The following is a 230,686-nucleotide window of genomic DNA, read 5'->3' as shown; positions in this document are numbered from 1 at the left end:
TGCGAAGAATGGCGGCCGCGCAAAGGCGCTGGCCCGGGGCGCGGGTACAACCCGGAAGCTGGCGGAGCAGGAAGCAGCACGCCGGGCCATGGAGAAGCTGGCTGCCGCTGCGCAAGAGGATGGTGAATGACGCTGGAGAGCCGATGAAGACGGGGCTCGATGAGTCACGAGAGGCATTTGGCGAAGGGTCCGGGCTCACGGCCGGTGCAAACGGTCTCGCTCAGGCAACGCTGCCGCCTCCGCCGGACGGCGCAGAGGTACGCCGAGGGCCTTCTGCGCACCCGCACTCGCACTTTCACATCTATCCGGGGCCGCTCGATACCACGCAATCGCTGCTGTCGATTCTCGTCATCGCCATTTTCGTTCTGACGTTTATCGTGCAGCCCTTCCGCATTCCCTCCGAGTCGATGGAGCGGACGCTTCTGGTGGGTGATTTTCTGCTGGTGAACAAAACCATCTTTGGACCACCAGGACACTGGAAGTGGCTGCTGCCCTACCGGCCGGAGGAGCGCGGGGATGTCGTCGTGTTCTATTTCCCAGTCAATCCTGCCGAGCATGTCGTTAAGCGGGTCATCGGTGTTCCGGGTGACCGCATTCATCTTCGCGGCGGCGTTGTCTACCGGAACGGACAGCCTCTGAATGAGCCCTACGTGGTCTTCGAGCCGGCCTATCCGGATAATTTCCGCGACAATTTTCCCATCAGAATATACACCGATCCGGGCGTCGATATGCACTGGTGGCAGCAGCTGCGCCGGACCGAGCAGCAGGGAGACGTTGTGGTGCCGGCCGGGCAGTATTTCGTCATGGGCGACAATCGCAACCACAGCCGCGACAGCCGTTACTGGGGGTTTGTACCGGAGCGGGAGGTCGTGGGACGTCCGTTTGTCATCTATTTCTCACTGCGCCGACCTTCGACGACCGATGTCCAGCTGCCTCCGGATGATAAACTCGGACACAATAAGGACCTGCTGACCAGGGTATTGAACTTTGCGCGCTGGGGCCGCTTCCTGCGCATCATTCGGTAGCCGTGACACGGCAAATAAATAAGGCTGCTCACGGATGAAGATTTCCGCCCCGGCAACCGGCTTTACCGCGACGAGGGATTCCTAGTCGCTGCAGGAACGATGGATTTCATGGAACAGACGCTCGAAAGCCAGACCGCAACTGAAAAACACACGGACGAAACACCCCTCGAAGCCTTCGCTTCCATCTGTGGAGTTCTGGTCATCGGGCTTTTCATTCTCACGTTCATCTTTCAGAATTTTGCGATTCCTTCTTCCTCGATGGAGAAGACGCTGCTGGTCGGCGATCACCTGCTGGTGGACCGCTCCACGCTGGCTCCGCCCACTTCATGGGCAAAGTTTCTTGTGCGGACGCGCAACGTCCGCCGCGGGGACATCATCGTCTTCTACAAGCCGCAGCTTGAGGCCAACGGCGAGCATCTCTTCCTCGTCAAGCGCGTGATCGGCCTGCCTGGCGATCATGTCCACCTGCGCAACGGCATCGTCTATCTCAACGGTGTAGCGCAGAATGAGCCGCAGGCGGCCAAACCAAACGATCTGAATTACTCGCCGTATCGCGATGACTTCCCATCGGTACCGCCCTCAGAAAGCGGCGACGTGACTGCCGAGTGGGCCGTCGCGCTGCCCGGCTATATTCACGGTGAAGATCTGGTCGTTCCGCAGGGGATGTATTTCGCCATGGGCGACAACCGCACGGTAAGCCTCGACAGCCGCTACTGGGGATTTGTGCCGCGGGCCAACGTCGTGGGACGGCCGCTGTTTGTTTACTGGTCCTTTGTGACTCCGGAAGACCAGGAGAACAAGACTTCGCTGCCCGATCGCGCTTCCTGGTTTACGCACGAAGCAATCCACTTCTTCGATCAGACTCGCTGGCGCCGCACGCTGCACCGGGTGAAGTGATGATGGACGGCCCGGCCGTAACAGATACGGAACGGAAGCCGGCGAAGCGAGGGAAGCTGGCGGTTGCGGGAGCGGTTGTCCTGCTGCTTCTGCTGGCGGTTCTGCTGCCTCCGTACATCAATATCAACCGCTACCAGCGATCGATCGCGGGCGTAATCAGCCGCAGCCTGGGCCGGCCTGTGCACATGAGCGGTGTGGGCCTGCGCCTGCTTCCAACGCCGGGGATCGTGATCAGTGATTTCGAAGTAGAGGAAGAACCGGCCTTCGGCGCTGAACCCGTATTGCGCGCTTCGTCGGTGGTGGCCTCGCTGCGCCTGAGCTCTCTCTGGCGCGGACGGCTGGAAGTGAGCCGTATCAGCCTGGACGAGGCCAGCCTGAACCTGGTGCGCAATGCGAAGGGCCTGTGGAATATCGGCTCGGTTCTGGATCAGGCCTCGCATCTTTCCAATGCTCCCACGATGCAGCGGCGCGCCGGCAGCAGCCCGCGCTTTCCGTATATCGAGGCCAGCAATGCGCGCATCAACTTCAGGGAAGGACTCGAAAAGAAGCCCTTCTCACTGATGAATGCCGAATTCTCCATGTGGCTCGATACGCCGGATCAGTGGAGGCTGCGTCTGACGGCACAACCGGTGCGCACCGATCTCGACCTTCACCTTTCCGATACGGGCGAGCTTCAGATCGATGGCTCTCTGCAGCGTGCGGCTGACATCAATGCCATGCCGCTGCATCTCGATGCCGAATGGAGCGGAGCACAGCTGGGACAGGCGAGCCGCCTGCTGATGGCCAGAGATACGGGCTGGCGCGGCGATCTCGACCTGAGCGCGACTCTGACCGGGGATGTCAACGATCTGCACGTGAACTCCCGCGTACGCATCGGCAACGTGCACCGACAGGAGTTTCAGCCGGGCAGCACCGTGGATGTGGATGCGCGGTGCACCGGCGATTACCAGCGCACCGCGCATGCCCTGCACGGCCTGACCTGTTTCTGGCCGGTTGGAAACGGACACCTGCTGCTGACCGGAGACATGCACGGAGAAGAGAATCCGGATTCGTCGCTGAGGCTGGAGATCGATCACCTGCCGGCTTCGTTTGCCGTCGACATGATCGGACTGATGCGGCAGCGCGCCGGGAATGCTGTTACAACCGGCACCGTCAGCGGCGACTTCGAGTATTCCGGGGGAGATGAGGAATCTCTGACCGGACAGGCTGTGGTGAACGGCGCTTCGCTTCGCTATGCGGGACTCAGTGAACCCATGCAACTGCCTGCGATGCATTTCATCGCCACGCCCTCCGGCCAGCAGAGCCCGGCTGGACAGCAAAGCCATGCCAGGGCGGGCTCACGGCGGCGGCTTCAACGTACGGCGCTGAAATTCGAGCCGGCCATTCTGCTGCAAAGCTTTTCTGTTGCCATGGGCGGCCAGGCACCGCTGAACGTAAGCGGAAGATTCACGTGCACACAGTTCGCTCTGCAACTTTCGGGACAGGCATCTCTGAACCGGCTGCTGCCGCTAAGCAGCAACTTCGGGCTGATGCAGTCCTCGCTTGCATCGATCAGCGATCAGGAGCGTGGCGGTGCCGCAGCGGGAATCGCCGGGCTCAGCCTTTCTGTCGAGGCACCCTGGGTTGTGCCGGTCTCCGATCAGGACCATCCTGAGCTGGCGATTACCACGACAGGCTCGGTTGAGCTGAAAAATATCCGCATACGGACCAGCTTTCTGCCCGATCCGCTGCAGATCCCGTCAGCAACACTGACTCTGGAGCCTGGTGCTGTTGTCTGGAACAATGCTTCGGCGGTTTTTCACGGCATTCCGGTACATGGCTCGGTCAGTTTTCAGACCAGCTGCGCGGCGGCGGGGACGGGGCCGTGTCCCATCGGATTCAGTCTGGAAACCAACACGCTCGATGCGGCGGCGCTTCAGTCTGCGCTGCTTGGCGCGGGCGCTCACGGCGAACTGCTCGACGCCATTCTGGCACACGTGGGGAGCCAGCATCACATGTGGCCGGTGCTGAATGGCTCAGTCCGCGTGGCCGCGCTGGAGATTGGCGACATGGCGCTGCACAATGTCGCCGCCTCCGTGTCGATTGCCGATACCAATGTGCATATCGCATCGCTCGATGCGGAGGCCTTCGGCGGAACGATGCATGCAGTGGGAAGCCTGAATGCGGGCACTCCGCGCCCGGTCTGGAAGCTGGACGTTCAGCTTACCGGCGTTCATGGAGCTGAGGCTTCTTCTCTGTTTCATGAGCGCTGGGGAGCGGGCACGCTGAACGCGGACGTCCAGTTCACGGCCCTGGGCTTTACCGAGGACAATCTCACCTCTTCGGCAACCGGAGACTTTCACTTCGACTGGCGGAACGGCACACTGCCCACGGCCGGAACCACCGCCCTGCCTCTGCCCCACTTCGACCACTGGACGGGCGAAGGCACGATCGGCAACAGCCGGCTGACACTGACCCGGAGCCAGCTGTCGCACGGAAGCAGGTCGGCGACGATCCTCGGGACCGTGACATTTGCACGGCAGGTCGATCTGAATGCCGTGGCGCCTTCCGGCACCTTCCGCCTGACGGGAAGCATGGCTCATCCTGCCGTGAACTCGACACAAAGCCAGTAACCCCTCCGGACGGGCCAGGTGCGGCTAATGGACGGGTGCGGTGACCAGATCCTTTTCATGAACGCTGGCCTGCACCTCGGGAACGCTGCCGTCATTCAGGTCTATTTCTGTGGGATCGCCCGTTACCAGAACCCGATACGTGATCTTCGTATGCGCCGGGGCCTGGACGCGCCGGGTCAGAGCGGCTTCCCCGGAGTGGATGACGAGAGGCACATCGGCGGCAGCGTAGCCGGCATTCGTAATGTCGATGGCCAGCAGTGTCTGCTCATGCGCCTCGGCGCCGGGATAGACGCCTCCAATGGAAAGGTCGGGCAGGCCCTTGTCGTTGTAGACCCAGTCGTCGAAGAACCATTGCAGGTTTTTACCGCACTGCTGCTCCAGCAGATGCTCAAAGTATTCCGGTGTGGTGTCCTGCGCAGGGTCGTACAGAGCGAGGGTTTGCTGCAGTGGTTTGTCTCCGGCAAGATCGCGCAGCATCCACAGCACGTACGTTGCCTTGGTGCGATAGTAGATAGCGTCTGAGGCCTGCAGCAGGCTTTCGCCGGCTCCCTGACCGGGTGTTCCAGGCTCGACGAGGGCCAGAGCGGGCCGCTCGGCGTTCAGGCGCTCCATGGCAGCGGTGCGTCCCTGTGTCGATTCAATCCAGAGCGCACTGATGAGGCCGGCCACTCCTTCATTGAGCCACTCACGCGGCGAATGGAAATACGCATGCGCCAGTCCGTGAGCCACAGCAGGCGCCACATTTTCCGGAGCCGTGGCAGTGAAGGCTGTCAGCAGCACGCTGCCGGTCTCGGCCGGTGCGTCGTCGGGCTCAGGCAGATCCAGCACCGTCAGCGCGGCATCGGAACGCTGCCCGAGCCACTGCTGCACCAGAGGCAGAGCCATCGTCGCCGCGGTCAGATATGCCTGTGCGTCGCCCTGACTGGCGTTTCGCGCATACACGCGAATGTGGCCGCCCTGCGTGGCGATTCGCTGGGCCAGAAAGAAAGAAGGCGCCTGAAAACCAAGCCGCTCCGTGGGGAGCGAAGCGGTAATAACGCCAGGAAAGCTGGCATTGGGCATGGCGCGCGGTTTGTCGAGCTGGATAAGGTGACCGTCCAGGATGGCCACATCGGGCGGCTCATTGAAAAACTCGTCCGTCAGGTGAATGGTGATCGTGGCATCTGCGGAACGCAGCTTCTGGCGTCCGATCTCGGCAAAGACCTTGTCTCCGTCTCCCAGTGCCGCGGGGACGGAGCTGACCGGATACCAGACGACGTTGCCGAAGCCGCGCAGGCCGGTGAACTCGTCGGAGATGCGGTCCCAGTCGGAGGCCTCAGCAGGAACGCCGGGGGTACCGATTGCCAGCAAACGCTTTGCAGTGAGGGGAATCTGACCGCCGTAATCGACATCGAGGGTGAGCGAAGCGGACGGTGCCAGCGGCTCGGGGAGTGAGATCACGGCCTCATGAAGCTGGCCGCTGTGATCCACGTCGCTGTTCAGGGTGGTCTGGACGAAGGCCAGCCGTTTGCCGTTGGCACCCAGCATCTCGAAGTACAGGGTTGAGGATATCTGCAGGGGAAGTTCTTTCAGCGGAGCCGCGCCTCCGTTCCGCACGGTGACGCGCGCATGCACCTCAAGCGATTGCCGGGAGGGGGCAAGATGCACATCCAGGTCATACGCCGTGAAGATTACGGCAGAGCGCTCGGCATCGGTCACGTCCGACTTCTCCGAAGACGGGACAGCGGGCGCTGCTTTTTGCGGGCCGGAAAAGAGGACCTGCGGCTGAGATGACCGGGATGCGCCCGGCTGCTGTGCAAATGCTGCAGGGGCGCAGAGCAGACCTGCCCCCAGGTACAACCAGAACTTCATGAGCCAAGACCTTTTTGCTTTTTGGGTTTTGCCGGAGCATTCGCTGCCGGCGCCAGGCTGCGCCGCTGACGGGCCGCTTCGAAGAGCACCACCGCTCCTGCGGCGGAGACATTGAGGGATGCGACACCGCCGGACATGGGGATGCGCAGCAGGTGATCGCAGGTGCGGCGGACAAGATCGTGCAGCCCGGCACCCTCGCGACCCAGCACGATGACGGTGTCAGCGGTGAAGTCGTAGCTATCGTAGGCAGTCTCGCCGCGTTCATCGAGACCGACACACCAGATATTGCGCTCTTTAAGCTGTTCGAGCGCCCGCACCAGATTGACGACCCTTGCCAGGCGAAGATGTTCTGCCGCGCCCGCTGAAGCTTTGACGGCAACGGGACTAAGTGGCGCTGAACGGCGCTCGGTAAGCAGAACGCCGTCCACCCCGGCGGCATCGGCCGTTCGCAGGAGAGCCCCGAGATTCTGAGGGTCTTCGACCCCGTCGAGGGCCAGAAGCAGGCGGGCAGTACGGGCATTCCCGGATTCGGGCGCAGGCGCCTCGAGGATATCCTCCAGATCGAGAAACTCCCGTGCCCGGACAACGGCCACCACACCCTGATGTGCCGCGGTTCCGGCCATGCGGGTGAGCTGATCGCGCGGCTCAAAGCGCAGACGGGCGCCGGTTTCCCGGCAGAGGTCGATCACATCCTGCAGCCGGCGGTCCTGCCGTTCGCGGGCCACACAGACATGGTCAAACCGCCTGCTTCCGGCGCGAAGAGCCTCTTCCACGGAATGCAGGCCGTACAATATCTCCATCCCTCTAGTTTAATTGCTTTGCTTTCGCAGAGTTTGCTTGCAGGGGCCCCGGCCGGGCGTCATACTGATAACTCACAGGTTGCGGGGAACGAAGCCCTCTGGTAAAGGACAGACGGATGGGACTGACGCAGAGCCTTGAAAATCTGGTCGCAGGCAGCGTCTTTGAGAAGGCTTTGCCCGTCTCAGTGAGTGACATGAGCGCAACTGCCCTCACTCTTACGGAGCAGGTCCGGTCCGAGAACACGCTCGTCGCGGAAGGCCTGAAGCGCCATGATCCGGAGCTGCTGGACCAGCTTATTCTGCAATATCAGCACCGGCTGCTGCGCTACCTGCTGTATCTGACCAGCAATCGGGAGATCGCGGAAGACCTCTTCCAGGAGACCTGGATGCGGGTGCTGATGCGCGGCGCTCAGTTCAACGGCAACTCCCGCTTTGATACGTGGCTGTTTACCATCGCGCGCAATCTGGTCATCGACCTGCGGCGGAAGCGCTCCATGGCGAGCCTTGAGGAGATGTGCGAGGGTGGCGATGAGGAGCGGCCTTTTGAGGTGCCGAGCGGCGAAAAAACGCCGTTTGACCATCTGCAGACCAGCGAGAGCGGCCAGCTGGTGGCAGAGGCTCTGCTGACGCTCGATCCCCTGCACCGGGAAGTTCTGGTACTGCGCTTTCATGAAGAAATGTCGCTCGAAGAGATTGCCCGGGTGACGCGTGCTCCTCTTTCCACGGTAAAATCGCGGCTGTATCGTGGTCTGGCGGCACTGCGCCCCCGGATTGAGGCAGCGACCAGGGTTGGCAACGCGCTGGACGATACACTCGCGGAGGCGCTGTGAACCAGAACCCGCTTTTTCCGCAGAGAGACCGGCGCGTGGCGGAGACCGCAGCGCTGAGCAATGTTCATGGCCGGCGAAACCTGCCTCATCTGGATGTGGTGCTGCGTACACGGCGAGCCGTCATGGAGGCTGCCAATGAGATGAAGGAGCAGCGCATACGCCACAGACGGCACCTGGGGATTGCACTGCTGATGATGAGCGCTCTTGTGGTGCTGCTCACACCGGCGATCTGGAGCAGCGTGGACGATCTTTTTGGAGGCGAGCACCTTTTCGATGCTCCCGCCATGGTTATGTCATTGATTCTGCTTCTGTTTTCCGGCGTTTTCGCGGTTTTGATCTTTAGCTGGAGCAGGAATGACCGCCTGCATAACGGGAAGCGGTAAACGAGGTTGGACGGGATGGATTCCACGCCGCAACGCGCTCAAAAAAATACCGGCACCTTCTCGGACGAGCTATACCTGATCCCGCGCTGGTCGGTTGCCGGGGCCGTTCTGGCTTTTGCGGTGATGCAGTACATCTTCTGGATCGTGCTGCCAGCCCATCGCCACCACCCGGGGCCACCGGTAGGCCTCCGCCTGTATTTTTCGATCTCATGGAGCGCGCTGGCGGCACTCTATGTGCTGATGATCGGCTATATCAGCCGCGACTCACCACGCCGCGGTATGAGTCTTCGCCTGTGGACTGTGGTGTGTATCGTCATGCCCGGCGGCATCGGCGCGGTGCTTTATTTTCTGCTTCGGCAGCCGATCATTTCGATCTGCCCGGCATGCGGAGCACAGGTGGAAAATGAGTATCACTTCTGTCCGCAATGCGCCTGGCAGGTAACGCCGTGCTGCGGCAATTGCTACCGCAGTACCCGCATCACCGATCTCTTCTGCGTGCATTGCGGGCATGACCTGGCTTCCGATCATCCGCCTGCACGCCTGCACGCCTTCACGAAATAACTGCGCTCCGCTGCGAGCAGCCGTCCTGCCAGTTTCATGAGGACGGCGTGCCGGTATTTTTCATCCCTTATAGAAAAGCGCCTTTGAAGCCCGGTCTCTGCCGGGCTTCAAAGTTTAATGCGTGCGCGGAAGAGCGTGGATGAGGGCGCCGAGCTGTTCGTACTGGTCGGAGGCGATGTAGTCGGCTCCGTCGAGGGCTGCGGCGTGCCAGCGGAGCTTTGCCGCTTCGAGTGAGCCGAAGTTGTAGCCGTTGAACCAGCCGTTCTGCTTCATCTCGTTAGGAGATGCGCCGTCGAGGGTGTAGAAGCGAATCCACAGACGATTGGCGTGGGCGTGGGCGATGAGGGCGCGGAGGCGCTGATTGTCGGCGGCCGTCCAGTCGCCGGCTTTGTTCTGGCCTCCGGCCTCGACGACATTCCAGGGATTGTTCCACCAGCGGCGATAGGTGGTGGGCTTTTCGGGCTCGATGACGTCGGGCGCGGCCATGGGATCGTCGTCGTGATTGTGGACGGCTCCGAAGAGCAGGAGCGTGCCGCCAACGGGAACCTTGTCGTAGAAGATGGCCTGCTGCGCGTCCTGCTGGCCGGTGAGGACGAGGATGGGACGGACGGTGAGCGGCGTGAGGTCAGCCGGGTTGGCGGATTTGGACGCGGTGGTGAGCCAGGCGCGGTACTTCGAGAGAAGCTGCCAGACGGCGGCGATGTGGTCGGGGTTGTCGTCCTTGAAGTCGAGATTGAGGGTGATGAGCGGCCAGTTGCCATGGTTGCCGTCGCGGAGGGCCTGCTCGACGATGGGGCGCACGCGGTCGAAGAAGTAGTGCTCCATGGTCGGCTCCTGGCCGGTGGCGGGCTGGCCGTGGGTGACGATGGACCAGGACTTCCCTGTTTTGGGGTCGGTGTACCAGAGCAGATCCTGCTCGATGGCGACGGGGGTTCCGGTGGAGAGCGCGCGGTCGATGCGGTCGTTCCAGCGGCCGTCGTAGGGGTAGCAGTTGTGCGCGTCGGTGGTGACGCGGTGGCCGGGCAGGAAGGCGACGTCTTTGTGCTTTTGCGCGGAGGAGATGGAAGCCAGGATGACGAAGACGGCAGCGACAGAGATGGATTTCAGCACCGCAACAGGGTAATCGAAAGGGCGTGAATGCGGGGTGAAACGGGGCAGCTAAGGAACGGTTAGCGAAGGGACAGATAGCGATGAGACGGCCAGCTGAAAAACGGTCAGCGGGAGACTTAGCCAGCTCATGGGTGGGGACGGAACTGAAGTTGATTTCCGAGCGACCTGCGAAGAAGGCCCGGGGCTGAAGCCCCTTTTTATTCCATCGATCTTTCCCCCGGGCTGAAGCCCGGGGCTTCTACCGGATCTCGCTGCGCGAGATCCGGAAATGCAGGTCCTTCGACTCGCTGCGCTCGCTCAGGATGGCAGAGGTTTAAGGTTGCGCGATCCCATGTCTGAAAAGCCAGACATGGGGCACCCGGGGCATTGCATTAGGGGCTGAAGCCCCTTCTTTTCATGCGGGTTACGGCACGGCTAAAGCCGTGCCCTGATACAAAGCCCTATACGAACGTCCTGACGTGGCACCAGGATTCAATACTGCCTTCCCACCTTAGCTTCGCGAAGGTGCGGCACCCGCTGGTCAGAGCGTCTTCAGATATTCGATGAGGGCGCGTTTGTCGTCGTCGGTGAGAGCGGGCTCTCCGGGGTAGGAGGCGGTGCCGAAGTAGTGGCCGCGGTTGACGACGAAGTCGGGGCACTTGCTGAGTGCGAGCATGGGCTGAACGACGTTGGCGAAGACCTTGCGCGCGTCGTCGTCGGTGGCATTGGGCGGCAGCGCGTTGAGATCGTGGATGAGCTTCGTCAGCAGATCCAGCACCTTCTTCTGGTGGTCGAGTTTTTCCTCCGGCGTTGCGGTCGATTCGCCGAGCAGATCGATGTCGGCGAGGAGATTGACGGGCGTGCCGGCGGGGATGGGTCCGAGCTTGATTTCGCCTTCGCCGAAGATGGCCGGGAAGAAGCGGTGAGCGGGGCTGAGCAGAGGCCGGAGGAAGTCGGGCAGATAGCCGCCGCGGATGATGAGCCAGCTGGTGGCGGTGGTGCGGTCGATGTAGCCGGGAATTTTGTCGCCGAGGACCGGATCTTTCTCACGCTTTTCGGGCCACAGCATTTTTTCGATGGCGTCCTGGAAGGAAGCCATGCGCGCGTCGACGGAGGGGCTGGGGTTGAAAGTGCCGATGACGTTGTTCTGCAGGAAGGGCGCGGTTGACCAGATGCTGATGAGCGAGGCGGGACGGATGTATCCGCGGCCTCCGGCGGGCATGGTGTACTGGCTGGGCGCTCCGGTATAGGGATCGTAGACGGTGACCTGGCCGATGGAGGGCAGCTCTTTGTAGGTCTGCGAAGAGAAGTTGTCCCAGATGTTGCCGGCGATGGCGTTGGTGGCGAGCGAGCTGCAGGCGTTGGTGCGCAGGACGGTCTCGGGCACGCGGAGCTCGGTCGAGAAGTAGTTGTCGTCGCGGAAGTCCTTCTGCTGGACGATGGCCCTCATTTTGGTTTTGAAGTCGTCGGTTTTGGTCCAGGCCCAGTACTTGTTCCAGCAGGTAAGGTAGTCCTTGCCGGAGCAGCCGCCGGGATCGACTCCGGGCGCGGGGGTGGGGATTTTGCTGGAGTGGCAGCGAGCGCAGGTATCGGCGAAAACCATGGCGCCGTGGTCGAGGACCTTCTGGTCTTTGGTGAGGTATTTGTCGCCGCCGGGGACGTCTTTGAGCAGGTGGGGCGCGGTGCTTTTGAGGAAGAAGAGCGCCATGTCGGGCGTTTGCTGCTCGGTGGCCTGCCAGTAGACGGAATTTTTGTTGGCGACGGCGATCTCGATGGGCGTGATGGGCTGGCCACCGACGAGAGCGCGGAAGTGCAGCAGCCACTCCTCGCTGAAGAGGCCGATGTTGAGATAGACGCGATTGAGGGCGCCGAGCGCGCCGACGGAATCTGATCCGTCCTTGAGAACGCGCGGGGTGTGGACGGTGTCGGGCGGCGTGTAGAACTGCGTGAGCGGGCCGCTGGAGAGGAAGTCGTTGAACTGTTTGTTATTGCGCTGGCCGCCGGCGAGGGTTTCCTGTCCCCAGCGCAGGCTCTGGGTGAGGCGCGGGCCGAGGTTGTAGACGGCGTTCATGGAGCGCGGATTGTTGATGCTGTCGGATGAGATCAGCGATGTATCGAGCGTGCCGGGGCGCGAGGTGTGGAAGAGCTGCCAGGGAAAGACGGAAGAATCGGGGTTCCAGTCGAAGATGCGGTCGACCCAGAAATACTGCGCACCGACGTTGGAGGCGAGGTTCTCCCATTTGGGGTTTTCGGGATCGTCGGGTGGCTTTACCGGGCTGGGGCCGACGTGGCAGAGGGCGCAGGACATGCCGACGCGATAGGGACGGACGAGATTTTTGTCGTTGTAGTAATTCGGGTCGGAGTAATAGCGCTTCGCGTCCCAGTGTTTGGCGGCGGCAGCGTCGAAGTCGGGGTTGGGAAAGAGGCGCAGCCCGACGACGCCGGATGCGTATCCGTAGTAGGAGCCGACGGGGACGGTTTTGCCGCGCGCGCCGATTTTGACGCCGGGATATTTCTGCTCATTTTCGAAGGGATCGCCGGGGCAGCTCGGGTCGCGCTGATCGAGCCAGAGGCCGTAGCGGTTGGGGTCGGGGCCGGTGGCTTTTTTGAAGCAGGGCTCGTTGACGAGGCCGAGCCAGGTCCAGCGATTGTCGCGGCTGGCCTGCAAACCGGGATACGACGATAAGGTCTTGAGCAGGTCGAGGGTGCCGACGCTGGTGTTGGTGAGCCCGTCCCAAAGGCGATCGTCGCCGCCGGTCCAGACGAGCCACATGTTGCGGCCCTTGATTTCGTCGGAGGACAGGGCGATGGCGCCGTCCATGTCGTGGAAGTAGTCTTCATCGGCGGCCGGGAAAGAGGCGGCGTCGCGTCCGGCGCGGAGGGCCTCGTCTTTGACGGTTCCGGGAGCGGGCTGGCAGGCGGAGAGAAGCGAGAGCAGGGCCGAGGCGAGCGCGATGGTCGCGCCGCGAAGTGCGAAACGGGACAAATGGAATCGGGCGGTCGTCATTTCCGTTCCTTTGAGACTGCGGGGATGCGAAGCGGCGACAGGAGCTGCAGAGCGGCGGAGCTAAGACAAAGCAGAGTGGCCTGAACTGCCGTCTGTCACCTGGGGATGGTGCGCGAGCCGGGCGAAGTGTTTCACCATCCGGAGAAATCGCGGCGATGGTAGCGGATTTTCGGGGTGGTGTAAATGGGGAAACCGCATAACGCAGATCCTTCGACTGCGCGCCAGCGGCGCTTCGTTCAGGATGACAAAGCAAAGACAGATCTTCGACTTCGCTTCCGCTGTGCGGAAACTTTGCTCAGGATGACAGAGGAGGGTTACCGGGGAAGGACTCGGCGCCGGTCGGCTCGATGTGCGGGGTGTGGTTCATCTGCTGGCGGAGCGCGGAGAGCTGGGTGTAGATCAGCTTTCGGGCGCGGTTCTGGTTGCCGAGGGGGCGGTGTTCGGCGGTGGTGTGCCAGGGATTGAGGGAGAGGAAACTGGCAAAGGCGAGCTGCTCGGGCGAATCGAATTTCTGACGCGGGATCGTAATTTTTGCCACGGGGACGAAAGGCGATGCGCGCTCCGACCACTCGATGGAAGCGTCTTCAATGGGCATGCGGCGCGGGTCGGTCTGGGGCTGGATGAGGAAGTCGAGCGCGACGCTTTCGGCGTCGAGGCGCATGGCGAGGGACTGGCGAAGCCAGTTGTCGGGCGGGCTGAAGGGGATTGGAGTTTTGTGGGCCAAGGTGGGGCGGACGGAGTATTTGACGGCCTGGCCTTCTCCGCAGAGATAAGGCACGCAGCTCCAGTAACTGACTTCGAGGGGGCTGCGGTTCATGCGGGCGTAGAGGCTCTGCATGGCGGCGTCGAGGTAGTGCGAGTCGAAGGGATTGAGGAAGTAGAAGACGGGCGTGCGGGAGTAGACCTCGCGCTGCAGGGTGACGTTTTCGCGGGTGTTGGGGGTGGTGAAGGTGGGGCAGCTGATGCCGGTAAAGTCCTGAGTGTGCTGCTCGTCGGGGAGGAGTTTTTCGCCGGAAACGCCCATGACCTTAATGCCGATGCTGAGGATTCCGGCGTCAGCGACATCGGGGGGCGAAAGCGGGCCGGGTCCGGCGAAGCGTATCCACGCGGGGTACGTGGCGGGCGCGGCGAAGAAGCCGTGGCGGAAGCGGTCGGGAACGTCGGGGCGAACCTCAAAGGTGGCGCGGACGACGCCGTAGGTCTTGGTGTTGCCGGCGCGCTGGGCGATGCGGCCGGTGTACTCGCTGACGGTGAAGCGCTTCATCTCCTCGGTGATGGTGAGGGCGAGCTGTTCTTCGTCGGCGGTGACGATCTCCTGGCAGAGCCGGGTTTCCGGGTTGGCGTGGAAGACGCGCAGAAGTGACTGGACGACGTTGACGAGCGGACGCTGGAAGAGGGCGTTGAAGGTATCGCGAAAGAGCGGGTCGATGCGGTGCTCAAGGGTAACAAGAGCCAGGATGGCGTCGTTGATGCGTGGGCCCAGGGACATGGCGTGCTCCGTGGTTCGTTCGATCGGAAGGGCAACCGCGTGCCGTGCGCCATTGTAACCACGACTGGAAAGAGAGGGTGGAAGATTTTGGGTTGAGGGAACCGCAGATCCTTCGACTCCTCTTCGAATCGCTCCGCTCCCTCAGAGTCGCTCAGGATGACAAAAGTTAAGTGTGAACCCGCCTCCCCACCTTAGCTTCCCGCCCCAGCGCACGAACACCTCGTGCGTTGGGGACCCCGGTTCCCCACCCCAGCACACGAACACCTCGTGCGTTGGGGACCCCGGTTCGCGAAGGTTGGGCACCCAAAGATTTCTCAGCAGCCATGTCCGAAGATCCGGACCTTCGGCTGTGCTCAGGGCGAGCTATGGGGCACCCGGTGTCATTTGGACGCAAAGGGTGGAGCGCCTGGAACCTCTCTTGTGGCATGCTGGTTGTCCGTACGAGGAAGCACGGCCATGAACGGGAACGAAAATGGGAAAAACACTGCACCGGATGCCTGGGATTACATTGTGGTCGGCTCGGGCGCGGGCGGCGGGACGGTGGCGGCGCGGCTGGCCGAGGCCGGGCACACGGTGCTGCTGCTGGAGGCCGGTGGAGACCCGCGCACACTGAGCGGCGGAGATCCACTTTCGACGGAGAACCGGCTTCCGGACGATTACGACGTGCCGTGCTTTCACGCCTTTGCCTCAGAGAATGAGGCGATGCGGTGGGACTTCTTCGTGCGGCACTATGCGGACGAGGCGGCGCAACGGCGCGATCCGAAGTATCGCGAGATGTATGACGACCGGCGCGTGGATGGCGTGCTGTATCCGCGGGCCGGGACACTGGGCGGTTGCACGGCGCACAACGCGATGATCTTTCTGTATCCCCATGATGCGGACTGGGACAACATCGCGCTGCTGACGGGAGATGCGTCGTGGAAGTGCGGCCCTATGCGGCGGTACTTCGAGCGGCTGGAGAACTGTCATCACCGCTGGCCGTTCCGGCTGCTGGCGAAGCTGACCGGGATCAACCCGACACGGCATGGGTGGAGTGGGTGGCTGCGTACGGAGAAGGCGATTCCATTGTCAGCGCTCAACGGGAAAGACCTGCGCGATGTGCTGATCGATTCAGCAGTGGAAGCAATCAGGGATATCGGCTGCAAGGTAGACCGGGCGTGGTGGTTTGCGGAGAGCCTGCTCGATCCGAATGACTGGCGGACGGTGAAGGCGAATTCCATCGGCATTCGGTATATGCCGCTGACCACGGATAATCATGCGCGGCACGGGACGCGGGAGCGAGTGCTGAAGGTTGCGAAAAAACATCCGGAGCGACTGAAGATCGAGCTGAATGCGCTGGCGACACGCGTGCTTCTGGATCAGAACCGGCGAGCGGTGGGCGTGGAGTATCTGAAAGGCGAAAGGCTGTATCGTGCACACGCGCGGCCGGACAGCGGGGCCGGCGTACTGCACAGAGCGGAGGCAAAGCGCGAGGTGATTCTTGCCGGGGGCGCGTTCAACACGCCGCAACTGCTGATGCTCTCCGGCATCGGCGATCCGAAGGAACTGCAGCGGCATGGGATTCACGTGAATGTGGATTTACCGGGTGTGGGGAAAAATCTGCAGGATCGCTATGAGATCGGAGTGGTGAACCGGATGGACTTTCCGGAATGGAGGGTCTTTGAAGGAGCGAAGTTCGAAAGGGGCGATCCGCTCTATGAGACCTGGAGCAGAAAGCGCGATGGAGCATATATCACGAACGGCGGCGTACTTTCGCTGTTCAAGCGCTCCACCCCGGACAAGCCGCTGCCGGATATTTTCTGTCTGGCGCTGCTGGGGCGTTTCGAGGGATATTTTCCGGGCTATTCCCGAGCCTTTGCGAAGGGTCTGAATTATCTGACATGGGCGGTGCTGAAGGCGCACACGAACAACCGGGCGGGAGTGGTGACGCTGCGCTCTCCCGATCCGCGCGATGCTCCGGAGATTGATTTTCACTCGTTCGAAGAGGGTACGCCGGATGGCGGCGAGGACCTGGATTCGGTAGTGGACGGGGTGAAGTTTGTGCGGCGGCTGACGGACCATCTGCGCAGGCAGGGCATCATCGCGGACGAAGAGCTGCCTGGAGAGGCGTGCCGCACCGACGACGATCTGCGGCAGTATATCCGCGACAACGCGTGGGGACACCACGCATCCTGCAGTTGCCAGATCGGCGCGCGCGAGGCAGGCGGCGTGCTGGACAGCCGATTTCGCGTGCATGGGACGCAGGGGCTGCGCGTGGTGGATGCATCCGTGTTTCCGCGCATTCCGGGTTTTTTTATCGTGAGCGCCGTGTACATGATCGGCGAAAAAGCGGCGGACGCAATTCTGGAAGATGTGCGATGACGGATTGCCTGCGCACGCAAATCTTTCGTTGACAAGATTGAATACGGCAGCCATATTGAAGGACGATTCCGCTCTCTCCGTGTAACGGCGGAGGACCCCGCTGCACAATTTTGCACAGTGGTTTACTCGGCCGGCACCGGTTCCGGCCTGCTCAGGAGGCTGTACGTTATGCCCTGGACGGTTGCACAACTGCTGGAGATGTCTTCCGACGACCTGGACAATCTGTTTCGATCGAGCGAGCCGGGAGAGATTCCGAACGGCGAAGCAGATGGAACGGCGATTGTCGCTCCGGGAACGAAGTGGTCCCCGGAGATAGCGGAGTTTATCAACCACTTCGCATGGCAGGGAAAGACCTTCGATGCGGCGACAGGCACGCTGAAAAACCGGATTCTGCCCTTTGGAATAAGTGCGATTCTCGCGCGCGTTTACAACGGCGAGAGCTGGTTCGACCAGAAGCCCTGCATCGTGCTGGACTACTCAGAGACATCGCTGGTGGCGCACTGGGTCCGCGATGAGATCCGGTTGATCGGGCCGGGGCTTTATCTGGGACTGGTGTACTGGGACAAGGACAGGCTGATTCACTTCGCGGTGCAGTTTCCGGCGAAATAATTTATGACTCCACAGGCGAACCTGACGGTCTTTGCCCCGGTGACTGCCGGCCGCGAAGATGCGCTGCGCTCGCTGCTGGAGTCGATGAATACCCAGCCGGGTGCTGCAAATGCGCTAAACGGGCTGATTCCCTTTGGGGCTCTGGGTGAGCTGCACTTCGCGAGACTGGTCATTCTCGACGATCCGACGCTGGGCGACTGCGCGCTTTACCATCTGCCGCGCCCGAATTATCCGGTCTATCTGGCGCTGCTGTGCGACTTCGATGGCTCCTTCGATGCCTTTGTAAAGAAGCTGGTGCAGGTTGCCGCGGAGGGATTACGACGGATTTTTACGCACTGCACGGATTTCGATCCGGCGCTCGATCTTGAACGGTGGCTGAAGACACATCACGTGCGGCCCGCGACCTGCTATGTGAACTGGGTCGGACGCACGATGCTCGAGGTACGTGAAGAATCGGCTCTGACCGACGCACTGCGCGCCTTTATGTCGGCGAACCCGGCGGTTGCGAATCTCGAACCGCGGCAGCTGCACCAGTCACTGCGAAACTTTGCTGCGGCAGAGCAGAAGGCAGGCAGGCTGACGCTGACGGCAGAGAAAGCGACACCGCTGGGATGGGTGATCGGCAATTTTCTTCATCTGATCGGTGTACCTCTCGCGCTGCTGGCACTGGCTCCTTTTCTGCTGCTGTATGCGCCCATTTATGTGCTGCTGCTGCGCAGCAAAGAACGCTCCGATCCGGAGTTTGCACCGCGTCCGGATGCAGAGCATGCAGCCAGGCTTTCAGCGCTTGAAGATTACGATGTGACCAATCAGTTCAGCGCCTTCGGCAGCATCAAGCCCGGGCTGTTTCGGCGCTGGACGCTGATCTTTTTGCTGTGGGTGATCGACTACACGGCCCGCCACATTTACAGGCACGGCCGTCTGGCGCGGGTGAACACCATTCACTTTGCGCGATGGGTATTTATCGACAACAAAAACCGGCTGTTCTTTGCGAGCAACTACGACGGAAGCCTCGACAGCTACATGGACGACTTCATCAACAAGGTCGCCTTTGGGCTGAATGTGGTGTTCAGCAACGGTATTGGATATCCCACGACGAACTGGCTGGCGCTGGATGGCGCGAAGGACGAGCAGAAGTTTAAATACTACATTCGCCGGCATGAGCTTCCGACCGAGGTTTGGTATAACGCGCATCCGGGGCTGACAGCGCTCGATCTGGCGCGAAACAGGCTGATCCGCCAGGGGCTGGAGAACGCAGCGATCTCTGAAATGGAGCTGCAGCAGTGGATTCAGATTCTGTGAGGGCATGACGATGGCGAAGAATGCTTCGGTCGATTTTGCAGATATGCAGGGACTGTTGCGTTTCGGCTATGCAAAGCTCACGGAGGCCTCATTTCTGCTGCTCCGGATTCGGGACGCGGCGGCGGCGCGCGCATGGCTGGCGGCGGCTCCGGTATCGACGGCAGAGTATCAGTCGCCTCCTCCGGCAGCAGCGCTGCAGATCGCATTCACCAGCGAGGGGCTGCGCGTCCTGGGGCTTGCAGGGGACGTGCTGGCGGGATTTTCAGCGGAGTTTCTTGCGGGCATGTCGAGCGACCGGAGCCGGTCGCGGCGCCTGGGCGACACGGGAAACAATGCTCCGCAGTACTGGCAGTGGGGTGGCGCGGCCAGGGTTCCCCATGTAGCGGCGATGCTGTATGCCCGCGAGGGCGGACTGGGCGCGTGGACGCAGACAGTGAAGGGCGTGGGATGGGATGCGGCGTTCGAGGTGATGGATTGCCTGCCTACGTCGAACCTGTATGGGGTGGAACCATTCGGCTTTACCGATGGCGTGAGCCAGCCCACCATTGACTGGGAACAGCAGCACATGATGCGCGACCCGAATGAGCCGGTACTGGATTACAGCAATCTTGTGGCTCCGGGAGAATTTTTGCTGGGCTATCCGAATGAATACTACAGATACACCGACAGACCTTTGCTGAGTGACGAGTCAGAGGGAGCATCGATACTACCAGGCGCCGAAGATCGCACAGGCATGCGCGATCTGGGGCGTAACGGCAGTTATCTGGTGATGCGGCAGCTGGCGCAGGATGTTCGCGGCTTCTGGAAGTTTGCAAACGGGCAGGCAAACGGGGATGCGGACGAACGCCGGCAACTGGCTCAGGCAATGGTAGGCCGTACCCTGAAGGGCGATCCGCTGGCGCAGGCTGCAGAGAGGCCGATCACGGGAGTCGATGCGGAGGACGCTGCGCAGAATGGGTTCACATTCGATGCGGACGCGAACGGCACACGGTGTCCGTTCGGAGCGCACATTCGCAGGGCGAACCCGCGCACCAATGATCTGCCTGGAGCGGAGAACCATCTGATCTCGAAGCTGGTGCATACGCTGGGCTTTGAGGACGGTAGTTTCCGCGATGATGTTATTTCGCCGACGCGATTCCATCGGCTGCTTCGGCGCGGGCGTGAATATGGTCCGGGACTGACACAGCAGGAGGCTCTGGAGCCGGCTCCGTCTGACGATCCGGAGCGTGGCATTCACTTCATCAGCCTGGGCGCAAATATCTCCCGACAGTTCGAATTTGTGCAGAGCGCGTGGCTGATGAGCTCCAAATTCGGGGGAATGACGGGCGAGAGCGATCCGCTGCTTGGCAATCGTGAACCGATCTCCGGCTGTCCGGTCACGAGCGGTTTTTCTCTTCCGCGCGAAGGCAGCGCCCCACGACGCCTGGAAGGGTTGCCACAATTTATTGCCGTGCGCGGCGGAGCGTATTTTTTTCTTCCTGGTATCCGGGCTCTGCGGTATCTGGCAAGAGAACGCTAAGAAAACCGAATCAGACTTCGGCCAGAATGGCGTCAGCAATACAGGCTGCCTCAACGGCGGGACGGACATCATGGACGCGAACGATCTGCGCTCCTCCCAGAATGACTGCCGTGGTCGCGGCGATCGTCGCTGCGCCGCGCTGGCTCATCGGCGGATCTTCTCCGCCGTGGATGCCGGCCAGCGCGCGCGCCAGAAACGATTTGCGCGAGACGCCGGCAAGCAGAGGCCGGCCAAGATCACGCAGCGCGTCGAGATGCGCCAGCAGCGGATAATTGCTGCCGAATGTCTTGCCAAAGCCATAGCCGGGATCGAGCACAATCCGGTCCGGGGCGACTCCTGCAGCGAGCGCCGATGCCAGCCGTTTTGCAAGATCGCGCTTTACGAGCGGAACGACTTCACCCTGTTCGAGACGCGGCTGCGTTCTCCAGTTATCCGGCCTGCCGCGTGTATGCATGAGCACCACGCCGCAATTCAACCCGGCGCAGGCCGCGGCCATGTCCTCGTCCCACATAAATCCGCTGACATCGTTGACGATCTCGGCGCCTGCATGGACTGCCGCACGGGCCGTGGCCGCTTTATATGTATCTATGGATATTACAGATTCAGGACGCACCCGCAGCAGAGCTTCGATAACGGGGAGGACGCGATCCATCTCCTGCTGCGCTGTCACCGCGTTCCGCGCGCCGGGACGGGTCGACTCTCCCCCGATATCCAGAATGTCGGCTCCTTCGTCGAATATACGGAGGGCCTGATGGAGGGCTGCATCGGGGTCAAGGAACCGATTGCCATCGGAGAACGAATCAGGGGTTACGTTCAAAACACCCATGACCAGCGTGCGCACGCCCAGCCGGAGGAACCGGCTGCGGAGCCTCCAAATAAACTCTTCACGCCGTATGAATGCCATAACTTTTCGATGCTACACTCCGCCCAGAGATGAAAATCAAAGAATCACTGACTGCACCACTTTGCCTTGCTGTTCTGCTCGTTGCCGGTTTCGCCAGGGCTTATCCGCAGATTGCGCCGCCTGCTGAAGCCGGACTCAGCGCACAGATCCACGATATCCTCTCGGCCGATCCCGTTCTGGAATCCATGCACTGGGGCATCTCTGTCACGGGGCTCGACGGCGCACCGATCTTCGCGCTCAATGCGAATCAATTGTTCGAGCCAGCCTCAAATGCCAAGCTGTTCACCACTGCGGCCTCACTGGCGCTGCTGCCTTCCACTGCGACCTGGACAACGGACGTGGTGACATCGGGAAAGATCAGCAAAAACGGCATTATTCACGGAGACGTCAGCCTGCTTGGCGCCGGCGATCCGACGATGTCCGGACGCAGCTATCCTTATACGGGTAAAACCGAACGGCCCAATCCACCTCTCGCCGCACTGGATTCCATGGCGGATCAGCTGGCGGCCAGCGGCATCCATCGCATCGAGGGTGACATTGTCGGAGACGACTCCTGGTTTCCATGGGAACGGTATGGACTGGGGTGGAGCTGGGATGATCTCGAATGGGAGTACGGCGCTCCGGTTTCCGCACTGACGGTGAATGACAATGTCGTTTATCTGAATGTCGCGCCAAGCGCGCAGCCGGGAGGCGAGCAGCACAAAGAAGCAGGCATTGCTACCAATATTGTCTGGTACCCGGACACACCGTATTACTCCATTGAGAACTCTCTGCATGTGTTGCCGGGCACACAGCCTGGCGCGCCTGGTGTCGACCGGCTGCCGGGCAGCAAAACGATCCGGCTCTACGGCACAACCAATCAGAATGGCCTGCATGTTGCGCTTGCCATCGATGATCCGGCGGAATATGCCGCAGTCGCCTTTCGACAGATGCTGCTGACCCGCGGCATTACCGTCACCGGCAGAGCGATTGCCAAACATCGTTTCGCCGAGAACAGCCAAAGCTTCCGCGCGGAAGTGGATCAGTCGGTGGTTCTGCATCCCCTCGACCTGATCACCATTCAGCCGCCTACGCAGGGGCTGCAGGTACTCGCCAGCCATATATCGCCGCCCCTCTCACAGGATGTGACGGTTACCAATAAGGTGAGCCAGAATCTGCATGCCGAGCTGTATCTGCGGGTGCTGGGAAGGCTGGAAGGCAATGACGGCTCGATTGCGCAGGGGGAGCGGGTTCTGCGCCAGTTCCTTATCAGCGCAGGAGTCGATCCAGGCGACTTTATCTTTTTCGACGGCTCCGGCCTCTCGGAAAAAGACCTGATCACTCCGCGTGCCACCACCACCCTGCTCACGTATGCAGCGCGCCAGCCATGGGGCGACCTTTATCGCTCCACACTGCCTGTGGGCGGGGTTGATGGCTCCCTGGCAGAGCGTTTTACCGACCCGGTGCTGAAGAACCGGGTCTTCGCCAAGACAGGGACTCTTTCAGAAGTGAACTCGCTGAGCGGTTATGTGATGGCCGCGAGCGGAAAGGTGCTTGCCTTTTCCATTCTGTCCAATGACGCGCCGTCACCGGAGGAGGTTTCGCGCAGGGCGATTGACAAAATTGTTGCCGCCATTGCCGCAGCCAACTGAGGCCGGGAATCCTCTATCATCAAAACAGACCCTGGCATGCGACCTTTCCTTCTGGCCACAGCAATTGGAATATCCCTGACCTGCGCGCTCACGACTCTGGCCGGATGCGGACCACCGATGCCGCCGTCAAAACCGATCAGCGAGCTCACGCCGCAGGAGGCGCGGGGGTATCAGGTCTTTCAGCAGTCGTGCGCGCGCTGCCATCACGCATACAGTGAACACGGGCTGCGCGGACCTGGCCTGCAGCACCTGTTCAAACACAAATACCTGCCCAGTGGCGCGCCTGCAAACGACGATCGCGTGAGCGAAGCCTTTCTGCACGGACGAGGCATGATGCCGGCCTTTGGGAATAAACTCGACGACCAGCAGGTGCAGGACCTGATGGTCTACCTGCATACGTTATGAACTCATCGACACCCGACTCTTCCTCCGCGCCTCGCCTGCTGCCGGGTATGGCGATTATCGCTCTGTGGATGCTGCTGCTCTCCGTTCTGGGGCTGGTGGGCGTGACGACACACAGCCTGCCGCGGATGGCTCTGCTGATATGTGTCGCGTTCGGAGCGGCGGGAACCGGACTGCTGCGCCTGCAACGCTGGGGATGGGCTCTGGCGCTGGCCGCTGTGTTTCTTTCTGTCTGTTACGGCACCTATGTGCTCTTTCGCTTCCGCCAGGGACCGATGATCGTGATGATCCTCGTGAATCTGATCTTCTTTCTTTACCTGGTTCGGCCGCAGGTCATCGAACGGCTGAGGTAAATTCGCTCTTCGCAAATCAGAATTTGAACCTTACCCCCGTCAGCTCTTCGGAAATCTGCCAGAGACGCGCGGCGGCGTCTTCGTCATATGCCTGCGGCTCGGCCTTTACTTCGACAGGCCAGCCGCGCATCTCGCGCCATCCATCAGGGCCATAGTAGAGGCCACCCTGCGCATCGGGTGAAACAGCGGCAAAGAGCGTGGGCAGAGCGCCCTGCGCATCCGACTGCGCCATCAACTCGATAAACGGCGGAACGATCTTTGCCAGGAGCCCGCTGCCCTTTCCTGGTCCGGCAGCAAAGAGATTGGTAGCGCTGACTCCGGGATGCACCACGATACTCCGGGCCGAAGTGTGGGCATGATCGAGACGGCGCTGCAGCTCAAATCCAAAGAGCAGATTCGCCAGCTTCGACTGCCTGTATGCCGGCCATGGCTTATAGCCGTGATTCCACTGCAGGTCGTCAAAGCGAATGACGCCGCTTTTATGGGCGATCGAGCTGACCGTGATTATGCGCGCAGCCGGAGCGGAGAGGATTGCAGGCAACAGCAGGCCGGTCAGCGCGAAATGACCCAGATGATTCGTGCCGAACTGCATCTCGAAGCCGTCCGGCGTCAACTGCCGCTTCGGCAGCGCCATAACACCCGCATTATTGATAAGGAGATCCAGCGTGCGCCCGCCGGCAAGAAATGTAGATGCAGCGGAGCGGACAGAGGCGAGGCTGGCGAGATCGAGCGAAATAATTTCGAGGGAGGCTTCTGGAAGCTCGACGAGGATACGATCCCGCGCCGCTTCCGCTTTTTGCAGATCGCGGCAGGCGAGGATGACGGTGCATCCTTTGGCTGCCAGCTGCTTTGCCGCGTGGAATCCGATACCGCTGTTTGCGCCCGTAATCAGCGCCAGCTTTGCGGTCTGAGGAGGAATGTTAGCGGCTGTCCAGTGAGACGCCATGTGCGTGCTCCTGTCATTTCGTGGTTGTCCTGCAGTGTCCTGAGTGCAGCAGGCTATACCTGCTGATCGTGCGCCTCACCGAGTGTGACCTGAGCCGTCATTTTGCGCTGGCCGCGGAAGAACGTCACGGTTACGGTGTCGCCGGCCTGATGGCGGTCCATGATCTCTGAGATGTCCTGCGTGCTGGTCACGTTCTGCCCATCGATGCCGACGATCAGATCGCCGCCGAGATAAATCTGCATGTTTCCAAGGTAGGCAACCTTATTGCCGCCGTGCAGACCGGCTCGCGCCGCTGCGCCACCCTGCACCGTCTGCTGAATGAGCACGCCATAATTCGCGGGCAGCCCGATCTGCTCCGCAAGATCAGGACCGATGGGAAGCGAGACAATGCCCAGAGAGGGCCGGCGCACACGACCGTATTTCTGGAAGTCGCCCAGCACTGCTTTTGCAGTATCGATGGGAATGGCAAAGCCGATGCCTGCGCTCTGATCGACCTGCTGATTCGGATTGGTGGCAATGAGCGAGTTGATGCCGATTACCTCACCGTGCGAGTTGAGCAGCGGACCTCCGGAATTTCCAGGATTAATGGCTGCATCCGTCTGAATGGCATTTTCGATCGGCGCTCCCTCGGGGCCGTGAATGGAGCGGATGGCGCTGATGATGCCCGTCGTCATGGTTCCGCTCAGGCCGAAGGGATTGCCGATTGCATAGACCTTCTGGCCGACGACGAGGCTGCGCGACGAGGCCAGCACGGCAGGCGTGAGGTTCTGCCCGTCAATCTGCAGCAGCGCCAGATCGTGAGAGCGGTCGCGTCCTATAATGCGCGCTTTGTAGCGGCGCTTATCCCAGGTCTGCACTTCGATATTCTGGGCGTCGGCGATGACGTGGTAGTTGGTGAGGATGTGTCCCTGCCTGTCGAGAATGAATCCCGATCCCTGCCCCTGCTGCGGCACGAATCCGTAGAAGAAGTCGAGGCCGACGGTGGTCGAGGTGATATTCACCACGGAAGGCATGGCTTTTCTGTATACAGAAATGTTGCTCAGCTCTTCGACATCATATTCCGGAGCCGCGTGGGCTTCGGTCAGCGTGATCTGCGAGCTTCCGCCACCGGGCAGCGCAGCCCGCCGGACGGTATAGTGCGTCGTGAAATACCAAAAAGCGAAAACAATCAGCAGAACCAGAAATACACTGCGAAATTTCATGACAGAGCTTTCAGTAAACAGATGCAGCACCTGCGCAAACAGGCGCGGAACGTTCTGCTTTTATTGTATTCAAATGCGGCGTGCGGCCTGGAGGCCGTCTGGCGCACTCGCTGCTTTTGACACGGCCTGGAGCTGCGGAAGAATTTTTCCCACCTGCGCTCTCAGATGCTCCGGCGATCCGGAGTTCTCGATCACATAGTCACAGTGGCTGATCTTCTCGCTGTCGGCGATCTGCGCCGCGAGTCTTGCCTGGGCGTCGCGTTCCGTCTCGGCACGCTGCTCGATGCTGGCATCCGCCGGCAACACCCGAGCCAGATAGCGAGCCACTTTCACCTCGTCCGGAGCGGTGACCAATATGATGCGATCAAAACGGCGGCGCCATTCGGGAACTGTGCCCATTCGTTCCGCTTCAAAGATCAGCGCGGACTCGATCATGACGATCGCTTCGGGTTCACGTGAGGCAATGATCCGCATGCGGCGCTCCTGCTCTGCGATGACTGCAGGATGCACGATACGGTTCAGCTCATCGAGCCGCGCTTCTCCAAAGGCTGCCTTTGCCAGCGCACGGCGATCGATGGTTCCGTCAGTCGAAAGGACGTCATGGCCGAAGTGTTCCAGGATTTCGCGATAGACGCTCTGGCCGGGCTGCATCAGCTCGCGGCCAACGGCGTCCGCTTCGATCACATGAACGCCGCATTCCCGGAAGATCGATGCGACTGTCGACTTCCCGCTTCCAAGACCGCCCGTCAGCCCAACTCGCAGCATACTTCTCCGGCGCCTTCCCTGTGCATGCCGGATACACTCAAAGCATGCGGCTCGATCCCTTGTCTGATCCGGTACTGAAGCTGATTGTATGCCCGGCCTGTCATGAACATATGGCTGCCGATCCGGATAAACAACACGTGATCTGCTCCTGCTGCGGCCGCCGCTACCCCGTTGAAGACGGACTGCCGGTGCTTCTGATGGAGCGTGCTGCCCGCACCGATCGGTGATATGAAAGCATCGAGGACAAGCTCTAGTGCAGCCGATGCGCGAAGGGCGCGATCATCCACCACGCAAGGCCTGTGGCAATCAGTATGGCGGCCAGCAGCAGCAACAGCATCAGAGCCCAGGATGGCCCACTCGGCTGAGTTTTAGATTCCGTTTCATGCGGTTTTGTTTCACTCATGGGTCTGACTCAGTGTAGTCCGTATCGAAGCGTATTCCCCCCTCGTTGACGAGGCCAAAAGAATTTCCAGGACGGGCACCACATGCGCCCGGAATTTGTGTCTTACCTCTTATGAGTTCGCGGCATTGAACAGATGCCGCCAGACGCGCCGGAAGATTATGCGAGGAGACGACCACATGTTGAGCGCTGGCAGGGTTGAGAAATTCTCCGCTTCAGAGCTGAATGATCTGCGCACCGGGCTTATGCAGTCCGGTCTCGATTCAAGACAGGCCACACAACTGCTGGCCGTATTTCTGGCCGGCCGCGGTTACGGCGTGAACAACGATCTGGCACACGAGGCCGTACTCCAGATAGAGATGAGCGGATGTTCGCTCGACTGCATGCAGTATGAGCTGGAAAAGGTCGCTCTGGTGATGTAAGCGGAGTGTCTTACTGGCTTCCACTCAAAATCGCTCGCTCTACTGGCGCTGTCGAGGCAGGCTCAAACGTTGTTGTACATCGCCTTCGCGGCGGCATGGCTCATCGATGAAGCAGCTCGGCGAAATAAACTTCGGGCTCTATTTATCATTTAGTAACCATTGGCTGCTTTGCTTCGTCTATTAAGCAGGAGCTCCTGTTTTGCAGTATGTGATCGTGCCGGTGTATCGCTGTCCGGCGCGTACTGCTTTCCATGCACGTTGTGGAAATTTTTTCTATCAGGAGCAAATGATGAAACTGAATTCTGAATGGGCCTTGCGCCTTGCTGTAGCTGCAGTGCTGACAACGTTTACAGGCTATGCCGCTGCCGAAGTTCCCTCTCAGTCGCTCAGGCTGGTCAGCGCGGATGCACAGCTTAACCAGCAGATCGATTCGAAAACGGCTACTTCCGGCGAGCAGATCACGGCGAAGCTCACCAGCAACGTGACGACGGCTGACGGAACAAAGATCGACAGAGGCGCAGAGTTGATTGGCGAGGTCAGCGGCGTGGAAGCCTCAGCACACCACGGACCGGCGCACATCAGCATCGTATTCAACGAGGCACGCCTGAAGGACGGCAGACAAATCCCGGTGAGGGCAGTGCTGCTTGGCGCCTATCCACCGGAGGACGACGACAATGGCACTGCCGCTGATCCCATGAGCCTTCAGCCTCACTTCATTCCCGCCGATCAGAAGATCGACCAGGAAGCGGGAATCCTGAGCCATGTAAGCCTGCACAGCAATGCCGGGGGGCAGAGCTCCGGTAATTTTGTCAGCAGCGATCGCGATATCCATCTGGGCCGGGGAACCCAGCTTCAGTTCGCGCTTGCGCCGCGCTCTTCAACAAACCTGATGTCCGGCGCAGAATAATCACCACCGCAAAATGCGAAAGCCGCTGCTTCGGCAACGGCTTTTCAGCAATAACGAACGCTTGGACGGCCTAACCGTCACACCTGCATGACTTCTGCTTCCTTGCGCTTGCTCATCTCTTCCATCTTCCTGATCTCTTCATCAGTCAGCTTCTGAATCTCGTCAAGCGCGCGTTTCTCTTCGTCTTCAGAAATCTTTTTGTCCTTTGCCGCTTTTTTGATGAGATCGTTGCCGTCGCGACGGATATTGCGGATGCCGGTGCGGTGCTCTTCAAGAACCTTGTTCAGGTGTTTGACGACATCGCGGCGGCGCTCCTCGGTCATGGGAGGCACCGGAACGCGGACGATCTTGCCGTCATTCTGCGGATTGAAGCCCAGGTCGGAGGTGCGGAGAGCTTTTTCGATCTCGCCGAGTACACTCGGGTCCCACGGCTGGATGACGATCATGTTCGCATCAGGCGTAGTGAGCTGCGCGAGCTGGCTGAGCGGCGTCGGCGTGCCATAATACTCCACGCGAACCTGATCGAGCATCTGAACGGAGGCGCGTCCGGTGCGGGTGGAAGCGAGGTTCGCCTGGAAGTCGTGGACGGCTTTATCCATGCGCGATCTGAGCTGTCCGTGGATATCCTTCAGCGCGGGAATACCCGCCATTACCGAAACTGCCATAGTGTTCTTCCTCTTGAATCTGAGTTCGCTTTGGCTCTGTATTCAGGGCACGTATCAAGACACGTATTTTAGACTGTTTGGCGCACAGTTTGCCGCCGGACGCTTACATTACCAGGCGAACACCCTTCGCCTCCGTCTGGGCGGAATCGGCCTGTTCATGCGCATGATAGGACGAGCGGACAAGCGGACCGGATTCGACGTGTCGGAAGCCCATCTTCAGAGCTTCCTGCTTCATGAAGGCGAACTCTTCGGGTGTGTAGTAGCGCGTCATCGGCAGGTGATCCTTCGACGGACGGAGGTACTGGCCAATGGTGAGGACATCGGTGCCGACGCGGGCGAGGTCGCGACAGACGTCGAGCAGCTCGTGCATCTCTTCGCCGAGGCCGACCATAACTCCGGATTTGGTGACGGTGCGCGGGTTGATCTGCTTCGCGTATTCGAGCAGTCGCAGGGTGCGCTCATAGCGGGCTCCGGAGCGGACGGCGCGGTAGAGGCGCGGGACGGACTCGGTGTTGTGATTGAGGATCTCCGGACGCGCCTCGACGACCATGCGGATGGCCTCTTCATTCCCCTGGAAGTCGGGGATGAGGACTTCGACCTGGCAGCCAGGAGCCTGCTTCCGGATTTCGTCGATGACCATGACGAAGGCGCGGGCGCCACCGAGAACGTCGTCATCGCGGTTGACGCTGGTGATGACGGCGAATTTCAGTCCGAGCTGGGCGACGGCCTCGGCGACGCGGCGTGGCTCGTCGAAGTCGATGGCGTCGGGGCGTCCTTTGGGGACGGCGCAGAAGCCGCAGCGGCGGGTACAGGTGTTGCCGAGCATCATGAAGGTGGCGGTGCGATGGTTCCAGCACTCGCCGATGTTTGGGCAGTGCGCCGACTCGCAGACGGTGTGCAGATTGAGGCTGCGGGCCAGCTTCTTCAGATCATGATAGTTATCGCCGACCGGGGCGCGGGCCTTGAGCCAGTCGGGCTTCGAGACGGGTCGCTTTGGGGCGAGGTCAATCTGGACGAGTTCTGCCGCGGTAGCCATGAAGTTTCTATTTTAAAGCAATGCACAGGAACAGCCTGCCGCCGGCCGCATGACTCCGGCCGAGTGATGGAATTCAGCGCTATGGTTTCCGAACGTAGCGTCGACCGGCAAATTCATAGTCGCCTGAGATCACCCGGGCGATGGCTTCGCTGTAGGCGAGGTGTTCCTGCTCGAGGATGCGGGCGGAAAGCGTTTGTGCGTCGTCGTCTTCGAGGACGGGGACTGTCTTCTGCAGGACGATGACGCCATGGTCGAGCTGCTCGTCGACGAAGTGAACGGTGCAGCCGGCAACCTGAACGCCGTAATCGAAGGCCTGGTGCTGCGCGTCGAGACCGGGGAAGGCGGGCAGCAGAGACGGATGGATGTTGAGAATGCGCTGCGGGAAGGCCTGCACGAATTCGGGCGAGAGCAGCCGCATGTATCCGGCAAGACAGATCAGATCGACATGATGCTCGCGCAGGCAGGCGACGATGGTTGCATCGTGCTCGGCGCGTTTGCGGCCCTGAGCTTCGATGGCGACGGCAGCGAGGCCGCGGTCACGGGCAGCAGCGAGGCCCGGAGCATCGGCTTTGTTCGAGATCACCACGGCGATCTCGCAGCCGAGGAGCTTTCCGGCTGCGATGCTGTCGGCGATGGCGAGGAAGTTGGAGCCGCGACCGGAGAAAAGAATGCCCAGGCGCTTCATCAGACGTAAACGACCTTGCGCTCACCTTTGACAATGCGACCGATGACATGGAATTTTTCGCCCGCGCGGTCGAGCATGGATTTGGTGCGCTTGAATTTCTCGGCGGGAACAGCAGCGATGAGGCCGATCCCCATATTGAAGGTCCGCAGCATTTCATCCTGATCCACATTGCCCAGCTCACGCAGGTGCTCGAAGATGGGCAGTACCGGCCAGCTTCCCAGCTCTACCTGTGCCGCCATACCCCGGGGCAGGATACGGGGCAGATTTTCGGTGACTCCACCGCCGGTTATGTGCGCCATACCGGTCGTGTAATCACCTGCGGTGAGCTTTTTAATGAGATTGAGGTAGCTGCGGTGGGTCTTCATCAGCGCCGCGCCGGCTTTGTCCTGCAGGGCATTGATGTACTGGCCGGCCTTATACTCGGCAACCTCGAAGAAGAGCTTGCGAGCCAGAGAATATCCATTTGTATGGAGGCCGGTGGAGGGGAAGGCGATGAGTACGTCGCCGATATGGATGTTTTCTCCGGTAATGAGCTTTTCGCGCTCCACAACGCCTACGATGAAGCCGGCGAGATCATATTCCCCATCGGCATAGAAGCCTGGCATTTGCGCTGTCTCGCCGCCTATGAGCGCGCAGCCGTTGGCGCGGCAGGCATCGGAGAGGCCGCTGACGATCTTTTCGGTGACTTCGTGGTCCAGCCTGCCGGTCGCCAGATAATCGAGGAAAAACAGCGGTTTCGCGCCCTGCACCGCAATATCATTCACGCAGTGATTCACCAGATCCGCACCTACGGTGTGATGAATGCCAAGCTCGAAGGCGATTTTCAGCTTGGTGCCGACACCGTCGGCGCTGGAGACGAGGACAGGCTGCTGGTACTTGCCGTCAAGCCGGAAAAGCCCGCCAAAACCGCCGATCTCGCTGAGCACATTGCGGTTAAAGGTCTTCTGCGCAAGATACTTAATGCGCTGCTTGGCGCGGTCGCCGCTGGAGATATTCACTCCGGCATCAGCATAGGTCACCGGCGTCTTTTTCGCTGTTTGTTCTGACAAGGCGCTTCCGTTGAGATGAAATTCGGCTGGAAGGGCTAGTTTAACTGTTTTTCCTGTAACTGTGGGCTACTTCCGGGCGCGATCCGATCCGGCTCAGTATCCGGCCGGGGGCTCGGATTCGATATTTTCCATCAGGTCGGCTACCTCGGTTTTGCGCGTATCTCCCTGGGCGCCCAGCTCGCGCAGCCCCCGAATCACTCCCTGACGGTCTTCAGCGGAGCGGTTTTGATTGAACTTCCGCTTGCCCTCGATGCGGGTGATCCGCATTTCAAAGCCAACGATGGCTTTCAGCTGCGACTCGATGTAATTTTCCGGAGCGTCGGCAACGCGCCAGGGGGCGGGAAAGCCGGCTTCGAATTTGTCTGTAAGCTGCGTGACCAGATCGCGCAGACGATCCGCGTCCTGAAAGAATACGGGACGGCCCCAGGCGTGAATCGCGGCGTAATTCCAGGTGGGGACGACGCGGCCCGTCTCCTGCTTTGCGGCGTACCAGTTAGGGGTGACATAGGTTTCGGGACCAGTGAAGATGGCGAGGGCTTCGATGCCGGAGTCCGTCTCTTTCCACTGGGTGTTGGCGAGCGAGATGTGGCCGAGGAGGGTCCCGAAGGGGCCGTCGGATTCGCGTAAAAGCAGCGGAAGATGTGTTGCGACCAGGCCGCTTCCCGTTACAGAGACCAGCGTTGCCAGACCGCCACTGCGGATGTCGGCGTGGAGGGTAGCGAGATCATCGACAACGAATGCCTTCGGCCTGTACACGGGTGCTCTCCTGTGTACAGGATATAGCGATGAGAGCGTGTGGCCCATGTCCGACGAACGGACATGGACCACACCCGGTTATTCGCGGAAAAAAGTAGTTACGTACCGCCCCGTCATATCGACCGGATCGGAGACAGCATCGCTTGAAAGCTCCTGCCGGAACCGCATGGACACAAATCGTTCCGGCCTAGCTTTTCCCGGAGTTCTTTGTCGCCGTTAACGACGCGGAGCCCGCGTTTTACTTTGGTTTCTGAAGGGAAGCCTTTGCGGCGCTTACTGCTTCGCTCGAAAGGAAGGCAGCTGTTCGAATTTATCGTTGCTCATGACACGCCTCCTGAGTGGGATATTCGTCAGCCTACCATACCTTTCATTCTTCACAGCCGATGCAAGGAACGGGACACCCGGGTACTTATTTCTTTATGTTTATTTTTTTGCGGGCTGGATGGCGGCGGCGGCTTTCGTCAGGTCATCGACTATGCCTGCATCGAGGCGATAGAGCGACGGCTCATTCTGCCGGCGGGCAATGCACTCATGAGCGGCCTTTGCTATTTGTACGATTTCGACGCGTTTGCCTTCGTTCGAGGTGACGGTTATTTCTATTCCGGGCGCGGTAAAGCCGGAGCTGACAAAACTGCCTGCAGACAGGTCGCGCAGCTTCGAGACCAGCGATTCGATATCGTCTGCGTTCATCTGCTTTCCGGCCGACCACCACTCGCCGCCATTGCGGGTAAAGAGCCAGGAGTCTGCGCCGCTGCGCACCTCTACGCGATTGGGCTCGTCGTAGTCGAAGTCGAAGAGCCTGTGGTTGCGGAAGTCGTCTTCGCTCCTGTCGAGCGCGCTTCCGGTATCGGAGCCGGTTTCGTACACGCCTTCGACGGCACTCGATTTTGCATAATACTGGCCTTTGCTCTCCCGAACCTCCAGAGTCTCCGTACCCGTGTCATCGGTGACCTTCGCGATTGCGATGGGCTGCGCGGCGGCGAAGAGTGCGGCTGCGTCTTTGCTGTGCGCTCCATTCAGATCCATCGTCGCTCCGGTCAGGCCGCTGACAAGCTGCTGCACCTGCGAGTTGTCGGCACGGAGAGGCTCCGGCTTCACGATCTGCCAGCCATCTTTGCCACGATCGAAGGTGACATCCATATTTTTGCGGATGAGCTCGATCCGGGTGATCTTGTCGGAATCCGCGGTCAGCAATCGCTTGTCGCGCAGATCGTCCAGCCCCTTGTCGAGACTGTTTTTGTAATAGCTGTAGGTTGTAAAGACTCTGGGATCGCCTTCGACCATGGCATAGACGGCACTGCCGGTCGGGGTGTCATCGCCCAGCAGCAGCTTTTGGGTCGTATGGTTCTTCTCACCGATGTCTATTTCAAGAGAGGGCTGGCTGAGCCCGAATGAGGAAAGATCACCGGCCTTGTTTTCGACCACCCGCTCGGAATCGAGTGAAGAGACGGTATTGAGGATGCCGGAGACGTTGGTCTGATCGGCGCGCATCTGCTTCGGCGCAGTGATCTGCCAGGAGCCGGAGCCGGTCTTCTCCAGGATGACCGGCGCAGAACCCTTTCTGGCCACGGTGAGCTGTGTGATATCGGGCTCGCTGAGATGGAGAATGGCCGGCGCTGCATCGGCGGCAGCACTCACGTTCGCCGTGGAAGATTTATGGTGGCCAGACCAGTAAAGGACTCCTGCAAGGATCAGGAGAACCAATGCTGCAACCATCAGACTGCGGAGTTTCATAACGCTTTTCCGGATATCTCCTGAAGCTCGTCGAGCGTTCTCTTACCTTCTCCTCCACCACACAAGAATGCCGATGAGGATGACGATGAGCGGCAGCACGAACTGGCTGGTGGCGCGCACGATGCCGAGCTGAGCGCGGGTCATTGTGATGCGCCGGTCGTCCTGCGGCTTGGGCCGGATCGAGATCAGGTCTTCGTCGGAGGAGAGCCAGTTCACTGCATTCAGCGCGAGGTCGCTGTTGCCGTTGAAGTCGATGAAGCGATTCGCGGCCCACGATGAGCTGCCGACCACCACGAATCGTCCCTGCTCGTTCGGCTTGCCGGTGTCCCAGGTTCCCGCCGCCGCGAGGGTGAATGGCCCTTTTTTATTCTTCGGGTCATTCACATTGACTGAGCTTGCAGCCAGATCGGCGGTCGCGAGGCTGCTGTCAGACGAGCTGAAGAGCTTCTGAATGCTGGTTTTGGCCGTGTCTTTGATATCAAGTGATCGCGAGAGCGGAAAGCCGGTTGCCGTTCCGCGCATGCCGCTCACGATGGGCTGCGAGCTGTAACTGGTGACCAGGGGAACCTGTGGGCCGAGACCGGCGATCTGCCCGATAGGGTTGAGATCGAGAATCAGATCCTTGTCTACGATCACACCCCAGCCCTGCAGCAGGGCCGTAAGCGCATCGTTGGCCGCGATGGCGGAGGCTCCGGAACCGATGGGCGGATCGAGCAGGAACATGGCGCGTCCGCCAGCTTCGACATAGGTCTGAATCGCATTTACTTCCGGCTGCTGATAATCGTGCGTGGGGCCGGCGATCACAAGCACGGTGCAATCGCCCGGCACCTGAGCCTTCGTCAGCAGATCGACGCTCTGCGTTTCATAACTTTCACCCGTCAGGAGGGCTTTAAGACGGGAGAGACCATCGCGGTCGCTGCCGTCGATCGGATGCTCACCACTGCCGGTCAGGAAACAGACGGTGCGGGTGCCGCTTTTGAGATCACGGATAAAGGCTCCTGTGATGCCCTCTTCCGTCATGCTCTGCGCGGCTTCCTTTTTTTTACCGATCTGCACGACCGCAGTGCCGAGATCGCGGATATTGTCGGCGCGTGCGAGCTGAGGCTCTTTGTCGGGGTCGACGTACTGAACATGAACGCGGGGGGAAAGGTCAGAGTACTCGGCGAGCAGATCGCGGCCCTCCTGAAAGCGAGTGCTCTGATTGAAGTAGAGGATGGTCGCATCCTGCTTCAGGCCCTTTACAATCTTTTTGGTCTGATCCGAGAGACTGTACCGCTTGTTCGAGGTCGTGTCGTATGACTTGTTGTAGCGATTTGCCAGCACATTCACGACGACTGCGACAGCCAGCACAATCAGGATGTATGCCGCCGCATAGGTTGCATACTTTGTCTGTCTTGCCTTCAGCCACTGACCCGCCATCTACGACCTCCACCGCAGCGATTCCATGGAACGCGACGTGAAGAAGAGCCCCAGGAAGATCAGAGTGAAATAGAAGACAGTGTCTTTGATCTCGATCACACCTCTGCCGAACGAGTCAAAATGCGTGATCACCGAAAGATAGGCGAGAACGGTTGCCCATGTGGCCGACTCATAGCCGCTCACCCATTCCAGCACCCACAACAGCAGGCAGACACCGAAAGTAGCCGCGCCGGCGATGATCTGATTCTTCGTCAGCGTGGAAATAAATGTTCCAATGGCGAGCAGTCCGCCTGCCTGGAGAAGAAGCCCAAGATAACCGACGGCAAGCGGCTTCCAGTCGGGATTGCCGTAGAGAAAAAGGAATGAAAAGTTGAGCGCGGTGAACAAGAGCAGACATGCGTAGAGAATGAGCGCGGCAGACCATTTGCCGAGGACGATCTCGAGGTCACGCACCGGAGAAGTCGTCAGCAGCTCGATGGTTCCGGTGCGCTTCTCCTCAGCGAAGAGGCGCATGGTGATCATGGGAATGAAGAAGAGGCCGAGGACGCTGGCGTTCGAGAGCAGAGGACGGATGATCTGCTCGTTGATGTTCATGGGGATCGCCTGGCCGCGCATCTGCATCTCGATGCCTTCGATCACAAAATAACCAAGCGCGTTCCAGAAGAAAAAACCAAAGATCAGGCTGAACATCGCCAGCAGCAGATATGCGACCGGCGACACAAAATAGCTGCGCAGCTCCTTACGGCAGATCGTCCAGGTATTTCTCATGCATTCGGCTCGCTGGCGGGAATTCTCTGGGGCGCAGGAGTTTTATCGGGCTCTGAGTGAGTTTCACTTCCGGTGAGCTGCAGGAATATCTCCTCGAGGCTCATGGAAGCAGGCCGAAGCTCGTTGAGATCCCAGCCCGATTCGACAACGGCCCGCGCCAGATCGCCGCGGATCAGCTGTCCGTGCTGGCTTTCGGCCTCAAACACCATATCCGGACCGCTCGGCTCTCTGCAGACGACGCGACTGACGCCGGGAATGCGCTCCAGACGCTGCTGTATCTGCAACGTGAGAGAGGCATCGGGCGCGCTGGCGCGCGGAGCAACCTCGATCAGGATGGTCTCTGCGCCGCGAGCGCGCTCCTGCAGATTGCGCACGGAGTCGGTCGCGACAAGCTTTCCTTTGTTGATGATGACAACCTGCTCGCAGGTCTGTTCCACCTCAGGAAGGATATGCGTGCTGAGAATGATGGTGTGATCGCCTGCAAGGCTTTTGATCAGATCGCGCGTTTCGTTGATCTGTTTGGGATCGAGGCCGGCTGTGGGTTCGTCGAGAATCAGCACATCGGGATTGTGGATGATGGCCTGGGCCAGGCCCACACGCTGACGATAACCTTTGGACAACTTGCCAAGTAACTTCGTCTTAACATCAGCGACAAAGCAGCGATCACAGACATAATTGATACGCTCTTCCAGCATGGCCCCCGAGAGTCCCTTCAACCGGCCGACGAAGCGCAGATACTCGACTGTCTCCATCTCGGGATATATGGGCGGCGACTCAGGAAGATATCCAATGCGCTTTTTCACCTCGAAGGGCTGCTCCAGCACATCGAAGCCTGCGATGGTCGCTGTGCCCGCCGATGGCGGCAGGAAGCACGTCAGCATACGCATGGTTGTGGTCTTTCCCGCTCCATTTGGGCCGAGAAATCCGACGATCTGGCCTTTTTCCACAGCAAATGAAATCTGATCCACCGCAGTGGCGCGCGCGTACCTTTTGGTAAGGTTCTGTACTCTGATCATCGCTTATATTTTTTGGACTGCAGTAAGAAGCGATCGTTATCAACGTAAATCCACGACACGGGAACGCATCTCATATACAAGCATTGCTAAATGGCAGCAATCCGAAGAATGCGCTTCCGATGCCCTATTTTCCAGAGTCATCTATCTGCCTTGCTGCGAATTCGCGGGAAAATATCTTCTCTTCGTTCATTATCGGACGAGCTATTCCGGTTATCGCGTCGTTTCGGAGGGCACAGAAATTTTCTTTGCATCCATACAGCGAGATGCGCGTGACGGATGGCGGAGGGAAGCAGACGAGAAAGCCGTTCTCTGGGGCATGCGCGGCCGATTCTCCTCCGCGTCATGACGAGATCCTGCTATTCCGTATGCGAAGGATGTTTACGGTGATGGCGGCGCACCTGCAGGAGATACAGCGCCAGCAGAAAACCACCGTAGGTACGCTCCTGGCAATGACGGCAGCGAATGGGATACTGAAGCACTGCGAGCCGCTCGAGGTCGCGCCAGCGAAAGTGCGACAGGCGGAATTCTGATCCATAGCAATTCGGGCAAATCATGCGAGGCTCCTCCAAATCGGAGTAACAGAGAATTCATCCGAACATGGCGGGGAACCATTCAGCATTCTCCCTGAGAGTTATTTGGATGCGGTTTGCCGCAAAACTGCGCTAATGTAGTTCTACCTGTCTTCCTGGAGGCACCCACCATGGTCTGGGACGTTTCATTTACCTGCGATATCTGCGGCAAGAAGAAGGGCGAGGCCAACCACTGGTGGATGGCGATGCTGGGCGACGTTCCCTGCTACGACGAGGGCCAGCCGGGATTTCGCTTTACGCTGCTTCCCTGGAACGCCGCCGAAAGCCGCAATTCAGACCTGTATCACCTGTGCGGCCAGGGCTGCGTCATGCAGGCGGTAGAACGGTTTATGACGCGCGGCAGCATTGAAATCGATATGGCGGCGACGCGCTGAGTCACAACCTATTCAAAAAGGTTAGGCCGTTCGGTACGGATTGCCCGCGGCTTTGACATACGCCGCACGGGGCTCTGCGAGACCACAGGCGGTGAAGACAGCATTCCCAGCAGATCCCGCAGCTCGCTGCGCAGCTGCCGCAGTTTTGCCTGCGTTGCGGTCACCCGCGCTGCGCCATCCTGAGGAAGGGCAAGCTCCGTCTGCGGCGAGGCTTTTTTATCCTCTCGCGCGGACTGGGCAGCCTGGGTAAACACCTGGCGGGCGCCGGCAATGGTGTATCCCTCCTGGTGCAGAAGCTGCCGGATGCGCAAAGCCAGCTCCACATCGCGCTTACGGTAGAGACGCTGGCCGGTACCGCTTTTATTGGGCCGGAGCTGCGGAAACTCCGATTCCCAGAAGCGCAGCACATAGGCTTCCACTCCACAGAGCTTTGCTACTTCGCCAATGCGAAAGTACAGCTTGTCGGGGATAACCGGCGCGCCGCTGTTCTTTCGCTGCAATGCGTGTTTTGACATCAGGTGGCACCACACTGCGGCATCCGTGGAACTCTCTCCGCCGCTTCGGCCGCGCAATGAGCGGCCCACTGGCAGTATAGGTCACGGTATGCGGCATTTGTAACCGCGAAATTATCCTGAAATGTTCAGAGAGGAATCAGCCCCGGATACTCTGCTTTTCGGCAGGCCGGAGCGGTTTCATGCATGGTCGCGAATGATTTTCACAAAGACTCCGTCGGGCAGCTCGCCGTCGAGCAGATGAACCACCCCACCCTTGACGAAGCCGCTGAGCGTCTTCGGCTTCTCGCCCGACCGATCTGCAACAGGGGCAACTGATGAGCGCTTCGCATGATCAGGGGCGGCGGCGGTTGCCCGGCCGGTGCCTCGGTCCATTGCCTGATTGGCCAGCTGATCGGCCCTCCGGTTCTTCTCGCGCAGCACGTGCTGAATCTGAAACCCCTTCAACTGCGCGATCCGGCGCCTCGCTTCGTCGTAGAGCGGCCGCAGCTCCGGGCTGTTCACCCGGTACTGACCCTTGATCTGTTTGACCATCAGCTCCGAATCGGAGATCACACGCAGCCGCGCATGCCCTTCGGAGAGCGCGAAGTCGAGCGCAGCCAAAAGACCGGAGTATTCGGCGAAGTTGTTGGTTTTCCGACCGAGGAATTCACTGAGCTCGGCGAGGGTTTTGCCCTGGGTATCCTGAACAAGGACGCCGTAGCCGGCAGGGCCGGGGTTTCCTCTGGAACCGCCATCGCAACAGGCGGTGATCATCTCGTCCGTCTTCGCTTCGCCGGAAGGCGTATCTTCTGTCTTCTGCTTCTCCGGCCACAGATGGCCACTCTCCTGTTGCCGTGTCATGCAGTGAGTGTAGGGCATCTGCATGTGCATCGCGGGACGCTGCCGCACCGCGAGACTGGAAAAATCCGCATCTTCTGCTAACAAATTGCCGATTTTAACGTCTGTTTATATACGATTGCCGGACGAATAACCGGGTCGTAAGCCAGTGGAGACCTATGTCGACTGATGCCCTCCGTATTCTTTCCCGCGGCGCGTCAGGAATACAATCCTCCCAGCGTATGCTTTCTCAGGCGCGGGAGCGTGTATCCGAGACCGACCTGATTCGCGAGGCCCAGGCAGGATCGCGCACAGCCTTTGACGCTCTCGTGCGTCAATATAATCAGGCGGTGCTGCGGCTGGCTCTGCATCTGACCGGATCGGAGCAGGACGCCCAGGACATTCACCAGGAGGCCTTTCTCAAGGCCTGGCGATATCTGGGCAATTTCCGGTTCGAGTGCTCGTTTTACACCTGGATCTACCGCATCGTCACCAATCTCTGTCTCGATCATCTGCGCCGGCGCAAGTCGCGCCGCGAAGACCAGGCAGTGATGATCGACTCGTCGGGCGAGGAGATGGACCTGCTCAGCAATGTGTCGGACGAGCGGGCGGGGGCCAATCCGGACCGCGAGCTGGAGCGGCAGTTTCTGGGAACACGCATTCGTGAGGCGCTCGATCACCTTACACCGCGGGAACGAATGGTCTTTGAGCTGAAGCACTATCAGGGGCTCAAGCTGAGAACGATCGGGGAAATGCTGCACACCACGGAAGAGACCGCCAAGAATACGCTCTTCCGGGCGACAAAGAAGTTAAGAGCAAATCTGGCGGAAATACGCTGACGGCGATTTATCCGGAAGCACTTTTTTGAGGTTCAGTGAGGTCAGGGCAAAGCCATGAAGTGTGAACTGGCTCAGGAATACGCAGCACTGTCGGTTTACGGAGAGCTGTCTGACGATCAGGCGCATCAGCTTCAGCAGCACCTTGGCGGCTGCGAGGAGTGCAGCCGCGAACTGGAGGCGCTCCAGGCTCTGCAAAAGGCGATGTCTCTGCTTACCGTCGCCGAGCCCTCCCCCAATCTGCTTGCCCGCACTCGCATTCGTCTGGAAGAGGCGCTCGATGCGATGCCCCACGGCAGCTGGCTGCTGCGCGTGTGGCAAAGATTCCAGCAGGCGCTGGCACGCCTGAGCGCGGTTCCTGTGATGGCTTCGGCGCTTCTCCTCTTCGGTACAGCCGTGGGCATCTATGCCGGTTATTGCGCCGGAGTTCATGTTCACGATTCCGAAGAGGCCCGGCTTATCCTGAGCGCTCCTCCGCAGAGCTCCGATACCCCCGGGCTGATTGCCAGCGTCAGCGGCATTGTGCAGCAGCCGGATTCGGAGCAGGTCGAAGTACATTACAACCGGCTGGTTCCTGAGACGATCCACGGATCGCTCGACGATCCGCAGATTCGCCGTCTGCTGCTGGTCGGCACGCAGAACCGCGTGAATCCCGACGTCCGCGGCGATTCCGTTAGCCTGCTGGCCGATGAATGCCGGGCCGGGCACCAGTGCAGCGGCGGACCGATTCGCAACGCGCTGATGCTGGCGCTTCGCACCGACCGCAACGCGGTGGTCCGGCTGAAGGCGCTGAATGGCCTGCAGCCCTATATTGCCGATGATATGCAGGTGCGCGACGCCATTCTGGAATCGCTGCTGAACGACAGCGACCCGCGAATCCGTACCCAGGCGATCACCCTTATTGAGCCCGTCGAGGGCGACAGCAGCGTACGTCAGGTATTGCATGCCGTCTCCCTCGAGGACGACAATCCGCAAATACGTATCGTTTCACGTCAGGTTCTGGATCAGATCCCACAGATTCAGTGACCGCGTGGTGACATTCGTCTGATGCCTGCCGTCATTAGAAATGGCAGCACTGAGGTTCCACCATGAAGCATCTTCCGAGGCCCATTCAGGAATTCGCGCTGCTTGCCCTTCCGGGTATCTTTCTGGCACTGGTACCTGCCTGTGCGGGAGCGCAGCATATTCCTGTCGATCCGAACACCCCGCTGTTTCTGATCTCGCATGCTGCCCAGGGATATCTGGGCATCGATACTCGCGATGTCGGCACCGACCGGATAGCCGCGCTCAAACTGAAGGACACACACGGCGCCGAGATCGTTACGGTGGATCATGACGCGCCAGCCGGCAAGGCCGGCCTGCGGGTGCACGACGTGATTCTGCAGATCAATGGCCAGCCGGTGGAGAGCGAGGCTCAGTTCGGCCATATCCTGCATGACTCTCCTCCGGGCCGGACGATTACGCTGCTTATCAGCCGTGACGGACAGCAGCAGACGGTCTCCGTGCAGCTGGGCGACCGCGACCAGATCGAGGCCGACGCGTGGCCGCATGCTTACCCGGTTCCGGATCAGGAAGATGATTCGGCGACGCCGGCAGCCACCTCCACCTGGGCCGGATCGGATTCGACCTATGCCGCATCCTCCGGAGCGTCGCTGCCCGGCAGCCGCGGTTTTCTGGGCTCATTCCACATCGACCCACTTTATGTCGGTCTCGAGCTTGATCCGATCGGTACCCAGCTTGCGGAATACTTTGGCGTGCATGACGGCTCCGGCCTGCTGGTGCACCGGGTGGAAGACAACAGCCCCGCCTCTGCCGCCGGGCTGAAGGCCGGCGATGTCATCACTCGCGTCAACGGCAAAAATATCGCCACCCACTCCCAGTGGATGAAGGCCCTGCATGAGAATCGCGGCAAACTCATCCAGGTGACCGTTGTTCGCAATCGCAGAGAGCAGACCGTGACCATGACGGCGGGCCAGCTGAGGAAGAAGGGCTGATTCAGGCCCAGGAACTGATTGCTGGAATTAATATTTGACCATTCGGCTCCGGTTGGGAGGGCCTGCATCCCATTCAGCCGCTGTATCGCCCCGTTCATTCCTGACGGCTCGCGGGGAATAACCGCATGTGATTCAATAGAGTCTGAGGGATTTGCCCTCGTATTCGTATGCCTGCAGCCCGCAAACAAACCCCGGTACGCCGACTGAAGGCCGCCTCGCGCAAAGTGCGGGAGCTGGCGCTGGTGGGCCACGCTCTGGCCTCGACGCGGCATCCGGTCATGGCACAGATTGTGCCCATGCGGCGGTGCAACCTCTCCTGCGCTTACTGCAACGAGTACGACGATGTCTCAAAGCCGGTACCGCTCGATGAGATGCTGCGCCGGATCGACCATCTGGGGCGTCTGGGCACCAGCATCATCACCATCTCCGGCGGCGAGCCTCTGCTGCATCCGGAGCTGGACGACATCATCCGCCGCATCCGCCACACAGGAGCGCTGGCGGGGATGATTACGAACGGCTATCTGCTGATGCCGGACCGGATCGAGCGGCTGAACAGGGCCGGGCTCGATCATATGCAGATCTCGATCGACAATGTGCAGCCTGATGAAGTGTCGAAGAAGAGCCTGAAGGTTCTCGACAAAAAGCTGCAGTTTCTGGCGGAGTATGCCGATTTCCACGTCAACATTAACTCGGTCGTCGGCGGAGGCATCAAGGACCCACAGGATGCGCTCACGATCGGACGGCGCGCCATGGAACTGGGCTTCACTTCGACCATTGGGATCATTCACGACGGGGACGGCCAGCTGAAGCCTCTCGGCGACGAAGAGCGCGCCGTGTGGGACGAGATGCGCTCCTGGAATAAGAAAAACTATTCGCGATTCAACCACTTCCAGGAAGCGATCGCGAATGGCATGCCGAATGACTGGCGCTGCCGCGCCGGCTCGCGGTATCTGTATATCTGCGAGAACGGTCTGGTGCATTACTGTTCGCAGCAGCGAGGTTTTCCGGGCGTACCGCTGGCCGAATATACCAAAGCCGATGTGAAGCGCGAGTTTCTGACCGAAAAGACCTGCGCTCCGCACTGTACCGTCAGCTGCGTGCATCAGGTGTCTTACATCGATCACTGGCGCGCGCCGCAGACATCGACCATCTCGCCCGGCAATGCGGCTGGAAGCGAAGCGGGGCTGATCAATATCCGACTCTGAGCAAGGCCGGACGGATTACGGCATAACAGCTGCCCGCTGCGCCAGCAGCCAGGCGGCACGGTCACCTGGGACAGATGCTTCCGCTTTTGACGACTCCTTCAGGGGCGAGCCCTCATATTTTTCATAAGACCAGGATGGCTTCTGATCGGCGCCTTTGATCACCGAGACAAACTCCACTGATTTTGGCGATGACGGAATGCCTGCGCCGAACCAGCGCGGATCTTCCTGCTGGCTCCAGGTGACGGCAGCGAGGACAGCGCCGGAGGGATAGTCATGGCCGGAATTATTCCTGGCATACTGCACGGCGGCATCGTTACCAAAGAGCGTGGACATGGTGCCGTTCTGCTCGTCGATCCAGGAGGTGATGACCTTCCACGCCAGCGGGTTATACGGCAGATTGCCGGTCAGAGCTGCTTCCTGATTGATATGCGTTGCCACGCGGGAGTTGGCGCCTGAACACCCAGCGGCAATGACCAGCAGCCCCGCGCAGAGAAGACCTGTGCATTTCATCGGCGCTCTCACTGCTGGCCTCCTGTTCCCTGCCCGGCAAGCGGAGCAGTGTACACATAGTCATTCTTCCGGACTGGTTTATGGCAGTCGACGCACTCATGGGCAAAGGAGGCATCGCGGCCATAAGGCTTGAGATCGGCTCCGCGCCAGCGGCCCCATCCCCAGCCTTTGGTGGCAGCATATTTTTTCTGATCGCGAATCATGAGCTCCACCTGCACGAAGGCACCGGTGTGCGATATGCCCTGGGCATCCGGCTGCTGCGCCCACGCCACTTTGGCAAAGACTGTGCCGTCGGGCCAGGGATTGATCCGGTGTTCGGCGATGGCTTTGATGGCGATTTCATTGCCGAGAATTTCGCGCATAGTGTGATTGTCGAAGCGGTCGGTACTGCTGATGACTCTCCAGTTTTTATAGTCGGGAATAAATGCGATGCCGTTGGGCTCCGGCTGTACTGCGGGAATGGCATTCGCGGCATGCTGCCATGCTTCATACTGTGCATCCGCGGCCTGTACCTGCGCCTGGGGAGCGGCCTGTTTCGGCGCCGGCGGATGGAGATAGGCCCGCAGAATCTCAAGCTGCTCCGGCGTTACCGCCGATCCGGGATGAATGGCCCGGTACGCGGGCAGCGGCATCACGCCAAGCTGAATCTGATTGATGGCCTCAAAGAGGAGGCCCTTCTGCTGAGCGGCCGACAACTCTCCAATTTCGGAGAAGTTGAGGGCCATTCGCCCCTTCTCCACATCTCTCTCCGCCAGCCAGTATGCGGGCGCCACCTGGTCATACCAGGGCAGCTTTGTCTCGTCGGAGTGGCAGTTATAGCAGGAGCTGCGCAGAATCTGCTTCACTGCAGGCGGTGCCTGAATCTCGGCCGTCACCGGCGGATTCTCGATTGCGGGCCGGATGAACTGGATGCCGATGAACACGATGCACAGGAGAACTGCGATCCAGACGACTGCTTTTGCGCGGGGTGATCCCGTGGCCATGCTTTTCCTTTCAGCGATAAACCTGTAAACGGCGGTCGTTCCGATTGCAGGGTTCGAGAGGCGTGTCTTGTCAGCGTGACACAAAAGGACGGCACGGTGTGCGCATATCCATGCTTCCACCCATCTGAGCTTCCACCCATCTGACGGTCGACGGCGGCCGATGGTTAAACGTGGCTTTTCTCTGGTCTGTCACTTTGCTGTCAAAACCCTGATTGTTGTGGAAGATCGGACGCGCTCGACGACAACTAAAAAATTAGTTACATTTAAAAAACCGGAACGTCCAAAGAGTGGAAGGAGGATCGGAGATGCCGCGCAGGCCTTCAGGAACGCTCACAGAAGCCGAGCTTCGCATCATGCAGATCCTCTGGGAGAAAGGGCCGGGGACCGTACAGCAGATTCTCGATTGCCTGATGCAGAAGCCGGCGCTGGCCTACAACACGGTTCTCACCACGATCCGTATTCTCGAAAAAAAGGGCTACGTCGGACACTCCAAAGACGGACGTGCCCACGTTTATCTGCCCCTGGTACAGCAGATGGAAGCAACGCGCTCTGAAATTCGGCACCTTGTCGGGCGCTTCTTCCAAAACTCGCATGATGCGCTGCTGCTGAATATTCTCGAGGACCGCGGCATTGCAGCGGAAGAGATCGCCCGTTTGCGGGAGATGCTGGATCGCGATGGATCTTCCAACCCGCATCCGATACAGGACAGCCGCCTGCATGAGGGAAAAGACCAGTGAGCTGGCCCCTTTTCCAACTCGTTGCGCAAACCTGCGTGGAGCGGGCCCTGAACTGCCTGCCGGAAGGATTGCTGATCGCCTTCTTCGCCTGGCTGCTGCTGCGCGTGGTGGGACGCCGCAATGCGGGAACACGGTTTGCCGTCTGGTTCACCACCCTGCTGGCAATCGCAGCTCTTCCATTTCTCGATGGACCCGGTAACAGGCACTCTCTGCTGGCTGCCGCAGGCGTTTCAGGAGCTGCCCACGCAGGCAGCAGATTTCTGACGGTTCCGGATTTCTGGGGAGCCATCCTCTTCGGCCTGTGGGCGTGCATCACCTGTGGCGCACTGATCCTGCTGGCAGCCGGTTTGTGGCGTGTTCGCGTGATCCGCAAAAGCTGCAGGACACTCGATGGCGCGCTGATGGATACGTCGCTGCAGGATATTGTCGCGGCCATGAGCTCACCGGACCGGATCGAGGCAGGCCAGCGGCTGAGGCCGGTCGGTATTACCGTTTCAGAGCTGGTTCGGGTACCGGCGGCGATCGGCTTCCGCAAGCCAATGATTGTGCTTCCCGAGTGGGCCCTGCATGAGCTTTCCTCCGGTGAGCTGAAATCCATTCTGCTGCATGAGTTCGCGCATCTGCAGCGCAGGGATGACTGGACGAACCTTCTGCAGAAGCTGGTGCGCGCGGTCTTCTTCTTTCATCCTGCTGTCTGGTGGATCGATGCGAAGCTCTCGCTGGAACGGGAGATGGCCTGCGACGATGCGGTGCTGGCTGAGACCGGCAATGCGCGGGCCTATGCGGGGTGCCTGATCTCACTGCTGGAAAAGAGCTGCGCACGGCACAAGTGGGTTATGGCGCAGGCCGCTGTGCATCGCGCTCGTGAAGCGTCCCTGCGGATTGCGCAGATTCTGGCGCCGAAGCGTCCCGGCACAACACGCATCTGGAAGCCGGCGCTGGGTATGGCCGGAGTGCTCTCGGCATCCGGTCTCGCCCTTTTGCTCTGCACGCCGCGGCTGATTGTCTTTGCTCCGGCGAAGACTTCGGGAACGATGACCGCCAGTTATTCAGCCGGTTCGGTTGATCTGAACACGATGCCGGTTCACGCCGTTGTTCCGGCTTCACTGAACATCCGGAAAGCGCGGATACAGGCAACGCCTCTCGTCTTTCATCCCGATGACCAGGCGGAATCGAAGCAAACGGTGGTGAGGCGCCCTGCTTACGCCGCGAAGCTCGCTGCTTCTGCAACTGTTCCTGGAGCTGGTAAAGCTCTGGTTGTAGCCACGAAGACCAGACGGAATGCCGCTCCGCCTCCGCAAACACTGGTCTTTATGCAGGAGACGCAGTATGTCCGGGTGGATGATTCCGGCCGCGGAGTTCGCCTGTGGAGGGTGATCCTTATCAATCCCGACAGAGGCATTCTGCAGGAGGGCCTGATCGCCAGCACGATCTGAGCCCGGCAGGCATTTTTTTTGAATGGAAAAACTAATTCTTTAGTTTAAAGAGGAGAATACAGATGGAACGACAGAAGTGGAGCTGGAAATCAGCATTAACGCGGCGCCTCGTTGTGCCGGTTGTAGTAGCCGGAGTAATCGTTTCGGTGGCTGCCTATAAATTTGCCGGGCCGGCGCATGCCGCGGCAACTGCGTCGGCCCTGGAGGCAGCCGCGCCACCGCTGGACAGCAGCAGCGTGGGTCCTTTGCTCTCGCTCGATCAGGCCATGGAGGCTCTGACGGCGCGGGTGCGACCGGCGGTGGTGAACGTGACTGTCACTTCAAAGGTTGGTCCGCAATCGACGGACGACGATCAGCAGCAGCAGGAACAACAGCAACAGCAGATGCAGCAGTTTTTTGGTCTTCCCTTCGGACAATTTTTCAATACACCGCAGCAGCGCGGGCCGGAGATTGAGCATGGGCTGGGCAGCGGCGTAATTATTTCGCCGAACGGCTACATCGTGACCAATAATCACGTGATCAAGGGAGCCACAGACATTCGGGTGACGATGACCGATCGCCGTATTTATCCGGCAAAGCTGATCGGAGCCGACCCGCTGACCGATCTGGCGGTGATCAAGATCAATGGCACTGATTTACCCAGTGTTCCGTGGGGAGACTCGACGGCACTGAAGCCGGGACAGACAGTGCTGGCATTCGGCAATCCCTATGGATTCAGTTTCACGGTCACGCGCGGCATTGTCAGCGCGCTGCACCGGCCGAATCCGGAGGCCGATCGCCGCAAGCCGGGTGAGTTCATCCAGACCGATGCGGCGATCAATCCGGGGAACTCGGGCGGTGCGCTGGTGAATGCACGCGGTGAGCTGATCGGTATCAATACCTTCCTGATCTCGCCTTCCGGCACCTTCTCGGGCATGGGTTTTGCCATTCCCAGTGAGATTGTGCAGCCGACGGTGGAGAAGCTGATTCAGTATGGCAAGGTCGATCATGGCTTTATCGGCATCTCGATCTCGGATGTAACACCGGATAACGCGAAGTTCTTCGACGTGCAAAAGGCCACCGGTGCCGTGGTGACCGATGTCAGCGCCGACGCGCCGGGCGATAAAGCCGGGCTCAAAACGGGAGACGTGATCACGGAGCTGGACGGCAAGCCCGTTACCGATGCCGGTGAGCTGCAGATGGAGGTCGGACAGAAACAGCCCGGCGACACGATTCATCTGCAGGTTGTTCGCGATGGCAAGCCGATGTCGATTTCGGTCACTCTGCAGTCGATGAAAGGCTCATCGGGAGCGCAGGCTTCCGGAGAGCAGCATGGCAAAGCACGCTGGGGCATTGGACTGGGCGACCTGACGCCTGCGCTGCGGGAACAGATGCAGCTTCCGGCCAATGTATACGGAGCGGTGATCGAAAACGTGAAGTCAGGTAGTCCGGCGGACAATGCGGGACTGCAGGCAGGCGACGTGATCGAACAGGTAAACCGCAAGCCGATGCACTCTGCGGCGGAAATCGCCGGCGCACTGTCGGGCATACAGGATGGACAGGATGCTCTGGTGCTGGTGTGGTCCGGCGGCGGCCAGACCTTCCGCGTGCTGCATCCTGCAGAAGCGGGCAACGATTAACCAGACGCGCTCGAAGCGCTCTGTTCGCCAGCCTGTTCCCGTCCGCTATCAGCGGCGGGGACAGGCTTTTTTGTGTCTCTGCCGGAACAATTACATGGTCTGACAAGGCGGAGTATCCGGACTTTCCAACCCGGTTATGTGGTCTGAATGATGGAAAACCGTCAGTTATGATGAGTTCACTCCTCTGTTTCTTTATCATCGCCCCTGAACGGAGCGCACTTATCCATCGATTGTCGATGACGTTTGAGATATGACTCTATCCAGTGATCTCCAGCGAAAGCTCGCGATCGTGGTGCAGACAGGTCTGTCGCTGGTAAACACTCGCGATCTGGAAAAGATCGTGCAGTCGGCCACGGATGCAGGACTGGCGCTCTGCGGAGCGCAATTCGGTGCTTTCTTCTACAACATAATCAATGAAGAAGGCGAGCATTACCGCCTGTATACCCTCTCCGGGGTCGATCGCGAAAATTTCAGCGCGTTTCCCATGCCGCGCAGCACCGGGATATTTGCCCAGACCTTTGAGGGAAGGGGCATTATGCGGTCGGCCGATATCACCAAAGATCCGAGATACGGCCGGAACGCGCCGTTCCACGGCATGCCTCCCGGACATTTACCTGTTCACAGCTATCTGGCCGTGCCGGTGAAGGCGCAGAGCGGCGAGGTGCTGGGTGGCCTGTTTTATGGGCATGAAAAGACGGGTGTCTTCGACAGGGATGCCGAGGAACTGGTGGCTACGGTGGCGGCTCACGCGGGGATTGCGATAGAAAATGCCAGATTACGCGAAGAGCTGATGAAGAAAATCGAGGAGCAGAAGAAGACCGAAGTGCGCCAGAAAGATGCATCGAACAGGCTGGGCGAGCTGGCCGCGATTGTCGAGTCCTCCGATGATGTGATTTTGAGCAAGGATCTTACCGGCCGGATAACAAGCTGGAATCATGCAGCCACGCGGACTCTCGGTTATTCAGAAGAGGAGATGGTTGGCGCTTCGATCCTCAGACTGATTCCTGAAGAACTTCATGATGACGAGAAGATCATTCTTGAAAAGATTCGCCATGGAGAACGCATTGAGCACTTTGAGACCGTTCGACTAACGAAAGGCGGAGAGCGGATCGACGTATCCCTTTCCATTTCTCCGGTAAGAGACGCTTCCGGAGAGATTATCGGCGCCTCGAAGATTCTGCGTGACATTTCAACCCGGAAACGGATGGAAATATCGATTCTGCAGGCGGAGAAGATTGCCGCGACCGGGCGCATGGCGGCGACCATTGCTCACGAAATCAATAATCCGCTGGAGGCGGTCGTGAACCTGCTGTATCTCGCGGGCAAAAAAGCGACCGACCCGGAACAGATCGCCTATCTCACCTCCGCGGAAAGCGAAGTGACACGCGTTTCGCACATTGCGAGGCAGACCCTGGGTTATTACAGAGAAAATGCTTCAGCGATCAGCACCTCGCTGGCCACACTGGTTGCCGATGCCGCCAGGATCTACCGGCCACGATGCGACTCCGCAGGAATACGCGTCGAGCTGTGCATCGACTCCTCAAAGGAGATCGTGGTGCGAAGAGGAGAGATGATGCAGGTCATCTCAAACCTGATTGCAAACTCAATCTACGCGATGCCCTCCGGCGGTGTTCTGCGGCTTGCCGTTGGAGATACTCCGGTTGGAGTGCTTCTGACGGTCGAAGACAACGGAACGGGAATTTCCGCAGAGATGCTGCCGAGGGTCTTCGAAGCCTTTTTTACCACGCGCAAGACGATAGGAACCGGAATCGGGCTGTTTGTCGCCAGGCAGTTTGTGGAAGGCCATGGAGGAAAGATCTGCGTTCGCAGCAGCATCGATCCCGCATCGCATGGCACGACGATATCGATCACGCTGCCGCTGCAGAGCATTTATTCCGCTGAGTGAGCGGATCATTTCTCGGGAAGAATTCGCCGCATCAGTCCCTGAGACTGCCGGGAATAAGCAATCCTCGATCAGTGGCCTGGCTCCGCGTCTTTCGAAACCCACCAGAGAACCTCTCCGAAGATCTTCCATCTGGACGCGCTGCTGATATCAATCGGCATCGTTTCCGGATTCGCCGAAACCAGGAGGTCCGCACCGGCCAGACGCAGGAAGCGGGCGATCTTAAAACCCAGGTCCCGGTGAGCGACTACGGTGAGCTTCCGCGCAAGGTTTTTGCGGTCGGTGGCAGCCGTATCGACGAAGATAATCGAGCCGGAAGGGATGGTCGGATACATGGAATCCCCGGAAACATGCATGCTGATCATATTTTCCGGGTGAGGGCACCAGGCCAGCGGCGCCAGGAGCACGTCTTCCACCTGGGCCTCAGAGAGATGTACATTCTGCTTCGGCGCAACCCGGTCTCCATAAGCAGTCACATTGAGAAGCGGAATGGCTACAGCGCCTGCCTTGCCGGAGAGCTGCCTTGAAACTTTCCGGCTGGATACCAGCTTGAAATCCTGCAGAGAGACGCGCATCGACGAAAGCATCTGACGAAAACTGGCATCGGGATGGCCGGAAATATCGACGCCGGCGCGCTCCCAGAAATACACTCCGGCCGGACGGCGAGCCAGATTTCCCAACGCAACATACATTTCAGCCGTCGGCTCCCGCTTTCCCTGTGTCCAGCGCGACACGGTGGCGGGAGATATCCCGAGCCGTTCGGCAAGACCGGCCTGGGTAACCTTCAGCTCCCGGAGAAGCCGCTGAATTCTCTCGGCCCACTCAGGGGAAGTACTTTGTTGTGCAGCCATGCGAATCCTTCACGCCTTCGGGCAATTGCGCCCATGCAATTGCCTCAATGAAATCAATAATTTAGCTTCCTCGGCAGGTATACTAGCAGGAACTTTCGAGCATCGTAGTCGGCACGTGGAGCATATTGCCGATGCCGGCATTCAGAACGAAAAAAGAAGGAAAAAGCAGAGATTCTTTCGGAAAAGCCATGCGCTCACGAAAAGTGGCGCACCTGACCAGAATCTCGTCTACCAGTCATGTGGGCCATCTCCACCCTCCGGAGCATGGGCTATCGCCCATCGAGCTCACTCCGGAACCCAACGACCAGAACAATATCCGGAACCTGCCGGTTCCCGGAAGGAATATCGATGTCAGGATGCTCCAACGGCCCTAAAGTCCTTATTGTCGATGATGAGCGCAGAATTTCAGACAGCCTGGCACTTATATTTTCGACGCATGGCTACGCTGCACGGGTTGCGTACTCAGCCGAAGAAGCTATTGAAATACTGGCCATCTGGCAGCCGGATATGGCGATCGTGGATGTCGTACTTCCGCGGATGAATGGGCTGGATCTGGCCATCGCTCTGAAGGCAATGTATCCAAACTGCCATCTTTTGCTGTTTTCAGCTCATCCGGGCGCGGCCGAACTGGCGGAAGATGCTATGAAAAACGGCCACATTTTCGAGATTCTGCCCAAGCCGCTTCATCCCAGCCATCTGCTTGACCGGGCAGCGTCTCTGCTGGCCTCTGCCATCGTCTGATCCGCAGTACACCGGGGATATGCCGAGGCGCACAGAGTGCAGACGGATGGATAAACGAACGCGTATGATCCGATGCCTATGGCCTTTACGATCGACAGCCTAGACCATATTGCGCTGACTGTAGGCAATATTGACGCCACCATCGACTTCTACACGGAAGCTCTGGGCATGGAAGCGGTGACGTTCGAGGGGCGACGGGCACTTAACTTCGGCCTGCAGAAGATCAACCTGCACCAGCGCGGGCATGAGCTCAGCCCGCATGCGCTGCGGCCGACGCCGGGCTCGGGCGATCTTTGCTTCATCACGGAGACGCCGCTTGAGTCAGTCATCGAGTATCTGACACTGCTGCGTGTACGGATTGAGCTGGGTCCGGTAGAGAGGACGGGAGCGATGGGGAAAATTCGCTCGGTCTACCTGCGCGACCCGGATCAGAACCTGATTGAAATCTCGAATTACATGTAATCGGCAGACTGCGAAGAACCGATCACGCGCCGCTCCAGGATAATATGCGGACCGCATGCGGCGCATCCTCTGCAGGGCTTATTTCCTGATTTGTTTCTTGTGCCACAAAAGCAGTGGGACTAGTATCGGGGTGCTTCGAATTCCCCCATTTCCTACCCACGCTCGGTCGCTCAGAAAACCCATAACCAGTTTCAGATCAGGAGGAGTCCATGTTTCAGCACCTGAGAATGATTCGTCATGGAAAAATCCATGGCTATGCTGTGCGGTGTTTCATCGGATTGGCCCTGTTGTCCTCATTCGGAGTCTGCAGCGCAGCGGCTGCTGTGCTGTGCGTCAACCCCGGCGGCAAGGCGGGCTGCAAATCGACGATCGCGGCGGCGGTCGCGGCGGCAGCGCCCGGCGACACCATTGAAGTGGCGCAGGGCACGTATGCGGAAGACGTGACGATCACAAAGCCGCTTTCGCTGGTGGCAGCGCAGAACGCGCATCCGACGATCAATGCGACCGGGCTGCCGAACGGCATCTTCATCAATGGAATGTCCGCAGCGCCGCATGCAGGTGTGGCGCAGGTGCTGGTCTCAGGCTTCAGTATTCACGGCGCGGATTTTGAGGGCATTCTGGTCGTGAATGCTTCAGACGTAACGCTGGTCGATAACCATATCTTCGACAATAATCAGTCACTCGACATTGCCGATTCGGCATGCCCGGGCATTCCCGCCTTCGAGACGAACGAGGGTGACGACTGCGGCGAGGGGATTCACCTGATGGGCGCCAACCATACCTCGGTGGTGCGTAACGAGAGCGATCATAACTCGGGTGGCATTCTGATCAGCGATGAGACGGGGCCGAGCTTCGACAATCTCATCAGCGAAAACTATATCCACGACAATCCGTATGACTGCGGGATCACGATGGCATCGCACGGACCGGCCACGACCGTGATTCCCACGGCGACGGTATCGTTCGGCGTGATCCACAACACGATCTCGCACAACGTCTCGGCACGTAACGGGCTGCAGCTTCCTGGAGCAGGCGCGGGAGTAGGGATCTTCGCTCCGTTTCCGGGCACGACGGCGTCGGGCAATGTGGTGATCGGCAATGAGATTCTCAACAACGGCCTGCCGGGGGTCACGATGCACAATCATGCTGCGGCTCCCGCTCCGGCTCCTGCGGTCAATCTGAACAATAACGTCATCATCGGCAACCATATCTCGGGCAATGCGGCGGATACAGAGGATGCGGCTACGGCCGGTCCGACAGGGATCAACCTTTACAGCGTGGCTCCGGTGTATGGGACGCAGATCTCGCAGAATGTGATCGACGATGAGGCTATCGACATTGCCTTCAAGGCGCCTGCGGGGCGGGTCGATGCGCACTTCAACGACTTTGGAAGGAATGCGATCGGAGTGGATAACCTGGGGATGGGCAACATCGACGCGACGGAAAACTGGTGGAACTGTGCGGCTGGTCCTGCCGGGAAGAAATGCGCGACGGCTGCCGGCTCGAACGTATGGTCGACGCCGTGGCTGACCTCGCCCTTTGATTTCGATCACGGCCGCTGATCAATGCATGGAGCCGGGTGAGGCTGAACGGACGGCGGCACATTTCAGCAGACCTTATCTGGCTCCCGCTGCATTCATTTTTTCCCGCAGACGTGCTTCCGCATCGTCGTTCCAGTATCTGCAGTTGAGACGGATAAACACCGAAGTATACGGAATAGTCAGATTTGTTTTGAGGACCAGGATGTGAAATATCTTTCCGGCCTCATCGATATTGGCGATGATCCGATCGTGCGGCAGGGATTCAACCTTGTAGGAATGCAGGATGTCAGCCATCGTCCTCCGATAACGAGAGACGCCGGGCGCGTCCTGCTCAGGAATGAATGGCAGTTCTGCGTCCATGTAGATATCCGGCCGCACATGCTCCGAATGCCGGATCGTATCGAGCACGAAGTGCAGGGCATCCGTCATGCCGGCGCCGGTTTCGATTGTTTCCACGCCGGGTGAGGTCTGGAGAGGATAGGCGGAATCCACGATAAGAATCCAGTTGCGATGACCAAGAAGAGGCATGGCATGCGTAACTTTTGCCTTCCAGGCAGATGCATCCGGAGTGGAAGCCGCATGCACTGCCGGGGCTGCCAGAAACACGGCGAGGGCGAGGAGATTCCGAAACATCGGAAAAGTATCTCAGATTGGTGATTTTTCAGGTGATGGATTGAGAATCGGAACCGACGGGCACTCTGCAGAATTCAGACTGGAACTGTTTGTGCTTCAGCAACGGTAGAATGGCGCCATGACGGATACTCTCTCGCTCGATGCCGCGCTTGTGGAGCGCGCAAGGAAGATACGGCTGTTTCTGATGGACGTGGACGGGACACTGACCGATGGAGGGGTGTGCCTGATATCTCTGCCTGAGGGCGGCATTGCGGAGATGAAGGTCTTTAATTCGCTCGACGGAGCGGGTCTGAAGCTGGCGCACATCATGGGCATTCAGACAGGCTTCATCACCGGACGGAAATCGCCGGCCGTGCAGCACCGGGCGCAGGAGCTGGCGGTAGACTTCGTATATCTGGGACAGTCAACGAAGACGGCAGCGTTTGAAGAGTGCGTCCGGAAGGCCGGAGTGCGGGAAGACGAGGTGGCCTATATGGGCGACGATCTGCCCGACATGCCGCTGGCGCGGCGGGCCGGACTGGCCGTGGCGGTGGCAAATGCAGCTTCGGAGCTGAAGGCGATATGCCACTACGTGACGCGGGCACGGGGAAACGAAGGAACGGCCAGAGAAGTGGTGGAGCTGATTCTGAAGGCGCAGGGGCGCTGGGAAGAGGCGATTCCAAAGGCGATTGCGTGAAAAGGCAGTCTCCAGTTGGCAGTCCCCGGTTTTCAGTTGTTAGTCCCCGGTTAACTGCGGACTGTTTGCAGGAGCGGACGGAGCGCCGAAGGGTCTGCCGACAGCCGGGAACCGGCAACTGTGAACTAACAACTGAAAACTTTTACTGCAGCGGCAGATTGGGATCGACGGAAGGCTGATCCGTTTCGGTAACGGGACGCTGCGAGAACTCGCGCTCGATGCCGTCGTTAATCCCGGCCTGGGCAAATTCTGCGGCAACACGGATACCGTTCATAACGGCGCGGTCGTTCGACGAGCCGTGACCGATGATGCAGACCCCCCGCACGCCAAGCAGCGGCGCTCCGCCGTACTCCGAAGGATCGAGGCGGCGCTTAAAGGCGTTGAAGGCCTTCCGCGAGAGCAGCGCTCCCACCTGCGCCGTCACAGTCGTAGTGAGAGAGGCTTTGAGCATCTCGCGGACGAGGCGGGTAAGGCCCTCAGAGGTTTTCAGGGCAACATTGCCGACGAAGCCGTCGCAAACGATAACGTCACAACTGCCGTTGTAGATATCGCGGCCCTCGACGTTGCCAATGAAGTTGATGGGCAACTGCTTCAGCAGCGCCCATGCCTCCCGAGTCAGGTCGTTGCCTTTGCCCTCTTCTTCGCCGACAGAAAGGATGCCGACACGGGGGCGGGCAATTTTAAGAACACTACGGGCGTACATCTCACCCATCACGGCGAACTGTTCAAGATTCTGCGGCTTGCAGTCGACGTTGGCTCCCACGTCAAGCAGGATGGTCGGCGAGCCGGAAAGCGTGGGTACGACGATGGCAAGGGCAGGGCGATCGACGCCGGGAAGCGCTCCGAGCACCATCTTGGCGGTAGCCATACCGGCCCCGGTATTGCCAGCGGTAAAGAAGCCGGCAACCCTTTTTTCGCGGACGAGCTTCAGCCCTACGCGCATCGAGCTGTCCTTTTTGGCGCGGACGGCATGCGCGGCCTTTTCGTCCATGGCGATGTGCTCGCTGGCATGGACGATCTCAATGGGAAGCTGCTGGCCGTTCAGATGTGCGGAGAGGGCACGGCGCAGCACGTCCTGCGGCCCGACAAGGTGAACGCGGACAGGCAGGTGCGTGCATGCAGCAATAGCGCCCCGGATTTCCGGCTCGGGGGCTTTGTCCGAACCCATGGCATCGAGAGCGATGTCGGTCAGCATCAGAGCGTCGAGGCTAACTGGCTTCCTTCACTTCGAGCACTTCGCGGTCTTTATAGTGGCCGCATTTTAAGCAGGCGCGATGTGGAAGCTTGCGCTCATGACAGTTGGGGCACTCGGAGAGGCCGGTAGCAGTCAGCGCGTCATGCGCGCGGCGCTTGGAGGTGCGGGCTTTGGAGTGGCGCCGCTTCGGATTGGGCATTGCGAATTCCTTTCATCCCGATCATTCGCCTGGCCGTGGCCGCGTACAAAACGCATCGCTCAGTTGGCCCGGACGTTCGGGGTGCAAACTCAAATCTTTTCGATCAGCCTTTGGAAGGCCCGGAACCGATCCGGCTGCGCAGGTCTGAAAGCGCCGACCAGCGGGGATCGGCCGGAGCCGTATCGCAGGTGCAGGTTTCGGTATTCAGATTACGTCCACAGCGCGGGCAAAGCCCCTTGCAGTCCGGCTGGCAGAGCGTTCGGGCGGGAAGGGAGAGAAGCACCTGCTCCCGCAAGACGTCTTCCAGCAAAAGACTACCATCCTGATAATAACCGATTTCGGTCTCGGACGCGCCGATGGAGCGATCGGATGGACCCTGATCGGCACCGAGCGGGCGAAAGAGCAGGTCGAACTGGCCGGCGAGGGTATTTTCGACGGGTTCGAGGCAGCGCGCACAGAGGATCTGAAAACTGCCGTTGTATTCTGCGCGTACCCGGATGTCGGGGATGATCTCACGGGGACCGCGATGCTCCTCGATAAGATCGGCACGGCCCGTGACTGCGAGCGGGCCGGCCTGGGTGGTTTCATCCCCATAATGGATGGAGCCTGGGGGCAGGGCGAGATCAAATTCGATCGGCTCTCGCTCGAGGTCGAGAACGGTTATCTGCATAATGCAAAATCCTGGGGAGACATCTATGAGGGTACGGAGCAATGGGCGGCGCGGTCAAATCAGAGGCAGGCCGGTAAATTGCCGGCGAAGGTATCTTCTGTTCTAACTCTTTTTTGCCAGACAGACCTGTAAAGAGTTATTCATCGTTCTTCTCTGCCGATGCTATATTGCGAGCATTCTCTTCCAGAGCCGATGATGCCATTTCTGTGCCCCTATGTACGGCTGCGCGCCGCTTTCCTGTGCCTGATTTTCCTTGCAGGCGGCGCAGCCTCATGCGCCGCTCAGCGCTATACCTTCAGGACGTGGGGCGCCAGCCAGGGGCTGAGAAACCTGAACGTGGTCAGCATGATGGAAGATCGCTCGGGATTTCTCTGGCTGGGCACGGACAATGGCCTCTTCCGGTACGACGGAGCGCGGTTTCTGGAGTTCAGCACAGGGCAGGGACTTCGCGACCCGTATGTGGTGGCGCTGGCTGAGGACGCGACGGGAAGACTGTGGGCCGGTACCAGCGGCGGACTGTTTTATCTGGATGGCGGCCGGTTCGCCGAGGTGAGGTCGGCCGAGGGGAGCCTGTCGGTCGGGCTGGATGGATCGCTGACCGCGCTGAAGAATGGACATCTGCTGGCGGTCAGCCGCTCCCGGCTCTTCGAGATTGCTCCGAACGGTGACGACAAATGGAGCGCCAATGCGGTGGCGGGATCGGGAGACTTCCGCTCACTCGATCCAAGCGAGACCATCACCAGCGTGCTGGCGGACCGCGACGACAGGATCTGGTTCGGCTGCGGAAAGAATGTCTGCGAGGTGCATGGCAGCCGCCTGACACGATGGGATGCGGGGAGCGGCGTCCCTCAGGATGACTGGCTGGCATTTTACGAAGATCACAACGGGAACATCTGGGTACGCAGCACGGCTCATGTAGTCGAGCTGGGGAATGGCGCTTCCCGGTGGGAAGACCGTACGGGAAGCAGCGGTCCGGAGCTGGCCAACAACTACTACGTGTCCTTTGGAGAGACCGCTGAAGGCGACGTGATTACGCCTTCCAGCGATGGCGTCGCGGTATGGCGTGGTGGCGCGTGGCAGCTTTATGGCCCACAGCAGGGATTCAGCCATTACGACGTGGAGAGCCTGTTTACCGATCACCATGGGATGGTATGGATCGGTGAAGCCGGGCATGGGCTGGCCCGCTGGCTGGGATATGGTCAGTGGGAAAACTGGACCATAGATGACGGGCTGGGCAGCCCGATCGTGTGGGCGGTCCTGCGCGACGATAACGGACGAGTATGGGTGGCGCACGACAAAGGCATCAGCGTAAGCGACCCACAGCGGAAGAGTTTTACGACAGTCGCTGCCGGGCTGACGCTGGGAATGACGGTAGGACTCACCAAAGATCGCACGGGAAAGATCTGGGCAGTCACGAACTCAGGAGTCGTTGCCCGTATCCAGCCTGGCACGATGAAGGCAGAGAAAGTTGGCACGGTCGCGAGCGGCAACCAGATTTATGCAGACGGAATGGGGCATATCTGGATTTCGACCGAGCATGGGCTCTATGAAATCGACAGCGATGCCAAAGCAGGCGCCGCACAAAAAGTAACCGTGACGGGACTGGATCGGGGAAACGTGAACCGGGTCACCGGGCGCTCGGATGGAACTGTGTGGGCGGCGAGTGAGGATGGGCTTTTTGTCCGCGAAGGAGACATCTGGAAACGAGTATCGTGCACGTCATGCGAAGACCACGGCGCAGTGACGAGACAGATTACCGATATGGACTTCGCCTCAGATGGAAGCCTTTGGGCGGCCATCAATTTCTCGCGCGTGGTGCGCTTTAGCCTGCGGGGAGACCGGATTGTCTCCGTGGAATGGATGGGGTCCGGACAGGTTTCCTCACTGTCGACGCAATTTGTGCGATTCGATCGTCAGGGCCGGCTGTGGGTGGGTCACGATCGCGGGGTAGATGTTTTTGATGGGCAGCGCTGGCGGCTGCTGACCTCTGCCGACGGGCTGCTGTGGAACGACACGGACAACAAGGCGTTCTGGGCAGACAGCGATGGCACCGTGTGGATTGGCACCAGTGAAGGCATCAGCCGTTTCACCGGCGGCCCCCATAACACGCTGCCGGAAGATGCCGCTCCGACACGGCCCACCATTGAAATACCCGCGGCCGGCGAGGTTCCGGAGGGTGGTAATCCGGAGCTTCCGTGGAGCCGCGCCCCGCTCAAGATACGGTTTGCACCGCTGAATTTCGGACTGGAAGGCAAGCTGAGCTACGAGTATGAGCTGGAAGGCGAGGATTCGGACTGGGTTCAGACAACGGAGGCGGAGACACAGTATTCCCGCCTTTCACCAGGCGAATATGTCTTCTCTCTGAGGACGATCGACGATACCACACATCGCGAATCGCCGGTTGCCGAGATGACCTTCACGGTTCTGCCGAACTGGTGGCAGACCTGGGCATTCCGGTTGCTTCTGGCGCTGCTGGCGGCGGGGTTGCTGGCGATTGCGTGGAGGCTGCGAGTGCGGCATCTGCTGCGCCGGCAGCAGGAGCTGGAAGTTCTGGTAGCGGCGCGCACCCATGAGCTGGAGCAGCAGGCGACGCATGACGATCTGACCGGGCTTCTGAATCACAAGGGCATCATCCAGATGCTGATGGTGGAGCTGGAACGCGCAAAGCGGCAGCGGCTGCCTCTCGCCGTGGTGCTGGCCGATCTCGACTTCTTCAAGGAAGTGAACGACAAATATGGGCATCTGGCCGGCGACAGCGTATTGCGCGAAATGGGAGCCAGGCTGCAGAGCGGGATTCGTGTGTATGACAAAGCGGGACGCTATGGCGGAGAGGAGTTTCTGCTGCTGATGCCCACCCTGGGTGGAGTGGCGGCGATGACCCGTATCGAGGAGCTGCGCCTGGCGCTGGCGGCGCGTCCCTATGAAATTGACGGGAGCCAGCTCTCGGTAACGTGCAGCTTTGGCGTGGTTCTGCTGGACGGCCATGAGGAACATACACCGCTGTGGAGTCCGAATGAGGCACTGGCGGCGGCGGACCGGGCTTTATACCGGGCCAAGAACAACGGCCGCGACCGGGTGGAGTACGCAGCAACCGAAGCAACTCCGCCGATGAAATAAATCCTTATGAAATAAGCCCTGCACAGACTTTCATTTCCGGAACAGACGGCGGCTGCAGGGCGCCTGGCTTTAAGGAATATCGCCGGAAAGCTGTGGTACGATCGGTGCTGCTCGAGGAGGATATATGCCTCAGTACACCAGACGCGATCTCCTCAAAACCGGAGTCGCTGCCGGCACTCTGGCCGGCCTTGGCATGCTTCCGCTGGAAGCGGAGCGCAGGACAGCGACAGACTGGGTAACCCTGGGCAAATCAGACGTCAAAGTAACGCGGCTGGCGTTCGGCACGGGGACGTTCAGCGGACAGGTGCAGCGCGATCTCGGGCAGGAACAGTTCACGAAGCTCATAAGGTATGCCTACGATCGCGGCATTCGCTTCTTTGAAACGGCGGACTCTTACGGCGATATGCACAGGATGCTCGGCATAGCCCTGAAAGGGCTGCCTCGTGACAGCTATCGACTGATGTCGAAGGTGACAACCAGCCCGGATGTGGACCCGCTGCAGAAGATTGATGAGCTGCGTGGTCAGGCGAATACAGAATACTTCGACATTATGCTGCTGCACTGGCAGCACACCGCGACATGGCCTGAAGACAGTGCACGATGGCAGCACGGTCTTCTGGAAGCTCAATCGAAGAAGGCTGTACTGAGCCATGGAGCATCGGTGCATGGACTGCCCGCGCTGCGTCAGGTTCCGGACAACAAGTGGCTGGAAGTGGCGATGATTCGTGTGAACCATAAGGGCACAAGAATGGACGCTGAAAATTACGCCACCGATGGTCTGGGCAATGTGCATGAAGTGGTGACGCACATTCATCAGGCGCGGCAAAACGGGCTTGGTGTCATCAGTATGAAGCTGGTGGGAGAAGGCACATTTAACCGGGAAGACCGGCAGGCGGCGATGCGCTTCGCATTCCGAAATGCAGGCGTCGACGCTGTCACGATTGGATACAAAAACAGCGGGGAAGTGGACGAAGCCATCGAAAACCTCAATCTGGCGCTTGCATAGCAGCGAATGCAAAGCCGGTGCGTGCCGACCCTATGCGCATTGCCTATCTTGATTGCTTTGCCGGAATCTCCGGCGACATGTTTCTCGGCGCGCTGCTCAGTGCCGGTGTTCCCGCAACTGTTTTCGATAAGGCCATTGCCGCGCTTGCTCTGAATGCCAGCCTCAAGATTGAGACGGTAAACCGCAGCGGCCTCTCCGCAACGAAAGTGCTTGTGCTGGAAGACGGCCTGCCTGCCGAAGAGCCGATGCACTCTCATCCCTCGGCAGACTCGGCACATGAGCCTTCACAGCATCATCACCACGCTGACGATGCTTCGACACCGGAACGCCCTCATCAACACCAGCACAGCCACGGCCGCTCGCTGATGAAGATTCGCTCGCTCCTCGAAAGCGCAGAGCTGAGCGATGCGGTAAAGCATATGGCGATCCGCACGTTCGAGCTGCTTGGCGAATCAGAGGCGAGAATCCACAACGTTCCTGTCGAAGACATTCACTTTCACGAAGTGGGAGCAGTGGATGCCATTGTCGATATCGTTGCCGTCTGCGCAGGCATTGATTATCTGCAGATCGATGCATGGCATGCATCTCCACTCAATGTTGGCGGAGGCATGATGCAATGCGCACACGGCCTTTTTCCGGTTCCGGCACCGGCAACGGCTGATCTGCTGCGCGGATTTCCAACCTACTCCGCTCACATGCAGATGGAACTGGCGACACCGACGGGGGCTGCGCTGCTGCGCATGATGAATCCTGCCTTCGGACCGCAGCCACCGATGCGTGCGACGGCAATTGGCTACGGAGCCGGTACACGCAATCCTGACGGCTTCCCGAATGTGCTTCGGCTCAGTCTGGGCGAGGATGTCAGAACGCAGAAGAAGGACGAGTCAGAAGAAGTCACAGTGATCGAGACAGCGCTGGATGACAGCTCGCCTCAGTTGATTGCATACGTCATGGAACAGGCGCTGGCCGCGGGTGCCCTGGACGTTATGCTGACGCCGGTGATGATGAAGAAAGGGCGTCCCGGGACTCTCCTGACAGTACTCTGCAACCCATCTGAGAGCTCCGTATTCGAGCAGCTGATTCTGAGCGAGACCAGCACACTGGGTGTTCGTATCCGAAAGGATCGCCGTATCTGCCTCCAGCGCAGTCATACTTCGGTCGATACTCCTTATGGAACGATTCGTCTGAAGGTTGGTACGCAGCATGGAGAAGAGCGGAACGTCGCGCCAGAATTTGAGGATTGCCGCGCGGCAGCGGCCAGACATCATGTGCCGTTAAAGCGTGTGCAGCAGGCGGCCATCGCTGCCTATCAACACCGGCCTGAGTAATTCCCTGCTGAACAGCAGCATGTTGCTCATGGTACCTTCATGGCCATGAATCGCCGGCGATTTCTCACGACTTCCGGCTCCGCCGCTCTGGCTCTGACGAGCGGCGCATCAGCGTCTTTACCTTTACCAGCCGCGGCACAGAATCGCCCCCGGCAGCCATCACAGCTGAAACTCGGATGCCAGAGCGCGCCTACCACCGATGAGCATCTGGGTTATCTGGCGCGTTATGGTGTCCGTCATATCTGCGGCTATCCGCGGATCGGCGATCCTGGCGGCAATCGCGTTTATCCGACGGTGGATGAGCTGAGCAGTATGCGCGATCTGGCGGAGAAGCACCGCATCGAAATTCTCTGCGTGGGCCCGCATATTCTCGAATCCAGCTACATCAATAACGAGAAGCATCCGGCCATCATGCTGGCGCAGAGCCCGGAGCGCGACCGGGATATCGAAGGCTTTCAGAACCTCATCCGCAACTGCGCGCGAACAGGTCTTCCGTCCATCAAATACAACATGAGCATCCTGGGCGTGCTTCGCAGCGGCACGCAGCCTGGACGCGGCGATGAACTCGACAAGGTCTGGAAGCTCTCCGAGGCGCATCCGGATACCCCGCTCACGATTGCGGGGCCTGTGGATGCAGATGCCTTTTGGGAGCGCATTACCTATTTTCTCGATCGTGTCGTTCCGGTTGCGAATGAATACAAAATTCGCCTGGCCTGCCATCCACAAGATCCCGGTGTTCCGCCTGAGGGTTATCAGGGCGTCGACCGCGTTCTCGGTACCGTCGATGGCCTCAAGCGCTTCATCACCATTCGGGAAAGCTCCTATCACGGACTCAACTTCTGCCAGGGAACCGTTTCTGAGATGCTGGCCGATCCGAAGGAGCAGATTTATGACGTTATTCGCTACTTCGGTGAGCGCAACAAGATCTTCAATGTCCACTTTCGTAATATTCGCGGCCACCGTAACGATTTTGTCGAGGTCTTTCCCGATGAAGGTGACGTGGATATGGTCAGAGCACTGCACGTATACAGAGAAGTCGGCTACCAATACATGCTGATGCCCGATCATGTTCCCACAGCGGCGCTCGATCCTCATGGTCTTCAGTCGTTCGCCTTCTGCTATGGCTACATTCGCGGCCTGATGCAGTCGGCGGATTACGCTGTCTGACATCAGTCGAAGTTCCCGACAGAAAAACGGTGCGATTCATACGCGCTCTGCTTGTCGGACGTTCGGCATTTCTCTATAGTTCTGGCGTACAGCCCTCACGCAATCTGCACTGAAGGAATTCATGACCCCGATATCTGCGGAAGAGCTTGCGAAGAAAACAGGAGCGGGACTGCTCTCGTTCCCCGTTACCCATTTCACCGATTCTTTCGAGTTCAGCGAAGAGCTCTATCGTGAACATATTGAGTGGCTCCTGCAGCATGGACCAGCCGGTCTGTTTGCCGCAGGAGGAACGGGGGAATTTTTCTCGCTCACACTGCAGGAGTTTTCCGAGGTTGTCTCAGCAGCTGCGCAGCAGACAAATCATCGGGTGCCGGTCGTGGCCGGTTGCGGATACGGGACCGCCATCGCGAAACAGTTTGCACAGGCGGCAGAGACTGCCGGTGCCGATGGCCTGCTGCTGCTGCCACCCTACCTGGTCAGCAGCGAAGCTGCGGGTCTGATGGCGCATGTAGAGGCCGTATGTGCCTCCACTCGACTGGGAGTCATCTTTTACAACCGCGATAATGCCATCCTTCACGAAGACTCTCTGGAGCGTCTTTGTGCCCGATGCCCCAATCTTGTCGGCTTCAAGGATGGGCACGGTGACATCGAATTGATGACGCGCATTTATGCACGTTTGGGGGATCGGCTCACCTATATCGGCGGCCTGCCAACCGCAGAGACTTTTGCACTGCCCTATCTTGAGATGGGCGTGACCACGTATTCTTCGGCGATCTTCAATTTTCTTCCGCGGTTTGCTCAGAGCTTCTATGCGGCGGTGCGCAGGCGCGACCACGATGAGGTCTTCCAGAAGCTGCGCAATTTTGTCCTGCCGTATATCGGCATACGCAGCCGGAGAAAGGGCTATGCCGTGTCGATCGTAAAGGCCGGTATGCGCGTCATCGGAAGGCCCGCGGGACCGGTCCGCTCGCCGCTTGTCGATCTCGATCCTGGCGAGATGGATGCACTGGCTCAGTTGATCGCTCGCTGTTCCTAGACGGACCGGAAGACCGATGACCTCCAGCAAAACCACTCACATCCGCTATCTGATTGTCGCCATGCTGTTCGTGGTGAGCTGTTTCAGCTATGGCGACAGAGTGGCGCTATCCATTGCCGGCACGGCGATGGAGCGGGAGTTCGCGCTGGGTCCGGTCAGACTGGGCTTTCTGTTGTCTGGCTTCAGCTGGGCCTATGTTCTTGGCCAGCTGCCTTCAGGAGGGCTGCTCGACCGCTTCGGCTCGAAGCGTGTCTATGGCATCAGCATTATCTGCTGGACTGTGTGCGCGTTTCTCATTGGGTTAGCCGGCTATCTTGCCGCAGCGTGGATCTTCAGTGCGATCTTTGTTCTCAGACTTATCTCGGGGCTGGCGCAGTCGCCGGTCTTTCCGGGTAACGGGCGCATCGTCGCCGCCTGGTTTCCTACCGCGGAGCGCGGCGGAGCTTCGGCCATCTTCAACGCATCCCAGTATTTCGCTCTGGTCGTCTTCGCACCTCTGTTTGGATGGCTGACGCATACCTACGGCTGGCGAAGCTGCTTCTGGTTTATGGGAGTGCTGGGCTTTGCGCTCGCCTTTGCGTGGTCAAAGGTAATTTATAACGTCAAAGATCATCCGCTGATTTCGCCTGCAGAGATCGAAACCATCGAGAAAGGCGGCGGGCTGGTCAATGTTGACCGCATGGCCGGAGGCAGATCAGGGAGCAACCCGCTCACCTGGACTGGTGTGAGAAAGCTGCTCGGCGAGCGCATGCTGGTGGGGATTTATCTGGGCCAGTTCTGCATCACAACCCTCACTTACTTCTTCATCACATGGTTTCCCGTGTATCTGGTGCAGGCCCGTCACCTTTCCCTGATTCGAGGCGGGCTGGCGGTCGCGCTTCCTGCCCTCTGCGGATCGGTGGGCGGTGTTCTGGGAGGAATTTGCTCCGATGCGCTTCTTCGTCACGGTCACTCCCTCACCTTCGCGCGCAAAGCGCCTATCATTGCGGGCATGCTGCTCTCGGTGACCATGATCGCGTGCAACTATACGAATGTTCAGGCCATGGTGATGTTTCTGATGTCGCTGGCTTTCTTTGGGAAGGGCTTCGGAGCTCTGGGATGGACGGTGATCGCCGATACGTCACCGAAAGAGCTGATTGGACTGAACGGCGGTCTCTTTAATCTGTTCGGCAATATCGCCGGCATCACAACGCCGATCATTATCGGATATCTGGTAAAGAGGACGGGGTCCTTCAACAGTGCGCTGGTTTTTGTCGGCCTGACGGCGCTGCTCGCGATCTTCAGCTACCTTGTGATTGTCGGCGAAATTAAACGGCTTGAGCTTCGCTCTGCTGACACCGGCACGGCGATGTAATGTGAGGCGCTTCAGCACAGGAGAAGACCGGTGAATTCTATCCATGCTGCAATCGCCTTAGAGCGTATGCCATCGGTCACCGGCATGCGGGTGATTCCGGTTGCCGGATATGACAGCATGCTGCTGAATCTAAGCGGGGCGCATGCGCCGCTCTTCACGCGCAATGTTGTTCTGCTCAGCGACAGCGCAGGAAACACCGGCGCAGGTGAAGTTCCCGGAGGGGAAAAGATCCGAGACGTCCTCGAAGAGTCGAAGCCGCTTGTTGTGGGACAACCTTTGAGCGCGTGGCGATCCATTCTTCATGAGGTACAGATACGCTTCGCGAATCGCGATCCTGAAGGCCGAGGGCTGCAGACCTTCGATCAGCGCATTACGGTACACACACTGACAGCGATTGAATCGGCGCTGCTCGATCTGCTGGGCCAGTTCTGCTCGCTGCCGGTCGCGGCGCTACTTGGAGAGGGACAACAGCGCTCACATGTGGATGTGCTGGGCTATCTGTTCTTTGTCGGCGACAGAACGAGGACGAATCTGCCTTATCGCAGCGAGCCAAAGGCGCAGGATGCATGGCTGCGTCTGCGCCATGAAGAGGCATTCAACACCGAGGCAATCCTTCGGCTTGCTGAGGCCGCGGAGGCGCGCTATGGCTTCAAAGATTTCAAACTTAAAGGCGGAGTATTTGCAGGCGCCCAGGAGATGGAAACGGTTACCGCACTCGCGGAGCGCTTTCCGGAGGCCCGCATTACTCTGGACCCCAACGGTGCATGGTCGCTCGATGAGGCGATCCGGCTCTGCAGTGACCGGCAGCGCGTGCTCGCCTATGCGGAAGATCCCTGCGGAGCCGAGAAGGGCTTTTCAGGCCGAGAGATTCTGGCCGAGTTTCGACGCGCTACGGGCATGCCCACCGCTACCAACATGGTCGCGACTGACTGGCGGGAGCTGAAGCACGCAGTCCAGCTGAACGCTATCGATATTCCGCTGGCCGATCCGCACTTCTGGACGATGCAGGGCTCTGTACGTGTGGCGCAGTTGTGCCGCGAATGGGGGCTGACATGGGGCTCTCATTCCAATAATCATTTCGATATTTCTCTGGCAATGTTCACGCATGCAGCTGCCGCGGCGCCGGGCAGGATAACGGCGATTGATACGCACTGGATCTGGCAGGATGGTCAGCGGCTTACAAAGGAGCCGCTGCAGATTATCGGCGGAAAGATCGAGGTGCCGAGTCGGCCGGGGCTTGGCGTCACACCGGACATGGAGCAGATCGAAAAAGCGCACTCGCTCTACAATACGATGGAGTCAGGCGCACGGGATGACGCAACGGCTATGCAGTTCCTTGTGCCGGGGTGGCGGTTTAACCCGAAGCGGCCTGCTCTTGTTTCATAAAATGACGCTACTGGATAGTGCTGCTGCATTGAGCGGCAGCAGCAGTGTTCCATCACGATCGAAATATGAATGAGTGAGATCACAAGGAAACCGGTATGTCAGGCGAAAAGAAAATGCGTCCCCTATGCATACAGATTCACCCACAGGATACTGTTGCGATCATTGTGAATGAAGGCGGACTGCCCGCCGGTACCCGGTTCGACTCGGGCCTGACGCTGATTGAGGATGTGCCTGAAGCGCACAAAGTCGCTCTGACTGACATTGAGGCGGGAGCGCCCATTCTGCGCTACGGCTCGATCATTGGGTATGCGGAACGGGCCATTGCGAAGGGCAGCTGGGTGCACGAGGAAAAGATGCGCATGCCGGATGCTCCGGCGCTGGATCATCTTCCTCTCGCGACAGCGGTTCCACCTGCTGCCGCTCCGCTTGAGGGCTATACCTTCGAAGGCTTCGTCAACGATGACGGATCGGTGGGCACCAAGAATATTCTGGGCATTACGACCACGGTGCAGTGTGTAGCGGCAACGGTCAATATCGCCGCCAAACGCATTCGGGCAGAGATTCTTCCGCGTTATCCGAATGTTGACGATGTGATTGCTCTTACTCACGACTATGGCTGCGGCATTGCCATCGAGGCGCCCGGCAGCGAGATTCCTGTACGCACGCTGCGCAATCTGAGCCTTAATCCCAATCTCGGCGGTGCACCCATGGTGGTCAGTCTGGGATGCGAGAAGCTGCAGCCGATGCGGCTGATGCCGTCGAGCACGCTGCCGATTCTTGAGGCCGCTCCTTACGTCGTTCGTATGCAGGATGAGCAACATCATGGCTTTGGCGAGATGGTTGCGGCCATTATGGAGATGGCAGAAAAGCGGCTCGCGATTCTGAACCGGCGAAAGCGCACGGTGTGTCCTGCATCCGACCTTGTTGTCGGCATGCAGTGCGGAGGAAGCGATGCTTTCTCCGGCATCACTGCAAACCCTGCAGTTGGCTACGCCTCCGATCTGCTGGTGCGCGCCGGGGCTACCGTCATGTTCTCTGAGGTGACAGAGGTTCGCGATGCGATTCATCTGCTTACGGCACGCGCCGCGAACGAACAGGTGGCTCGCGATCTCATCCGCGAGATGGCCTGGTATGATGCTTATCTCGATCGCGGGGGCATGAATCGCAGCGCCAATACCAGCCCGGGAAATAAGGCAGGCGGGCTCACCAATATTGTGGAAAAAGCTCTTGGCTCGACCGCCAAAGCCGGCGCCAGCGCAATCTCCGGAGTCTTCGGACCAGGTGAGCGCGTCAACAAAAAAGGATTGATCTTCGCGGCAACACCTGCGGCCGACTTTATCTGCGGAACACTGCAGCTGGCCGCGTCCATGAACATGCACGTTTTCACGACTGGCCGCGGCACACCTTATGGCCTTGCCATGGCGCCGGTAATCAAGGTCTCATCGCGATCTTCGCTGGCCGACCGGTGGTCCGATCTCATCGATGTGAATGCAGGCGTTATCGCCACCGGAGATGCCACCATCGAAGAAGTAGGCACGCAGATATTTCATATGATTCTTGAAGCGGCGAGCGGCCGTAAACAAACGGCGGCAGACCGCTGGGGCCTGCACAACGATCTGGTACTCTTCGATCCCGCACCGGTTACGTAGCGCCGGCCTGCACACGGAGTGTCGATCATGGAAGCCATCTGTTTTCGGAGGCGGGGAAAGGAGGACTTCTGACCACCATCAGGCTTTGGACAGATGAAGAAGTATCTGCAAACCCGCGGGTCAAAGCAGTTTTTGACGATATACGGCTGACGCGAAATTCAGAGTTCATCAATAACTTCTGGCGAGCGCTGGCGAATGATCCGGATGCGCTGGAACGGACGTGGGCCGCTATTCGGCAGATCATGATTGCGCCCGGCGCTCTTGATCCGCTGACGAAGGAGCTGATCTACATCGCCGTATCTGCGGCGCACAGCTGCAGTTATTGTGTGCATTCTCACACTGCAGCCGCACGCGCAAAAGGCATGACTCCGGCGCAACATGCGGAGCTTGTTGCGATCATCGCGCTGGCCTCTCAGACAAATGCACTGGCGACAGCACTCCAGATTCCGGTTGATCCTGAATTTGAAGCAGGAACGATTCCACGATAATGCCCTCCTGATGGCTTGAGCGCACAGGCTGTGGCGAGTATTTTAAAATTTTCGAGTCACAAGGAGGGCAGAAATACCATGACCCATTTCACTGAGACAGCAATCCTGGCTGGAGGATGCTTCTGGGGCATGCAGGATCTGATCCGCCGCTACCCGGGCGTAATTTCAACGCGAGTCGGTTACAGCGGGGGCGATGTCGAGCACGCGACTTACCGGAATCACGGAACACATGCCGAGGCGATCGAGATTGTTTTCGATCCGGCAATTCTGAGCTATCGAAAGCTGCTTGAGTTCTTCTTTCAGATTCATGACCCCACTACGTCGAACCGGCAGGGCAACGATCGCGGCACCAGCTACCGTTCAGCAATTTTCTATACCGGCAACGAACAGAAACAGGTCGCGGAAAAGACCATTGACGATATCGAGGCGTCCGGAGTGTGGCCGGGGAAGATTGTCACCGAGATCGCTCCGGCAGGCCCGTTCTGGGAAGCAGAGCCGGAGCACCAGGACTATCTTGAACGAAACCCCAATGGCTATACCTGCCACTACATTCGTCCTGCGTGGAAGATAGCCAGCTGATATGCAGATTCCTGTGCGATAGCTTTTCTCTGTGTTTTTATTCGACGCCCATTATGCGGGCATGAAGGATGTATGACCTTCTCTTCGGCAAAGAACGATCAGCAGCAAAATAAGCTGAAGGCAGCGCATCGGGCGCTGGAGTTCGTGGAATCGGGCATGACAATCGGGCTGGGCTCCGGAACAACGGCGACCCTCTGGATTGACCTTCTGGGCGAAAGGGTTCGTGAAGGCAGGCTCAGCGTGCGGGGAGTTGCAACCTCAGAGGCAAGCGAAACACTGGCCCGCAGCTATGGCATTCCGCTCATAACGCTCGAAGAGTGTGACAGTCTGGACCTGGCAGTCGATGGCGCGGATGAGATCGCGCCTGGACTGAGCCTGATTAAAGGCGGCGGCGGCAAACTCCTCAGAGAAAAGATTGTGGCGAGTTCGGCGAAGCGTTTTGTCGTTATCGCAGATGACTCCAAGATTGTCGAGCGACTGGGTAAGTTTCCCCTCCCGGTTGAGGTCGTTCCCATGGCTCTTCCTCTGGTCTGCCGCTCTCTCCGGTCTCTGGGTTTTACTCCGTCACTTCGGAAGAACCCCGAGGGCTCGCGCTACATCACAGACGAGGGCAATCTTCTGCTGGATTGCTCAGGACTGTATATCGACGATCCTCCCGCCATGGCGCGAGAGCTCGACTCGCTTGTCGGCGTTGTAGAGCACGGGCTCTTCCTGGGCATGGCCGAGCAGGCCATTGTCGCGAACGCCGAGGATATCCGGATAGTGCGGCCTTAGTCTTCCACCTGCCGTGATGACGGGCTCAGTCCGGGAGTATTCTACCCACCTGCAACAAGTTCCCGCTCAGGGGCTTCAGCGCCCCCATTCAGCAGAAATACAGGATGGCGTGGCAGACCGGATGTACTGCCCTGGAGAACACCCCATGACGCGGCGGAAGGCCTTACCGAAGGCGCTCTCGGACTGGTAGCCGAGCGACTGCGCAATAGCGGACAGACCGTCAGAGGAGTGCTTCAGACGGTCGGCAGCCAGAAGCATACGCCAACGGGCGAGGTACTCCATGGGCGTGGCGCCGACGACCTTGCGGAAACGCAGCGCGAAGACCGAGCGCGACATGCCGACGCGCTCGGCCAGAGAGTGCAGCGTCCAGGGGTATCCTGGATCGTTGTGCATGCTGGCGATGGCGATGCTCATGTGCCTGTCAGACAGTGCAGAAAGCCAGCCGGGACCGGTGCTGGCGGCGTCAGCCAGGTGGAGGCGGAGAGCCTGGATGAGCATCATGTAGGCGAGCTGCTGCGCAATCAGCGAACCGCCGGGTTGTGGGTCGCGAAGCTCCTCGCGCATGCGTTCAAGCGACCAGCGCATGGCGGCCTTGTCCGACTCGCGGCGAATGTGAACGATGGGGGGCAGCGAGTGAAGGATCATCTCGGCATGGCCGCCGGTCAAGGCGAAGTGGCCGCCGGCGATGTAGCGCGACCCTTCAGTGGCTCCCGGAGCTTCGCTCCTCACGCCAAGCCGCACGCAGACGTCGGTGTAGAGAACCGGTTTGAGCGCGAGATCGGTGGCGAGATGGAACGGAAGTCCACGCGGGAGCAGAAAGCAATCCCCGGCATGGATCAGCACCGGCTCTGGCACGCCTTCGACGACCAGCCAGCAATTTCCGGCGAGCATCGCATAACACTTGACGCCCTTATGTTTCGGGAAGCGAACGGCCATGTCGCCAGGCACTCCAAAGCCGCCGGCGACGTAAAGCTGCGGCTTCATCAGAGCAAGAACCTCGGAGAGAGGGTCCATATGCTGGCTCTGAGGCGGCAGGACGATTGAACCGATCATACGGACTTTCAGTATAGATCGTCCGCTGGCCGAGCCCCATCTACTGATCGACGGTGCAGACTGGTTCCCGCATTCGTCGGACTTAAAGGAGACATCAGCATGCGTATCTTTGTGACCGGGGCACCGGGATTCATTGGCTCGGCGCTCGTCCCGCAGTTGATTCAGGCAGGGCACCAAGTGCTGGGGCTGACGCGATCGGAGGCCGGCGCTGAAGTTCTGCGCACGGCCGGGGCAGAGGTGAAGTACGGCAACATCGAGGACCTGGACAGCCTGCGCGACGGAGCTGCCAGGACGGATGGCGTCATTCATCTGGCTTTCAACCACGACTTCTCACAGTTCCAGAAGAACTGTGATGATGACCGCAGGGCAATCGAAGCCATCGGCGAGGTACTGCTGGGCTCGAACCGGCCATTCGTGATCACCTCGGGTACGGCGATCGCGGCCAATGTGGACGGCAGACTGTCGACAGAGGACAGCCCGTCCGCTTCGTGGAATCCGCGCGGAGCTTCGGAAGCGTCGGTGAAGGAGCTTACGGCGCGGGGCGTAAACACCTCCGTGGTGCGGCTGTCGCAGATTCACGACACGCGCAAGCAGGGACTGGTGCCCTACCTTCTCGCTGTAACGCGCGAGAAGCGTGTGTCAGCCTACATTGGCGATGGAGCCAATCGCTGGCCGGCGGCGCATATCTCCGACGTGGCGCGGCTGTACCGACTGGCATTTGAGAAGGGTGAGCCAGGCGCGATCTATCACGCGGTGGACGAGGAAGGCGTGACGATGAAGGCTATCGCCGAGGCACATGGCCACGGGCTAAAGGTGCCGGTGGTCAGCATCAAGCCCGAGGAGGCCGAGGCACACTTTGGCTGGCTTGCCCGCTTTGCCGTGCACGATATGCCGTCCTCCAGCGCCATCACGCAGCAGAAGCTGAACTGGAAGCCAACGGGGCCGGGCCTGATCACCGATCTGAACGGCATGGACTACACGCAAGCCTGAGCCGGAACAAGGCGCATCCGGTTTTTGAAGAAATGCCGATGCGCCATTTCTTCCATCTGCCGATAGTGGCGCTCTTCTGAATGGCGATGTCAGGGTGCATGGCAGGCGCTCGGTAAGCATGTGGAATGTCCTGTACTTACGCCAAGGAGCACACCCGAAAGACTGATCCTCGAAGTTGCCGGAAATGTCGAAATTTTTAACGGCAGCGAGGACGGGGAGTGTGTGTGTATAAGTAGTGGTGGCCAGAGACGGCTACGTCCAGTGATCGGATCGCTCTCGGAACCAGTGTGTATCAGTAATGGTGGCCAGGGACGGTTTTCATCAGTGATCCGCATCCCGATTCAAGTTCCAATGCTTGATTTCGTTGTGAATCCTCGTCTTCAGTCCGTTGCTTAGCTGTATGCGTGCGATGTCAGGCCCTCTTTATTTTCGCCTTATTTTCGCCTATAATCGAGCGTGCTTCACGGGTCCACGGGGAACCGAAGATCTGACCAATAGGGGCTTGGCTTGTATGCTGACAATGAAGGGATTAAAGGAGCCTAGCCCTGAAAGAAGAGGATAACAAAGAGATTTGGGCAGGCCCTACAAACTCGAATTGAATCAACTCGAAGCGACTTACAAATGGGCGCTCGAAGTGGACATTGCCGAATTCTCGAAAGAAATGAGAGGTGTCGGCGAATCGCCGCTCTTGGCTATCGGCTCGGGCGGATCTCTGAGCACAGCTTGCCTCATTGCCAGCCTTGAACAGCAACGAAGGGGCAATTTTGCGGCTTTTGATTCGCCCTTGCTGGCCTCAGGAAACCCGCTGGTTCTGGCGGACACGCGCATCTTTATCGTGAGCGCTCGGGGGCGCAATCCGGATGTGCTCGGATTTGCCAGAAACGTAATAGCCGCCGAACCTACATCTGTCACCAGTCTCTGTTGCATGAAAGGATGTCCCCTAACGGACGTCGTGGACTCATTCAACAGAGGCAAGGGACTGGAATTCGCCTCTCCCGCCGGCAAGGATGGCTACCTGGCCACGAACTCATTGGTCGCCATGAATACCATAGTGGCGCGAGCCTACGGCGGAGGCAGTGATCTTCCGCCCCGGTACCGAGAGTTATTCGATCCGTCCGGTCTCAGGCAGTCACTGGCCGAACGCCACCAAGATATTCCACTGGTTCAATCCGATGAGCTTCTTCTTTTGTTCGGCCCGGATACCCGACCCGCTGCAGTTGATTTCGAATCGAAGTTCCACGAATCGGGACTCGCCAACGTACAACTGGCGGATTATCGAAACTTCGCTCACGGGCGGCATCTTTGGCTGGCGCAACGCCCCAACACTACGGTCATCCTCTTCGTCTGCCCGAACGACAAAGCGATTGCCGATGCCACGCTAAAGCTTCTCCCGAAATCAGTTCATAACATCAGGATTGAGACGCCACTTAGCGGAATCGCGGCAACCTTCGCAATGCAGGCAGCCGTGTTCGAGATTGTCTCGGCTTATGGCGAAGATCGCGGTCGAGATCCTGGTCGCCCTGCCGTTCCCCCCTTTGGCCGAAAACTCTATCATCTGAATGTATTTCCGCAAGCCGCCAAGGATGTGCGTTCAGCATCCGTCCTGCGAAAACAGTGTGCTCGGAGAAAGGTCGGGCTTCCCGAACTGTCGGTGGAACAGTGGGAGGGAGTCTACGACGATTTCAGAAAACGCATATCCGGTCTTCGGTTTACGCAGTGCGTCGTTGATTACGACGGAACCATCTGCGATCATCGTGACCGCTTTACGGGGATTGGAGCAAATACCGCGAAGTCCCTCATCAGCTTACTGGATGGCGGGTTCCCTCTCGGAGTGGCAACGGGACGAGGCAAGTCGGTCAGAGAGACCCTGCGCCGTGCTCTTCCCAAACGGCTCTGGCATCTTGTGACGGTCGCGTTCTACAACGGAGCAGTCGTGCTCCCTCTCAGTAGCAATCAGGACCTCAATGGCGATACTGAGTCGGCGCCCGCATTGGTCGAGGTGGCGCAGGTCATCAAGGAAGGGAACCTCCCTGCGATTAAAGTGACCGTTCGGCCTGTCCAGGTCACATTGGAGTTGGAGGATGCTACGTCCGCCGAACCCTTGTGGCGTCTGGCGTCGGCGCTGCTCTCGAAAGCTGGCAGGACGAATGTCCGTGTAGTCGCTTCTTCCCGGTCCGTTGACATCGTCACGGCGGAGACAAGCAAATTGAATATCCTGAAGAGTATGCCGGGCGCTACGCGGTCTTCGGGCACCGAAACACTCTTCATCGGTGACAGGCCTGCGTGGCCTGGGAACGACTTTGAGTTGCTCGCCGGGCCGGGGTCGCTGAGCGTGGACGAAGTAGGATTTGACCTTGAGACTGGTTGGAATCTCGCTCCCGCCGGAGTTTCGGGTAGCGCTGCGCTGGTCTATTACTTCGGGCAGATCAAGAAATCGACGAAGCACTTCCGTCTAGCATTGGGGAGATCATGAACAACCAACTAGCGGAGGAACTGCTGAGTAAGGTTATGGGGTGGCAGCCGGCGGATTTCAATCAGGTCGGGCTGGAACTCCAGGCAATGGCCTCGTATAAGTACGACGAGTATCAGCAGTTCTCACCTGGAATGCGCTTCACGGAGAGCCTGGCGCGCTGGCTCAGCCAGTTCACACCCGACGAGCGCAAGGCTGCGCTTGACTATATCCGCCAACACCTCATTTTCATCTCTACCGCAGAGATGAATCATTTGGTCTCCATCGCCTATCCAGACTGTATTCGCCCGCTTCTGCTGGATCTCGCCGCCAAGAAAGCTGGAATCGATTCGTGGAGGAGGAGGCAAATCGCCGCATCGGATGCCTTCCGAGTGCTCCAGCGGAAGACGCTTTTCCTTGGATTGAGCGACGGCGCGCGAACGGACGTCTTTCGCCGCGCGAACCCCTTGCTCACCAATGAGCAGGTGCGTCCGAGCCACGAACCAAGCCGGGAACGCATCGACGGGCTCCTCAAGGATCTGAAGACTGCACTGAAGGACCTGGGTGGGCCAGTTGCAGCCGAAGAATCCACCGAACAGAACGATCCTGCATTTGAGGTGGTCGTCCTGATGGACGACTTCTCCGCCAGTGGAATCAGCTATCTCCGTTCGACCGAAGATGGAGCCGTCACTGGCAAGATTGGAAAGTTCCTGGTCAACCTTGCGAATCCCGACAATCATCTCTCGAAGCTCGTGGTGAAGGAGGGTCGGGAGATAATCGTCGTCCTCTACCTGGCAACTGCGCGGGTCGAAGAGAAGCTCGATGCCGAAAAGAAGAAGCTTGAAGAGCGTTTTGGTCTGAAGATCAGCATCGTCATCGTGCAGCGCTTGCCCACCGAGATTACTCTGGCCGTAGGGGCAAAGCCGGAGGTCGACGCTCTGATCCAGAAGTATTATGACGACGCCAACGAGACAGCAAGCACGCGCCTCGGCGGAACTGACCTGCGCTATGGGTTCGCGGCTTGCGGGTTACCCCTGGTACTGAGTCACAATACTCCCAATAATTCGCTTGGGCTCTTGTGGGCGGATGGCCCGCAGATGCGATCGCTATTTCCCCGCGTCACACGCCACAAGGATTCGATATGAGAGAGCCGAGAAATCCATTTCGCCTGCGTGCGGCGGAGGCTATCGAGAACGATGTCACGTTCCTGAAGCTGTTCGGCCCCGGCATGCTCGACCTTCTCGGCGACGATCCGCACCTGTGGGACAAGCCCCAGCTGATTCGGAGCGCACCGGGCGCGGGAAAGACGACGCTGCTCCGTCTTTTCACGCCAGCTGCGCTCGTGAATCTTCATGCCTTCAAAGCCAACGAGGATCTCAAAGAACTCTATCAACGAATGGCGACTCTGGGCGTCATCAATGAGAGTGGACCGCAACTGCTTGGTGTCTTCTTGTCCTGCGCGCGCAATTACCGCATCCTTGATGATCTTGACTTCGAGCCAGCCCGTAAGCAGCGCCTACTTTTCGGACTTCTGAATGCTCGGATTGTCCTGGCTACGCTCCGAGCCAGCCTCCAGCTGAGGAGCCTTCGCTATCCCGAGGATCTGTCGCGGATCAAGGTATCGGCTGATGGGCCAACGGAGATTCGCGCCGGAGAGCCGGGGGCCACCTCAGGCGTTGAGCTCCATCACTGGGCCACGGCTCTCGAGGAGAACGTCTGTGACGCAATCGACAGCTTCGATGGTGGAGACCTCGCATCTCTGCCCGGAAGCGATACGCTCCATTCGATCGGTCTGATGCGACCGGGTGTGCTCACGGTCGATGGCCGGCCTGTCGCAAGTCACCGATTGTTACTTCTCGATGATGTGCATCATCTCACGCACGGGCAACGCAGTTTGCTGCTCAAGACCGTTGCGGATATGCGGACCGGCGTGGGTATCTGGTTAGCGGAGCGATTCGAAGCCCTTTCCACCGACGAGATGCTCGAAACAGGTGTGACCGAAGGGCGGGACTACGACGGAGAAATACTCATCGAGCGTTTCTGGCGAGAGAGTGGGAACAAGTTCATTAACCTCCTCAACAGCGTGGCCGACCGACGTGCCAGCGCAGCCTTGACAGTTGAAGTGACCTCTCTTGATTCCTGTCTGCAGGCATCGCTCGACGGTACGGAGTGGCAAGGCAAGTACGAAGCTACGATTCCTGTCGTCCGCGACCGGGTTACGAAGTTGTCGCGTCAGAGCACCCTCTTCCATGACTGGATCGAAGCACAGGAGAGGCAGCCGGGCGGCACAAGAGATCGTGCAATCGGATGGCGCGTACTCGAGATTCTGATATACCGCGAAATGCGAAGCCAGCAAGCCTCGTTTGACTTTCCTCTCAGCCCTGCGGATCTCAAGGAAAAGACCGATTCGAGTATTCGCGCCGCAGCCGAGTTGTTTCTCGCCCAGGAATTCCGTCTGCCCTACTACTTTGGGCCCAAGAAGCTGGCCAACTTGGCTTCATGGAATATCGAACAATTCATGCGCCTGGCCGGAGATGAGTTCGAGGAGGTCGTAGCATCCAGCCTGATCTCGAAGACGCCAACCCTTAATGCTGGCCGACAGGATGCACTGTTGCGGGAAGCCTCGGAGTCATTCTGGACGGAAATCCCGCGCCGGGCTCGCTACGGCGAGAGGGTTCATCAATTGCTCTCATCGATTGGCAGGTTCTGCCGACAGAGGACCTACGAGGAGAATGCCCCTTATGACCCCGGAGTAACGGGAATCGCGATCTCCATGAAAGAGAGAGAGCAGCTCCAGAGTAAGGAATTCCTCAAGAAGAACCCGGAGTATGGCCTTCTGGCGGATGTTTTGGCGGCAGCGATCGCCAACAACCTGCTGGAAGCTCAGCTGGACCGAAGGGTCAAAGGAAATACGTGGATGGTGCTGAACCTCAATCGGTTACTCTGTGTGTCATACGATTTACCGCTGCAATATGGGGGATTCAAGGAGCGCCCTTTGCGCGATCTTTATGTGTGGATGACAGCAGGATACGAGCCGAAGAAATCACTTCTTTGATATTTTATGGCAGGTAAGATGCCGGAACGATGGTCAACATATGCGCGCGCCGCTGGAACTGATCTTGAGGCTCTCTTTTCGAGTCACTTCAATGGCTCACCGCGCAAGGTACGGTTTATCCTCGGCCGCGGATTCGACCCGCGGATGCTTACGGGCCTGGCTCTACTTCGCCGCATCTGTCCATCACTCTCTATTGAAGTCGTGCTCCTCACCTATGAGGAGGGGGATCAGTCTCCGTCCCGCACTTACGACGAAGCGGTTCAGAAGAACCTGGAAGAACTGGGACGGATTGTTCCAGCAGCGCAGCTATCGAGCCGCAATATCAATATGTTCTCCGCAGAACGCAGGCGCATGACATCGAGATCGGCGGAAGGACAGTTCAAGACCGCTGGCGAGTTCGCGAGCATCACCGATGTGATTGTGGACGTCAGCGCCCTGCCGCGCAGCGTATTCCTGCCCATCGTGGCCAAACTGCTCCATATCATCGATGGTCAGACCTCACCCCGGATGAATCTGTTCGTGCTCGCAGATGAGAATCCAAGGATAGACAGCCTGATTCTCGAAGAAGGGCTCGACGAAGAGGCCGACTACATTCACACATTCCGAGGCGACGCTGAGCGCGAGTCGGCGGCAGCGAAACCTCGCGTCTGGTTTCCTCTTCTCGGCGAGAATCAGGCTACTCAGCTTCAGCGAATCTACGATCTGGTGCGACCGTCGGAGGTATGCCCGCTGTTGCCGGCACCATCGCAGAATCCACGGCGGGGCGACAACCTGATCGTCGAGTATCGAGGGTTGCTCTTCGACAGCTTGCGGATCGATCCCCGTAACTTTCTGTATGCATCAGAGACCAATCCTTTCGAGGTTTACCGCCAGTTGGTCCATGCTATTGAGCATTACGCAAAATCCTTGGCTCCGCTCGGCGGATCGAACGCCATCGTTTCGGCTCTGTCTAGTAAACTGTTATCTATTGGGGCACTGCTCGCAGCTTATGAATTGAAGCGAGCCGGCTCCAGAGTGGCGATCGCTCACATCGAAGCGCACGGACACCGAGTCGCTGTTGAGATGGAGGAACTGACTCGGCTTGCGAAAGACGGAGTCATCCACGGGCTATGGCTCGCCGGAGAGTGTTATGAAGACTAAGAAACAGGCTCGTCGTCTCGTCAGTTCGGGATTCATTGCGCTGGATATCGTTCTCGGTCTCGAAGACCCGCAAACGCCGCGTTTCTACACTGGCGGGACGACGGGAAATGTGACCGCCGCCCTCTCCTACCTGGGCTGGACGACAACTCCAATCAGCAGGCTGGCCGAAGATGAGGCCGGTGAGTTTGTCAAAGCAGATCTAAAGCGATGGGGAAGCGACACCAAGTATCTGACGGGCAATTCTCCCTGCCCAACACCGATCGTTGTCGAGAAGATTTTTCTCGGCAAGGATGGTGCTCCGAAGCATCGCTTTCTCTGGACGTGTCCTGATTGTGGAGCCTACCTTCCTAGCTATCGGCCTGTATTGACTGAGACGGTCGAAAGCCTTCGGGCGAGCATGGAGAAGGCGTGTGTATTTTTCACCGACCGCGTGTCGCGCTCAACGCTCGTGCTGGCGGAGCACTTCAAGAAGAATGACGCCGTTGTTGTTTTTGAGCCCTCAGGGGTCGGTGATCCGGCTCAATTCGTTGAGATGCTCCAGCTATGTGATGTGCTCAAATACTCGGACCAACGAGCGAAGGGTTTTAGCGATCTTCTTAGCGACAATAAGGCTTTTCTTGAGATCCAAACACTCGGCGCCGAAGGTCTGCGCTTTCAGCTACGCGGGCAGCGAAGAATGAAGTCCTGGGCGGCATTGTCCTCTTACGATGTGGACGTGAAAGATACTGCAGGTGCAGGAGACTGGACGACCGTTGGCCTTATTCACCGTTTATTCAGCGAGGGAAGGCAATCGCTGAAGAGTTTGACCAGGGCACAAGTTGCGGAGGCACTGCAATACGGTCAGGCATTGGCAGCTCTCAATTGCCAATTCGAAGGCGCCCGAGGGGCGATGTATCAGCTTCCACAGTCGCTTTTTTTTGAGAAGCTCAAGGGCCTCATGCTGAAGAAGTCCGCGAGTTATCTTTCGGACAAGTCTGAGGAAGTCAGAGTTGGCCGTCTCATTCCGACAAAGGTGTGCCCGAGCTGTACCGAAAGCAGAGCGGACTGGTCAGTCGAGTCACGCGAAGAGTCTATTAATAAGCTAGTCTCTTCGCGGTAGAGCGTCCTGTAAAAGATGGTCGATCTGCAGTTGTCTCAACAAATCATCAGGGTCGTCAGGAAGCTGCTGAACCTGCTGCGTGTTCAGGACTGCGGTGCCTGCTCCGCTTTCGTCCTTGTCTCCTGCATCCCCATTTACCTGTACATCTTGCTGTACGGATGCGACCGCCAATTGAACGTCGACATGGACGGTACTTCCAATATGGCCGCGAGCCCGTCCCATTCCTTTTGCAAAGCCGTCATGCGGTTATGACGGCTGAAGTCCCCACAATGCACGGCAGTGCATAGCTGCCTGTCGCGTCCGCTGTTGTCTTGTCTCCATTCGCACTCTATATTTGTGCTCCGGGTATCATGGCGCCCGTGGGATCAGTGATCCTGCCCTCGATGCGAATTCCGGTAGCGCAGGTTCGTTGCGCTGAGGCTCGCAACTCCATCGATACTGCGGCCAAAATCAGCCACTTCGGACAGCTCCGATACATGGATCGCTCTGCCTCCTGGTCTCAAAATCCTAGAGACGGCGACTGTAATCCACGATTTTGCATCCAAGCTCGGCTTCCGTCCGAGAACCGACATATCTTTCGGTCGAAAGATGGGGGCAGCAGAAAAACAGGATGCCCGCTAAAGGGAAGGAGAACCTTTCCGTGTCTCCGGCAACCGTCACTGCTGCATAGTTCTATACATCTCATCGCGGGTTCGACCCTGCAACCAGCCGCGTCCGTGGCTGTGGCTGCAAGAAGAGCAAGCAGTAGGCTCAGATTGAGTTTGTTGAGTTGCCGCTCTCAACAATCGGAAGCTCAATGAACACTGCCAAGCCTCCTGTCACTCCATTCCGGGCGGAGATTTTTCCCCGATTTGCGAGAACAGCCTGGCGGGCGATGGCCAGACCCAGTCCCGAACCTTCCGATTCGCCGATGACATGATTCGGCAGAGTTATGAATGGATCAAAAATGATCTCTTGCTGAGCTGCCTCAATTCCGGGGCCGTCGTCTTCTATCGATATGACTCCGATTGAGTCCCCTGGCTTACGGGTCAGATCGACTTTGATGACACCTCTTTCCCGAGCGAAGCGGAGACTGTTACGAAGAACATTGTCGAGGGCTCTCCGCAGAAGCTCGGGATGGCCTTTAACCTTAAAGTCTTCGCGCCTCTGAATCTGAATGGATTTACCGATTTCGGCTGCCTCAAAGCTCGCATCGGCACACGCCTCATCGACCACGGAAGCGATGTTGAAAGAGGTAGTCTGTCGGGTCAGTTCGTTGCCGCTTTCGAGGCGGGCAAGAAGGAGCAGTTCCTGAACAAGAGTATTCAATCGTTTGGTTTCGTGGCCGATGCGGTTCAACTCTGGTTGCAGCGCCTGGTTTGCCTTCTTTCGTGCCAGGCCGAGAGCAATATTGACGCGGGTCAGCGGGGAGCCTAGCTCGTGCGAAGCATGTGCAAGAAAGTGCTTGTACCGCGTAACCAAAGAATCAATTTCGCCGGCCATCTGATTGAACTTCCGGCCTAGCTCCCCTAACTCATCCCTCCGGGCGATAAGCGGCCCTTCGATCCGTGTGCCTAGATCCCCGCCTCCCAGTTGCTCTGCCATGCGTCCGAGGCGGAGGACAGGCTTGACCAGATACAGGGTCAGCAGATAGCAGCAGAACCCGGAGACAGCGATCAAAAGCGCAATCCTCGACAGCAGGAAGAGGAGCGAAGTCCGCAATGAGCGTGGGCTGTTCAAGAAGAATGCGTATGGAGACCGCATCAACAGAATGAATCCCGGTGCGCTCTTTCCTAATGGTCCGGGCCGCGCAAAGATCGTTTGGAACGGAAGCTCTATTACCGTGACGCTTGCCATCTCAGGGCTTGGTTGTCCTGATGTGCTCTCAACAGTCGCCAGTTTGGGGCCAATGTCTCCGAACAGATGATCGCGCTTGAGATTCACCACGATTCCACCGGAACAGTTGGTCCGCGAGGTTCCCAGGAAATGAGCGAGTCCGTCGAGTCCCGCTCTCTCATATTCATCCTGAGCGGCGAGGGCGCAGGTATGGATCGGATAGATGGGCAGTGAACGAGGGTGTAATGGTTGCAGCAGAGAGATGGTGCTCAGCGCGAATACAACCGTCATGCCGATCGACACAACGATCATGCACCAGAAGGTAAGAAAGATACGTGCGAAGATTCTCATGTTCCGGCCTTCTCGGTGACATAAACGTAGCCCACGTTGCGAATCCCTTTGATGCGCTCGGAACCACTGGGATATGCGCCTAACTTCTTCCGAAGATTGCCGACCAGGTTGTCGATGCTGCGGTCGAAGATTCCCATGTCCCTGCCAAAGACCTGCGGCACCAGCTCTTCCCGAGTAAGCGGCTTACCCTGATTCTCCAGGAGCAAACGCAATAGATGAAACTCGGCTCCGGTAAGCTCTGGAAAAGCAGAGCCTACTTGTACAGACCGCTCCTTTTCATCGAGTGTCACATCGCCAACCACGAAATGAGCTGTCGTTGGTGTCGGGTATGCTCTCCGCAAAATGGCGTGTATCCTGGCAACCAGTTCTTCAGGCTCGAAAGGTTTTGGCAGATAGTCATCCGCTCCACCTTGCAGACCCTGAATGCGGTCCTGCGTTGCGCCGCGTGTCGTCAGCATGAGCACCGGCATGTTGGAACGCTGGCGAATACGTTTCAGCACATCGAAGCCGTTGATTCCGGGCAGCATCACGTCGAGAACAACGAGCTGAAAATGCTTTTGCTGCGATAGATAGATACCTTCTTCACCTGTGGCCGCTAACGTTACGTCCAGTCCGTCTGTCTCACAATATTCGCGTATTAACCGACTAAGCGACACGTCGTCGTCCACTAGCAATAGGTGCGGCGCGGTCGCCTGAACTATTTGTGTCGAAACGCTCATTCTCTCTTCATTTTCCGCTCTGGCCCTGGTATTTGTGTCGAGAAATGTCGCCGCCTGGGATGAGCCCAAGCCAAAATTCTGGATAATGTCCTAATTTGCTCAGTCATGTGAGGCCGCAATGACAAGCTCGTACTCGCTCGAATTGACCTCGGCTGCTGCCGCCGTCCTGTGGCTCATCCTCATACTGCTTCTGCATTTTATTGAACCTGAGTTTGATCCCCGTACTCGCATGATTAGCGAGTATGCACGTGGACCTCGCGGTTGGATTATGCGATTCGCCTTTTTTTGTATGGCCCTAAGCTGCGGCGCGTTGGGGGCAGCCATATGGAAGCCTCCGCTGTCGCTTAGTCCGGCATTGCTCGTCATCTGTGGCGTCGGGTTTGCCGGTGCGGGAATCTTCGTTACCGACCCCGTATCGTTGGCTCAAAAGGCCCAAACCCGAAGTGGTATGCTGCATGTCCTGTTCTCCTTCGCCGTGATCGTAATCTTTCCGATCATGGCCACAGTCGTCGATAGCGGTAAAGCCGGTAGCGTCGCGTCGATCCGAGCTCGTCATTGGCTGCCTGCCCTCTCAGCTTTACCGTGGAGCGGATTCCTCATCTTCATGGGTGCAGCTCTGATTTCTGGCCGGCGACCGCGAACGCCATTGGGCTATTTTGAGCGCCTCTTGGTCCTCGCCTACTCATTATGGCTAATGATGGTAGCCCTTATATTGGCCGGGGCCTGATTTTCAAATTAGGGCACTACCAAATTCTGCTGTCGCTCGACACTTCTCGACATTCGACTGAACTGGTGCACGCAAGGATTAGAAGGCCGGAGTGTCTTTTAGCGAGCACTCAAAAACTATGCGCTCGAATACCTGTCTGTGGTGATCTATGAAGCTACCCGCGACGGTGCTGGTCCTTGCTTTCGCCTCTGTAGGCATGGCCGCACAAAACCAGATTGCTCCTGTCACTACCGAGCCAACCATAACCCTGAAGTCGGAAGCGAACCTTGTTTTGGTTCCAACCTGGGTGACGACTCAGACCGGAGAGACAGTCTTTTCTCTGACGTCGCAAAACTTCAGTCTCCTCGACAATGGAGTGCCTCAGAAGGTAACGATAGATGATGACATCAATCCCTCACCACTTTCGATCGTTGTGGCAATCGAGACGGGCGGTTACGGCAGGCAAGAGATCGCTTCTCTCGGTGGAGTGGAGACGATGGTCGAAGCTATTGTCGGGGAACGACCGCATGAAATTGCGTTGGTCACCTTCGACAGCCAGCCTCATCTGATTCAGGATTTCACCCCGGTCACGGAAGATATTGGTGCCGCAATTCAGGGGATTCAACCCGGCGACCACGATGCCGCCATTCTGGACGGCCTTCAGTATGCCGTAAAGATGCTCCAGAGCCGATCCGCATCCAACCGTCGAATCGTCTTATTGATCAGCGAGACCTTCGATCATGGCAGTCAGGCAAAGGCAGATGAAGTGTTTCAAACGCTCCGTTCGAGCAACACACCTATTTATAGCGTTGCTTTCTCGACCACTCAGGCGGAAGTCCACGAGACTTTGACAACACCATCGCCGGGGAGGGCAAAGAAGATGAGGTGCCTGCAAGAGAATCCCGGTGCTCCTCCGGGAACATGCAGAGGATATGGGGCACTTGGTCGCTTGCTCGTACTCGCCAGTCGCGCCGGACAAGATGACGACGGTTCCGAATCGAATGTCGCGCAGACCGCAGCCGCGGCTACTGGAGGCAAATATCTCCCGTTCGATGCGCGGGGAGGAAGAAAAGACCTCGAAAAGAAGCTCTACAGCATCGCCAATGATCTTCCCAATCGCTACATCCTGAGCTTCCGCCCTATGTCTCCGACGCCCGGACTGCATAACCTTCAGGTTTCGGTGCAGGGTCATCCCGAGCTACAGGTTTCATCGAGAAGTACGTATTGGGTCAGGGACACTTCGACTACACAACCTAACCCTTAATCTCACAACTAGACACTTCTCGTCATTCGACCTGTCCAACTCGGGAGAGGCTTGATCTCAGGCGGCAGAGTGGGCACGACGATGGCTCAAATTGCGCCGAGTGTATGGATGGGTGTTTGGAGATCAATGTCTGACGATTTCGTTTTGAAGTTCGCTTCCTCCGTTTTCAAGATAGTTTTCATTGTTTCCCTGGGATTACCGTCATACGCGCAGCAGACCGCAGAAACGCAGTCCTCCCAGGGGAATACTCAGGCTATGTTGCTACCCGACGCGCCTTCATTGCAGGACGCTCAGGGAGATGCCACTCGTCAGAGTGAAAGATCACAGGCGGATGCGGCTATCGTTCAAGCTCCTATCGGTCCGATGCCGCCCATCATGACAAAAACCCCTTTGACCTTCCACGATAAGTTCAGAATCTATACGCATCAGGCATTCGGACCGCCTGCGTTAGTTTTCCCGGCGCTTGGAGCAGGGCTGCGTATGGCCGACCCTCCTAAGGATTATCCCCGCGATTGGGTTGACGGCGGAGGAGCATTCGGGCGGCTCTACGGGAGCGCTTTGGCAACACAGACCTCGAAGCGTACCGCTGGATTTCTTGCGGAATCGCTTCTCCACGAAGACCCACGATACCTGCCCGCTGCCGAAGGTTCGAATGGCATCGAGAGAATTCTTCACGCGGTCGGTTATTCGTTCGTGGACAGGACCGATTCCGGTGGACACACGCTCGCGTTTTCCAACTTCGCAAGCGCAACTGCTGGAGGATTCGTTGGCATGACGTATCTTCCCGACGGCTTTAATGACGCACATCACGCAGGGCAGCGTGTAGGAACGGAGTTCCTGGGGATCGTCATAGCCAATATCTCGAAAGAGTTTGCCCCTCAATGGGCTCCGGTTGTGCGGAAGCTAGGCATTCCGAAGATTGTGCCGAGTTGGTGGGTGCCGGAACGAGCGCAGCACCCTTAAATGGTGTTAGACAGCTCGATCAACAGCAAAGAGGGCATTGATGGTTTGGGCGTGCTTCATGCAACTGAATAAGCGGCAGACAACGGCCCGTTCAAAACTCCACTCTGATAGGAGCAGTGTATATTTAGCGGCAGTCGGATTTAGCCGATGATTAGCTTTATTGTCTTCCTGATTCCATGAGCTTTTGACGCCCGCTTCTACTCATCCTGAGCGTTGCTCCAGTCGTGAGGACGACCGAACCCTCGCTCTGCCCGTCGCGGTAGATTTCCCGGATGCGATCAAGGTTGACGATGGAAGATCGGTGGATACGAACAAACCGCCGAGGATCAAGTCTATCGCTCAGATCAGCGATAGACTCGCGCAGCAGGTAGCCACGAGCACCCACATGCAGGCAGCAGTAATAATCTGCCGCTTCGATCCAGTCGACTTTCTCTGATGCAATCAAAATCTCCTTCTCGCCATCCTTGACAAAGAAGCGCGACGCGTAGGACTTCGACTCCTGACCTGCCCGTAAACCGTTCAGGACAGCCGTGAGTTGCTCCTGAGTCAGGAGAGCGGTCTCGGCAGCAATCTTCCGACGAAGACGTTCAAGTGCGGTTGCGAGCCTTTCGGACTCCACCGGCTTGGTCAAATAGTCTATGGCGTGAACATCGAATGCATGGACCGCGTGCTCGTGATAAGCGGTCACGAAGATGGTAGGAGGCAGACTGCGCAGGCCGATCCGCTCGATAACTTCGAATCCACCCATCTCCGGCATCTGTACATCAAGGAATAGAAGGTCTACCGGCTTCGATTGCAAATACGCTAATGCTTCTTGACCGTTTTGACATTGTGCGACCAATTGAATGTCCTTATGCTCGGCCAATAGCATGCGGAGGAAGTCGCGCGCCAGCGGTTCGTCATCGACAATGACTGTTTGGAGGGTCATGCTATCGTACGCTCGTAAGGAATTTGAATGGTGACCTGATATCCGCCGTCTATCGGGGCTACAGCATCGAATTCATAGCTGCCGGGATAGAAATATGCGAGACGCTCTCTTACGTTCTGTATACCAATACCGTGTCCTTTTGTGGCGGAGCCATTGGGGCCACAGCCATTGTCCCGTACCTGCATCCAGAGCCTATCCCCGAGCCGTTTGACATAGGTCTCTATCGAGCCGCCTGCCGCCTTGGGCGCTATGCCGTGTTGAATCGCATTCTCAACGATCGGCTGCAACAGAAAACAAGGAACCAGGCCGTCCAACGCTTCTGCCGTTGCATCGATCTTCACTTCCAGACGACCAGCGAACCGAACCTTCTGGATCGCCAGATAGCTTTCAATGACCTTCAATTCTTCAGCGAACGGCACTTTCTCCGGAGCCTTACGCTGGAGGGTCGTGCGCAGGATCTTGTTGAGGTGGCCTAGCGTCTTCATCGCTTCGTCATTTCTCTTCTGCGCTACTAGGCTCGTGATCGCGTTCAATGTATTAAAGAGGAAATGTGGGTCCATCTGCATTTGCAGTGCCTTGAGTTGAGCCTGGGTGAGTTGGCGCTCTACCTCCAGCTTTTGAACGAGGGCCTGCTGTGTCTGCATCCGGAAATGGAGGATCGCGCAAACGCCACTAATAAAGCCGTAGATAACAAGTTCCACCCCGAAGCGTTCAAGACTCTTTAGGTATAGCGTGCCATTTGGACTCCATGCAGGCCAATACCACGAAGCGAACCGGAGGGTGTACTGAAGCAGAGCGATATGCGCGGTTGCAAGCACACACGCGCCTCCAAGATGTGCCATCACTGTCAGTCGTGAAGGTTTGAACGCGGCAGGCCATCGGTCCACGAGTCTCCACAGAACCAGTGTCACGACAACCCACCAAATCCAGTACGAGCAGCCATAAAGAAGAGAGGGTGCGAAGGAGGGGTGCAGATAGCGATAGTGATACACAAGATTGAGATTGGCATCTCTTGCGGTCAAACCCGCCAAAACTCCACCAATGAGTAAGACTACGGCAAATCCGACCTCCGGTCGTATGGGAAGGATTTTTGCGTTAGCCATCTCTTCGCTCCTCGCATCTCCTTTCTGGCCACGGCGAGATTTTAGGCCTGCTTTGCGCCCAGTGGATTCAGAATTCAAATCGCACCCCCAATTCAATTCGCCGCGCGGTCTCAGCCGCCACAGGTTGACCAAGAGCCGACGATGAGACAACCGTGTTCACAGCCGTCACGTTCGTGTGGTTCAGCAGGTTGGCGCTGCGAGCATTGAAGGTTAGCGTGCGGGGATGATCCTTATCCATCGGGTTGAGAGTAAATCTACGGCTCAGATTCATGTCCACATGAATCACCCCTGGCATGGTGCCAAGATTGGCGGGCACATTTCCGTTGACCGTATTCGTGGTCAGCAGGCCAAATCGGGTGCTGTAGACACCTGCGCCCGGAGCAGATGCATACGATGGCCGATCTGTGAAGTTTCCGTCGCCGTTGTTATCCGTCCCCGTAGTGATGTCATAAGCGCGGCCGTTACCGACGTCAAATTGAATTGCCGCTAGAACCTTGGACGGAAGGTTAAGGGTTCCGAAGAGAGTGAAACTGTTTTTTCTTTCATAATTGAGACGCCCCCATTCCCCTTTGTCGGAATAGCTGGACTGCGGGGTACGATTGCCCGGACTGTCGGCTTTGAAGTTCACATACCCATATCTAGCCAATAGGCCGAACCGCTTGTAGTGGTGTTGTTCGAGGGAAAGGGTAAGTGCGGGGCCGGCAGCACGCGCGGAGTTCTGATACTCGACTATGTTTTCGCCCAGGGCGATTGGGCGTGTCGCCTCAAGCGCTGCCGTGGGATCTGGAGGCACTCCGATACTGCTGGCAACTAGCGGGGCGTTGATGTTTACGGCGCGGATGAGTCCATAGCCCTCCCCATAGAGTAAGCTGCCGCTGGCGTGCCAGCCACGAGCGAAGTCATGCTCAACGTCGACATAGCTCATGAATGACCTGGATTGAAATGGTTTCGGCGAAAACAGATTTGTCGTGGCGACCTGAATAGATCCCGGAATCGGAGCAAGGGGGGTGCTATAACTTGGCGAATACACGGTGGTCTGTCGCTGCAGGGTTCCATTGAGCCGATAAACATTGGTTGTATCACTCGTGTCAGTAGCGACCGCGAAGAGTCCTGTGCGAGCGTGAAGCACCCATGTTTGTTTTTTGTCCGGTGACCACGCAAAGGCAACTCTTGGGCCAAAGTTGGCGAAGGTGCCCGGCGAGGTCTGAAGTTGATAGCGAAAGCCGGTATCGACGGTCAACTTCTTTGTAGGTTTAAAGGTGTCCTGTGCCCACAGATTAACTTGCCATTGCGTCAGCGGAACCAGCGGTGTTCCTGTGGTCACCTGATAGGTTGTCGGTGACCCTCCCGCGAGATTGTGCAAGGCTCGACGGTATTGTTCGAGGGCACTGATGGTCGTTGTCTGGCTGGTCGGGTCATTGTTCGAATCGAGCACAGGAGCGCTTCCGCCGCCAAAGACGTATGCGCCGTTGAATGTGTTTGGATCGTAGTCATGTACAAAGATGCCGAGTGACTGTACGCCGAACGCGAACGTGTGCTTTCCATGCACCGCGGTCACATCGTCGTCAATTTCGAGATCGCGTTCCCGGTTGTTCAGGTTTTGACTGGTTGCACCTCCGCCCAGGAAGTATCCGGCAACCTGCACGGAAGGAGTACTTGATAGCGGTGTTTGTTCTGTTCGTTTCCAGCTATATCCGATGTGGGTTTCGTGCAGGATATTCGGGCTGATCGTCTGCCCATTGTGGAATCGGAGGTCATATTCGCTGACCAGGCTCGAATACCCGGCATCGGCGAGTGTCTGGCCGCCGACGCCTTGATTGCCTTCATTGTTCACATTCGCGGAGAACGAGAGATTGGCTATGTCACCTGGAGTTACCTGCCAGTCCCCTCGCGCCGACGCAATCCAAAGCCGTTGTGGAGCCGAAACCGTCTGCTGAGACGGAACGCCGTTCCCATTTGGCCCTAATCCGTTATTTGCATCGAGCGTGACTGCATTCACCACGTTGAATTCGTCGATGTCACGTTTTTCGAGCGCCAGGGCAAAGCCGCTCTTCTTCGAAAGGATCGGTCCGCTCAATTCAAAGCCATATCGTCGCCTCCCGGCAGGTGTAGCGGTAACGGAAAATGGGTCAGTAGCATTGAAGATGCCGTCACTATCCGTGAAGAAGGCCGCACCGTGGAATGCGTCGGCCCCGGGCTTGGTTGTAATTTCGATGAGTCCTCCCGAAAAGGGAGGCCACTTATTCTTGGCCGAAAAGAGGTCGGAATTGATGCGAATAGATGCGATTGAATTCTTTGGCGGGAGGGCGCTCGAGTTCTGGAAACCATCCACCATAATCATCGTCTGAGTGGGATCGCCGCTGGCGTCGGAAGCCAGCACCTGAAGCTGGCGCAGAAAATCATCCGGGTCGTCGGCAAGGCCCTGTACGGCCTTTGTGTTCAGGGTAGTTGTCGCAGCGCCGCTGTCGATGTCTGAATCTCCGTTCACCTGCACATCCTCCTGAACCGCTGCGACCATCAGTTGCAGATCTGCGTGGGTTATCGCTCCGGGTCGCACTTTCATGCTCAAGCTTCTTGTTTGAAAACCTTCCGCCTGTATAGTGACAATTACCGTGCCGATCGGTATGCAAGGCAGTCTATAGTGTCCAATCGCATCGCTCTTGGTCGTCTCTCCACCAGAGGCTTGCACCCGCGCTTGTGGAATCACGGCCCCAGTTGGATCGGAGACGGTTCCTTCGATGGGCATCCCATTTGGACACGCTTGCTGAGCAGAGACCGGACCCGGAATCGCTGCGCCTGCCAATACTAGCCATTTCATCCAGTTCCAACACATGACCGCTCACGCTCCACGATCCGAAAATCCCAGAGAAAGCGGTGACGATCCAATGATTTGCAGGAAAGGGTCGTTTCGTTCCGAGAAACGCCAAATTATTCGGTCGGACGGCGGAGACAATTCTCGTGACGCCTTGGGGTATTTGGAGTGCCAAACCTACCTGGTGAGGGTGGCAGTCCTGTGGGCTGTCGAGAGGTGATGGCCAATCAGCTCGATACTCTCCCAATTTCGTATAGCTTCTGGCGACCAGCCTTACTCATCCGAAGAGTTTTCCCGTTCATCAGGACAATAGAACCGTCAAGAGGTCCCTCGCGGTAAATCTCACGAATCTGGTTCAGGTTCACGATCGACGACCGATGAATTCGCACAAACAGTTTGGGATCAAGTTTGTTGCTGAGGTCGGTGATAGTTTCGCGCACCATGTAGCGATGTCCGTTCGTATGCAGGCAGCAGTAATACTCCGCAGCCTCGATCCACTCGATCTTCTCGACGGACAGAAGGATGTCCTTTTCTCCATCCTTGACCAGAAAACGCGAGAGATAAGGAGACGATTGTTCAGCCGGACTCCGCAATCCATTCAGTACGGCGCTGAACTGTTCCTGCGTCAAGAGAGCGGTCCTGGCTGCGATCTTTTCCCGGACGCGCTCCAGCGCGATGGTCAGGCGCTCAGGTTTCACCGGCTTCGTCAGGTAGTCCACGGCATGAACATCGAAGGCTCGAACTGCGTGCTCCTGATAGGCGGTCACAAAGATGGTCGGCGGGAGATGCTGCAGCCCCACCTGCTCGACCACATCGAAGCCTCCCACCTGTGGCATCTGCACATCAAGGAATAGAAGATCTACTGGCTTCGACTGCAAATAGGAAACCGCTTCGCGCCCGTTCTCACATTCCGCAACGACCTGGATGTCCTTGTGTTCGGCGAGGAGCAATCCCAACAACTGCCTCGCCAGCGGTTCATCGTCCACAGTGAGAGTGCGAAGACTCATGCCATCGTCCGTTCATATGGAATTTGAATCGTTACCTCATAACCTCCGCCAAGAGGAGAGATCGCTTGAAACTCATGTGCATTCGGATAAAAGTACGCGAGCCGTTCTTTCGTATTCTGCATTCCGATGCCGTGTCCCTTATTGAGCGAACTTCCAATGCCGCATCCATTGTCCCGTACCTGCATCCAGAGCATGTTCCCAATTCGTTTGACGGAGGTTTCGATCAAACCTCCCGCCTCCAGCGGTGCGATTCCATGTTGAATTGCATTCTCGACGATGGGTTGGAGGAGAAAGCACGGGACGAGCCCCTCCAATGCTTCCGGGGACACGTCGATCTTCACCTGAAGACGGTGGGCGAATCGCACCTGTTGGATGGCGAGATAGCTCTCGATAACCTGCAGCTCTTCGGCGAATGGTACCTTTTCAGGCGCTCTGCGTTGGAGCGTGGTGCGCAGGATCGTGTCGAGGTGTTCAAGTGTCTTCGATGCTTCCCGGTTTCGGCCTTGGGCGACCAGACTCGAAAGGGCATTCAATGTATTGAAGAGAAAATGAGGCTCCATTTGGATTTGGAGAGCCTTGAGGTGCGCCTGAGTGAGTTGGCGCTCCACTTCCAGCTTTTGGACCAAGGCTTGTTGTGTCTGCATGCGAGAGTGGAGGAATGCACATATACCGGCAATAAATCCGTAAATGACAAGCTCTACGCCGAAGCGTTCCCAGTTCTCCACCGTGAGCGTGCCAAATCGACGACCCCACGGAAGCCAATACCACGAGGCAAACCAGATGGTGTGCTGAAGCAGAGCCAAATGCGCCGTGGCAAGGATGCACGAAGCTCCAAAATGCGCCACGACTGTCATTGCTGAAGGCTTGAACGCGGCAGACCATCGATCCGCGAGTGTCCACAGGACCAACGTCACGACAACCCACCATACCCAATACACACACCCGTAGAGGAGAGAGGGAGCGAAGGGGGCTTGCATATGGTGAACCGCTAGATTGCCCTCGCACTCTCTTGCACACCAAGCCGTCAGAATTCCGCCAATCAGTAAGGCTGCGGCAAATCCAACACTTGGTCGTATGGGAAGGATTCTCGCGCCGGCCATTCCCTCGCTCATAGCATGTCCTCTCTGACTACGGTAAATTCTAGTTCCGCTTTGCGCGCGGTCGGTTCAGAAGGCAAACCGCAATCCCAGCTCGATACGTCGCGCCGTCTCCGCAGCAATAGGCTGTCCAAGCGCTCCGGAAGACAGAATGGTATTCACCGCAGTCACGTTGGTATGGTTTAGCAGGTTGGCGCTGCGTGCATTGAACGTTAGCGTTCGAGGATGGTCCCTGTCTTTCGGATTCAGCGCGAACACCCGGCTCACATTCATGTCGAAGTGGACCAAGCCCGGCCTGGTTCCAAGATTGGCGGGAACGTTCCCGTTGACGGTGTTCGTTGTCAGCAAACCGAACCGCGTGCTGTAGACGCCGGGTCCGGGAGCAGACGCATACGAAGGGCGATCCATGAAGTTTCCGTCACCGTTATTATCCGTTCCCGTTGTGACGTTATAGGGAACCCCGCCCCAGGCATCAAATTGTGTCGCCGCTTCGATTTTGTAGGGGAGGTTGAGGTTGGCGGCAAGCGTGATGCCGTTCTTGCTGTCCCAACTAATTCGCGAGGACTCTCCTTGGTTGGAGTAGCTCGACTGTGGACTGAGGAAGTTGGATTTGAGGTTAAAGTGCATATATTTCGCCGATAGGCCAAACCGCTTGTAACTGTGCTGATCGAGGCTGAAGGCAACCACACTGCCTGCCCCATGACCGGAATTTTGATACTCAATCATGTTCTCGTTCGGCGCGATCGGACGCGGCGCAAGTAGCGCAGCGGTCGGATCGGGGGCTGTGCCGACTTCGTTTTGCACCATTGGAGCATTGATGTTCACCGTGCGCCCGCTGCTCCAGTACGAAGCCCAGTAAAAGTCTCCTCTGGCATGCCAATGATGGGCGAGGTCATGCTCAGCGTTAACAAACACCCGGAATGTCATGCCTTGAAGGGGCCTTGGAGGAAAGAGATTCGTCGTGGAGATCTGAACGGACCCCGGAACCGGAGTAAGTGGATCGCTATAGCTTGGTGAATAGACAGTTGCCTGCCGCTGCAAGATTCCGTTTAGCCGATGTACCTCAGTTGCTGCGCTTGTCCCCGTAGGACTATTGAAGAAACCGGCGCGGGTGTGAAACACCCAGGTTTGCTTCTTGTCTGGCGACCATGCGAGACCGATCCTGGGATTATTGCTGCCAAAGATGTTTGGATTGGTTTGAAACTGGTAGCGAAATCCACTTGTCAGGGACAAGTGCGACGTTAGCTTAAAGGAGTCGTCTACCCAGACGCCAACTTGCCATTGCGTTAGCGGAACGAGCGGGGTTCCCGTGGTCACTTGATAGGTCGTCGGCGACCCTCCTGGGAGATTGAGCAGGGCGCGCCGATATTGTTCGAGAGCGCTGATAGTCGTTGTCTGGCCGGTCGGATTATTGTTCGCATCGAGTTGAGGTGCGCTCCCGCCGCCGAAGACGTATTCGCCGTTGAATGTGTTGGGGTCGTAGTCATGCACGAAGAGGCCGAGTGACTGTACGCCGAATGCGACCGTGTGCCTCCCATGCGCCACGGTCATATCGTCGTCCATTTCAAGATCGCGTTCCCGGTCATTCAGGTTCTGGCTGGTCGCACCTCCGCCCAGGAAGTATCCGGCAACCTGCACAGAAGGAGTATTCGACAGTGGCGTTTGCTCTGTTCGTTTCCAGCTATACCCGATGTGCGTTTCGTGCAGGATATTCGGGTTGATCGTCTGTGTGTTGTGAAACCGCAGGTCGTACTCGCTGACCAGGCTCGAATACCCGGCATCGGCCAGGGTGAGGCCGCCGACGCCTTGATTGCCTTCATTGTTCACATTTGCAGAGAACGAAAGACCGGTTACGTTGCTCGGGGTCAACTGCCAGTCTCCGCGAACCGACGCAATCCAAAGCCGCTGGGGAGCCGAAACTGTCTGCCGGGATGGAACACCATTTCCATTCGGCCCCAGGCCGCCATCTGTGTCGAGAGTCACCGCATTCACCACATTGAATTCGTCGATGTCTCGCTTTTCGAGTGCCAGTGCAAAGCCACTCTTCTTCGAGAGAATTGGGCCACTCAATTCAAAGCCGTATCGCCGCCTGCCCGCAGGTGTGGCGGTAACGGAAAATGGGTCGGTGGCATTGAAGACGCCATCGCTGTCCGTGAAGAAGGCCGCACCGTGGAAAGCGTCGGCCCCCGGCTTCGTTGTGATTTCGATGACCCCACCGGACCAAGGAGGCCCCAGATATCTGGCCGAGAAGAGATCGGGGTTGATGCGAATCGATGCTATGGAACTCTTTGGCGGGAGGGCGCTGGGGTTCTGGAAGCCGTCCACCATAATAATGGCCTGAGTCGGATCGCCGCCGCCCGCTGCAGCCAGCACTTGAAGCTCGCGCAGAAAATCATCGGGGTCGTCGGCAAGCCCCTGCAAAGCTTTTGTGTTCAGGGTCACTGTGTCACCGCCGCTGTCGATGCCCGAGTCTGCGCTTACCTGAACATCCGCTTGTACCGACGCAACCGCCAATTGCAGATTCACATGAGCGGTCTCGCCCTGGCGAGCATGCGCCGAGACTGTGGCATTTGAAAAGCCGTCAGCCTGTACCGTAAGGGTGGTTGAGGTTGCCGGGACGCACGGCAACATGTAATGCCCCATCGCGTCCGTTAGAGTGGATATGCCGTTGCTGGCCTGGACCTTCGCACCCGGAATGACTGCGCCGGTGGGGTCCGTAATCGAACCGTCGATGCGAATCCCGGTCTTGCAGGACTGTTGCGCTAGTCCTGCAAGCGGCAGCACCAGCCCAAGGCATGTCAGTATGGTTGTTCCTCGCGTGACCATGAGCGGTTTGCCCTCTGGTCTGAAAATCCCATATGGGATAGAGGCCATCCATTGCTTTGCAAGGAAGGACCCCATTTAGGCGGGGAACGCATCTTTCGTTTCGGGGAAAACCCTTCGCGTTGTTGCTTGGCGGGACGCGATGCCCGCCTGTGGGTTTGGCCGCGGGTCCAGTCTTAGCCCTCGTTGAACGTCGCCCGCTTTTGGTAAAGCCTCATACCCGCGGGCCTACCTGATGGGCTAAGATAACGGCGTTTCAATTCCGGAGTGAAGAATCGAGCGGCTCCCAACCGTGATTAGTCAAATGCAACCCGATCGTCTGGTTTGTACTCGAAATGCCGCTGACCACAGCCCGGACATCGGGAAACGCCTGTTGAACGTCCGGGCGTTCTGCCCAAGGAGCGAGGTCAGAGATTTTGTAGGTATAGCTCACTTCGGCCTGAGTATCAGCTCCAACGGCTGTCGGTTCGGTCCACTTGACAATAGAGGCGATGCTCTTGTGTCCGTAGCAGAGGCCGGTGGTATGCCCGAAGATAGCGGGGACCTGCTGCACGTACTTCCTTCCTTCGTTGGAGAGGTCGTACTGTTTCACGGGCTGTGGCGGGGTTGAGCCGCGTAGCGGATCGAGCATGGTGTGAACCGCCGCCGTCGTTTCTGTTGCGTGGACCAGACCGGCCTCCTGCAACGCGGCCATTTTCGTTCCGATTCCGGATGAGCCAACGGGCTCGGACTTTGGAATGTTGATGGGAAATGGTTGGCCGATAGGCGTGCAAGCCTCGCCATGTTTGGTCAGGTATTGATCGATTGCAGTAGTAAAGTTTGCGGCGCTCGGCTTCTTGACATCGTTGCACGCTGCGAGCAGGAACATGCTTGCAATTGCAATAAAAGCGAAATGACGCATATCTTAGGCTCCTTTGATTTGAGCCAGCGGTCCACCTCTAATGCAGATCGGTTTTGGCTGACTGAAGCTCCGCCAAAGCGGAGTTGACGAACTCCAACACATCGCCGTGCATCTTGTCGCGGCGTACGAAAAGGGCTGTCTCTATCTGAATCAGCTTGTCGGTGAGAGGCTTGAAAAGGACACCGGGACGTTGGAAACGGGAGGCAGATTGCGGTACGAGCGCGACGCCCAGGTTGTGGGCTGCCAGATCGATACCCTGAATGATGGCTCTTGCTTCCTGCAGATTGTCGATATTGTGGCCGACGCCATGCAGGTAGTCCGAGACCTGGTCGTAAAACGCGGGATGGACGGAACGTGGCATCCAGTAGAGTGTTTCGTTCGCCAGATCTCGAAGGGACAACCGGGACCTGGTTCTGAGCGGGTGAGTTTCCGCAATGCACGCGCTGAAGTGCTCCTGAGCTACCGGAGCCACCCAAAGGTCGCGGTCAAGAATCGGCATAACGCCGAATCCGATATGCAACTCCCCGTGGAGAACGCGCGGTACGAGCTGCATGGTCGTGTCAGCCCGGAGTTTCAGATTGGAGAAGCCGGTTCCGGGCGCACCCAGACGCTGGAGAAAAGGGAGAATCTTTCCGTGGACATAGAGGGAGTATCCGACCCGGAATGGCCGCTGGTTCTTGATCGCCGAGTAGAGAGCACGGTCGAAAGCGCGCTGGACATGTTCTAAAGATTTTCGAACCTCACGCAGGGCCGCTCGCCCTTCGTCGGTGAGTTCGAAGCCGCTGAGGCTACGTCGGAACAATTCGACGCCCCAGTCCTTCTGGAGGGATTTCACCTTCCTGCCGACATTGGAATGGCTGGTATGCAGACGCTCGGCGGTTCGTACCAGATTTCCTTCTTCCGACAGCACAAGAGCGCACATAAGAGCCTCAGTGGAGACATGGGGGAACATGTTTCACCTGAAGGGACTCGGATATAGGCGAATCCCCTCATGAGACCCGTCAGCACTGACAGTGCATACCAATAACGAGTATGAAAACGGGAGAAATCTCCCATTGGAAAAGCGATTTTTTATCGTTTCCGCGTTTTCTTTTGGGGCAGGACAAACAGCTCGGCGACAGACTGTTTAAGGGCACGGGCGAGCCGCTCCAAGCTGTCGAAGGATGGGCCGCGCTCGCCTCTCTCGATCAGATTGAGGAAGTTGAGCGAGATCGAAGCCTTTTCCGCAAGTTGTTCCTGGGTCAAACCTTGCGCCTGCCGGATCTCCCGCAGCCTGGCGCCAAAGTGTTTACGAAGAGTGCTCACTTAAGTGAGTCTTCGCAATCCACCTGCTTATGAACACCAACTCAGAGTGTGTGTATCCCGTTTACACATACTCTGAGTGTGTGGTAACAGAGAGAAGCAGCCGGCGTGCCATGCTGGGGGCCTGAAGCGCTCGTGGGGGAACACGCGCGTCGAAGGCTTCCGGCATGTTTGCTGAAGGGCTGGCCAGCCTAGCCCTCCCCGTCGAACCGTGCCTGGGAGCCCGCGCTACCCTCGAAGTACCCGAAGAGGCCAAATGTTAAGAATCAGCAAACTGGAAGATTTCTTTGGGAGATTTCTCCGGTTCGGCTACTCGTTGTAGGTATAGGCAAAACATGTTCCCATTCCCATCCAAGCCGGGGTCTCGTCCCACGTTCGAAGACGTCTTTTTCGAGCACCGTACCCGGTTGTACGAATGGGCCTTGCAACTAACGGGCAGAGACCATTCCGATGCGGAAGACCTCGTTCAGGAGCTGTTTGTCCGCTTTGCGGGGGCCGGTCCCGTGGGCGAGCACATTGAGAATCCTGAAGATTATCTGTTCTCGACCTTACGCAACCTGCACTACGCACGCTTGCGGAGAGCGCGGACGAGCGCCATCGACGATCTTTCCGTAGTGGACTATGACTCTGCAGAGCGCGGTCTCAGAGCTGTCGATCGGAATGGCGTCCTGTTTATACGTGAAGACTTGCACAGGGTTTGCGATTATCTCTGCGAGCGCAAGGAGTCGTCCCGCGCAGCGAGCATCTTCATCCTGCGCTATTTCCTGGGGTATTTCCCAAATGAAGTGGTGCAGGTCGCCCGCACGACGAGAAGTGCGGTGGACAAAGCGATCCGCGCCGCAAGGAATGAAGCCCGTCTGGACCTGGACCGTCCCGGTGTTCTTCAGCAAATGGCAGGTGCCCGAGAATCGAAATCCAGAACGTCAAAAGCACCCACCGACTCGCAGGGATTGTTTCTGGCTCTGCGTACAAAAATATTCAGATCGTGTACGGGAGAGTGTTTCAGTCGTTCTCTCCTTGAAGCAAAGTACAAAGACAACGATCAGAGCTTTACTACTGCAGAGTTGGCTCATCTCGTGAGCTGCGCCGGATGCCTCGACCGCGCAAACAGGCTGCTCGGGCTTCCACTCCTTGAGGAGCGTTCTCCCGATGAGACGATAGGACGCGACACGCCGCAAGGTCCGGACGGATCGGCAGGCGCCACTCCCACGCTGGTTTCGAGCCGCGCAAAAAGGAAGGCTGAAGACCCTCAGCGGTTCCGTAAGCGGATGCAGCGTTGCCTGGAAGAGGTGAACCAACATCGTCCGCAACATCTCTTGATTGCGGTTGACGGTGATATCCGGGCGTCCCAGAGAGTGACGGCCCAGTTCAGTGAGCTGCGTGCCGAGCTTCGCCCGATGGAGAAGCCAACCTTCATTGAGGTCCTGAGCGAGCAGGGCGTCTGCCTGGCTTTTGTTCTGGTTCAAGCGCCGGTCCCCGAAGGTGGGCTGCAGCAGACGAAAGAAGTCAGGTTGAGTGACGACCGGACGATGAAGGTCGCGGTCTCCTTCACCGCCGAATCTCCCACTATCCAGGTTGTCTACAACGACCCCTTGATTGCACCAGAAGTCGATGTGGAGGAAGAGTCTCTCAAAGCTGTTTCCGTGCCTGCTCCAAAGTTTGAGGGGATTCCTGCTTCCGACAACCGTTGGGAGATCATCTTCCGCTTTTTGCCTGCGCGACTCCGCCGCTGGCTCACACACCTACCTCACCCCAGAATGAATCCTTTGCTTGCGGGCGCAATGCTCTTTGCACTCTGCTCTGTCGTCTGCTTCATCCTTTGGACGAAGAGCGGTCCCCGGATCTCAGCCACAACACTGCTCGCTCGTGCGGAGCAGTCGGATGCGGCAGTGCTTCAGTCTGCGCACTCCGAGGTGATTTACCAGAAAGTTCGGATCACCACCTCAAGGCACACGACAGAGCGCGCTATCTATCGCGATCCTCAGAAGAAACGTCGGCCCAAGCAGCAACACCTAAGCCCGGATGACCAATGGTTGAAGGACAAGCTGAATCTGGCCGGGGTCAACTGGGATGAGCCTCTTTCGGCGGCCAATTACAGCGAATGGCATGACCGTCAGCGAATGAAACAGGATGTTGTAACCCAAAGCGGCAGCAACCTTCTCACACTCACCACCTCGGCAACCGAGGGTGGCCCTGTGCTCAAAGAATCGATCACGGTACGCGAAAGCGACTTCCATCCCGTTGATCGCACGATTGAGCTGCGGGACACGGGAACCGTCGAGATTGCAGAGTTGAACTACGATGTGATGCCCTGGGGCGCAGTTAACCAGGATTGGTTTGAGCCTCTAGCCGGTAATGCAGTGACAGATGTTCCGGCTATGCACGCGGCCATACACATTCCCCATGTGCTCTCCGACCTTGAGCTTGATGAAGCGGAGCTATCGGCTCGGGTCGTTTTGAACCAGCTTCATGCTGATACCGGAGAGCAGATTCACCTTACCCGCAGCAGCTCCGGTATCGACATCAAAGGCGTTGTCGATACCGATGTTCGCAAACGCGAACTCGTCTCACATCTTGCCTCGCTCCCGAACGTACATCCTTCGATTCTGAGCGTGGAAGAGATCGGAAGTCGTCCACAGCACCCGACCTTCGGAAATGACCAGCCCGTTCAGGTGCAGTCTGTCGAAGCGCAGCCCTCCCCCCTTGAGCAATATTTGCGCGAAAACAAGTTGCCGCTCGATCAGTTGGGAACTATCTCGCAGAATCTCTTCGACCAATCTCTCAGGATTCAACAAGCTGAGGTCCATCTTGCCGAACTGCAACAACGCTTCGCGGGAGGCAAGCAACTCTCGGTTGACCAGCAGCAACAACTGACGGAATTGGCTCGGGATTACATCAACACAATCCATAGCGGGCTTGAGGAGAATCAGCGCACGCTTCGATCTATCGGACTGGATAACGGTGAACAAGTGGCCTCGCCCGCTCCATCCGTCTCTTCCGGTGAAGATATCGATCGTCAGATTCACCGTTACCAGGAACTTTGCCGGCAACTCATCAGCAGTGGAACTGGAGAACCACAATCCGCTCCGACGATTGCCACTCAACTCAGAACTTCGGGCTCTCTCATACGCTCAGGTACAGCCCAGATTTACGCATCTGTCTCAACCGCACACAACTAAGCAGAACTCTTACGATTCAGGAGCCCATGACGATGATTCGCCAGCTTCGCGCCCTACTTGTCTCTCTTTTTGCCCTCAGTCTGTGTTCTATGGGATTCGCGCAAAGCGCGCAAATCCGCGGACAGGTGTCTGACAGCTCTGGTGCAGTAATTCCAAAAGCAGCTGTACGCGTGGTTGATCAACGCACGGGAGCAGAACGCAAAGTCACCACGAATGGAAGCGGCCAATATACAGTTCCGGGACTCGACCCGAGTGTTTACGAAGTCGCTGTGCAGGTTCCGGGATTCAGCACTGCGGTAAGCACTCCTTTTACGTTAAACGTGGCACAGAACGCGGTTCTCGATTTCAAGTTGCAGATCGGATCAAGCGAGCAAACCGTGAGCGTTGATGGAAGCGGTCTCCAGATCAATACAACTGATGGCTCCGTGAGCACCGTCATCCGCCCGGAATTTGTAAGGAATATGCCGTTGAATGGGCGTAGCTTCCAAGATTTGATATCGCTTACTCCGGGAGTCGTAACGGGATCTCCGCAGTCGAGCCCTTCTTTAGGACAAAGTGGTGAGTTCAGTGTCAATGGGCAGAGAACCGAGTCAAACTTCTATTCGGTGGACGGCTTATCGCAAAATACAAGCCCCGGTACCGGCGCAGGCGGCCCAGCTCTCGGCCAAGGAGGCACGTTACCTTCTGCTACAGCGTTAGGCACGACTCAAAGCATTCTCTCAATCGATTCACTTCAGGAGTTTAGAGTTGAGAGTTCAACTTACTCGGCCGAATACGGCCACACTCCGGGAGGGCAATTCGCATTTGTTTCACGGTCTGGAACAAATAAAATGCACGGATCGCTCTTCGACTACTTGAGAAACAACTTTTTCGACGCAAGAGATTGGTTCACGGATCATTACGGGCAGCCACAGACTCCATTGCGACAAAACGCGTTTGGTGGGACGTTCGGTGGTCCACTGAGCATCCCTCACGTCTACTTAGGCCGAGACAGAACTTTTTTTTTCCTGAGCTACGAAGGGCTCCGCCTGACTCAGTCCATCCCATCGAGTTTGCAGTACGTGCCTGATACCTTCATGCGGCAAGAAGCCGCACCAGCCCTCCAGCCTATTTTGAACGCGTTTCCAGTACAAAGTACCGGCGGAATCGATTACGGAAGCGCAGCGAGCCCAAATCTAGCCCAATTCTTTCAGTCCTACTCCGCGCCTAGTTCAATTAACTCGACTACTCTTCGTCTTGACCATCAAATATCACCGTCATTTCGGCTGTTCGGGCGAGCCGCGTATACACCAAGTTCAACGAGATCTCGAGCACTCTCAGTAGTCAACAATTCCAGCGCAGACCAGCAAACCTATGCTTTAGGCGCAGATGTTCAACCCCGTTCAAATCTGAACAGCCAGATACGGTTTGGATATGGACGGTCCGGCGCAAAAATTGCCAAAAGTTTGGACGATTTTGGCGGTGCTCAACCCATTGATTTGCGTCAGGCATTCGGTGCTATCGGCCCTAATCCGAGCGCGGGCATGGCTCTGATATTCCCGGTCGCATTTACTTCCGTTAGTGCCAGCGAAACAGCCAACTATGCTAACCAGTACAACGTTACTGACATGACTGCGCTTTCCATTGCAAGGCACCTATTTAAGTTCGGGTTCGACTACCGCAGAAACCAATCAAACTTCCAATACGCCAACCCGTCTGTAGCTGCAAATTATTTTGGTGTGGCCCCAGTCCTAGCTAACAGTGGTCCGGCAAGCATCTACAGACTATTCCCCGCTACTCCGGTGTCAAACCAGTTTGCATTATTTGCTCAAGACGAGTGGAGAGTCGTACCCCGCCTATCGCTTTCAGTAGGATTGAGATGGGAGGTCAATCCTGCTCCACATTCCAGCACTCAAAATCCTGTCTATCCACTCGTTGGAACTCTGGATAATCCAAGTGCACTGACGTTGGGAAAGGCGGGAGGATCGCTGTACAACACAACTTGGGGCAATTTTGCGCCTCGCCTTGGAGGCGCGTGGACGGCCAGAGCTGCCGAAAACAATGAAACCGTGGTGCGAGCGGGCATTGGACTTTTCTATGACGCCGCCGCCAGCACGTTGGGGAACGTGTTTGCGACAGGTCCTGGAACAAGTGCACTGTGCTCTGTTAGCGGAGGACTTCCCATCCCTGCGTCAGCAGCCCAGACATGTCAACCTTCTCTCGCTCCCCCTTATTCAAACAATTACTTTGTGGTCCCTGGCTTTTCCCAGCCGTTCTCGATTGAATGGAATGCTGCATTGCAACAGGCTCTTGGCTCAAGGCAGTCTGTGACAATAAGCTATGTGGCATCAAATGGGAGACAACTGGTAAAGTATGCCCAACTTAATGCCGCCACGGTCAATAAACTGTTCGGAACTAATTACTTTATAACTAATGGCCTCACGTCTAGCTATAACGCATTGCAGCTCCAATTCCAGAGACAAGTAAGTAAAGGGCTCCAGGCTTTAGCGTCTTATACATGGTCGCATTCTTTAGACTTCGGTTCGACCGACGGCGGGCTGGCATATCAAAGAGGCAACTCGGATTTCGATGTGCGGCACAATCTACAAGGCGGATTGTCTTGGGAACTCCCAAATCATGGCAAATCAGAATTTGAAAGAGCCATTCTCAGTGATTGGGCCGTTGATGGCCGGGTTATGACAAGAACCGGCTTTCCCGTTTCACTAACAGGTAGTTCATACCTCAACCCAGTGAATCTACAGATCGTCGCCCCTCAGCTAAATCTCGTTCCGAACGTCCCAATATATCTTTACTCAGATTCATACCCTGGGGGCCGTGCAGTTAATAGTGCTGCGTTTGCTCAGCCGACCACCGGAACTAGCGGGAATGCTCCGAGAAATTTTGTTCGTGGTTTTGGCGAGAAGCAGGTAAATCTGGCCGTTCGGAGGTCCTTTCCCCTTTGGGATACTGCCACGCTCCAATTTCGGGCGGAAGCGTTCAATGTATTCAATCACCCTAACTTCGGCTACATAAATCCAACTCTGGGCAACGCTACATTTGGTCAAGCCACAAGCTCGCTCAGTTCAAGTCTCACTACGTTGAGTTCTCTCTATCAACAGGGGGGCGCAAGGTCTATGCAATTTGCGTTGAAACTGCAGTTTTAACGACGACCAGATGCTTATCGTAGTGTCCCGGAGATGGAGGTGGTAATGCCGAGAGCAAGGCTTGTCGTACTTTGTGTCATGATGAGTTCCTTGGCCGCGTGGGCTAGCGTAGACCAGCCCACGGTGCTGAAACAATTCGCCAATCAAACGTCGTTGCAATTTACATTTCGTATTGCTTTATCGCCTGACGGGAATGCCCTCGCGTATGAAGTCGCCCGCCCAGCTCGAACGGGTCAACGTAGTCAGATCGATTTAAGAATTGTCGATCTCAATACAAAGAGGAGAGTGACGATATGCTGTGAAGTTGATGACGCGACACAAGAATCATGGTCCCCAAGTGGTCGATTTCTTGCATTCGTAAGGGGCAACAAACCGGAAGAATTAGGTGGCGAAGAGAAGGATAGCAAGCTCATGATTTACGACACCGTCGAAAGGAAACTTTCGGTAGTGGAGAATGCCCGACCGTCTTCGACAGGAATTTATCAGTACCCAAGGTGGATCGGTGATGGAGCAGTGCTTATTACAAGGCGGTGCGAGAACGAGGATACATCGACTTCGGGCCAGGGCGTTACAGTTTATGACTCGCTTCCGGCAAAACGAGACTCCTCATCGGTACCCGGTAAAGATAGTCTCCGAGATGATCACGGACGTGTCCCGAGAGTGTGTTTAGATCGAGTCGATCTTAAGTCGGGCACGAAGAAGACGCTAATCGAGGGGAGACGCATTACGTGGCCGGAAGTGTCTCCTGATGGCAAATATCTTGCTGTCGCGGAGTACGAAGGGACGTTGCAAACTGAGCTGACATCCCGATATCAAATCCACTTTATAGACCTCCGTACCGGGGCAGATGTCAGAATGCAGAATAGTGTGTTCCTATTCACATCGACTCAGAGAGTATTCAACTGGTTGCCGGATTCTTCCGGGGTGGCGTTCCCAACCTTGAAAGAAGTGTTGTCAAAGACCCCGAGCGCCACCTATCGATTGGTTCGTACTGGCTCATGGGGAACGGAGACGGAATTTGAAGCTAAACAGACCGATAGGTCTGTCAAATTTCTTCCGGCGACTTGGAGTCTAGGGAACGACAAGTTGACCGCAGATATCGGAAATGAACTGATCACTTGGGATGTGTCTACAGGAAGAATTCAGCAGGTGGCAGCAATTCCGGCTGGACTGTACCGATATGAGGCAGTTCCAACTGTCGCGCCTAACGGCGATGTAATTATGGTAGCCAAAAGGGATTCAGATAGCGCTGCAGTTGTGCTTGGATACAATTCACTCTCGGGAGAGATCACAACGAAAGTTGTCCTTGATGAGCAGCCCGTGTATCAATGGGGGTCGGCCCTCTTAGCACAGGGCGGAAAGAGCCTTCTACTGGCGGTAGAGTCATTGAATCGTTCTGCTGAGGTCGTCTCAGTAGATTGGTCGGGCCATGAGCAACGGATAACGGACGGGGACAATCGACCGGATTCCATGCAGGCGCAGTATACAAAGGTGAGTTGGCGCAGCGGGAATGGCACTGAGATCGATGGCGCTCTTCTGACTCCTATCGGAACGAAAGTATCCAGCACGACGCTACGACTTCCAATGATTGTGCGGATTTACCCAAGTGAATGGAATCCAATAAGCGGGCAAAGCTTCGGGCTGAGTGGAGGGATGGACGGACATAGCGAAGACTTGACCCTCGTAGCGGCTGGATATGCAATATTTTTCCCGAATTGCCCAACGCAGCCGGGATCGTATGTATCCGATCTATCGAACAACATTCTTTCCGGTATTCAGAAGGTGATCGATATGGGCATCGCCGATCCAAATAGGATTGGGCTCATCGGGGAAAGTGCTGGAGTAGAAGCCGCGCTAACTCTTCTTGTTTCGAGTAGGCAATTTCGCGCTGCCGCATTGATGGACGGCACAATAGATCCTGTTGCTGACTACGGCGACATCACGGGCTATGGAATTCAAACCATGAAAGGGCCGCCCCATTTTCTCGGTGCTCCCTGGCTCGATTCACTGCGGTATATCGACGAGTCTCCGGTGTTTCGGCTTGACCGCATACAGGCCCCCATTCTTCTATTTCACGGAACGAAGGATACGGCTGTTCCGCTCTATTTAGGAGAAGAGATATTCAGCGACCTGCGAGCTGCAGGCAAGACCGCCCAACTCGTTGAGTATAAGGATGCCGGGCATTTGTCGGCTCTGAGAAGTCTAGATCAGCAAGTGGATTCGATGAGCCGTACCCTGGCATGGTTTGACCGATATGTAAAGCACGGTGAGCCAGATAGAGTTTCGCATTGACCTGTACTGCGATCACAAAAATGTGATGACAGAGATCAAGTTCACCGTTGGAGATCACCTTTTGCATACTAGCCGCCGTCGCTTTCTGCAACAGACATTTGCTTTTAGCGCTTTTGCTTCGCTTACCTCAGCGCGATTCATGCACGCATCACCTGTTGTTGATGCGTCTTTGGCCAATTTACTAGTTGTTGGGGATTGGGGATACGACGAAGATCACGTTGCGCAAACAGCCGTGGCGTCGGCAATGAATCGATATGCACAGCAGTACAGACTCCGCACGCAGGCACTGCTTATGCTAGGTGACAACTGGTATGGCGAACTTGCCGGAGGTGCGCTCTCGCCCAGATGGCAGAAACAGTTTGAAGAGATGTATCCAGCCGATGTCTTCTCCTGCCCGGCCTATGCCATTCCCGGCAATCACGACTACCAACGTTGGCCTGAAAGTAAGGTCGCCGCAGAATTGGAGTACGCCCAAGTCGGAAGAAACACTGCTCTTCCGACTCGCTGGACGATGCCATCGCTGTGGTATCGGTTTGACTTTCCACCAACGAAACCGCTCATCACCTTCATCGCGCTTGATAGTAATATGCCGTTCAGCGACGGCATAGAAACTCATGGAGTCAACTTTACCTTGACACCACAGCAGCAGGTGGAAGAACTTGCGTGGCTAGAAGCAGAACTCAAACGTCCACGTACGACGCCATTTCTCATAGTCATCGGACATCATCCGGTGTACTCCAACGGCATACATGGCGATCATCCTATTCTAATCCGCGATTGGGACCCGCTCTTTCGCAAGGAAGGCGTTCACCTTTATCTGGCGGGCCACGACCATGACATGCAGCACTTGGAGTTTGAGGGACATCCGACCAGTTTCGTAATTTCTGGTGGCGGCGGTGCGGAACTCACAAATCCGACGATTGATCCCGCGCAGCGCGGGCCATATGGACAGAAAGTGTACGGTTTCAGCCATCTCTCCGCAACAGAGGACCGAATGACCCTGCGCCATCTGGATAGCAACGGAAGTGTTCTTCACGCATTCACGAAGTCCGTTGATGGCAAAGTCTCAATCCTGTAGGCAGCCAGTGCTGCTGCGAACTCTAAGAGAATCTTAGAGTCGATACCACTCCATGGATCTCCTGCAACAATTCGCAAGCGACAATTACTCCGGCATCTGTCCGGAAGCGTGGTCCGCGATGGAAGCCGCGAACAACGGCAGTGCTTCTTCGTATGGAGACGACCCATGGACTAAGCGTGCAGCTGATGCCTTTCGCAATTTATTCGAAACAGATTGCGAAGTGTTCTTTGTCTTCAACGGAACCGCAGCGAATTCCCTGGCTCTAGCGTCGCTTTGCCAGTCCTATCACGGTGTGATCTGCTCGTCAGGGGCTCACGTAGAAACTGATGAGTGCGGCGCTCCCGAATTTTTCTCAAACGGATCTAAGCTTTTCGTCGCGGAAAGCCAAGATGGTAAGCTGTCCCCTGCAGCGATTCAAGAGATCGCGACAAAGCGACAAGACATTCATTACCCAAAACCTCTGGTAGCTACCATCACGCAAGCGACTGAGACCGGGCTTGTCTATACGCCAGAGGAACTCAGTGCCGTCGCGGAGAAGTGCGAGGCTCACAACCTGCGTCTTCATATGGACGGAGCACGTTTCGCAAATGCCTGTGTGAGGCTTGGGTGTTCACCAGCCGAGATCTCGTGGAAGAGCGGCATCGATGTGTTGTGCTTTGGGGGAACGAAGAACGGCATGGCCGTGGGTGAGGCCATCCTATTCTTCGATCGGAAGCTTGCGGAGGACTTCGACTACCGCTGCAAACAGGCAGGACAACTCGCCTCCAAGATGAGATTCCTGGCGGCTCCTTGGATCGGTCTGATCGAAAGCGGCACCTGGCTTCGGAACGCCGTTCACGGCAATGCTTGCGCGCGCTACTTTGCTGACCAGATCACGACGATTCCGGGTATTCAGATCGCTTCTGCAGTCGAGTCCAACGCTGTATTTGTCACGGCCTCTGATCGAAGTCTGGATTTGCTTCGCCAGCATGGCTGGAAGTTCTACACCTTCATTGGTGGAGCGGCGCGCTTCATGTTTTCCTGGGACTCCAAGCGTGAACGTATTGATGAGCTGTGCCGCGATCTACGCAGTTGTGTCATGGAAACTTGCTCTCTGTGAATTCATGGGGAGCTGCGGAGTTCTAAAAGAGTTGAATGTGAGATCGTATGAGGACCTAACTGCTGATGGTCAATACCTGCTCTACGTATCGCCTGCCTTGATATCTATTGATGTACACAATCAGGTCCATACCTCGCCGAACGTCCTCTTCTGCGACATGCAGTTGTAGGTTAGCCACACTGCGGGTTGCAAGGCTAGCGAGCCGGCGCACAGCTTCCTCTGCGCTGCTGGCATGGATGGTGGCGAGCGTACCGCGATGTCCGGTGTTCATCGCGTCGAGCAGTGTACGTGCTTCCGGCCCGCGCACTTCGCCGACAATAATGCGGTCGGGACGATGCCGGAGGACCGCCTTGAGCAGATCGTCGAACGTGATTTGGCTTCGGTGTGTATCGGTCTGCGATTCGGTCGAGACGATGTGGGGCTTGCGGATGTGCAGCTCAGCGGTGTCCTCGATGAGCAGGATGCGCTCGTGATCGGGGATTGCGTCGGCTAGTGTACCCAGGAGCGTCGATTTGCCACTAGCCGTTCCGCCTGCAATGAGGATGTTCTGCCCTTCCCGCACTGCATCCGTCAGTGTCGCAGCCTGATCCTGGGTCAGCATCTCTACCCGTATCAGATCGTCTAGCTTGAATCCTCGGGTCGTGAACCGACGTATCGTCAGAAGAGGCCGGGGATTGACCACAGGCGGAATCATTGCCGCCATGCGGCTGCCATCAGGCAGGCGCATGTTGAGGATAGGCGAGTCTGCATCCAGCTTTTTGCCGAAACGATTGGCGATCACCTCCAGGCCGGTTTGCAGTGCACCATCGTCGAATTGAACATCGGAGAGCCGTTGAATCTGCCCATGCTCTTCGATCCAGACCGAGTTATCCGGGTTCACCATGATCTCGGAGATGGTCTGCGATTCGAGCAGATGCTCGATGGGCTTCAGAAACGGGATAATAATCTCGAAGCTCACCGGCTGATCCTCCGAGGATTGAATGCGATCCGCTCCTGCTCAAACCAGGTCATGTTAACGGGCAGAAAGTCAGGCTTCAGATAGCAGTAGGTCGGTGGCAACGGACTGATGCCGTCGAAGGCAACGACAACAGATTGTGTGTTTTTAAGATCGAAGAACACGTTCTCCTCAAACAGCGGTTCCTTATGCTTCTGGTACTGCTTGGAGGCCGAGACGGAGCCTTTGTTGGATGAGGTGCGGCCACTCAGCCAGCCGACGTTGGCATTATTACTGGACTCGGAGACGGTGTAGCTGATGCGTGTCTTATCGGCCTTGCCGCACAGCTCCGACGCATACCGGGCTGTATCGGGGTCCGAGGTGGAAAGAAAGATCTTGGTGCGGAAAGCTTGCAGCAGAGTTTTCACGCCTTCATTTGGCAACGCTTCTTTCAGGCTCGAAATGCTCTGGGTGGCGACGATAGGGATGCATTTCGGCTGCCGGGACAAGCTGAGAAAACGTTCGTCGCCATTCGGGTTGTCGCCGCCGACCGTGGCAAAATTCTGGTACTCGTCGCAGATGAAGACAGTGGGACGAAAATGCCGCTCTGGTTCATCTTCCATGATCGGAATGCGAAGCAGGACGGCCCGCTGATAGTCCACCTTCATCATGGTGCCGATGATCTTCGAGAGAGCGGGGTTGAGAGCGGTCGGAAAGTTCAGGCCGACAACGTGCCCATCTTCGATGAGTTCATCGAACGGCGGCAGGACTACGCCGGTAGGATCGGATGGGCAAGGCTTGCCCTCGTACAGTTCTTTCGGCGGGCAGAAGATACGGCGTACCTGGGCATTTGTTTCAAACAACGAGAGGAAGACTGCGATACCTTGAATGATCGAAGTCTTGACCTCGGTACGGAAAAATTTCCAATGTTCCCAGTACCAATAATGAATACTCTGCCAAGCATCGCGGGCATCGGGGTCGCCCTGCCTGCGTGTATATAAGGATGCGGTGATGTTGGTCTCCCTGACGAGTAAAGACTCCAACCCGTCACCCCTGCGAGCGACGTATTGGCTGAGTGTGTCGTTCCATACAAACCCAAACGGAGTCAGGACTGATTCGTACCTCAGATAGTCTGCTTTGCCTACTCCAACGAACGATGCCGCGGTGAAGCGGCGTCCGGCCTGTGTCAGCATGGCTTCTAACGTCCCGGAGCTGATGACGGTGCGGAAGATGTCGAGCATGGTCACGTATCCGTCACGGACCCGGTAAAGCATGATGACGTACCGAACGAGGTCGGTGTAGGACTGCTGCCAGAACGGTTCCTTGCCCTTCCCCCAAATAGCCGTGATGACCGAAGCGATGTTGAATGCCTGCGCGTAGGCATCCATATCGTTGTTGAGCGGGTTGTAACGAATGTTCCCGGTGAGCGAGACTTCAACGTAATCGTCGGGCCGACTGCAGGCCGTCAGTATCTTTCTCACTTGGCGGCAGAGATCGCCTTTGACCTCCAACACCACCCCGGATAGCCTCTGCTCGGGGTCCTGAGCACGGTACGCGAAGAGTTGCCGCATGGCCGGCAGGATAACCGCTTGGGTCTTTCCGCTGCCGATTGCCCCGACCACGCAGATGCCGGTGTATAGTCCGCGCTCCGAAATGCAGAGCCAGTTCGGATTCGGAGACGGCAGCGGCTTTAGTTGCCGATGCACCTCACCGGCGACCAGAAAAAGGTCTTCGCGTCGCAACGGATCGGGATATGGAGGCAACTGTCCGGCAACCTCTTCCGGCTTTGGCTCATAGAAATGGATGTACGCCAGGGAGCACAGGACAGAAGAGACCAGGAACGGCGTGCTGTATAGAAATAGGTTGTAGCTCCATACCAATCCATGAAAGATTGCGGGCCGCTCGAACGCCAGCAAGCGCAGCAATGGGTCGTTGTCGTGGACCGGATACAAACTCTGAAGGACGATGCCGCAGGCCGCGCTCAGGCCGATAGACAAGATGACGCGGTACTCCACCAATGGACGCGAAAGGTTACGAAGAGAAACGGCAAGGCTCATGCGATGACTCCCTTCTCCGGTTGCGGCGACATAGCACCGGCAGACGGCAGAACTTTGCGTGCCGATTCGGAGGCATGTTTCACCCCGTTGTTATCAGGCCGCGAAGATGCGAGACGGTCCGCCTTGTACTTCTGGAAGTCCTCAATCTCCGCAATGGAGTGACGAAGCAGACGATTGACGATGTAACTCAAGTCGTTATCCGACCACTCACACATCAGGCCGAGGTCGTCCGAAACGTCGCCGTCGATGGTCGTTTTCAATGGCGCGCGCTTTACCTTGCTTGCTCCCATTTCGATCTTCAGTTTGCTCATGCTTGTTCTCCTGTGGGCCGCAAACGAGGCCCGGTCTGGTACTTCGTCAGTACCGTCCAGGTACTGGCGTTGGTCTCTGGTAGTACGGGGGCGGGAGCGACAAGCGCGGCGTCAGCCGTCAGCGGCAGCCCGGTAGGGCGGGTCGCTCCCGCCCCCGTACTACCCCGGTATTGACCCTGTATCTCTTGCATCGCTATGCCGCTCCATTAGTTAGCTGCGATGGAGCAGACCCGCTGTCAGACCCACGTACAGACCCCCGAGACTCACTACGCTGAATGGGTGGATAGCTGTAGTGAAAGAGCAGCGTGGTGAACTGCGCGTCAAGCGCCGAGCGATTGGGCGACGAAGAACGCTCGAAATCCGGCAGCAAAGTTCTCTGTTGCGTCGGGACGAGCGGCTGGCAATGATGCCGGAACACATGAGTGGCAGCGGAGAAGTTGTAATCCGAGCCGGCGACGTAGACCAGCTCGAAGGTCCGCAGCTCATGAAAGAGCGGCGCCATCTCCGTCAGAAAGCGATTGAACTTTCGAGTTGTCAGAAGACCCTCATCGACGAAGACGAAGCGGACCAGCGATGTTGAGGGTTGGGTGCGGTCCGCGATAGAGACCGGGAATACACCGGCGAACTGTGAGTCATCGGAGAGCGACTCTGGCCGGACGCGATGGACTTCAGTAAAGAATTGCCGACGCTCCTCATGGGAAACAAGGTAATGTTCGCCGTCGTTCTCAAGGACGTAGTCGAGCGTCATCAGGCGCGAGCGGATGGATGCGTCAGCCTTGCGGCGGCGGTGTTGCGACTCGGCGTTGCCGAGGAGCCTGTAGACCGCCTTCGCATATAGGTGATAGATGTAGAAGCCTTGGCCGTAGTCAATAACTTCGACATGGCCGGCGTCCTGTGCTTTTTCAAGGAAGCGTTGGGCCAGAAAGCCCTTGTGCCGGTCGATGAAATAGTTGAACTGGCGGCGCAGGAAGTAGCCTGAGTGCGCGGCCACGAGGTACAGAAACGCGGCTTCGCGTTCCGTATAACCGAGGGATTCGAGCGCAGCGATGAAGTCTATCGTCATGGTCAAAGCTCCAGAATGTTTTCCATGAGGTGGCTGTCGTCCTCAATCTTTGCGGCGAGCGAGGCACGGTCGGAGGCCGAAGCATAGACGTGAAAGCCCGCCTGGGCTTTGTTGCGGAGGTGGCCGGGTCGATACGCGGCGGTGAGGACTTCGATATCCTCGTGTCCGGCGCGCGAGCCCTGATCGAGGTCGTACTGGATACGCGCATCAGGAATCTGGATGCCGTCGTTCACGTAGGGCAGATCGAACTGCTCGGCGACCTCACGCTTGATGTCGTGCATGTCGCGTTCCGGCTCAGCCTTGCGTGCAGAATGGATAGCCTTCTGGATGTCGGACTTCAGCTCGTAGTCGAGCCGAACACGGAGATTGGAGCCGCCCTTGTTCTCGATCCGTTCGGCCTCTTTGCGGTAAGCGCGATAGATCTGAGCATCGTGTTCTACCTCGCGCGGCTTGACCATGCCTGCGTATAGCTTCTGGTCTTGAGGCAGCCCGGACGTCTGGCGTGCAACGTTGCGGCCATCCGTTGTGAGGGAGGCGACCTCAATGCGCTCGACTCTGCCGCCGCGCCCGTCGCGGCGGGCGTTCACGGAATCGATCTGTACGAGTCCTTTCTCGCGGAGGAAGGCGAGGTCACGCTCCATACGTGTGCGCCTGCCGTCGTAGATCGTCTCGGCAAGGTCTCTGGTGGTGACAACGCGGAAGCGTCCCACCTCCGCAAGCACTCGGCGCTCTTCGTCTCGAAGAGACATGCCCACTACCTGGTTCGGAGTGTCGTTGCGCCGGGATCGCCGGTCATCGGGGCGCTCCGCCGCGCGTGGTCTCCGTTCGCGCGGCTGTCGATTGGAGGCATCGCGGTCGTGGTGGCGCGGTGCTGCCTGTGGCCCGCGATGCTCTCGCGCACGGTCGGCGAGATGTTCCCGACGCTGCTCTACAGGCGAGGGTTCGAGCGGGGCGGCAGAAGGCAGTCCCGGCGTCTGCCGCCGTGGGATTTCCTGGGGGACATCGATACGCATCAGTCATGCTCCTGTGGATTGAAATCGAGTGCGGGCTGCGATCCGGGTGCAGGTTCTTCACGAAGCTGCCCCCGAATCATGGTGATGTCGTATTCGGAGACATCGCCGAACGATTCCATTTCGCGCTGAGCCACATCCCGCGCCGCGCGGACACGGGCGACATGATCATTGGAACGGTCCATAAATTCCTCGTGATCGAAGTCTGGGGATGGCTCCGGCATCGGCTCCATCGCTGGACGGCTCCGTTCACTCTTCGCCGAATTGCGCGGTGATCTCCTCTGAGAGTTCTGAGTGGCCACTGTGTATCTCCTGGTCGAGGTGCTTGAGTTTCCGGCCTGTGTCGCGGAGGAAGAACTTACGCTCAATCCAGATGGTGAGGCCGAGGATGTTGGCAAAGAGCAGAGCGCAGTAAAGCGCGATGCTCTGGAAGTAGTGGTGCAGGATGAGGCTCCGCCACGGTACGAGGAAGTGCAGCTCGTGCATCAGCCAGAAGCCGAGCGCAAGAAAGATCAACGTGGCGACGAAGACAGCATTGGCAAACATCGGGTTCCTTTCTGAGGTTCGGCACCAACAGAAGAAAAGCGGAGAGGCTTTAGCCTCTCCGCAAGAGAGGCGAGGAACGGCCTTAGCCGTCCTCGCCGAAATCAACCAGGGCATCGGGACGATCAAGCCGCTGGATGCGGACCGCATGGACGGTATCGGTGTTTTTGCTGACAGAATGGAACTCGCCAGCCACGACCACCGTCCGGGGATCGCTCTGATTGCGCAGCTCGCCTTCGATTTCGAGGTATTCGCCGCGGCGCATCCCACGCACGAGACCGCAAAAGAACGGACCGGGGCAGATGATGCGATGCCAGTCGGTGCGGGGATGCCACTCATTGGCTCCGAGATCCCAAATGCCCGAGACCGTTGCCAGCAGTAGAACAGCGAATGAATCGTTCCGGATGTTACCTGATGGGGGAGCCTCAGCATCTTTCCCGAGGAACCCGCGCAGAGTGACTGTATTGGCAAAGAGTGTAGTCATGGCTGCACCTCCCGAGGGAGGACAACGCGGCCTAAGCCGCGTCGTCCTCCGTAATCGGCTCGGCGTCGAGGTTCTCGGCGTGTGAGCTCTCGGGCTTTGCCAGCTTCTTGACGAGGCTAGCGCGTACCTCTTTGTCGCGAAAGGTGACTTTGATCTTCTTCTTGCCGTCCCCGATCTCTCTGTCGTGCGGATTGGTCTGCGTCTCGCCTACGACTTCGGCGTAATCACCCTTCTTCATGTCCTTCGCGTGATTGGCGGGTTCGCCGACTGCAACGATGCGGTGCCACTCGGTCCTGTTCACCCACTGGTTGGTCTTCCGGTCCTTGTAGCCGGACTTGGTGGCCAGCGAAAAGACCACGAGGATCGACTGGTTCTTGGTTGCAAAGACCTCGGCATCCTTACCGACGAAGCCCTTCAGTTTCTGCTCGTTTACATAGAGTTCCATGGTGTTTCTCCTTGTTTGTATTTGCCCGGATTGCCCTCGGGACACTCTTGCGCGAAGCGACGCGAGGTGCCCCGCTCCCAAGTGCCAAGCGGCGCTTTTGCGGAAGGTTCAGAAATCTTTTTGTCCGTGTTCTGTGCGGAGGTTTGCCGAAAAGATTTCTGAAAGCCGTAAAAGCAGAGCCGCGCCGTGTCGCAGGGCGCGGGATAAGCACAGAAGCGAGTGACCGAGGGTGAGCAGGGAAAATGCGGGAAAAATGGGGCTCTACGAAAACACCTGACTGAAGGATTCGCTGACGTTCAGGATGCCGATGCAACCAGAAGCCTGCCCAACGGTCTGTGCCGGCCACCAAGTCCGGTCGCAAGCGCTGAGAGTGGCTGAACTGTACCGCTTTCTCCGCATCCTTACTGGCATTCAGCCACGCGAAGAACCTGCTTTCGGACGATAGAGGTGTAGGCGAGACGAAGCCCATCGATGCAGGAATGGTGACGGTAAGAAGAAATCCCGCCTGTCTCCGCGACAAGAAGGTATGCGCCAATGTCGTGAGAATCTGCGCGCTTGTCTTCACCCGAACCTCCCACTGCCGTGGCTGTCACGGAGAATGGCATCGACGGCTGCGATGCGCTCCCCGACCCAGCGCATGACGGAAACAACCATCGACTTACCGAGCGCCTCGTAGTGGGGGCCATCGGATGCGAGCTTGCCACGGTACCTCACGCGGCGCTCCGTGGCCCGCGCTTGCGCGCGCACAGGACGGAAAGCGCGCCTAGAATGTGCGCCATCGAAGTGTTGCGGCCATAGAGCACCATGTCCGCGTAGCGAACCGGTGCGAGGTCGCCGGCACGGTCTACCAGCAACACAGGTACGTGCAAATCTGCTTCGAGCAGGCGGTGAATCAATCTGCCTGCGAGGTCGCCTTGTCTCGCGTGGATGAGGATGCCGCAAACGAGATCGTCTGACATCATCACGGCTGTGGCGCTGCGGCTGTCATCGACAGCAGTCACAGCATAGGGCTGCAAACGGAGCGCGAATGCAGTAGCCGAGAGCAGCTCACGGTCGGCGCAGTAAAGCAGGACGGGGATCTTCGGTCTCATGAGTCAGCTCCCGAATGCCTGGTCTTCGTGGACGTAGCTGATGACGAGGCCGAGTGGATTGGTGAGGAGCATGACGTTCGGAACGGAATCACGGAAGCCATAAATGACGTTTGCTGTCCACCGCTCGCGGCTCTGCTCCTGCTGGTCACCGGGCGAATAAAAGACCTTCTCAAACTCGATATGCGCACGGTAGGGTGCTTGCCGGGTATCTTCCAGCACCACAGCTTTGATCACGACGTCCACGTTGGGTGCGCTGGGATCAAGAAGGAAGTTGTCGAGAGTTTTGTCTTTCTTGACCTGGTTGAGCGTGGCGTTCTGTTTCTCATCAGAGAAGAAGTTCAACGAATCGCCGAAGTCTTTACGCAGAGTTGCATGGTTGCGACCGTAGTAAAGCTCGGCCCAACGCGCGAGGTAATACTTGCTGACACGCTCGACCGGGATGGCGGTCGAGTCGTAGTTGAGAATCTGGCCGCGTCCGATATCGGAGACTGCGATGACGACCGGCTTGAGCCGGAGTGCAGCGGTCTGTGCGCGATACAGGAGCGCAAGCAGCGCAAACGCGACGATGGAGAGGATGAGGAGCGCAACTTTGAGGTAGCTGTTAGTGACGACCGGCTCGGCGTAGAGCTCCAGAAACTTATGGCCCGCACCCGTGGTGACAGGCTTCTGTATCGTCGGCATGACTAATCTCCCCACACGTTGACCCAGGTGCCGGTGCGTCCGCCCAGGATGGATGAAGTCAGGTCAGGAATCTTGAAGACGCCATAGATGCAGACAGACAGCGTGATCAGCAGAGCCGGTAGGATGGTGAGCGCGTTGTCGATGGTGATGCTGCCGATGGTCTGAAACATGCCGGAGAGGACATGGGCAAAGACATACACGAAGGCTGAGGCGACCACCTGATAGAAGGTGAAACCGATGAATGCCTTAAGCCATCCCCAGAAGAGCCAGTCCATCTTGGGAACAATGAACCAGGGGATAAACACAGGACCGATAAGCACGCATACAGCGGAGGCCACATACCCATATGCGATGACGGAGAAGGCAGCAGCCTCCATCGTCGCGAGGATGACGACGATCAATAAGTAGGTGAGGTCTTCGAGGATGTTGAAGCTGCCTGGGGGAGCGCCTAGCTGATTTTCCGCTGTGGTGATGGTCGTCGCGATCTGCTGCGTCTGATCGGACTCAATCTGATTGGAGATGCTCAAACCCTCTTTCGTAACGAGGTCGGAGAAGCTGTAGCTGGTCCCGGGGATCGGTGTCGAGTAATACGTCAGCATGCCGAGGCCGAGCGAAATCATGAGCAGCAGGTCGGCAAACTTGGCAAAGTGGAAGCCGCCATGTCCCTGGACAGAGGACAGGGCGGCCTTCACGCCGAACCAGACGATGAGGATGGTAGCCAGTCCGCGGAAGATATCGAGACCCGTGGACTGGAGCATGTTGCCCTGCGAGGAGAGCAACTGCGTGATGGCCTGGCCGAGCTGCGCGATGATGTTCTGTCCCATCAGTAGCTCCCGTTGATGCTGAGCGAGATGGAGTGCATCGAATCGCTGACGCCGTTGTTTACGCCCTGGATGGAGTTAGCGAAGTTCTGCTGGAAGTAAATGGCGTTGTTGATTGCCCGGTTCTGCGCATCGATCTGCTGTTTCTGCGCGACGAGCTGCGTCTGAATCGAGGCCGCAAGGAGTTGATTGGTGTCCTGCTGCGAGTGGATCTGGAGAAGAGTTGCGGAGTTGATCTTGCCGAGCAGCGCCGCCTCGGTCTGCTGGCTGGAATCCGTCGAGAAGGTATCGGAATCGAGATTGCTCAATTTGGTGGCGAACTGCCGTTCATTCGTGCGGATCGTGCCGAGAGTGGCCAGCGTGTTGGTCGTGGTCGTCTGCGCCAGCTCGGACGTCGCATATTGATTGGCGACCGTTGCTTGTGTACGGCCGTCTAGCGAGGAGTAATTGCCCGAGGGATAGCTCTGTGCCTGAATGTAGGCGCTGTTGTAGCCCTGCTGAGCATTGGTGAGGGCGCCGTAGTTCAGCGCATTCACCAATGCCGCTGTGTTGCCATAGGTGTTGGCTGGGGCCTGGAGGCTGGTCCACTGCGACCAGTCGGCCTTGTAGCGTGCTTCCAGATTCTGCGGCAGCTGCGACATCTGGTAGGCGAGGTTGTACATGGTGACGATCTGGTTGCGGGTATCGACGGCTGTCGTATAGAGCTCGGACCCCTGCTCGATCTGCTGAAGAGCATGGGCGGACTGCGTGGGGTCGTAGACGATGCCGGAGCCGAACTGCGCGTGAGCCAGCGGCGCGAGCGTGAGGACGAGAGCGGTGACGGGAAGATGCAGTTTCATGGCGGGTTCCTTTCGGTGAGCGCCGACGCAAGCGCGGCGCGAAGTAAGAACAAGCAGAGGTCAATAGCTGCTGGGCATGGTGTGGTTCTCATACGCAGGCAGCAGCATGTCCTGCGTGATGTACACCTTGATCCGGTGACCTTCGCGGATGGTGATGGTGGGCGGTATGTTGATGAAGCGGTCGAGCACGGTCGCGCCGGACTGCGCGAGGCTGGAGGCGATGCCTTGCCTGTATGCCTCGCTGCCGCTCTCGTTGTAGCCTTCGTTGAAGCTGGTAGCTTCGGCAGCGCCGGAGATCACACCGAGCGCAATCGACGCCCCGAATATTTCCATGTAGTGGTTGTTGACCTTGTCCTTCAGGCCGGTGGCTCCAGCCTGATCGAGACCGTGAAACTGGTCGAGATCGACGGAATAGCCGTCAGGCATAAGCATCCGGTGGAACGTCACGGCGAGGCGCTTCTGGCCGAGGCCCCCCACCTTCTGGACATCGCCAAGGATGAACGTCCCTTCGGGAACCAGAAGATGTTGCCTGTCCTGGCTGTAGACGGGGTCGGTGACCATGACTTTGATCGGCCCGGCAAACTCGCCATCCAGCCGGTTGACCAGTACGGTGTCGATGCTCGTGCCCTCGAAAACCACAAACGGCTGACCGTGGGCGGAGTTGATATTCACCTCGGGTGCGCGCTTCTTACCATCGGTGGCAGCAGCGGGAGCCGGCTGCGCCGACGCGGTCGGCGGAAGCGTCGAAGCGTGCGCGGTGGCGTCGCCGTTGACGCCAAGCGTGTCGAGCGACGGATGTGCGAGAGCATCTTCCGTAGTGACCAGATTGGAAGCAAACCGGGCCTTGAACGCCATCGCCTTCTCCGCGTCCGCAACAGGATCGCGGGGCGGCTCCGGGGGCGGCGGCAACTGCGTAGCAGGAGCCATGCCGGGCTGCTGCGCGGTACTCATGCTCATAGGTGGGGTGCCGGGGGCCGGAACGCCATCGACGCCGGGCTTCTGCGCCTGAAGCTGGCTCTGCCGCTGATCGGCGCTGAGATCCTGCTCCAGCTCCTGAATCTTCCGCTGGTTCATGTCCGTGGAGGCGGACAGCGGAGAGGCCGGGGCCTCTTTCGACGCAGGCTTGGCATGGTTCTTCGAGAACATGACCGCCATGAGAATGAGCACGGCGAGGCCAGCCATCACATAGCCTTGCGCCTGCTTCGGCACAACACCTTCCGGCCTGATGCGTTTATCTTTCACGCCAGTGGTGTTGCCGGTGGAGGGAGCCGCAACCTGCGACTCCGGAGCGGGTGTCTGTTTTTCGTCCGCCATCGGTATCACTCACCCTTCCGCTCGAAGGTGAGCTTGTGCTTGCCGATCTGCAGATAGCCCTTATCGACGACAGTGGGCAGAACGTAGGTGCCGTCCTGAAGCTGGAAGGTGATAAGGTCGGGCTTCTTATCTTTCAGCTCATAAACCGAGAACTTCTCCGAGGCCGAGGACCGGATGTAGGTGAACTTGTCGTCGTGGTAGATAGCGGAGACATCGAACGGCTTTGCGTTCTTATACGCATAGTCGAACTTCAGTGCCTGGGTCGGATACCGCGAGCGGAACTGATCGACGGCTGCTGCTGCGCGGGTCTCCGCCAGCTTCGCCTGCGCCTGGGCGGACTCGACTTCGCTGGCCGAAACCAGTTTGCTGGCGCTGGCGGAGGCAGTCAGCGAGGATGAGTCGGATGGCTCGATAACGACCTTCAGGTCGGGATCGCCGGACTCGACATCGTCGAGCGTGAACGAGTACACCGTGCCCCTGTCGGTGATGAGGTCGAGGCTGGAGTGAATGCCCTCCTTCGCCGGATGCACGAAGCAGTAGTTGCCGACCTTGTCGATGATCCAGAAGTCCTTATCGCCGGTAGCAGCGTCCAGGATCTTCTCGGTGGGCGGCAACTGGATAAGCGTGGTGTAGCGCATCTTCGCGCGGATGTTGACGATGTCGTTGGTGTGGTACTTGACGATGCGGGCAGTCTGCTGGCCGTGCGCGACGGTCGCGGCAAGGCCGAGCAGGATGGGGACGATGGGTGATGAGCGCATGGTTCTCCTTCAGCGGTTGAGTGGGTTGGGGTAGTCCTCGGCCAGACGCAGTAGTCCCTGCTCCGGGCCGAAGCGGGCGAAGTAATCCTGTTTGCGGATGTTGTCGCGGGCGTTGTTGGTGGCGATCCAGTAGGTCAGCGCGTCGACTTCGAGAACCAGCTTCTTTGTCCCGCGGGGCTGGATCACCAACAGCTCGCGCTTGGGCACGAGCGACTCCAGCAGCTCAAGCTGGGTGTCGTTCAACTGGAAGATTTCGGCATAGAGCTTGCGGTCGATGTTAGGGTTCGACAGGAATATCTTGGTCGGGCAGGACTCGTTGACGATGTGCAGCATGTCCGACGACGCCAGTTCCACCACCGACTGAGTCGCCAGGATCATGGCGGCGTTTTTCTTGCGCCAAGTCTTTTCGGCGCGGGTGGTCCAGTCCCGAATGGTCTGGTTCTTGAGGAAGATCCAGCCCTCGTCGATCACGAAGATTTTGAAGGTGGCGGTGTTCGCGGGTTTCTCGATCTCGGTCGATGCGCGCTGCAGCACGTAGAACAGCACCGGCTCCAGCACATCGGGGTACTTGTCCCAACCGTCGAAGTTGAAGGTCTGGAAGCGCGAGAAGGTAAGAGTGTCTTCGACGTTGTCGAAGAGATAGCCGAACTGTCCAGCCTGGGTCCAGCGATGGAGGCGCTCGCCGAGCGGACCTAAGATCGATACGAAGTTCGTGAGCGTGCGTATCTCGGCGGGCAGCTTATACACGCGCTCGATAGCGGAGAAAAGCGCCTTCTCGTCCTCGGTGGTCAGCTCGTAGCGGCCTCCAGCCTCGATGAGCACGCGCAGGAAGAGAAACAGGAAGTTCTGGTTCTCGTGCGTCGGCGCCAGTGAAAACGGGTTGATGGTGAAGCCGGGGCTCTTCAGGCCGACGTTGAGATAGGTGCCGCTAAACACGCGCGTCAGTGATTCATAGCTGCCGCCGAGGTCGAAGATGAACGTCAGTGGGTCATACTTCTGCGCAGATTGCAGGAGGCTCGACAGCGTAAAACTCTTGCCTGATCCCGTAGCGCCGAGCAGCAGCGTGTGCGCCACGTCGCCTGAGTGGAGATTGAGGTAGTACGGCGTGCCGTGCGTCGATTCAAGGACGGCGAGGTACTCGCGTTCGAGATGAGGGTTCCACTGACCGCCGCTATCGACCGTGAACAGAAACGACAGGTCGGCGTAATTGCTATTGAGGGCCCACTGCTTGCGCAGGTTGAACTGTTTATTGCCGGGAACGGTGGCAAAGAACGCGTTGAGCAGGTTGTACCGTTCTTCATAGAGCAGGCCGTCATGCTGCGTGAACAGCTTCTGAAACTCGGCGACCGTGTGCTCGACCTTCACAGCATCACCGTCGTAGATGACGACCGAGAGAGTGAACTCGCCGAAGTTCTTGCCTTCCATGCCCAACGCCGTAAGCGCACTGCCAAGCTCTGCGACGGCAGCGGCTTTGGAATCATCTACGAGGTTGTCCTGGTTGCCGGTGTTTTGGCGGTCCTGAAGATTCGAGACAAAGCTGGTTTTCGAGTTGTGATAGTGCCGGCGGCGCGACGCGATCTCTTTGCGAGCCTTTTCGTTGGTGACGGGATGCCATTCGGTAACGACATGGAAGTTGGCAGGCACATCGAACAGGCCATGCAGCAGCAGAGGGCGCGTTTCGCTGGGAAGCTCCTTAAGCGTGAGGACCCGGACATAATCGTCATCAAGACGCAGATAGCCGCGATGGGCTTCCAGCTCGGAATCGCAGACCTGCCAGTCAAGATGGCGAGCATCCGAGAGCGGAGCATCATCGATCTTGGTGGGGCGGAGGTTCACGAGACGGCGCAGTATGCGAAACGTCTCCTCCGCCCCTGGCAGCTCGACCGTCATCAGGTCGTTTAGCTGTCCACTCAAACTGTTCACTTTCTGCTGCAACCGCATCCGGTCGCGCTCGATCTGCTCATAGAGCAAAGAGCGCTCCTTGTTGCCCGAAAAAAGAGCGCGTAGCTCGCGGAGCGAGGCGCGTGGCTGCTTTGGAAGTCCGGCGAGCGCGTGCAGCAGGCCGGTCTTCTGGTAGCTGCCGTCCACCATGACGATCCAGAAGATTTCGATGGAATAAAGCCGGTCGGCCTTGGATGCCAGGAACGCGCTGTGCTGCTCGACAGCCGCGCGCACGAGAGGATTCTCATACTTCGCATGGGGTATCTGCGGACGGTTGCGCTTGAACAGAATCTGATAGAGACGGCACTTGTCGTCGAGGGAGCGGGCCGCAGCCTCCAGCCGCTTCACCGCGTAGTCGAGGCCGGAGTGGTCGAGACTCTCGTAATCGATGCCGCCGATGCGTAGGACCGTGCCGAGGTCGCCGCTCTTGGTCAGGAAGCTATGGTCATCCCAGAAGCCGTAGAGATTTACCTGGGCGGCAAACGGTCCCGCTTCCTTCCAGTCCTTCGTGATGTTCTCAACCTTGTACATCGCGCCTCGCTATGCGGAGTTGCATCTCGTCCGCCTTCATGGGGTCGTAGCGTCTGCGGAATTTGCCGCTGTTGAACAGCACGCGCAGGATCTCCACGTCATGCCTGGTGGCAATGCGGGCGATGATGACGCCCACGATGAACAGGGCGAGTCCACCGACCAATGAGTGCAAAAGGGAGAAGATGGAGCCTCCCGAGATCAGAGCGACGAAGAACAATCGCCGCTCTGCTCCCAGGACAGTCAGCGGCCGGTTCATGGCCTTGAAGACAGGGTTCACACGACGTTCCGCTGGCTGAGACAATGGATCACCTCCTCTCTTAGCTCGGAAAGAGCCAGCTCATGAAATTGACCGCGCCAATAGCCATGCCGACGCCGAAGACGATGCCGGCGAGCATCTTCTTGGATTGGCCTTCGCCGTAGGCGAACATCAGGCCGCCGACCACGATGGCGACCAGGCTTAGGCCCGTGGCAATCGTGCCGGTGAACGCGGTTTTCAGGACGTTGACTGCGTTGTCCCACGGATCGCTGCCCGTCGATTGGGCGTAGACCTGGAGGGCGGACAGCAGGAGGAGCGGGGTGAGGTAACGGATGCGCGCCCATTTAAGGACACGGCTGCGCTTCGACGGACGGGTGCTCTCCATAGGAGTTCTCCTTGGGTGATGTACCGTCGAGTGGCCACTCTCGGTGTTCGTGCTGTGGTGAAGGTAGGCGAGGAAGCGGGGCTTGGGAATTGCAGATTTCGTCGGGGGTATGCAGGTTCTGCACACCCTCCGAAATGCCCGTTGAAGCCATGACAAATGTCCGGTGCAGGGAGGCACACACCCCTTCATTCCCACGATGAACAGCAAACAGCGTGCGAGATGGCCGGAGTCAAGGCCGTATCATCACAGCGCAGCCCGATAGCTCGCCTTGACGCAGGCCAGCGCGCACGTATCATCTAGCGCGCGTGGGAATGAAGGAGAGGACCGCGAGTTGCGATCCTCTCTCTGATCCTCTCCATGCGAGCGTTCGCATTCGCGTGATAAGCGTTGTCCATCTCAATGCCGATGTACTTGCGTCCAGTCAGCATTGCAGCCGCGCATGTGCTGCCGCTGCCTGCGAACGGATCGAGGACTAACTCACCTGGGAGTGTGAAGCAGCGGATCAGTTGCGAGAGAGCTGCTACGGGCTTCTGTGTCGGATGGAGCTTGTTGCCGCTGTATGGCATATCGATCACATCTGCGATGGGCTGCTTCGGCAGTGCCGGATGGCCTTTGGCCAGCAGATAGGCTTGCTCGTGGCGATAGCTTAGAAAGCGGCTCTTCGAGCTGTATTGCTTGCGAAAGACAATATGTCCAACGGGCTGGAGACCGGCAGCTTTCCATGCGGCAAAGAACTCATCGACTTTCGTCCAGCCATAGAAGCAGAGCATCAAGCGGTTCTGCTTGAGTGTGTGATGTGCCTCTGCCATAGCGGGCTTGAGCCACTCACTGCTGGTGTCGTTCTGAATCGAGCGGCCATCGCGGTCGCGGTAATTCACCAGGTACGGCGGGTCGGTGAGGATGAAGTCCACGCTGTTCGCGGGCATCTCGTGCATCTTCTCGATGCAATTGCCTTTGAGGATGGTATTGAGTGGAAGCTGCTGTTGGATGGTGTTCGTGTTCATGACGTCACTCCGTTTGTGTGGTCTCCCGATGAGTCGGGGCACACTGCGCGAAGCGACGCGAGGGGTCAGGCTTCCAAGGTCAAGGGGCGCTTTTTCGGAAGGTTCGGAAAATGTCTTGCGTTCGTTGCAGGAGATTTTCTGAAAGCCGAAACCCGGAGGGCGCGTAGCGAAGCAGAGGCCCGCAGGCTGCAGGACGCCGGTAAAACCCCGAGCGCGTGCCCGAGTCAGCGAAGACCACATGTGAAGAGGAATGAACGAGATCGCACCCAAGCTGGGAGCAAAATTCACCAACGAAGGGAGATATGCAGAATCTGCACACCCCTTGCGAATTCTGCAATGCGCGAAAGGCGAGCCTACCTCTACCTTCAAAACGTGGACGTGTATTTCCGTCGCGTCACAGGTTCGGTTTGCTATGGTGCAACGTGCGACAGAACAAAACTATGCAGATGGCCGGTCTCGCGCTGTAGCCGACGCAGCTTCATTTGCTCTGCAAAAGGGTCGTAGACATGGCCCGAAAACAATCGATCCGGAGATTGCGATTTGCGGAAAAGGGGTCGGCGATGGAGATGCTGCCATCAAGGGATTCATTGACGATTGGTTCGTCCCGACATTGGTCGAAGCGTACATTCGTGAGCGCCAGGAGCAATCTAAGCCGAGATAGGAAAATGCCGAATTGAGCGAGAACTGTGGGATATGGCGGTCAGCAACCAAACTACGCAGGGAGATTCCTTAAGAGCTAAGCTAGACACCGAGGAACCAGCTATGCGTTGCGCAATCTACGCCAGATTTTCTTCGGATTTGCAGCGGCCTACTTCAATCGATGACCAGGTTCGACGTTGCAAAGATTTTGCGACGAAGCAGGGCTGGACGGTGGTCGAGGACTTTATTCGCGGCGATGAAGCCCGTTCTGCTGCTACGGTGGCCGGGCGAGATGCTTTGAACGGATTGATGGTGGCGGCGAAAACCAAACCCAAACCATTCGACTGTTTGCTCGTGGACGACACTTCGCGCCTTGCCCGTTACCTGCCTGATGTTCTGAGCATGAACGATGTCCTGCTCTATCATGGCGTGTTCGTCTATGCAGTGGCCCAGCGTCTGGACTGTAGGGAAAAGGCATCCCGTCCTCTTTTGACGCTTCACGGCATGATGGACGAGCAGTTCCTCGTTAGTGTTGCCGAGAAGGTTCACCGCGGTCAGGAAGGCCGCGCACTGAACGGCATGAACCCAGGGGGAAAAATATTCGGCTACCGGAACACGCCGGTCGAAGATCCTACGCGCACTGGCAAATACGGGCGGGCTGCAATTAGTGGCGTGAAGCTGGAGCCGGACGAACTGGAGGCTCCAATTGTCATTCGAATTTTCACCATGTATGCGGACGGTAACAGCCTCGCGACCATTTCGAAGGTTTTGAATGCAGAAGGCGTGAAGGCGCCGCAGCCGCCTCGCAACCGACAGATTCGGGCGTGGTGTCCGTCGTCCATCCGGGAGATGCTGCGCAATGAGCGGTATCGGGGGGTCTTCGTATGGAATCGCACGAAGAAGGAGCGGAACCCTGAGACGGGCCGGAAGACCAGCAGACCGCGTCCTGAGTCGGATTGGAGGCGGGTGAACGTCCCCGAATGGCGGATTGTCTCCGACGAACTTTGGGAGCGGGTCGAAGCGCAGATCAAACGGATGAGCGAGAGGTGGACCGCAACCAGTCTCGGAGGCCAAGCCAGGCGGGGACGGGGGCCGCGGCACCTCTTCAGCGGGTTTCTGATTTGTGGCGAGTGCGGTTCGCGCATGACCATCGTCTCCGGCGATGGCCGTAGGAGCTATGTCAAATATGGCTGCCCGACCCACAAGGGCCGTGGCGTATGTACGAACGGCGTGCTGATTCGGAAAGACCGGCTCGAAGACCAGCTTGTGAAAGGCTTGACCGGGAGAATCCTCCAGCCGGCAATGGTCGATTACGCTCTGGAGAGGTTTCAGGAGCAGCTACAGGAGCGGCTGCGTCAACTCCGAGAACAGGCCGAGAGCGCCGCCGATGGTGTTGTTGCCCTCCAAGCCAAGCGGCAGGAGCTGAAGACGAAGGTTTCCAACGTGACGGAGGCGATCGCGGCCTTCGGCCATTCGCCGAGCCTGCTCAGCCAGTTGGCGGCTCTTGAGGCGGAAATCGCCAAACTGGATGACCGTCTGGCAGAGATGAATCAGCCTCGCGACTTCGCGCTGTCCATCGAAGATCTCCGGCAATTCCTGTACGGTCGCGCTGCGGAGATCAGTGAGCTCCTGCATGACGATGTAGAGGGTGCGAGGCAGGCACTCAGCAAACATGTGGAACGTCTTGTACTTACGCCTAGGAGCACACCCGAAGGCCCGATCCTCGAAGTGGCCGGGAACGTTGAAATTTTCAACGGCAGCGAGGATGGGGAGGGTGTGCGTATCAGTAATGGTGGCCAGAGACGGTTTTGTTCAGCATTACACACCACTGTATATCCGTCTGGATGGCTTAATTCTCAACCCTGCGGCCTGAATGGGACATTTCCCGTTTGCTGACTTGGGCTCGTAACCCTCTTGTCTGCTATCATTTTGGCCCGGCTTGGGGTGGCTTACGGTATTATGAAGAGACCTTGAAAGAGTTTAATGCCTGTTGCTGCTGCCAAATCTCCGACTCAGGATTGTCCGCCCTTCCTGCGATGGGCCGGAAGTAAACGCCGACTCCTGCCAGTTCTGAAGAGCTTCTGGACGAAGAATCATAAGCGTTATGTTGAACCCTTCGCAGGATCTGCGTGCCTGTTTTTTGCCCTGAAGCCGCCAAAGGCCATCCTGGGCGATCTGAATCCAGAACTGATCTCAACCTATATCGAGGTGAAGTACCGAATCGATGCGGTTCTAAAGGAATTGAGCAAGCTCCCACCCTGGAACAAGGAAGAGTACGCACGACTGAGATCGCTAGACACGTCAACGTTGGAACCGCATGTGAGAGCGGCACGTTTCATCTATCTCAACAGGTTTTGTTTCAACGGAATTTATCGCACCAATCTTAAGGGGCAGTTCAACGTGCCATACAGCGGGGACCGATGCGGTGCGATGCCGGATGATAAGGTTTTTCAGCAGTGTTCGCGTCGTCTGCGTAGCGCACGGTTTGTTAACGGAGATTTTGAAGCCGTACTGGAGCGAGCAGAGAAGGGCGATCTCGTTTACATGGACCCTCCCTATGCTGTTCGGGCACGCAGGGTATTCAGAGAATATGATCCGAGCACCTTCACGCATGAGGACATTGCGCGGTTGCGTTCTTGGATGGAACGTCTGAACGCTGCTGGCATAAACTTTGTGGTGAGCTACGCAGAGTCCGATGAAGCAGACGTACTCAAGAAAAACTTCTCTTATGAAACGATTGCTGTTCGGCGCAACATAGCAGGATTCGCAGCTCACCGCGCCATGACGAACGAATTGCTAATTTCGAACATTTGAAGGATCGAATGCCGACCCTAAAGCCGTCGCAGCCCGCAGTGCCACAGGTTGTCCCTGCAGGACAGTTGCGCCATCTCACAATTGATGAAGTCAAACCAAGCAGCAATAATCCTCGCCATTTGTTCGATCCCGACCAGCTCTTTGAGCTAAAGAAAAACATCGGAGAGCACGGGGTTCTCGTCCCGATCACGGTGTATCAGGCAAAAGGTCAGGCCAAGTATTCAATACTCGATGGCGAGCGCCGTTATCGCTGCGTCGTCGAGCTTGTAAAGGAAGGTCGCGTCGGCAAAGACGGCGCGCCTTTCAAGCTTCCAGCGAACATTGTTGAGCCTCCGACAAAGATAGCCGGATTGCTCTACATGTTTTCCATACACAACTATCGCGAAGCCTGGGAACTTATGCCCACGGCGCTGAGCCTGAAAATTGTGATGGAGGACCTGGAGACCACCGATAACAAGGCTTTGGGTAAGCTGACGGGTCTCAGCGACGCGCAGATTGAACGTTGTAAGAAGCTGCTGAAGTTTCCTGAAAAATTTCAGGAGATGTCCCTCGATCCGAATCCACAGACGCGGATTCCGTCAAACTTCTGGATAGAGGCGCTTCCAGTGCTGGACCTCGCGCTAGATACTAGCGAACCATTAAAAAAACTTGGCCGCGATCGCTCGACTGAGAAATTGGTTGAAAAGTACCGCGACAAGAAGATTAAGAGTGTCATCCACTTTCGTCGCATCATGGAAAGCTACGAAATATCGGAAGATGATCCGCCAACTCGGGCAAAAGTACTACGACGCATTGAGGAGTTTTTTCTCAATCCTAAGCTGGAAACTCGGGATGCTTTTGATGAGTTCGTAGTCGAGAAAAAGCGTGTGCAAACTGCTCTCTCTGCCTGCGAAGGCTTTCTATCTCAATTGCAAAAATTCCGGCTTACCTACACCTCAAATGACGAGGAACGGAAGAACTTGCGTAAAGCACTCAAGGAAGTGAGTGCATACTGCAACAGTCTTGAACAGGCGCTCGAAGGAAGCGACGACCCCGAGGCAGAGCAGAACTGACCATGACCCGAACTCTATATAGCATCCGGGCCGCGCTGCGCTTTCGTGGGTATAAGCCTCAACCCCTTTCCCTTCTCTCAGCTAGGCGATGGGGGAATCAATTTGAGAAGAAGGATCGTGCGCTCGCCGAGAAGCTTCTTGATAACGTGATCTACATATCTGAAACACAAACCCGTGACATGCTGGTGAAGCAAAACGCAGATCTGATGAGCCGCCTAAAGGACGCGGGCCTACCAGCCAAAAAACTCATCTACGTTTCGGTTCATGATGCTGCCAGCAGCAGCGCGGTGATGCTCAATATGCTACGGGATAGCGCCAATCTTGAAAAAAGAGGATGCAAAATCATTGATGGGCGTGACACGCTTGGTCTCGTTAAAGCAATGAATGCGGTCGGCGAAGGGGCGCTCATCTATGTGGATGACTTTGTGGGAAGTGGCACTCAATTCTGTACTGAGCGCGACTTCATCGCCCAGAATTTCGTTGGGACTTTTTCGGAATTTATCATCGCCCCCAGCATTTGCGAAGAGGCGTTCGAGAAAATGGATGAGCGGGGCATCCAGGCATTTGCGGGGCACAAGCATGTAAAGTCCGAGAGGCCGTTGCACGCTGAATCCGCCGTATTCGATGAAACACAACGGCAGCGTGTCACGGCTATCTGCAAAGGCATAAACAAATTTGGTCTCGGGTATAACGACCTAGCCACGATGGTTGTGTTGTATCGGAATGCGCCCAATACTGTGCCGGTTATATTACGTGGTAACTCCAACCAGAAGCCGTACTTTGGCATTTTCCCCCGAACGACAGACCTTCCGATTCCAGCCGGAGGATAGCTGTTCCAGCTCATTGAAACTTGGGCAAATATTCGATCATTCGCAAAATGGCGAACTTATTGTCCAGAAACGTCCCAGCCGTTACTCGTTAACTGGAGTCCTGCTATCTGATTGGCCTTCGATACCCCGGTTATTGTCGCGCCGATGTCGGGAAACGCCTGCTGAATCTCTGGCCGCTCGGCCCAGGGAGCGAGGTTCACGATCTTATAGGTATAGGTAACGTCGGTCTGTGAGCGCCCATCCATCGCTACCGGATTGCTCCACTTGAGAACCGAATCGACGGCCTTCTGTCCATAACACAAACCGCCGGTCTGCCCGAATGTGCCGGGAACTTGCTGGAAGTATTTCGCCCCTTCCATCGTAAGCTGATAGCGCCTCACTGGTTGGGGTGGCGTAGAGCCACGCAGGGCATCCAGCATTCCGTGTACGACCGCCGTTGTATCCGTTTCTGATACCAGCCCGGCGTGCTGTAAAGCTGCCAACTGTGCACCGAATCCGTATTGAGACTGTTGCGCCGACGCGGGAATATCAATTGGAAACTGACGGCCTATCGAAGTGCAGACCTGGCCGTGGTTCGCAAGATATTCGTTAATCGCCTTTGTGAAGTTCTCGTCGCTTGGCTTCTTCGCGTTGTTACAAGCGAGCAGGATGAATAGGCTTGCAGACATAGCCAAAACTCGAAAGCGTTTGTAAAAGTTGCTTTTCATGTCGTTTTCCTCTGGTCCTAATGACGATGATGACAACGGCGGGTTCATGGGTCGTCACGCCAGGTTTGAGCGTGACCGTCGCGGCCAGTCTCTCCATATCTATGTCGGCGATAAAGGTGTGGTTCTTGGCAATCAACTTAACGAGGGTTGCGAGGGATGGGCCGTGGAGGGGCAAGCCGATCTGAAGGCGACTGCGCCGTCGCCAGATGAAATGCTCCCATGTCAGAGCCATGATTCAGTTCGCCGCCTCGCGGCAGACGGAGTTGGTCAATGGAGCGCACGCGATCTGAGCCCGTTGTAACCGCTCTAAGCGGATAATCAGTCTGCGACGGCTCCGAAACAATCTCTGGAATTCCCTCATCTGATCTTCCCCGAAGTTCCTGTTTGAACCACAGGCTTGCAAGAGCCGCGCAATGGCAGTGCTGTACTCCTCGATGGCTTGGTCAATCCGCTGGAGTTCTTTCTGGCGCTGAATTTCTGTCATAGTTGAGTACGGTCAAAGGATCACCACTTTGCGATCTTGTGTCTTCGTGAAGCTGTGGAGGATGCGACCATCGCTGTCCAAATGGCGAAGTGTCATCTGCTTTTCCGTCACAGAGAGATGGCTGAACCCGTAAACTTTCTGCGCGTAAGGTCCACGTAGCGAGAGATCGACTTTCAGGTTGTAGAGATCAGCACCACCGCCCCCTGAAAGGAAGAAGCTGGTCGGGTGTCCCTCAAACTCCAGATGTTGCAGGTCGTGGTCGTGTCCTGCCAGATACAGGTCCACTTTGTGCTTGCAGAACAATGGGTCCCAATCGCGGACCAATACCGGATGATCGCCGTGCATACCGTTTGAGTAGACCGGATGGTGTCCCATCACCACAAGGAACGGTGTGGTTCGCGGGCGCTTGAGTTCGGTTTCGAGCCATGCAAGTTGTTCCGCCTGCTGCTGCGGCGTCAGAGTGAAGTTCACGCCATGAGACTCTTTACCGTCACTAAATGGCATATTGCTATCGAGAGCAATGAAGGTGATGAGCGGCTTCGTTGCTGGAAACTCGAACCGATACCAAAGCGAGGGCATCGTCCAGCGGGTCGGGCCAGCGGTGGTCTTGCCGACGCGGGTATACTCCAGCTCGGCAGCTACCTTGCTTTCAGGCCATCGCTGATAGTCATGGTTCCCAGGGATCGCATAGGCGGCACACGGAAACACATCAGCCGGATACATCTCCTCGAACTGTGTTTGCCAGCGGGAAGAATGAACGCCTCCAGCAAGTTCTCCGTACCAGTTATCGCCAAGCATGAGTAACGCCTGGGGCTTGAGTCCACGCTGTTTCGTATACTTCTGCATCCCGACGGCTACGCCTGATTGAGCGGTGTGGTCGTCCTCATATCCCCAATCTCCAACCATCAGCGACTCCGCTGCCGTGGGATCGGAGAGCAGAGGAGCAGCAGTACCGGGCAGCGATCCAAGCGTGGCCAGCGCACTGAACGCAAAACTCTGTCGGAGAAAGCGGCGACGACTGAGGATGTAGGTCTCCATACGATTGCTCCCCCTATGGCGATAGTTTTTGCCGCGTCGCCATTCCAGGCGACGAGTTTCGCCGCCAGCAAGCGACGGATTTCGCCGGTGGTCGGCGCGATGAGTTTCGCCGGATATGGAGTAGTTTGGTAAGCGATTTCAAGTGCATAGCGGTTCTCGTTCTGCGGGGTTTGCGGCTGTCGGTGGGCTGGCGGTTGGTAGCCGACATCTACTTTGCTCCGAGCCCTAGCAGCTTGCGGATGTTTGCCTCGACCTCTTCCTTCGAGCTGGCGTCAGCGGCCTCCAGCACCACCTTCCCCGTCTTGTCGATGTAGAAAGACTCCGGTAGATACGGCAGTCCACCGTATGCCTGGGCAGTCTTGTGATTGCAGCGAAGGACTGGATACTTGACGCCATACTTGTCGGCGATCTGCCGCACCTTTTGTTCTGTCGCGCCGTCCGTCACTATGCCAACGACCTCGAATCCCTGACTCACATACTGCTCGCGCAACTGAGCCAGCCAGGGCATTTCGAGTTTGCAGTTGCCACACCACGTCGCCCAGAAGTTCACGATGAGAGCTTTGCCTTTGTAGTCGGCAAGAGAGACTTGTCGGCCATCGAGGGTTAGAACAACGAACGATGGTGCAGGCTTGCCAAGCAGATCGGCGCTGGTGTCAGTCTGCGGTTTCTCAGACGCATGAGACTGTGCGTGCGTAGTGACTGCCACTACACACGCCAGAATGATTCCCGCCATATTCCCTCTTCGCAAATATTTCTCCGTTTTAGCTTCTTAGCGCCTTAATCGCGTAAGTTGAACGGCCATCCAGACAATGAATGCTGCCAAGAGCACCAGCAGAAGATTGATTGCCCCTGCATAACGCACGATGAAATTGAAGCTGCGGCGCATGGGCCTCGCTCTCATGGCCTGGCGTAGAGCTTCGTGTTGAGCGAGAGGACATCTCCAAGAGTGAAGTGATCCTTCGGCGTCGTGTGAAACGTCAGCGTGTAGGGCTGGCTGGTCGCACCGGGCGCAAGCACGCCGCCGGGGACTGAACTCGTCACGTCCCACACGGCACCTCCACCAATCGCGTGATTTGCGGCGTTGGCAACCTCGACGTTGAGATAATCGGAATCCACGCTCATCGCTTCCAGCTTGAAAGGGGCTTTGACTGCAGACCCGCTGTTATTACGGAAGGTGACCGCAAGCGTCAGAGTTCCGCTCTTGTCGTCGTAATGCTGCGTACCACCATAGAGGACGGCAACCTTGTTGCTGACTGGCGTTAGCCCCGAGATCTGCGTTGCGGCAAGCTGTTGCACGCTCGTTACTGTGACTGCGGCGGTGCGAATCTCTCCCCTGCCATCTCCAGCGTCGATCCAAACAGGATGGAAGACGCCATCGGGCGTAACTGCGATGGCGTGATTGTTTCGCCAGTCAGCATTCTTCATGTTGCGGATGGCAACGCGGTTCTCGCCGTCAGCGTTCTTGGGACTAGGCTGAAACAGCACTGACCACAGATAGGCATCCGTAATCGCCTGAACATCCTTTGCAGGCGAGGAGCAGTCATTCAGTCTCTTGCTGACGTTGAAATACCTGTCGCCGCTGGTAGAGGCGGCGAAGTTCCAGCAACCGGTGCGCCCATCGGTCCACATTAGGCCAAGCACACCTTCCTTATTCACGGCGAGCGCAGGACTTTCGTAGGTGCTGTCGGAGTTCTCGTCGGGCAGGTGGATACGCTGCGCGGGCTTCCACGTCTTGCCGCCGTCAGTCGAGCTTATCAGCATCAGATGACAGGACTTCTCATCGCCGAGTGGGTAGGCGAAGTAGATGATGTCCTTCACTGGATCATAGGCTCCAGCCGACGTGAGGCCGAAGCCGCACTTCTCGCTTTCATCCGGCTTCGGGGTGTCAGTGACCACGTTGACGGGGTTCTCCAACGCTGTGCGATCAGGATTGGAGCGGATGGACGCGATCAGAAATTCACGCTTCTCTCTGTCCTTTGGATCGAGGTTAAGGTGGGAAGAGAAGAACGTCAGCAATGTGCCGTCTTTCAGTACGAACGAAGGTGCGGGATAGGAACCGCGATAGTTTGAGGCTGCCATATCCGAATTGAAGACAGGCCCATCGACCTTCGCATCGCCGTCCTTATAGCTGATGAGTCCAACCGTGTTACCGCCTTTGGGAAGGCTGTCGAGTGCTTTCTGGTCGCCGAGGGAGTGGTAGAAGGTCTCCAGATTGTTGAAGGAAACATACAGCCGGTTCTGATTCGGGCCGGGAGAGGTATCGACGACAGAGGACGAATAGTCTGTCCATCCCGTCTTGATAGGTTCTTTCCAGGTTCGGCCTCCATCCTGCGAGGAGTATACGTAGGTCGTCCCCAGATCGTGATGCAAGTTTCCTGCTTCATCTACTTTCGAGGCATCAGCGACGTAATATGCCACACCATGCACGCCGAAGGCACATGACTCTTCGGAGACCCATGTGCTGTGTTTGTCTTCGAGCGTCGAATGCCAATTCTTGCCACCATCGGATGAGAAATAAACGAAACCGTATTGAGCATTATCCTTAGCCACCCAGCGAGCACCGCAGACGATTATGTTGTTGCGGTTTTCGGGATCGGCGTGAATCTCGTACCAGGGATACCAACCACTGCTTGCGGCGGTGGTGCTTGTGTTCGAGTTGATCTTGATCTCTTGTGAATTCAGAACGGAACAGCACGCGATTAACACGACAAAACAGAATATCCTTACAGAATACATACCACTCCTATACGGCTGCTACTTCGCTGAGATTAGAATTTGATTTTGGCAGAGAGTTGAAGGGATCTAGCTCCGCCATTCTGAAAGACTGGATTCAACTCACCAGTGCCAGAGTTCCCTGCATATGTGTTGCGCGCTTCGCCGAATGTTCTCAAGCTGCTTGGGTTGAACTGAGTGTTGACATTCGCAAAGCTAGCGATATTCAGGATATTGAACGCATCTACCCTAAAAGTGAGTGAGGTTTCTCGCCAAATCTTCCAGCTTCGATTAGCTGCCATATCCCACTGTGTGAGCCCAAAGAGACGATATCCATTTTGAATGCTATTTCCGTTACAAAGACAATTAGGCACTGAAAAACCTGCTGGGTTAAGACGCTTCCCTCCAGGCGCTGTCGGATCACTGATGATTTGGGCAATACCGGGGACAATGGATGCCAAGCCGTTGAACTGTTCGTATTCTTCAGGATCGCTTGGGTTATAGGGAAGGTTCGCATACACACTGATAGGCGAAGCTGTCTGCAGGAGCGCTATAGTATCAAGGGACCATCCGCTCGTTATTCCACTCAATGTGCGACCGGAATTGACGCCAGTAGGGCTGTAATGTAGCGCAGCAGAAAAGATGTGGCGGATGTCATTGGACGAGTCTGAGCGGAGACTATATTCTGCGACGGTATTTGAACCCGCGAAATCGCTGTCTCCACTGTCTATGTTGTGCGCCCATGTCCAGGAAGCGATGGCATCGAGCCGCCGCCCTATTCGGCTACGAAATTGCATCTGTAACGATTGATAGTTGGAGCTGGCTCCATTTGTAAGGAGCTTAAAGTCGCCTCCAGAAACGATTAGTGGGGTGTCATTAGCAGAAAAATTGAATTCTTCTACTGTACTGGCGAGCTTGTGACCAGTGTTCCCCACATAGCTTGTTGTCAATGTTGAGTTCGAACCAAGCTTCTGTTCGAGCGTCACACTCCACTGGTAGGTACGAGGAGCTTGAAGATCCGGGTCTGTAATATACAGAGTGCTCTGCGGCAGTGACGGCGTACTACTCACGAGGCTCTTCCAGTTGATTGAGGAGTAAGGAACGTTCGAAAGTTGCCCGTTTCCCATATATGGATACCCCTCCCCAGCAGCCTGTGCAGCACTCGCAGCAGTCCCGGTGTCATAGAAGATGCCAAACCCTCCGCGCAAAACGATCCCGAACTTCGGATCGTCGCTCACCAAATAGGAAGCGCCGATACGAGGCGCAAAATTGGTGTAGACCGTTGAGAAGAGCGCTGATCCCGCAGGTGCCTCCGTAATGCTCGCCGAGTCAGCAACATTCCCTTGAACCGCAAACAAACCCGGACCTGAGGCTGAAGGCGACGGATTGATTTCCCACCGGACCCCGTAGTTCAAAGTAAGAGCCTTAGTGATGCGCCAAGTATCATTCGCAAAGAACGATAGATTGCGAAGTTTAATATTCGGGTTTGAATAATATTCGCTGTAGCTTAATCCATCTAATATCCCTGACTGAATGCCGCTAAAGTCATAAATCGTTGGCGATAGGGCTAACGTATAGGGTTTCAATACCGGGTTCCTCCAAAGGTAGTCGGCACCAAACTTCAGGGAATGACGTCCCAATGTCCATGAAACCGTATCGATCGCATTCCATGCCCTCAGGGAGTTATCTTGCACCGGTCCAATGGTTGGATATCCTGTCCAAACGTAATCATTGAATTGAAACTGGGTAGTAGCCGGATTCGCAATGCTCGAGACCGCATTGGTAAATGCGGCCGGATCGTTCCCGCCATAAGAAATCAAAGATTGGCCAAAACTAGCGTCATTACGGCTGTAGTTGATGGTCACCTCGTTGACCATCTTCTGAGTAACTTGACTTGTGATGCCTCCCGTGAATGTCGAGATGTTATTCGAGGAATTGTTAGGATTCCAGCCTGTGTAGACTGTGTTCGACGGAGCTATATTAAATCGGAAGAATGCCTTCGAGCGCCACGGCAGATCCGCATCTAGGCGAGCGGAAGTACTATGGTCTGTGATCCTCGTAGAGTACGATTCGTTAAAAATATCTGAGATTGGCTGATTGGTACTAGATTCCGGCTGGCCTGGATTGCAGAGGGGTTGGCTTGCGTCTGGACCAGCGTTGCCAACCGGGAACCCCTTAAGAAACGGCTGGAATACACTCGCCGCAGTTTGAACTGCACACGTACTTGGAACGTCCTCACTATATCCGGGCTGAGGTTGCGTCATCAGTAGAGTTTCATGCGCGACAAAGAAAAAGAGCTTGTTTTTCAGAATGGGACCACCAAGCGTTCCGCCGAAATCATTCATGCGGAGTGGAGTCTGAGTTTCATTCAAGAATTTGATGAAATAGTCAGTCGCATCCATCACTTGATTACGGAAATTTTCAAAGACAGATCCATGAAATTCATTGGTGCCGCCGCGTGTCCTGATACCGATTTGTCCGCCTGGAGTACGGCCAAATTCTGCGGAATATGTGGAGGTCTGAATGCGGTACTCCTCAACGGCATCAATTGGAAGCAGACCATTTGTTCCGCCAGATGCAGAGACCGCAATACCCTGTCCTGTGACATTCGCGCTACTACTATTAACTGTGGGCGGTACATAGATATTCTCACTGGCCCCATCAAGGGTCAGGTAGTTGGAAGTTCCGCGTTGCCCGTTGACTGAAAGGCCCCCACCTTGAGCCTGATTTCCTCCACTTGATCCAGCATTGGTGACTACACCAGGAGTCAATTCAAATAATGTTGACAGGCTGTTTCCGTTCAGCGGCATGTTCTCGATGAAGGTGTGATCTATGACAGTGCTGACAGCCCCGCCTGTTTCGACTTGCTGCGAACCGGCAGTCACCGTTACTGATTCGGAGACAGAACCTACCTGCAGCTTGAAGTTCTGTTCGATGTTTGACTGGACGTTGACGACCAACTTCGTCAAATCGACCTGACGGAAGCCAGCATGGCTCACAGAGAGGTTGTATATTCCGGGGGCCACGCTTGGGAGAACATAGATGCCTGAGCTATTGCTTTTGGTATGGCTGACAACGCCACGGTCAACGCTTGTGAGGTCTACCTCGGCATTGGGTACAACTGCGCCGCTGGCATCAGTGATCCGCCCAGCAACCGTGCCGGAATCCGTTTGGGCAGAGGCAAGGGGCACCCCGCAGAGAATCGTAAACACAATAAGTAGACCGAAGGAAAAGTAATTCAAAATTCGCATGTGGCAGGACTGCCTCCTGCACGGTATGCCCCAATACCGAAAGTAATTTGCCAGCGGGATTGTTAACTATTTATGAATGAAAGCTAGGGATGATTCGGCTTTCCACCCAGGAAGGCATAGAGCACTGTCTTTCCTGTGGGTGCCGTCACGTCACGATTGCTGGGTTCAATGGTGACGAAAACGGAGTTGATCTCGGCCAGAACCTTTGGATCGTCGTAGGTCAAAGCCCAGCGCTGTTCGCGTGGATCGTCATCATGCAGAACGCCGAGACTAAGCGTGGTCTCCTTATTGTTCGCATGTTCACCCCAAACGTGAAACGTAATCTTCTTTTCCGAATGCACCTTCGCCAAGTCGTAGGCATAGAAGACTAACGAGCGCCCTTCAACATAGAACACTCTACCGAATGCACGCTGGCGCTTGCCTTCTCCGTCGGAGTCGTACACGTCGATGATGTGAAGATTGCGAGCGGCTACGAGACTGCTTACTTCATCTACATTTGGCTGTGGTAGTTGTGGCCGGTCTGTTACCTGGGCCTGAAGCGAACTCACCCTGTATCTATTGGTTTCCTGTTCCTGAACGGTGAGTGCCGCTTCTGTAATCGCCTGTTTCTGCCGAAGCGCTTCCAATTGGGATTGCAATGCTGCCGCCCGGTCATTTAACGCGACAGTCTGCTGCGCGAGGGCGTCGTGATCGTGCGCAGCATCTGCCGTAAGCGATGCGATCTTCTGCTGCAAAGCCGCTTCGGTGTCCTGTCTCGCTTTATTTACTGCCTCTAATTGGCTCACAAGCTCGGCATGTTGTTGCACAAGTTTGTCCCGATCTGCCGTCAGCGCCCGAATCTCGTCGAGATGGGTATCCGCTACCACATTCGAAGTTGTTGCTGCCGGGGGAGCTACCGCTACGGCAGGGACTTCGCTACGGGAAGGCAGATGCAGCATGGTTCCGAGTGCGAAACATACGCCGCACGCAGAGGCTGCTATCGCCACGGTCTTCCAATGACGGGGAGCGCTGAACCAAGCGAGAAGAGAAGCTAAGTGACCGTCGTGTATCTGTCCCCCATGCTCAGAGGAAACCGCGTGGGATTCCGCAAAGGCGAAAGATGGAGCCGCAATCGGTGCTCCTGGGTTCATTCGCAATCCTTGCGCCGCAGCCCGCGCCAGGAACCGTTCGCGCATTCCTTCGGGCACGGCTGCCTCGCGTTGTGGGATGGGCAGAACGCGGGGGATTACCTTATCGCTGACGATGCGCGCATCACTGAGGAAGCGGCAGCACTCGTCGCACTCTTGCAAATGTGCGTCGAGCTGGCTCGCCTCAGTAGAGGTAAGCTGCCCCGAGGTAGCAAGGGCGCAAAGTTCCTCAAAGTATGCGTGCGTTGGCAATCTGTTTCTTCCTTTCTTTAGTGGCTGATTCATCACGCATCTGATTCTTGACCGGCATCGTCAACGCCGTTCGCAGCCTGGCTAACCCCCGGTAGAGATCGTGACGGACATTCACGGCAGGCCTGTCTTGCCGTGACGCAATCTCCTGTGCCGTCCATCCCTCAAAGTAGGTGAGTTCAAATACCTGCCGCTGCATAGGCTTCAGTCTCATAAGCATCTGCTCACAGAGACGGATAAGTTCCATCTCCGGCGCTTGGCTCCGCTCATTGACACCATCCAGTTCATCCCATAGGTAGACCCCTTGCGCGGATAACCCTCGACGCCTGTTGATCGACCGATGATACGCATACTGCAACAGCCATACTCTTAGTGTGCCCTTGAGAGGGTCGAAGTTTGCCGCATCCGTAAAAATATTGAGGAAGACGGTCTGCACCACATCCTCTGCCTCACCCGCATCGCGGAGGATACGAATAGCCACCGAATAGATGAGGCGGTTGTATCGGTCGAAGAGGACCGTGAGAGCGTCATGGTCGCCCGAAATCAGGCGCAACAAGAGGTCTTCGTCGCTGAGTTCATTCAGCGTCACCCAGGCAAACGAATCATTGGATGTTGGCGAATCGTCCATCAAGACGACATCTCCCCTGAATCGCAGAATACCTGAGTTTAGCCGGAAGGGAGCGCGGAAAATGCCTTTGTTTGCAGGGCTTTTCGCTCTCGATATTTTAATCAACAAAATTTCGTGACGCCTGGCAAATAAGTCCGCTCCAGCGGGCAGACTAAAAATGGGGTTGCGGAGTCAGCCTCAACAAAGAGCATAGTCTGTATGCCAATGCGAGGAAACGAACGTGTAGCCAAGTACTGAAAGATGCTTGCGGTTGATGCTTGTACCTCTTCGATGATCGTTTCTGCCAGAGTTTGCGCAAGCGTTTCTTGTAGAGGTGTTAATGCGTATCCCCCGGACCACGATTGATATGCTGGTCGCTGTCATTGCGCTGGCTCAGAAGAAAACATTGGAACACGCAGCGGAAGAGATTGGTTTGATAACCCCATCCGCAGCGCAGAAGAGAATACAAGCTATAGGCAGACTCTACGGTGAGCCGCTTTTCCTCAGCACAGAAAAGGGCATGGTGCTTACAGAAGTTGGAGAGGCCCTGTATCCCGACGCGCTGCGCGCCGTCGAGCAGGTTCTCCTGGCGGAAGAAAAGATAGCGGCACTTCACGATTTGAGAGCTGGTCATCTGCGCGTGGGGCACACCACCTACCTGCCGCCGAAGTTACTGGCGTCAGTTCTGAATCTCAACTTTCAGGACTCAACCGGCGTCCACATCGAACATCATTCCGACCTGACCGCTAACGTCGCACAACGGGTGGTCGAAGGAACCTTGCACGCTGGCTTTGGAGTTCTTCCGGCCCAGCATCCTGACCTGTTCTCGCGCGTCCTCTACGAAGATCCTGTGGTGGTTTGTATGCCAACCAACCACAGGCTTGCGGCTCGGGCATCCATTCGCCCGCAGGACCTCGAAGATGAACCCATCATCACCGTCTCGCGGAAGTCGTTGCCCGCAATTCATGAGGAGATCGAAAACTACTTTGCAGGCTTTGGGGTCAGCCTCAAGACCGTCACGAATGCGCTAGGGCCTCATGAGGCGGTAACGATGGTTGAGCAAAAGGTTGGTATCTGTATGGTTGGAGCGGCGGCAGTCGCGCGCCCCGGAATCGTCGGCAGACCGCTTACGCCGCAGACGCTTACTCGCAAAAGCGGGATATTCGTCCGTGATGACAATCACCACCCTATCGTCAAAGCTTATGTCGATATGGCACTCGAAAAGATCGGTGGGTTCCACTAGCCGGAAGTTTCCGCTGCTATCAGCGCAAAAAGTGACTGACTGGCTTTTTGTAGATCGTCGCCAACTCTAACAGTTCCATCACGTCGATGCTGCGGTCCCCGCTCTCGCATTTCGTCATGAAATTGGGCGACCGGCCCATCGCGGCTGACACCTCATGTTGCGTCATACCGGCTTTCTCACGCGCGGCAACTAGACGCTCCAGGAGCGTATCGTAGGCATCTTGAAACTGGGCAGTTCTGGCCTTACGCGACTTTCGCGTCTTTTCCGGGGTCTGTTTCTTCACAAATGACAGTCTGGTGAATTGGGGGTAAAGTACCTAATAAGGACTAAGCTCTGCGATATGCTGTCTTTTACGAGGAAATGACCCACGATTGGAGCGAACCATGAACCGCCCTTTTCTGGAACTCCCGGAAGCCGCAAACCTGACGGTGCAGACCCTGCGTGTGTACGACGATCCGCCCTACGGACGCGAAGTGCATCTCATATTCACCGATGGAACTCAAATCTCGATTGATCTGGAAATCAAGACGGTCGTGAAGGCTAGACACTATCGCGGTGACAGAGGTGGCAATCTGGACATTCTTCACGAGCACCATGAACGTCCCTCGCGCGAGGGTTGATCCAGATCCCACGCCGAACCGTTTCATCGGAAGCCGCCGCTAGTCGGGAGACTTTCCGCTGCGGCTTACCTGCATGAGGTTCTCTACTGAACGCATACCGTTACGACGAGAGATATAAACAACAAGGTCCAGGCAACGCTCAACCTCGTCAACAACTGCGGCCAGGCTGAGGCCACCACTGGCACGCATCGCTAAGGTCGCCAGTCGATGAATTGCTTCCTCGGCGCTGCTGGCGTGAATCGTCGCCAGAGTTCCCCGATGGCCGGTGTTCATAGCGTCCAGTAAGGTGCGGGCCTCGGCCCCGCGTACCTCGCCAACGATGATCCGGTCGGGCCGATGACGGAGAACAGCCCGTAACAGGTCGTCAAAGGTCACGGTGCCGTGGTGGGTGTCGGTCTGTGACTCCGACGAGACAACGTGCGGTTTACGAATATGCAATTCTGCGGTGTCCTCGATGACGAGGATGCGGTCGTCTTCGGGTATGAAATCAGCGATCACATTAGCGAGTGTGGTCTTGCCACATCCCGTTCCACCGGCAATCAAAATGTTGTCGCCACGGCGGACGCTCTCCGTCAAAGTATCCGCCAGCTCCGGCGTCAACATGCCCCGCGAGATAAGGTCGCCGATACCAAAATTTCGTGAGGTGAATCGCCTTATCGTAAGAAGGGGATGTGGATTCACTACTGGAGGGATGATGGCAGCCAGCCGGCTGCCATCAGGCAGACGGAGGTTCAAAATGGGTGAGTCTGCATCGAGCCTTTTGCCAAAACGATTCGCAATCACCTCCAGACCGGCGTTCAATGCGCCGTCCTCGAACCGCACGTCGGGAAGCAACTGTTTCTGGCCGTTCTCTTCCATCCAAACAGACGAGTCGGAGTTCACCATGATCTCGCTGACTGTCTCACTCATGAGCAGGTGTTCGATTGGCTTCAGAAACGGCAGGATGATTTCAAAGCTCACGCGAGTATCCTCCCTGGATCGAAGCCGATGCGCTCCTGCTCGAACCACGTCATATTCGTGGGCAAGAAGTCCGGCTTGAGGTAGCAATAGGTCGGCGGCAAGGGACTTACGCCATTGAAGGCCGCGACGATGGCCTGCGCGTTCTTCAGCTCAAAGAACACCTTTTCTTCAAACAGCGGTTCCTTATGTCGCTGGTACTGCTTCGAGGCAGAGACGGACCCTTTGCTGGAAGACGTGCGGCCACTGAGCCAGCCAACATTCGCGTTGCTGCTGGACTCCGAAACGGTATAGCTGATGCGCGTGCGGTCTGCTTTGCCGCATATCTCGGAGGCGTACCGGGCCGTGTCCGGGTCAGACGTGGTGAGAAGAACCTTTGTGCGAAAAGCCTGCAGCAAGGTCTTCACACCTTCATTGGGTAACGCCTCTTTGAGCGACGAGACGCTCTGCGTGGCGACAATCGGAATGCACCTGGGCTGCCGGGAGAGACTCAGCCAGCGTTCGTCACCACTCGGATTGTCGCCGCCGACCGTAGCGAAGTTCTGGTACTCATCGCAAACAAACACGGTCGGTCGGAAGTGCTTCTGTGGTTCCCGGTCCATCTTTGGAATACGGAGCAGGACGGCACGCTGATAGTCCACCTTCATGAGCGTGCCGATCGTTTTGGCAAGTGCCGGATTCAGGGCAACGGGAAAGTTGAGGCCGACGACTGCACCCGATTCGATCAACTCATCGAACGGGGAGAGAACGCGACCGTGCGGGTCGGCGGCACACGGCTTGCCATCGTACAGTTCTTTGGGTGGGCAGAACACCCGCCGCACGTCGGGGTCCGTCTCAAACAACGAGAGGAAAACGGCGATTCCCTGGATGATGCTGGTTTTGACCTCGGCACGAAAAAACCGCCAATGTTCCCAATACCAATAGTGGACGCTCTGCCAGCGGTCTCTCTGCGCCGGGTCGAACGGTTTGCGGCTGTAGATCCGTACCTCGGCATCCGTCTGCTCTATCAATACGCTCTCCAGGGCCTCGCTCCAGGGAGCGATGTATTCATTCATTCGCCGGTCGATTTCAAAACCGAAGGCAGCCAGCAACTCGGCATGATGCAGGTACTGTTCCGCGCTCACTCCCACGTAGACCGATGAACTGAAGCGCGTTCCAACGGCAATAAGCATGGCCTCAAGCTGCCCGGCGCTGACTACGGTGCGGAAAATATCAACCATCGTGACGTACCCATCACGGACGCGATGAAGAATGATGACGTACCGTACAAGATCGGTATAGCTCTGCTGCCAGAACGGTTCTTTGCCTTTCCCCCAAATCGCGGTGATGACGGAGGCGATGTTAAATGCCTGCGCGTAAGGGTCAAGCGAGTTGTTCAATGGGTTATAGCGCATAGGGCCATCGAGGGACACTTCGATGTAATCCTCCGTCCTGCCGCAGCCCTCAAGAATCTGCCGAAGCTGACGGCAAAGGTCGCCCTTCACCTCCAGAACGATGCCGGAGAGTCGCCGCGCCGGGTCCGCCGCACAGTACGCGAAAAGCTGGCGCATGGCTGGTATTACGATGCCTTGCGTTTTACCCGAACCAATCGAGCCAATGACGGCGATGCCGGTGTACAGGCCGCGCTCTGGAATCTCCAGCCAACGTGGAGCCGGAGATGGTTCCGGCTGCAACTGCTGGTGAACCTCGCCAAGCACCAATGCAAGGTTTCGCCGGGACAAGGGATTGGGAAACGGGGGAAGCGTTCCGGCGCTGGCCTCCGTCTCGCGCCGGTATACATGGACGTACAGGAGCGAGAACAGCATGGAGCAGAAGAGAAACGGCGTGGTGAACAGGAACACATCGTAGCCGTGCGCCACGACTATATAAAGGCGAGGCCGCTCCAACGCGAAGTAGTGCAGTAACGGAACACTCGCGGGCCACGGCCACAGCGCATGAAGCATGATGCTGGCCGAGGCTGCCGCGCCAACCGAGAGCACCAGACGGTATGCGATGACGATACGGGTAAGACTCTGGAGAGACGCACGCACAGCGTTCACTTTTCATCCTCCGTGGTCGATGGCAGCGATTGCCTGTACTGCTGGAAGTCCTCGCTCTGGCTCAGAGCGAAGCGCAGAAGATGATTCACGATGTAGCTGGTGTCGTTCTCCGACCACCGGCACATCAGCTCCACGTCGTCCGCAACCGTGCCGTCGATGGTCGTCTTGAGCGCCACTCGCCGGACCCGGCTTGCTCCCTTTTCGATTCGTAGTTTGCTCATGCCTGGTACTCCTCCTGTACTGTGTTGGTCCTAGCGCAGTCCGTTCGCCGTACTGCCGTTGTCTTTGCTTCTGCTGAGGGCGGGAACGACCAGCGACAGCGAAAGCCCGAAAGGGCGGGTCGTTCCCGCCCTCAGCCGTTTTGTATTTCCTGCTTCTCCGGCTCTATGTCCTTGTCGAACAGGGAGTTCTGCGAATCGTCATAGCCCGCGTTATAGCCCGGTGCAGGGTTTATGGAACGGGGATAATCGGTGTCCAGCAGCTCCGTCACAAACGAGACACGATGCTGCTCACGACGGAAGAGTTCACGCACCTTGTCGGCGTTCATCGCGCCGTTCTTCCACGATGCGATGAGTCCCTTGTGAACGGGAGCGTTGTACACGCCGTCCCCTTCGAGTAACAGCCGGTGATCGGATGGCGAGATGGAGCCGCCCTTTTCATGGAACCTGTAGCGGACCTCCAGCCATGCGACAAGGTGCTCCACTCCACGCGGACACGCGGGAGTCATGGTATTGCGGAGGGGCGTGTGCCTCTCGAAAAGACGCTGCGCCTGCATGAACTGCGTCGTTACGGTCGAGACATAGATAATCTCGGCGACGGGCAGGCTCCGTAAAAGTTGGGCGTGGGTACTAAGAAAACGTACAAACAGAGAAGATGAACGCTGCCCTTCATCAAGGAAAACTAGATGAACAGCCAGCGACTCTGGACTCTCTACAAGTGACAACGGCACGAGGTGCCGGAAGGATTCCGCGTCTTGAATCGCCTCTGGCCGTACCCGGAGTTGCGCAAACAGTTGGCGCTTTGCCTCCTGCGTCTCTACAAATCGTTCCCGGTCAAGATGCCGGAGTACATAGTCAAGCGTCATCAACCTGCGAAGAATCTCGCCGGAGGACTTGATGCGACGGCCCTGGGAGCTATCGAGTCCAACTAGCCTATAAACCTGCCGGTCGGAGAGGTGATAGATACGGCGGCCTTCCGCGCATGGCAACGCTGTGATGTGATTCAGCTCCGTGGCTCTACGCAGGAAGTACGTTGCGATGGCTCCGCGCTCGCGGGAGACGAACTGATTGAACTGCCGCCGCAGAAAATAGCCTGAATGAACGGCCACTATATATAGGAAGGCAGCCTCGCGCTCCGAATATCCGCAGCCGGTCAGATTGTCGATACCGTCATAACTCATAGGTCCATCACCCAATCGAGCATGTGCTGCTCGTCCTCAATGGTGGCGAGGCGGGCACGATCCGAAGCAGACGCATACATGCGAAAGCCCGCCTGACTCTTGGCCTTCATGTGTCCGGGCCGGTAGGCCGCCGTCACGACTTCAACATCGGAGAACCCGGTACGCGAACCCTGGTCCATGTCGTAGTGAATCCGCGCATCGGGAATCTCGATCTTGTTGCGGACGTATGGCAGCTCGTACTGCTCGGCCACCTCGCGTTTGATCTCGCCCATGTCGCGCTGCGGGTCGGCTTTTCTGGCGGCACGAATGGCCTTCTGGATTTTCGACTTCAACTCGAAGTCAAGCTCCACTCGGAGGTTGCTGCCCCCAGCTTTCTCGATACGCTCGGACTCTTTCAGATAGGCGCGGTAAATCTGCGTATCGTGCTCGGCTTCACGCGGTTTCACCAAACCGTGATAGAGCTTTTGCTCCGGGGCATAGCCGCTGGTTTCATGGGCAAGCCGTTCCCCCTCTTTAGTGAGGGTTACGACTTCAATTCGTTTCTGCGGGAGCCAGTGCCCATCGTTGCGTGGAGCAACCGAATCGACCGATACGAGGCCACGCTCCCGCAGATATTCAAGGTCTGTCTGTAAAGCACGTCTGTCGCCGTTATAGATGGTGCGTTCTACATCCTTGAGATTGAGGACGCGGAAGCGGCCTGTCTCTCGAAGCAACTGCTGTTCCTGCGGGCGCAGGCGCGTGCCACGGACCTCCACGGCAACGCCTTCCCGCGTGCGGCGGGGGCGGTGCTCCGGCTCCCGGCTGCGCTCCGTTACTTGCGGCTCTCGACGGCGTTCCCGACGTGGCGGCGGTACAGCATGGGCCGTGCGCTCGGCAGACGACTGGCGCAGGCGCGGCAGCCTGCTTTCAAGGGGCGACTCCGGTACGGACACGCGGGTTGTTTGCGGTGCTGAAGGCTCCTGATCGCGCCGCCGTGAAATCTCCGGCTCGTGGGGCAGATTCAGTCTCATTGGCCGTCCTCTGCGTGGGCCTCTGGCTCACGCTTCCGGCCACGGATGATTCTCACGTCATACTCAGCGGGATCGCCAAAGGCATTCATCTTTTTCTCTGCCGCCTCCCGCAGTTTGCGAATACGTTCGATCATGTCGTGAGAGTCTTCAAAGTGTTCGCTGTCACGGTTGCTCATAGCTGCTCCTCGTCGTTCCCGAACTGCGAGAGGATTTCTTCTGAAAGTGCGCTGTGGCCGCTATGAATCTCCTGATCGAGATGGGTAAGTTTTCGGCCAGCATCGCGCAAGAAAAACTTGCGCTCGATCCAGATGGTGAGTCCCAGGATGTTCACGAACAGCAAGGCGCAATAGACGGCGATAGGTTGCCAGTAGCGATGAAGAATCAGGTTGCGCCAGGGCACGAGGAAATGCAGTTCGTGCATCAGTCCGAACCCAAGCGCGAGAAAGATAAGCGTGGCGACGAAGACAGCGTTAGCAAGCATCAGTGTCCTTTCTGCTTTGAACGATCAAAGGGGAGAACCTCCTGGCTAAGCCGCCGGGCCGCGATCTCGCAGTATTCTTCTTCGATCTCAATACCGATGGCCGTGTGGCCCAGGTGCTTCGCGGCTACCAGCGTGGTTCCGCTGCCCATATAGGGATCGAGGATGATGCCTTTGGGCCGGGCCTTCTCGATGCACCATCGCATGACTGCAACGGGTTTCTGCGTCGGGTGTTCAATAGGCTCCGGTCGAATGAATCCCTGCTGCGTGACGGACAGCAAATGGATTCCATATCCCGAGTTCATCCATGCTGCCTCGGCATCGGCTAGAAACGCGCTCCCGTTGGAGAAGCGCTTATCCCATACCAGCCAGCTACCTCGCGGCAAACGAGAGGAATAGATGTTGGCACCCCATAACACGACGGAGCGAAATCGGAGCCAGGGTGACGGGTCGAACGGTTCATCGTCGCCGTACACAGGCTTATGGACGTTTCGCTTCACATCTAACCCCGATGTGAACTTCCGGTAGTCCGTGTCGAAGTGGATACCGTAAGGCGGATCGCTGATAACTGCGTCTATTGGCGGAAGCTCCGACAGAACCTCGCGGCAGTCACCTTGATAGATCGTGATGCCAGCGTGTTCGTAGTACGGTTTCATGCGTTAGTTACCGAACGCCTGATCTTCGTGGACATAGCTGATGACGACGCCGAGAGGATTCGTCAGCAGCATGGCGTTTGGAACCTCATCGCGGAATCCATAGACGACGTTTGCGGTCCAGCGTTCCCGGCTCTGCTCCTGCTGATCGCCCAGGGAATAGAAGACCTTTTCAAACTCGATGTGGGCGCGGTACGGGGCCTGGCGTGTGTCGTCGAGAACGACGGCCTTAATCTCGATGTCTACATTCGGGGCGCTGGGATCGAGCAGGAAGGTCTCAAGCGTCTTTGCTTTAGCGATGCGGGCCAGCGTTGCATTCCCCAGGGGGTCAGAGAAGAAATTCAGGGATTCGGTAAAATCCCGCTGCAACGTGGCATGATTCCGTCCGTAATAAAGCTGTGCCCATCGCGCCAAATAGTATTTACTGACGCGCTCGATGGGAATCTTGGAGAAGTCGTCGTATTTCACCGCCTCTGCACGTCCGATGTCGTAGACCGGGATCACGAGCGGCTTGAGCCGCAAGGCAGCGGTCTGGGCGCGATAAAAGAGCACGATCAATGCAAGCGTGACGACGGAGAGCACAAGGATGGCAACCTTGAGATAGGTGTTGGTAACGACTGGCTCCGCGTACAGCTCCAGGAACCTCTGCCCGGCATCGGTGGTCGGAAGTGTGTTTTTGTCGGCCATGATTAGTTCCCCATTGGGTTGACCCAGGTGCCGGTGCGTCCACTCAAGATTGCGCTAGTAAGCTCCGGTATCTTGACCAAGCCATAGATGCAGACAAACAGGGTGATAAGCAGCGCGGGCAGCACGGCCAGGGCATTCGAGATGGTGATGTTGCCGATGACCTGAAACATCGACGTGAGGACTTTGGAGAACACAAAGATGAACGCCGCGGCGATGACCTGGTAGAACGAAAAGCCGATAAAGGCTTTCAGCCAACCCCAGAACAGCCAGTCCATCTTCGGCACAATGAACCACGGAATGAAGAGCGGGCCTATCAGGACGCAGACGGCAGAGGCGACATAGCCATACGCAATAACTGCGAAGGCCACGGCCTCCATTGCAGCGAGGATGACGGCTATCAATAAATAGGTAAGGTCTTCGAGGATATTGAAGCTGCCGGGAGGCACGCCGAGTTGCTGTTCCTCGTTGGTGATGGCGTCGGCGATTTGTTGCGTCTGGTCGGACTCGATTTGCGCGGAGATGTTCAGGCCCTCTTTGGTGATGAGGTCGCTGAAGCTGTAGCTGGTGCCGGGAATGGGGGTGGAGTAATAGGTCAGCATCCCCAGGCCGAAGGCAATCATCAGAATGAGGTCCGCGAACTTGGCGAAGTGAAAGCCGCCCCCTCCCTGCGAAGCAGAGAGGGCGGACTTCACGCCAAACCAGACGATGAGGATCACCGCGAGGCCACGGAATATGTCTAATCCCGTGGCCTGAAGCGCGGCGCTATGTGAGGAGAGCAGTTGCGTGATTGCCTGCCCGATAAAGGTAAAGGGATTCTGTTGCATGGCTCACTGTCCTGTGGTCGAGAGGGAGATCGCGTGCATGGAATTGCTTACGCCGCTGGAGACGTTCTGCATGGTGTTGGGAAAGTTCTGCTGGAAGTAGATGGCGTTGTTGATGGCGCGGTTCTGCGCGTCAATCTGTTGCTTCTGCGCGATGAGTTGCTGCTGGATTTCAGCCATGAGCAACTGATTGGTGTCCTGCTGTGAATGAATCTGAAGCAGCGTGGCCGAGTTGATCTTGCCAAGCAGTGCATTTGTGCTCTGCTGAGATGGGTCAGTCGAAAAGGTGTCCGATTCGAGGTTGGAGAGTTTCGAGGCGAACGCCTGCGCGTCTGTGCGGATGGTGCCGAGAGTGGCGAGCGTGTTGGTGGTGGTGCTTTGCGCCAGCTCCGAGGTTGCATACTGATTGGCTACTGTGGCTTGGGTGCGGGCGTCGAGAGAGGAGTAGTTACCCGATGGATAGCTTTGAGGCTGAACATAGGCGCTGTTGTAACCCTGCTGCGCCTGGGGAATGCCGCCAAAGTTAAGGGCATTTACCAGCGGAGAGGTGTTGCCGTAAGTGTTTGGCGGTGCCGCGAGGCTCTGCCACTGCGCCCAATCCGCTTTGTACCGGGCTTCGAGGTTCTGCGGCATGGTCGCCATTTGGTAAGCGAGGTTGTACATGGTGACGATCTGCGTCCGGGTCTGCTCGGCAGTCGTATAAATCTGCGCCTCTTTCAAAAGGTGCTGCTGCCAGTTGTTGAGTTCGGTCGCCCATTTCTGCAACTGCGATTCGCCCTGCTCGATCTGCTGGAGAGCATGGGCGCTCTGCGTGGGGTCATAAACGATGCCGGAGCCGAACTGTGCGTGCGCGGCAGGCGCGAGTACGGTAAGGGTGAGGAGAATAAGGCTATATAGCTTTGCGGACTTCATGGTGATACCTCCGTGGAACGTGGTTAAAGTGGAGTGGAGAATCACATCACCTTCGGCATGTCGTGGTTTTCGTATGCGGGCAGCAGCATGTCCTGGGTGATGTAGACCTTGATGCGGTGCCCCTCGAGGATCGTGTGAGTGGGCATGATGTTGATGAAGCGGTCGAGCACATTTGCGCCTGACATGGAGAGGCTTGATGCGATGCCCTGACGGTAGGCATCGGAGCCGGTTTCGTTGTAGCCGCTGTTGGTGGTGGCCTCGGCAGCCCCGGCGATGACGCCGAGAGCAATGCTTGCTCCGAAGATCTCCATGTAGTGGTTGTTGATTTTGCCTTTGACGCCGGTTTCTCCGGCCTGGTCAAGCCCCTGGAACTTGTCGAGGTCCACGGAATACTTATCCGGCATCAGCATCCGGTGAAACGTGAGCGCAAGGCGCTTCTGGCCTAAGCTCGATACCTTCTGCGTGTCGCCGAGAATGAATGTCCCTGCGGGGATGAGTACATGCTGACGATCCTCGCTGTAGACCGGATTCGACACCATCACTTTGACAGCCCCGGCATACTCTCCATCGAGGCGGTCCACGAGAACGGTGTCGATGGTGGTGCCCTCGAAGAGCGCATAGGGCTGGCCGTGCGCGGCGTTAAGATTGATCTCCGGCGCGCGCTTGGTATCCGTAGCAACAGCGGCAGATTGCGCTGCCTGGGCCTGCGACGCGTTTGCAGGTCGCGCCGGGGTGTTCTCGGCAGTGCTTTCCGGTGAGCGTGGGGCACTCTCTTGTGCAGAGACAAGATTGGAGGCAAACCTGGCTTTGAAGGCCATCGCCTTCTCTGCATCTGCGATGGGATCGCGGGGCGGCTCCGTGGTGGCCGGTGGCATGGGCGCTACTGGGGCCGCAACGCCGGGTTGCGCCGGATTGGTGGTGGTCGCTATTCCTGCGGGCGAGGCTATCGTACCCGCTCTCTGCGCCATCGCCTGTTGCTGGCTCTGGCGCTGGTCGGCGCTCAAATCCTGCTCCAGTTCCTGAATCTTCCGCTGGTTCATATCAGTGGAAACAGCAACGGAAGCAGGCGCGGCGTCCTTCGCCGCTGGCCTGGCATGTTGCTTTGAGAACATGACCGCCATAAGAATGAGCACAGCAAGCCCGGCGACGACATAGCCCTGTGCCTGTTTCGGCACGACACCCTCTGGCCGGATGCGCTTGTCGCGGAGGCCGGAGGCGTTCTCAGGCGAGGGCGGTGCAGCCTGCGACTCCGGTACTGTGTTGATCTGTTTTTCGTCTGCCATCGGCATCACCTACTGCGCTTTCCGCTCAAAGTCGAGCTTGTGCTTGCCGATCTGGAGGTATCCCTTATCGACCACCGTGGGAATGATGTAGGTGCCGTCCTGCAACTGGAAGGTAATGAGGTCGGGCTTTTTGTCTTTCAGTTCATAGATGGAGAACTTCTCCGAGGCCGACGACTTGATATAGGTGAACTTGTCATCGTGATAGATGGCCGCCACATCGAAGGGGCTTTCATTGTGGAAGGTGTAGTCGAACTTCAACGCCTTTACGGGGTACTCGGCGCGAAACTGCTCTACGGCATTCGCCGCGCGGGTCTGAGCAGCCTGCATCTGGACGCGGGCTACTTCGATCTCACCGGCTGGCACGAGGTGGCTGACGCCGTTAGCGGCGGCGAGCGAAGAAGGGTCTGACGGCTCAATGACGACTTTTAGATCGGGATCGGTGCTTTCATCGTCGTTGAGCGTGAACGAGTACACGCTGCCCTTGTCGGTAATGAGATTCAGGTTGGAGTGGATGCCTTCTTTGGCGGGGTGCAAAAAGCAATAGTTCTGTACCGTGTCGATGATCCAGAAATCTTTATCTCCGGTAGCGACTTCGAGAATCTTCTCGGTGGCTGGCAACTGAATCAGGGTGGTGTAGCGCATCTTTGCGCGGATGCTCACAATGTCGTTGGCGTGGTACTTCACGATGCGGGCCGATTGCTGACCGTGGGCAACGGTAGCAACCAGGCCAAGCACCAAAGGAAAGATAGGGAAACGGTTCATGCAGCCTCCTTGTTATCGCGTGTTGGGTTAGTGGGGTTGGGGTAGTCCTCGGCCAAGCGCAGAAGTCCCTGCTCCGGGCCGAAGCGGTTGAAGTAATCCTGTCTGCGGAGGTTGTCGCGGGCGTTGTTTGTCGCCGTCCAGTAGCCAAGCGCATCGACTTCGAGCACCAGCTTTTTGGTGCCTTCCGGCTGTATCAGCAGCAGCTCACGCTTGGGCACTAGCGATTCCAGCAACTCAAGCTGGGTGTCGTTCAACTGGAAGACTTCGGAATAGAGCTTGCGGTCGATGTTGGGATTGGCAAGAAATATCTTGGTGGGGCAGGACTCGTTGACGACGTGCAGCATGTCGGAGGCTGCCAGCTCCACGACCGACTGCGTAGCCAGCACCATCGCACCATTCTTCTTGCGCCACGTCCGCTCTGCGCGGATGATCCATGCGCGGATAATCTGGTTCTTAAGGAAGATCCAAGCCTCATCAATCAGGAAGATTTTGAAGATGCCGGTGTTTTCCGGCCTCTCGATCTCGGACGATGCACGCTGCAAGACATAAAACAACAACGGCTCCAGAATGTCGGGGTAATCACTCCAGCCATCGAAGTTGAATGTCTGGAAGCGTGAGAACGTCAGCGTGTCCTCTACGTTGTCGAAGAGGTAGCCGAACTGCCCGGCCTGCGTCCAGCGGTGCAGCCGCTCTCCCAACGGGCCGAGGATGGACGCGAAGTTGGTCAACGTCCGAATCTCGCGGGGCAGTTTATAGATACGTTCCAGCCCGGCGTAGAGCGCCTTTTCATCGGCGGTGGTCAGCTCATAACGTCCGCCTGCCTCGATGAGCACGCGCAGGAACAGGTACAGAAAATTAAGGTTCTCGTGCGTCGGCTCCAGGGAGAACGGATTGATACTGAAGCCGGGATTTTTCAGGCCGACATTCAGATACGATCCGCCGAAGGCGCGAGTCAGCGTTTCATAGCTTCCGCCGAGGTCGAAGATGAACGTCAGCGGTTCATATTTCTGCGCGGACTGAATGATGGTTGATGCACAGAAGCTCTTACCAGCCCCGGTTGCCCCAAGCATCAGCGTGTGGGCTACGTCGCCCGAGTGCATGTTGAGGTAATACGGGGAGCCGTGCATTGATTCGAGAACAGCGAGATACTCGCGTTCGAGATGCGGATTCCATTGCTTGCCGGTATCGACGGTAAAGAGAAATGACAAGTCGGCGTAGTTGGAATTGAGCGCCCACTGTTTGCGAAGGTTGAATTGGCGATTGCCTGGGACCGTCGCAAAGAACGCATTGAGCAGGTTGTAGCGTTCCTCATAGAGCAGGCCGTCGTGCTGCGTGAACAGCTTTTGAAACTCGGCTACAGCCCGTTCAACCTTTGCCCGGTCCTGGTCGTAGACCACGACGGAAAGCGTGAACTCTCCGAAGCTCTTACCCTCCATGCCCATCGCTGTGAGGGCATTACCGAGTTCCGCGACTGCGGCGGCTTTGGAGTCGTCTACGAGGTTGTCCTGGTTCCCAGTATTCTCACGGTCCTGCAAGTTCGATACGAAGCTGGTTTTGGAATTGTGATGATGGCGGCGGCGTGAGGCGATTTCCTTGCGGGCCTTCGCATTGTCTACGGGGTGCCACTCCGTGACGACATGAAAGTTCGCCGGTATGTCGAGCAGGCCATTGAGGATTAAGGGCCGCGTTTCGCCGGGGAGCTCTTTCAGGGTCAGGACGCGGAGATAATCGTCATCCATTCGCAGGTGGCCGCGATGCGCCTCCAGCTCCGAGTCGCATACCTGCCAGTCGAGATGGCGTGCCCCGCACAGGGGCGCGTCGTTGATCTTTGAGGGGCGGAAGTTTACGAGACGCCGGACAAGCCGGAAGGTCTTCTCCGCCCCTAGCAGTTCGACCGTAGTAAGGTCGTTTAACTGCCCACTCAAACTCTGTACCTTCTGCTGCAATAACAGCCGGTCACGCTCGATCTGCTCATACAGCAGCGTGCGTTGCTGCTTACCGGCAAAGAGCGATTTCAATTCCTTCATGCCTGCGCGTGGAGATTTCGTAAGCTGGGACAGCGCATGGAGCAGGCCGGTCTTGGCATAGTTGCCATCGACCATGACGATCCAGAAGATTTCAATGCTGTAGAGCCGGTCGGCCTTCGATTGAAGAAAGGCGCTACGCTGCTCGACAGCCGCACGTACTAAAGGGTTGTCATACTCGGCGTGTGGTATCGCGGGCCGGTTGTGCTTGAAAAGAATCTGGTACAGGCGACACTTATCATCGAGGGAGCGGAAGGCTGCCTCCAGCCGCTTCACCGCATAATCACGTCCGGCATGGTCGAGGCTTTCGTAGTCGATGCCTCCGATACGCAGAGCAGCGCCCATGTCGCCGGTCTTGGTCAGAAAGCAATGCTCATCCCAAAAGCCGTACAGGTTGATGTGTGCCTGGAGGGAGCCTGCCTCCTTCCAATCCTTCGTGATGTGCTCAACCTTGAACATCGCGCCTCGTTATGCGTATCTCTGTGGCCTGCCATTTCATCGGGTCGTAGCGTCGGCGAAATTTGCTGGAGTTGAAAAGCACGCGCAGAATCTCCACGTCGTATTTGGTGGCACGCCGGGCGATCACCACGCCAACGATGAACAGGACGATTCCGCCTATGAGAGAATGCAAAAGGGAGAAGATCGCACCTCCCGAGATCAGAGCGACGAAGAACAACCGTCGCTCCGCTCCCAGGACAGTCAGCGGGCGGTTCATGGCCTTGAACACCGGACTCACCCTGCTATCCGCTGACTGAGACATGGATCACCTCCTCTCTAGCTTGGGAACAGCCAGCTCATAAAATTCACCGCGCCTATAGCCATACCCACGCCAAACACGATGCCAGCAAGGGTTTTCTTGCTCTGGCCTTCGCCATAGGCGAACATCAAGCCGCCGACGACAATGGCGACCAGCGACAATCCCGTAGCGATGGTTCCGGTAAAAGCGGTCTTCAGGACATTCACTGCGTTGTCCCACGGATCGCTGCTGCTTTGGGCATACACAGGCAGCGCGGTTAGCGCGAGAAGCGCCGGGGCAAGCAGGGTGAGGGGACGCTTAAGCGCCCGGTGGATACGAGGGATTTTGAGGCGATAACGCACCTTCATAAACAGTTCTCCTTTGTGAAATGGCTGCCTGACGAAGCATTTCGGCGGGGCGCTGAATGTGAAGGTAGGTCGGAAATTGGACCTGCGACGGGAATCGTTTTCGTCGGTATTTCCTGACAGGAGAAGCCGATTTGTCAGCCGTTGCGGTTGGCTGTTGTGTAAGTGTTCGGTCTTATCAAAGATATGAACCGCCGTCGAAAGCGGTGGGAATGTGTGAAATCCCAACGGGATTTCCAAAGAGTGTGGGAAGGGTGGAAAGCCGGTTTTATGGCTTTCCATGCTTTCCACACTCTGTCATTTCCACGGCTTGCTTTTAGTAAGAGCTGGCAGGGACGTACATAACGCCCTTTTGTAGGTGGTTTGGTTCTCCTGTCGGGCAATCACACGCAAAAATCTTCGGGGAGGAAGATAGGAAGTTCTCCTACGCTCCATTGTGAGGCGCTCACTTACCGGGTCGCTTTCAGGATGGGGCATGGCACGAGCAACGCGGAAAAGTCGGATTGAAGCCTCATCTCTGGCGGCAACAGAATCCGCCTCCCCTATCGACGCGCTCGTGAAAGACCTAATTGATGAGCTGATTGTGCCTATGTTGATTGAAGAATTCCTGCGTCAATATGGGCCAGCATCAAAGGCTAAAAAAGACTCATCGACGGGCGAATTTCAACCCGATACCGAGTTAAACTCGACCCCATGAATGCGACTGTGCGTTGTGCCATCTACGCTCGATATTCCTCCGATTTACAGAGGCTCACGTCCATTGAAGACCAACTGCGGCGATGCCGTGAATATGCCCATCAGCAGGGTTGGGTCGTGGTCGAGGATTTCGTGCGCTGCGACGAAGCAAGGTCGGCGGCGACTCTCGCGGGCAGAGAGGCGCTGCAATCGCTTTTAGCGGCTTCCAAGATTTCGCCGCCGCCGTTCGATTGTCTGGTTGTAGACGACACCTCGCGGCTGGCGCGGTATCTCCCCGATGTCCTGAAGATGAATGACAGTCTTCAGTACCACGGTGTATTTATCTATGCCGTCGCACAGCGATTGGATTGCAGAGAGAAAACCTCGCGCCCTCTGCTGACGCTGCACGGCATGATGGATGAGCAGTTCCTAGTAAGCCTGGGCGAAAAGGTACACAGGGGACAAGAGGGCCGCGCACTCAAGGGTTTTCAGCCTGGCGGCAAATGCTATGGATACCGCAACGTCCCTATCGAAGATCCTACCCGGAGCGGTAAGTATGGGAGGTTCGCGGTCAGCGGTGTGCAACTGGAACCTATCGAGGAAGAAGCCGCTGTAGTGCGGCGCATCTTTGAGATGTATGCGGACGGGAACAGTCAGACGACTATTGCCAAGACACTGAACGCGGAAGGGGTACTGGCTCCTCAACCTGCGCGGAACCGACTGACAAGAGCGTGGTGTACCTCTTCGCTTCACGAGATGCTTCGCAACGAGCGTTATCGTGGTGTCTTTGTCTGGAACCGGACGAAGAAGGAACGGAACCCGGAGACTGGCCGCAAGACCAGCAGGCCGCGTCCACAGGCTGAATGGAAGCGGGTCGATGTTCCTGAATGGCGCATCGTCACCGAGGAGCTATGGGAGCGCGTACAGAAACGGATTCGTTTCGTGGGGGAGCGCTTTACAAGCAAGCATGTGGGAGGATTCACCCGGACAGAGCGAAGCCGCCGCTATATCTTTAGCGGGCTTCTGATCTGCGGCGTCTGTGGCTCCAAGCTGGTGATTGCTTCCGGTTCGGGGAAGCGTGGCTATGTTAAGTACGGCTGTCCGAGTCACCGCTACCGTGGCACATGCTCCAACGGGCTAATGATCCGGCAGGACCGGCTGGAGGCGCAGCTCATCGCGGGACTGAAAGACCGCATCTCGAAGACGGAAGCCATCGAATATGCGCTGACGCGATTTCAAGACGGGTTGCAGAAGCGGCTCAAAGACCTACAGGAGCAAACACTGAGGGCGGCGGACACGGTGACGACCCTGCACAATCAACGCCGCGAACTGAAAGGGCAGGCGGTCAATCTGGGCGAAGCTATCGCTAAAATGGGCCATTCCTCGACCCTGCTCCACCAACTGGCGGGGATCGAGTCAGAGATTGAAAGGATTGATGAACGCCTTGCGTTGGCAAATCAACCCCTCGATCTGGCCTTCTCGTTGGAATTGATTCGAGACTTCGTTTCCGAAAAGGCGCTGGATTTCAATTTGGCCTTTGATTCGGAGCCGAGCAAGGCACGGCAGATTCTAGCGAACCACATCGAAAGGTTGGTCCTGACGCCCAGGGTGACGGAGGATGGCCCGGTCTACGACGTTTCCGGGGAAATTGACCTGTGCGGCGGGGATCGGGAGGGGATGAGCCTGGCGGTCAAGGCTTCTATGGGCCGTCAAGCAGGCAAAAAGAGTGTAATGCAGATGGTGGCCAGGGACTGGTTCGAGTGCCTTTGCACACGGCGCGGGTGTGTAATGGTGGTGGTGGCCAGAGACGGGATCGAACCGCCGACGCCGGCCTTTTCAGGGCCGCGCTCTACCACTGAGCTATCTGGCCTTGGGAATTCATGCTGAATCCAAGGGGCGCTGTCTAAAGCAGCACCGCAGAGTCGCCTGAAACGGCAAATGAAATGCCCGAACAGGGCTCCTGCCTTTCAAACAACCTCAGCCAGTATAGCAATCAGCGCTCTAATGGTAAATGCGCCGCGAGCCGCGGCGGATGCCATACACTTGACGCACAGCCTCAGAACCCGAGGAACATCACTATGCGCCTGTTCCGCCGCATTTGTCCGACCGCGGTTGCCTGTTCTGCCGTTTCGCGTCTGATCCTGCCCGGCGTTATTCTGTTTTGCCTCGCTGTATCGCCACTTCTGGCTGAAGCGCCGACCGGAGCGGCTGCCGCGTCTGCCGAAGCACGCGCCGCACGCGCCTTCGACGCCGCTCGCAATGATGGGCCGCCAGCGCTGCATGCGTTTTTGTATCGCATGCCCAAAGGTGGCGATTTGCATGTTCACCTTTCGGGAGCCGTTTATGCCGAAACATTTATTAAGGATGCAGGCGAAGACGGAATGTGCGTCAGCCCCACCCTGCTGCGCTTCGACCGCGCCACGCGCACGCCGGAGTGCCCGACGGGCGAGGTTCCGGCAAGCACCATCACCAGCGATCAACATTTATATGACGAACTGATCGATGCATTTTCCATGCGCACATTTATTCCGGTGACCGGAGAGGACGGGCACGATCACTTCTTCGATACTTTTGACCGGTTTGGAGGAACAGACAAGCGGCATAAGGCCGAATGGGTGGATGAGGTTGCCACCCGCGGCGCGGCACAGAACGAGCAGTATCTGGAGTTAATGGATACGCCGGATTTTAGCCGCGCTGCGGCGCTGGCGGAAAAGGTCGGCTATACCAGTGACTTCGTTGCATACCGGCAGAAGCTGCTCGATGGCGGTATTCGCGACAGTATTCCCGCCATTCAGGCAACGTATGACCGTGTGGACGCCGACCGCAAAGCTCTCGAACATTGCGGCGATCCGGGCGCGGAGCCGGCATGCCATGTACAGGTTCGCTATATTTACCAGATTCTGCGCGGCATGCCGCCGGCTGTGGTCTTTGCGCAGGTCATTCTGGGGCTCGAAACGGCTTCCGTCGATCCACAGTTCGCCGGCCTGAATTTCGTCCAGCCCGAAGACGGTTACATCTCCATGCGCGACTATCGTCTGCAGATGCAGATGCTGGACGCGGTGCATCGCTTTTACCCGAAGGTGCACATCAGCCTGCACGCCGGGGAGCTGTCGCCGGGCATGGTGCCGCCGGATGGGCTGACCTTTCACATTCGTTCGGCGGTCGAACAGGGGCATGCGGAGCGCATCGGGCATGGTGTGGATGTGATGTATGAGGATCGCCCGTACGAACTGCTGAAGGAGATGGCGGCGAAACATATTCTGGTTGAAATCAATCTCACCAGCAATGACGTTATTCTGAATATCAAGGGTAACGAACATCCCTTTATGCTCTATCGCAAATATGGCGTGCCGGTCGCACTGTCCACGGACGATGAAGGTGTTTCCCGCATCGATCTCACGCACGAATATGTGCGTGCAGCGGTTACGTATCCGCTGAGCTATGGGGACCTGAAACAGATGGCGCGCGCCTCTGTCGAGCATGCTTTTTTACCCGGCGAAAGCCTGTGGGAGCGGTTCACTCTGGAGAAACTCGGCACACCGGTGGCTGCATGCCGCGGACAGGTTGGCAATGAGACACCGGCCGGCAGATGTGCGGAATTCGTCCGGTCAAGCGAAAAAGCGCAGCAGGAGTGGGAGCTCGAACGCCGCTTCCATGCCTTTGAAGCCAGCTTCTGAACGCGGAGTCTGACGTTTTCTGATGCGCATTGTTTTCTCGACCTTCGGCACCTTCGGCGATGTCAATCCGCTGATTGCGCTTTCTCTTGAACTGAAGCGGCGCGGTCATACTCCGGTGCTCGCTGTGCCGGAGATGTTTCGCGCAAAAATCGAGCCGCTCGGCATCCCTTTTCATGCCGTGCGCCCTGACCAGGACCCGAACGATACGCGCCTGGTGGCCATGATCTACGACATCAAGAAGGGTACGGAGCGCGGACTGCGCGAATTCCTCTTTCCGGTTGTGCGCCACAGTTATGAAGATCTGCTGGCGGCGGTTGAGGCCGATGGGGGAGCTGACCTGCTGGTGACAGGCGAGCTGGCTTATGCCGGTCCGATTGTCGCCGAAAAGACCGGCATTCCCTGGGCATCGTATGTGCTGGCGCCTTTTTCCTTCTTCTCCGGCTATGATCCGCCGGTGCTGCCACCTTACCCAACGCTGGCACGGGTGCAGGCCATGGTTCCGGGAATGGGCCATGGCGTCGCGCGTTTTGCACGGTTTGTGACGCGCACCTGGCCGGAACCTATTTATGCGCTGAGGCAGGAGCTGGGTCTCGGCCGCGGACGCGATCCAATTTTCGACGCCAAACACTCCGAGCATCTTGTTCTGGCGCTCTTTTCAAAGGTGCTGGCTGCGCCTCAGCTGGACTGGCCGACCAGGACGCTGATTACAGGCTTCTCTTTTTATGACGGAGACGCCGGAAAAACAGAGCTCACGCCGGAGCTGGAACGCTTTCTCGCGGCAGGGCCGCCGCCGCTGGTCTTTACCCTGGGCTCGGCAGCGGTGATGCATGCAGGCGACTTCTACGAGCAAAGCGCGCGCGCTGCAGAGATGCTGGGCCAGCGCGCCGTGCTGCTGGTAGGGACAGACGAGCGCAACCTCCCGAAGCATCCGGTGCCCGACAGCATCTGCGTCACGCCATGGGCGCCGTACTCCGCTCTCTTTCCCCGCGCGTCGGCCATCATTCATCAGGGAGGCGTGGGCACCACAGCGCAGGCCCTGCGCGCAGGACGTCCGATGCTGGTCATGCCTTACAGCCATGACCAGCCCGACAATGCACGCCGCGTTCGCAGGCTGGGCGTTGCCAGGGTTCTTCAGCGCAAAGCCTACAACGCCCGCTCCGCGGCGCGCATTATCGAGGAGATGCTGTCAACTTCATCCTGCGCAGAAAACGCTGCTGCCGTGGCGCGCTCCATGCTGGAAGAAGATGGCGTGCGCGCCGCCTGCGACGCGCTGGAAGCCATCCGGTAACGGAGCCGCTTCTCCTCTGCCCCATTGCAGAGAAACGTTATGCGCTGCGCCGTTCCCGGCCACTGAGCAGATAAAGCGCCGCGCGCAGCTCCAAAAGCGGATCATCGGAGGGCTCGATGCCATCGATACGTGGAATGGGATCGAAGATGAGATGCTTCTGTTCCGCTGCGTCATCGGGGACACGCTCGGTCAAAGAAACGACTCCCAGCTCGACCAGATCCCTGTCTTCCGGCCAGTGAATGGTCGCGTTATCGACAGTATCGCCCGGCTCGGCAACCTGCACGACGATACGGAACTGGATCGGGCCGCTCTTCAGGTGCTCCGTCAGCTCATCGAAGAGGACGTCTGGAGCTTTTCCGGCAACCTCCGCATCGTCAATGTATTTGCTGCCCGCGACGGGAAGGATGCGGTAACGACCATAGCGGCTTACCCCGTCTTTATTGGTGAAGCGATAGGCGGTGACGGCGAAGAAAGTCTCGTTGGCGAAGCTGGCCGGGAAGGGTTTGAGAGCCTGCACAAAGGCGAGTGCCGCCGGATGACTGCCGACGAAGGCTTCGACCGGGTTGGGATGGGGTGATTCGGGTTTGGTTGCGGCAATGGCGCGCAAAAATTCCAGAAACTCGTCCCCTGTATGCGTGGGAAAACCGTCGACAGAGTGGCTGACGATATCGGTATGGACACGCTCGGCGAGATAAAACCGCAGAGCCATCCCCCAGGGGCGCGCGTTGGGATCGGTGTCGGGAATCTGCGGAATACCCGTTGAGTCAGAGAAACGGGCCAAGACCGGAACCGACTCACGCAGAATATGCGGGGCGCTGGTCAGCAAAGCTGCTTCCGCCGACGGCGTAAAGGTGCCCTTTATAAGGGCACCCTTTGCATGTGCGGGACGAAAGCCGGGATGGGGTCCGAAGATGGCATGAAACTGCGCAAGAAGCTCCTGTGCCAGGGAGACGAGGCGCTCATCGCTGGGAAGCGGCATGGGACTTTCCTTTCCGTTGAGTTCACTTCTGCTTCGTAGTGCTCCCGCGAGCTACGGCGTTCCCACGGGAGAAGGATTGGAGGCGGTAAAGGACGAACAACAGGGCTTCTCCACAGGCGCGTACTCCATCAACTCCACGCGCGTCTCGTCCGGGTCGAAGAGATTGAACTGCCACTTGCCGTCGAGCCCAAGCTGCATGCCGCTGTGTTCGCTGCTCAGACGGTCGTCCGCATGCAGCACGGTGACGGCTTTCTCCATATTTATCACGCCAATGGAAAAATGGTTCACCATGCCCCAGGAGCTTTCCGCCTTCTTCAGCGGCACGTCTTTTCCCGCCTGCCCCATCGAGAGCATGTATTCGAGCCAGTCGTGACCGTCGGGTACCTGCTGAGAAACCCAGTCGGTTTTGTCGGCATGCATGCCTCCGTACCAGTAAGGCCGAAAGCCAAGAATTGCCCGATAGAAAGTGTCCTCTTTTTCCCGGCTTTGTATCTTCATTCCCACATGAATGATGCGATGGCCGATCGGACCTGTCCCCGCAACCGGAAGCGGGTGCGCGGGCGGCTGCACGAACTGTACGGTATTGCCCTCCGGGTCTTTCACGTCGAACCAGAAACTGCCATCGGAGGCCTGCGTCACCTCGTTCGGCACGTCGACGCCATGCGCCTTCAGATACAGGCGCAATTGCTTCGCGCTGGTGGTGATGTAGCCCAGATGATCGAGCCGGTTGCCATAGGTGGTGTTTGACGGCAGCGGCAGCACCTCGACAAATTGCTCGGCGTCTACGTAGTAGCGAACTCCGGCGGGGTTTTCGGGATCGGGCGCCTTCTTCAGCCCCAGATCATGCATGTAAAACTGCTCGGCACCGGCAGCATCGGTGGTGTACACCGCAATATGCGAAATGCCGGTAATCGGCGGCCGCGATTGTGCCGCCGCGGACAGACCTGAAACAAGGGCGGCAAGAGCCAGCCCGGAAAAAATCAGGGGGAAACAACGCATCCAACAGCCTCCGGAAAAATATGCGCATCTTCTGCGTATCTGAGGATAGACCAGTTTCGTAATCGCTTTCATGGTTCCTGAGTAAAGCCTGCGGGTTCTGCAAAAACGTTTGACCTGCGATCCTACTTCCTGGAACCTGAGGGGGCGGTTACCTCTTAATGCGCAAAGCGTGCCTGCCCCAAAACCACACTCCAGGGAAGCCAAGAGCCGGGATACCATAGTTGCCAGCGTGATGAAGCCGAAAAGGTTCTCTCCTAATCTGCTGCGCGCCCTGCTGGGCCTTTATATTGTGGCCAGCGTCAGCTACTGGGTCGCAGGAGCAGTCGATGCATGGCAGATGACTGTGCACTGGGATCAGCGCGTTCGCGCTCCGCTTGTTTATGACGATGACTCGCACGTGATCTCGACCGTCGAGAAGGAAGCTGCGACTGCCGGCGTGACGAAGGGCGACCGCATCGAGGGCCTGAATGGCACTCCTTACAGTGGCGAGGCGCAGTGGGACGCTGTTCTGGCCGAGGACCATCCCGGTGACACAGTCGACGTGGAGCTGCAGCTTCCGAATGGCTCGCTGCGGTCTGCAACGATTACCCTTACCCGGATTACTCCGTACTGGCTCGGCACATCCTCTGTTCTGCGGTACTGGGAGCAATTCCTCATCATCGGCTTCCTTCCCCTGGCGTGTCTGGCGATCGGGTACTGGGTGGTGCTGGTCAAGCCAATGGAGCGAAATGCCTGGCTCCTATTGATTCTGCTGACCTTTCCGAGCGTCCTTTTTGTGAATCCAGGCCTTGCCACAGGCACGCCTCTGCTGCTGCGAACCTTCTGGTACCAGCTGATGCAGTACCTGGGTTCTCCCACTCTGCTGCTCTTCGGCATCTATTTTCCGGAGCGCTCACGGATCGATACCCGGCTTCCCTGGCTGAAATGGCTCATACTGGGTCCGCTCGCGCTTGCCGGGATTTTCCTCTTTCCCTATCTCTACAGCGGGTATTTTCTTGCCGGTGCCGGCCCGCACCTCGCCAGGGCCGCGAATGTCATCGGCAGCACGATCAATTTTCTGAACCTGCTCTGCGTCATTCTCTACCTCGTTCTTACGCTGGATAAACTGCGTTCCGCTTCGACAGAAGATGCCAGGCGCCGTCTGCGCGTACTGACCACCGGCATGAGCCTGGGCATGGGCGCGCTGCTGATTGTCTTTGTGCTGCTGCCGCATTTCGGCATCAGCGGTCACGACCGGAAGTACTACTGGCTGCAGTGGCTGGGCGCTGTGCTCTTTATGTTCGCCCCTCTCACGCTGGCCTATGTGGTACTGGTGCAGCGGGCTATGGATGTCCGCGTGCTTCTGCGCATGGGAACGCGGTATGCGCTGGCTCGTGCCACGTTATGGGTGCTGCAGGCAGCTCTGCTGGCGGCTGTCGGTGTGCTCCTGTTGCTGCCGGCGCTGCATAAACGCCAGCCCCAGCCGTTCGATATTTTTGGCGTAATCGTTTTCGGCGCTCTCCTGCTGGCGCTGCGCCTTGGCGTGCAGAAACGGCTCCAGCACTGGCTCGACCGTAAATTCTTCCGAGAAGCATTTGACGCCGAACAGATGCTCAACGACCTCTCCGACGAGGTGCGCCGTTTTACCGAGACGCAACCGCTGCTGGAGACCGTTGCCCGGCGAATAGCCGATACGCTCCATATCGACCAGATCGCGCTTCTGCTGCGAAGGGGCGAATACTTCCAGCTTCAGCAGTCGATCGGCGTCAGCGGCGGCGGAACGCTCACTCTGCCCGCGCAGTCTTCGGCGGTGCGTTTTATGGTGAACTCGAATGAGCCGGCGCGCCTTTACCGCAACGATCCGGATGCCTGGTACCTGATGGCCGGGACCGCGGAGCGCCGCGCCCTCGATATGCTCAATGCCGAGCTGCTGCTGCCGCTGCCTGGACGCAATCGGCTGATGGGTGTGATGGCGCTTGGGCCTCGGCGTTCGGAGGCCGCTTACTCCGGCAGCGATCTCAAGATTCTGCAGGCCGTTGCCTCTCAGACCGGGCTGGCGCTCGAGATCAGCGAGCTGGCGCACTCTTTAGCGTCAGAGGCGGCACAGCGCGAGCGCTTTAACCGCGAGATGGAAATTGCCCGCGAGGTGCAGGAGCGCCTCTTTCCGCAATATATGCCCGAGATTCCCGGCGCCACTCTTGCCGGGGAGTGCCGGCCTGCACTCGGGGTGGGCGGCGATTATTACGACGTGATCGACCTGGGCGACGGACGCGTGGGCCTGGCGGTCGGCGATGTCTCCGGAAAAGGCATCTCAGCGGCACTGCTGATGGCCAGCCTGCGCGCTTCGCTGCGCGGCATAACGCTCGACAATCCGCGCGATTTTGCCAACCTGATGCACAAGGTCAACCGCCTGGTGTATGAAGCATCGGCTTCAAACCGCTATGCCACCTTTTTCTTCGCATCGTACGATCCAAAGACGCGGCGACTGGAGTGCGTGAATGCGGGTCACAACCCGCCGGTGCTGCTCCGCGGAGCTCAGGCGATCCGGCTTGAGACCGGTGGCCCCGTCGTAGGACTTTTGCCCACTGCACCCTATACGGAGCAATCGCTGACGCTTGAGCCCGGAGATCTTCTGCTGCTTTACACCGACGGCATCAGCGAGGCCATGACTCACGATCAGGAAGAGTGGGAAGAGGAACGCATGATTGCCGCGGCCCGCTCCGCAACGGGCAAATCCGCCTGTGACGTGATGCGTGCCATCTTCCATGCCGTTGACGCCTTCACAGCCGGCGCCCCGCAGCACGACGATATGACGATGCTGGTGCTGAAGCTGGAAGAAGGCGGCTCATAATGAAATCCGCGGTTCTGTTTGTATCGCTGCTCGCCGCGACCATTACGGCCTGCTCGCAGGAGCCGCGGATTCCCTATGCGCCGCCACGCCCGGCAAACACGGCAGTGACCCTGCCGGATGGCGCGATCATCCATGCGGAGCTGGCGGACACCGAAGCGGAACGGGAATATGGACTGATGGGGCGCATCAGACTACCGGAAGACCGCGGAATGCTTTTCACTTATGACCAGCCCGGACGCTACGGCTACTGGATGTACCACTGCGAAATCGGGCTCGACATTGTGTGGATCGACGAGAATCGCCACATCGTCGAGATATCCGAGAACACACCACCGTGCAAAGGCAAGGCTTCCAGCTGCCAGACCTACGGAGGCCATATGGCCGCGATGTACGTGCTGGAGCTTCCGGCTGGATCGGCGAAGAAGCACTATCTGCGACAGGGACAGGAAGTGAAGTTCAACGCACCCTGAGCCGATCGGGCCAGATTCTGGATTGATTCCAACCCGGCAGTGTGGGATATTCGGCCTGCAGGCTTTGAAAAATTGCCGGAAATGCAAAACGCCTGCGAACGTGAAGTCCGCAGGCGTTGCAATTCAGTAGCCCTCCCCCAAGTGCTACTCAATGACTTTACTTTAATGTTCGGGACTACCACTGCCATCGCCCATTCGTGCCTGTTTATGGATTTGTCGTAATCAGCGGATGATTACTTCCATGGGATAAGTGGCAGACAACTCCTGAACCGGCTGGAAACCGGCCAGCCAATCGAACCCGCCTGTGCCTGGCTGGCAAGCCTCCTGCTCCGGAGCACTGGAATGGGCTCTCCTCAGCCTTTGCGACGAGCCCTGCCTGTGTCTGGACAGCGGCTCCCCCTGTAAACTCAATCTGTATGTCTTCCCGTTCCGATAAGAAGTGGACAGGCTCGGAGATTCGCGAGACCTTTCTGCGCTTTTTTGAGACGAAGGAGCACCGCCGCGTGCACTCGTCCTCGCTCGTTCCAGCCAACGATCCGACGCTGCTGTTTACCAATGCCGGCATGAACCAGTTCAAGGATGTGTTTCTGGGGCTGGAACATCGCGACTACTCGCGCGCGACGACTTCGCAGAAGTGCGTTCGCGCCGGGGGCAAGCATAACGATCTTGAAAATGTCGGATTTACGCGGCGGCACCATACGTTCTTCGAGATGCTGGGCAATTTCAGCTTCGGCGATTACTTCAAGCAGGATGCAATTGCCTACGCGTGGGAGCTGGTGACCTCGCCGGAATGGTTCGGGCTGCCGAAAGACAAGCTGTACGTGACGATCTTCAGGGGCGAGAACAGTGTTCCGCGCGACGAAGAGGCGTACAACCTGTGGCTGGGGCAGGGCGTGCCGGCGGAGCGCATTCACGAGTTCGGGAGCAAAGACAACTTCTGGCAGATGGGCGATACCGGGCCGTGCGGGCCGTGCTCGGAGATTTTTTATGACATGGGGATCGAGGCGGCCGAGGTGCCGGGCGTGGATAAGCCGTTTGGCCAGGACGATGCGCGCTATGTAGAGATCTGGAACCTGGTCTTTATGCAGTTCGACCGCAGCGCTCAGGGCGAGCTGAACCTGCTGCCGAGGCCATCGATCGACACGGGCATGGGTCTTGAACGCACGGCTGCGGTGCTGCAGGACAAGCTGTCCAATTTTGAAACAGATTTGTTCACGCCGCTGATTCAACGGGCGGGCGAGCTGACTTCGACCACATATAAGGATGGGAGTGCTCCGTCGGATGCATCACTGCGCATCATTGCAGATCATGCGCGCTGCGCGACCTTTCTGATCTCCGATGGCGTGCTGCCTGCGAATGAAGGGCGCGGTTATGTGCTGCGCAAGATTCTGCGACGCGGGATTCGGCATGGACGGCTGCTTGGACAGGAACAGCCGTTCATGCGCGAGATGGTCTACGCGGTGCGCGATGAGATGCAGGGTGCGTATCCGGAGCTGAAGGAGAGCGCGGATCGCGTTGCAAAGATTGTCGAAGCGGAAGAGCGGCAGTTTGCTCGGGTGTTAGAGCTTGGGTCCCGCCAATTGCAGGCTGCGATTCAGGAGGGCTCTCTGTCCGGCGACAAAGCCTTCCATCTCTATGAAACCTTCGGCTTGCCGCTCGACTTCATGGTGGATGCTGCGCACGATGCGGGCGTTCATTTCGACCTTGAAGGCTTTGAGAAAGCACGCGCCGAAGAACAGGCACGAGCGCGCGCTTCGTGGAAGGGCGGATCGAAGCAGTCGGCCAGTCCGGCGTTCCGTGAGCTGCCGAAGACAGTGTTTGAAGGCTATCGACAGCTTCGCGTCGATGGGGCGCAGGTGCTCGCCCTTATTAAGGATGGGCAGGGCGTGACTGCGGCGACTGCGGGAGACGAGGTCGAAGTGGTTCTGGATCGTACTTCGTTTTACGCCGACTCCGGTGGACAAATTGGCGACACGGGCTGGCTGTATTCGGATGATCACAACGCGGTGGTCGCGGATGTGAGCGGATGCACGAAGCCGGTGCAGGGCGTGTTTGCGCACAGGGCGATTCTGCGGCAGCCGCTGGCGATTGGCGACAGGATCGATACGGTGGTCGATGCAGGGTATCGCGACGCGACGCGACGCAACCATACGGCGACGCACTTGCTGCATGCGGCGCTGCGCGAAATTCTGGGCACGCATGTAAAGCAGGCGGGATCGCTGGTGGATCCGACGCGGCTGCGCTTCGACTTCTCGCACTTCAACGCCATTGCCGATGAAGAGATGCAGGAGATCGAGGACCTGATGAATAAGGAGACGCTCGGGAACCTGCGCGTGGAGACGCTGGAAGATGTGCCGATCGACGTGGCCATCAACGAGTACCACGCGATGGCGCTCTTCGGCGAAAAGTATGGTGAGCGGGTGCGCGTGGTGAAGGTCGGCGACTTCTCGACGGAGCTGTGCGGCGGGACGCACACCGGCACGACGGGGGAGATTGGTGTGATCAAGCTGCTGGGCGAAGGCAGCGTGTCGTCGGGCGTACGGCGTGTGGAAGCCGTGACCGGCCTCGGAGCACTGAATGAGTTTCGGCGCGATTACCAGGTGGCGCAGCTTGCCTCGCAGCTTGCGCCGGGAGATTTGTCTCCTGCCGATGCGCTGCGGCACAGGCTCTCCGCTCAGGATGAGGAGCTGAAGAAGCTGCGCCGCGAGCTGGATCAGGTGCGGATGAAGTCGGCCGCATCTTCGGTTTCGAATGCCGCCGACCAGGCGGTCGAAGTGGCGGGGATTAAAGTGCTGGCGCAGCGCGTGGACTCGCTGGACCGCGGGCAGATGCGGACGCTGGTGGACAATCTGCGCGGCAAGCTGGGATCGGGCGTGGTGGTTCTTGGGTCGGCGCAGGAAGAGGGCAAGGTCGCGCTGATTGTGGGCGTGACGAAAGACCTGACGGGCAAAGTGCAGGCGGGAAAAATTGTCGGCCAGATTGCGAAGCTGGTCGGCGGCTCGGGCGGCGGACGTCCAGACATGGCGGAAGCCGGCGGAAAAGATGTAAGTCAGCTGGATGCAGCACTCAGAAGTGCTCCCGGCGTGGTGGAGGGTCTTACTGCACAATAATCACTCGCCGAAGTGTGTCGATCGATCGCAACCCGGCGTTCTCACCTGGGTTCCCTTCATTACCGGCGCGTGCCGCCGGTGAATGTGCGACACCTATAATCTAAGGTGTCCACGAGATCCTATGCCGTCTCTCCTCTTTCCCGCGGGCCGCGTCAGTCTGTTTGTTCTCGCGGGCTGCCTTTGCCTGCCGGGAGCGTCGGGCAGTCGCGTTCCCGTCTACCGGCGGGGAGCGGCGCAGCCGGTTTCCTTCGAACACGCGCAGCGTCTGCGCGAGGCCCTCGAAGGCCGTCCCGAACAGCAGCGCACACGCAGCGAGTATGACCGCGTGATGGACGCCTATCGCGCTATCTATCACAACGATCCGGGCTCGCCGAGGGCCGATGCATCCATCATTGCCGTCGCCGATCTGCTTGCCGAAGAGGGACGGCTCTTTCAGGACGATAAGGCGCTCCATAACTCCATCGCGCAATATGAATTTCTCCGCAACCAGTACCCCGGCAGCCGTTTCCGCTTCAGCGCGCTACTCACCGAGGGCGAGATCTACCAGAGCGATCTCAATGATCCGGCACAGGCGAAGACGGCGTATCAGCTGTTCCTCCGCCTCTACCCTCGCAGCCCTCTGGCCGATGAGGCCCGCGTTGGACTGAAGAATATTCGCCGGGGAGAGGTGTCGGCACGGAGCGGGCGCAATGCTCGCCGACCGGCTGACCATCAAGCAGTGCCCGCTGAAGCGGCAGGTGGAGTGCCCGCAACCCGCTCGCGGCACAATACCGTACTGACGGCGGCGATTGGTTCACAGCAGAATGCGGCTCCGCCCGCGCGCACCCCGGAAACCGCGCATGCAGCGGCACCCACGCGGCAGAGTACGGCACCTGCGCAACAGAGCAGCCTTCAGCCACAGCGAAACAGTCTTCAGGAAAGCGATATTCCTGCAACACCTACGCCAACTGCGCCCGCATCTCCGTATGAGGAGCCGGCTCACATGAGCGAAGCCGAGCTGAATGCGCCGCCTCCGCCACGGCGCAAGGGGCTGGCGCCGCTGGTGACCGGGATTCGCTACTGGTCCACACCCGGATATACACGCGTTGCCATCGATCTGCAGGATGAGGTGCGATACGAGGCTGCACGGGTGCCCAATCCGGACCGCATCTTCTTCGATCTGTATGGCGTGCGCCTTTCGCCGGAGCTGACGGGCAAATCGGTCCAGGTGACGGATGACGGATTTCTGACCCGTATCCGGGCGGCACAGTTCTCCAATGAGATAGCGCGCATCGTGCTCGACGTGAACAGCGTCAGCGAATATTCGGCCTTCTTTCTGCCGAATCCTCCACGGCTGATTATCGATGTGCATGGCGGAGCGCAGCATAACCGCCCACCGGTCGTTCCGCCTGGCCAGATGGCATCCAATACGACGCCGCGGACGGCAGTGCGTGCACCGGCGGTATCCACACCCTCCGCAGGCGGCTCATCGACGCTCGGCATCGGGCCGGCCTCAACTGACACCCGCGAAACGGCGCAAACGACTCGTCCTCCGGTGGCGACAGTACCGCACGCCGCTCAGCGCACTACGACGGCCTCCATCCAGCACACCGGACGGCCGGTAAAGCCATCTCCTACGGTTGTCGTCGACGATGATGACGACTCGTCTTCCCTGGCAGACGTCGCCTCTCTCAGCCGGCAGCCTGATACGGTCAAAGCAACGCGGCACCCCACGCGAGCTCCCGTGGTTGCCTCCGTTTCAGGAACACAGCGCGAGACGCAGAGCGATGGCTCCGCCGTCAGCACCGAGGCCCGGAATACTTCGCCTTCGATACCGTCGCGGGCCACCCGCCGCACCGCCGGAAACAGCACGACCACCGGCGACGACAGCGCGCCTCCGGTCGATGCCGGAGCGACAGGCGTCCGTGCCTCCGGTTCCTGGCCTGAGCCGCTACCGAACGGACAGCGTTCGATGATGCGCGCCCTCGGTCTGAAGATCAATCGCATCGTCATCGACGCCGGCCACGGCGGTCATGATTCAGGCACACTTGGACCTGGCGGCATTGAAGAAAAAGACGTCGTGCTCGACGTGGCGCTGCGCCTTGGCAAGCTGCTGAAACAACGTCTTGGCGCCGATGTTATCTACACCCGCGACGACGACACCTTTATTCCTCTCGAAACCCGCACGGCGATCGCCAATAAGGCACAGGCCGATCTGTTTATCTCCATTCATGCCAATTCCAGCCCGGATGCGAGCGCACGCGGCGTTGAGACGTATTATCTGAACTTCACCACTTCGGCCGATGCTCTCGAGGTAGCCGCGCGGGAAAACGCCGTCTCCGACGAGTCGATTCATCAGCTCTCTGATCTGGTGAAAAAGATTGCGCTGCAGGATAAGATCAACGAATCGCGCGAATTCGCCTCCGACGTGGAAGACAGCCTTTATACCGGTCTTGAGCGCGGCAACCCTGGGCTGAAAGATCGCGGCGTGAAAAAAGCGCCCTTCGTCGTGCTTATCGGAGCCAATATGCCGTCGATTCTGGCCGAGATATCGTTCCTCACCAATCCGGACGATGCACAGGAGCTGCGTGAGTCCACCTACCGCGAACGCATCGCCGAATCGCTCTATCGCGGTGTGTCAAAGTACGTCGGCAGCCTGAACGGAGTGCGTATTGCGGAGAATACGGCGCACGGCGACAGCAATTAGAGCTCAGAGCCTGCGTTCCCTGCCGGCAGACATTTCCACGCCGGATATGACTCCGGGGTTCGATCCGGTCGATGCGACGACGGCAGTGAAGCACGCTCTTTGGTACTCTCACATCAGGTTGTGATGTCATCCCGTTTGCTTCGCACGATTACAGTTTTTGCTGGAATGGTCTCGGTGTGTTTTGCCGGAATGGTCTCGGTGTGCGCCGCGGCGCTGGCAGCTACCGGCACGGCCATTCTGCCCGCACGTTTTGCGGGCTGGTCGCAGAGCGCTCCGGCGCAGACGATCTCCGATGGAGCAAACGCCGATGTGCTCCAGGAATACGGACTTAAGGATTCGAGCACTGCCAGTTACACCCACGGTCCGGAAAAACTCCTGCTGCGCGCCTGGCGCTTCGATGATGCGACGGGGGCCTATGGCGCCTTTACCTTCTATCGCCAGTCTCGGATGAAATCGATCAGCCTGGGCAAGGGCGGGGCTGAAGGTGGCGGTCATTTTGTCTTCTGGACGGGAGCTACGGTCATCGATGCGGCCTTCAGCGCGGGTGATGCTCCGGACCGGGCGGCTCTGCAGGCACTGGCGGCGGGTATCCGCCAGCCATTCGGGTCAGCCGGTGTCGCTCCTTCTCTGCCACACTACCTGCCTGCCACGGCGCTCGATGCGAGCAGCGTTCGCTATGCCATCGGTCCTGTCGCCTATGCACACGGCGGGGGAGCTCTGCCAGCTAATGCAGTCGGCTTTGCTGCTGATGCAGAAGCAGTAACCGCTCAGTATGCATCGCGTGACGGTAAGGGCACACTGACGCTACTTATGTACCCCACGCCGCAGATTGCGGCTGAGCAGGCGCGAACCATAGGTACCCTGCTGAAGCACGGTGGCGTTCGCGGAGGATCTGTTGCCCTGCAGGAAAAGCGGAGTGGCCCACTTGTCTCGATCACCAGCGGTGATTTCACTCAGGATGAGGCACGCCATCTGCTGGAGCAGGTGAAATTCGCCGATTATCTCACCGTCAACCGCACCGGCAGCTATGTAAGTGAAGCTGCCAAAACCGCTAAGCTTTTGACAGGCATTGCCACACTTACAGTCGTCCTTGGGGCTGCAGCCATCTTTCTCGGCATTTTCTTCGGCGGAGGCCGAGCCATGATTCGTGTACTGCGAGGCAAACCGGCATCGACACTGAACGATGAGCAGTTCATCAGCCTGAAGCTGAACGAGGATGCATCCGCGCCGGCTGGAAGCGCGAGGCCGGATTAGAGACGTTTGGCCAAGATGCCCGAAATCTGGTGCAGATTTCTGCTTAAAATCAACAAATTAAACAACGTCGCCAATGGTTACCGGGAATAAAAAGCGAAAATAATTGGACGAGATACTTTTAAGTCTTTCCCGATTCGTCCCCATAACCTTTTTATTTGCAGTGGGTTGCACAGGGGGTGGATTTTGCCTTGACACCCTTCCCCCCCGCCCATACTATTTCGCCAGAAAGTTCTGATGGCTTTGCCTCCGTTGGAACTATTCTCCCTAAACGAAAAAGCCGCCCTGTTGCCGGGCGGCTTTTTCGGCTTATCACGCTGATTCGCCGTTCTGATTCCTGCTGTTTTCCGTCCGTTTTGCATTGTGCCTATCGCGGGCTGCCTGAGAAGACAGCGTTCGCTTTACGCACTGCGTCGTGAACGATAGAATCGACAGAGCGCAGGGCCGACGTAGCTCAGTTGGTAGAGCAGCTGATTCGTAATCAGCAGGTCATCGGTTCAAGTCCGATCGTCGGCTCCAGGGAACTGGCCTTTCAGGCTCTCGTGTCCTCGCTGCCACCCCTGCTCAGATGCTTTTTCCCATTCCACAAAGCCGCTTCGCGGCCGACAGCTTCTGAGCTCCGGGCTCCGCATTTCGGGCCGTATAAAGTTTGGTACCCCCTTATCCACTGATTTCTCTTGCGCCCTTCTTGTTCCTGTGAACGCAACCCTGCATAATCGGCTCAGGCGAGGGGTGTCGATCCGGTCTGTGACACGATACAGTCGTCAGGATGTGCTTCGCATACTGCGTATTCGCGCGCCGCAGCTCCGGGCGTGGGAACGCCAGGGACTTATTTCCGCTTCCGAAGAATACAGTTTTCAGGATCTTGTGCAGCTGCGCACGCTGCGCCAGTTGTGCGCGATGCGACTTTCCACATCCAGCATTCGTGCCGGCGTACGCGCTATGCGGGCTGTCTCCGGCATGGATAACCCGTTGCTGGAGGCGGGCACCATGCGCAGTGGCTCGCGGGTCGTCTTCCGGTATCTGGGCCATGCCATGGAGCCCATCGCACAACAATATGTCTTCGATTTCGATGCCGGGGAGAGGCCACACCAACTGGCTCAGGTAGAGCCGAACCCACACTCCCATGTGCAGCACGAAAATCATATTGCCACCCTCTTTCTGGATGCCGTACACGAGGAAGAGAGCGGCAGGCTGACCGAAGCGACCACGCTCTACGAAGAGATTCTTGCCCTGCAGCCGGACCATGCACCGGCCGCTATCAACCTCGGCACGATCCTTTATAACCAGAGAAAGTTTCTGCGCGCCGAAGAGCTGTATCGCTCCGCGACGCTTGCCGATCCAGGCTATGCACTGGCGTTTTTCGACCTGGGTAATGTGCTCGATGAACTGCAGCGGCTGCCGGAGGCCATTGCTGCTTATCAGACTGCGATCCGGCTGGTTCCCGGTTATGCAGACGCGCATTACAACCTGGCGCTTGCCTGTGAACGCTCGAATGAGCGCCGGCGCGCTCTGCGCCACTGGATGGCCTATCTTCGCTACGATCCCATTGGTCCCTGGGCCAACCATGCACGCTGCCAGGCTCGCAAGATTCTCGATCGAGAGCGGCTGGCGATCGTATGGCGGCGTCCCAGGACAAAATCCATCGCCAGCTGACGCAGTCGCGCGTGTGCCACATCGACGCAAAATGCTACACTCGTCGGTTTTCCGTCCCTGACTGCTTTTAAAATTCGAGGTTTTCCGATGAGCACTGACGCTCTGTCCGCCCCAGCCGCTCCACTCACTCTTCTCAACGAAGACGAGCAGCTCTTTCGCTCTACGGTGCGGGACTTTGCACGGACGATGATCGGCCCGCTGGTTCGCCAAATGGATGAGGAGCAGCACTTCGATGCTGCGCTGCTGCCGCAGCTTTTCGAGCTCGGACTGATGGGTATCGAGGTTCCGGCAGAGTACAACGGCGCCGGCGGGACCTTCTTTGAAGCTATTCTGGCGGTGGAGGAGATTTCTGCTGTCGATGCCTCTGTCGGGGTCCTCGTCGACGTACAAAATACCCTTTGCATCAATGCCTTTCTCCGCTGGGGCACAGAGGCACAGAAGCGCAGATATCTACCCCGGCTGGCGGCCGATACCATCGGCGCTTACGCCCTGTCGGAGGCCGGTTCGGGCTCCGATGCCTTCGCCCTTCAGATGCGGGCGGATCGGCGCGACGGCTTCTTTCTTCTTAACGGACAGAAGCTCTGGATCACCAATGCGAAGGAGGCCGGGGTCTTCATTGTCTTCGCAACGCTTGATTCCACGGCCGGATACAGAGGCATTACAGCCTTTCTGGTCGAAAAGGACACGCCCGGCTTCACCGTTGGCAAAAAGGAAGATAAGCTCGGCATCCGCGCCTCCTCCACCTGTGAGCTTCTCTTTGAGGATTGCCGGGTCCCGGAGGAGAACATCCTGGGAGAGCCGGGTAAGGGATACAAAATTGCCATTGAGACGCTAAACGAAGGGCGGATCGGCATTGGGGCGCAGATGCTTGGTCTGGCACAGGGCGCGTGGAACTGCGCGGCAAAGTATGCGAAGGAGCGCAGACAGTTCGGTAAGCCTATCGCGGAATTTCAGGCGGTGCAGTTTGCTCTGGCGGAGATGGCCACGGACATTGAGGCTGCGCGCCTGCTGGTCTACAACGCTGCGCGCCTGAAAGATGCAAAGCTGGATTATGTGCGCGAGGCGGCCATGGCCAAATATTTCGTCTCTCAGATTGCCGAACGCGTGGCCAGCCAGTGCGTCGAGATCTATGGCGGTTATGGCTTCGTGAAGGATTATCCGGTGGAGAAGTTTTATCGTGACGCCAAGATCGGCAGAATTTACGAAGGTACGTCAAATATGCAACTGGCCACTATCGGTAAGCTGGTGCTTGGCGCCGTGAAGTAACCTTTTCGCCGCAGTAAGGCATATTCACACCCCATACGCACCCGACGCATATACATGGCCCTGTATCATCCAGACAGGACGTGCCTGAGCCAGTCACAGAATTTCAACCGGAATTACCCGCGCGATTTGAGCACCCGCATCGCGGGCTCCTGCCTTTTCTTGGACTTACCTGCGGCGTAAGCGTCGCCAATATTTATTACAATCAGCCGCTGCTGCTGCAGATGAGCAGCACTTTCCATGTGCCGGCCGCACACAGCGGCAGTGTCGCCGTTGCTACCCAGATCGGCTACGCCGTCGGCATTCTTTCTTTTGTGCCGCTCGGCGATCTTTTTGAGCGCCGACGCCTTATTGTGCAGTTGTTTGCGGGGGTCGCGCTGTCGGCGCTGTTGGCGGCAATCGCTCCAACGCTCTGGGTGCTGGGCCTTGCCAGTGTCCTTCTGGGGCTGACGGCGGCGGTTACGCATGTGATTATCCCTCTCTCACCCGAACTGGCCGACGAATCGGAGCGAGGCCGGGCCATCGGCACTGTCATGACCGGTCTGCTGCTGGGCGTGCTGCTGGCCCGTTCTGCTGCCGGGTGGATCGCCGCATTGTGGGGCTGGCGTGTCGTCTTCGCTCTTGCAGCCGCGGTAAACCTGCTTTTTGTCTTTCTGCTGCGACGCCGGCTTCCGGCTCTGCCCCCGCCGAATCCGCTGCCCTATCGCGAGGCGCTCCGCTCGCTGTGGACACTCTTCCGTACTGAGCCCCTGCTGCGCCAGTCGACCGCCCTGGGCATGCTGGCCTTTGCCGCATTCAGCGCCTTCTGGACGACACTCGTTTTTTTGCTTGGCACACCGCATTACAGAATGGGCCCCGGCGTAGCTGGCAGTTTTGGCCTGCTGGGAGCCAGTGGAGCACTGATTGCGCCGGTCGCCGGCCGGCTCTCTGACCGGCGCGGGCCGCGCGCTGTGGTGACACTTTCGCTGGTTCTGCTCATTCTGAGCTTTCTGATTCTCTGGACGCTCGGCTATCATTTTCTCGGGCTGGTTCTCGGCGTCATCGTGCTGGATCTGGGGCAGCAGGCCACCCAGATTGCCAACCAGACCCGCATCTTCAGTCTTTCGTCGAAGGCCCGCAGCCGCATCAACACCGTTTATATGACGTTTTACTTTCTGGGAGGCTCGCTCGGCTCACTGCTTTCATCCATTGCCTGGATGCACTTTCACTGGGCCGGCGTCTGCGCTCTCGGGACCGGACTGCTGCTGCTCGCCGCGCTGGTTCACGTTGCCGGAGCCCGCTCCTCGTCAATTGCATAGACTGGAAGCCTCCACGCGCCAGGATTTGCGCATCCGGAGCGCAGGCGGCGCGTCCAATCAGCATGCGGATGCCTGCCGTTTCTGTCGTCCTGCTCACCATCACTACCGGAGCCGGTGTGTTTTCCGCTTCGGCGCAACCATCGACTGCCGGATCGGTTATCACCATCACGCATGTCCGCGTGATCGATGGCACGGGACAGCCTCCGCTTGAGGATCAGGACGTCACCATTGCAGGCAGCCGTATCCGGTCTGTTCGCCCTGCCGCTGCCGATAAACCCGCGGGGCAGATCGTGGACAGCTCAGGCAAGACCCTTCTGCCCGGACTTATTAATGCTCACGGACATCTGGCACTCGTCGACGGCACCGGTAATTCGGCAGGCTACTATACCGAACCCCACGTTATTGCGGAGTTGCGCCAGTATGAGCGCTATGGCGTGCTCACGATGCTATCTCTGGGCCTTAACCGCGATCTGGTCTACCAGGTACGGGCGCAGCAGCGCGCCGGCACACTCGACGGAACCACAGTTTTCTCCGCCGACCGCGGCATCGGCGTGCCGGGAGGGGCACCGGCGCTTCCACATCAGCCCGATCAGCTTTACCAGCCGCGCACTCCGCAGGAGGCTCGCGAGGCAGTCGATGCGGCGGCGGACCGTCATGCTGAATTCGTAAAAGTGTGGGTGGATGATGCTCACGGCACATTGCCGAAGATGTCTCCGGATGTCTATCGCGCCGTTATCGACGAGGCGCATAAGCGTCGCATCCAGGTCGCCGCGCATGTTTACGCTCTGGCAGACGCGAAGCAGCTCGTTGCCGATGGTGTCGATGTGCTCGCTCACAGCGTTCGCGACAGCCAGGTCGACGCCCAGCTTCTTGATGCGATGAAGCGCCGCGGCACTTATTACCTGCCTACCCTTACCGTCGACGCTTCATTTTTCGACTTCGCCGATCATCCTGAACTGCTGCACACGCCCTTCTTTCAGCATGCCGTTTCAGCCGATACGCTTGCTTATTTTTCAAGTGCGGCCTACCGTAGCAAGGTCGCCGACGATCCCTCCACGGCACAGCATCGCCATGACTTCGCTCAGGCGGCGATGAATCTGAAGCTTGCCTACGACGCAGGCGTTAAGGTGGGCTTCGGCACCGATTCGGGAGCCATGCCCTCTCGCGTTCCCGGCTTTGCCGAGCATCGGGAGCTGCAGCTGATGGTCGACGCCGGTCTTACGCCGCTCCAGGCGATCTCGTGCGCGACCAGAACCAATGCTGCGTTGCTCGGTATCAGCGCGCATACCGGCACGATTATCCCAGGGAAGCAGGCCGATCTTCTTTTAGTGGATGGCAATCCCGCAATCAGCATTAGTGATACGGAGAAGATCGTCGCTATCTGGCATGCAGGAAAGAGTGTGACACCGGTTACAACATCCCGGTAACGGCTTTATGCGCCCGCACGCAACCTCAGCAGATATACTGAAATCCATTGTTTCCCGCTGGTCCACGACCCGACCAGCGTTCGGTTGGCAATCCTACAGTCGATTTTTTGGAGAACGTATGTCAGACGCATCGTGTGATATCGGCCTGATCGGCCTCGCAGTCATGGGCCAGAATCTCGTCCTTAATATGAACGACCATGGTTTCAAGGTGGCCGTATTCAACCGTACCGTCTCCAAAGTGGACGACTTTCTCGCCGATGAGGCGAAGGGCACACAGATCGTCGGAGCCCACTCGATTGAAGAGCTTGTCCGCCTGCTGAAGCGCCCCCGTCGCGTCATGCTGATGGTCAAGGCCGGCGATACCGTCGATCAGATGATCGATCACGTCCTGCCGCACCTTGAAGCCGGAGACATCATCATTGACGGCGGCAATTCGCTGTTCACCGATTCCAACCGCCGTACCAAGGCACTCGCAGAAAAGGGCATCCTCTTTATCGGAACCGGCGTCTCCGGTGGCGAAGAGGGAGCGCGCTTCGGACCGTCGATTATGCCTGGCGGCAATCCTGCCGCATGGCCGCATGTGAAGGACATCTTCCAGGCCATCGCAGCAAAGGTAGATGATGGAACGCCATGCTGCGACTGGGTCGGCGAAGATGGCGCCGGCCACTACGTCAAAATGGTCCACAATGGCATTGAGTACGGCGACATTCAGCTCATCTGCGAAGCCTATGACCTGCTGAAGCGCGGTCTCGGCTTTACTCCCGATGAACTGCATGACATCTTCGCCGAGTGGAATAAGGGCGAGCTCGACAGCTTCCTCATTGAAATCACCGCCGAGATCTTCGCCAAGAAAGATGAGGACGGCAAACCTCTCATCGACAAAATTCTCGATACGGCAGGGCAGAAAGGAACCGGCAAGTGGACCGCCATCAGTGCACTCGATCTCGGCCAGCCGGTCACTCTCATCGGCGAAGCCGTCTTTGCCCGCTGCCTCTCTGCATTAAAAGATGAGCGCATCGAAGCCTCAAAAGTCCTCACCGGACCGTCGGGCGTGGCAGCACCCTCTGACCGCGACGCCTTCATTGAAGATGTGCGGCGCGCGCTCTACTGCTCGAAGATCATCTCGTACGCGCAGGGATACATGCTTCTTCGCGAGGCCGGCAAAGAGAACCACTGGAACCTCAATATGGGCGGTATTGCGCTCATGTGGCGTGGTGGATGCATCATCCGCAGCCGCTTCCTCGGCAAGATCAAGGAGGCGTACGACAAGAATCACGCGCTCGACAACCTGCTGCTCGATAACTTCTTCTTCGGCGTGCTCAATCAGTATCAGGCCTCATGGCGCAAGGCCCTCGTGCATGCCATTGAGCTTGGCATACCTACTCCGGCATTCACCACTGCGCTTGCCTTTTACGATGGCTATCGCACCGAGCGGCTGCCCGCCAATCTGCTGCAGGCACAGCGCGATTTCTTTGGTGCGCATACATACGAGCGCATCGATCAGCCCCGCGGCAAATTCTTCCACACCAACTGGACCGGCCGCGGCGGTCGTGTTTCTTCCACTACTTACAACGCCTAGCGCCACTGCACAGAAACAGGCAGCCTATGTTCGGGTACCCGATTAGGACATGGGCTGCTTTGCTGCGAAGCGACAGACTGCCGTGCGGCCAACACGCGATTGGTTTACCATACCCTCCGTCGCTGACTGGCCTTCCCATGAGATCCCCTCTGAAAACGCGCATTCCCCTCTTTGCCTTCACGTTTTGCGCTCTGATCCTCACGCAGACATCCTTCGGGCAGAAAGATGTACCGGTTCCTCCTATCGACACCTACATTCACCACGCGTGGGATACACTCTCGCGCTCGATGAATGATTGCTCTTCGGTCGTTGATCCTAAACTGAACAGTATCTCTGTCCTTTATCTGCCCGCCGATTTTCCTGAACCTGTCGAGGTTAAATCGCTGCAGAGCTCATGCCGTATACAGGTTGAGCGTCTTCCGCGACGTATCGAGCATCTCGGCGACGTGATGCCACGGGAATTAAAACAGGCCGGTCTGCTTTACCTGCCCAATAAATATGTCGTTCCTGGCGGACGCTTCAACGAAATGTATGGGTGGGACAGCTACTTCATTCTTCTGGGTCTTTTGCAGGATGGACGCACTGCGCTGGCAAAGGGAATGGTAGAAAACTTCTTCTTTGAGATCGAGCATTACGGCGGCATTCTGAATGCCAATCGTACCTATTACTTCACACGCTCACAGCCGCCCTTTCTCTCTTCCATGATTCGCGCCGTATACGATGCGGAGATCGCTGACGGACACACGGCCGACGCGAAGACCTGGCTGGCTCGCAGCTATGCGTACGCACAGCGCGATCATGCATTGTGGATGACAGATATTCATCGTGCAGGCGACACCGGTCTTGCCCGCTACTACGATCTTGGTGACGGTCCGGTGCCGGAGATGGCCGACGACAGCAGCTATTATGCCGACGTCATTCGCTGGCTGCTTGCGCATCCCCGCGTTCATACCGATTATCTTGTTCATGCCCCTGAACAGTCGCAGCTCACCGCGATCAGCTGCGATCCGGGTATCTCTTCCGTATGCGCGCACGCTCACGTCGGTGAGTACTGGCTCTCGCGCGACTTCTATAAAGGCGACCGCGCCATGCGCGAATCGGGTTTCGATCCCTCATTTCGCTATGGCCCTTTCAGTGGCTGGACGCACCATAACGCCGACGCCGGACTGAATGCGCTGCTCTACAAATACGAGCGCGACCTGCAGTGGATGGCCGGACAACTGAACCGCCCTGCAGGGGCAGCACACTGGAGCCAGATCGCCGGCGAGCGCCGCACCGCTGTCAATAAGTATCTGTGGAATGCACAAAAGGGCATGTATTTCGATTACGACTTTGTAGCGCGGAAGCAATCCACTTATAACTACATCACTACGTTCTATCCTTTATGGGCCGGACTGGCGAATGCGCAGCAGATAAAAAGCGTCGAGGCAAATTTAAGGCTCTTTGAAAAGCCCGGCGGTCTTGCCATGAGCAGCTTTGATTCCGGCGTGCAATGGGATCTTCCATATGGCTGGGCGCCCACGACCTGGATCGCCGTCGATGGTCTGGCTAAAAGCAGTGATATTCGTGATGCGGTACGCGTTGCGCGTGAATTCATGACCACGATTCGCCAGAACTATCTTTGCGATCAGACTATTCATGAGAAATATGACGTAATTACAGCGTCCTCTCAGGTCAATGTCGCCCGTGGATATAAAACGAATGTCGTCGGCTTCGGCTGGACGAATGCTGCATACATCAAGATGCAGGACCTGGTAAACCACTCCGGCATACCTCTGACGCCCATCAATGTTCCACGCCAGGAATGCTCCGCACAAACGATGTCGCATTGAATTTTGTATCCCTTATCTTCTCCGGTATTTCATCTCATGAAAAGTGTTTTGGCAGGTCACCAGCGCGCCACATTTTCTCGGAAGATGCTTTTTTTCGCCTGCCGCAGGAAACCATCCGCTCCCTGAATAAGAGGCGGAATATCGGCGAGAGGTCCAGGTTAAACAGCACGATTGAAATCGCTGCCATTTCCTTCCGATACTTCTCGATAATCACACTGACTAAATCAGTTTACTTTTCGTTAAACTTGCACCCGTATACCGTCCCACTCATCCGCCATCTTTAAGGGCCGTCATCTTCTCATCCCAGCGGCTATAAAATGCCGAATTTAATGGCTCCGGCAGCTCTTTCCCGGTTCCCCGCTCAGGCTTATCCATGTTTTATCTCTGTCCTGTGGCGTCGCGGAGATATTGACAACTATCCTGCAAAGCTTCTAGAACTTTCGCCGGAAACAGGATAGCTTCCGAGAGCGCTGTAATTACTTCCGGATAACTCGCGCCTGGGACTCTCCCCTTTCCAGCAATACACGAATACGGAGCCGCGGTATGACTCTGTGATTTGTGCGCAGCAGGGCTGCCCACCGGGCAGGATAAAAACCGCGACGGCGCCACATCACCTCTGTCAGGGACTGAGGTGTGATGTGTGCGCAGGCGTGACACACAAAACCGCTGTGGTGCTTTTTCTGGAGGTAGTATGATTCGCAGACTCCGCGGGATTCTCGCATGGAGCATGGCCGCCGCTCTGTTTGTATTGATTCCTCTCGCCTCTCATGCGCAGGCCATCTATGGTTCCCTTTACGGCACGGTGACGGATAACACCGGGGCAGTCATTCCGGGCGCCACGATCACAGTCACCGACGAATCCAAAGGGACATCTGTCACCGCCACCAGCAATGAATCCGGAGAGTACACGGTTCAGCACCTCATCCCGGACACATACGATGTGAAAGTGGAGCTTACCGGCTTCCAGCAGTTTGAAACCAAGGGCATTCAGGTGCTCGCCGATACCTCGCCGAAGGTGGATGTCCAACTGTCGGTCGGAGGGACGAGTCAGACCGTCACGGTCAGCGCCAATGCGATTCCGCAAATAAAGACCGATCGCGCGGACGTAGCCACTGAATTTACATCCAAAGATCTTTCCGATCTGCCGATTCCGGACCGGAACTTCACTAATCTGCAGCTGCTGCTTCCGGGCGCGCAGCAACTGAGCTGGGCGCATGCCTCTGACGAGGACCCACAGGGCAGCAAGCAGATTCAGGTGGACGGACAGGCCTTCGGCGGCGTTGCTTTTGTGCTGGACGGCACCGACAATCAGGACCCTATCCTCGGCATCATTGTCATCAATCCGCCGCTCGACGCACTCTCCGAGACGAAGATCACGACGCAGAACTTCGATGCTGAGCTGGGCAAGGCGGTCTCTTCCGTCATCACCGCTCAGACAAAATCGGGAACGAATAACTTTCACGGCAGCGCGTTCGATTACCGCGAGAGCAATAAGAATCTTGCCCGCGATCCTTATGCGCAGTTCCCGGGCAGCGGGCCGTTTCCGCCGGGCCTGAAGAACCAGTTTGGCGGATCGCTCGGAGGCCCGATTTTCAAAGACCGGCTCTTTTTCTTCGGCGATTACCAGGGTGTGCGCTCGAAGACAGGCATCGTCGACACGCAAACAGTTCCATCCTCTTATCTGACGTCCACCTGCCTCGGCCTCACAACACCTCCTGGCGGCACTCCCGGCTGTGATTTCACCGAATACGTCAATAATGTTCCCAACACGAAGATCGTCGACCAGAGCACGGGTAAGACGTATCCAAACAACGTCATTCCTGCGGCTGATCTGTCTCCGCAGGCGCTTGCACTGCTAAAGCTGCTTCAGCCTTATGCTCCCAACACATCCGGGCTGTTTGCAGGCCTGAAGAACAACTATTCGGCCAGCGGCACAGGGCTCTTCAATAACGATCAGTGGGATGTCCGCGTGGACGACCAGGTCATTCCGGACAAGGCTCACGCCTTTGCTCGCTTCAGCCGGTTCACCAGCACACTCTCCGGCTCCACGATTTTTGGCCCCGCGGGCGGCGCCGGATTTGGCGTGAACGGTTATGGCGGCACCTCTACCGGAGCGGACGACAGTCTTGCGGCGGGCATGGACATCGCGGTTTCGCCTAAATGGCTGACGGATTTCCGCATCGGCTACTACCGCTATAACGTCATTGCGAGAAAGTACGATCAGGGCACCGATCTGGCCACCCAGCTCGGCATTCCCGGTCTGAATATGGGCGACTTTTATACCTCCGGAGCGCCCTACTTCAATATCGCCGATGTGGACGTAAAGGGTGGCAACGGCCCGAACAATCCCACCGATGGCGGATCGCAATACGGCAGCGGCCTGAATCTGAACCGCTGTAACTGTCCGCTTACCGAACGTGAGGATCAGTTCCAGGTGGTCAATAACTGGACGCGCATTCTCGGCAATCACGCTATCAAGTTCGGCGCAGACCTGCGCTATGCGCGCAACCTGCGCGTACCGAGCGACACGGACCGCGCCGGTATCCTCGGCTTCGCCCCTGGCCCCACGTCGGATGGCAGCTCGGGCGGTCTCGGCTTCGCGACCTTTGTTTTAGGACGCGCCACCAGCCTTGGCCGCTATGTCAGCACTTCCACCAATGCCAAAGAGTTTCAGAAGCGATTTTTCTTTTACGCGCAGGATACCTGGCATACGACACCCAAGCTGACGGTGAGCTATGGTCTGCGATACGAGTTCTATGGTCCGGAATCGGTCAACGGCAAGGGCAATGGGGCGCTCCTCAATCTCAGCACCGGTTATCTGCAGGTCGCCGGCTACGGCAACATCGGCTCCAACATGAACTGGGATCCGGCGAAGTGGAGCTTCAATCCGCGTCTCGGCATCGCCTATCAGTTCGACGAGAGGACCGTCATCCGCGCCGGCTATGGACGCAGCTTTGACATCGGCGTCTTCGGCTCAATCTTTGGGCACACGGCTACGCAAAACCTGCCGGTACTGGCGAACCAGTCCATTAACCAGACGGGCGGCCCCACCAGCACGGCTTTCTGCCTGGGAGCGTCGTCGCCGGGTTGCACGCAGCCGAATGGCCAGCCCGTGGCGGGTGGACCGGCTTCCTATCCCTTCCCTGCTATTCCTTCAAACGGTCTGCTGCCTGATCCCGGCTACAGCGTGAATTCCAAGGCAAGGCCGAATCCCCTGCGTCTGCCCACGCTGGATGCGTGGAACCTGAGCCTGCAGCATGCCATTACCCCGACACTGTCCTTCACGCTGGCCTATGTCGGCAATAAGGGAACCCACACGCTGAGCTCGGGAGACGGAAACAGCACCAACCCGAATGAACCGGCCATTTTCCTGCCAGCCTCGTTCAGCACTATACAAAAAACGCTTCATTACACGACCAAATTCGCGGAAGGAAGCGCGGTTCCGGATACCAATGGAATTTATCCGGACGGAGGAGTCACCAACTCGACGTTCCTGCGCCGCTACTACGGCGGAACGCTGCCGGCGTGTCAGGACTCGAACTATATGACACCGGATGCGGCCAACAATGCCATCAACCCCAATATTCCGAACGAGGCCGGCATTACACCAGGTATGTGCGGATGGTCGCAGGATATCCAGTACAACGGCAGCGATCAGGACACGCACTATAACGCTCTGCAGGCCACACTCGCCAAGCAACTCTCTCATGGCATCAGCTTCAACCTCGCTTATGCGTGGCAGCGCGGCTTCGCCTGGAACAGCGGTTTCTCTACCTGGGATCGCAGCGCGGTCAAGGTTCGCGATCCGGAAATACGCGAGCAACAGATTGTGATTTTTGGAACCTACGATCTTCCTTTTGGAAAGAACCGCATGTTTGCCAGCAACGCACCGCGCTTTGTGGATGAGATTATCGGAGGGTGGAATTTCAGTCCGGTGCTCACCTGGTCGGGCGGCCTTCCCTTTACGCTCGGCTTCCAGGAATGCAGCTCATTTGTTCCGAGTGATGCGCCATGCTACGTGAACGGCAGTGGCAGCCACCTGAAGCACAGCCTGGGAGGATTCGATCCCATTGCCCATACGCGCAGGTATTTTACGGGCACATCGACGCCTCTCTACAACACGACAACCGGCCAGTACTCTCCCTTCCAGGGCTTCAGCGCCACGCAACTGGATCAGATCGGCTCCGGGGGCGGGAATAACGTCTATGGGCCACACTTCTTCAATGGAGATCTGTCGCTGCAGAAAAACTTCCCGATCTATGAGAGTCTGCTGGCACAGTTCCGCATCGACGCTTACAACGGCTTCAACTACATGAATGCCAACAACCCAAGCAACACCAATATCGATGGCGGTTCTACTGCCGGCGTTATCACCAATGGCCCCGGCATTAATGGCTACACCGACCCACGCCAGCTTCAGTTCTCACTGCGTGTGCAGTTCTAGGCGGTTGAAAACCGCTATCGTTTATCCGGAGGGGAGCGATGCTCCCCTCCATCTTTATGTGGGAGTACACTTCCTTCGGCTGGATCATGCGTCGCATCCACTTCTCGTTCTCTTTGCTGCTGATGATCGTTCCCGCGTGCTTTCCGCAAACCGAAGCCCGGACTGCACCGCCGACAGTTACGCCGCAGATAACGTCGTCTATCGCAGACGCACGCACTTTGATCACACAGGGACGACTGCAGGATGCAGCGCGCGAGCTGGATGTATTAGCTGCGCAGCAGCCTGAGCCGGCCGGGGTTGAACGCCTGCGCGGCTTCATTGCATATCAGCAGAACAAGATGACCGAAGCCAGCGAGGCCTTTGCCGCCGCCGTTCGGCAGGACCCAACCGATATGGAATCCCTGCAGATGCGCGGCGTCATTCTCTTCCGCACGGGGCAGGCAGCTGAGGCGATCCCGCTGCTGGAAAAGGCACATGCGGCCATCTCCAGCTCGAATATTGACCCGAATTACGTGCTCGCGCTGTGCTACATCACGACAGGCCGTTACGACGATGCTCGTCACGCCTTCGCCGCCGAGTATGGGTTTCCATATGATTCGGCGGCTGCCTGGCTCATCACTGCGCGGCTGCTCCTGCGTCGCGAGCTTGTACAGCCTGCTGCCGATGCCGCCCAAAAGGCACTCCAGGCAGATCCGCATATTCCACTCGCACATCAGCTGCTGGGCGAAATCGCACTCGCGAAGGGCGATACTGCCGGTGCAATAGCCGAGCTGGAGAAGGAGCGAGAGATCAATCCGCTCGATGGTGAGCTTTACGAACGGCTCGGCGATGCTTATCTCCGTAATGGCCGCGGAGCCGATGCACAGCAGGCACTCGATCGGGCTATTTTGCTGGAACCGAACTCAACCGGTCCATACATTCTGCTTGGCAAGGCGCTTCTGTATCAGCAAAATCCGGTCATGGCCACGATGTATCTCGAACGAGCCCGTGCCATGGATCCGGCGAATGCGATGACCCATATGCTGCTTGGCCAGGCCTATCGCACTACCGGCCGCAGAGAGGATGCTGCCCATGAATTTGAAACCGCGGCAAAGCTGAAAAATCCCGGCACAAAGACACAGGCATCCTCATCCGATTCACAGCAACGGCCCTGATCATGAATCTGCTCTTTACTCACAGGCTGTGCGCCCCGATCTTGGCCATACTGCCGATCGTCTATTTTTCCCTGCCCATTATGGCTCTGCAAAGCGATGCGCAGAATGCGCGTCTGCAGGAGGCCAATGCGGCCTTTCGCTCCGGCTACGATGCTGCTTCCCGCGGGGATCTCGCCACCGCGCGTCTGCGCTTTGAACACGTCGTGCAACTGGCTCCCACTATAGAGGAGGGCCACAGCGCGCTGGGCGCCATACTCTGCCAGCTTGGCGAATATCCTGCCGCGATTGTTGAACTTGAAAAGGCTCTTCGCCTTAAGCCCGCCGATCGCGCCGCGCAGGAGAATCTGGCACTTGCTTACGCACAAAGCGGCAATGCGCATGCGGCTCTCGCACTCTTCGACAGGCTCTCCACGTCAGCCGAGGCGCCGCCTCTTACATCTGATTTACTGGCCGCCTGGGCACGCGCGCTTGCGGCTGCGGGACAGAGCGATATGGCGATTGCCAAAACACGGGATGCCATCGCTGCTTCTCCACACAGCGCTGCGCTGTACGACCAGCTTGGCTCACTCTACGCTCAGACAGAGCACTGGTCACAGGCTCAGGCCGCTTTTGAAGAGGCCATACAGATGGATGCCACGCTGGCTGCCGCGCATCTGCATCTCGGTATCACGCTCTCCCGGGAGCAACAGCCGCTTTCTGCTGTTGCGGAGCTGACCGTCGCCACACAGCTTGCACCACAGAATGCTCTCGCACAGATCGAGCTCGGCAAGGCGCTGGCCGCTGCCGATCAGGACGAAAATGCTGTCCCACATCTGCAAAAAGCCATCGATCTGAGCCCGCCAGAAGCTTTACTGACCGAAGCGCAAAACCAGCTCGCGATGGCCTGGCAGCGGCTCGGAGAGGCGGATAAGGCCATCCCGCTGTTTCGGCAGGTTGTTGCCGCCCAGCCGCGTAATGTGTCTGCTCTCTCCAACCTTGCCATTGCATTGATCCAGACCGGCGATGCGACGACTGCCGTCGATTTCTGCCGGCGCGCGCTCGCCATTGCACCTGCTGATCCGCAGGTTCTGCAGGATCTGGGCATTGCCTATCTCCAGCGAAGCGATATCGATGATTCCATCCAGGAATTTCGCCAAGGGCTCGCCGCTGCGCCGGACAATGCGCAGCTTCACTATAACCTCGGCCTTGCCTGGAAGCTGAAAGACGATCTGCCCAATGCCGTCTTAGAGCTGGAAACTGCGGCCAGGCTTGATCCCTCTTCACCCGATGCACCGTACACGCTCGGCATTCTCTATATGCAGTCCGGACGCTTCGACGATGCAGCGAAGAATCTGCGTGCCGCGCTCGACCGCCGGCCGACAAACGGCGATGGATGGGCCGTTCTGGGAAGCATTTATCATCAGCAGTCAAAATACGACGAAGCGGCGGCGGCGCTGCACAAGGCTATTGATCTGATGCCGAACCAGCCTGGCCCTCACATTACGCTCGCCAGCGTACTGCAGGAAGAAGGAAAGCAGCAGGAGGCCCGTGCGGAGCGTAAAATGGCCGCCGACCTCACGCGCGTGGCCGTCAACCGACAGCGCGCGATGTTTGACACCAATACGGCAAATTCTCTGCTGCAGAAAGGGGAGATTTCCGATGCGGTCAGCCGCTATCAGAGCGCCATCAGCGATGATCCCACCTACGCTGAGGCCCATCGCCGCCTCGCTATGGCCTATGAGCGCGAAGGCCGAACTACCGATGCTCTCGAGGAGAGCAACAGAGCCGCTGCGCTTGACACCGCACATCGCTGACGTCGGCCGAATCTGACAAGGCAATACGATCGCGAATCCATCTATGAACAAGCCCACGAATCCAGCTCATCGTTCCCTCAGCCGCCGAAGATTTCTTCGCTCCCTGAGCCGCACGGCTCTGGTACTGCCCCTTTCAGAGGTGCTGCTCATGGGCACGCCTCCGTGGAAGCGCGCGCTCTTTGCCGCTGCACAGCAGGCTGCGCCTCCGCAGCATCCGAGCGCACAGCCTTCGTACGACGCAAAGCCCATGCCGCCGCCGCCCGGCGGTCCCGTATCGCCGATTGCCGGAACCCCTCTCGGCCTGCAGTTCGTCGATGCCGCGAAACAGGCAGGGCTGAATGCCGAAACACTTTACGGCGACGTTGGCCACAATAAATATCTGCTCGAGACGACCGGCTGTGGCGTTGCCTTCTATGACTATGACCAGGATGGCTGGATCGATATCTTCCTCGTCAACGGATGGCGACTGGAGGGCTTCCCCAAAGGCATGGAACCCACCTGCCATCTCTTCAAAAACAATCGTGACGGCACTTTCACCGACGTCACAGCCAAAGCCGGACTCGCGCGAAGCGGCTGGGGGCAGGGATGCTGCGTCGGCGACTATGACAACGACGGCCACGACGATCTCTTCATCAGCTACTACGGCCAGAACGCCCTCTTTCACAACAACGGCGATGGAACCTTCACTGATGTCACAGCTAAAACCGGACTGATACAGCCGAAGACGCGCTGGAACACCGGCTGCGCGTTTCTCGACTATGACCGGGACGGTCATCTGGACCTTTTTGTCGCCAATTACATCGATTTCGATCTGAAAACAGCGCCCACGCCTGAATCCGCCGACTGCACCTACAAAAGCATCCTTGTGGCCTGTGGCCCTCCGGGGCTGCCGGGCGGCAAAAACATGCTGTACCACAACAACGGCGATGGCACGTTCACCGATGTCTCGCAGAAGGCAGGCATGTGGAACACAATCGGGAATTATGCGCTCAGTGTCGCCGTCGCCGATCTCGACAACGACGGCTGGCCCGACATTTATGTCGCCAATGACTCTACTGCCGCGACTCTTTATGAAAATCAGAAGGACGGCACCTTTAAAGATGCAGCGATCGAAGCGGGCGCGGCTTTTTCACCTGACGGCAAGCCTCAGGCCGGCATGGGCGTCTCTATAGGAGACTACAACCGCGACGGCAATCTCGATATCGTCAAGACCAACTTTGCAGGCGATACCGATTCGCTTTATACCAACCTGGGCGACGGCAACTTCGAAGACCACACCTATCTCTCCGGGCTGGGCGTTAACACGCGGTATCTGGGCTGGGGTGTCGGCTTTTTCGATATGGACAATGACGGCTGGCTCGATCTCTTCATGTCCAACGGGCATGTCTATCCGGAGGTTAACGGTTCCCGCACTGAAGCGCCCTATGCCGAGCACAAATATCTTTATCGCAACCTGCGCAATGGACGCTTTGAGGAGGTTACCTCCCAGGCTGGACCAGGCATCACGGCTGCGGTGGCGGCCCGCGGATGTGCCTTTGGAGATTACGACAACGACGGTGACATCGATATTGTCGTTAACTGCGTTAACTCGCTCCCGCAGCTTTTGCGCTGCGATTCAGGCTGGAAACGTAACTGGATCAAAATCAAAACTACGGGCATGAAGTCGAACCGCACCGGCATCGGCGCACGCGTCCGGGTGGTGGCCATGACGCAGCCCGACGCGCAAAAGCCGCTCGTGCAGATCGACGAGGTACGCAGCGGCGGGAGCTACTTCTCACAAAATGATCTCCGGCTGCATTTCGGTCTGGATCAGGCCAAGATTGTCGACATCCTTGAAATCCGATGGCCGTCCGGGCAGGTGGACACCTTCACGGGTCTGGCGGTCAATCGACTTTATACCGTCACGGAGGGCAGCAAAACCCTGAAGGATGAACCATTGACCGGTCTGCAAAAACCCTGAATCCGCAAATTCCAGTAACAGCACTTTTGCAGCCTTCCGGTATGATCTTTGCGGTGCTTCGCGTCGCCTATTTTCCCGACTCCTTTCACGAGATCAACGGAGTCGCTCACACTTCGCGTCATTTTGAGGCCTTCGCCCGCCGCCGGGGTCTTCCGTTTCTGTGCGTGCGCGCAGGAAATCGCAGACCGCGCCTGGTCAGAGAAGGCCACATCACGACACTGGAGCTGCCCCGCGGACCGATCTCCTTCGGCCTCGACAAAGATCTCCGATTCGACGTTGCCTGGATTCGTCATCTGCCTTCCATTGCACGCGTTCTGCGTGAATTTCGTCCCGATATCGTCCACATCACCGGCCCCAGCGACGTCGGTATCTTCGGCGCGGTGCTCGCCAATCATTACCATCTGCCCATGGCCGCAGCATGGCATACGAACGTACACGAGTATGCCGCCAAACGCGCTGACTGGCTGCTGCGATGGCTGCCTGAGGGACACGCACCCGTCGCGGCGCAGTACATCGAGGGCCTTTCGCTCGATGCCTCCGCCCATTTTTATGCAACGGCCCGGGTTCTTTTTGCTCCCAATCCCGGCCTGTGCAACCTGCTTGAAGCACAGACAGGCCGTCCCTGCCACCTGATGCAGCGCGGCATCGACACGTATCTTTTTTCGCCGGAGCACCGCAATCGGGCTCCTCAGGATTCCGACTTTGTTCTCGGCTTTGTCGGCCGACTCTCAGTAGAGAAGAACATCGCATTGCTTGCACAGATTCAGCAGGAACTGGAAGCGCGCGGCATTCGCAATTTTCGCTTCCTCATCGTTGGCCAGGGGGCCGAGGAGCAATGGCTGCGTGAGCGGCTGCCGCGTGCCGAGTTCTCCGGCGTGCTGCGCGGCGAGGCGCTCTCCCGTGCCTATGCAAATATGGACCTTTTTCTATTCCCTTCGCATACGGACACCTTCGGCAACGTTGTTCTTGAGGCGCTTGCTTCCGGGGTGCCAGCCGTGGTCACACCCGACGGAGGGCCACGTTACATCATCCGCGAAGGCGCGACCGGATTCTCCGTGCAGGACGCGGACTTCTCCGCAGTCGTTGCACGCATCATGGGCGATCCGGCGCTGCACCTGACTATGCGCACCGCTGCCCGCAGGGACGCGCTCGGCGCTTCGTGGGATTCCGTCTTTGAAGATGTGTACGCCGCTTACAGGCAGGTACTGCCCGATTCACCTGCCGCGGCTCCGTAGAGGTCGCTCTGCCGCCTTCTTCTCTTTTCGGGGGCGCTGCGCGGTTTCCTGACCCGGTCTATTCAGAGACGCCCGGCACTCTGCGTTTTGCCTCGGTCCCTGCTAACCTTTTCTGTTACCCTCATGCAGGAAAAACAATCCACTCCCGTCAGCCGTTTCGTCCGCGCGTGCCTGCGCCGTCCCGTCGACCGCACCCCGGTCTGGTTTCTGCGTCAGGCCGGCCGCTATATGCCTGAATACATGGCGGTACGCCGTCACCATACGCTGCTCGAAATTTGCCGAAGGCCAGAGCTTGCCGCCGAAGTGACCATTACCGCGGCGGAAAAGCTTGGCGTCGATGCGGCCATTATCTTTGCCGATCTGCTGCTGCCCTTCACGCCGATGGGGCTCGATTTCGAGTTCCAGGCGGGAGAGGGTCCGGTCATCCATCATCCCATTCGTACCGCCGACGATGTTGACCGCCTGCGCACCGACCGCGCTGAAGAGCTCAGCTATGTCGCCGAAGCGATCGAAAAGGTATGTACGCACTTCCGCGTGCGCGGTGGTGCTGATTCCGCAGATACTCTCGGCATTATCGGCTTTTGCGGGGCTCCCTTTACCCTAGCCAGCTACATGATTGAGGGGGGAGGGTCACGAAATTACATCGAGACCAAAACTCTGATGTACCGTCAGCTCGCCGTCTGGCAGCGCCTGCTGGACAAGCTGGTTACCGTCCTTTCGGCATTTGCGCGCCAGCAGGTCGAGGCCGGAGCCGACGTTATTCAGATCTTCGACAGCTGGTCCGGTGCGCTCAGCATCGAGGACTATCGCGAGTTCGTACTTCCGGTTACAAAGAGTCTCGTCCGAGAAGTGCAATCCTACGGTGTGCCTATCATCTACTTCGGCGTCGATACCGCCAGCCTGCTCCCTTCCATGCGCGAAACGGGCGCCGACGTGCTCGGCCTCGACTGGCGAACACCGCTGGATCACGCCTGGCGGAATCTCGATTACGCCTGTGCCGTCCAGGGCAATCTTGATCCCATCACCCTCTTCGCCGAACCTGAGCTGTTGCGCAAACGGGTGCATCACATCCTCCATCAGGCAGCGGGCAGGCCTGGCCACATCTTCAATCTCGGCCATGGCATCGTGCCCGGAACTCCGGTTGAAAACGTTCAGGCTGTGGTGAAATTCGTGCGGGAATACAACTCCAGGGAGCATGTGCCGGAGGCTGCTCATGTCTCATAACTCCGGCACGGCTGTCCTCCTGCTCGCGCATGGCACGCCCGATTCCGTCGAGGAGATTCCGCAGTATCTCAGCAACATCACCGGCGGACGCCCCATGCCTCCTGCCGTAATCGAAGAGGTCAGCCACCGGTTCTCGCTCGTGGGAGGTAGTCCACTTACTGCTCTCACGCTTGAACAGGCGCGGCTGCTGCGGGATGAGCTCTGTCTGCCGGTTTATGTCGGCATGCGCAACTGGAAGCCGTATATTGCCGATGTCATCGCGCAGATGAAGGCCGACGGCATCCACCGCGCCGTTACGCTTTGCCTCGCTCCGCAGAATTCGCGCACCAGCGTGGGTCTGTATCGCAAAGCTGTTTTCACGGCTGCCGGTCCTGAGCAGGATGCTGCCGGACACGCGCTGCAGATTCATTTCATCGAAGGCTGGGCCGATCACCCTCTCTTAGTCGACGCCTTTGCCGAGCGTCTGCGGGCTGTCCTCGATCCCTTCGTCGCGGAAACCGGATCGCCTGTTCCCGTGCTCTTCACCGCACACAGCGTTCCCTGCCGAACCGTGCTTTCGCCGTCTCCGTCCGACCCTGGCACTGCGCCGCTGCCGCCTGATCCTTATGCCGTCGAGGCAAAGCGCACGGCATCCCTCGTCGCCGAACGCGCCGGCCTCGCTCCCGATCAATGTTTTTTTGCCTTCCAGAGCCAGGGCATGTCCGGAGGTCCCTGGCTCGGCCCCACCGTCGAGGACACTCTCACGGCTCTCGAGCGTCAGGGCGTACGAAACATCATCGTCGATCCGATCGGCTTCCTTTGCGATCATGTGGAGATTCTCTACGACATCGATATCGGCTTCCGGGAGTTCGCCGCTAATCTGGGCATGACTCTGCGGCGCCCCGAATCGCTGAATAACTCGCCCCTGCTCACTGCTGCGCTCGCAGATCTCGCCCGCAGCACCCTCGATACCTGGGGTGTTCGATGACGTCCGGAAAGCTTTGCCGCTTTCAGCAGAGCTGCCTCATTCTTCGCCTGGATATTCGAATCCATTTTTCAGCCACGAGCAGGATGCCATGATCCGGATTGCTGTCGTCGGAGGCGGGCTCAGCGGCACCACGGCTGCCTGGCAGCTTGCGCGAGAGCAGGCAGCGGGAAGCCCGATTGACTTCACTCTTTATGAGGCATCCCATCGCTTCGGCGGTATCGTCGAGACCCATCGGGAAAATGGCTTCGTTCTCGAATGCGGGGCCGACTCCTGGGTCAGCGAAAAACCGTGGGCGCGGGAGCTGGCTGCCGAGCTCTGCTCCGAGATGGACGAATCTGAAATCATTGCTTCAAAGGATGAGCAGCGCCGAACGTATATCTTTCGTGACGGCCAGCTCATCCCGATGCCCAGCCAGATGCGCATGATGGTTCCGGAGGGCACCGGATCTGCTCTCGATGCTGTCCGCCATTCACCACTTTTTACTTCCGCCGCCATTGCCGCGTATGAAAGCGAACCTGGCCGTGCCGAAGAGCTGAAGCGTTCTGCGCTGAAAGACGGCGAGGATGAATCTGTCGCCGCCTTTGTTCGCCGGCACTTCGGCGAAGAGGTCACCCGCTCGCTCGCTGGTCCGCTCCTCGCGGGCGTCTTTGGCGGCAGCGTCGAGACCCTCAGCGTTCGCGCTGTGATGCCTGCGTTCGTACGCATGGAACGCGAACATGGCAGTCTCATCCTCGCGATGGAGAAGCGAAGGCCTTCAGCGGACCGCGCGATTTCTGTCTTTACCTCACTGCGCTCCGGCCTGCAAACCTTTATCGACAGGATGGTCCCCGACATTCCGCCAGCGTCGATTCGCCTCGGGTCCGAAGTTATCTCAATTGCCCGCGCCGGAGATACCTGGACCATCAGGACTGCCTCCGGCAGCGAATCGTACGACCGCCTCATCCTCGCCACACCGGCACACGTGACGCGCAGGCTGCTTGCTCCGCTCGATCCTGCGTTCGGCACTCTGCTCGACATGGAAGCGACTTCGGCGATTGTTGTCGCGCTCGCCTTCTCTCCGGAAAACGCTTCAGCGTTTCACATTCCGCCCGGCTTCGGTTTTCTCGTTCCGCCAGATCCGGCACAAAATCGAAGCAGCGAGCCCTCGCTTCTGGCCTGCACCTTCGTCGATCAGAAGTTTCCGCACCGCGCTGCTCCGGGTGCCCGCATCCTTCGCGCATTTTATGGCGGAGATGCGGCTCCAGCACTGCTTTCTCACTCCGATGATCACCTGGCCGCCCTCGCTCAGCACCAGCTTGCCACGATTCTTCAGCCATCGGGGAGCCCGCTTCCCAGACCCGCCGTTGCGATCGTTCGGCGCTGGCCGCGCTCGCTGCCGCAGTATGCCGTGGGCCATCTGGACCGCATGAAGCGTCTCGCCTCCATTACTGAAAGTTTTTCCGGCCTGGCTCTTATTGGAAATGCTTATCACGGTGTTGGCCTGCCGGATATGATTCGCGAGGGCCGGGAGGCTGCCAGGCGTTTTGCCGCGGAGAGAATCTAAGTCGCGATAAGGCGGCAGGGAGCGATTCACAGCCGGATAGATGTTCGGATCGTCGAATCGGCGGCAGACGAGTCTTTTATTTCGCTACAGGCGCTTTGCTCTTCATTTTCTGCCACATATACCACGCCAGAGCGGCAAAGAGCAGTGTAAGTACCACGAGAGTTGCCACCAGATGGCGCTTGGCCAGCACACCCATCATGGTCACGATCTGTGGTCCGTAGAGCACGGTCAGTCCGGCTTCGATGCCGAAGCGGATGAGCCGTCCCAGGAAAACCGCCAGCATGAAGTTGACGGTCCGCATCTCAAAGACACCTGCGCCAAAGACAAACAGCTTCCAGGGAGTGGGCGGGGGCAGCAGAGAAGGCACCAGGAGCGCCAGAAACTCCTGCCGCTCAAAACGGTCGCGAAGCTGCTCGAAGCGGGCCCGCTCGACTCTATTTAATAGAAAGAGCTCACCGCCGGCGCGTCCCAGGAAGAAGGGGATCAGCCCGCCCAGCGCCGAGCCGGCAGACGCCAGCAGTACGTAGAGGTAAAAATGGCGGCGATCTGCCCAGGCATAGCCAGCCATGATCAGATCCATCGGCACGGGAATGGAACTGGAGTCGAGAAAGGCCACCGCACCCATACCCCAGATCCCCATTGGGGCGAGTATTTTGAGCAGAAGGGCTTTATACCGGATAAATAATGCCGTCAGGTGCTTCAAGCCGCTCCTCTGCCTGCATTATCTGCAGGCTTACCGATGGCAGCCTCGTGTGCCGTCCGGCCAGCCAGCAGATCCAGCGCATGGGGGACCAGTGGAAGCACGGCGCGGAGGGAGGTAACGGCGCCACGGGGATTTCCTGGCAGGTTCAGAATCAGCGACTTACCCAGCGTTCCGCAAACGCTGCGGCTGAGTGGGGCAAATTTCGTCTCCTGCAGACCGGCAGCGCGCATTGTCTCAGCAATGCCATCGAGCAGGCGCTCGCATACTGCCCGAGTGGCCTCGGGAGTCACATCTCTCGCTCCAATTCCCGTACCTCCGGTCGTCACTACCAACCGCGCGTTGGCTGCCAAACCGCGCAGTGCGTCTTCGATTACCGATTTTTCGTCTTCTACCGTCAGGAGAAGATTTACGTCAAACCCTTGTGCCGTCAGTTCCTGAGCGACGGCTGGCCCCGAAAGATCCTCCCGGAGACCACGAAAACAGGAGTCGCTGACGGTAATGACAGCCACGGAAGTCATGGTTCCGATTGTACAAAAGCCTGCGAATTGTTCCGGTTCAATGAGAGAATAAGAGGAGCGTGTTTCGTACACTTCCCCGACCATGAGAACGTTGTGCAATCGATTTTCGCTGCGGAAGCGAAATAACCAATGTTCAGCAGAGTCGAAGACCTGGATATGAAACGCGCGTGGCGAGTATCCTTCGCGCAACGGAGAACGGTCGCGTCCATGCCGGGCGCAGCGTACTGAAACCAGACCAGAATGCCAATCACAGAAGTGCCAACCAGTACTCCTCCCGAGGAACCGCCTGTTCTCCGCGGGCGCAACCGCTACGAGGATCTCGACCACAGCGATCTTCTCCATGTCATCGAGGAGCTGGAGGGCAGCCGCTCGTGGACCAGTCTGCGCGAAAAGATCTGGATTGCGCTCATCATCCACATGCTGGTGGCCTGGTATCTGATCTACGGGCCGAAATACATCTATCACGTCCGCGTGGTCGATCCTTCGATCGTGCTGAAAGACCGCCAGAAGGACATGACCTATCTCGACCTGCCGTCCGATGCGCTGAAGCAGGTGAAGCCGAAGACTCCGGCCCCCATCTCAGATCACGACCGCATTGCCGAGACGAAGCGCCCCACGCTGGATCAGAAAACGCTGCAGCAGCTCGAGGCCATGCGCCGCGCGGGACCACCAAAGCCCGTCCCCGAGCCGTCTCAGCAACAGTCCAATGCACCGGCAATGCCGAATATTCCTGCGCCGGCACAGCCCCAGGTTGCGCAGACTCGCCCGCAAACACCGCCGGCACAACCGCTTCCGCAGAATAATCAGGCAAAGCTGGAAGCGCCATCCGCTCCTGTACCGAACTTCCGGGCCGGTCCCAGCAATCCGAACGAACAGATTCAGCAGGCGATGCGTCAGGCCTCCCGCGGCGGTATCGGCCAGTTCGGCGGCGACGATGGGCAGAATGCACCGCTTCAGCATCCGGGTATCAACGGAGCTGTGGAGGTTCTCAGCGATACTCAGGGCGTCGACTTTGGTCCCTATATTCAGCAGGTCATCGCCATGACCAAACGCTCCTGGTATCCGCAGATTCCTGAGTCCGCGCGTCCCCCGCTGATGAAGCAGGGGCAGGTCGGTATCCGCTTCAGCATTTTGCCCGATGGCACGGTCAGGGCGATGATCCTCGAGCTGCCTTCCGGCGATGTCTCGCTCGACCGAGCCGCCTGGGGCGGGATTACCGGCGCTGCGCCTTACCCGCCACTGCCCAAAGCCTTCCACGGGCCTTCGCTCGATCTGCGTTTCTACTTCCTCTACAACATTCGTCCCGGTCAGGAGTAGGCTCTGCCTGCCACAGGCGAAAGACTGGAAGCACATCGCAGACTGCACCGGCGGCAGATTGCAGGTCTGCTGCTGATCGCGGCTGCGATTGCAGCCTTTGCTCTCTGGCGCGCAGGAATCCACACTGTCTTTCCGGCAGGGTGGTGGCATTTCTGACAACGGTGCCGGTAAAACCGTTTGGTTCAGATCTATTGGCTGTACAAGATGTATGGAGAGATTCGATCTGAGGCGAGGGCGGAAGGCAGAGCCTTTCCGCCCTGAAGTGCCCGATCAGGCGCTTTTTTTCTTCATGGGATGATGCTGTTCGACGGGATGGCTGGGCGGTTGCCTGTCGGATTGCCCCGAATTGTCGGCGAGACCTGTGTTTTTGCTGGCCATTTGTGCCTGTGTGGGTTCATGAACGTGCCCAAACTCGCGCCCACCCTCGTTGTTCTTTTCGTGTTCGCTGACAGTGGTATTTTTGCTGGTTTTTTCCTTCATGCTCCACCTCCTGCATTTTTGTTTGGATGCCTTCTGCGTGCCACTTTGAACGCAGGAATCGGAGTGTTTTTTATTCCGGCCGCTGCAAAGATAGCTCCAGATATGAGCCTGGGATCGGAAAGTCGAAGCCAGGAATCAGAAGCATACATACAGACAGAATGGAGATACGATATGGCAACGGCTGCAATTCCCATGAATACAGCAGATCTGAACGATGCCGAGGCGTGGCGAGCCGTCGCGCAGCGTGACGGAAGCGCCGATGGCTCGTTTGTCTATGCGGTGAAGACAACAGGCATTTTTTGCCGGCCCTCCTGCCCCAGCCGGCGTCCGGCGCGAGAGAATGTCGTCTTTTTCCCGGATGTTCCGGCCGCTGCCTCCGCAGGTTTTCGTCCCTGCCGCCGCTGCCGTCCCGAAGAGCGTCATGCCGAAGCGGTGATGGCCGAAAAGCTGGCTGCGTATCTGCGAAGCCATGCGGACCGGCAGGTGAAACTCGATGAGCTGGGCCGGATCGCCGGCATCAGCCCGTTCACGATTCAGCGGCTCTTTCAGCGGGTGATGGGCGTGAGCCCGGCACAGTATCAGCGGCAGCTTCGCGGGCAGGCCTTTCGGCGCGAGCTGGCAGGCGGGGAGATGCGCGTCACCGATGCGGTGTATGAAGCGGGCTATTCCGGCCCGGGCCGCGCCTATGAGAGCGGTCAACTGGGCATGCAGCCCGGCCAGTATCGCGCCGGCGGACGGGGTCAGCAGATTCGCTACACCATCGGCACTTCGCCTCTGGGAAAGATATTGATCGCCGCAACGGAGCGCGGGCTCTGCACGGTCATTCCTGGAGAAAGCGCCGAAGAGCTGAAGCAGCAGCTTCACGAGCAGTTTCCGGCGGCGCAGCTGTCGCCGGGCAATGATCTCGACGGGCTGCTTGAGCAGGTTCTTTCTCAGATGACCGAGCACCCGGCGGCGCTCGACCTGTCTCTCGATCTGCGCGCCACGGCTTTTCAGATGCGTGTCTGGGAGGCGCTGCGCAGGATTCCGCGCGGTGAAACCCGCAGCTATGCCGAGGTAGCCCGCTCTCTGGGACAGCCCTCCGCGGTGCGTGCTGTGGCCCGGGCATGTGCCTCGAACCCGGCAGCCGTCGTCATCCCCTGCCATCGCGTCATCGGCAGCAATGGCTCATTCACCGGCTATCGCTGGGGAGTGGAGCGAAAAAAGAAGCTGCTGGAGATCGAAAAGACGGCGCTGCAGTAAATGGCCAGCGCCTAATTCAGATCGTTACCGGTTACCACTGTGACCGGGGGGTTATTGGTCAGCTGTTGGTCCATGATGAGCAGCGTACGCACAGCACCACCATTGAGCGTCAACGATGCAGTGTATTTCGAGGTGATGCTGCCGGCAGCGGTTACAACCAGGGTGTAGCTATCTGCGGGGACATTGATATAGTTTGTCGCCGTTCCCGCAGCGGTACCGGCGAGAACGGCTTTGGTGTCGGCCAGGGTGCTGTCACTGGGCACAAGATAGATATCGACCGGTCCGGTCGCAATGGCCTGCTGCAGAAAGCGCACGGAAGCATAACCGGAAGGCGCTGCCGTGTTCTGATCCTCCAGAACCGTTGCCGTATAGCCGGAAGCTGTGTCAGTGATATAGACGGAATGCTGTTCGCTGGCTCCAAAGGCTCCTGACACGGAAATTGCTGCCGTTGTTGATTTGACGGGATACACCTGAGCCTGCGACGTCTGTACACCGAGAATGGCGTAGTTTGTGATGCTGCCCTGAACGATATTCGCGGCAATGGGAGATCCACCGATGCTCACATTGAGCGCCGGCGCGTGATACGAAGCGTCAATCACTCTGACCTCTGTCGCCGATGAGAAGCCGGCGACAGACCGGCAACCGGCAACAAGCAGAACAGCGAAAGACACTGGAATAATGGCAACACACCTGCGAAATGCTGCGCTCATCGAATCTCCCGGGGGACGGATATACGAATCCGCAGTACAGAAAGCCGCTTTTTATCTTACCGGGAGCACGAGCGCGGTGCGCCGTTTCTTTCACCGTTCCATGCGATGCTCAGGCTGCTGACTTTTCCGTCCAGGCAGGCGGCTCCGAGGAGATATCTTCAAGGCTTCTGCCCCTTGTCTCCGGAAGCATTGTCAGCGTAACGATCAGGCCAAGCACACTGACAATGGCAGCCGCCGATTCAGCGCCGAGAAGCCCCTTCCAGTGCAGCAGAAACGGAAAGATGAAGACTCCCAGAAAGCCGCCCAGTTTGCCCATTGCGGCAGCAATACCATGTCCGGTGGTTCGCACATGCACCGGGAAGATCTCGGACGGATAAACGAAGGTCGTTGCATTCGGTCCGAACTCGGTAAAGAAGAAGCTGAGCCCATACACGGTAAGGAAGGGAATCGCCGTCTTTTCAAGGCCGGGAACCAGCGCGAGCACAGCAAAGCTGATGCCCATCATCCCGAAGCCGAGTGCCTGAATCGTCTTGCGCCCCAGCCGGTCCATGGTCAGCGCGGAGACGGCATAGCCCGGCGCCGCAAAGATAGCAAAAATGCCGAGCTGCGTGAGCGTCTTCTGCAGCAGAGTGTGATCACTGTTGAGCGCCGAAAGAACCAGCGGACTGGAAACCGTGTTGCCGTAGTAAGCCGCGTCCATAAAGAACCATGCGGCGCTCGTTCCCACGAGACGCACAAGAAGTCTGTTGTCATTTACCAGGCGATGAAAGCCGTCCCAGAAAGAGACCGAATGCTTTCCGCTGTCGAAGTGCTTCGCATTCGCCAGCCGGCCCCGGTGGTCTTCCTCTTTGCCGGAGGCTGCCAGAAAGCGCGGCGTTTCCTGGAGATGACGCCGCTGCCAGTAAACAGCCAGCGCGGGCACAGCCCCGAAGGAGACGAGAACGCGCCAGATGATGTCGTGCGGCAGACTGGTGGAAAGCAGCGCCGAGGCGAAGAGCGGTCCGAGAATCAGCCCGGCCGCCTGCATCGCAAAGACAAGAGTGACAAGCATGCCTCGCGAAGCTTTGCCGGCATATTCGCTCATGATGGTGGCGGAAACCGGATAATCACCACCGATACCGATGCCGAGAATGAAGCGCAGACCGATCAGCCACCAGATATTGGGAGAAAAGGCGCAGGCGATGGCTCCTGCAGCTAATACCAGCACTTCCACGCCATAGATACGCTTGCGCCCCAGCATATCCGCTACCCGGCCGAAGAGCAGCGCTCCGAAGGCCGAGGCCAGCAATGCGGTCGATTCAACCAGGCTTTCTTCCACCTTGCCCACGTGCCACATCGGCTTCAGCAGCGACATGACAACACCGATGATGAAAAGATCGTAGGCGTCCGTGAAAAAGCCCATGCCGGAGATGAGCATGATCTTCCAGTGGTGGCTGGAGATTCCCGCATTATCCATTTCGGTGAAATCGCGTGTGATGACGTCGGCCATGGAGGCACCTCACATGACAGGGAAGATGCCCGCATAAATGAACGTCATGTTTCAGCCGGATGAATCGTGCGGATGATGCCGCATCGTGCTCAGACGCAGAATCCGGAAAAATTACCGATATTCTATCTGCCTGATATACGGCGGAGTCGCAGATGAGTCCCTCCCAGACCTGTTACACTCACTCGTTCGGCCCGGAAAAGCCATGACTTACGAAAATATCCTGCTCGAAATTCGCGACAGCATTGCCGTCATCACTCTGAACCGCCCGAAGGTGCTCAATGCACTGAACCGCGCTACGCTCGCAGAGCTCGATGCGGTTCTCGATGAGGTCGCGGCAAACGAGGCGGTCCGAGTCGCGCTGCTTACCGGAGCCGGCGAAAAGGCCTTTGCCGCCGGAGCCGACATTCAGGAGCTGGCCGTACTCTCGGCTCTGGAAGGCCAGCAACTGGCCGCTCGCGGGCAGCGCATCTTTGCAAAGCTCGAAACCCTCGGCAAGCCGGTCATCGCCTGCATCAACGGATTTGCGCTCGGAGGCGGCTGCGAGCTGGCCCTTGCCGCATCCTTTCGCATTGCAAGCGAAACAGCGCGCCTCGGTCAGCCAGAGGTGAAACTCGGCCTCATCCCCGGTTATGGCGGCACACAGCGCCTGCCGCGTCTTGTCGGCAAGGGAGCCGCACTGAAGCTGATCCTGACCGGCGAAATGATCTCCGCTGCCGCTGCATTCGGCATCGGCCTGGTCGACGAAGTGGTACCGGCTGCCGACCTGCTGGCCCGTGGCATGGAGCTTGCGCAGGCTATCGCGCATGTGGCACCGATCGCCGTTCAGCAGTGCCTGACCGCAGTGCACGCAGGATATGACCTGCCGCTCGATGAGGCGCTGGCGCTCGAGGCCTCGCTCTTCGGTCTGTGCTGCGCGACCGCAGATAAAGCCGAGGGAACCAGGGCCTTTCTCGAAAAGCGTCCGGCGGAGTGGTCAGGAAAGTAACCCTCTCGCCAAATCCGCTCTTCCAATCCGTCCTGGCCTGGGTATTCTGGCAGTGTACCTGGACGCTTCCCCGCGAACTCTCTGCATGACCAGACTTACCCGTCGAATCGTTTTTCCCGCCGCGCTGTTTGCCTTCACAGCTTTCACCGCCTGTTCACGCTCCGGCGGAAACAGCTCTGCCACTGCTGCACCGGCACCACAGCCGAAAGTCTCGACAACCAGTGTGATCGACCAGGACCGTCAGGACCTTGACCAGATCCCGCCGCCGGCCAAGAGCCGCTACATGGGCATCCACACCCTGCAGAGCTGGAATAATCCGTTTCTCATTGTCAGCCGCAGCAACGTGACGCTGCGTGTGATTTATCCCGAACCAGGCGGCAGCGATATTACTCCCGATAACCTGCTGCGGCCCGCCGGAGCCCGCAAACGCGAGCTGACCCTGCGCCTGTCTGACCTGCCGGAAGCTCTCTCCGCACTGCCGGAAAATATGTGGCCCTATGGACGCGTGATCGCCATTGAGGAAGATCCCGCCGCTTCTCGTGCCGACCGTCCTCAGGTGCGGCGCAATGTGGAAGCGGCTATGCAGATGCTGAACGATCTTGGAGTCGTCGCTTACGAATGGCCCGGCTCCGGCCCGCTGCGCTGAAAGCTGCTGGCCGCCTTTCCACGAAGACGGTAAGCTGATGGGACAGACTTCGCTGTATCCGTAACTTTCAGCTTGCCGGAGATGACTATTCACGCCGTCTCGATCACCGTTTTTGTCCTCTGCTTTCTGCTCGTCACCCTGGCCGGCTTCCTGGCCGCCCGGTGGAAGCGTGCCGACCTTCATAGTCTCGAAGAGTGGGGGCTTGCCGGACGGCGATTCGGCACGGTGGTCACCTGGTTTCTCATCGGCGGCGATTTCTACACCGCATACACCATCATTGCCGTGCCTGCCGCGCTCTACGGCGCCGGCGCCTATGGCTTTTTCGCTATCCCTTACTGCATTCTGCTTTACCCGTACATGATGCTGGTGCTGCCGCGGCTCTGGAAGGTTTGTCACCGTCATGGCTATGTCACGCTCGCGGACTTTGTGCGCGGCCGCTTCGGCAGCCGCTGGCTGGCCATGGCCATTGCCGTCACCGGAATTCTGGCGACCATGCCCTACATTGCCCTGCAGCTGATCGGTATTCAGGAGGTCATCGCCGCCCTCGGCATTCATGGCGAATGGCCGCTGATTGCCGCCTTTGTCATTCTGGCCGCGTACACCTATACCAGCGGCCTGCGCGCGCCGGCAGCCATCGCCATCGTGAAAGACATCATGCTCTACCTCATGGTTCTTGCCGCCCTGTTTGTTCTGCCGGCAAGGCTCGGAGGCTATGGCCACATCTTCCATGCAGCGGCCGGAGCCCTTGCGCTGCACAAACCGCCTGCATCCATCATCCTGCCGCCTTCGCAGTACTTCAGCTACTCCACGCTGGCTATTGGATCGGCCATTGCCATCGTGCTCTATCCGCATACGGCAACGGGGGTGCTCAGTGCATCGAGCGGAAAGGTCCTGCGCCGCAACGCGGCTCTGCTGCCTGCATACAATCTGCTGCTGACGCTGATCGCCCTGCTCGGTTTTGCTGCTCTGGCGGCGGGCATTCGCACCACGGATACCTCGAGCGTGGTGCCGACGCTCTTTACCCGCTTCTTTCCTGAATGGTTCTCCGGCTTTTGTCTGGCGGCTATCGGCATCGGCGCGCTGGTTCCGGCGGCGATCATGTCGATTGCGTCGGCCAATTTATTCACGCGCAACCTTTACGGCGAGCTGCATCGCGGCCGTATGACACCGCAGCAGGAAGCGTCCCAGGCGAAGATCGTCTCTCTGGTCGTCAAATTCGGCGCGCTGATTTTTGTTCTCGGCGTCAAATCGCAGTACGCCATTGAACTGCAGCTGCTCGGCGGCATCTGGATCGCCCAGCTCTTTCCCGCTGTCGTCCTCGGCATCTATACCCGCTGGTTCCACGGCCGCGCGCTGTTATGTGGATGGGCTGCCGGCATGCTCACCGGAACCGGCATGGCGCTGGCCCGCGATCTGAAAAGCTCCATCTTCCCTCTCCATCTGGGGACGCATCATACGTATATGGTCTATGCAGCTGTTCCGGCTCTCCTCGTTAACCTGATCGTCTCCGCCGGGATTACCCTGTTTATGGACGCTCTTGGTCATCCGCGAGGAGCCGATGCCACCGATGCGGCCTATCCCGCGGCACAGCAGGTTTAATTTTTGTCTTCTCTACTGCCCATTCTCGGCAACACGAAGCATCCGCACGAACAGTTCCGCTCCTCCCAGGCACTTGAAGAGCGACTGCGCGCTACTATTCGGGGCGAAGTCCGCTTCGACCCCGGCTCACGCGCGCTGTACGCTACGGATGCCTCAAATTACCGCCAGGTTCCCATCGGCCTTGCCGTTCCCCGCGATATCGACGACGTGATTGCCATCGTTGCCGCCTGCCGCGACTTCAGCGCGCCGATCCTGTCGCGTGGCGGGGGCACCAGCCTGGCCGGGCAGTGCTGCAATGCGGCTGTTGTGCTCGACTTTTCGAAGTACATGCGAAATATTCTTTCGCTTGATCCGGAAAAGCGTCTTGCCGTCGTCGAACCGGGCATTGTGCTCGACCGGGTACGCGAGGCCGCCGAAGAGCACAAGCTGACCTTTGCGCCCGATCCGGCGACACACAGCCGCTGCACCATCGGGGGTATGATCGGCAACAACTCCTGCGGCACGCATGCCCTCATGGGCGGCAAGACCGTCGATAACATTCACTCACTCGACGTTCTGCTCTGCGATGGCACGCGTCTCACCGTCGGCGCGACCAGCGATGCCGAATACGAGGCCATTCTCGCCCGTGGAGGCCGCTCTGCACAGATTTACTCCGGGATGCGGCAGCTTCGCGACCGGTACGCGAATGAAATCCGCCGCCGTTTTCCAAAGATTCCTCGCCGCGTCTCCGGCTATAACCTGGATGAGCTGCTGCCGGAGAACGGCTTTCATGTGGCGCGAGCGCTAGTAGGCAGCGAAGGCACGCTGGTGACCGTGCTGCGCGCCACGCTGGATCTGAAGCCGAGCCCGCAATGCCGCCGCCTGGTCGTACTGGGATTTCCCGACAGCTTTATCTCCGCAGATGCGGTGCCCGCCATCCTCGAATACCATCCCATCGGGCTTGAAGGCGTAGATCAGATGCTGCTCGACTTTATGCGCCGCAAGAATCTTGCCGTGGACGATGTGGCTTTGCTGCCTGAAGGACACGGCTTTCTTCTCGTCGAGTTCGGCGCGGATAGCGATGCCGAAGTCGACGCCATGGCACGCGATTTCCTTGCTGACGCACCAAAGCTGCCCGCGTCGCCGAAGGGCGTGATCTATGCCGGCAGCGAGGCACAGCGCGTCTGGCATGTGCGGGAATCTGGCCTGGGTGCAACGGTGTTTGTTCCCGGCGAGCCGCATGGGTGGGAAGGCTGGGAGGATTCGGCGGTGCCTCCTGAACAACTGGGCTCCTATCTTCGCCGAATCTTTACGTTGATGAAGGAATATGGCTACCGCAGCCCCATGTATGGCCATTTCGGTCAGGGGTGCGTGCATCTGCGCATGAACTTCGACATGGAGAGCGAAGCCGGCATCCGCAACTATACAGAGTTCATCGATCGCGCTGCCGATCTTGTACTTGAGCATGGCGGATCGCTCTCCGGTGAACACGGCGACGGGCAGTCGCGCGCTGCGCTGCTTCCAAAGATGTTCGGTGCTGAGATCATGCAGGCCTTCCGTGAGTTTAAGGCGCTATGGGACCCGGAGAATCGGATGAACCCCGGCAAGGTCGTCGATCCCATCGAGGTATATGGACTGGCTGAGAATCTGCGCCTCGGTGCGGGATACAAATCGAAGAGTCCGGAGACCTTCTTTCGTTTTCCTGAAGACCACGGCTCATTCGGGGAAGCCACGCTTCGCTGTGTTGGCGTCGGTGCATGCCGGAAAGAGGGCAGCGGCACGATGTGTCCCAGCTATATGGCCACGCAGGAAGAGAAGCACTCAACCCGTGGACGCGCTCATCTTCTCTGGGAGCTGATGGAAGGCCATGTACTCGATCCGGGATGGCAAAACGAAGCCGTACATGGAGCGCTCGATCTTTGCCTCTCCTGCAAAGCCTGTAAAACCGAGTGTCCGGTCAGCGTCGACATGGCGACGTACAAAGCCGAATTTCTCGCCCATTATTATGGCGAGCACCCACGCAGACTGCAGCATTATGCTTTCGGTTTTATGGATCGCTGGGCGCACCTCACGTCTCTCATCCCCGCCTTTGGCCCAGGCGCGGCGAACATCGCACTGCGCATGCCACTGCTCTCTCATGCAATGAAAACGGCTCTCGGCGTTGCGCCGCAGCGAAACCTGCCCCTTTTTGCGCCACGCAACTTTCAACGCAGCCGTAAACGGCTGCGGACAGAAACCACGAAACAAACCGTGCTCCTGTGGCCTGACACGTGGAACAACTATTACCACCCGCAGTCTCTCGTGGCCGCCGAGCAGGTGCTTACGGACGCAGGCTTTACGGTGGATATTCCCAGCCGGCACGTCTGCTGCGGCCGCCCGCTCTACGACTTCGGATTTCTGCGCCAGGCCCGCGAATATCTGCTTCGCACTATGCATTACCTGGCACCGCAGATCGACGCCGGCATGCCCTTCCTCTTTCTTGAGCCGAGCTGCGCCAGCGTCTTTCGCGACGAACTGATGAACTTCTTTCCTGACAACGAGCGGGCTCGCCGACTCCACGATCAAAGCATGCTGCTCAGTCAGTTCCTAGCGCGCCATGCGCCTGATTTCCAACCGGCACAGCGTGCGGGACAAAAGATTCTTCTGCACGGCCACTGTCATCATCGGTCGCTCATGAAAATGACAGACGAAGTCGAGCTCCTGCGACGCACCGGTGCGGAAGTCGAGCTGCTCGACTCCGGCTGCTGCGGCATGGCCGGCCCCTTTGGTTTTGAAAAAGAGAAATTTGCGATCTCGCAAACGCTCGGCGAGCGCGTGCTGCTGCCCGCCGCACGAAAAGCCTCGTCGCAAACACTGATCGTGTCGGATGGCTTTAGCTGCCGCGAGCAGATTGCACAAAATACAGACCGCCGCGCCATCCACTTTGCGGAGGCTATCAGCGGCCGCCAGTCTTCTCAGTAATCGCCCGTCACAATGTTGATCAGCGGTTCTCCGCGAAGATAACGCCCTACCTGTGCTGCCGCAAGTTCCATCGCCCGTACCATGAACATGGGCGTAGAGCTGGCGACATGCGGCGTGATCATCACATTCGGCGCACTCCACAGCGGATGTCCGTCCGGCAACGGCTCGGGATCGGTCACATCCAGAGCCGCCTGAATGCGTCTGGACTGCAATGCAGCCAGTAATGCATCCGTATCGAGCACCGGACCCCGCGCGGCATTCACCAGCAGCGCTCCCTGCTTCATCAGCGCGAGTTCCTTAGCGCCCATGAGCCCTTCGGTCTCCTTTGTCAGCGGTACGATCAGAATCACGACATCGGCCTGCGGCAACAACTCCGACAATTGATTTACGCTCGCAACACCCTCTCGTGCGCTGCGCGCCACACGCACTATTTCCACACCGAAGGGCAGCAACCGCTCCTCGATCGCCTGTCCGATCGATCCGTAACCGACGATCAGGACCTTTTTCCCATGCACTTCTTCAAACATCACCGGAGGAAATGCAGGAGCCGTGTCCGGATGCAAACTACGATAATGTTCTTCGCCGTCTTTACGGCGTGACCAGCTCTGCTCATGCTGCAGCTCAAAATAGAAGGGAAGATATTTCAGCGCCGCCAGCGTCGCCGTTACTGCCCATTCCGCCGTACTGATGGTATGAATGCCCTGACCATCGCATAACGTAATATCTTCGGGGATCAATCGGCGAATCCAGTCAATTCCTGCCAGACAGGACTGCGCCACACGGACACCCTTCAGGTGAGGCCAGATAGCTTTTGCCGGCTTTTCAAACAGGGGCAGCACCCAAAAGTCGATCTCATAATCCTGCTTCGGATCAGAGGGCAGGCGTACGAGGGAAACCTCTTTGGGAAACTTCTTCAGCAGCTCAGGTGAAACGGAATCCGGCACTCCAACCTTCAGCATGGGGGTCCTTTCTCCTCACAGTATGTAACTTATTTCATCCTAATTCGTTGCCGCCGATACACCGAAGGGCAGACACAGAAAAGCCGCTCACAACGGAGCGGCTCTTCTGCAACATCCGAAAGCATCAATTTTTCTGATGAAAGATTGCGCCGTTAATGTCAGGCCAGAATTCCTTGAAGATAAAGGTCGCGCCGTCAAGGCTCACACTAGTCACCCAGCGCTGCCCAGTCTTCGTCCATGAGCGCTCGCCCGAGGGATAGTACAGGTCGGAAATACCCGCAGCGCTGCCCGCTCCCGCAATCTCTGAAATATTCACGGTCTCTCTGCCCGAGTCCGTGCGCGTAATGAGAATGCGGCTGAAGGAGTATGCGGTCCGTTTGAAAAATCCGCCGTGGCCGAGCGTGTAATAGCGAGGATCTTCATGCGTAGCGACCGGCCAGAAAAATTCCACCTGATAATTTTCATCCGCCTGATCGGCGAAGGTATGCCAGTAATAACGCGCATAACCAGCCGCGCCCTGGTGAAATTCAGGATAGGAACCCTCCGCCTGTGCCACGCCCGCCAGAAGGCCCGCAAAGATGAACGAAGAATAGTCGAAGCTGTCCTCGGTAGCTCCGATAAACTTCTCCTTTACCGTCTGCGGAGGCAGCTTTACATTGGCGGAAACGGAACGAAAGTTCGGCACAATGCCGAGAATGCGCTTCGTCTGTTTTCCGTCTGTGTCACTGGTTGCCGATGCATTTGTGGAATTCTGATGCTGGTTTTGCTGTTGCGCCAGGACTGCATCGGGCGCATCCGGTAAGCCGGCGCTATCCACTTTGGCGACATCCTGCGCCCATACCTGCGCGGTTGCCAAAAGGAAGATAAAAGCTGCGATAACTGGAGTTCTGAAAAGAAAGCGTCTGGATAAAGACATAATGAAGGGGGTCGTTCCGTAGACGGAAGCCTTATTCTGCACAAATCCCGTCAAACAATGGACGCCCTGAATTCCGTTTCGGATGCAGAAATTAATATCTCTTCACTGTCAGGCAAGCTGAATTTGTGACAAATGACTAAAAAATATCCCTTCAGCATGCACTTTTCAGGAATCCGTCACCCTTTTACAAATCGATGCAGAGCCTCAAGTCCAGCTTCGATGGATTCAGGAGAGACCGCATAACCGAAGCGAAGATGCCCTTCACCCTGTGCGCCAAACACAACTCCGGGTACCGTAACGACATGTGCTTTATCGAGCAGCAGAGCTGCTGCCCGACGGCTGTCTTTGTGAATCTTTGTCACACTGGGAAATGCATAGAACGCGCCCTCTGGTGTTTCGCATTCAAGGCCTGCCTCGTTCAGCCCTTTCACAAGCAGATCACGCCGCTGCCGATACTCCTCTCGCCTTGCGTCGATCATACTGCGCGAAAGAGCGAGCGCCTTCAGAGCCGCCCATTGCGTAGGTGTCGATACTCCATTGGACGAATAGAGCACAATCTTGCGCACCGCTGTCATGAACGGCTCTTTTGCAACCGCATAGCCGATACGCCATCCTGTCATGCCGTAAGTTTTTGAGAAGGTATACGCCGTAATCGTCCGCTCTGCCATGCCGGGAAGAGAGGCAATGGAAACATGCTCGCCTTCGTAGACAAGATCCTCATAGGCTTCGTCAGCAATGACGATCAGATTATGAGCACGCGCAAAGGCCGCAACCTCTTCGGCCTCTGCGCGTGAGAAGACCACACCCGAAGGGTTCTGCGGCGTATTGTAGTAAATCGCCCGCGCCTTCGGTGTCGTGAAGTGCTCCAGCGTTTTCGTCAAACCATTGCGTCTGGCTGTCGCTGTGGGTATCAGCAGCGGTCTCGCCTCGGCAACGGTGATCATGTCGCGGATCGGTGTCCAGTATGGCGAGAACAGCAACACGTCGTCGCCGGGATCGAGCACTGACTGAAAGGCCGCATACAGCGCATGTGCGCCGCCCGCGGTAATCATGACATCCTCAATACCTGCATCGAGGCTGTTTTTGGTTTTCAGCTTGTCTGCGATCGCCTCACGCAAAGGTGCAATACCCGAAGATTCGGCATATTTCGTCCGATTCTCAACCAGAGCACGCATCATGGCGTATTTGATGGCTTCCGGTGTCTCGAAAAATGGCTCGCCACCGTGAAATGCGTGCACTACCTGACCGGCGGTGCGCAGTTCGAGCACTCTGTTCCGAATCTGGACGATATCGGAAAATCCGACCTCATCAAGCCGCTTCGCTACCCGTATTTCATTCTTCCTGGTCACCATTGCCGTGCTCGCAGTCCTGAATCACCCGGCTACGCCGGACGTATCAGCTTACTCCAGATATCGGAAAATGGTAGCGGCGGCGGCAGATATTTATCATGAAAGAGAAATGCGCCCTTCTTATCTCTGGTTTGCACTCGCTTTCTTCTGGACGGCCGATACCGTTCTGGCCGCCGTACGGGGACATCGATCCAGTGCTATAGCCTCAGCGGTGGCCGCTGCGGCTTTTATCGTGGTGGGCATTCTTTATCGACGCCGCGAGCAGGTCAGGTAGCCAGCAGGCCGGAGTACACGGCCATACCTGCAACCGCGTCGACATCAATCGCTTCCAGCGCATCGATCTCTGCCTGTTCGCGAATGCCTCCGGCGACAATCAACTGCCGCTGGGTCAGAGCGCGCAGCTCCCGCGCCACCGGCAGTGGAAACCCCTGCATTGTGCCCTCTGTATCCACATGCGTATACAGAAATGCACTGCAATATGGCTCAAGTGCGGTAATCGCCTGTTCCGGCGTTACCTCTGTTTGCTCTTTCCAGCCACGGATGGCAACCTTACCGCCCTTTGTATCGATACTGGCGACGACTCGTTCCGCGGTCAAAACCGCAGACAGAGATGCTGCCATTTCCGTATCCACAGGCAAAACAGCATCGGCGCGAAATAACACCGATCCAAAGATCACGCGTTTCGCTCCCGCATCGATCAGTCTCTGCGCCTGTTCCGCCGTTCGGATGCCGCCGCCCACCTGACAGGGCAGCCGCCGCGCGATCTGCTCGATCAGCACCGTGTTCTCTCCCTGCCGCATCGCTGCGTCCAGATCAATAAGCTGAACGAGGGGATATGAGGAGAACCGTTCGATCCAGTAATCGAAATCGTCGAAGGCGAGCTTCAGCTTTTCACCACGCACCAGCTGCACAATACGTCCGCCCATCAGATCAATTGAAGGAATTAACATGGCAGCCTCACTGGAACTCCATCCTTTGCCAGCTCTTCCTTCAGCATGCGCGCATCCGATATCCCAAAGTGGAAGATACTTGCTGCAAGCGCCGCGTCGGCCCTGCCCTCGCGGAAGACCTGCGTAAAGTGCGCGGCGTTACCCGCACCGCCGGAAGCAATCACTGGAATCTGCACAGCTTCGCCTACCATGGCGGTGATCTCACAATCGAAACCGGCACGGGTGCCGTCTGCATCCATGGAGGTCAGCAGAATCTCGCCGGCACCGCGATCCTCGGCTTCACGTGCCCACTCCACCACTCCACGACCTGTCGGCTTTCGTCCGCCTTCAATATAGACTTCGGCGCTTTCTCCTTTGCGGCGCGCATCGATAGCAACGATCACGGCCTGCGCGCCGAACTTCGCTCCGATCTCACCAATCAGAGCGGGACGGGCTAAAGCGGCAGAGTTGATGCTGACCTTATCCGCTCCGGCATCGAAGACTGCTCCGGCATCATCCGCGGTGCGAATGCCTCCGCCGACGGTGAATGGAACGAAAAGGCGCTGTGCAGTGCGGCGCACCGTATCGATAAGCGTGCCGCGGCGCTCGTGCGTTGCGGTGATATCGAGCAGCACAATCTCATCCGCACCCGCTGCTGCGTGCCGCGCTGCCAGCTCCGCCGGGTCGCCGGCATCTACCAGATCCACGAACTGTACGCCCTTGACTACGCGGCCAGCGTTTACATCCAGACAGGCAATAATGCGCTTCGTCAGCATGCCAGCCTCACAAAGTTCTCCAGCAAGTGCAGACCTGCCGCGCCTGATTTTTCGGGATGGAACTGTACGCCCATCACGTTTCCGCGCTCCACTGCAGCGGTGAATGGTTCATCATAATTTGTCACAGCGGCAGTCTCGTTGATTACGGGAGCGCGATAAGAGTGAGTGAAATATACGAAGCTTCCATCTTCGATTCCGGCAAAGAGCTGCGATCCTTCACGAATTGCGAGTGAATTCCATCCGACATGTGGAACTTTTTTCCCGGGGGCAAAACGATCGCAAAGCTGTGGAAACGTGCTCAGTCCTTCATACCCCGGCGCTTCCGTACTTCCTGCAAACAGCCACTGCAGTCCCACGCAGATTCCGAGGAAAGGTGCTCCGGCGCGAATCCGCTCCTCGATTGCCTCTTTCAGCCCGTGCTCCGCCAGGAATGAAGTCGCCGCAAAGTGCCCGACACCGGGGAGGACGATCTTCACCGCTCGGCGGACAACATCTGGATCTTCGGTGAGTACTGCTTTGGCTCCAGCCACATGGAGTGCCTTCATCACCGACGTGAGGTTACCCGCTTTATAGTCGACGACAGCGATCACACCAGCACCCATTACAGCAATCCTTTGGTGCTGGGCAGCATCTCACCAAGCTGCGGATCACGCGAGCACGCCACGCGCAGCGCTCGTGCGAAGGCCTTGAACAGTGCCTCGACCTTGTGATGATTTGAACGGCCGTACATCGTCTTTACATGCACATTTGCCCGTGCGCCTCGCGAAAACCCTTCAAAGAAATCGTCTACCAGCTCCGACTGCAGATCGCCTACCAGACGCGTCTTCACCTTCGTATCAATCACCGATGCCACGCGGCCACTGAGATCGACAGCAGCGATACCCAGCGTCTCGTCCATCGTCATCAGGAAATATCCCGCGCGCAGAATGCCGCGCTTATCGCCCAATGCCTTATCGAAGGCCTCGCCCAGCGCGATCCCCACATCTTCCACAGTGTGATGCTGGTCTACATCCAAGTCACCTTTGCAGGTCAACTCCAGGTCGAAGGCACCATGGCGCGTAAACAATTCGAGCATGTGATCGAAAAATCTGATCCCCGTCGATACCTTGTAACGGCCCGCTCCCTCGATCGTCAGCTTCAGAGAAATCTGGGTCTCCGCTGTTTTGCGATCGATAGAGCCCGTTCGTTTTGCTGCCTTTTTCATGCTTCGCCTTTCATCCAGCCTATTTCTCGCAGCGATTCCTCAAGCGCCGCTATGCCCAGCTCGGTATGTTCGCGCGTTCCTACCGTGATACGCACACACCCGTCACAGCCAGGATCGCTCGATCGATCCCGCACCAGCACATTGCGTCTGCGCATCGCTGCGGCAAACTCCTGATGCTTTGAACCAATATTTGCGAGGACAAAATTTGCACGCGACGGCCAGTACGGCACATCCAGTCGCGTCAGTGCAGATTCGAACAGGGTGCGGGAGGCCAAGACTTCGCTGACATACCAGTCAAGGTACGCACTGTCTTCGATCGCCGACGGCAGGCAGGCCAGCGCCAGCGCGTTCACGCTGTATGGCGAAATGGCGCGCCGCATCCACTGCATCTGCTCTTCCGCGGCAGCCAGCACACCCAGGCGAAGCCCGGCGAGTCCATAAGCCTTTGAAAAGGTACGCGCGACAATTACATTTGGCACGCGGCCGACCAGATCCATCGCGGTTTCGCCAAAGAAATGGAAGTATGCTTCGTCCAACAGCACTGCCGCGTGGGGGGCAGCCTCAATCACGGCGAGCAGATCCTCGCGGCGCACAGCCTGCCCCGTCGGGCTATTGGGATTCGCAATCGCAATCAGCCTCGTCGCCGGAGTAATGGAATCGAGCACCTGCTGCACGGGAAACGCAAAGTCATTACCAGCCTGGACCCGCAACACACGCGTTTCTGTCCCCGATGCATAGACTTCATACATGGAATACGTCGGGACAGGCAGCAGCAACTCACTGCCGGCATCGAGATACGTCTGGCACAGCACATGAATGGCTTCATCCACGCCGTTCGTCAGCAGGACCTGCGCTGGCTCCAGCCCAAGATGTTTCGCCACCAGCCTCTCCACCGGCTCACGCTCAGGATATTTCGTCAGATCCGCGCGCGAAATATGTCCAAGCGTTTCCAGCACGCGCGGCGAGCAGGCAAAGGTATTTTCATTGAAGTCCAGCCGCAGGCCGCTGCGATCGCCTAACGGCGGGTGGTATTCCTTCATGCGCCGCACGGTCGAGGAAAGTATCGGCCCTGCTGCTTTTACCTCAGCCATCGATCCCCCTTGCGCGAATCGCTTCCGCATGGCCCATCAGACCTTCGGCCTTCGCCAATACGATCCCGGCAGGCCCGAGCCGCTTTATCCCTTCCGCGCTGTATTGCTGTACTGTAATCAGCTTCACAAAATCCATCACGCTCAGGCCTCCGCGCAGCCGCGCCAGGCCGCTGGTCGGCAGCGTATGGTTTGGTCCGGAGACGTAATCGCCAAGCGGCTGAGCCGACAAGTGCCCGACGAACACTGATCCGGCATTGCGTACCCATGCAAGATCTGCTTCACTGTCGATCGTCAGATGCTCCGGAGCGATCCGGTTTGTCATTTCACGCGCCTCTTCCGGCGTTTTAGTGATAACGACTGTGCCATTTCGCGCTATCGCTTCAGCCGCGATCTTATTGCTCCGGACTCTTTGCCTGACCTCGATCGCCACTGCCTTTGCCAGCTCTGCATTGCTGGTCAGAAGGATCGCCACCGCGTCCGGGTCATGCTCTGCCTGTGCAATCAGATCTGCCGCAATCGCGACTGCGTCGCCGGCTTCGCTGGTCACGACGATCTCTGTCGGCCCGGCCAGCATGTCGATGCCGCAATCGAAGGCCACGAGCTTCTTTGCCGCCGTCACGTAGGCATTACCGGGACCAACAATTTTGTCTACCCGTGGCAGGCTCTCCGTTCCATAGGCCAATGCCGCCACAGCCTGCGCACCGCCCACGCGATAGAATTCCGTCACACCCAGCAGGTGCGCGGCTGCCAGCGTCTCCCGCGCCGGCCGCGGTGACACTGCGGCAATTCTCGGCACCCCGGCAACCTGCGCCGGGATCGCAGTCATCAACAACGTGGAAGGCAACGGATAGCGGCCGCTCGGCACGTAGCAGCCCACCGCATCGAGCGGCTTTACGCGCTGCCCGGTCATTACGCCCGGAGCGGGACGCATATCCCAGTCGCGCGGGCGCTGCCGCTCAGCAAAGGCGCGGATATTTTTGGCCGCCGTCTTCAGCGCCGCTCTGACTTCAGCTGAACCGGCCTCCCATGCGGCACGCATCTCGTCTTCTGAGACTCGTAACGGCACCTGCGACGAAATGCCGTCGAGCTTTGTGCGGTGCCGCAGCAGTGCCGCATCGCCACCGCGACGCACACTGTCGACGATGCGCCGGGCCACAGGCATTGCGCGCTCATAGCCCGCATTGCGGCGGTCGGTGAGCGCATCCAGGCGCTCCCGAGCCGCACTGCTTCCGCTGCGCAGCAGCTTCACAGCACCACCTTGTTCAACGGATATTCCACGATTCCAGTCGCCTGTGCCGCTTTCAGGCGCGGAATCACGTCACGCACCACGCTCTCTTCGAGAATCGTGTTGACCGCGACCCACTTCGAATCGCTCAGCTCCGAAATGGTCGGCGAGTTGAGTGCAGGCAGCACCGACAGCACCGTCGGCAGGTTCTCCTTCGACACATTCAGCATCAGCCCAACCTGACCCTGAGCGGCAATCGCGCCCTTCAGCATCAGCGCCAGACTGTCGATTTTCTGCTTCTTCCACTCGTCTTTATAGGCCGTGCGATTGGCAATCAGCCGCGTTTCGCTTTCCAGCACCGTTTCGATAATGCGCAGGCGATTGGCCCGCAACGAGCTCCCCGTCTCGGTCACTTCCACAATGGCGTCGGCCAGTGTGGGCGGCTTTACTTCCGTCGCGCCCCAGCTGAATTCCACCTTGACCGGGACATTCTTCTGCGCAAAATAGCGCTTCGTTACTTCCACCAATTCTGTCGCGATGATCTTCCCGCTCAGATCCTCGGCGCGCTGATAAGGAGAATCTTCCGGGACAGCCAGCACCCAGCGCACGCCTTTACGGCTTTGCTTGGAATACACAAGGCTGGTCACGCTCTCGACATCCAGACCACTTTCGATTACCCAATCGATGCCGGTCAGGCCCGTATCCAGCACGCCGTGATCGACATAGCGCGCCATCTCCTGCGCGCGAATCAACATGCACTCAATCTCCGGATCGTCGATGGTCGGAAAATAGGAGCGGCCATTGGCGTAGATGCGCCAACCGGCACGCTCAAACAGAGCTATCGTTGCGTCCTGCAGGCTGCCCTTGGGAATGCCGAGACGGATTTTCTGGCTCATGCCTGCACCTCCGCTGCCGGTGCCTGCAGCGCAATCGGGCGCGTAAAACAGCTCACAGTACCCTCGTGGCACACCAGGCCATCCCCTTCCACCTCGACACGAAAGAGCAGGGTATCCTGGTCACAGTCGGTCAGCGCTTCCACCACACGCAGACGATTTCCACTGGTTTCGCCCTTCATCCACAACTTCTGCCGGGTGCGGCTCCAGAATGTGACGAAGCCGGTTTCGAGCGTTTTGCGATAGCTTTCCTCATTCAGAAAGCCGGTCATCAGCACCTGGCCGGTCCGTGCGTGCTGCACGATGCCTGGCGTCAGTCCATCCATCTTTGCGAAGTCGATCCTGATCTCGGTCATCTCCCACTATCCTTTTGCGAATTGCCTGAAAATGCAAAAAGCCCGCCAGTGCTGTTCGCGCCGGCAGGCTCTGCGAAATCCTCGAATTGGCTGTTGCTATCTCGGGCTGCAGAAGTTCGCTGGCACGTTCATCACGTGATGATGGTGGTGATGGCGGTGGTGCATGCGAATCTGCATCTGTCAGCAACGTTATCCGCTCTGCCTTTCGCCTGTCAACTCCCTGACAACAGAGGAAAAGAGACCGATGTGCGAAATCCGCATATTTAACTGCGCTTCTATAGTGTACCTACGATGAAGCGCCAGCCCGTTTAAAGGTATTCTCCGCTCACCCGTCTGTGTTATCAGATTATCCTCAAAAGTATTTCCAAAGCGGCTGGAGTGCTATTCGCTGAATTCATTCTGTGCGTAATTCTGTGTGTATCGCGAATACATGTGCGCAGAACAGAGCACTGGCTCGCGACAGTAAGTTTGAGGCCGGCCGCTCCGAGGAGCCTGCATTTCTCGGCTTATTACTGCATGGCTGGCGGAAACTTTTCATCCCTGCTGTTTTCTCGTTGTGTCCGGGCCTGAGGCAAACCCTCAGGCCCGCGTGACCTTCAGGAAACCTTTTTGTCCAGCTTTGTCTTTGTTAGCCTGAAACCGGCGACATAATTCCATGGATAGACCTCTCGTCGTCCTGCTCGGACCCACGGCCAGCGGCAAGACAGCACTTTCTCTGAATCTGGCCAGACATTTCAATGGAGAGATCGTCAGCTGTGATTCGGTTGCCGTCTACCGCGAGATGGAAAACGGTACTGCCAAGCCCACTCTTGCCGAACGCCAGAGCGTGCCGCATCACCTGATCGATATCTATGCCCCGGACGAGCACTCCACCGCCGGCGACTATAGCCGGCTGGCGCGTGAGGCCATTGCCGACATTACCAGCCGGGGAAGACTGCCTGTCGTCACCGGAGGGACGGGCCTTTATCTTCGCGCGCTTCTCGACGGTCTCTTCGCGGGACCGCAGCGCTCCGTGGAAATCCGATTCCGACTTCAGCACAGTGCTGAACGTCGGGGCGCCGGATGGCTGCATCGACTGCTGATGCGCCTTGACGCGAAAGCCGCGCAGCGCATCCACGCAAACGATACGCCGAAGCTCATTCGCGCCATTGAAGTCTGTCTCGCCGGGCGTGAGCCAATCACCGAGGCGTGGCAGGCAGGGCGCGATCCACTGACCGGCTATCGTATTCTTCGCATCGGTCTCAATCCTCCAAGACGACAGCTCTACGAGCGCATCAATACACGCGCCGCACAGATGTTTTCCGCTGAATTTTCCGGCGGACTGATCGAAGAAACCCGCAGCCTCGTTGCCCGATATGGCGACGCGCCCCGCGCCTTTGATTCCCTCGGCTATCGCCAGGCGCGGGCCGTTCTGCGCGGCGAACTCTCTCTTTCCGATGCCATCTCCCACGCGCAGCAGGGTCATCGCAATTACGCAAAACGCCAGCTGACCTGGTTCCGCAAAGAGCCCGATGTTCACTGGTTTCAGGGCTTCGGCGATAATCTTTTAATAGCCGGACAAATCATGGAGTGGCTTGCCTCCGAGCTCGAAGCCCCTGATAGCTCACCAGCCTAAGCCGGAGAAATCTGTTTCTTTGCGGCACGCTGCGTAATTTTTATGTTAAAAAGCTACCGATCGGTAGGAAATATCTGAATCCCGCGTGCACCCACCCCACATCTCATACGCAACAGGAGGCCATTTCCATGGCAGACAAAGTCGCTCTCATTACCGGAGCTAATCGCGGACTGGGTTTTGAAACCGCCCGCCAGCTGGGACAAAAAGGTGTTACCGTCGTGCTCGCCGCACGGCAGCGAGGGGCCGCTGAAGAGGCTGCGGCAAAGCTGAAGGCGGAAGGCATCGACGCCTATGGCATTCAGCTCGACGTCACCAAAGCTTCTGACCGTACCGCGGCTGCGGACTGGTTCAGCAGGCAATTCGGCAAGCTCGATATCCTCATCAACAATGCGGGCATCGCAGCCGTCGGCGAAAGCGATTTGTTCAAGCCCACCGTGAGCGAAACGCCGGAGGCAGAGCTGCAGGGCGTTTATGAGACCAACGTATTTTCCGTCGTTCTGCTTACGCATGCGCTGCTGCCGCTGCTGAAGAAGAGTCCCGCAGGACGCATCGTTAACCTTTCCAGTATTCTCGGCTCCCTTACGCTGCACGCCGATCCGTCCAGCCCTATTTATTCCTTCAAGAAGTTTGCCTATAACTCCTCGAAGACCGCGCTCAACGCGTGGACCGTTCATCTTGCCTGGGAGCTGCGGGATACCCCGATCAAGGTCACTTCTGTGCACCCTGGCTGGGTCAAGACCGACATGGGTACAGATGCCGCACCGATGGAAATTCCTGAGGGCGCACAGACCAGTGTTGCTGCGGCACTGCTGGCTGCGGATGCGCCGAGCGGCCGTTTTATTCATCTTGGTGAGGAACTGCCCTGGTAAGAATTTTCAGCCTGTGAAAAAGGGGCTGCCGCTGGCTGCAGCAGCCTCGTTCTCACGCTGGTAGTTTTTCCCGGTTACGAATAGCCTCGGAAAGAGCGAGATTGTTTTTCCCAGGCGGCTGAATCGCTGAAGGGCCTCATGAGCAAAGGCGCTGAAACGCGGCAGAGAATCATCGAAAAATCCGCGCAGCTCTTCAATCGCAAAGGGTACGAAGGCTGTTCCATGCAGGACATCGTGGAAGCAACCGGCCTAGAAAAAGCCAGTATTTACCGGTACTTTCCCACCAAAGAGCTGCTTGCCGCCGAGGCTTTCGACTATGCGTGGCAGGATACCTGTCTGAGACGGAGCCATCGCCTCACCAAAATCGCCAACAGTGTCGACAGACTGAAGCTGCATATCGAGAACTTCATATCAGCACCATCCTTTCCCGGCGGCTGCCCGCTGCTCAATACGGCGCTCGACAACGATGACGACGGCAGCCCTGTGCTCCGCGCCCGCGCGCGCCGCGCGCTGCAAAACTGGCAGAATCTGCTCGGTGGCATTCTTACCGAGGGCAGGGAAAAGGGAGAGATCGAGGACAGGATCGACCCCGACGAGGCCGCTTCGCTGATCATCTCGCTGCTTGAAGGGGCAGCTGCCATCAGCCGGATGGAGAAGCGTCATCGCGCCCTGCGTGCTGCCCGTGAGCATCTTGATGCGTGGCTTGAATCCAGTGTCCGGCGGAGAGCATAGCCGATTGCCATCGCCGCTCTCTAAACCCTCAGCCGCGCTGCCGCTTTTTTCATGGAGCCGGATTCTTCGGCTTCTGCCGCTCACTGTTATCGTTCTGTTTCTCTCCGGATATCATCCCTTCGCCGACGATGCCGACATTTATGTAGCCGGCATTCGCAGGCTGCTCGACCCTACGCTCTACCCTGCCGATGCCGCCTTTGTGCTGGCCCACACGCATCTGTCGATCTTTGCGCACGGCATGGCTGCCTTCGTGCGCCTCAGCTATATCCCGCTGCCGTGGGTGCTTCTCGCCGCGCACCTCGCATCCATCTTTTTATTTCTGCTCGCCTGCTTCCAGCTCGCTTCACGGCTTTTCGCCACTCCGGCGCAAAGGTTCGGCGCAGTCATCATGGCGGCCGCCTGCTTTACGCTGCCTGTCGCCGGAACGGCGCTTGTGCTGATGGACCCGTATGTGACGGCGCGCTCCTTTTCAACGCCCTGCGGCCTCTTTGCCGTTGCCGCCTGCCTCGACTGCGCGTGGCTGCGCATGGCATGCTTCGCTGCACTGGCGGCGCTGCTGCATCCGCTTATGGCAGCGTTCCTCATTGCCTTCCTGATTCTGCAAGTCCTGGTGCAGGCTGGCAGAATGAGCCTGGCCGCTCTCGTTGCAATCGGGGGCGTTGCCGCCTTCGCTGCCGCGTTTTTTCTGGCTCTCGGCGTATCGCATCATGCGCCCACGAGCGCAGCCTGGCGTCAGGCGACGCTGCTGCCCAGTCATACTTATCTGCTTCTCGCCCGATGGCGATGGTATGAAATCCTCGGTCTCGTTCTGCCCCTGCTGCTGTTTGCATGGGCGGCCTGGAGGTTCAGGCGATCCGCTGCCATTGGTGGGCTCTCGATCAGCTGTCTGCTCACCGGTTCCGCCAGCCTGATCGTTGCTGCTCTTTTCGTTCCGGCTTCCGGACCCTATCTGCTGGCCCCGCTTCAGCCTTTACGCAGCTTCCACCTCATCTACGCCCTTGGCGTTTTGCTTCTCGGCGGGGCGGCTGGCTGGCTTATTCCACACACCCGATGGGCGGCGCTCTGCTTTCTCATCCCTGCTATCGCGCTGTCTCTGGGACAGCATCAGACGTACGGCAGCTCCAATTTCGTCGAATGGCCCTTTACAGCGCCTTCCAGCCCCTGGCAGCAGGCCTTTCTCTGGATCGGCGGTCATACCCCGCACGATGCCGTCTTCGCCTTCAATCCCCGTCTGGTCTACCTTCCGGGAGAAGATGCACAGGGCTTCCGCGCCATTACCGGCCGCGACCATCTCGCCGACGACAAGGATGGCGGAGTGGTTGTGGTCTTTCCGCACCTGGCTGCCCGCTGGGCACAGGAGAGAGCGGCCCAGACCGGAATCGACCTGATGAGCGATGCCGAACGGCTGCCCAAACTGCGCTCGCACGGCGTTACGTGGCTGCTGCTTGCACCCGGCGCCGTCACGTCGTTTCCATGCCCATACAAAAACGCGGCAGTCGCTGTCTGCGAACTGCCGCACTGATTTCCCGGATTTTTCCAGCGGATTACTTAACTGTCAGGGTAATGTTCAGCGGAGTTGCGTTTTGCACGCTGGTTCCGTTTGATGAATAGGCCGCTACGACTACCGTGTAGGTTCCAGCCGGGGTACCACTGTTCGGCGAGGGAGGCCGGTGGTTGTACCAGTACCGCGCCGCGCATCCGCTTGTTCCCAGCACGCCTGCGCCCAGCAGCAGGACAATACCCAGCACCCGGAAACTCCCGAAGTTCTTTCGGCGCAATGCTCCGAGCCCGGCCAGCGCCAGTATGCCCGGAATCAGGATGGCGTAGGCAATGCCTGACGTGCTTTTACCAAAGCCGGGCAGATCCTGCATGGCACCTGAGGGGGCCTCAGTGCTGATCTGCAGCGTACTGGTCACCGATTGACCAGCGCCGCTGGCCGTTGGTGTCACCGGCGTTGTATTGAAATTGCACGTGGACTCAGCCGGCAGGCTCGAGCAGGAGAGATTTACAGCCTGCGAAAAGCCGTTTGACGAGGTAATCGTGAGGATGGTGGTTCCGAAATCACCAGGCGACACCGAAAGCGAGGTGGGGCTGCCGGTCACTGAGAAGGAAGGAGTTGTGCTTGCGGGCGCGGGGGTAACCGAGGCACTGGCCGAGGAGGCCGCATAGCTTCCGGCAGGATGATAGACCGCCGTCACGCTGCTGATCCCCTGCGGCAACTGGTCCAAAGCCAGAGAGGCTACGCCGTTCTGCACGAACGCCGAGCCAACCGAGCCCTTTGCCGTCTCGAAGCTTATAGAGCCTTCCGACAGCGAGCCACCCATTGCATCACCTACATGGGCGGTCAGAACTGTCTTTGTCGCGCCGTTGTCGCTTTCTGTTGAAGCAGAAAGCTGCGTACGGGTCGTTGTCTGCCCCCACACCGGAGCAGCGACAGCCATGGCCAGCACGGCCACACCGGCGGGAAATCCAAAATTCATGGCCAGGCGGCGCATCCGTCTGCCCAACTTCTGCCCGGACAACCGCAAAGGCAAGTGCAAAGACAACTGCAAATTCATTCGTCCCGTTACTCTGCTCTCTCGAAACATCAGGCGGCTGCGTCTGTGCCACCAGAAAACCATTGTATCTGAGCCGGGGCAAACTCCTCGCCAGGAAGGCACACTCCGCTCGGACAATTGAAAAAGAATCGGCTTTCACCATAGCGGAAAGCCTACAAATCGATGCAGAATGTCCTCTTTCAGCGCCGATTAGCGATTGAACATAAATACCCGCCGCCAGGTGGCTGTGTACGGCGCTATTGCAGCTGGATCGGCTGCGAGAGCCGGAATCGAACGATCGATTCCGCTGGAAGATTGATATCGCGGTTGCCGGTAAAGGCTGCACCCAGCGTTCCGGCGCCCGCTCCGCTCAGGCCACCAACCACCAGGCCAACGCCGCCGGTAGCTACCCCTCCGATGAGCATGCCGAGGCCGGAGCCTCCGCCGATAAACGCCGCTGTCCGCCTGCCTTTGCCTTTTTTCGTGCGCATCAGGCTGCGGGTGTCGATCTGATAGTGCCGGCCATTCACGTCGAGACCGGTGAGGGTAAGCTGCAGAATCGAGCGCCCTTTGAAGTGTCCGCGCCGATGCGAGCGCAGCACCACACCTTCTGCCTGCGAGCCGGCAGGAATGGCCGTAAGCCCGTTCACCACTATCGGATGAACGATGGTGCCGGAGAATTTGTCACCCGCCTGAGAGGTCTTGACGCTGATGTGCTGGTCGAGACGAATGCTCAGCTCGGTTTCATCAGGAACAACGACGCCGGCAGCCACCGGCGACGGCTTCTGCCCGGCGTCACGCTGCTGCAACGGCGGCGTGTAAGGGGCGTTCCCCGCAGGGGCGGCCACCGGAGCGGCAGAGTTTGCGGACTGGCCATTTGCCGGTTGGCTGGGCTGGCTGGTGGATGCGGGCGGGGACGCGGCTGGCAGACCCGAAGCCGGGGTACTTTGAGCCGGCGTGGACGGCTGCTCGCTGGCAGCGGTGTGGCCTGCATGTCTCCCGCAACCGGCGGCCAGCAATATTGCCATCATTGCCACCGTCACACTCCATCCTGCTGCTTTTTTCAGCATTAGCTTCGTTCATCCTTTCATCTCGCACAGTCCGACTTTTGGGATGCAGCTGGGGACCGGTTCGCTGCCCGAGCCGCCCGGTTCGCGTTACGATGCTGAGTTAGTCATTTTTCTTTTGAGGCCGATTCGTTATGACTACCGCGCTTTCCGCCCGTCCGCAGCTTCGACACCTGACCGCGCAGCTCGATGAGCTGAAGCGGAAGGGCACGTACTTTCACCTGCGTGTGCTGAACGGGGTGCAGGAACCGGTTTCGGTCTACGACGGGAAGCAGGTCATCAACCTCGCGTCGAATAACTACCTCGGCTTCTGCAATCACCCGAAGCTGCGCGAGGCGGCGATCCAGGCGATCAAAGACTACGGCGTCGGGCCGGGAGCGGTCCGAACCATCGCCGGAACGATGAAGATCCACATGGAGCTGGAGGAAAAGATTGCCCGCTTCAAGAATGTCGAAGCCTGCGTGGTCTTCCAGAGCGGGTTTACGGCGAATGCGGGAACGGTCTCGTCGATTCTGGGCAAAGACGACTTCATCCTCTCCGATGAGCTGAACCACGCCTCGATCATCGACGGAGCGCGGCTCTCGCGGGCGAAGATCAAGGTCTTCCGGCACAAAGACGTCGACCACGCTGAGGAACTGTTGAAGGAAGTGGCGAATGAGCCGGGGCGAAAACTGATCATTACCGACGGCGTCTTTTCGATGGACGGGGATATCGGACCGGTCGACAAGCTGGCTGACCTGGCGGACAAGTACGGCGCCATCATGATGGTCGATGACGCGCATGCCTCAGGCGTGCTGGGGCGGAACGGACGGGGCAGCATCGATCACTTTAACTGCCACGGGCGCGTGGATATCCAGGTGGGGACGCTGTCGAAGGCGATCGGAGCGATCGGAGGCTATGTCTGCGGATCGAAGGACCTGATCGATTACCTCTGCCACCGGGCGCGGCCGTTTCTCTTCTCTACCTCGCATCCGCCGTCGGTGACGGCGACCTGTATTGCGGCCTTCGACCTGCTGGAGTCGGAACCGGAGCGCATCGAGCGGCTGTGGGACAACACGCGCTACTTCAAGGGCGAGCTGGGCCGGCTGGGATTCAACATTGGCGGGGTGACCACCCCTGCGAGCGAAACGCCGATTACGCCGATCATCATCGGCGATGGGCGGCTGACGATGGACTTCTCGCGGGCGCTGTTCGACGCGGGACTGATGGCGACCGGCATCGCCTTCCCCACCGTGGCCGAGGGCAAGGCGCGCATTCGCACGATCATGACCAGCGAGCATACCCGTCCGCAGATCGACCAGGCACTGGAGATTCTCGAAAAAACCGCGAAGAAGATAGGGATTTCGGGCTGATCCAGACCGCCTGCTGCTGAATTGTTCCGGCCAGCCGAAAATCAGGCAGATACGGACTATTCATACATCCAGCAGAATGCCATCAGCGCAACGCCTGCGGTGAACCATCCGTGGGCGTGCGGTCGCTATACTGGAAAGGGAGCCAACTTTGCATCTCGAACGCATTCTCGCCACCACACGCGCTACGGTTGCGGAGCTCAAAGAGAACGTCCGTCTCGACGAACTGGAGCGGCTGACGGCGGAACATACGCCGCGCGGGTTTGCCCGGGCGCTGCGGGAGAGATCGAGTACCGGCCCGGCGATTATTGCCGAGCTGAAAAAGGCTTCGCCGTCGAAGGGGCTGATCCGGGCGGAGTTCGATCCGAAAACACTGGCGCAGAGGCTGGAAGCTGCCGGCGCAGCGGTGCTCTCGGTGCTGACCGATGAGCCCTTCTTTCAGGGCAGTCTGCACAATTTGGAAATTGCATCGAAGGCGACGTCGATTCCTTGTCTGCGCAAGGATTTCATCGTCGATGAGTATCAGATTGTCGAAGCGCGGGCATATCGGGCGGATGCGATTCTGCTGATTGCTGCCGCGCTGACCGATGGGGAGCTGGCGCGATTTACCGCTTTTGCTCACGAATGGAAGCTCGACGTGCTGTGTGAGGTGCACGACGCGGAAGAGCTGGCGCGGGTGCGCGACCTGGGCTGCGATGCCTATGGCGTGAACAATCGCGACCTGAAGACGTTTCACGTCACGCTGGAGCG

206 protein-coding genes, 2 tRNA genes and 1 pseudogene (2 of these 209 cut by a window edge) are annotated in these 230,686 nt (G+C 58.0%); 101 read left to right on the top strand and 108 right to left on the bottom strand.

What is annotated here, in order from left to right:
- From rnc to D0Y96_RS13805, 4 genes are all read left to right on the top strand, one after another.
- A protein-coding gene (gene rnc / locus D0Y96_RS13820; protein ID WP_117300815.1) for a ribonuclease III crosses the window boundary here: on the top strand, nt 1-130 show its 3' end. The gene continues 620 nt to the left of window position 1, outside the view; 130 of the gene's 750 nt are visible here — the last part of the coding sequence; its start codon lies beyond the left edge, outside the window; its stop codon occupies nt 128-130.
- 13 nt (nt 131-143) lie between these two features.
- On the top strand, nt 144-1,025 hold the full coding sequence (lepB, locus tag D0Y96_RS13815) for a signal peptidase I (RefSeq protein ID WP_158562389.1): 882 nt from the start codon (nt 144-146) through the stop codon (nt 1,023-1,025).
- A gap of 108 nt (nt 1,026-1,133) precedes the next feature.
- A complete protein-coding gene (lepB, locus tag D0Y96_RS13810) occupies nt 1,134-1,922 on the top strand; it encodes a signal peptidase I (RefSeq protein ID WP_117301100.1) in 789 nt (262 codons plus the stop codon).
- The gene (locus tag D0Y96_RS13805; protein ID WP_117300812.1) at nt 1,922-4,534 is read left to right on the top strand and encodes an AsmA family protein; all 2,613 of its coding nucleotides are present in this window, start codon (nt 1,922-1,924) and stop codon (nt 4,532-4,534) included. The genes lepB (D0Y96_RS13810) and D0Y96_RS13805 overlap by 1 nt, the downstream gene beginning before the upstream one ends.
- Nucleotides 4,535-4,558: 24 nt before the next feature.
- Here D0Y96_RS13805 and D0Y96_RS13800 read toward each other — a convergent pair whose 3' ends face one another.
- Together D0Y96_RS13800 and rlmB are read right to left on the bottom strand one after the other, a co-directional pair.
- Complete coding sequence (locus tag D0Y96_RS13800; protein WP_147325067.1) at nt 4,559-6,232, bottom strand: gluzincin family metallopeptidase; 1,674 nt, start codon at nt 6,230-6,232, stop codon at nt 4,559-4,561.
- Nucleotides 6,233-6,381: 149 nt separating this feature from the next.
- Entirely contained in the window at nt 6,382-7,185 is an 804-nt protein-coding gene (gene rlmB, locus D0Y96_RS13795; RefSeq protein WP_117300808.1) for a 23S rRNA (guanosine(2251)-2'-O)-methyltransferase RlmB, read from the bottom strand.
- A gap of 116 nt (nt 7,186-7,301) precedes the next feature.
- Here rlmB and D0Y96_RS13790 point away from each other — a divergent pair, with 116 nt between their 5' ends.
- Genes D0Y96_RS13790 through D0Y96_RS13780 form a run of 3 tightly spaced genes read left to right on the top strand, consistent with a single transcriptional unit; the run spans nt 7,302 to nt 8,959 of the window.
- Nucleotides 7,302-8,015: an RNA polymerase sigma factor gene (locus D0Y96_RS13790; RefSeq protein ID WP_434090778.1), complete on the top strand. Its 714-nt coding sequence runs from the start codon at nt 7,302-7,304 to the stop codon at nt 8,013-8,015.
- A 35-nt stretch (nt 8,016-8,050) separates the two neighbouring features.
- Complete coding sequence (locus D0Y96_RS13785) at nt 8,051-8,398, top strand: hypothetical protein (RefSeq protein ID WP_147325066.1); 348 nt, start codon at nt 8,051-8,053, stop codon at nt 8,396-8,398.
- Nucleotides 8,399-8,413: 15 nt separating this feature from the next.
- The gene (locus D0Y96_RS13780) at nt 8,414-8,959 is read left to right on the top strand and encodes a zinc ribbon domain-containing protein (RefSeq protein ID WP_117300804.1); all 546 of its coding nucleotides are present in this window, start codon (nt 8,414-8,416) and stop codon (nt 8,957-8,959) included.
- Between the two features lie 114 nt (nt 8,960-9,073).
- On the opposite strand, the gene D0Y96_RS13775 is transcribed toward D0Y96_RS13780, so the two are convergent.
- The 3 genes from D0Y96_RS13775 to D0Y96_RS13765 form a co-directional block, all read right to left on the bottom strand.
- Nucleotides 9,074-10,069, bottom strand: a complete 996-nt coding sequence (locus D0Y96_RS13775) for a hypothetical protein (protein ID WP_350449068.1) — start codon at nt 10,067-10,069, stop codon at nt 9,074-9,076.
- A gap of 520 nt (nt 10,070-10,589) precedes the next feature.
- Nucleotides 10,590-13,055 carry a hypothetical protein gene (locus D0Y96_RS13770; RefSeq protein ID WP_252263751.1) on the bottom strand — a complete coding sequence of 822 codons (2,466 nt, stop codon included), beginning with the start codon at nt 13,053-13,055 and terminating at the stop codon, nt 10,590-10,592.
- Between the two features lie 295 nt (nt 13,056-13,350).
- Complete coding sequence (locus D0Y96_RS13765; protein WP_117300800.1) at nt 13,351-14,544, bottom strand: catalase family protein; 1,194 nt, start codon at nt 14,542-14,544, stop codon at nt 13,351-13,353.
- A gap of 456 nt (nt 14,545-15,000) precedes the next feature.
- Here D0Y96_RS13765 and D0Y96_RS13760 point away from each other — a divergent pair, with 456 nt between their 5' ends.
- The 4 genes from D0Y96_RS13760 to D0Y96_RS13745 all read left to right on the top strand — a co-directional run bounded on the left by D0Y96_RS13760 (nt 15,001) and on the right by D0Y96_RS13745 (nt 20,335).
- The gene (locus D0Y96_RS13760; RefSeq protein WP_117300798.1) at nt 15,001-16,905 is read left to right on the top strand and encodes a GMC family oxidoreductase; all 1,905 of its coding nucleotides are present in this window, start codon (nt 15,001-15,003) and stop codon (nt 16,903-16,905) included.
- Between the two features lie 168 nt (nt 16,906-17,073).
- Nucleotides 17,074-17,514: a hypothetical protein gene (locus D0Y96_RS13755; RefSeq protein ID WP_117301094.1), complete on the top strand. Its 441-nt coding sequence runs from the start codon at nt 17,074-17,076 to the stop codon at nt 17,512-17,514.
- A gap of 3 nt (nt 17,515-17,517) precedes the next feature.
- Nucleotides 17,518-18,816 (top strand): hypothetical protein, encoded by a 1,299-nt coding sequence (locus tag D0Y96_RS13750; RefSeq protein WP_117300796.1) that lies wholly within the window; start codon nt 17,518-17,520, stop codon nt 18,814-18,816.
- Between the two features lie 10 nt (nt 18,817-18,826).
- Nucleotides 18,827-20,335, top strand: a complete 1,509-nt coding sequence (locus tag D0Y96_RS13745) for a Dyp-type peroxidase (protein ID WP_117301092.1) — start codon at nt 18,827-18,829, stop codon at nt 20,333-20,335.
- Between the two features lie 10 nt (nt 20,336-20,345).
- On the opposite strand, the gene folP is transcribed toward D0Y96_RS13745, so the two are convergent.
- A complete protein-coding gene (gene folP, locus D0Y96_RS13740) occupies nt 20,346-21,239 on the bottom strand; it encodes a dihydropteroate synthase (RefSeq protein ID WP_117300794.1) in 894 nt (297 codons plus the stop codon).
- Between the two features lie 29 nt (nt 21,240-21,268).
- On the opposite strand from folP, the gene dacB reads away from it, so the two are divergent.
- Genes dacB through D0Y96_RS13725 form a run of 3 tightly spaced genes read left to right on the top strand, consistent with a single transcriptional unit; the run spans nt 21,269 to nt 23,625 of the window.
- Nucleotides 21,269-22,870 carry a D-alanyl-D-alanine carboxypeptidase/D-alanyl-D-alanine endopeptidase gene (gene dacB, locus D0Y96_RS13735; protein WP_117300792.1) on the top strand — a complete coding sequence of 534 codons (1,602 nt, stop codon included), beginning with the start codon at nt 21,269-21,271 and terminating at the stop codon, nt 22,868-22,870.
- Between the two features lie 36 nt (nt 22,871-22,906).
- Entirely contained in the window at nt 22,907-23,275 is a 369-nt protein-coding gene (locus tag D0Y96_RS13730; RefSeq protein ID WP_199480289.1) for a c-type cytochrome, read from the top strand.
- A complete protein-coding gene (locus tag D0Y96_RS13725) occupies nt 23,272-23,625 on the top strand; it encodes a hypothetical protein (RefSeq protein ID WP_117300790.1) in 354 nt (117 codons plus the stop codon). The genes D0Y96_RS13730 and D0Y96_RS13725 overlap by 4 nt, the downstream gene beginning before the upstream one ends.
- A 16-nt stretch (nt 23,626-23,641) precedes the next feature.
- Here the strand turns inward: D0Y96_RS13725 and D0Y96_RS13720 are convergent, their stop codons facing one another.
- From D0Y96_RS13720 to coaE, 3 genes are all read right to left on the bottom strand, one after another.
- Nucleotides 23,642-24,571, bottom strand: a complete 930-nt coding sequence (locus D0Y96_RS13720) for an oxidoreductase (protein ID WP_117300788.1) — start codon at nt 24,569-24,571, stop codon at nt 23,642-23,644.
- 53 nt (nt 24,572-24,624) lie between these two features.
- Complete coding sequence (locus D0Y96_RS13715) at nt 24,625-25,773, bottom strand: S1C family serine protease (protein WP_117301088.1); 1,149 nt, start codon at nt 25,771-25,773, stop codon at nt 24,625-24,627.
- 69 nt (nt 25,774-25,842) lie between these two features.
- A complete protein-coding gene (coaE, locus tag D0Y96_RS13710) occupies nt 25,843-26,538 on the bottom strand; it encodes a dephospho-CoA kinase (RefSeq protein ID WP_117300786.1) in 696 nt (231 codons plus the stop codon).
- Nucleotides 26,539-26,582: 44 nt separating this feature from the next.
- Between coaE and D0Y96_RS13705 the strand changes: the two genes are divergently transcribed.
- Nucleotides 26,583-26,765 (top strand): Trm112 family protein, encoded by a 183-nt coding sequence (locus D0Y96_RS13705; protein WP_117300784.1) that lies wholly within the window; start codon nt 26,583-26,585, stop codon nt 26,763-26,765.
- 23 nt (nt 26,766-26,788) lie between these two features.
- On the opposite strand, the gene D0Y96_RS13700 is transcribed toward D0Y96_RS13705, so the two are convergent.
- Nucleotides 26,789-26,941, bottom strand: coding sequence for a hypothetical protein (locus tag D0Y96_RS13700; RefSeq protein ID WP_158562388.1), 153 nt, complete (start codon nt 26,939-26,941; stop codon nt 26,789-26,791).
- Nucleotides 26,942-27,117: 176 nt separating this feature from the next.
- Here D0Y96_RS13700 and D0Y96_RS13695 point away from each other — a divergent pair, with 176 nt between their 5' ends.
- Together D0Y96_RS13695 and D0Y96_RS13690 are read left to right on the top strand one after the other, a co-directional pair.
- On the top strand, nt 27,118-27,360 hold the full coding sequence (locus D0Y96_RS13695) for a hypothetical protein (RefSeq protein WP_117300782.1): 243 nt from the start codon (nt 27,118-27,120) through the stop codon (nt 27,358-27,360).
- 286 nt (nt 27,361-27,646) lie between these two features.
- Nucleotides 27,647-28,267 (top strand): TraB/TrbI/VirB10 family type IV secretion system protein, encoded by a 621-nt coding sequence (locus D0Y96_RS13690; RefSeq protein WP_117300780.1) that lies wholly within the window; start codon nt 27,647-27,649, stop codon nt 28,265-28,267.
- Nucleotides 28,268-28,344: 77 nt separating this feature from the next.
- Here the strand turns inward: D0Y96_RS13690 and frr are convergent, their stop codons facing one another.
- The 10 genes from frr to D0Y96_RS13640 form a co-directional block, all read right to left on the bottom strand.
- Nucleotides 28,345-28,932, bottom strand: a complete 588-nt coding sequence (frr, locus tag D0Y96_RS13685; RefSeq protein WP_117300778.1) for a ribosome recycling factor — start codon at nt 28,930-28,932, stop codon at nt 28,345-28,347.
- A gap of 103 nt (nt 28,933-29,035) precedes the next feature.
- The gene (lipA, locus tag D0Y96_RS13680; protein WP_117300776.1) at nt 29,036-29,968 is read right to left on the bottom strand and encodes a lipoyl synthase; all 933 of its coding nucleotides are present in this window, start codon (nt 29,966-29,968) and stop codon (nt 29,036-29,038) included.
- A 79-nt stretch (nt 29,969-30,047) separates the two neighbouring features.
- A complete protein-coding gene (gene purN / locus D0Y96_RS13675; protein WP_117300774.1) occupies nt 30,048-30,653 on the bottom strand; it encodes a phosphoribosylglycinamide formyltransferase in 606 nt (201 codons plus the stop codon).
- On the bottom strand, nt 30,653-31,702 hold the full coding sequence (gene purM, locus D0Y96_RS13670) for a phosphoribosylformylglycinamidine cyclo-ligase (RefSeq protein WP_117300771.1): 1,050 nt from the start codon (nt 31,700-31,702) through the stop codon (nt 30,653-30,655). Before purM ends, purN begins: the two co-directional genes overlap by 1 nt.
- Before the next feature lie 93 nt (nt 31,703-31,795).
- A complete protein-coding gene (locus D0Y96_RS13665; protein ID WP_117300769.1) occupies nt 31,796-32,458 on the bottom strand; it encodes an FMN-binding negative transcriptional regulator in 663 nt (220 codons plus the stop codon).
- Nucleotides 32,459-32,571: 113 nt separating this feature from the next.
- On the bottom strand, nt 32,572-32,772 hold the full coding sequence (locus tag D0Y96_RS20770) for an SEC-C metal-binding domain-containing protein (protein ID WP_117301086.1): 201 nt from the start codon (nt 32,770-32,772) through the stop codon (nt 32,572-32,574).
- A 109-nt stretch (nt 32,773-32,881) separates the two neighbouring features.
- Complete coding sequence (locus tag D0Y96_RS13655) at nt 32,882-34,192, bottom strand: DUF4340 domain-containing protein (protein ID WP_117300767.1); 1,311 nt, start codon at nt 34,190-34,192, stop codon at nt 32,882-32,884.
- Nucleotides 34,193-34,234: 42 nt separating this feature from the next.
- Nucleotides 34,235-35,611 carry a GldG family protein gene (locus tag D0Y96_RS13650; protein ID WP_117300765.1) on the bottom strand — a complete coding sequence of 459 codons (1,377 nt, stop codon included), beginning with the start codon at nt 35,609-35,611 and terminating at the stop codon, nt 34,235-34,237.
- Nucleotides 35,612-36,379, bottom strand: a complete 768-nt coding sequence (locus D0Y96_RS13645; RefSeq protein WP_117300763.1) for an ABC transporter permease — start codon at nt 36,377-36,379, stop codon at nt 35,612-35,614.
- Nucleotides 36,376-37,395 carry an ABC transporter ATP-binding protein gene (locus D0Y96_RS13640; RefSeq protein WP_117300761.1) on the bottom strand — a complete coding sequence of 340 codons (1,020 nt, stop codon included), beginning with the start codon at nt 37,393-37,395 and terminating at the stop codon, nt 36,376-36,378. Before D0Y96_RS13640 ends, D0Y96_RS13645 begins: the two co-directional genes overlap by 4 nt.
- A 119-nt stretch (nt 37,396-37,514) precedes the next feature.
- Between D0Y96_RS13640 and D0Y96_RS13635 the strand changes: the two genes are divergently transcribed.
- Complete coding sequence (locus tag D0Y96_RS13635) at nt 37,515-37,925, top strand: hypothetical protein (RefSeq protein ID WP_147325065.1); 411 nt, start codon at nt 37,515-37,517, stop codon at nt 37,923-37,925.
- A 170-nt stretch (nt 37,926-38,095) separates the two neighbouring features.
- Nucleotides 38,096-38,359, top strand: coding sequence for a hypothetical protein (locus tag D0Y96_RS13630; protein WP_117300757.1), 264 nt, complete (start codon nt 38,096-38,098; stop codon nt 38,357-38,359).
- 8 nt (nt 38,360-38,367) lie between these two features.
- Here the strand turns inward: D0Y96_RS13630 and D0Y96_RS13625 are convergent, their stop codons facing one another.
- Together D0Y96_RS13625 and D0Y96_RS13620 are read right to left on the bottom strand one after the other, a co-directional pair.
- Nucleotides 38,368-38,874, bottom strand: coding sequence for a MerR family transcriptional regulator (locus D0Y96_RS13625; protein WP_117300755.1), 507 nt, complete (start codon nt 38,872-38,874; stop codon nt 38,368-38,370).
- A gap of 177 nt (nt 38,875-39,051) precedes the next feature.
- Nucleotides 39,052-39,714 carry a ribonuclease HI family protein gene (locus D0Y96_RS13620; RefSeq protein WP_117301084.1) on the bottom strand — a complete coding sequence of 221 codons (663 nt, stop codon included), beginning with the start codon at nt 39,712-39,714 and terminating at the stop codon, nt 39,052-39,054.
- A gap of 218 nt (nt 39,715-39,932) precedes the next feature.
- On the opposite strand from D0Y96_RS13620, the gene D0Y96_RS13615 reads away from it, so the two are divergent.
- From D0Y96_RS13615 to D0Y96_RS13600, 4 genes are all read left to right on the top strand, one after another.
- The gene (locus D0Y96_RS13615; RefSeq protein WP_252263750.1) at nt 39,933-40,529 is read left to right on the top strand and encodes an RNA polymerase sigma factor; all 597 of its coding nucleotides are present in this window, start codon (nt 39,933-39,935) and stop codon (nt 40,527-40,529) included.
- 54 nt (nt 40,530-40,583) lie between these two features.
- A complete protein-coding gene (locus D0Y96_RS13610) occupies nt 40,584-41,552 on the top strand; it encodes a HEAT repeat domain-containing protein (protein ID WP_117300751.1) in 969 nt (322 codons plus the stop codon).
- A 62-nt stretch (nt 41,553-41,614) separates the two neighbouring features.
- Entirely contained in the window at nt 41,615-42,520 is a 906-nt protein-coding gene (locus D0Y96_RS13605; RefSeq protein ID WP_117300749.1) for a PDZ domain-containing protein, read from the top strand.
- Nucleotides 42,521-42,687: 167 nt separating this feature from the next.
- Nucleotides 42,688-43,725: a radical SAM protein gene (locus D0Y96_RS13600; RefSeq protein ID WP_117300747.1), complete on the top strand. Its 1,038-nt coding sequence runs from the start codon at nt 42,688-42,690 to the stop codon at nt 43,723-43,725.
- 15 nt (nt 43,726-43,740) lie between these two features.
- Here the strand turns inward: D0Y96_RS13600 and D0Y96_RS13595 are convergent, their stop codons facing one another.
- Both D0Y96_RS13595 and D0Y96_RS13590 read right to left on the bottom strand, forming a co-directional pair.
- On the bottom strand, nt 43,741-44,235 hold the full coding sequence (locus tag D0Y96_RS13595; protein WP_117300745.1) for a cytochrome P460 family protein: 495 nt from the start codon (nt 44,233-44,235) through the stop codon (nt 43,741-43,743).
- An 8-nt stretch (nt 44,236-44,243) separates the two neighbouring features.
- Complete coding sequence (locus tag D0Y96_RS13590) at nt 44,244-45,218, bottom strand: heme-binding domain-containing protein (protein WP_117300743.1); 975 nt, start codon at nt 45,216-45,218, stop codon at nt 44,244-44,246.
- A gap of 305 nt (nt 45,219-45,523) precedes the next feature.
- Here D0Y96_RS13590 and D0Y96_RS13585 point away from each other — a divergent pair, with 305 nt between their 5' ends.
- From D0Y96_RS13585 to D0Y96_RS13570, 4 genes are all read left to right on the top strand, one after another.
- Complete coding sequence (locus D0Y96_RS13585) at nt 45,524-45,955, top strand: BlaI/MecI/CopY family transcriptional regulator (protein ID WP_117300741.1); 432 nt, start codon at nt 45,524-45,526, stop codon at nt 45,953-45,955.
- Complete coding sequence (locus tag D0Y96_RS13580) at nt 45,952-47,391, top strand: M56 family metallopeptidase (protein ID WP_117300739.1); 1,440 nt, start codon at nt 45,952-45,954, stop codon at nt 47,389-47,391. Before D0Y96_RS13585 ends, D0Y96_RS13580 begins: the two co-directional genes overlap by 4 nt.
- Nucleotides 47,392-47,453: 62 nt before the next feature.
- Nucleotides 47,454-49,010 carry a Do family serine endopeptidase gene (locus tag D0Y96_RS13575; RefSeq protein ID WP_117300737.1) on the top strand — a complete coding sequence of 519 codons (1,557 nt, stop codon included), beginning with the start codon at nt 47,454-47,456 and terminating at the stop codon, nt 49,008-49,010.
- A gap of 250 nt (nt 49,011-49,260) precedes the next feature.
- Nucleotides 49,261-50,916: a PAS domain S-box protein gene (locus D0Y96_RS13570; RefSeq protein ID WP_117300735.1), complete on the top strand. Its 1,656-nt coding sequence runs from the start codon at nt 49,261-49,263 to the stop codon at nt 50,914-50,916.
- A gap of 68 nt (nt 50,917-50,984) precedes the next feature.
- Here the strand turns inward: D0Y96_RS13570 and D0Y96_RS13565 are convergent, their stop codons facing one another.
- The gene (locus D0Y96_RS13565; protein ID WP_117300733.1) at nt 50,985-51,764 is read right to left on the bottom strand and encodes a LexA family transcriptional regulator; all 780 of its coding nucleotides are present in this window, start codon (nt 51,762-51,764) and stop codon (nt 50,985-50,987) included.
- Nucleotides 51,765-51,952: 188 nt separating this feature from the next.
- Here D0Y96_RS13565 and D0Y96_RS13560 point away from each other — a divergent pair, with 188 nt between their 5' ends.
- The 4 genes from D0Y96_RS13560 (at nt 51,953) to D0Y96_RS13545 (ending at nt 54,529) form a co-directional block, all read left to right on the top strand.
- On the top strand, nt 51,953-52,138 hold the full coding sequence (locus D0Y96_RS13560; RefSeq protein WP_158562387.1) for a hypothetical protein: 186 nt from the start codon (nt 51,953-51,955) through the stop codon (nt 52,136-52,138).
- Entirely contained in the window at nt 52,113-52,505 is a 393-nt protein-coding gene (locus D0Y96_RS13555) for a response regulator (protein ID WP_158562386.1), read from the top strand. Before D0Y96_RS13560 ends, D0Y96_RS13555 begins: the two co-directional genes overlap by 26 nt.
- 78 nt (nt 52,506-52,583) lie before the next feature.
- Nucleotides 52,584-52,967 carry a VOC family protein gene (locus tag D0Y96_RS13550; protein WP_117300728.1) on the top strand — a complete coding sequence of 128 codons (384 nt, stop codon included), beginning with the start codon at nt 52,584-52,586 and terminating at the stop codon, nt 52,965-52,967.
- A 287-nt stretch (nt 52,968-53,254) separates the two neighbouring features.
- Complete coding sequence (locus tag D0Y96_RS13545; RefSeq protein WP_158562385.1) at nt 53,255-54,529, top strand: right-handed parallel beta-helix repeat-containing protein; 1,275 nt, start codon at nt 53,255-53,257, stop codon at nt 54,527-54,529.
- Between the two features lie 54 nt (nt 54,530-54,583).
- Here the strand turns inward: D0Y96_RS13545 and D0Y96_RS13540 are convergent, their stop codons facing one another.
- Nucleotides 54,584-55,141, bottom strand: a complete 558-nt coding sequence (locus D0Y96_RS13540) for a hypothetical protein (RefSeq protein WP_117300724.1) — start codon at nt 55,139-55,141, stop codon at nt 54,584-54,586.
- A gap of 118 nt (nt 55,142-55,259) precedes the next feature.
- Between D0Y96_RS13540 and D0Y96_RS13535 the strand changes: the two genes are divergently transcribed.
- Nucleotides 55,260-55,817, top strand: a complete 558-nt coding sequence (locus tag D0Y96_RS13535; RefSeq protein ID WP_117300722.1) for a KdsC family phosphatase — start codon at nt 55,260-55,262, stop codon at nt 55,815-55,817.
- A 142-nt stretch (nt 55,818-55,959) separates the two neighbouring features.
- Here D0Y96_RS13535 and plsX read toward each other — a convergent pair whose 3' ends face one another.
- The 3 genes from plsX to D0Y96_RS13520 form a co-directional block, all read right to left on the bottom strand.
- A complete protein-coding gene (plsX, locus tag D0Y96_RS13530; RefSeq protein WP_117300720.1) occupies nt 55,960-57,012 on the bottom strand; it encodes a phosphate acyltransferase PlsX in 1,053 nt (350 codons plus the stop codon).
- Between the two features lie 13 nt (nt 57,013-57,025).
- Nucleotides 57,026-57,211 carry a 50S ribosomal protein L32 gene (gene rpmF / locus D0Y96_RS13525; RefSeq protein ID WP_117300718.1) on the bottom strand — a complete coding sequence of 62 codons (186 nt, stop codon included), beginning with the start codon at nt 57,209-57,211 and terminating at the stop codon, nt 57,026-57,028.
- Between the two features lie 103 nt (nt 57,212-57,314).
- Nucleotides 57,315-57,881 carry a YceD family protein gene (locus D0Y96_RS13520; RefSeq protein ID WP_117300716.1) on the bottom strand — a complete coding sequence of 189 codons (567 nt, stop codon included), beginning with the start codon at nt 57,879-57,881 and terminating at the stop codon, nt 57,315-57,317.
- Between the two features lie 192 nt (nt 57,882-58,073).
- Between D0Y96_RS13520 and D0Y96_RS13515 the strand changes: the two genes are divergently transcribed.
- From D0Y96_RS13515 to rpiA, 11 genes are all read left to right on the top strand, one after another.
- Nucleotides 58,074-60,998, top strand: a complete 2,925-nt coding sequence (locus D0Y96_RS13515; protein ID WP_158562384.1) for a ligand-binding sensor domain-containing diguanylate cyclase — start codon at nt 58,074-58,076, stop codon at nt 60,996-60,998.
- Nucleotides 60,999-61,122: 124 nt separating this feature from the next.
- Nucleotides 61,123-62,004, top strand: coding sequence for an aldo/keto reductase (locus tag D0Y96_RS13510; RefSeq protein ID WP_117300711.1), 882 nt, complete (start codon nt 61,123-61,125; stop codon nt 62,002-62,004).
- Nucleotides 62,005-62,021: 17 nt separating this feature from the next.
- Nucleotides 62,022-63,332 carry a nickel pincer cofactor biosynthesis protein LarC gene (gene larC, locus D0Y96_RS13505; RefSeq protein ID WP_350449065.1) on the top strand — a complete coding sequence of 437 codons (1,311 nt, stop codon included), beginning with the start codon at nt 62,022-62,024 and terminating at the stop codon, nt 63,330-63,332.
- A 39-nt stretch (nt 63,333-63,371) separates the two neighbouring features.
- On the top strand, nt 63,372-64,499 hold the full coding sequence (locus D0Y96_RS13500; RefSeq protein ID WP_252263749.1) for a mannonate dehydratase: 1,128 nt from the start codon (nt 63,372-63,374) through the stop codon (nt 64,497-64,499).
- 121 nt (nt 64,500-64,620) lie between these two features.
- Nucleotides 64,621-65,535, top strand: a complete 915-nt coding sequence (gene kdgD, locus D0Y96_RS13495; protein ID WP_117300707.1) for a 5-dehydro-4-deoxyglucarate dehydratase — start codon at nt 64,621-64,623, stop codon at nt 65,533-65,535.
- 16 nt (nt 65,536-65,551) lie between these two features.
- Entirely contained in the window at nt 65,552-66,889 is a 1,338-nt protein-coding gene (locus D0Y96_RS13490; protein WP_117300705.1) for an MFS transporter, read from the top strand.
- A 30-nt stretch (nt 66,890-66,919) separates the two neighbouring features.
- On the top strand, nt 66,920-68,275 hold the full coding sequence (locus tag D0Y96_RS13485; RefSeq protein WP_350449064.1) for an enolase C-terminal domain-like protein: 1,356 nt from the start codon (nt 66,920-66,922) through the stop codon (nt 68,273-68,275).
- A 113-nt stretch (nt 68,276-68,388) separates the two neighbouring features.
- Entirely contained in the window at nt 68,389-69,924 is a 1,536-nt protein-coding gene (garD, locus tag D0Y96_RS13480) for a galactarate dehydratase (protein ID WP_252263748.1), read from the top strand.
- Complete coding sequence (locus D0Y96_RS20765; protein WP_350449082.1) at nt 69,873-70,412, top strand: carboxymuconolactone decarboxylase family protein; 540 nt, start codon at nt 69,873-69,875, stop codon at nt 70,410-70,412. The genes garD and D0Y96_RS20765 overlap by 52 nt, the downstream gene beginning before the upstream one ends.
- Nucleotides 70,413-70,490: 78 nt before the next feature.
- Entirely contained in the window at nt 70,491-70,991 is a 501-nt protein-coding gene (gene msrA / locus D0Y96_RS13470) for a peptide-methionine (S)-S-oxide reductase MsrA (RefSeq protein WP_117300697.1), read from the top strand.
- Nucleotides 70,992-71,063: 72 nt separating this feature from the next.
- Nucleotides 71,064-71,765, top strand: a complete 702-nt coding sequence (gene rpiA / locus D0Y96_RS13465; protein WP_117300695.1) for a ribose-5-phosphate isomerase RpiA — start codon at nt 71,064-71,066, stop codon at nt 71,763-71,765.
- A 75-nt stretch (nt 71,766-71,840) separates the two neighbouring features.
- On the opposite strand, the gene D0Y96_RS13460 is transcribed toward rpiA, so the two are convergent.
- Complete coding sequence (locus D0Y96_RS13460; protein WP_252263746.1) at nt 71,841-72,818, bottom strand: AraC family transcriptional regulator; 978 nt, start codon at nt 72,816-72,818, stop codon at nt 71,841-71,843.
- A gap of 99 nt (nt 72,819-72,917) precedes the next feature.
- On the opposite strand from D0Y96_RS13460, the gene D0Y96_RS13455 reads away from it, so the two are divergent.
- From D0Y96_RS13455 to D0Y96_RS13425, 7 genes are all read left to right on the top strand, one after another.
- Nucleotides 72,918-73,808 (top strand): SDR family oxidoreductase, encoded by an 891-nt coding sequence (locus tag D0Y96_RS13455; RefSeq protein WP_117300693.1) that lies wholly within the window; start codon nt 72,918-72,920, stop codon nt 73,806-73,808.
- A gap of 595 nt (nt 73,809-74,403) precedes the next feature.
- A complete protein-coding gene (locus tag D0Y96_RS13450) occupies nt 74,404-76,281 on the top strand; it encodes a hypothetical protein (protein ID WP_147325064.1) in 1,878 nt (625 codons plus the stop codon).
- Nucleotides 76,278-77,402 carry a phosphoribosyltransferase-like protein gene (locus D0Y96_RS13445; RefSeq protein WP_117300689.1) on the top strand — a complete coding sequence of 375 codons (1,125 nt, stop codon included), beginning with the start codon at nt 76,278-76,280 and terminating at the stop codon, nt 77,400-77,402. Before D0Y96_RS13450 ends, D0Y96_RS13445 begins: the two co-directional genes overlap by 4 nt.
- Entirely contained in the window at nt 77,399-79,312 is a 1,914-nt protein-coding gene (locus tag D0Y96_RS13440) for an ORC-CDC6 family AAA ATPase (RefSeq protein WP_117300687.1), read from the top strand. The genes D0Y96_RS13445 and D0Y96_RS13440 overlap by 4 nt, the downstream gene beginning before the upstream one ends.
- 6 nt (nt 79,313-79,318) lie before the next feature.
- Nucleotides 79,319-80,452, top strand: coding sequence for a hypothetical protein (locus D0Y96_RS13435; protein WP_117300685.1), 1,134 nt, complete (start codon nt 79,319-79,321; stop codon nt 80,450-80,452).
- Nucleotides 80,442-81,551: a carbohydrate kinase family protein gene (locus D0Y96_RS13430; RefSeq protein ID WP_117300683.1), complete on the top strand. Its 1,110-nt coding sequence runs from the start codon at nt 80,442-80,444 to the stop codon at nt 81,549-81,551. The genes D0Y96_RS13435 and D0Y96_RS13430 overlap by 11 nt, the downstream gene beginning before the upstream one ends.
- A 15-nt stretch (nt 81,552-81,566) precedes the next feature.
- Nucleotides 81,567-81,803 (top strand): hypothetical protein, encoded by a 237-nt coding sequence (locus tag D0Y96_RS13425; protein WP_117300681.1) that lies wholly within the window; start codon nt 81,567-81,569, stop codon nt 81,801-81,803.
- A 498-nt stretch (nt 81,804-82,301) separates the two neighbouring features.
- Here D0Y96_RS13425 and D0Y96_RS13420 read toward each other — a convergent pair whose 3' ends face one another.
- Both D0Y96_RS13420 and D0Y96_RS13415 read right to left on the bottom strand, forming a co-directional pair.
- Nucleotides 82,302-83,717: a HAMP domain-containing sensor histidine kinase gene (locus tag D0Y96_RS13420; protein WP_117300679.1), complete on the bottom strand. Its 1,416-nt coding sequence runs from the start codon at nt 83,715-83,717 to the stop codon at nt 82,302-82,304.
- Nucleotides 83,714-84,436 (bottom strand): response regulator transcription factor, encoded by a 723-nt coding sequence (locus D0Y96_RS13415; RefSeq protein WP_117300677.1) that lies wholly within the window; start codon nt 84,434-84,436, stop codon nt 83,714-83,716. Before D0Y96_RS13415 ends, D0Y96_RS13420 begins: the two co-directional genes overlap by 4 nt.
- 118 nt (nt 84,437-84,554) lie before the next feature.
- Between D0Y96_RS13415 and D0Y96_RS13410 the strand changes: the two genes are divergently transcribed.
- The 3 genes from D0Y96_RS13410 to D0Y96_RS13400 all read left to right on the top strand — a co-directional run bounded on the left by D0Y96_RS13410 (nt 84,555) and on the right by D0Y96_RS13400 (nt 87,369).
- Nucleotides 84,555-85,163 (top strand): DUF998 domain-containing protein, encoded by a 609-nt coding sequence (locus D0Y96_RS13410; protein WP_117300675.1) that lies wholly within the window; start codon nt 84,555-84,557, stop codon nt 85,161-85,163.
- Nucleotides 85,164-85,311: 148 nt separating this feature from the next.
- Complete coding sequence (locus tag D0Y96_RS13405; RefSeq protein WP_117300673.1) at nt 85,312-86,406, top strand: VWA domain-containing protein; 1,095 nt, start codon at nt 85,312-85,314, stop codon at nt 86,404-86,406.
- A gap of 126 nt (nt 86,407-86,532) precedes the next feature.
- Entirely contained in the window at nt 86,533-87,369 is an 837-nt protein-coding gene (locus D0Y96_RS13400) for a hypothetical protein (protein WP_117300671.1), read from the top strand.
- A 157-nt stretch (nt 87,370-87,526) separates the two neighbouring features.
- Here the strand turns inward: D0Y96_RS13400 and D0Y96_RS13395 are convergent, their stop codons facing one another.
- The 9 genes from D0Y96_RS13395 to D0Y96_RS13355 all read right to left on the bottom strand — a co-directional run bounded on the left by D0Y96_RS13395 (nt 87,527) and on the right by D0Y96_RS13355 (nt 99,345).
- A complete protein-coding gene (locus tag D0Y96_RS13395; RefSeq protein WP_117300669.1) occupies nt 87,527-88,297 on the bottom strand; it encodes a LytR/AlgR family response regulator transcription factor in 771 nt (256 codons plus the stop codon).
- Nucleotides 88,294-89,400 carry a sensor histidine kinase gene (locus tag D0Y96_RS13390; RefSeq protein WP_117300667.1) on the bottom strand — a complete coding sequence of 369 codons (1,107 nt, stop codon included), beginning with the start codon at nt 89,398-89,400 and terminating at the stop codon, nt 88,294-88,296. Before D0Y96_RS13390 ends, D0Y96_RS13395 begins: the two co-directional genes overlap by 4 nt.
- 67 nt (nt 89,401-89,467) lie before the next feature.
- Nucleotides 89,468-92,218 (bottom strand): TonB-dependent receptor, encoded by a 2,751-nt coding sequence (locus tag D0Y96_RS13385; RefSeq protein WP_252263745.1) that lies wholly within the window; start codon nt 92,216-92,218, stop codon nt 89,468-89,470.
- Between the two features lie 221 nt (nt 92,219-92,439).
- Nucleotides 92,440-93,198 (bottom strand): LytR/AlgR family response regulator transcription factor, encoded by a 759-nt coding sequence (locus tag D0Y96_RS13380; protein WP_350449063.1) that lies wholly within the window; start codon nt 93,196-93,198, stop codon nt 92,440-92,442.
- 17 nt (nt 93,199-93,215) lie between these two features.
- On the bottom strand, nt 93,216-94,133 hold the full coding sequence (locus tag D0Y96_RS13375; protein WP_158562383.1) for a sensor histidine kinase: 918 nt from the start codon (nt 94,131-94,133) through the stop codon (nt 93,216-93,218).
- A 252-nt stretch (nt 94,134-94,385) separates the two neighbouring features.
- Nucleotides 94,386-97,142 carry a TonB-dependent receptor gene (locus tag D0Y96_RS13370; RefSeq protein WP_117301078.1) on the bottom strand — a complete coding sequence of 919 codons (2,757 nt, stop codon included), beginning with the start codon at nt 97,140-97,142 and terminating at the stop codon, nt 94,386-94,388.
- 253 nt (nt 97,143-97,395) lie between these two features.
- Entirely contained in the window at nt 97,396-98,040 is a 645-nt protein-coding gene (locus D0Y96_RS13365; protein ID WP_117300658.1) for a hypothetical protein, read from the bottom strand.
- A 37-nt stretch (nt 98,041-98,077) separates the two neighbouring features.
- The gene (locus D0Y96_RS13360) at nt 98,078-98,962 is read right to left on the bottom strand and encodes a LysR family transcriptional regulator (protein ID WP_158562382.1); all 885 of its coding nucleotides are present in this window, start codon (nt 98,960-98,962) and stop codon (nt 98,078-98,080) included.
- Nucleotides 98,963-99,111: 149 nt separating this feature from the next.
- Nucleotides 99,112-99,345 (bottom strand): helix-turn-helix domain-containing protein, encoded by a 234-nt coding sequence (locus D0Y96_RS13355; protein ID WP_117300654.1) that lies wholly within the window; start codon nt 99,343-99,345, stop codon nt 99,112-99,114.
- Nucleotides 99,346-99,677: 332 nt separating this feature from the next.
- Here D0Y96_RS13355 and D0Y96_RS13350 point away from each other — a divergent pair, with 332 nt between their 5' ends.
- Genes D0Y96_RS13350 through D0Y96_RS13330 form a run of 5 tightly spaced genes read left to right on the top strand, consistent with a single transcriptional unit; the run spans nt 99,678 to nt 110,133 of the window.
- Nucleotides 99,678-102,521 carry an RNA polymerase sigma factor gene (locus D0Y96_RS13350; RefSeq protein ID WP_117300652.1) on the top strand — a complete coding sequence of 948 codons (2,844 nt, stop codon included), beginning with the start codon at nt 99,678-99,680 and terminating at the stop codon, nt 102,519-102,521.
- A gap of 26 nt (nt 102,522-102,547) precedes the next feature.
- Nucleotides 102,548-105,664 carry a TonB-dependent receptor gene (locus D0Y96_RS13345; RefSeq protein WP_117300650.1) on the top strand — a complete coding sequence of 1,039 codons (3,117 nt, stop codon included), beginning with the start codon at nt 102,548-102,550 and terminating at the stop codon, nt 105,662-105,664.
- A 45-nt stretch (nt 105,665-105,709) separates the two neighbouring features.
- Nucleotides 105,710-107,956, top strand: a complete 2,247-nt coding sequence (locus tag D0Y96_RS13340; protein WP_158562381.1) for a S9 family peptidase — start codon at nt 105,710-105,712, stop codon at nt 107,954-107,956.
- Nucleotides 107,931-109,034 (top strand): metallophosphoesterase, encoded by a 1,104-nt coding sequence (locus tag D0Y96_RS13335; RefSeq protein ID WP_350449062.1) that lies wholly within the window; start codon nt 107,931-107,933, stop codon nt 109,032-109,034. Before D0Y96_RS13340 ends, D0Y96_RS13335 begins: the two co-directional genes overlap by 26 nt.
- A 52-nt stretch (nt 109,035-109,086) precedes the next feature.
- The gene (locus tag D0Y96_RS13330; protein WP_117300644.1) at nt 109,087-110,133 is read left to right on the top strand and encodes a threonine aldolase family protein; all 1,047 of its coding nucleotides are present in this window, start codon (nt 109,087-109,089) and stop codon (nt 110,131-110,133) included.
- Between the two features lie 55 nt (nt 110,134-110,188).
- Here D0Y96_RS13330 and D0Y96_RS13325 read toward each other — a convergent pair whose 3' ends face one another.
- The 20 genes from D0Y96_RS13325 to D0Y96_RS13230 all read right to left on the bottom strand — a co-directional run bounded on the left by D0Y96_RS13325 (nt 110,189) and on the right by D0Y96_RS13230 (nt 126,601).
- Nucleotides 110,189-111,091 carry a TadA family conjugal transfer-associated ATPase gene (locus D0Y96_RS13325; RefSeq protein ID WP_117300642.1) on the bottom strand — a complete coding sequence of 301 codons (903 nt, stop codon included), beginning with the start codon at nt 111,089-111,091 and terminating at the stop codon, nt 110,189-110,191.
- Nucleotides 111,088-113,124 (bottom strand): type IV secretory system conjugative DNA transfer family protein, encoded by a 2,037-nt coding sequence (locus D0Y96_RS13320; RefSeq protein WP_117300640.1) that lies wholly within the window; start codon nt 113,122-113,124, stop codon nt 111,088-111,090. The genes D0Y96_RS13325 and D0Y96_RS13320 overlap by 4 nt, the downstream gene beginning before the upstream one ends.
- Nucleotides 113,121-113,435, bottom strand: coding sequence for a hypothetical protein (locus D0Y96_RS13315; RefSeq protein WP_117300638.1), 315 nt, complete (start codon nt 113,433-113,435; stop codon nt 113,121-113,123). The genes D0Y96_RS13320 and D0Y96_RS13315 overlap by 4 nt, the downstream gene beginning before the upstream one ends.
- A gap of 193 nt (nt 113,436-113,628) precedes the next feature.
- On the bottom strand, nt 113,629-114,498 hold the full coding sequence (locus tag D0Y96_RS13310) for a hypothetical protein (protein WP_117300637.1): 870 nt from the start codon (nt 114,496-114,498) through the stop codon (nt 113,629-113,631).
- Nucleotides 114,499-114,500: 2 nt separating this feature from the next.
- Complete coding sequence (locus D0Y96_RS13305; RefSeq protein WP_147325063.1) at nt 114,501-115,511, bottom strand: hypothetical protein; 1,011 nt, start codon at nt 115,509-115,511, stop codon at nt 114,501-114,503.
- A complete protein-coding gene (locus D0Y96_RS13300) occupies nt 115,511-115,693 on the bottom strand; it encodes a hypothetical protein (RefSeq protein WP_147325062.1) in 183 nt (60 codons plus the stop codon). Before D0Y96_RS13300 ends, D0Y96_RS13305 begins: the two co-directional genes overlap by 1 nt.
- Nucleotides 115,694-115,757: 64 nt before the next feature.
- Nucleotides 115,758-116,054, bottom strand: a complete 297-nt coding sequence (locus D0Y96_RS13295) for a hypothetical protein (protein ID WP_117300631.1) — start codon at nt 116,052-116,054, stop codon at nt 115,758-115,760.
- 82 nt (nt 116,055-116,136) lie between these two features.
- A complete protein-coding gene (locus D0Y96_RS13290; RefSeq protein WP_117300629.1) occupies nt 116,137-116,535 on the bottom strand; it encodes a single stranded DNA-binding domain-containing protein in 399 nt (132 codons plus the stop codon).
- A 31-nt stretch (nt 116,536-116,566) separates the two neighbouring features.
- The gene (locus D0Y96_RS13285) at nt 116,567-116,980 is read right to left on the bottom strand and encodes a single-stranded DNA-binding protein (protein WP_117300627.1); all 414 of its coding nucleotides are present in this window, start codon (nt 116,978-116,980) and stop codon (nt 116,567-116,569) included.
- A gap of 561 nt (nt 116,981-117,541) precedes the next feature.
- The gene (locus D0Y96_RS13280) at nt 117,542-117,694 is read right to left on the bottom strand and encodes a hypothetical protein (protein ID WP_199480287.1); all 153 of its coding nucleotides are present in this window, start codon (nt 117,692-117,694) and stop codon (nt 117,542-117,544) included.
- Nucleotides 117,691-118,071 carry a hypothetical protein gene (locus D0Y96_RS13275; RefSeq protein WP_117300625.1) on the bottom strand — a complete coding sequence of 127 codons (381 nt, stop codon included), beginning with the start codon at nt 118,069-118,071 and terminating at the stop codon, nt 117,691-117,693. The genes D0Y96_RS13280 and D0Y96_RS13275 overlap by 4 nt, the downstream gene beginning before the upstream one ends.
- 3 nt (nt 118,072-118,074) lie before the next feature.
- On the bottom strand, nt 118,075-118,752 hold the full coding sequence (locus D0Y96_RS13270; protein WP_117300623.1) for a VirB8/TrbF family protein: 678 nt from the start codon (nt 118,750-118,752) through the stop codon (nt 118,075-118,077).
- 2 nt (nt 118,753-118,754) lie between these two features.
- Complete coding sequence (locus tag D0Y96_RS13265; protein ID WP_117300621.1) at nt 118,755-119,576, bottom strand: type IV secretion system protein; 822 nt, start codon at nt 119,574-119,576, stop codon at nt 118,755-118,757.
- Nucleotides 119,576-120,412: a hypothetical protein gene (locus D0Y96_RS13260; RefSeq protein WP_117300619.1), complete on the bottom strand. Its 837-nt coding sequence runs from the start codon at nt 120,410-120,412 to the stop codon at nt 119,576-119,578. Before D0Y96_RS13260 ends, D0Y96_RS13265 begins: the two co-directional genes overlap by 1 nt.
- 60 nt (nt 120,413-120,472) lie before the next feature.
- Complete coding sequence (locus tag D0Y96_RS13255; RefSeq protein WP_117300617.1) at nt 120,473-121,726, bottom strand: TraB/TrbI/VirB10 family type IV secretion system protein; 1,254 nt, start codon at nt 121,724-121,726, stop codon at nt 120,473-120,475.
- A gap of 5 nt (nt 121,727-121,731) precedes the next feature.
- Nucleotides 121,732-122,484, bottom strand: coding sequence for a TrbG/VirB9 family P-type conjugative transfer protein (locus D0Y96_RS13250; RefSeq protein WP_117300615.1), 753 nt, complete (start codon nt 122,482-122,484; stop codon nt 121,732-121,734).
- 9 nt (nt 122,485-122,493) lie between these two features.
- Nucleotides 122,494-124,956 carry a VirB4 family type IV secretion system protein gene (locus tag D0Y96_RS13245; protein ID WP_117300613.1) on the bottom strand — a complete coding sequence of 821 codons (2,463 nt, stop codon included), beginning with the start codon at nt 124,954-124,956 and terminating at the stop codon, nt 122,494-122,496.
- Nucleotides 124,943-125,257 carry a VirB3 family type IV secretion system protein gene (locus tag D0Y96_RS13240; protein WP_147325061.1) on the bottom strand — a complete coding sequence of 105 codons (315 nt, stop codon included), beginning with the start codon at nt 125,255-125,257 and terminating at the stop codon, nt 124,943-124,945. Before D0Y96_RS13240 ends, D0Y96_RS13245 begins: the two co-directional genes overlap by 14 nt.
- A 16-nt stretch (nt 125,258-125,273) precedes the next feature.
- Entirely contained in the window at nt 125,274-125,597 is a 324-nt protein-coding gene (locus D0Y96_RS13235) for a TrbC/VirB2 family type IV secretion system protein (protein WP_158562380.1), read from the bottom strand.
- Between the two features lie 296 nt (nt 125,598-125,893).
- Nucleotides 125,894-126,601 (bottom strand): DNA methyltransferase, encoded by a 708-nt coding sequence (locus D0Y96_RS13230; RefSeq protein WP_117300607.1) that lies wholly within the window; start codon nt 126,599-126,601, stop codon nt 125,894-125,896.
- 250 nt (nt 126,602-126,851) lie between these two features.
- On the opposite strand from D0Y96_RS13230, the gene D0Y96_RS13225 reads away from it, so the two are divergent.
- The 5 genes from D0Y96_RS13225 to D0Y96_RS13205 all read left to right on the top strand — a co-directional run bounded on the left by D0Y96_RS13225 (nt 126,852) and on the right by D0Y96_RS13205 (nt 131,936).
- Nucleotides 126,852-127,262 (top strand): hypothetical protein, encoded by a 411-nt coding sequence (locus tag D0Y96_RS13225; RefSeq protein ID WP_117300605.1) that lies wholly within the window; start codon nt 126,852-126,854, stop codon nt 127,260-127,262.
- A 101-nt stretch (nt 127,263-127,363) separates the two neighbouring features.
- The gene (locus D0Y96_RS13220; protein ID WP_158562379.1) at nt 127,364-129,136 is read left to right on the top strand and encodes a recombinase family protein; all 1,773 of its coding nucleotides are present in this window, start codon (nt 127,364-127,366) and stop codon (nt 129,134-129,136) included.
- An 87-nt stretch (nt 129,137-129,223) separates the two neighbouring features.
- Entirely contained in the window at nt 129,224-130,054 is an 831-nt protein-coding gene (locus D0Y96_RS13215) for a DNA adenine methylase (protein ID WP_117300601.1), read from the top strand.
- Nucleotides 130,055-130,062: 8 nt separating this feature from the next.
- Entirely contained in the window at nt 130,063-131,106 is a 1,044-nt protein-coding gene (locus tag D0Y96_RS13210) for a ParB/RepB/Spo0J family partition protein (RefSeq protein ID WP_117300599.1), read from the top strand.
- A gap of 2 nt (nt 131,107-131,108) precedes the next feature.
- A complete protein-coding gene (locus tag D0Y96_RS13205) occupies nt 131,109-131,936 on the top strand; it encodes a phosphoribosyltransferase-like protein (protein WP_117300597.1) in 828 nt (275 codons plus the stop codon).
- Between the two features lie 56 nt (nt 131,937-131,992).
- Here the strand turns inward: D0Y96_RS13205 and D0Y96_RS13200 are convergent, their stop codons facing one another.
- From D0Y96_RS13200 to D0Y96_RS13165, 8 genes are all read right to left on the bottom strand, one after another.
- Nucleotides 131,993-132,643: a hypothetical protein gene (locus D0Y96_RS13200; RefSeq protein WP_117300595.1), complete on the bottom strand. Its 651-nt coding sequence runs from the start codon at nt 132,641-132,643 to the stop codon at nt 131,993-131,995.
- Nucleotides 132,570-132,875 carry an ACT domain-containing protein gene (locus tag D0Y96_RS13195; RefSeq protein WP_147325060.1) on the bottom strand — a complete coding sequence of 102 codons (306 nt, stop codon included), beginning with the start codon at nt 132,873-132,875 and terminating at the stop codon, nt 132,570-132,572. Before D0Y96_RS13195 ends, D0Y96_RS13200 begins: the two co-directional genes overlap by 74 nt.
- A gap of 264 nt (nt 132,876-133,139) precedes the next feature.
- Nucleotides 133,140-134,165: a metallophosphoesterase gene (locus D0Y96_RS13190; protein WP_117300590.1), complete on the bottom strand. Its 1,026-nt coding sequence runs from the start codon at nt 134,163-134,165 to the stop codon at nt 133,140-133,142.
- A 208-nt stretch (nt 134,166-134,373) separates the two neighbouring features.
- Nucleotides 134,374-134,898 (bottom strand): TlpA family protein disulfide reductase, encoded by a 525-nt coding sequence (locus D0Y96_RS13185; protein WP_117300587.1) that lies wholly within the window; start codon nt 134,896-134,898, stop codon nt 134,374-134,376.
- Between the two features lie 164 nt (nt 134,899-135,062).
- Complete coding sequence (locus tag D0Y96_RS13180; protein WP_158562378.1) at nt 135,063-136,901, bottom strand: sialidase family protein; 1,839 nt, start codon at nt 136,899-136,901, stop codon at nt 135,063-135,065.
- A gap of 32 nt (nt 136,902-136,933) precedes the next feature.
- The gene (locus D0Y96_RS13175; RefSeq protein WP_117300581.1) at nt 136,934-140,128 is read right to left on the bottom strand and encodes a TonB-dependent receptor; all 3,195 of its coding nucleotides are present in this window, start codon (nt 140,126-140,128) and stop codon (nt 136,934-136,936) included.
- An 83-nt stretch (nt 140,129-140,211) separates the two neighbouring features.
- The gene (locus D0Y96_RS13170; protein ID WP_117300578.1) at nt 140,212-141,507 is read right to left on the bottom strand and encodes an anti-sigma factor; all 1,296 of its coding nucleotides are present in this window, start codon (nt 141,505-141,507) and stop codon (nt 140,212-140,214) included.
- Nucleotides 141,485-142,132, bottom strand: a complete 648-nt coding sequence (locus D0Y96_RS13165) for an RNA polymerase sigma factor (protein ID WP_117300576.1) — start codon at nt 142,130-142,132, stop codon at nt 141,485-141,487. The genes D0Y96_RS13170 and D0Y96_RS13165 overlap by 23 nt, the downstream gene beginning before the upstream one ends.
- A gap of 319 nt (nt 142,133-142,451) precedes the next feature.
- Between D0Y96_RS13165 and D0Y96_RS13160 the strand changes: the two genes are divergently transcribed.
- A complete protein-coding gene (locus tag D0Y96_RS13160; RefSeq protein WP_117300574.1) occupies nt 142,452-143,354 on the top strand; it encodes a LysR family transcriptional regulator in 903 nt (300 codons plus the stop codon).
- Nucleotides 143,355-143,373: 19 nt separating this feature from the next.
- Here D0Y96_RS13160 and D0Y96_RS20450 read toward each other — a convergent pair whose 3' ends face one another.
- Nucleotides 143,374-143,637: a helix-turn-helix domain-containing protein gene (locus D0Y96_RS20450; RefSeq protein WP_199480285.1), complete on the bottom strand. Its 264-nt coding sequence runs from the start codon at nt 143,635-143,637 to the stop codon at nt 143,374-143,376.
- A 100-nt stretch (nt 143,638-143,737) separates the two neighbouring features.
- On the opposite strand from D0Y96_RS20450, the gene D0Y96_RS13150 reads away from it, so the two are divergent.
- A complete protein-coding gene (locus tag D0Y96_RS13150) occupies nt 143,738-143,974 on the top strand; it encodes a hypothetical protein (RefSeq protein ID WP_117300570.1) in 237 nt (78 codons plus the stop codon).
- A gap of 39 nt (nt 143,975-144,013) precedes the next feature.
- Here D0Y96_RS13150 and D0Y96_RS13145 read toward each other — a convergent pair whose 3' ends face one another.
- The 16 genes from D0Y96_RS13145 to D0Y96_RS13070 form a co-directional block, all read right to left on the bottom strand.
- Nucleotides 144,014-144,934, bottom strand: coding sequence for a TadA family conjugal transfer-associated ATPase (locus D0Y96_RS13145; protein ID WP_117300568.1), 921 nt, complete (start codon nt 144,932-144,934; stop codon nt 144,014-144,016).
- Nucleotides 144,931-146,970, bottom strand: a complete 2,040-nt coding sequence (locus tag D0Y96_RS20760; protein ID WP_117300566.1) for a type IV secretory system conjugative DNA transfer family protein — start codon at nt 146,968-146,970, stop codon at nt 144,931-144,933. Before D0Y96_RS20760 ends, D0Y96_RS13145 begins: the two co-directional genes overlap by 4 nt.
- A complete protein-coding gene (locus D0Y96_RS13135) occupies nt 146,967-147,191 on the bottom strand; it encodes a hypothetical protein (RefSeq protein WP_147325057.1) in 225 nt (74 codons plus the stop codon). The genes D0Y96_RS20760 and D0Y96_RS13135 overlap by 4 nt, the downstream gene beginning before the upstream one ends.
- Before the next feature lie 131 nt (nt 147,192-147,322).
- A complete protein-coding gene (locus tag D0Y96_RS13130) occupies nt 147,323-148,369 on the bottom strand; it encodes a hypothetical protein (protein ID WP_117300562.1) in 1,047 nt (348 codons plus the stop codon).
- A complete protein-coding gene (locus tag D0Y96_RS13125; RefSeq protein ID WP_147325056.1) occupies nt 148,366-149,379 on the bottom strand; it encodes a hypothetical protein in 1,014 nt (337 codons plus the stop codon). The genes D0Y96_RS13130 and D0Y96_RS13125 overlap by 4 nt, the downstream gene beginning before the upstream one ends.
- Nucleotides 149,376-149,555 (bottom strand): hypothetical protein, encoded by a 180-nt coding sequence (locus tag D0Y96_RS13120; protein WP_117300558.1) that lies wholly within the window; start codon nt 149,553-149,555, stop codon nt 149,376-149,378. The genes D0Y96_RS13125 and D0Y96_RS13120 overlap by 4 nt, the downstream gene beginning before the upstream one ends.
- A complete protein-coding gene (locus tag D0Y96_RS13115; RefSeq protein ID WP_117300556.1) occupies nt 149,552-149,860 on the bottom strand; it encodes a hypothetical protein in 309 nt (102 codons plus the stop codon). The genes D0Y96_RS13120 and D0Y96_RS13115 overlap by 4 nt, the downstream gene beginning before the upstream one ends.
- Nucleotides 149,860-150,513, bottom strand: a complete 654-nt coding sequence (locus D0Y96_RS13110; RefSeq protein ID WP_117300554.1) for a DNA methyltransferase — start codon at nt 150,511-150,513, stop codon at nt 149,860-149,862. The genes D0Y96_RS13115 and D0Y96_RS13110 overlap by 1 nt, the downstream gene beginning before the upstream one ends.
- Nucleotides 150,514-150,516: 3 nt before the next feature.
- The gene (locus D0Y96_RS13105; protein ID WP_117300552.1) at nt 150,517-151,197 is read right to left on the bottom strand and encodes a VirB8/TrbF family protein; all 681 of its coding nucleotides are present in this window, start codon (nt 151,195-151,197) and stop codon (nt 150,517-150,519) included.
- Between the two features lie 2 nt (nt 151,198-151,199).
- Complete coding sequence (locus tag D0Y96_RS13100; protein WP_117300550.1) at nt 151,200-152,021, bottom strand: type IV secretion system protein; 822 nt, start codon at nt 152,019-152,021, stop codon at nt 151,200-151,202.
- Nucleotides 152,022-152,024: 3 nt separating this feature from the next.
- On the bottom strand, nt 152,025-152,930 hold the full coding sequence (locus D0Y96_RS13095) for a hypothetical protein (RefSeq protein ID WP_117300548.1): 906 nt from the start codon (nt 152,928-152,930) through the stop codon (nt 152,025-152,027).
- Nucleotides 152,931-152,971: 41 nt separating this feature from the next.
- A complete protein-coding gene (locus D0Y96_RS13090) occupies nt 152,972-154,213 on the bottom strand; it encodes a TraB/TrbI/VirB10 family type IV secretion system protein (RefSeq protein ID WP_158562377.1) in 1,242 nt (413 codons plus the stop codon).
- A gap of 9 nt (nt 154,214-154,222) precedes the next feature.
- Complete coding sequence (locus tag D0Y96_RS13085; protein ID WP_117300544.1) at nt 154,223-154,975, bottom strand: TrbG/VirB9 family P-type conjugative transfer protein; 753 nt, start codon at nt 154,973-154,975, stop codon at nt 154,223-154,225.
- Nucleotides 154,972-157,458 (bottom strand): VirB4 family type IV secretion system protein, encoded by a 2,487-nt coding sequence (locus tag D0Y96_RS13080; RefSeq protein ID WP_117300542.1) that lies wholly within the window; start codon nt 157,456-157,458, stop codon nt 154,972-154,974. Before D0Y96_RS13080 ends, D0Y96_RS13085 begins: the two co-directional genes overlap by 4 nt.
- On the bottom strand, nt 157,445-157,759 hold the full coding sequence (locus D0Y96_RS13075; RefSeq protein ID WP_117300540.1) for a VirB3 family type IV secretion system protein: 315 nt from the start codon (nt 157,757-157,759) through the stop codon (nt 157,445-157,447). The genes D0Y96_RS13080 and D0Y96_RS13075 overlap by 14 nt, the downstream gene beginning before the upstream one ends.
- Nucleotides 157,760-157,773: 14 nt before the next feature.
- Nucleotides 157,774-158,103 carry a TrbC/VirB2 family type IV secretion system protein gene (locus D0Y96_RS13070; protein ID WP_158562376.1) on the bottom strand — a complete coding sequence of 110 codons (330 nt, stop codon included), beginning with the start codon at nt 158,101-158,103 and terminating at the stop codon, nt 157,774-157,776.
- A gap of 472 nt (nt 158,104-158,575) precedes the next feature.
- Between D0Y96_RS13070 and D0Y96_RS13065 the strand changes: the two genes are divergently transcribed.
- On the top strand, nt 158,576-158,797 hold the full coding sequence (locus tag D0Y96_RS13065; protein ID WP_147325054.1) for a hypothetical protein: 222 nt from the start codon (nt 158,576-158,578) through the stop codon (nt 158,795-158,797).
- Nucleotides 158,794-159,948 (top strand): annotated as a pseudogene (locus D0Y96_RS20755) (recombinase family protein); the annotation flags it as partial. The gene D0Y96_RS13065 and the pseudogene D0Y96_RS20755, both read left to right, overlap by 4 nt.
- Nucleotides 159,949-160,570: 622 nt before the next feature.
- Here D0Y96_RS20755 and D0Y96_RS13050 read toward each other — a convergent pair.
- Nucleotides 160,571-160,645 (bottom strand) — tRNA-Phe (locus D0Y96_RS13050).
- A gap of 208 nt (nt 160,646-160,853) precedes the next feature.
- Here D0Y96_RS13050 and D0Y96_RS13045 point away from each other — a divergent pair.
- Complete coding sequence (locus D0Y96_RS13045; protein WP_117300534.1) at nt 160,854-162,452, top strand: adenosine deaminase family protein; 1,599 nt, start codon at nt 160,854-160,856, stop codon at nt 162,450-162,452.
- A gap of 22 nt (nt 162,453-162,474) precedes the next feature.
- Nucleotides 162,475-163,740, top strand: coding sequence for a glycosyltransferase (locus D0Y96_RS13040; protein WP_117300532.1), 1,266 nt, complete (start codon nt 162,475-162,477; stop codon nt 163,738-163,740).
- Between the two features lie 37 nt (nt 163,741-163,777).
- Here D0Y96_RS13040 and D0Y96_RS13035 read toward each other — a convergent pair whose 3' ends face one another.
- On the bottom strand, nt 163,778-164,719 hold the full coding sequence (locus D0Y96_RS13035) for a catalase family peroxidase (RefSeq protein ID WP_117300530.1): 942 nt from the start codon (nt 164,717-164,719) through the stop codon (nt 163,778-163,780).
- A 51-nt stretch (nt 164,720-164,770) separates the two neighbouring features.
- Nucleotides 164,771-165,718 (bottom strand): VOC family protein, encoded by a 948-nt coding sequence (locus D0Y96_RS13030; protein ID WP_117300528.1) that lies wholly within the window; start codon nt 165,716-165,718, stop codon nt 164,771-164,773.
- A 232-nt stretch (nt 165,719-165,950) separates the two neighbouring features.
- Between D0Y96_RS13030 and D0Y96_RS13025 the strand changes: the two genes are divergently transcribed.
- The 12 genes from D0Y96_RS13025 (at nt 165,951) to D0Y96_RS12970 (ending at nt 185,120) form a co-directional block, all read left to right on the top strand.
- Complete coding sequence (locus D0Y96_RS13025) at nt 165,951-168,548, top strand: SpoIIE family protein phosphatase (RefSeq protein WP_117300526.1); 2,598 nt, start codon at nt 165,951-165,953, stop codon at nt 168,546-168,548.
- Complete coding sequence (locus tag D0Y96_RS13020) at nt 168,548-169,018, top strand: DUF192 domain-containing protein (RefSeq protein ID WP_117300524.1); 471 nt, start codon at nt 168,548-168,550, stop codon at nt 169,016-169,018. The genes D0Y96_RS13025 and D0Y96_RS13020 overlap by 1 nt, the downstream gene beginning before the upstream one ends.
- A 416-nt stretch (nt 169,019-169,434) precedes the next feature.
- Nucleotides 169,435-172,128, top strand: coding sequence for an alanine--tRNA ligase (alaS, locus tag D0Y96_RS13015; protein WP_117300522.1), 2,694 nt, complete (start codon nt 169,435-169,437; stop codon nt 172,126-172,128).
- Nucleotides 172,129-172,249: 121 nt separating this feature from the next.
- Nucleotides 172,250-174,814 carry an N-acetylmuramoyl-L-alanine amidase gene (locus D0Y96_RS13010; RefSeq protein WP_252263744.1) on the top strand — a complete coding sequence of 855 codons (2,565 nt, stop codon included), beginning with the start codon at nt 172,250-172,252 and terminating at the stop codon, nt 174,812-174,814.
- 123 nt (nt 174,815-174,937) lie between these two features.
- A complete protein-coding gene (locus tag D0Y96_RS13005) occupies nt 174,938-176,068 on the top strand; it encodes a DUF6599 family protein (RefSeq protein WP_147325052.1) in 1,131 nt (376 codons plus the stop codon).
- Between the two features lie 440 nt (nt 176,069-176,508).
- Nucleotides 176,509-176,584: transfer RNA gene (locus D0Y96_RS13000), tRNA-Thr, on the top strand.
- 252 nt (nt 176,585-176,836) lie between these two features.
- On the top strand, nt 176,837-177,721 hold the full coding sequence (locus D0Y96_RS12995; RefSeq protein ID WP_350449060.1) for a tetratricopeptide repeat protein: 885 nt from the start codon (nt 176,837-176,839) through the stop codon (nt 177,719-177,721).
- Nucleotides 177,722-177,808: 87 nt separating this feature from the next.
- Nucleotides 177,809-178,987, top strand: coding sequence for an acyl-CoA dehydrogenase (locus D0Y96_RS12990; RefSeq protein ID WP_117300518.1), 1,179 nt, complete (start codon nt 177,809-177,811; stop codon nt 178,985-178,987).
- A gap of 80 nt (nt 178,988-179,067) precedes the next feature.
- Nucleotides 179,068-180,282, top strand: coding sequence for an MFS transporter (locus D0Y96_RS12985; protein WP_350449059.1), 1,215 nt, complete (start codon nt 179,068-179,070; stop codon nt 180,280-180,282).
- 68 nt (nt 180,283-180,350) lie between these two features.
- Nucleotides 180,351-181,709, top strand: a complete 1,359-nt coding sequence (locus D0Y96_RS12980; RefSeq protein ID WP_158562375.1) for an amidohydrolase family protein — start codon at nt 180,351-180,353, stop codon at nt 181,707-181,709.
- 118 nt (nt 181,710-181,827) lie between these two features.
- The gene (gene gnd, locus D0Y96_RS12975; protein WP_117300514.1) at nt 181,828-183,288 is read left to right on the top strand and encodes a decarboxylating NADP(+)-dependent phosphogluconate dehydrogenase; all 1,461 of its coding nucleotides are present in this window, start codon (nt 181,828-181,830) and stop codon (nt 183,286-183,288) included.
- A 137-nt stretch (nt 183,289-183,425) separates the two neighbouring features.
- Nucleotides 183,426-185,120: a trehalase family glycosidase gene (locus D0Y96_RS12970; RefSeq protein ID WP_117300512.1), complete on the top strand. Its 1,695-nt coding sequence runs from the start codon at nt 183,426-183,428 to the stop codon at nt 185,118-185,120.
- 34 nt (nt 185,121-185,154) lie between these two features.
- Here D0Y96_RS12970 and D0Y96_RS12965 read toward each other — a convergent pair whose 3' ends face one another.
- On the bottom strand, nt 185,155-185,307 hold the full coding sequence (locus D0Y96_RS12965) for a hypothetical protein (protein WP_215601622.1): 153 nt from the start codon (nt 185,305-185,307) through the stop codon (nt 185,155-185,157).
- A 504-nt stretch (nt 185,308-185,811) separates the two neighbouring features.
- Here D0Y96_RS12965 and D0Y96_RS12960 point away from each other — a divergent pair.
- The 8 genes from D0Y96_RS12960 (at nt 185,812) to hemG (ending at nt 199,440) form a co-directional block, all read left to right on the top strand.
- On the top strand, nt 185,812-189,564 hold the full coding sequence (locus D0Y96_RS12960; protein ID WP_117300509.1) for a TonB-dependent receptor domain-containing protein: 3,753 nt from the start codon (nt 185,812-185,814) through the stop codon (nt 189,562-189,564).
- A gap of 38 nt (nt 189,565-189,602) precedes the next feature.
- On the top strand, nt 189,603-190,718 hold the full coding sequence (locus tag D0Y96_RS12955; RefSeq protein ID WP_252263743.1) for a tetratricopeptide repeat protein: 1,116 nt from the start codon (nt 189,603-189,605) through the stop codon (nt 190,716-190,718).
- Nucleotides 190,719-190,759: 41 nt separating this feature from the next.
- Complete coding sequence (locus D0Y96_RS12950) at nt 190,760-192,511, top strand: tetratricopeptide repeat protein (RefSeq protein ID WP_158562374.1); 1,752 nt, start codon at nt 190,760-190,762, stop codon at nt 192,509-192,511.
- Between the two features lie 43 nt (nt 192,512-192,554).
- On the top strand, nt 192,555-194,471 hold the full coding sequence (locus tag D0Y96_RS12945; protein ID WP_117300505.1) for a CRTAC1 family protein: 1,917 nt from the start codon (nt 192,555-192,557) through the stop codon (nt 194,469-194,471).
- A 41-nt stretch (nt 194,472-194,512) separates the two neighbouring features.
- Complete coding sequence (locus D0Y96_RS12940; RefSeq protein ID WP_117300503.1) at nt 194,513-195,706, top strand: glycosyltransferase; 1,194 nt, start codon at nt 194,513-194,515, stop codon at nt 195,704-195,706.
- A gap of 123 nt (nt 195,707-195,829) precedes the next feature.
- Nucleotides 195,830-196,930, top strand: coding sequence for a uroporphyrinogen decarboxylase (hemE, locus tag D0Y96_RS12935; RefSeq protein WP_117300501.1), 1,101 nt, complete (start codon nt 195,830-195,832; stop codon nt 196,928-196,930).
- Nucleotides 196,920-197,897, top strand: coding sequence for a ferrochelatase (gene hemH / locus D0Y96_RS12930; protein WP_117300499.1), 978 nt, complete (start codon nt 196,920-196,922; stop codon nt 197,895-197,897). Before hemE ends, hemH begins: the two co-directional genes overlap by 11 nt.
- Nucleotides 197,898-197,985: 88 nt before the next feature.
- Entirely contained in the window at nt 197,986-199,440 is a 1,455-nt protein-coding gene (gene hemG, locus D0Y96_RS12925; RefSeq protein WP_117301068.1) for a protoporphyrinogen oxidase, read from the top strand.
- Nucleotides 199,441-199,516: 76 nt separating this feature from the next.
- Here the strand turns inward: hemG and D0Y96_RS12920 are convergent, their stop codons facing one another.
- Nucleotides 199,517-200,143, bottom strand: a complete 627-nt coding sequence (locus D0Y96_RS12920; RefSeq protein ID WP_252263741.1) for a YqaA family protein — start codon at nt 200,141-200,143, stop codon at nt 199,517-199,519.
- Nucleotides 200,140-200,850: a MogA/MoaB family molybdenum cofactor biosynthesis protein gene (locus D0Y96_RS12915; RefSeq protein WP_350449058.1), complete on the bottom strand. Its 711-nt coding sequence runs from the start codon at nt 200,848-200,850 to the stop codon at nt 200,140-200,142. Before D0Y96_RS12915 ends, D0Y96_RS12920 begins: the two co-directional genes overlap by 4 nt.
- Before the next feature lie 66 nt (nt 200,851-200,916).
- On the opposite strand from D0Y96_RS12915, the gene D0Y96_RS20750 reads away from it, so the two are divergent.
- Entirely contained in the window at nt 200,917-201,978 is a 1,062-nt protein-coding gene (locus D0Y96_RS20750; RefSeq protein ID WP_158562373.1) for a cell envelope integrity TolA family protein, read from the top strand.
- 270 nt (nt 201,979-202,248) lie between these two features.
- On the opposite strand, the gene D0Y96_RS12905 is transcribed toward D0Y96_RS20750, so the two are convergent.
- Nucleotides 202,249-202,458, bottom strand: coding sequence for a hypothetical protein (locus tag D0Y96_RS12905; RefSeq protein WP_117300493.1), 210 nt, complete (start codon nt 202,456-202,458; stop codon nt 202,249-202,251).
- Nucleotides 202,459-202,629: 171 nt separating this feature from the next.
- Here D0Y96_RS12905 and ada point away from each other — a divergent pair, with 171 nt between their 5' ends.
- Nucleotides 202,630-203,700 (top strand): bifunctional DNA-binding transcriptional regulator/O6-methylguanine-DNA methyltransferase Ada, encoded by a 1,071-nt coding sequence (ada, locus tag D0Y96_RS12900; protein ID WP_117300491.1) that lies wholly within the window; start codon nt 202,630-202,632, stop codon nt 203,698-203,700.
- An 11-nt stretch (nt 203,701-203,711) separates the two neighbouring features.
- On the opposite strand, the gene D0Y96_RS12895 is transcribed toward ada, so the two are convergent.
- Both D0Y96_RS12895 and D0Y96_RS12890 read right to left on the bottom strand, forming a co-directional pair.
- Nucleotides 203,712-204,299: a DUF4397 domain-containing protein gene (locus tag D0Y96_RS12895; protein WP_158562372.1), complete on the bottom strand. Its 588-nt coding sequence runs from the start codon at nt 204,297-204,299 to the stop codon at nt 203,712-203,714.
- A gap of 220 nt (nt 204,300-204,519) precedes the next feature.
- A complete protein-coding gene (locus D0Y96_RS12890; protein WP_117300487.1) occupies nt 204,520-205,899 on the bottom strand; it encodes an MFS transporter in 1,380 nt (459 codons plus the stop codon).
- A gap of 202 nt (nt 205,900-206,101) precedes the next feature.
- Between D0Y96_RS12890 and D0Y96_RS12885 the strand changes: the two genes are divergently transcribed.
- The 4 genes from D0Y96_RS12885 to D0Y96_RS12870 all read left to right on the top strand — a co-directional run bounded on the left by D0Y96_RS12885 (nt 206,102) and on the right by D0Y96_RS12870 (nt 212,069).
- A complete protein-coding gene (locus tag D0Y96_RS12885; protein ID WP_117300485.1) occupies nt 206,102-206,884 on the top strand; it encodes an enoyl-CoA hydratase-related protein in 783 nt (260 codons plus the stop codon).
- 85 nt (nt 206,885-206,969) lie between these two features.
- Entirely contained in the window at nt 206,970-207,530 is a 561-nt protein-coding gene (locus tag D0Y96_RS12880; RefSeq protein WP_147325051.1) for a hypothetical protein, read from the top strand.
- 81 nt (nt 207,531-207,611) lie between these two features.
- Nucleotides 207,612-209,129, top strand: coding sequence for a monocarboxylate uptake permease MctP (gene mctP / locus D0Y96_RS12875; RefSeq protein WP_147325050.1), 1,518 nt, complete (start codon nt 207,612-207,614; stop codon nt 209,127-209,129).
- A 3-nt stretch (nt 209,130-209,132) separates the two neighbouring features.
- Nucleotides 209,133-212,069, top strand: coding sequence for an FAD-binding and (Fe-S)-binding domain-containing protein (locus D0Y96_RS12870; RefSeq protein ID WP_199480283.1), 2,937 nt, complete (start codon nt 209,133-209,135; stop codon nt 212,067-212,069).
- On the opposite strand, the gene D0Y96_RS12865 is transcribed toward D0Y96_RS12870, so the two are convergent.
- From D0Y96_RS12865 to hisI, 11 genes are all read right to left on the bottom strand, one after another.
- On the bottom strand, nt 212,063-213,028 hold the full coding sequence (locus D0Y96_RS12865) for a 2-hydroxyacid dehydrogenase (RefSeq protein WP_117300479.1): 966 nt from the start codon (nt 213,026-213,028) through the stop codon (nt 212,063-212,065). The two genes, D0Y96_RS12870 and D0Y96_RS12865, sit on opposite strands and share 7 nt — an antisense overlap.
- A gap of 124 nt (nt 213,029-213,152) precedes the next feature.
- Nucleotides 213,153-213,884: a hypothetical protein gene (locus D0Y96_RS12860; RefSeq protein WP_252263740.1), complete on the bottom strand. Its 732-nt coding sequence runs from the start codon at nt 213,882-213,884 to the stop codon at nt 213,153-213,155.
- 236 nt (nt 213,885-214,120) lie between these two features.
- Nucleotides 214,121-215,296: a pyridoxal phosphate-dependent aminotransferase gene (locus D0Y96_RS12855; protein ID WP_117300477.1), complete on the bottom strand. Its 1,176-nt coding sequence runs from the start codon at nt 215,294-215,296 to the stop codon at nt 214,121-214,123.
- Nucleotides 215,297-215,559: 263 nt separating this feature from the next.
- On the bottom strand, nt 215,560-216,243 hold the full coding sequence (locus D0Y96_RS12850) for a 1-(5-phosphoribosyl)-5-[(5-phosphoribosylamino)methylideneamino]imidazole-4-carboxamide isomerase (protein ID WP_117300473.1): 684 nt from the start codon (nt 216,241-216,243) through the stop codon (nt 215,560-215,562).
- On the bottom strand, nt 216,237-216,998 hold the full coding sequence (gene hisF / locus D0Y96_RS12845; RefSeq protein WP_117300471.1) for an imidazole glycerol phosphate synthase subunit HisF: 762 nt from the start codon (nt 216,996-216,998) through the stop codon (nt 216,237-216,239). Before hisF ends, D0Y96_RS12850 begins: the two co-directional genes overlap by 7 nt.
- Entirely contained in the window at nt 216,992-217,600 is a 609-nt protein-coding gene (gene hisH / locus D0Y96_RS12840) for an imidazole glycerol phosphate synthase subunit HisH (protein ID WP_252263739.1), read from the bottom strand. The genes hisF and hisH overlap by 7 nt, the downstream gene beginning before the upstream one ends.
- A complete protein-coding gene (hisB, locus tag D0Y96_RS12835; RefSeq protein ID WP_117300469.1) occupies nt 217,600-218,202 on the bottom strand; it encodes an imidazoleglycerol-phosphate dehydratase HisB in 603 nt (200 codons plus the stop codon). Before hisB ends, hisH begins: the two co-directional genes overlap by 1 nt.
- Nucleotides 218,199-219,293, bottom strand: a complete 1,095-nt coding sequence (hisC, locus tag D0Y96_RS12830; RefSeq protein ID WP_117300467.1) for a histidinol-phosphate transaminase — start codon at nt 219,291-219,293, stop codon at nt 218,199-218,201. Before hisC ends, hisB begins: the two co-directional genes overlap by 4 nt.
- On the bottom strand, nt 219,286-220,542 hold the full coding sequence (hisD, locus tag D0Y96_RS12825) for a histidinol dehydrogenase (RefSeq protein ID WP_117300465.1): 1,257 nt from the start codon (nt 220,540-220,542) through the stop codon (nt 219,286-219,288). Before hisD ends, hisC begins: the two co-directional genes overlap by 8 nt.
- Nucleotides 220,539-221,414 carry an ATP phosphoribosyltransferase gene (hisG, locus tag D0Y96_RS12820; protein ID WP_117300463.1) on the bottom strand — a complete coding sequence of 292 codons (876 nt, stop codon included), beginning with the start codon at nt 221,412-221,414 and terminating at the stop codon, nt 220,539-220,541. Before hisG ends, hisD begins: the two co-directional genes overlap by 4 nt.
- Nucleotides 221,411-221,767, bottom strand: a complete 357-nt coding sequence (hisI, locus tag D0Y96_RS12815) for a phosphoribosyl-AMP cyclohydrolase (RefSeq protein WP_117300461.1) — start codon at nt 221,765-221,767, stop codon at nt 221,411-221,413. Before hisI ends, hisG begins: the two co-directional genes overlap by 4 nt.
- A 655-nt stretch (nt 221,768-222,422) precedes the next feature.
- On the opposite strand from hisI, the gene miaA reads away from it, so the two are divergent.
- The 4 genes from miaA (at nt 222,423) to D0Y96_RS12795 (ending at nt 226,505) form a co-directional block, all read left to right on the top strand.
- Nucleotides 222,423-223,382: a tRNA (adenosine(37)-N6)-dimethylallyltransferase MiaA gene (miaA, locus tag D0Y96_RS12810; RefSeq protein WP_117300459.1), complete on the top strand. Its 960-nt coding sequence runs from the start codon at nt 222,423-222,425 to the stop codon at nt 223,380-223,382.
- Nucleotides 223,383-223,510: 128 nt separating this feature from the next.
- Nucleotides 223,511-224,251 carry an SDR family NAD(P)-dependent oxidoreductase gene (locus D0Y96_RS12805; protein ID WP_199480281.1) on the top strand — a complete coding sequence of 247 codons (741 nt, stop codon included), beginning with the start codon at nt 223,511-223,513 and terminating at the stop codon, nt 224,249-224,251.
- A 138-nt stretch (nt 224,252-224,389) separates the two neighbouring features.
- On the top strand, nt 224,390-224,983 hold the full coding sequence (locus D0Y96_RS12800) for a TetR/AcrR family transcriptional regulator (RefSeq protein WP_117300455.1): 594 nt from the start codon (nt 224,390-224,392) through the stop codon (nt 224,981-224,983).
- A 4-nt stretch (nt 224,984-224,987) separates the two neighbouring features.
- On the top strand, nt 224,988-226,505 hold the full coding sequence (locus tag D0Y96_RS12795; RefSeq protein ID WP_117300453.1) for a hypothetical protein: 1,518 nt from the start codon (nt 224,988-224,990) through the stop codon (nt 226,503-226,505).
- Between the two features lie 22 nt (nt 226,506-226,527).
- Here D0Y96_RS12795 and D0Y96_RS12790 read toward each other — a convergent pair whose 3' ends face one another.
- Both D0Y96_RS12790 and D0Y96_RS12785 read right to left on the bottom strand, forming a co-directional pair.
- A complete protein-coding gene (locus D0Y96_RS12790; RefSeq protein WP_158562371.1) occupies nt 226,528-227,463 on the bottom strand; it encodes a lipo-invert putative C-terminal anchoring domain-containing protein in 936 nt (311 codons plus the stop codon).
- 314 nt (nt 227,464-227,777) lie between these two features.
- Complete coding sequence (locus D0Y96_RS12785) at nt 227,778-228,590, bottom strand: hypothetical protein (RefSeq protein ID WP_117300449.1); 813 nt, start codon at nt 228,588-228,590, stop codon at nt 227,778-227,780.
- Between the two features lie 131 nt (nt 228,591-228,721).
- Here D0Y96_RS12785 and D0Y96_RS12780 point away from each other — a divergent pair, with 131 nt between their 5' ends.
- Both D0Y96_RS12780 and trpC read left to right on the top strand, forming a co-directional pair.
- Entirely contained in the window at nt 228,722-229,939 is a 1,218-nt protein-coding gene (locus tag D0Y96_RS12780) for a glycine C-acetyltransferase (RefSeq protein ID WP_117300447.1), read from the top strand.
- Nucleotides 229,940-230,087: 148 nt separating this feature from the next.
- Nucleotides 230,088-230,686, top strand: the 5' portion of a protein-coding gene (gene trpC, locus D0Y96_RS12775; protein ID WP_252263738.1) for an indole-3-glycerol phosphate synthase TrpC. It continues 208 nt past the right edge of the window; 599 of the gene's 807 nt are visible here — the first part of the coding sequence; it begins with the start codon at nt 230,088-230,090; its stop codon lies off the right edge, out of view.

This window comes from Paracidobacterium acidisoli, assembly GCF_003428625.2.
GTDB lineage: Bacteria > Acidobacteriota > Terriglobia > Terriglobales > Acidobacteriaceae > Paracidobacterium > Paracidobacterium acidisoli.
Note: the sequence above shows the minus strand (reverse complement) of the source record. Positions and strands in the feature narration are given on the sequence as shown.

Excerpts from the sequence above, each read along its gene's own strand:
- D0Y96_RS13520 (WP_117300716.1), bottom strand. The coding sequence starts at position 57,881 with ATGCAGATAACCGTTCTCGACCTCGAGCGAGAGCCGATCGAATTTGAT.
- D0Y96_RS13625 (WP_117300755.1), bottom strand. The coding sequence starts at position 38,874 with ATGTCAAAACACGCATTGCAGCGAAAGAACAGCGGCGCGCCGGTTATC.
- hisI (WP_117300461.1), bottom strand. The coding sequence starts at position 221,767 with ATGACCGAGATCAGGATCGACTTCGCAAAGATGGATGGACTGACGCCA.
- D0Y96_RS13080 (WP_117300542.1), bottom strand. The coding sequence starts at position 157,458 with ATGTTCAAGGTTGAGCACATCACGAAGGATTGGAAGGAGGCAGGCTCC.
- D0Y96_RS12850 (WP_117300473.1), bottom strand. The coding sequence starts at position 216,243 with ATGTTAATTCCTTCAATTGATCTGATGGGCGGACGTATTGTGCAGCTG.
- hemG (WP_117301068.1), top strand. The coding sequence starts at position 197,986 with ATGATCCGGATTGCTGTCGTCGGAGGCGGGCTCAGCGGCACCACGGCT.
- garD (WP_252263748.1), top strand. The coding sequence starts at position 68,389 with ATGCGTCCCCTATGCATACAGATTCACCCACAGGATACTGTTGCGATC.
- D0Y96_RS13180 (WP_158562378.1), bottom strand. The coding sequence starts at position 136,901 with ATGTATTCTGTAAGGATATTCTGTTTTGTCGTGTTAATCGCGTGCTGT.
- ada (WP_117300491.1), top strand. The coding sequence starts at position 202,630 with ATGGCAACGGCTGCAATTCCCATGAATACAGCAGATCTGAACGATGCC.
- rpmF (WP_117300718.1), bottom strand. The coding sequence starts at position 57,211 with ATGCCCAATCCGAAGCGGCGCCACTCCAAAGCCCGCACCTCCAAGCGC.
- D0Y96_RS12970 (WP_117300512.1), top strand. The coding sequence starts at position 183,426 with ATGAGATCCCCTCTGAAAACGCGCATTCCCCTCTTTGCCTTCACGTTT.
- D0Y96_RS13655 (WP_117300767.1), bottom strand. The coding sequence starts at position 34,192 with ATGAAACTCCGCAGTCTGATGGTTGCAGCATTGGTTCTCCTGATCCTT.
- D0Y96_RS12990 (WP_117300518.1), top strand. The coding sequence starts at position 177,809 with ATGAGCACTGACGCTCTGTCCGCCCCAGCCGCTCCACTCACTCTTCTC.
- D0Y96_RS13760 (WP_117300798.1), top strand. The coding sequence starts at position 15,001 with ATGAACGGGAACGAAAATGGGAAAAACACTGCACCGGATGCCTGGGAT.
- D0Y96_RS12885 (WP_117300485.1), top strand. The coding sequence starts at position 206,102 with ATGACTTACGAAAATATCCTGCTCGAAATTCGCGACAGCATTGCCGTC.
- D0Y96_RS13070 (WP_158562376.1), bottom strand. The coding sequence starts at position 158,103 with ATGAAGGTGCGTTATCGCCTCAAAATCCCTCGTATCCACCGGGCGCTT.
- D0Y96_RS13770 (WP_252263751.1), bottom strand. The coding sequence starts at position 13,055 with ATGACGACCGCCCGATTCCATTTGTCCCGTTTCGCACTTCGCGGCGCG.
- hemE (WP_117300501.1), top strand. The coding sequence starts at position 195,830 with ATGCAGGAAAAACAATCCACTCCCGTCAGCCGTTTCGTCCGCGCGTGC.
- D0Y96_RS12980 (WP_158562375.1), top strand. The coding sequence starts at position 180,351 with ATGCCTGCCGTTTCTGTCGTCCTGCTCACCATCACTACCGGAGCCGGT.
- D0Y96_RS13100 (WP_117300550.1), bottom strand. The coding sequence starts at position 152,021 with ATGCAACAGAATCCCTTTACCTTTATCGGGCAGGCAATCACGCAACTG.
- D0Y96_RS13075 (WP_117300540.1), bottom strand. The coding sequence starts at position 157,759 with ATGTCTCAGTCAGCGGATAGCAGGGTGAGTCCGGTGTTCAAGGCCATG.
- D0Y96_RS13635 (WP_147325065.1), top strand. The coding sequence starts at position 37,515 with ATGCCCTATTTTCCAGAGTCATCTATCTGCCTTGCTGCGAATTCGCGG.
- D0Y96_RS13590 (WP_117300743.1), bottom strand. The coding sequence starts at position 45,218 with ATGGCCACGGGATCACCCCGCGCAAAAGCAGTCGTCTGGATCGCAGTT.
- D0Y96_RS13385 (WP_252263745.1), bottom strand. The coding sequence starts at position 92,218 with ATGAAATGGCTAGTATTGGCAGGCGCAGCGATTCCGGGTCCGGTCTCT.
- D0Y96_RS13560 (WP_158562387.1), top strand. The coding sequence starts at position 51,953 with ATGCGCTCACGAAAAGTGGCGCACCTGACCAGAATCTCGTCTACCAGT.
- D0Y96_RS13400 (WP_117300671.1), top strand. The coding sequence starts at position 86,533 with ATGTCTGACGATTTCGTTTTGAAGTTCGCTTCCTCCGTTTTCAAGATA.
- D0Y96_RS13115 (WP_117300556.1), bottom strand. The coding sequence starts at position 149,860 with ATGCTTGCTAACGCTGTCTTCGTCGCCACGCTTATCTTTCTCGCGCTT.
- plsX (WP_117300720.1), bottom strand. The coding sequence starts at position 57,012 with ATGCTGACCGACATCGCTCTCGATGCCATGGGTTCGGACAAAGCCCCC.
- D0Y96_RS13805 (WP_117300812.1), top strand. The coding sequence starts at position 1,922 with ATGATGGACGGCCCGGCCGTAACAGATACGGAACGGAAGCCGGCGAAG.
- D0Y96_RS13265 (WP_117300621.1), bottom strand. The coding sequence starts at position 119,576 with ATGGGACAGAACATCATCGCGCAGCTCGGCCAGGCCATCACGCAGTTG.
- D0Y96_RS13435 (WP_117300685.1), top strand. The coding sequence starts at position 79,319 with ATGGCAGGTAAGATGCCGGAACGATGGTCAACATATGCGCGCGCCGCT.
- D0Y96_RS13720 (WP_117300788.1), bottom strand. The coding sequence starts at position 24,571 with ATGGCGTCTCACTGGACAGCCGCTAACATTCCTCCTCAGACCGCAAAG.
- D0Y96_RS13250 (WP_117300615.1), bottom strand. The coding sequence starts at position 122,484 with ATGCGCTCATCACCCATCGTCCCCATCCTGCTCGGCCTTGCCGCGACC.
- D0Y96_RS12955 (WP_252263743.1), top strand. The coding sequence starts at position 189,603 with ATGCTCCCCTCCATCTTTATGTGGGAGTACACTTCCTTCGGCTGGATC.
- D0Y96_RS12805 (WP_199480281.1), top strand. The coding sequence starts at position 223,511 with ATGGCAGACAAAGTCGCTCTCATTACCGGAGCTAATCGCGGACTGGGT.
- D0Y96_RS13610 (WP_117300751.1), top strand. The coding sequence starts at position 40,584 with ATGAAGTGTGAACTGGCTCAGGAATACGCAGCACTGTCGGTTTACGGA.
- D0Y96_RS13065 (WP_147325054.1), top strand. The coding sequence starts at position 158,576 with ATGGCACGAGCAACGCGGAAAAGTCGGATTGAAGCCTCATCTCTGGCG.
- D0Y96_RS13595 (WP_117300745.1), bottom strand. The coding sequence starts at position 44,235 with ATGAAATGCACAGGTCTTCTCTGCGCGGGGCTGCTGGTCATTGCCGCT.
- D0Y96_RS13600 (WP_117300747.1), top strand. The coding sequence starts at position 42,688 with ATGCCTGCAGCCCGCAAACAAACCCCGGTACGCCGACTGAAGGCCGCC.
- D0Y96_RS13630 (WP_117300757.1), top strand. The coding sequence starts at position 38,096 with ATGGTCTGGGACGTTTCATTTACCTGCGATATCTGCGGCAAGAAGAAG.
- D0Y96_RS13570 (WP_117300735.1), top strand. The coding sequence starts at position 49,261 with ATGACTCTATCCAGTGATCTCCAGCGAAAGCTCGCGATCGTGGTGCAG.
- D0Y96_RS13790 (WP_434090778.1), top strand. The coding sequence starts at position 7,302 with ATGGGACTGACGCAGAGCCTTGAAAATCTGGTCGCAGGCAGCGTCTTT.
- mctP (WP_147325050.1), top strand. The coding sequence starts at position 207,612 with ATGACTATTCACGCCGTCTCGATCACCGTTTTTGTCCTCTGCTTTCTG.
- D0Y96_RS13370 (WP_117301078.1), bottom strand. The coding sequence starts at position 97,142 with ATGGTCACGCGAGGAACAACCATACTGACATGCCTTGGGCTGGTGCTG.
- alaS (WP_117300522.1), top strand. The coding sequence starts at position 169,435 with ATGTCTTCCCGTTCCGATAAGAAGTGGACAGGCTCGGAGATTCGCGAG.
- D0Y96_RS13395 (WP_117300669.1), bottom strand. The coding sequence starts at position 88,297 with ATGACCCTCCAAACAGTCATTGTCGATGACGAACCGCTGGCGCGCGAC.
- D0Y96_RS13425 (WP_117300681.1), top strand. The coding sequence starts at position 81,567 with ATGGTCGATCTGCAGTTGTCTCAACAAATCATCAGGGTCGTCAGGAAG.
- D0Y96_RS13230 (WP_117300607.1), bottom strand. The coding sequence starts at position 126,601 with ATGAACACGAACACCATCCAACAGCAGCTTCCACTCAATACCATCCTC.
- D0Y96_RS13165 (WP_117300576.1), bottom strand. The coding sequence starts at position 142,132 with ATGGACGATTCGCCAACATCCAATGATTCGTTTGCCTGGGTGACGCTG.
- D0Y96_RS13035 (WP_117300530.1), bottom strand. The coding sequence starts at position 164,719 with ATGCCGCTTCCCAGCGATGAGCGCCTCGTCTCCCTGGCACAGGAGCTT.
- lepB (WP_158562389.1), top strand. The coding sequence starts at position 144 with ATGAAGACGGGGCTCGATGAGTCACGAGAGGCATTTGGCGAAGGGTCC.
- D0Y96_RS13650 (WP_117300765.1), bottom strand. The coding sequence starts at position 35,611 with ATGGCGGGTCAGTGGCTGAAGGCAAGACAGACAAAGTATGCAACCTAT.
- D0Y96_RS13150 (WP_117300570.1), top strand. The coding sequence starts at position 143,738 with ATGAACCGCCCTTTTCTGGAACTCCCGGAAGCCGCAAACCTGACGGTG.
- D0Y96_RS13090 (WP_158562377.1), bottom strand. The coding sequence starts at position 154,213 with ATGGCAGACGAAAAACAGATCAACACAGTACCGGAGTCGCAGGCTGCA.
- D0Y96_RS13420 (WP_117300679.1), bottom strand. The coding sequence starts at position 83,717 with ATGAGAATCTTCGCACGTATCTTTCTTACCTTCTGGTGCATGATCGTT.
- D0Y96_RS13510 (WP_117300711.1), top strand. The coding sequence starts at position 61,123 with ATGCCTCAGTACACCAGACGCGATCTCCTCAAAACCGGAGTCGCTGCC.
- frr (WP_117300778.1), bottom strand. The coding sequence starts at position 28,932 with ATGGCAGTTTCGGTAATGGCGGGTATTCCCGCGCTGAAGGATATCCAC.
- D0Y96_RS13390 (WP_117300667.1), bottom strand. The coding sequence starts at position 89,400 with ATGGCTAACGCAAAAATCCTTCCCATACGACCGGAGGTCGGATTTGCC.
- D0Y96_RS12855 (WP_117300477.1), bottom strand. The coding sequence starts at position 215,296 with ATGGTGACCAGGAAGAATGAAATACGGGTAGCGAAGCGGCTTGATGAG.
- D0Y96_RS13705 (WP_117300784.1), top strand. The coding sequence starts at position 26,583 with ATGCGGCTCGATCCCTTGTCTGATCCGGTACTGAAGCTGATTGTATGC.
- D0Y96_RS13245 (WP_117300613.1), bottom strand. The coding sequence starts at position 124,956 with ATGTACAAGGTTGAGAACATCACGAAGGACTGGAAGGAAGCGGGACCG.
- hisC (WP_117300467.1), bottom strand. The coding sequence starts at position 219,293 with ATGGCTGAGGTAAAAGCAGCAGGGCCGATACTTTCCTCGACCGTGCGG.
- D0Y96_RS13360 (WP_158562382.1), bottom strand. The coding sequence starts at position 98,962 with ATGTGCGCTCTTGTGCTGTCGGAAGAAGGAAATCTGGTACGAACCGCC.
- rpiA (WP_117300695.1), top strand. The coding sequence starts at position 71,064 with ATGACCTTCTCTTCGGCAAAGAACGATCAGCAGCAAAATAAGCTGAAG.
- D0Y96_RS13765 (WP_117300800.1), bottom strand. The coding sequence starts at position 14,544 with ATGTCCCTGGGCCCACGCATCAACGACGCCATCCTGGCTCTTGTTACC.
- D0Y96_RS12960 (WP_117300509.1), top strand. The coding sequence starts at position 185,812 with ATGATTCGCAGACTCCGCGGGATTCTCGCATGGAGCATGGCCGCCGCT.
- lipA (WP_117300776.1), bottom strand. The coding sequence starts at position 29,968 with ATGGCTACCGCGGCAGAACTCGTCCAGATTGACCTCGCCCCAAAGCGA.
- D0Y96_RS13205 (WP_117300597.1), top strand. The coding sequence starts at position 131,109 with ATGACCCGAACTCTATATAGCATCCGGGCCGCGCTGCGCTTTCGTGGG.
- D0Y96_RS13220 (WP_158562379.1), top strand. The coding sequence starts at position 127,364 with ATGCGTTGCGCAATCTACGCCAGATTTTCTTCGGATTTGCAGCGGCCT.
- D0Y96_RS13555 (WP_158562386.1), top strand. The coding sequence starts at position 52,113 with ATGTCAGGATGCTCCAACGGCCCTAAAGTCCTTATTGTCGATGATGAG.
- D0Y96_RS13405 (WP_117300673.1), top strand. The coding sequence starts at position 85,312 with ATGAAGCTACCCGCGACGGTGCTGGTCCTTGCTTTCGCCTCTGTAGGC.
- D0Y96_RS12940 (WP_117300503.1), top strand. The coding sequence starts at position 194,513 with ATGATCTTTGCGGTGCTTCGCGTCGCCTATTTTCCCGACTCCTTTCAC.
- D0Y96_RS13755 (WP_117301094.1), top strand. The coding sequence starts at position 17,074 with ATGCCCTGGACGGTTGCACAACTGCTGGAGATGTCTTCCGACGACCTG.
- D0Y96_RS13040 (WP_117300532.1), top strand. The coding sequence starts at position 162,475 with ATGCGCATTGTTTTCTCGACCTTCGGCACCTTCGGCGATGTCAATCCG.
- D0Y96_RS13135 (WP_147325057.1), bottom strand. The coding sequence starts at position 147,191 with ATGAGCAAACTACGAATCGAAAAGGGAGCAAGCCGGGTCCGGCGAGTG.
- D0Y96_RS13025 (WP_117300526.1), top strand. The coding sequence starts at position 165,951 with ATGAAGCCGAAAAGGTTCTCTCCTAATCTGCTGCGCGCCCTGCTGGGC.
- gnd (WP_117300514.1), top strand. The coding sequence starts at position 181,828 with ATGTCAGACGCATCGTGTGATATCGGCCTGATCGGCCTCGCAGTCATG.
- D0Y96_RS13160 (WP_117300574.1), top strand. The coding sequence starts at position 142,452 with ATGCGTATCCCCCGGACCACGATTGATATGCTGGTCGCTGTCATTGCG.
- D0Y96_RS13190 (WP_117300590.1), bottom strand. The coding sequence starts at position 134,165 with ATGGAGACCTACATCCTCAGTCGTCGCCGCTTTCTCCGACAGAGTTTT.
- dacB (WP_117300792.1), top strand. The coding sequence starts at position 21,269 with ATGAAAATCAAAGAATCACTGACTGCACCACTTTGCCTTGCTGTTCTG.
- D0Y96_RS12965 (WP_215601622.1), bottom strand. The coding sequence starts at position 185,307 with ATGGCAGCGATTTCAATCGTGCTGTTTAACCTGGACCTCTCGCCGATA.
- D0Y96_RS13410 (WP_117300675.1), top strand. The coding sequence starts at position 84,555 with ATGACAAGCTCGTACTCGCTCGAATTGACCTCGGCTGCTGCCGCCGTC.
- D0Y96_RS13585 (WP_117300741.1), top strand. The coding sequence starts at position 45,524 with ATGCCGCGCAGGCCTTCAGGAACGCTCACAGAAGCCGAGCTTCGCATC.
- lepB (WP_117301100.1), top strand. The coding sequence starts at position 1,134 with ATGGAACAGACGCTCGAAAGCCAGACCGCAACTGAAAAACACACGGAC.
- hisG (WP_117300463.1), bottom strand. The coding sequence starts at position 221,414 with ATGAGCCAGAAAATCCGTCTCGGCATTCCCAAGGGCAGCCTGCAGGAC.
- D0Y96_RS13200 (WP_117300595.1), bottom strand. The coding sequence starts at position 132,643 with ATGAAAAGCAACTTTTACAAACGCTTTCGAGTTTTGGCTATGTCTGCA.
- kdgD (WP_117300707.1), top strand. The coding sequence starts at position 64,621 with ATGACCCCGATATCTGCGGAAGAGCTTGCGAAGAAAACAGGAGCGGGA.
- D0Y96_RS13295 (WP_117300631.1), bottom strand. The coding sequence starts at position 116,054 with ATGTTTGCCAATGCTGTCTTCGTCGCCACGTTGATCTTTCTTGCGCTC.
- D0Y96_RS13700 (WP_158562388.1), bottom strand. The coding sequence starts at position 26,941 with ATGAGTGAAACAAAACCGCATGAAACGGAATCTAAAACTCAGCCGAGT.
- D0Y96_RS13270 (WP_117300623.1), bottom strand. The coding sequence starts at position 118,752 with ATGCCGACGATACAGAAGCCTGTCACCACGGGTGCGGGCCATAAGTTT.
- D0Y96_RS13430 (WP_117300683.1), top strand. The coding sequence starts at position 80,442 with ATGAAGACTAAGAAACAGGCTCGTCGTCTCGTCAGTTCGGGATTCATT.
- D0Y96_RS13125 (WP_147325056.1), bottom strand. The coding sequence starts at position 149,379 with ATGAGACTGAATCTGCCCCACGAGCCGGAGATTTCACGGCGGCGCGAT.
- D0Y96_RS13550 (WP_117300728.1), top strand. The coding sequence starts at position 52,584 with ATGGCCTTTACGATCGACAGCCTAGACCATATTGCGCTGACTGTAGGC.
- D0Y96_RS13575 (WP_117300737.1), top strand. The coding sequence starts at position 47,454 with ATGGAACGACAGAAGTGGAGCTGGAAATCAGCATTAACGCGGCGCCTC.
- D0Y96_RS13640 (WP_117300761.1), bottom strand. The coding sequence starts at position 37,395 with ATGATCAGAGTACAGAACCTTACCAAAAGGTACGCGCGCGCCACTGCG.
- D0Y96_RS13110 (WP_117300554.1), bottom strand. The coding sequence starts at position 150,513 with ATGAAACCGTACTACGAACACGCTGGCATCACGATCTATCAAGGTGAC.
- D0Y96_RS13330 (WP_117300644.1), top strand. The coding sequence starts at position 109,087 with ATGGATCTCCTGCAACAATTCGCAAGCGACAATTACTCCGGCATCTGT.
- hisF (WP_117300471.1), bottom strand. The coding sequence starts at position 216,998 with ATGCTGACGAAGCGCATTATTGCCTGTCTGGATGTAAACGCTGGCCGC.
- D0Y96_RS13490 (WP_117300705.1), top strand. The coding sequence starts at position 65,552 with ATGACCTCCAGCAAAACCACTCACATCCGCTATCTGATTGTCGCCATG.
- D0Y96_RS13045 (WP_117300534.1), top strand. The coding sequence starts at position 160,854 with ATGCGCCTGTTCCGCCGCATTTGTCCGACCGCGGTTGCCTGTTCTGCC.
- D0Y96_RS13120 (WP_117300558.1), bottom strand. The coding sequence starts at position 149,555 with ATGAGCAACCGTGACAGCGAACACTTTGAAGACTCTCACGACATGATC.
- D0Y96_RS13745 (WP_117301092.1), top strand. The coding sequence starts at position 18,827 with ATGGCGAAGAATGCTTCGGTCGATTTTGCAGATATGCAGGGACTGTTG.
- D0Y96_RS13500 (WP_252263749.1), top strand. The coding sequence starts at position 63,372 with ATGGCCATGAATCGCCGGCGATTTCTCACGACTTCCGGCTCCGCCGCT.
- D0Y96_RS13605 (WP_117300749.1), top strand. The coding sequence starts at position 41,615 with ATGAAGCATCTTCCGAGGCCCATTCAGGAATTCGCGCTGCTTGCCCTT.
- D0Y96_RS12780 (WP_117300447.1), top strand. The coding sequence starts at position 228,722 with ATGACTACCGCGCTTTCCGCCCGTCCGCAGCTTCGACACCTGACCGCG.
- rlmB (WP_117300808.1), bottom strand. The coding sequence starts at position 7,185 with ATGGAGATATTGTACGGCCTGCATTCCGTGGAAGAGGCTCTTCGCGCC.
- D0Y96_RS12865 (WP_117300479.1), bottom strand. The coding sequence starts at position 213,028 with ATGCTGAAGGTTGGAGTGCCGGATTCCGTTTCACCTGAGCTGCTGAAG.
- hemH (WP_117300499.1), top strand. The coding sequence starts at position 196,920 with ATGTCTCATAACTCCGGCACGGCTGTCCTCCTGCTCGCGCATGGCACG.
- D0Y96_RS13185 (WP_117300587.1), bottom strand. The coding sequence starts at position 134,898 with ATGGCGGGAATCATTCTGGCGTGTGTAGTGGCAGTCACTACGCACGCA.
- D0Y96_RS13515 (WP_158562384.1), top strand. The coding sequence starts at position 58,074 with ATGATGCCATTTCTGTGCCCCTATGTACGGCTGCGCGCCGCTTTCCTG.
- D0Y96_RS12880 (WP_147325051.1), top strand. The coding sequence starts at position 206,970 with ATGACCAGACTTACCCGTCGAATCGTTTTTCCCGCCGCGCTGTTTGCC.
- hisB (WP_117300469.1), bottom strand. The coding sequence starts at position 218,202 with ATGAAAAAGGCAGCAAAACGAACGGGCTCTATCGATCGCAAAACAGCG.
- D0Y96_RS13300 (WP_147325062.1), bottom strand. The coding sequence starts at position 115,693 with ATGGACCGTTCCAATGATCATGTCGCCCGTGTCCGCGCGGCGCGGGAT.
- D0Y96_RS13750 (WP_117300796.1), top strand. The coding sequence starts at position 17,518 with ATGACTCCACAGGCGAACCTGACGGTCTTTGCCCCGGTGACTGCCGGC.
- hisH (WP_252263739.1), bottom strand. The coding sequence starts at position 217,600 with ATGGGTGCTGGTGTGATCGCTGTCGTCGACTATAAAGCGGGTAACCTC.
- D0Y96_RS13540 (WP_117300724.1), bottom strand. The coding sequence starts at position 55,141 with ATGTTTCGGAATCTCCTCGCCCTCGCCGTGTTTCTGGCAGCCCCGGCA.
- miaA (WP_117300459.1), top strand. The coding sequence starts at position 222,423 with ATGGATAGACCTCTCGTCGTCCTGCTCGGACCCACGGCCAGCGGCAAG.
- D0Y96_RS13365 (WP_117300658.1), bottom strand. The coding sequence starts at position 98,040 with ATGCGTCATTTCGCTTTTATTGCAATTGCAAGCATGTTCCTGCTCGCA.
- D0Y96_RS13340 (WP_158562381.1), top strand. The coding sequence starts at position 105,710 with ATGCCGAGAGCAAGGCTTGTCGTACTTTGTGTCATGATGAGTTCCTTG.
- D0Y96_RS13320 (WP_117300640.1), bottom strand. The coding sequence starts at position 113,124 with ATGAGCCTTGCCGTTTCTCTTCGTAACCTTTCGCGTCCATTGGTGGAG.
- D0Y96_RS13715 (WP_117301088.1), bottom strand. The coding sequence starts at position 25,773 with ATGAAATTTCGCAGTGTATTTCTGGTTCTGCTGATTGTTTTCGCTTTT.
- coaE (WP_117300786.1), bottom strand. The coding sequence starts at position 26,538 with ATGCTGCGAGTTGGGCTGACGGGCGGTCTTGGAAGCGGGAAGTCGACA.
- D0Y96_RS13005 (WP_147325052.1), top strand. The coding sequence starts at position 174,938 with ATGTCATCCCGTTTGCTTCGCACGATTACAGTTTTTGCTGGAATGGTC.
- D0Y96_RS13460 (WP_252263746.1), bottom strand. The coding sequence starts at position 72,818 with ATGATCGGTTCAATCGTCCTGCCGCCTCAGAGCCAGCATATGGACCCT.
- D0Y96_RS13305 (WP_147325063.1), bottom strand. The coding sequence starts at position 115,511 with ATGCGTATCGATGTCCCCCAGGAAATCCCACGGCGGCAGACGCCGGGA.
- D0Y96_RS13565 (WP_117300733.1), bottom strand. The coding sequence starts at position 51,764 with ATGGCTGCACAACAAAGTACTTCCCCTGAGTGGGCCGAGAGAATTCAG.
- D0Y96_RS13615 (WP_252263750.1), top strand. The coding sequence starts at position 39,933 with ATGCTTTCTCAGGCGCGGGAGCGTGTATCCGAGACCGACCTGATTCGC.
- D0Y96_RS13285 (WP_117300627.1), bottom strand. The coding sequence starts at position 116,980 with ATGGAACTCTATGTAAACGAGCAGAAACTGAAGGGCTTCGTCGGTAAG.
- D0Y96_RS13620 (WP_117301084.1), bottom strand. The coding sequence starts at position 39,714 with ATGACACGGCAACAGGAGAGTGGCCATCTGTGGCCGGAGAAGCAGAAG.
- D0Y96_RS13455 (WP_117300693.1), top strand. The coding sequence starts at position 72,918 with ATGCGTATCTTTGTGACCGGGGCACCGGGATTCATTGGCTCGGCGCTC.
- D0Y96_RS12890 (WP_117300487.1), bottom strand. The coding sequence starts at position 205,899 with ATGGCCGACGTCATCACACGCGATTTCACCGAAATGGATAATGCGGGA.
- D0Y96_RS13310 (WP_117300637.1), bottom strand. The coding sequence starts at position 114,498 with ATGACGATAGACTTCATCGCTGCGCTCGAATCCCTCGGTTATACGGAA.
- D0Y96_RS13275 (WP_117300625.1), bottom strand. The coding sequence starts at position 118,071 with ATGAGACCGAAGATCCCCGTCCTGCTTTACTGCGCCGACCGTGAGCTG.
- D0Y96_RS13030 (WP_117300528.1), bottom strand. The coding sequence starts at position 165,718 with ATGCGTTGTTTCCCCCTGATTTTTTCCGGGCTGGCTCTTGCCGCCCTT.
- D0Y96_RS13725 (WP_117300790.1), top strand. The coding sequence starts at position 23,272 with ATGAACTCATCGACACCCGACTCTTCCTCCGCGCCTCGCCTGCTGCCG.
- D0Y96_RS13345 (WP_117300650.1), top strand. The coding sequence starts at position 102,548 with ATGACGATGATTCGCCAGCTTCGCGCCCTACTTGTCTCTCTTTTTGCC.
- D0Y96_RS12905 (WP_117300493.1), bottom strand. The coding sequence starts at position 202,458 with ATGAAGGAAAAAACCAGCAAAAATACCACTGTCAGCGAACACGAAAAG.
- msrA (WP_117300697.1), top strand. The coding sequence starts at position 70,491 with ATGACCCATTTCACTGAGACAGCAATCCTGGCTGGAGGATGCTTCTGG.
- folP (WP_117300794.1), bottom strand. The coding sequence starts at position 21,239 with ATGGCATTCATACGGCGTGAAGAGTTTATTTGGAGGCTCCGCAGCCGG.
- D0Y96_RS13730 (WP_199480289.1), top strand. The coding sequence starts at position 22,907 with ATGCGACCTTTCCTTCTGGCCACAGCAATTGGAATATCCCTGACCTGC.
- D0Y96_RS13020 (WP_117300524.1), top strand. The coding sequence starts at position 168,548 with ATGAAATCCGCGGTTCTGTTTGTATCGCTGCTCGCCGCGACCATTACG.
- D0Y96_RS13175 (WP_117300581.1), bottom strand. The coding sequence starts at position 140,128 with ATGCGAATTTTGAATTACTTTTCCTTCGGTCTACTTATTGTGTTTACG.
- D0Y96_RS13645 (WP_117300763.1), bottom strand. The coding sequence starts at position 36,379 with ATGAGAAATACCTGGACGATCTGCCGTAAGGAGCTGCGCAGCTATTTT.
- D0Y96_RS13195 (WP_147325060.1), bottom strand. The coding sequence starts at position 132,875 with ATGGCTCTGACATGGGAGCATTTCATCTGGCGACGGCGCAGTCGCCTT.
- D0Y96_RS13290 (WP_117300629.1), bottom strand. The coding sequence starts at position 116,535 with ATGACTACACTCTTTGCCAATACAGTCACTCTGCGCGGGTTCCTCGGG.
- D0Y96_RS13315 (WP_117300638.1), bottom strand. The coding sequence starts at position 113,435 with ATGAGCAAACTGAAGATCGAAATGGGAGCAAGCAAGGTAAAGCGCGCG.
- D0Y96_RS13225 (WP_117300605.1), top strand. The coding sequence starts at position 126,852 with ATGAACGAGATCGCACCCAAGCTGGGAGCAAAATTCACCAACGAAGGG.
- D0Y96_RS12800 (WP_117300455.1), top strand. The coding sequence starts at position 224,390 with ATGAGCAAAGGCGCTGAAACGCGGCAGAGAATCATCGAAAAATCCGCG.
- D0Y96_RS13130 (WP_117300562.1), bottom strand. The coding sequence starts at position 148,369 with ATGAGTTATGACGGTATCGACAATCTGACCGGCTGCGGATATTCGGAG.
- D0Y96_RS13535 (WP_117300722.1), top strand. The coding sequence starts at position 55,260 with ATGACGGATACTCTCTCGCTCGATGCCGCGCTTGTGGAGCGCGCAAGG.
- D0Y96_RS13010 (WP_252263744.1), top strand. The coding sequence starts at position 172,250 with ATGCCGTCTCTCCTCTTTCCCGCGGGCCGCGTCAGTCTGTTTGTTCTC.
- D0Y96_RS13105 (WP_117300552.1), bottom strand. The coding sequence starts at position 151,197 with ATGGCCGACAAAAACACACTTCCGACCACCGATGCCGGGCAGAGGTTC.
- D0Y96_RS13695 (WP_117300782.1), top strand. The coding sequence starts at position 27,118 with ATGTTGAGCGCTGGCAGGGTTGAGAAATTCTCCGCTTCAGAGCTGAAT.
- D0Y96_RS13255 (WP_117300617.1), bottom strand. The coding sequence starts at position 121,726 with ATGGCGGACGAAAAACAGACACCCGCTCCGGAGTCGCAGGTTGCGGCT.
- D0Y96_RS13690 (WP_117300780.1), top strand. The coding sequence starts at position 27,647 with ATGATGAAACTGAATTCTGAATGGGCCTTGCGCCTTGCTGTAGCTGCA.
- D0Y96_RS13095 (WP_117300548.1), bottom strand. The coding sequence starts at position 152,930 with ATGAAGTCCGCAAAGCTATATAGCCTTATTCTCCTCACCCTTACCGTA.
- D0Y96_RS13350 (WP_117300652.1), top strand. The coding sequence starts at position 99,678 with ATGTTCCCATTCCCATCCAAGCCGGGGTCTCGTCCCACGTTCGAAGAC.
- D0Y96_RS13085 (WP_117300544.1), bottom strand. The coding sequence starts at position 154,975 with ATGAACCGTTTCCCTATCTTTCCTTTGGTGCTTGGCCTGGTTGCTACC.
- D0Y96_RS13415 (WP_117300677.1), bottom strand. The coding sequence starts at position 84,436 with ATGAGCGTTTCGACACAAATAGTTCAGGCGACCGCGCCGCACCTATTG.
- D0Y96_RS13780 (WP_117300804.1), top strand. The coding sequence starts at position 8,414 with ATGGATTCCACGCCGCAACGCGCTCAAAAAAATACCGGCACCTTCTCG.
- D0Y96_RS13210 (WP_117300599.1), top strand. The coding sequence starts at position 130,063 with ATGCCGACCCTAAAGCCGTCGCAGCCCGCAGTGCCACAGGTTGTCCCT.
- D0Y96_RS12785 (WP_117300449.1), bottom strand. The coding sequence starts at position 228,590 with ATGCTGAAAAAAGCAGCAGGATGGAGTGTGACGGTGGCAATGATGGCA.
- D0Y96_RS13215 (WP_117300601.1), top strand. The coding sequence starts at position 129,224 with ATGCCTGTTGCTGCTGCCAAATCTCCGACTCAGGATTGTCCGCCCTTC.
- D0Y96_RS13440 (WP_117300687.1), top strand. The coding sequence starts at position 77,399 with ATGAGAGAGCCGAGAAATCCATTTCGCCTGCGTGCGGCGGAGGCTATC.
- D0Y96_RS12790 (WP_158562371.1), bottom strand. The coding sequence starts at position 227,463 with ATGAATTTTGGATTTCCCGCCGGTGTGGCCGTGCTGGCCATGGCTGTC.
- D0Y96_RS13235 (WP_158562380.1), bottom strand. The coding sequence starts at position 125,597 with ATGGAGAGCACCCGTCCGTCGAAGCGCAGCCGTGTCCTTAAATGGGCG.
- D0Y96_RS12945 (WP_117300505.1), top strand. The coding sequence starts at position 192,555 with ATGAACAAGCCCACGAATCCAGCTCATCGTTCCCTCAGCCGCCGAAGA.
- purN (WP_117300774.1), bottom strand. The coding sequence starts at position 30,653 with ATGAAGCGCCTGGGCATTCTTTTCTCCGGTCGCGGCTCCAACTTCCTC.
- D0Y96_RS13260 (WP_117300619.1), bottom strand. The coding sequence starts at position 120,412 with ATGAAACTGCATCTTCCCGTCACCGCTCTCGTCCTCACGCTCGCGCCG.
- D0Y96_RS13445 (WP_117300689.1), top strand. The coding sequence starts at position 76,278 with ATGAACAACCAACTAGCGGAGGAACTGCTGAGTAAGGTTATGGGGTGG.